This window comes from Acidilobus aceticus (assembly GCF_055392325.1).
Window position 1 is genome coordinate 963,056 of the sequence record NZ_AP042407.1, and the last position, 225,276, is coordinate 1,188,331.

Genomic DNA, 225,276 nt, shown 5'->3' on the forward strand with positions numbered 1-225,276 from the left:
GCCGGGTTCACCTCAGCGACCTGGCGGCCTCCTCCACGAGGTCCTCGCCACTAGCAGCGCGGCCCTGCGACGCCTCCTTGGTTATTGACGGCCCCGGCAGCCTGGTGGACTCGGGCACCTCGATGTCAGGCACAGCCCCGCCTGTGGCGTCCCCGAGGGGACTTAAGCGTCGAGCACCTGCCGTTGAGCACTGCCGCGCCGGCCTTGCCCAGCGGCGCCGAGGCCCTGGTTATGTCCTTCAGGACTCCTCGAGCCGCCCTGAAGGCTGAGTCGCAGGGCCCCTCCCCAGCCAAGCGATACTTTCAGCCTCCCTGAGGTCAGGGGTGCCGCAGAAGTTAGCCCTCGCGGACCCTACTGCCTTGACGGGCGACTCAGGGTCGTCAGCCGCCTTGGCGGCCGGGACGCTGTCCCCGTGGACCGCTTTGCCACCCTCCACGACGGCCAAGCATGAGGCACCGCCCAGGGTCGACTTCCGGGCCCTCAGGGCTTACGCTGGGCTTAGCCGCCGGGACTAGTATGATGAGCCCTTGCGCGTGCAGTCCTGAGGCTAAATTATGAGAGAATGGAAAGGAAAAGGAGCATAGTCACGAGCGCCGCCCACCCGATGGGGCCGGCTGAACCCTCCAGGCCTGGCCCCACCAAGGTTCTAACTTATCCCTAGCCCCTGGGCCTCGGGCGATTGGGAACGGCGGGCTGAACCGCTCGGGCTTGCGCCCTCGCGGCTTACACCCCCGTCCCATCAACCCCGTCTTCTACGGGAGCCCTCGTCGCCCCGCCGGCAGAGCCGACGGAGCGAGTGGCCGCCTATTTTCGGGGTGGGGTTCCCGCTTAGATGCTTTCAGCGGTAACCCCTTACGGCGTGGCTGCCCGGCTTGCCCACCAGGACAGCCGGTAAACTAGAGGCCGCGGCGCCCCGTTCCTCTCGTACTGAGGGCACCTTCCCCTCAGGCGGCCGGCACCCCCCGCGGGTAGAGCCCAACCTGTCTCACGACGGTCTGAACCCAGCTCACGTTCCCCTTTAATGGGCGGGCAGCCCCACCCTTGGGGGCTGCTGCACCCCCAGGATGGGAAAAGCCGACATCGATGTAGCAAACCGCGGGGTCGATAGGAGCTCTCGCCCGCGACGACTCTGTTATCCCCGGGGTAACTTTTCCGTCGTGCCCGGCCCCCACCGAAGGGGGCACGAGCGTGCGCTAGGCCGCGGTTTCCCGTCCGGGCCCCATGCAGTTAAGGGCCCGGTCAGGCCGGCTTTTGCCCTTGCACTCTACGGCGGGTTTCTGACCCGCCTGAGCCGACCTTTGGGCGCCCGTGTTACCCTTTCGCGGGCGTGCCGCCCCAGCCGAACCGCCCACCTACCGCTGTCCCTGGCTTGCGCCAGGTTAGACCCTCAGGCAGAGGTGGGTGGTGTTTCATTGCCGCCTCAGGGCCTCCCGAAAGAGGCCCCTCACTGGCTCCCACCTACGCTACGCGCCTCCACCCGAGGGTCAACGGCAGGCTGCGGTGAAGCTCCACGGGGTCTTCTCGCCCTGCGGGGGGATGTGGGGCTGTGCACCCACCCAGTGGGTTCGCGGGGCCCCAGGCCGGGACAGCGGGGACCTCGTTGATCCGTTCATGCGCGTCGGAACTTACCCGACAAGGCATTTGGCTACCTTAAGAGGGTCAGGGTTACCCCCGGCCTTCAGTGGCGCTTCGCCCGGTTGTACCCGGGTTTCACGTACCACCAGTGGCCAGGATTCACCCCCCGTACACACCCTTTCGGGCTAGCGGGGAGCTATGTTTTTGTTAAACAGTCAGGTCCCCCTTGTCACTGCGACCTGCGGACCCCGGTTTTAGCCGAGGACCGCAGGCACCCCTTCTCCCGAAGTTACGGGGCTAGTTTGCCGAGTTCCCTGGCCTGGGTTGACCCCCCGACGCCTTGGGCTCCTCACCCAGGGGCACCTGTGTCGGTTCTCGGTACGGGCGTGGGGGATCCTTCCTGGCCTCCTTTTCATGGGCCCCGGGGCTCGGCGGAACCCGCCAAAGGCGGGCCATTCCCCCCTTCAGCCGCTTCTCGCCATTACGGCACTCCACGGCCTTCGGGCAGTTAGCTGGGTCGCCCCCGAACGGAGGCCCCCAGTCCGCCTACCCTGAGGCGTCGGAGGCCAGGCCTTGGGTTGCCCCGAAACGTACCCCCACGGCACGGGAATGTTAACCCGTTTCCCCTTCCCGGGCACCAGTTAAGGGCCCGGTTAGGACCGGCTAACCCCCGGCTGACGAACGTAGCCGGGGAACCCTGGCCCTTCCGGCGGCGGGGATTCTCACCCCGCTTCGCTGCTACTACCGCCGGGATCAGCACTCGGAGCGGCTCCACGGGACCTCACGGCCCCGCTTCTGCGCCACCCCGACGCCCGCCTACCGCACACCTCCATCACGGAGGCGGCCCGAGGTCTCGGCGGCCGGCTTAGCCCCGACCAATCTTCGGGGCCCCCCGCCTCGGCGGGTGAGCTGTTACGCACTCCTTGGAGGATGGCTGCTGTTGGGCCCACCTCCCCGCTGTCTTAGGCGGGGGACGCCCTTCGATTGGCACTTAGCCGGCACTTTGGGGCCTTAACCTCGGTCTGGGTTGTTTCCCCCTCGGCCCCCAGCCTTACGCCGGGGAGCCCCACTCCCGCCCTCTTCGGCGGCCGCAGGTTCGGAGTTTGACTGGGTGCCGGAGGGTTTCCCCTCCTGGTCAACCCAATCAGTAACTCTACCCCACGGCCCGCCTCCGGCGAGGCTGGGCTCCGGCCCACTTCGGCGGGAACCAGCTATCACCGGGCTAGATTGGCCTTTCACCCCTAGACGGGGGTCATGGGAACGAGTTGCACGTCAGAACCCCTTCGGCCCTCCACGGGGGTTAGCCCCCCGCTTCGGCCTGCCCCCGTCTAGATCGCCCGGTTTCGGGCCTCACGGCCGTGACTCCAGGCCCTGTTAGGACCCCGCCCCTCGCCGGGTTTCCCCGGCTGCGGGCCTGTCGGTTTCCCTACGCCTTCGGGGCTGACCCCCTTAGGCTCGCCACGGCCGTGAACTCCCCGGCCCGTGTTTCAAGACGGGAGGCGTGACCCCGGTCAGCACCCCTCGTACTCCTCGGTCACCCGAGTTTCCTTCGGGGGCCTCACCCCTTTCGGGCCACGCCCTTTATAGCCGCCCGGTTTCAGGCTCTTTTCACACCCCTACCCGGGGTCCTTTTCAGCTTTCCCTCACGGTACTTAGTTCGCTATCGGTCTCGGGACGTGTTTAGCCTTGGAGGTCGGTGACCCCCACCTTCCTACGGCGAAACTAGGCCGCAGTACTCTCCTTCGCGGCGCGGGCCACCGCGGTTTCGCCTACGGGGCTATCACCCTCTACGGCGGGCCTTTCCAGGCCTCTTCGGCTACCGCGGCTCGGCCCGCTGGGGTTGCCCCCAGCCGCGAAGGCAGCGACCCCTCATCTCCCCGCGGTTATCCCGCAGGGAATTGGTTTGGGCTCTCCCCCTTTCGGTCGCCCCTACTCAGGGGATCTCGATTGATTTCTCTTCCTGCCCCTACTAAGATGTTTCCGTTCGGGGCGTTCCCGTCCCTTACGGGACGCACGGGGCTGTTAACCCCGTGCAGGAGGTCCCATTCGGGGATCCCGGGTTCAGCGGCTGCATGCGCCTACCCCGGGCATATCGCCGCTTGCCGCGCCCTTCCTCGGCGCCCGAGCCGAGCCATCCACCGGACGGCGTAAGGCGCCGCAAGGGCCAGGGATAAGTCAGGTGCCCCTGGTGGGGCCAGGCCCAGATCTGGGCGCTGGCCCCATCGGGTGGGCGGCGCTCATTGAGCTCAGCTGGCGCTGAGCCCTAGCGCCCTTCGCTCACAAGCAAAGCTTGTGAGCTGCATCGGCAGAGGGGTCCGTGAGCTTTCACGCGGCAGGGTGTCCAACCGCCATTCGAGAGGTGATCCAGCCGCAGGTTCCCCTACGGCTACCTTGTTACGACTTCTCCCCCCTCGAGAAGGAGGGGTTCGACTCCCTCCCGAAGGAGGAAGCCTCACCCCTCCTTCTCTCAGGTGGAGCGACGGGCAGTGTGTACAAGGGGCAGGGACGTATTCACCGCGCGATGTTGACGCGCGGTTACTAGGGATTCCAGGTTCATGGGGGCGAGTTACAGCCCCCAATCCCGACTACGGCGGGGTTTGAGGGATTGCCTCCCCCTTTCGGGGTCGGATCCCGCTGTCCCCGCCATTGTAGCCCGCGTGCAGCCCGGGGGTTTAGGGGCATGCTGACCTGCCGTGGCCCCCTCCTTCCTCCGCCTTAGCGGCGGCAGTCCCCCTAGTGTGCCCCAGCGGTCTCCCGCCGGGTCGCAACTAGGGGCGGGGGTCTCGCTCGTTGCCTGACTTAACAGGACACTTCACAGCACGAGCTGGCGACGGCCATGCACCTCCCCTCAGCGCGTCGGGCAAGGTCGTTAGCCTGGCCGTCATCCTGCTGTCGCCCCCGGTGAGGTTCCCGGCGTTGACTCCAATTGAGCCGCAGGCTCCACCCCTTGTGTGCCCCCCCGCCAATTCCTTAAAGTTTCAGCCTTGCGGCCGTACTCCCCAGGCGGCGGGCTTAACGGCTTCCCTGCGGCACCGGGCGGGCTCTAACGCCCGCCCGACACCTAGCCCGCATCGTTTACAGCCGGGACTACCCGGGTATCTAATCCGGTTCGCTCCCCCGGCTTTCGCCCCTCACCGTCGGGCGCGTTCCAGCCGGGCGCTTTCGCCACTGGTGGTCCCCCAGGGATTATCGGATTTCGCCCCTACCCCTGGGGTACCCCCGGCCTTTCCCGCCCCCTAGCCCCGCAGTATCCCCCCCACTCCCTGGGTTGAGCCCAGGGCTTTCAGGAGGGACTTACGGGGCCGGCTACGGGCGCTTTAGGCCCAGTAGACGTCCCGACCACTCGCGGGGCTGGTATTACCGCGGCGGCTGACACCAGACTTGCCCCCCGCTTATTCCCCCGCCTCCTTGCAGCGGGGAAAAGCTCCCTTACGGGAGCACTCGGGGTGACCCCGTCACGGTTTCCCGCATTGCGGAGGTTTCGCGCCTGGTGCGCCCCGTAGGGCCTGGGCCCTTGTCTCAGGGCCCATCTGGGGGCTCCCGCTCCCACGGCCCCTACCCGTCGTCGGCTTGGCGGGCCATTACCCCGCCAACTACCATGATGGGCCGCAGCCCCATCCTCGGGCGGACCCCAGGCGATAACCCCCCAGGGTCCCTTTCGGCGAGGGACCATTCCAGGCCCCCTCGCCTATCGGGGATTAGCCCCAGTTTCCCGGGGTTATCCCCGTCCCGAGGGTAGGTTAGCTACGTGTTACTCAGCCGTGCGCCGCGCCCAGCGGCGGCTGGGCGCGCGACTCCCATGGCTTAGCCTCACCCCGATAGCAGTCGGGTCCGGCAGGATCAACCGGAGTTCAGCCGCAAGGCGGCGGCTGAGGCGGTTGGGCACACCCTGCCGTTACGTGGCTCACGGACCCCTGTCAGACCTAAGCGTCCCTGAGGTACCACTCCCCAGGGTTTGCTTAGGCCCCCATTCGCTAAGCGTCCACGGCTCCTGTCAGAGCCGTAGATTCTTCTTACTGTGCTAGGGTTTATAACGTTTGCTAGTAGCTGATACCTCAGAACAAAGTTATTAGCCGCCCCAAGGCCCCCGTGGACGCCGCTGAACGGGAATCCATGGCATGCAAATCGCCATAATAGAACGTCAGGACGGTGTCCCCGCAGCCAGAGGCCGGGCCTCACGCCGGGAGCGACGACTCCCTGTTGGCCCAGCGCCGCCGGGCGAGCAGCTGCGGGGCGCTGTTATTGTGGCCTCCGGGGCTATTAACTTCAGGGCTCCCTGAGAAGGCCGAGCCTCCTGGCCAGGAGCTCCCAGTCAAGGCTGAAGACTATGAGGCCCGCCACGAGGCCCGCGGCCGCCATGAATATTATGATCACGTACTCCGGCAGCCTGAATATCATGGACACCTCGCCGGTTATGAAGTAGAGCAGGGAGGTCTCGGCCACGGTCTTCAGAAGCTTGGCGGCCGCGGCTATGAGGCCCATGAGCTTGGCCCTCATGCCCGAGGCGCCCCCCACCATGTAGACAAAGTCGTCAAGTGGGAGCACCGGCACCACCGCCGCGAAGAACGCCAACAGGTAGGCCCACCTGCTGTTGGAGTACCTTGCCAGGAACCTCACGTTCCTGTTCCTCCTCAGGACCCCCTTAAGGCCCACCCCGAGGTAATACATGACGACCTTGGCTATCGCCGCCCCGAGGGATGCTGCAAGCACCGGGGGCCAGAAGCCCAGGCCCCCATACTTTATCTCAAGCAGGACGACGGTGACATAGGGAGGGGCCCCAAGGGGGATTAGGTTGAACAGCAGGGCCACAGAGAAGCTGGCGGCTATTACTGCGAGGGCGCTCACGTGCGTCACTCGCTCATCCTTGTGACGGCCTCCACCTGAACGTCCTCGACGTCAGGCACGGACCTCAGCACGTCCTCAAGGGTCTCGGTGCCGCCCTCCACGTCCTCGGGCATGGCTATCACCAGCTTGAGCGCCTTGAGGCCGAAGGCTATGGGCTCCTCCCCCGAGTTCAGGACCTCGTAGCCCTGCGGCAGCGAGCCCTTGATCCTGTTGAGCAGGTCGCCAAGGTTAACGTCAACTGAGGAGGGGGTCACGGTGACCAGCACAGCCACTCTTGCCACAGCCCCTCACCTCACGGACCCACGAAGCCGCAGTTGGGGCACCTGTACGGCGTCCCCTGCTTCCTGCACTTGGCGCAGCGCCATATCAGCACCTTGCCGCAGTTGGGGCAGTAGAAGGCCACGGCCTTCTCCTTCGGGTGTATGATCCTCCCGCAGCTGGTGCACACGGGGGGCTGGACCATGTCAAGCATGTCTATCTTTCTCACAGCGGCCACTGACATGCCCTTGTCTCCCCGCTCAGGCCTGTGATCTCCCTTATTAAGTGTTAATCGGCCACGCCCCTGGGCCTCCTCAGCCCCCCTGCCTGGCCCCTCCTGGCCTGCGATATAGAGGCCCTGCCTGGGAGCCTGGCAGCTACCTCCGAGGGGTCCAGGGCCCTTATTACCTTGGCCTCGGGCGCCGCCCTTGAGAGGGAACTTATGATCTCCTCCGCGGCCTCCTCAACCTTCATGTCCCCAGGCGTCACCCTGAGGTAGGCTATGGACTGGGGTAACACGACGCTCTCCGGGCCCACTACCACCACTGGAAGCCCCTCCTCGTCAAGGGCAATGCCCAGGTGCAGCTCAAGCCTCAGCGGCCTCAGGTAGTTCTTCTTGCCGTAGACCATGAAGGATCCCTTAGTTAAGTACTCGCCCGAGGGAGGGCTCTTTGACACCTGGGAGCCGTAGGCCCAGTAGACGCTGACGCTCGCCATTCCCTCCTTCCACGCCCTGCTGTAGGCGGCCGTCAGCACCGCTGCCTCGCTCACGTCAGTCTCAGTGAAGCCCCCGGCGGCGGCAGCCATGAGTATGACTGCAGGCGCCCCGTGTATGTCTGCGTGAAGGAAGACGTCATTTGGGCCGAGCATCTTCCTCACGAGGCTCTCGTTCTGGTCGGCGTCCCTGCCGCCAACTGCAAGCACCCCTGAAGACGTCACAAGCCAGTGGTACCTCTCGTACCAGGCCCTGCGCCTATGGCTTACCTTCTCCCTGAGCTCCTGGAGCTCGAGCTGCTCCTCAAGCTGCTTAAGCTTGGCCTCTATGTCAAGCTGCGTCCTGGAGGCCCTCTCCGCCTTAGCCCTGAGCTCCCCCGCCTGCCTGTAGAGCCTCTTTATGGCGTCGTCCACGGTCTCGTAGAGGTAAAGCTTCACGTCAACGCCTGATAGGTTGACTATCATGTAGCCCTGCCTCCTGTTGACCTCCTTGGCCCCACACCCCTCCCTGCCCTCCTTGACGCACTGCAGGGCCTCGAGGGCCTGGTAGTAGGAGGAGGCCACAGCGTTGGCCTGCGCTTCGAGGGCGCTGGCCTGCCTCAGGTACTCCTCGGCCTCAGCCTTAGCGGCCTCGAGGCTCTTGAGGAGCCTCTGCCTCTCCGCGTCGAGGGGGCTCTGCCTCCTTGGCGTAAATGAGCTAAAGTAGAGGTCTAAGGCCTCGTCAAACGTGCTGAAGCTAAGCTCCCTGAGGCCTGCCGCTGAGGTCGCTCTGAACGGCGTGGCCTGCACAGGCGAGCCGTCCTGGCCCACGTAAACGTAGCCCTGCCCCCTCAGCGACTCCTCAGCTATGGACCTGAGCGCGTCCGCGACCTTAGCCAGGTCCGCCTCGCTTACGGCCTGCGGCTGCTCGTCGCCCTTGAGCCCCGCCCTGAAGGCTGCCTCCTCCGCGGCCTCGCCGGGCACCCCGAGGTTCATAACAAGGGCCCTCACTATGTCCTTGGCCTGGGACCCCCTGAGCCTGCTCGCCAGCCCAGCGCCGTCGAGGGCGAAGGGGCTCTCGAGCCTCAGGGGAGGGTAGGAGTACTGGAGCCCCCTTCTCACCCTCCTGTCCTTAGCGTCAAAGTATGACGAGGCCGCCACCAGCCTGCCGTCAGGCGAGACCAGCGCTATGACCCCCCTGGGCAGGAGCTCAAAGACTAGCCTGTGGCCGTCCTCAAGTGTGATCTCGACAAGCCTGTCGAAGCCCACCTGCTTGACCTCTGACACCCTCAGGTCCCTCACGTTATCCCTCATTGCCTTTGCGAGCGGGCCCGGCTCCCTCCCTGGCTGATACCTGGCGCTCGCGTGGAGCCTGACCCCAGGCTGGGCTACAAGGAAGTCCCCGTACCTCAGCCTCATCCTTATGGCCAGAAGGTCCCCGTCCTGGTATATGTTGTCCAGCCTCTGGCCCCTGAGCTGGCTCGCCTGCTGCGCCACCCAGGCCATAACGTCAAGCGAGCTCATGGACTTCCTTGCCACCTACGCCACCCTCTCGGACCTGAGCCCCCTGAAGAGCCACGAGTACTTGTCGTAGAGGGAGCAGTCAACTATAATGTCGTCGCCCTCCCTTATTATTGAGAGCCCTTCAAGGGGGTTCTCCGGGGGCTCCGGGAGCCCCTTGGGCTTCACAGAGCCCGCGTATATGAGCTTCCTCTCCCCTTTCCTCCACCAGTACCTGCCGTAGTACTCGTATACCCTGGTTACTCCGTTGACCCTCTTGTAGACCTTGTGGACGGGCTTAAGGTAGTAGCCCCTCCTGGAGGCGAGCTCGTTGTAGACGTAGAGCTTCTCCTTGACCTCGCTCAGGACGGAGTATATGGCTGAGTAGCCCCCATACACCCTTACCCTGCAGTGGGGCTCACTCGGCTTTTCTCGCTCATCCCCGCCCGCCGGTCGCCTCGTCGCAGGTTCCATCATTGCCCCTTGGATGAGGTTATGCCCGAGGCTAATTAGCTGAAGAAGGCCTCCAGCCCCGCCCTGACCTCCTTAACCCACACGGGCGACCTGTTGAGGGGAAACGCGACGTTATAGACCGGCACGCCGCCGACGATAGTGAACCTGGACCCCTTGTGGGCGTGGCCGTGGACCGCCACCGTGGGCCTGAGCTCTGCTATCAGCCTCTCCATCCTGGAGCTGTAGAGGTTCGAGTAAAACCTCGGGTCCTCGCCCTTGAGGTTTGCCTTGGCCAGGGCGTAGTGCGAGAGCAGGACCACCCTGTCAGCCTCTGACTTGGCCCTTGTAAGGAGTTCCCTGACAACCTCAACCCTCTTCATGTAGATCTCCTCTATGCCCTTGATGTGGGCCTCCTGCCACCTCGTGGGCCTGTCCAGCGCTCCCGGGGTTCCCACCACTGCCACCCTAAGCCCCCCGCAGTCGTAAACCTTGAGCTCGTCCGCCAGCCAGTCGACCTGCGGGTACCGCCTCCTCAGCTCGTCCCACCTGTCCTGAAACTCGTCGTTGCCAAATGTAGCCACAATTTTGGATCCAAACCTCTCCTCTATGGCCTTCATCACGGGCTCCGCCATAGCGACGTTTCCCCTGTCAACTATGTCGCCCGCCAGGAGGAAGAGGCACGGCCTTCCAGTCACCGATGTCAGTGACCTGATGAAGTCGTTAAGGTACTCCGGCGAGTGCATGTCAGACGAGGCCAGCAGCTGCAGGCTCAAGCCGGCTCCCTGTTGGAAGAGTGCCGCGCAGGTTTACAGCGTTGTTATAAACGTCGCAGTCCCAGACAGGCGTGGGCCTATGATGCGCGATGGGCAGTCCGAGCCGTGAGGACTAACGACTTTCTGAGGCCCTACCCTTAATATTCCATAGGGGACGCTAGAGGAGGGCCTACCGACTTGAGCGAAGACCCTGCTCAGCAGGCCATGAAGGTGCTTGCCAAGTACCCGCTCTGCGACAGGTGCCTGGGGAGGCTGTTCGCGGGCCTAGGAAGGGGGCTGAGCAACGCCGAGAGGGGCAGGGCCCTCAAGCTTTCGGTCGTGATGAGCCTTCACGCCATGTCACTAAGCGGAAGGCTCCCAGAGAACGCTAGGGACGTGCTGGCCAACGCCGGAGGGGCCGCTGCCCAGGTCTATGTAGAGCTCTTCGGCTCCCCTCCAGAGCACAGGAGCTGCTACATATGTAATGACGCGCTGGACAAGTTCCTTGATGAGATGCCTCAGAGGGTGGCAGACGCAGTGAAGGAGTGGGGCGGCAGCACGTTCCTGGTTGGCGCAAAGGTTGACCCAGAGGTCATAGCCAGGGAGGAACGCATAAAGGCAGAGTTCGGCCTGGCCTTCGGCGAGTCCATAAAGTCTGAAATAAAGAGGGAGCTGGGCAAGAGGGCCCAGCTGCTGGGCCCCAAGGTCTCCTTTGACAGGCCGGACGTTGTCGTTATGGTGAGCTTTCCTGACGGCAGCGTGAGCGTGCAGCCCAGGAGGCTCGTGGTCAAGGGGCTCTACAGGAGGCTCAGAAGGGACCTCCAGCTGAGGCCCAGGGAGGCACTCTCTCACCCGCTCGTGGCCAGGCTGATCAACGACACGAGGTCGTCAAGGGTCGGGATAGTCGGGCTCGTGAGGGACGAGAAGGAGGTCAGGGCCCTGGGGCTGGGCATTCCTGTCGAGTTTCACCTCGGAGGGCCTAGGGTGCGCCTGGTGCCCCCTGACGGCTCCATCATAGAGGCCGAGGGGGCCTCGCTTGAGGTCAACAGCTCGGTGGAGGCCTCCGGGCCCGAGGACCTCTCAAGGAGGGTCAGGGTTTACAGGTGCGTCCTCTATGTCGAGGGAGGCACCTTTGAGTCCCTGCAGCTGGCGGCGGCGTCGCTGCGTGGCAAGGAGGTCAGGCAGAAGTTCATGGGAAAGGAGGTCAGCGGGGTCGTCAGGGGAGCCGAGTGCGTTGACATGGGCGGAGGCCTGGCGGAGTGCATCATAGCGCTTGACGAGAGGCTCCACGTAATGGAGCTGGTGAGCGGCAGTGGGACCGAGCCGAGCCTGAGCGGCCTCCTGGGGACAGCTGCCGAGTGCGTAGTGGCCGACCTACTTGGAGTGATCCCCCTGAGGTGAGGGGCTTGATACTATATGGTCATGTGAAGGAGCTTGCGGGAGGCGCAATCATAGCCCTTATACTTGGCGGCCTCATGTTCAGGTCCAGGTACTTCCACAACCTGCCCATCTGGACCTTCATGTCGTTTGCCGCGTTCATAGCAATAGTCAGCGGCCTCGTGAAACCTAATGACGTGGAGGACTACGTTAACTGGAACGTCATACTTTTCCTCATAGGCATGTTCAACATAGGCGCCCTCGCGGAGGAGTCAGGGCTCCTTGAATACGTCACCTACTACATAGTCTACAAGGTGAGGGACAGGGTCAGGCTAATAATAGTCCTAACCATCGCGCTAGGCGTCATGGCTGCCATAGTTGTCAACGACGCAGTTGCCGCCATGGGTTCGCTCATAATAGTGCCGCTGGCCAAGGTCATAGGCGTTGACCCGGAGCTCGCAATACTCATGTTAGCGTTCGCCGTCACCATAGGCTCCACCATGACGCCCCTGGGCAACCCGCAGAACATGCTAATAGCCGTGAGCTCCGGCGTCCAGGCACCACTGAGCACGTTCGTCATCTACCTCGCCGTCCCTACGATGGTAAACCTTGCCGTCACGGGCTACATCCTGGCTAAGATCTATGGTGTTAAGGGCGGGCCCGTGAAGCTGCCCTACAGGATACCTGAGGAGGCCATAAGGAACAGGAGGGACGCCATGCTCGCCGCCCTGTCCCTGGTAGTCATAATAGTGGCGCTGACCGTCAATGACATGCTTGAGCTAATGAGAAGGCCCGCAATAACTGAGATAGGAATCATACCGTTCACGGTCGCCGCTGCAACCTTCATACTGTCAAGCGATCCAAGGGAAACCATCAGGAGGGTCAACTGGGGCACGATACTGTTCTTCATAGTGATGTTCATAGCTATGGCTGGCGTCTGGAACTCCGGCATACTCACATCCCTCTTCAGGTACCTGCTGCCGGGCGTTGGGAGCCCGCTTAACGACTTCATCAGAATCACGGCGTCATCGCTTCTGTTCAGCCAGCTTCTGAGTAACGTGCCCTTCGTGGAGCTCTTCATAATTTACATGCAGAGCATTGGGTTCAGCGGCGCCAATTACATGGCCTGGCTAACGCTTGCCATGGCATCAACCATAGCTGGCAACCTGACCATACTTGGGGCTGCGTCGAACGTTATAATATTAGAGTCCACGGAGGCCCGTCACGGCGTCTCTGTAAGCTACTGGAAGTTCATGATCGTAGGGGCGTTGGTCACGCTAGTAAACGTGGCCATCTACGCCGCCTATATGATACCGCTGTCGATGCTGCGCATCTAGGCCCGTCGCTCAAGCTTCCTGACGGCCGCCGGCTTGAGCTTGTGCTCCTTGAAGAGCTGCATCCTCTCCTTGGCCTCGTCAGTCATGGCTAGGGAGGCCAGTTGGCCTGTGGCCTCCTTCATGCGCGATAGGTCAACGTCGCTCAGGGCCAGCCTCTTTATCGCCTGCAGGGCCTGCGGCGGGAACGACATAAGCGTGCTCAGTATATCATCTACTGTTTGGTCAACGTCGGCCTGAGGCACAACCTCGTCAACTATGCCCAGCAGGGAGGCCTCCGTGGCCGACAGCCTCTGGCCGGTCATCGCTAAGTACCTGGCCTTCCTGTGGCCCAGCGCTGTGACGCCAAGGCTTAACAGGAAGGGGGGCAGAAGGCCAAGGGCGACCTCGGGGAAGCTAATCCACGCGTTCTCAGCAGCTACCACGACGTCGCACGCCAGGAGGAGCTCCGCCCCGCCGCCAGCGGCCAGGCCCTTGACGGCGCAGACTATAGGCTTATTGCACTTTATCATTGTTGTAACCACGTCAAGTATCCTGTTGAAGAACTCCTCTGACTCCCTCTGCGTGCTAAGCCTTGACATGGCGTCTATGTCATCCCCTGCGCTGAACGCCACCTCGCTTCCAGTGAGCAATATAGAGCGCAGGTCAGTGGCGCAGCCCTTCTCAAGCTCCCTTGCAAGAGAGTCCCACATCTCGCCGTTTATGGCGTTCAGCTTCTCAGGCCTGTTTATCGTGATCCTGTAGGCCATGTTCTTATAGTTCTCACCGTATACATAAGTGGACATGTTTCCGCCTGTGCTGCCCTTAGAGGGCCACGGAGTATTTTTGCGGAGGCACGTGCCGGGTAACTAAGACTTCATGCAATTATGAATTAGGGCGACGCCGGGGGTGGGATTTGAACCCACGCGCCCCTTGCGGAGCAACGGGTCTCCAGCCCGTCCCCTTGGGCCGCTCGGGCACCCCGGCGCCAAGGTGTAGATGAATGCTTGTGCTTAAATCTGTTAGCTAGCCCCTTTGCTCTTCCACATGCGCGGGTAGATGCCGCGCGGCATCACTATGCGGGTGGGCTTGACGGCTATGCCCTTATCGCGCTCCATGACTTCTTTGGCATCCATGACAGCCTCACCTAAGCCTACCAGCTCTCCCTTAAGCGTTAGCATGGCAACCCTGCCGCCTGCCTTTACATCAGGCGTGAGCAGCGATATCCCCGGCACGGCGAGGGGGGCACCGTTTACAACGCTCTCAACCGCGCTGTCCCTGAGCACAACCTTAGGTAGCTCGCACGTAATGACCTCCCCTGGGAGCACCGCCCTCCTGAGGTAGTCATCCTTACCCTCCTCCCTGAAGCGATACACGGCCTCCGAGAGCTCCTGCAGCGTGACTAAATTGTGGTCCTCGTCGAAGGGGCCCGTCTTAATTCTCCTCAGCTCCCTCATGTGCGCGCCGACCCCCAGGACAAGCCCCATGTCCCAGCACAGCTTCCTCATATAGGTCCCTGGGTCCGACTCTACCCTAAGCAGGGCCAGCCTGCCCCTGACCTCAAGCACCTCAAGCGAGAATATTCTTCTGGTGCGCAGGGCCCTCTTGACGTTGCTCCTAACGGGCGGCCTCTGATATATCGTGCCCGTGAACTCCTCCGCCACCTCCCTGAGCTTCTTCTCGCTTACATCGCCATGAAGCTGCATGACGCAGACGTACGCCTTCCTCGAGTGCACTACAGAGCCCATTATCTTGGTCATATGGTCAAGGGCTACGGGCAGGACGCCTGTTACTTTGGGATTTCCCCGCCCAGGCCACGCGGCCTGAGCCCAAGGGTCCCTCCATGCCCCGCCCGCTTAACCCCCAGGAGCCTCTTAACCCAGGCCGTGACTTCATGGCTTGTAGGCCCGGGAGGCTTGTCTATGTTAACCACCCCATAACTTATGTACTCCTCTGCGGGCCTCTCGGTTGGTATAACACCGTAGTCGCCCGAGGTGTCCTCTGGTATCTTCTCAAGCCACTGGGCCCTGTGGCCGCAGAAGTCGTTGACGAAGTTCAAAAACTCCCTTCCACGCCTTGTGAGCTCAGAGCTCAACCCTAAGCACCGGCCTCAGGCTAAGGCCTGCTGAAGCTTTACCCTCTCCCTCATAAAGTCCGCGAGGCCAGCAGCCTCTATTGCCTTGAGCACCTCCTCGTCGCTGGCCCCCTTGTTTATCTGAACTACCTTGTCTAGGGGCATTATGTGCGATATGTTTACCCTCCTCCTTCTTACGCCAGTAAGCGTCTTGGGCCCTGTGACTAGCACGTTGTTCTCATCTACTATGTCAACTATTACGCACTTCCTGCCGGCCTCACGGCCCCTCAGCTTATAGCATATCCTCCCGACCTCTATGGCAGGCACCTTAAGGCCACCCTGGAGGTTTTGAGGAGGTGGTTCACTTTAAAACTGTTCTAGCCTAAGACCCGCGTTTAAGCTCCGTCTCTTTTATCTCCCTGTCGCCAACCATGTAATAAACTCCGCTTTCCCTAACCTCAGTCTTCCAGACGGGGGCCTCATGCTTAACATGGTCGACCAGCCACTCCAGCGCCGGGAAGACGTTTTTCCTGGACTCCCCTGAGACGCCGACCACCATGGTGAGCTGGCCCGGCTTCCTTGGACCCACGAAATGTATTACGCAGGCGCCTGCCAGGGAGAACTTAGTTATGGCTTCAGAGGCTAGCTCCCTCAGCTTAGGCTCCATGAGCTCCTCGGAGTGCTCGTAGTCCAGCTCCTTAACCTGCTCTCCGTTGTTTATGCCCCGGACAATGCCTATGAAGAAGGCCACGGCCCCGACCCTCGGGTTGTCGCCGTAGAGGAAGCTGGTTAGAGAGGCTAGGTCGACCGGCTCATCGTCCCTGGCTATCCTAACCAGCACCCTCTCGCTGCCGCCAGAGGAGGGCGGGAGCACGTGAATAACCTTGGCGTCCTGAGGTATGAGCTGCGAGGGGGCAAGGGACTTTCCGTTAACTATGACTTGCACCTCGCCCTTAAGTTCCTCAAGGACCTTTCCTAGGCCCACTGATGAGAGCTTTTCAAGGAGCCCGGAGACCGTAATGCCGTCGCCGAGCTCAAGCTCCAGCTCACCCTTGCCAGCCGCCTCACGGAGCACTGAGTAGAGCCTTACCTTTACTTTCAAGCTATCACCTTAGAGCTTCCCTGCCTTCTCTTCTCGAGTGAGTCCCTGAGCTCTTTAGAGATTTGTTTGATAGGGCCCTCCACGCACGAGGCCTCGGGCCTCTCCATAAGTAGCCTCAAGAACTTGGCTGCGCACTTGGCGCTGTGAAACTCCAGCAGCAGCTCGCCCCTCCTTATAATTATGCCCTGACCTTCATGGAAGGGCCTGCCACACACCATGCACCTGTGAAGCTCGCCTGCGGCCATACTTTGAAGACCTATGTAAGGGAGCGCCACACTATATTTAAGCACAGACCGGCCTGCTGTAGAAGGTTTGGCGCTGTAGCCAGAGATGGTAGGACGGCAATGACTGAGGCGATGCTGAGACCAGAGCTAATAGGCCTGATGAAGAGGAGGGGCTGGAAAGGCCTCACGGAGCTGCAGGAGAGGGCAGCGAGGGCTATACTGGCTGGCAAGAACGTGCTCATTATGGCTCCCACCGGCGAGGGCAAGACCGAGGCTGCCCTACTTCCCCTCCTCACCAGGCTTACCAACGAAGGGAACTTGATGCCCGTGAGCATACTTTATGTAACGCCGATGAGGGCGCTCATAAACGACCTCCACAGGAGGATAAGCTACTGGGCTGAGCCCCTCGGGCTGAGGGTGGCCAAGAAACACGGCGACGTGCCCAGCTCTGAGAGGTACCTTAGGCTTAGGAACCCGCCTCACGTGCTCTTAACGACACCTGAGAGCCTCGAGATAGACTTAGACTGGGCCCCCAAGTTCAGGGAGTACTACCGTAACGTCAAGGCAGTTATTGTGGATGAGGTCCATGAGCTGCTCTCATCGAAGAGGGGAGCGCAGCTCCTCCTGCTGCTTGAAAGGCTTGCGAGGCTGGCAGGGGACTTCCAGAGGATAGGGCTCTCAGCAACCATTGGTAACCCCGGGAAGGCACTAGCATTGCTCAGGGGCAGCAGCAGGAGGGAGTCAGAGCTGGTGAGCGGCGGCGGGAACCGTGGATTCCTATTTGAGGTGAGATACATAGATGGGGCCAAGGACCCGTGGCCCAAGGTAGCGGAGATAGCGTCCTCGGAGTCCTCAGGACCGACGCTGATATTTACTAACAGCAGGTACGTGGCCGAGAAGCTCAGTCACGAGCTTCAGAAAGGCAAGCTAGAGAACGTCTATGTGCATCACTCCAGCGTCTCGGCCGAGGTCAGGGAGATGGTTGAGGAGAAGCTGAGGCGCGGCGAGGGCTGCCTGGTGGTTTGCACCAAGACGTTAGAGCTAGGGATAGACGTAGGGTCCATAAGGAAGGTCATCCAGGTTCGCGCCCCAGGCTCGGTGGCCGCGCTCATACAGAGAACAGGAAGGAGCTTCCACAGGCTGGGCGGCACTTCCATGGGCCTGATAATAACGACCGACCCAGTGGACCTGGCAGAGGCGTTAGCCGAGACTAGACTTGCAACAAGCGGCTATGTTGAGGACGAAATATTGGACGTAGCGCCAGCTGACGTTATTGCAAAAGAAGTGGTTGGAAGCGCGCTGTCAAAGGACCCCGGCCTCACTGTGGAGGAGCTTTACAAGACCCTAAAGGGTTCCCCCATCTTTAAGTTAAGCCATGAGGAGTTCCTCTCCCTGATTAAGTATATGAAGGGGAACGGCGTAATCGACGTTGATGATAAGGGCTCGATAAGGGTTGGGGGCACCTTCTACAGGATCTGGAGGCTCCGCAACGGCTCGGACAGGCCCTGGTCCCCGAGGGACTTCAGCGACTTCTTCTCTACTATTCCCAAGAGGGACATGTTTGCGGTGAGATCGCCCGATTCCGTTATCGGCTACATCGACGCTTACTTTGTTTACCGTAACTTAAGGGTTGGCGACGTGATAAGGCTTGCAGGGAGCGCCTGGGAAGTCTCAAGAATAGACGATGTTAACGAGCGCATTGACGTGATCCCTGCCAAGGGCTCCGGCGAGATACCCCTCTGGAAGGGCGAAGGCCTGACTAGATCAAAGGAGGTTTCAGAGGAGTTCTACAGGGTTATCCTGGACGACGGCTGGCGCGGCTACGAATCGGGCCGCGTGCTAGAAGCTATAGGCTCGTGGTATAAGTCGAGGGGAATAACGATAGGCCCCCACGACATAGCCTATGAGAGGGTTGAGAACGAGCAGGTGCTCCTAGGCCCCTTCGGCTCGAAGCTCGCCGAAACCCTGGGAGTTTTACTCGTATTTTTAGCTGCGAAGAGCAAGGGCCTTGACGCTTACTACAGGCCCTCGTTCTTCGGCGTAAGCGTTAACATGGGTGACCGTGACGCGCTGTCGGCATTAATGGAGCTAGGGCCCGAGGAGGTCAGGGAGGCCATCTATGAGGCCCTTGACTACCTTCCAATATTTCACGAGAGGCTCGCTGAGGCAAAGTACGACCTGGGCAAGCTAGGCGAAGTAAACAAAGAAAGGGACAGCACGCTAATAGATGAGGTCAAAAAGTTTATAATAAATAAGGAACTGGACGTCGAAGGCGCTATAAAGTTCATAGAGGGTCTCAGGAAGCGCTACATAAAAGTGCATGTTATAAAGGATGGACCCTCGCCCTTGTCGCAGGAGCTCCTCTCGCTGCCGCCCGTGAGGCTCTGGGTTCAGGACCTGGCGAAGAGAATTGCCGAGCTGCTTAAAGACTGGGCCTTCACCTCAATAGAAATTGCTGAGGAACTTAAGCTCTCTGAGAAGACCGTGCTCAACAAGTTGAAGGACATGAGACGTCCTGAGTACAATGATCTGAGGGTAATCGCGTTCCTCGATGTCAACAGCGACGAGTGGAGGTGGACCCTGGCCTCCTCATTCAATGATATAGCGTCATCGGAGGACTTTGCAGAGAGCTTCACGCCTCTGGACCTTAACGCTGAGCTTAAGGTGACTGCTAAGAAGGGGTACACGTGGGAGCCCAGGGAGACCATAGTGAAGCCTAAGGACGTAGTGGACAGGTGGAACTTAATCTTGCCATATGTAGCGGGCACTGATGAGATATACGAGCTAAAGGTCTCTATGGCGGGCTATTATGGCGCAGATTACGAGAGCTCTGTCACGTATCATTACGTCAATGCCAATCACGCAAAGCTTCTAATCTTAAACGCTGCCGCATACCTGCAGAGGCACAGCAGCTCTGTCGGGAAGGTGTCGGTGTAATGAGCATATGCGATGAAGTTAACTATATTAGGATAATTGGAGCGAAGGCCTCCAAGTCCGAGAACATGGACATAAGGCTCCTAGCAGCGTCGATATACAGCGTTGCCGATATGCTTAACAGCGTATGTGAGTACCTAGATGCCAGAGAAGTAAAGCCCCTAGTTAACGAGCTTGCCGCCGCGGTTGACTCTGGTAACGTACCTAATGTGTCCTCGGCTTTAAGTGTCATCAAAGCTAAGGCCCAGAGCTATGGGAGGCTTCTTCAGTTTAGGCTCGCATCTTTAGCGACCAGGATCCTAGCGAGCCTCTCACTGGCCACCTTCTCCTTCCTGTTGATCTTAGTAGCTGTAACGCCGCTGGAGTTTGAAGTGGCGCCCATAATTCTTGGCTTATCTATTTCCGCCGGAGCCCTATACGCAAGACCCGCGGCCGACGCGCTCCTAATAGTAGCCTCTGCTATACTGATGGTCACAGGCGCGGGCAGCTCCCTCATCGTAGCACTAATTACGATGGCTGCGAGCGTTGGCAACTTATTAATAACAATAATGGCTTCATCCGGCGGGTTAACAATAAAAGCCTTTAAATGAACGATCACAGATGGCCGTCCTAACTTTGAAGAAACGTCGCGCCGCATTTGTCTACAGCATTAGACTTCTGCTACCTCCGCCGACGTTGACAGCTCGCCTTCGTTTAACAGGCTCTCCCCCCACAGCTCCCTTTTAAGAAGTTCCCTTACGGCCACCCTTATTACCTCGCTCCTGTTTGTAAACTTCTCCTCCTTGACCAGCTCATCTATAGCCTTTACATAGAGCTCAGGCATCTTTACAGTTACCAGCTTCACGCACATCACCGCATAAAAGCTTATAACCACTGGCTTAAAGAGGAGTCAGCTCCCTCAGGCCCTTTCTTTTGTCAACATAATAGAATGGTCTCAGATAATTATTGGGGTTGCCTAGCATTAACAGACGGTTAAAGCTCCGGTGCTCTTAACCTCCAGTCCCCCCTGAACATGGGGCTGAGGCTTGCGTGCAGAGGTAGAGACGGGCTCTAGGCTTCACGGAGGCTTCTATTATGCTGCAGGCGACTGGAACGTCAGGTGGGGTTCCATAGGTTTCTACGTCGATAACCCTAAGTTCAGGGCCGCTGTGGAGCTCTCCGACAGAGAGCAGTACAGAGGGCCTCAGGAGCTGCTCGAATACGTCAAAAAAGCTGCCAAGGTAGCGGGCGTGCAGGGCTTCAACGTTGAGGTCCACGAGAGCCCTCCTATCCACAGGGGCTTCGGAACGGGAACCCAGGTACTTCTGTCCCTCTACATGGCCTTCAAGGCGCTCAAAGGAGAACAACCCGAGGCCGTCGAGGAGGCCGCCTTAAAGCTGGGAAGGGCGAGGCACAGCGGCGCTGGCACGCTTGCCTTTAAGTATGGCGGGTTTATAATGGACGCTGGGCTGCCAGGAAGGCCCACGCCCCTCGTCACGTTGAAGATGCCGAGCGAGTGGAGGTTTGTAATAATTATACCAAAGATTGAGAGGGGGCTGACTGATGAAGAGGAGGAGAGCATTATGGAGAAGAGGCAGTGGGGCAACAGCGAGTCTAACATAGCATTTATGACGAGCGGGGCCCTCAGGCTGGCCGCCGGCATAGCAAGAGGTGATTTAGACGACGCCCTTGAGGGCCTTAGGTTCGTCCAAAGGGGCACGGGGATACTCTTCGCGTCCGTGCAAGGCGGCGAGTACAGGGGGAAGCTTAATGACCTAGCGGCCGAGGCCTGGAGGAGCAGGGTCATACTGGCTCAGTCAAGCTGGGGGCCAGCTATGTACACAATTGTTGAAAATGAGTACGAGGCCCAGGGCGACGTCATGCTTATGAAGGAAATCATGAGCAACGTTGGCCTGAGCGGAGAGGTAATCATATCGCCCCCAAGAAATTACGGCGCCTCAATTAAGATTGTGGGGTAGCCTGGGCCTCCTGCTGTTGCTGCGAAGCCTGCTGCCCTGAGGCCGACGCGCCCTGCTGGCTCAAAGTGACGTTTACAACAAGTTTGACACCCTTTATGCCAAGCAATGACGAGAGGTCCCCGAGCAGCAGCTGAAGCCTTGATTCGAGATCTGACAGCCCAAGCACCTCCTGGGGCAGCTGAAGCTCTATGGAGCCCTCCCCCTGCTGCGAGACACTTATTGAGTTCCTGTCGAGAGGCATATACCTTGTGACCAGGTACTTCACCTTGTCATCGAGGGTCTCTAGCTTTCCAACAACTTCAAGTTCCACCTTCAGGTCCCTGCCTGCAAGCGGATGGTTAAAGTCTATGTAAGCGAACCTTTCTGTGACGCTTCTTATAACTCCTATTCTGCCTCCAACCTCCACGCGGCGCCCAACCACTGGCGGAATGCCGTACCTGTTGAGCTGCTTTATGGGAAGCCTTATAATTAGGTCGTTGCGGTAGGGGCCATAGGCCTTGTCTGGCGTCGCGATGAACTCCTTCCTTTGGCCTACATCCATGTCCCTGAGCTGTTCATCTATAGCCTTTATCACCTGGCTCCTGCCTACGACTACCAGGTAAGGCTCGTATCGCCTGTTAGAGTCGTAGATGCCCGCGCTCTTGGCAACATCTTCCTTGTTAGTGTCCTCCACTATCTCCCTGTCGCCATCCTTAACACTTATCACATAGTTTATTAGCACGAAGTCCCCGTCCTTAAATGCCAATTACCCTCCCCTCCTTAGATACCAGCCCAGGTCCTTCACTGGCTCAACCCTGGTTACACGCCTGGATTTAAGCCTAATGTAGGATCCAAACCCCCACCCCAGTGGCTCCAGGGATGTGTCGAGGACCACAGAGACCCCCTCCTTAAACTTAACTATGTGCTCCTCCGTAACCTCCTTACCATAAAGGAACACCTTGGCTCCATATTCGTCTAGCACCGTGCAGTCCGTGGAGACAAAGCATTTACTGGCAAGCCTTTGAGCCAGGGGGAGTCCAGGGTGAAAGCCTTCCTTGTCAATGTAGCCTAGGTATAAGCCTACAGAGTACAGGGAGGGCAGCCTGCTCACAGCCTCTTCAACGCGGCTCGTGACGTCAAATATATCATAATAATTGCCATCAGGAACCTCAAGGTAATAGGGCCTTGTCGCTATGGCAGACATGGGGAGACCTAAGGCTTCGGCGAACTCCTTTAGCTTTTTAAGCATGTCGTCAGTGAGCCCCATCAGTCTAGGCGCCTTAGCTTGCATATGAAGAACCCCTCCGTGCCTTGCTTGTGGGGGAACAGCCTGCCGCAGCCCTTCACCCTGTCATCAAATATTACGCCTCTGTACTCCTCGAAGGGCTTACTTAGGGGAAACCCAAAGGGCCTCTCAGTGGTCACGTAATCCTTATCAGCAAGGACCTTATGCACGGTGTATTCGCCCTCCTCGACGGCCGTCGAGCAGGCGGCATATGTCACGGTTCCGCCGGGGCTCACTATGGACAACGCCCTGTTGAGGAGTTCCACCTGAAGCTCATGTATTCTCCTTAGGTCTGAGAGGGAGGTCTTCGTCTTTCTGTTCTTGTCCTTCCTTATAATGCCTTCACCGCTTGACGGGGCGTCAAGGAGCACCTGCGCTGGCTTAGTGTCCAGGCTTAGGAACCTGGCATCTGACCTTATCAGTATGTAGTTGCTAAAGCCCATCCTCTGTAAGTTCGACCTGAGCGCCTTAATCCTCTCCCTCTTGGGTTCCACCGCTATTAGCAGGGAGGAGTCCCTGGTGAGCTGCAATATCTGCGTCGACTTACCCCCAGGGGCAGCGGCCATGTCAAGTATTGTGGCTGAGGGCCTTGGGTTCATAACGTAAACTATAAGCATGGAGCCCGGGTCCTGAAGGTAATAATAACCCTTCAAGTACTCATGAGTCGCCCCAGGGCTTATGGGGGAGCTTATCACGTGGTAGCCGTGTGGAAGGAACGGCACCCTCTCAAGCTCAAAGCCGGCCTCCCCTAGCCTTGACTCGAGCTCCCCGCAGCTTATCTTAAAGTCGTTACACCTGAGGGTCTCAGGCATGGGAACTTCATTGGCCTCCAGGAGGTCCTCAGCCTCGTCCCCTAACAGCTCCAGGTACCTCTCTACTATGTATGGCAGGTACCCGTACTTCTGGGCCAGCCTCCTGGCCTCGGGTGTTGACCTGTCGCTGAATATTACTTCATCACTTCTGTCCCACCGCTCGCTCTGCTTAGGCAATCCTAGCCCCCTAGGCTAAAAACCCAGAGTACTTGATTCTGGTGGGGAATTAAGCTTGAAGCAGTTTAAGAGGCTGGTGTTTCCAGGCAGGTTTCAGCCCCCGCACTTAGGGCACATAAGCGCTATAAAGTACGCCCTTGAACTTGCCGACGAGCTGATCGTTATAATCGGCAGCGCCCAGGACAGCTTCTCACTAAAGAACCCGCTGACTGCAGGCGAGAGGCTTCAGCTCCTTAGGACCGTGCTAGCTCACGAGCTTGGCGACGACTACTGCAAGAGGGTTTCGATAATACCAGTTACGGATATAGAGATGAACAAAGTCTGGGTCCAGTACCTTAGGATGCTGCTCGGGGAGTTTGACGGCGTGGTCTCAGGCAACCCGCTGGTCTTGCAGCTCTTCAGGGATGCGGGGCTGGCCGCCGTAGAGCAGCCCATGTTCAACAGGAGCGAGTGCAGCGGGACCAGGATCAGGGAGCTGATACTTCAGGGCTCCAGCACGTGGGCCTCCTGCGTCCCACCTTACCTGCTGCCCGAGCTCGAAAGGCTCAACTTCGTTGGCAGGCTGCGCAGCCTAGCCTCTGAGGGCTAGCCAAGCACATGACCCTCCCGCCCTGAAGGGCGAGGCTTACAGTTAGTTTTGCCATGAGGGCCGCAGTAAACTATTATTAGGGACCCAAGGCATTAAAGTAACGGTGAACGGTGTGGAGCTTGAGGTTATAGACATCCCCATACCTGAGGGAGCCAATGTAATCATAGGCAGAAGCCACTTCATCAAGACCACTGAGGACCTCTATGAGGCCCTGGTCACCTCCTCGCCTGGCATAAAGTTTGGCCTCGCCTTCTGTGAGGCCTCCGGCAAAAGGCTAGTTAGAAGGGAGGGCAACGACGAGGAGCTAGTCAAGACCGCCACTGAGGCCTGCCTTAAGATAGGGGCAGGCCACGTCTTCGTAATATACATAAGGAACGCTTACCCCATAAATGTACTCAACGCCATAAAGCAGGTGCAGGAGGTGGTTTCCATAGACGTGGCCACCGCAAACCCCGTCAAGGTCGTAGTCGCTGACCTAGGCGAAAGCAGGGCCCTGCTAGGAGTCAGTGATGGGTTTAAGCCACTCGGTGTTGAGAGTGAAGAGGACGTGAAGGAGAGAAGGGAGTTCCTGAGGAAGATAGGTTATAAGCTATGAGCAGCACAGCACCTGAGGGCTAAAGGTGCTAATAGTAGCGGTAACTGGCATGCCGGGAAGCGGGAAGAGCTGCTTTGCCAGGGTGCTCTCAGAGGAGCTTAACGCCAAACTTATAGTTATGGGCGACGTAGTAAGGGAGGAGGTTAAGAAAAGGGGCCTGCCCCTCACCGTGACTAACATAGAGAGCGTCGCCACTGAGCTCAGGAAGATTTACGGCAGGGGCGCCGTGGGCCTAAAGGTTGCAGAGACGTTAAAGGAGCTCCAGGGGCAGTACGAGTACGTTGTCGTAGACGGCGTCAGAAGCCCCGAAGAAATAACTTACCTCAGGGCGGCCGGCGACCTCTGCGTTGTGGCCGTCCACGCTGCCCCAGCCATAAGGTTTGAGAGGGAGCTGAGGAGGGCCAGGGAGGGCGCCTCAACGCTGGATGAGCTTAAGTTCAGGGACTCCAAGAACCTGGAGTATGGCATAGGTGACGTGATAGCTATGGCCGACTACATGATAATAAATGAGTCAGACGTCCAAGAGCTTGTGGGGCAGGCCAGCAGGCTTGCTAAGGTGATAAGGGATGGGCTCTGGAGAGATCGTTGCAGAGGTTGAGCTTAGGCCAACGGAGAGCGAGGAGAAAGTCATGAAGGCCCTCACCAACATCTTTGACCCTGAGAGGGTTGAGAAGGTCCAGGCCGGCGACTATGAAATAATTAGGGCGTACGCGAGCTCCCTGGCCTCGCTTCAGAAGCTTCACAGGCTCCTTAGAACCCAGGAGATCCTTGAGGCGACAAGGAGCTACATGTTAAAGGAGCTCAAAGGAGACGCTGTCACGCTGCTTTTCCACAAGCAGGCAGCTTACGAGGGGAAGGTGAGCCTCCTAACCTGGGGCGAGGAGTCGCCGCTGGGCCCCATAAAGATAACAATAAGGCACCCAAGTATAAGGGACGTCATAGACTGGCTGGCCCCCCAGACCTCAAGGGGAAGGCCGCTCTGGGAGAGGAGCATGCCGGACCCTTAGACGTTAGCCACAAACCTTGCCAGGTCCCAGGAGAGCACGGAGTTTGGGAACACGGACCTTGCCTCCTGTTCCAGCTGCAGGGCTTCGTAGCCCTCATACCTGGTGCTTATGTGGGACAGTATCAGCTTCCCAACGTTGGCCTTTACGGCGTCTTCCGCAGCTCCGACGCTTGTGCTGTGACCATATTTTGATGCCTCATCCTTCATAGACGAGTCAAAGGTGGACTCGTGTATGAGTACGTTGGCCCCTGAGGCGCCCTTGACTACGCTGTCGCAGGGCGAGGTGTCCCCTGTATATGACAGCTTAAATGACCTAGGGGAGGTAAGCCCTGAACCTCCCTCCTCGAGCAGCTTGCGCGCCTGTGAGGGCTCGACCGGCTCAGCTATCCTTGGGCCTAACTCCCATGTAAGCGAGTACCCGTAGGCCTCTATGGAGTGGCATGCCCTGAACCAGCTCAACACCAGCCTGTCCCTGCCCCACGACGAGAGGGTAAGCGAGCCCTCGTCCCCAGTAACGTCTATTACATTAACGGGGAACTGGTCCTCAAACTTGTTAGCATTTATAAGCTCCCTTATCGGCTCCGCTAAGTACTTGGGCGCTATTATTGTGAGCCTGCTCTTCCTCCCACTTAACTGCATCGTGCCTAGCAAGCCCGGAAGGCCGTTTATGTGATCCCCATGCCCATGAGTTAACACAATGAAGTCCACCTTAGTGGGGGATATCCCCGCCTGCCTGAGCCTCTGCTGGGCCCCCTCCCCAGAGTCCATGAGTATGACGTTGCCCGCCCAGTCCCTCACCACATAGGCGGCGGTGAACCTTTCAAGGCTCGGCAATGCCGCGCCCGTGCCAAGGGTTATGACCTCTACCTGTCTCGCCACAGCGCCTTGCCCGCGCGCTGGGAGCTACGTGGCCTTTTTAGCCACAACTATTTGCCTGGTGAGCCCAGAGTGCACGTATTGATCTATTCTGGCTATTAGGTCAAAGCCTTGCTCAACGGCATACTTATAGGGGGCCAGATCGACGGGCCCTGCGTAGGCAACGTAGCCGCCAGGCTTCAGCACTCGGGCCGACTCCTGGAGGAACCCCTCGACTAGGTCTCCATAGCTCTCCCCAACAACCCTGGTCGACCTGCCATAGGGGGGATCGCTGGCTATAGAATCGACGCTGCCCTCCTTTAGGGGAAGGCGCCTCGCGTTGGCAATAAGCGACAAAGAGTCTAGCCCAGCCCATGAGAAGTTGGTCTTAGAGCCGTAAGCCATTGAACCGTCTATGTCAACGCACAGCGCCTTGCTGCCTCCGGCAAGCACGGCCTCTAGCGCAAGGGTTCCGGTTCCACAGAAAGCGTCCAGAAACGTGCCCCCATAAGGTAGTCTTGAGAGGTTCACCATAGCCCTGGAGAGCCTTATGTCGAGCTCCCCTGACCTCCAGAACGGCCTGTTTGGGGGCGACCTGAGCTTAACGTTGCCAAGGTCCCTTCTACCGACGGCAAGGCCAACTATGGCAACGCCCTCGCTTATTAGTATCCTTACGGTGTTCTCCGAGCTTAGGCTTGGCCTTATGGAGAGTTTGGTAAGACCCCTCAGAAGTTCTGTAGGACTACAGCAGGGCTCCACCTTAATCGAGGTCAGCTCGAGCTTAAAAGACTTGAGCCCCCTGAGCTCCAGCGACCTCAGGGCCTTAGCCAACAGCTCTTCGACCTCGCACCTCTCCCCATAGGCTAGCACCTCCCCGACCTCCTTCACGTAAGCTGCCCTCTTGGCATAGGCCGATACGTTTACAACGTCGGCGTTAAAGAGCACTACCTGGTCAAGCCTTAACAGCGGCTTGTACGCTGAACCGCTTAGCTCTACCAGGGCTTTCAGCTCCTCCTCTGGAAGCCTTGGGTGTCTGCCAGATAGGTAGGCGTAAAGCATGCACTCGTTCTCCTGATAAGGGCGACCCCCGAGAGCTTAAGAGATCTTGAGCGCAGGCTTTTAAATAGAGGATGCACAAACAAGGCCCACGAGTGCCGCCGTAGCTCAGCCGGTAGACCCTGCGCGGGCCGCCAGCGCCGGCCTTGTAAGCCGGTGGTCGCGGGTTCAAGTCCCGCCGGCGGCTCCACTACTACTTGATCATTATTTAGAGGTAGAGAAGTAAAATGACCACAGCTATGTCGCCTGCGAAACCGACGCTCATTATCATGGAGAGCGCATTATTTGATAGCCCTCCAGCGACAAAGGCCATGCCTGCAATGCCTGCCATCAACGTCATGATCCCGCCTATAACCGATAGCGTGGCCTTCACTACATTCCTGGACAGCAGCGACAGCACAAGAATTACTATGAATAGAAGACCTATGATAACCCCTACTGCCATGTGAGGCGCAAGCAATGGTATAAGTGAGAAGTAGTACATCATGTACCCCATCATGAAGTAGCTGTGAGGCGGAGTAACATTCATGGGCGCGAAAAGGTTAATCCACATGCCAATTATAAACTGAATGGTCAATAATACAGCCTGAACCAGCGACACGGCCTTTAGCGACTTGCTAGCCCCGCCTGCTTGATTAACCAACTTGAATCCTGTAAGGGGCTGAAACTGCAACTTAAAAGCGTGAGCCTAAATTGTTGCCCTAAAGCCCCTAGCAAAACTTCCATTATATTAAAGCTGGCCATCAGGAATTAAATTTAAAGGCCTTCACGCTGGCCTGCCCCTTCAAAGCCCAACTCAGAAAGCTCGATTTCCAAAACTTAGCCGCTCTGACGTGCAACCTGTGGGTTATATCATGACGTAATGCAGCAGGAATGGCCTAGAGTGGCTAAACCGCATTTACAGCGGCGAGTCCTTCAATAGCGTTTCCACACCTTCCTTGAAGAAAGGGTGTAGTTCACTACGAAACCTGCAAGAATACCAACAAAGAGCCCCAACAGGGGGTTCACGTGCGTTAGCCTAGTCACGAGCTCCGCAACAAAAAATATCGTAAGCCCTGCTGGAGCTACCATTAAGTGGTACCTCACGAGCCTCGAGTACCAGCGGCCTGGCCTCCTGTCCCTGAAGGTCCAGAGATCATTAAGCATGAAGTTGCTCAGTATACTTACCTCTATGCCTCCAACGTAGGAAAACGTGTAGTTAGTAACGAGGAGCAGCGCCGCTGCAACTCCTTCGTTAACCCCCGTTCCTATGGCGCCTACGACAGCGAACTTGATGGGTCTTGAAATCTTTATCACGTGCCATAAGTAATCTAAAATGGTCTTCGCGCCGAGCTTGCTCTTGCCGCTGAGCCTGCGCGAGAATACGTAGGGCACGTCGACAACTCTGGCCTGCGGGTTCCTGTAAAGTATCTCAAGTAGCGCCTTGTAACCCGTGGGGTTTGCCTCCTCTATCGAGATGGCACCCCTTCTTATCATAAAGAAGCCAGACATGGGATCAGTGGTCCTCCTGGACTCAGGCACAAGAAGCCTAGCTATAACCGTGGCCCCCCAGCTTATTAGCCTCCTTATAGGGCTCCAGCCCTCGGTTCCCCCGCCCTTTGTGTATCTGCTCGCCACAACTATGTCCGCGCCCTTCTCCTCAGCCGCCTTCAGCATCAATGGTATAACCTCCGGCGGGTGCTGCAAGTCGGCGTCCATAACTACTACATATCTTCCTTTCGAGGCCCTTATGCCGTCGATTATAGCGGTGGCTAACCCCCTCCTGTTCTTCCTAAGGATCAGCTTAACCCTTGGATCCACCTTACTAATCTCCATAATTGCCTCGGCAGTGCCATCAGGGCTATTGTCGTCAACAAATATGATCTCGTATTGATTTATTTTCGCCAAAGCCTCGTTCAGTCTCTTAGCCAGCGGAACTACGTTTTCCCTCTCGTTGTATGTCGGCACCACCACGCTCAGAATGGTCTCGCTCAAGCGGTTCACCTTGGAGTTTATCGCAGCGGCCAATGATGCAGTTGCTAAAGACTCACGTTAAAAGCCCTAACAGTCACAGCTAATAAAGAGCAACAGAGGTGCGGCCTCACGTCAAAGGATGCCCTTGGCTCAAAGCTAAAACTGCTTGGAAGATCCCCGGCGCTGTTGCACCAAAGCAGCATGACACTTATTATAAGTGACGTGCACCTTGGCTATGAGGACTCCATGGCTACTCAGGGCGTCTTCCTTCCGAGGCTCCAGCTGAAGAAAGCCGAGAGCATTATAGATGAGGGCGTCAGAGCGGGTGCTAAGAGGCTCTTAATAGACGGCGACCTTAAGCATGTATTTGAAAAACTAACAAAAGGCGAGAGGCTGGAGGTCACAGAGCTTATTAGGCACGCGCTGGAGGCCGACATTAAAGAAATAGTGCTCGTAAGGGGCAACCACGATACCTTTGTAGCCCCGCTACTCAAGGACTTTGGGGTCGAGGTTGTTGATGACTATATGGATCTGGGCGACGGCATCATTGTGACTCATGGCCATAAACTTGTCGACGCGGTTAAAAGCAGTTCCACTGTGATAATAGGCCACGAACATCCAAGCCTTGAAATAAGCCTGGCTGGCGCCAAGGTTAAGCTACAGGCATTGCTCAAGTCGCCCCTCAAGGGTGGGGGCGAACTGCTGGTGCTCCCAGCCATAAGCCTCTATCAGACTGGAACTGCCATAACTCCAAGCCCTGAGACCTACCTTTCGCCTATAGTAAAGGAGCTGGCAGAGCTGCAGGAGGCAGTTCCAATAATAGTTGACAGGGAGATAGGCGTAGTGGAGCTGCCGACGCTTAAGGAGCTCTTCGCGGGAATTATTTGATGCACTTGTTCTCATCAAGTATCTTGTAGATGTTGTTCACCGCCTCATAGACCTCGTTCTCCCGCTTGGCGCCTGTTATCACCATTTTACCGCTGCTAAATATCAGCAGGACAACCCTTGGCTTGTCCATCCTAAATATCAGCCCTGGGAACTGCTCAGGCTCATACATGCTGTGGGGTAGAACGAAGGCTGCCTTCTCAAGATCTACCACTACGTTTAGGTTAGCCGAGGCCACTATGTTTTGGATTTGAATCTGAGGCCTGCCCTGGATTACTATCCCCTTGGTTATGAATTTCTTAAGTATAGCCTTGACCGCCCACACCAGCTGCTTGACGCTCTTGGCTCCCGTCACCACCATTTTCCCTGACTTGAAGACCAGCGCCGTGATCTTTGGGCTCTGCAGCCTATAAACGAGCCCTGGGAACTGGTCTGGGTTATAATCCACATCTGGTATTCTGGCCTCTATTAAGTTTAGATCGAGCGTGTTCTCTAATATCACGGTCGCCACTATGTTCTCTATATTGACGACAGGCTTCCTCTCGCCCGGCACCCCTGTGACATTGACCTCAGAAGCCTCCTCTGGCTCTGGGGGTGCAATGTCGTCCTCTTTAGACAAAACCTACCACCCTTTTTAAGCTCCAGCTTATAAATCGTTAGGGCTATTTAAAAACTTTACTTAGTTGACTTCCTTAGGGACTTAAGCCATGAGTCAAGGTTCAGGGACCACGTAAGCGCGGGCTCCGCGAAGCCCAACGATATTAGCCCCAGGGCAGTGCCAACGTCGATGAACACCGTATCACCGTTTCTGAGAGTTAAACCGTCCGGAGTAACTATGTCAGTCCTCATAAGCACCAGGACCTTCTCTCCTTTAGCTACCATTGCCCCACCTAAGTAACTTCCGTAAAGTTCTGAGAACCTGTTGAAGAACCTTATTACGCCTGAGTCCGCGCCGTTGTAGTCAGTGCCTAGATCCTCCAGCCTCGCCTTTGCAATCAGCCTTGAGGACTCCACTGTTATTTCCTTAAACTTTTCACAGTACGATGCTCCTGAAGAGCAGTAAAGGGACCAAAGTCTTCGAGTCCTCTTTATGGAATCAGCGGACAGAGATTCATGGCGACCAGTCGCAGCCTTGTACGGGCCACCAGCCAGGGTTTCTTCTGACAAGTACCTCACCGCCTATAATACTCACATAGCCAGACAGATAGAGGTAAAGGGCCACAGAGGCCGGTAAACTAAGCTCCTCCCCCTCAGTCAGCGAAACTTCAAACCCAAGTATCCTTGTCGGGTCGAGATCTTTAGTTGCCTTCGCGTCAAGGGTTCCACGGAAGGGCGAAATTTGAGGCCCTGGGGCAAAGGAGTCGCAGAGTGGCGTAACTATTAACCCTCCCTTAGCATTTAGCGAGCCCGGGATCCTAGTAAGCCTCGAGGGGTCCTCAGTAACCATTGAATCTATGTCAACACCTACGTGCGGCCCTGAGGCCCTCAGATCGACCCCGAGGCTCGCTGCGAGGCCTCTCCAGCCGGGGTCCTCTGGCGTGGCCGGCGCGGGCCTCACGCCCCTCTTGTTAGGGAACAGGAGGCTCGCATCTAATCCTTCAGCCCTCACTAGCTTAGCTATCTCCCTCCTCTCGTCCCTACCAAGCTGCATGCACTGCTCGCAGATGCCCCTAATGTGAAAGCCCCTATGGCCAGTAAAGTAGATAAGGGGCTTGCCTCCTAGTAAATCCCTTACTATCCTGCTCACCAGGCGGGCGCTGTCAAAACCCTTCACAAGGCACTCGTCATCTACTATCTGTCCTTCACAGGCCCCTGGGTGATCTAAGTCAATATCGAATAGAAGCTCCGAGCCCTGCCAGCCTTTTTCTTCCATGTTAGGCGCGCTCGGCAACTCATATATCCCTACTGAATGATAGAGGTGCCTTGGAGTCCTTGATCTTATGTACTTCCTTAGCGATGTCTCGTCCTTAAATGCTAGGTGCCTGATGTAGCTTTCAATGTCAAATGGCTGTAGGGCAAACTCCCTCTTTGCCATATCGTGAGGAAGTATGAAGGGCGGGTCCATTCTATAGTATATTGCAAAGAGGCTCTTCAGAGAGTCAGCCTCTGACCACTTTCTTATGATAACCTCTTGTTGGTCGCCCTCACTCGATCCTTGGCGATACGTAGAAGACAAGTCTTCCACCGCCCTCGTAGTCAAATTGAACTCTGGCTGGAGCGTCTTGAGCGTACTGAATAGTCACCTGGTCAGCACCCCTGGCGGCCTTAATCATATCATCAAAGTATTCAACGCTGTAGGTGGCCTTATCCGGCGAGTCAACCCTTATGTCTACCAGGTTCTGGTCCTCTTTGCTAAGTTCGATCTCAACCTTCTCAACATCGCCTGCCCCTATGAAGTGGAGCTTATCATCAGAGGTGGCAGCTATAGTTATTGCGTCCGCCACCTCCTCGACAGCATTTATAACGTCAACGAAGGCCGTGTTCATTAGTTTTGCCATAACTGAGAACGAGATACGAGGCTCTGGCAGCTTCTCAACGCTTAATGATATCTGAGGTATCTTGAACTCCCTCCTTCCGTGGCCCTCAAAGGCAACGATAAGCGAGTCGCCGGAAGCCTCAAGCTCGAGGCTCTCATCCCTCTGGCCCCTGGCCAGGACCTTATTAAACGCGTCGAATGAAACTCCGAACATCTCATCGCCAGACACCGAATACTCGTCAAAAGCCTCTTTGGGGTAGAAGAGGTCTACCATAACTACCCTGCTTGAGTCCAGGGCCCTCAGCGAGAGCCCCTCTGATGTTGCGAGGAAAACGCCCTCATCTATTATGTTCTTGATAGAACCTACTATGTAGACCCACGTTCTGGCGTTTCTGAATTTTAGCTTCATCGCGCTGCACCACATAATTAATGTAGTAAAACACTTAAAAGGGGAACGGTCCCTAACCTTTGTCAAAAACGTAAGCCAGAGCAGTTTCTTGCTAGGACGCGCCTCGCCTAGCTCACGCCTACTAGGGCTGCAGGCTTACTAGCATTAGTACACTTCATGAGCTTTAGAGGCTAAGAGTTTAAAACAAGTCGCCTTAACTGCTCTCCTCTGGGCCGGGGTAGCTCAGCTGGTAGAGCGCCCGGCTGTTAACCGGGCGGTCGAGGGTTCGAATCCCTCCCCCGGCGCCATTATTTACCCCTGAAGTCCTCTCACTTGACCTTTGAACGTCACGAAACGGTTAAAAGCCGCTTTAAGCAGCTGTAGGCCTAGGTGCTGCGCGTGAAGTTCCCAAAGACCATAAGAACCTATTGCCCACGCTGCAAGACGCACACAGAGCACACAGTGGCCATTTACAAGGCCGGCAAGAGAAGGACCCTTTCGGAGGGCCAGAGAAGGTATCTAAGGAAGAACGAGGGCTACGGCAGCAAGAGGAAGCCCGAGCAGAAGAGGTTCGCAAAGACCACTAAGAAGGTCGTGCTGCTCATTACCTGTACAAAATGCGGCTATAAGAGGCACATACTCGGTATAAGGCTCAAGAAGATAGAGCTCACCGAGGTCATGAGGTGAGCCCTTTATGTCTATGATCGCGGGAGTCCCGAGGAGAAAGATACTAGTTCCCGAGCCCAGGAGCAGGTTCTTGTTAGTAGTCTGCCCTAACTGCGGCCATAAGCAGGTGGTATTCAGCCACGCCACGTTCCCCGTACGCTGCCTCACGTGCGGAACCCTTCTAGTCAGACCCACGGGAGGCAAGGCAAAGATCCTGGGCAAAGTAGAAAGCGTATTGGCATAAGCGGCTCCTTACTACAGCGCGCCTTGCTAATATTTATTAAAAATACTACTATTCCCCTGAATTGCTCATAGTTCTTAGCATGTACCTGTATTTCACATACTTATCGTCAGGGGAGAACCTCGGCGGGTGGGGCACCCTTAAGGCGCCCCCGCAGTAGGGGCACCTGTCAGTACTTAGCGTGTACCTGCCGCATACCGAGCATCTCCTTAGAAGCCACCTCATTTTCAAGCCCCTTACTCGCGGAGTCTCTCCAACGAGAACTCGACGCCTAGCTCCTTCGCTGCTCTAGACATTACCTCCTCCAGGCCTTGAGCTAGCTGCTCAAGCTCCTTGTAGTCGACTCCCATGAGGTCTATTCTATACCTTGGGGCTCCGATGGCATATATCTTTACTGATACGGAGCTATCCCCCTTAGAAGCAACGGCCTCCTCTGCGGACTTGAGCACTGCCTTTATCTTTTCTATGCCGTCGGGGCTCAAACTCTTAACTGTAGCCAGTAGGCTCACTTTAACCTTCTTAACTTCAACGTACTTCTTGGCTGCCTCGGCCAACGGCTTTAGCCACTCCTCGGGCACGCCAGCTGCGGCCAGAGGCTGCTCACCCTCGGTAGCGGCCATCTCTAACGCTGTCATGACATCACCATACTTGTCCTCAAGCCTCCATATGACTTCTGCGTATGCTTGCTTCTCGGCCTTCTTCAGCTCCTTCGCTATCATCAGTATTATGTTTACGGCCTTTTGAGTTCTCTTCCACCACGTCATCTTCTTTCTGCGCTCATCGTCTGTGACCTTCTTCAGGCTAACGTCTACTTGGCCCTTGGCCCTGTTAACCCTTATTACCTTGACTGCGACCCGCTCGTTAACTTTAATCACGTCGTCTATTGATTTAAACGAGCGACTAGAGACCTCAACCCATGGAAGGAACGCCCTAAGGCCGTTAAACTCGTCAAGCTCTAAGTAGGCCCCATAGTCGTGAAGCTCCTTCACAGTACCTACAACGACCTCCCCTACGTCAGGCAGCTGCCTCCTGTTTAGCAGGGGCATCTACTCTCTCCTCCTTCTCCATATATTTCCATAGTTGCGTGAACTTAAGCTATTAGCCTCCTTAAAGCCATATTGACTATGCCGACTCTCTTTTCCTGGCGTTCGCGTTTATTTCTATGAAGGCTTTAACCTGAGCGTATAGCCCGTCCTTCTCGAGACCCCTCCTCAGCCTGTAAAGCCTTTCATGCGAGACCCCTAGCCGTTTAGCTGCCCTGTAAGGGGGGAGGCCTTCTGACATGGCGTAGATGAGAAGGAACAGGCTTTCCAAGGCGCCACTGCTGGTGAGCCTCTTCCTGAACTTAGAGTCGCTGCAAAGGCTTTCTACCAGTCTTAGCATCCAAGGAGAGGTTGCTATCAAGGCGGCCACTTCCTTGGGAAGCCTTATTTCCTTAGATTTTCCTGAGCATTCCGCGATGATAGTATCACCATTAAGTTTTAGCTTGGCTCTCTCTGCTGACATTAATCCCTCAGGCTAGCTGTGCAAGGCCTTTTAATATAAAGTTCTTGACTTATCGGCCTCCTTTAGCTTTATTAGTCCGCGCCTCAGGTTCCACAGGACCCAGCAGGAGAAGCAAATTGCCCCCGGCATCACCTGACGCCGTAGCTAGGAAGTTAATTGAGATGCTAAAGAGAAGAAGGCCGGAGCTAGAGGCCGTCTTAGACGAGATGTCAAAAAACAGGGAGGGCCAGAGGGAGCTAGCGCGCGCCTTCTCGCAGGCATATGAGGTCTATCTGAAGTCTTTAAGGCTAGAGGAGGCCTTTGACTTTCTGGTAAAATACCTGGAGACCGCATATGATGATTACAGCGAGCTAGACTAATAACGCAGGTTGTGCAAGACGTGATGTTGCACTAGTGGGGCCGCTAAAGCTTGGATATAGCATTAAGCAGCTGCTCCGCAGCCTCGGAGGCCCTGCCCTCGCGGTTAATAATTATCGTCAGCAGGGATCCGGCCTGAACGGCGCTGGCCATGGCTGCTGACCTGGCTATATCCATTAGCTGACGAACGCCCTCCTCCCCGCCAAAGTCCGACCTGTACCTCGTAGCGTCACGCTGCTGCCTTGCAACTATTTCCTTTGGGTCCGCCTCTATAACGACTATCATATCAGGCCTGAGGCTGTTAATTACGTTGCTTGGAAGGCCCGGTAAATAGCCCAAAGGGGTCTTAATTATAGCATGGGTGTCTACTATCAGGTAATCCCCCTCTTTGAGGTCGCTGCCGGCCTCCTCAATAATTGAGGAGGCCGCGATATCTTGAAGTTCCAACTGCTCTCTGAAGCTGAGGTACCTTATCTGGTCCCTGTTCTTTATTAAGCCCTTCCTAACAGCGTTGTCTAGCATGAAATCGCCAAAGTTCAGCACCCTGAGTCTGAGCCCCCTCTCCTTGGCTTTTTCCTGAAGCAGGGAGAGAACTGTAGTCTTACCTACTCCGGGGACTCCTGTGACTACAATAACCTTGAAGGGGTTTCGCTTGACCCCGCTCGCAGGCATCACTCGCCCACCAACTTCCTTATCAGTGGATAGGCCTCGAGGGCTCTCTCATACGTTATTATCGAGTAGTACTGGTAGACTATGCCCACCGCGAGCAGAAGGCCGACGCCGCCGCCGTAGGCTCCGAAGAACGCCGCGACCACAGCTATGGCACCTACTATCAGGCTACTGAGCGACGTTAAGGGATATATATACCTTGCAAGCACGCTCTCCAATACCCTGGGGTTCCTTCTCATACCGGGTATCTCGAGACCTCCCTTTATCAGGGACTCAGCCTGCGAGCTAGGGTTAAGGCCCGCCACTTCGACCCATACATAACCAAAGGCTACCGAGAGCAACATCCACGATATAGCGAAGACCACGGACCTCAGGGGGTCTAGCACCGTCTCCACAAGCCCATTGGGCGGCGACAGGTAGAAGACTATGCCGCTGTAGACCTTATAGACCAGCGAGCTAATGCCGAAGAACCTCGCCAGGGGTGCCTCAAAGAGCTGGAGGTCAGCCACTAAAATTGCCAAGAGGAGCACCGGTATGTTGGTCACGTAGATGAACTGAAGCGGCACCTTAGTCCTTATGCCCCTGAGCTGCGATGATGTTACAGGTATCTCAACCATCATGGCCTGAAGGTAGACGAGCAATATAACTATTGCAAACGTGGCCAGCAGGCCTGTTACGTCAGGGAAGCCGTTAGCCCTTGTAAGCACTATGAATGGGTCCCTGTCATAAATGAGGGCCGGGACTACTCCAAAGTCCAGCGCCAGCCTCGGGACAAATCCAAATATGTCCCAGACCACTGTCTGAGCTACCATAGCTAATATGAAGAGGCTTATGGCGCTCCCCAGCCCCCAGCCCTTTTGAAGGGCCTCGTCCATCAATATCACTATGTAGCTGGCGGCCACCAGCTGAACTACCACTAGTGCCTTAACCACTGGGGACACGGGAGTCCCAGCGGGCCAGAACATCCCGCTGAGGGTGACTACCAGCGCCTCAGCAACGGCGAACAAGACTGCCAGCGTCTTCATGGCTCCTGTGAATTTGACCTGATCATCAGGGTTCGTGAGGTCTATGTCTATTAGTTTAGCGCCGGCCAGCACCTCAAGTATGAGGCCAGCCGTAACTATGGGTCCTATGCCCAGCTGCATCAGAGTTCCAACGCTGCTTGCGAAGATTATGTTCTCAAGAGTTATAGTTGTGGCTGCCGTAGGGCTCACTGGCACGCCGTAAAGGGGTATGTTGCTCATTATAAGGTATAGAACCAACACTATACCTGTCCAGGCAAGTCTCCTGGTCAAGCTTAACTTCTGCGAGGGCTTTGATACCGTTGGCAGGTACTCCGAGATATTGGATAAGGCGTCAAGCACTCCCAATTAGAGTCCCTCTTCCCAGCGCGTCGCTGTCAGAACGCTTAAAATGCTTTACGAAGCGATTGCCTTGCAAGCCTTTTACGTGCGGAGCGCCGCGCAAACCTTTAAGAAACCCGACAATAGCTAGGAAGATGGTGCGGGGGTGCCCGAGCCTGGTCAAAGGGGACGGGCTCAGAACCCGTTGGCGTAGGCCTGCGTGGGTTCGAAGCCCACCCCCCGCACCATAAGTTAGAAAAAGGGCATTCTGCAGGGCCCCCTTAAACAGAAATAATTTTAATGCTATCAGCCTTCAAGTGGACTTCACGGGCTGTAGTGTTTGCATGAGGGCTTCGATCCCTTAGGGTGGCTCGAGCTTTCAACGCAGTTTAGGGATAAGAAATTCATTAATTATGATGACCTTAGAATACCTTCCCTCCCGGCGATCTTAAACAACGCAGGCATAAAGTCTGTCGAGGGCCCTAGGGGATTAAACCTAAGGTGGTCCTGCTGTGGCCTTTACGAGGTTATTGTAAACAGGGGCAGCCTGGAGTCAGAACTACCAGCCTCTCCTAAACCACTGAGCTTCTATATGCGCCCCCTGGTACTGCACAAGTTAGAGCGCGACAATATTTATATGAACCCCTTCTCCTGGGACGTTAAAGACGTTGTACCACTCTATGGCAGCGACTTAAGCCCAGTGGCCTTAGCAGCTATTAATGGCACCAGATGGTCAAGGCTTAAGGTGCTTGAGGTCTTAGACTTAGAGTCCCTTAGATCTAAGGAGGGCCCTGTGACAGAGCCTAAAGTGTCGTTACAGCCCTTTAGCTTAGTGCTCCCTTCTAAGGCAGAGGTCCTTGGCATTGATGTTATTAGAGTTCTCAAGGCTAGTGACTTCCTCTTAGCCCGCCTCACTGATAATGTCCTGGTGCTCCCTCTGGCTCATTCATCTAAGCTTGCCTTAAGGGTTGACACTTCGCGTTACGACATTAAGGCTTCGGTTCTCTACCCCTTTGCTTACTTTGAGGATGTTTACAGGCCCGGGGATGCCATAGAAGCCAACAGCGTAGTGTTAAGGCAGCCGAGACCCTTGTCCATCTCTTCAAGCTCCCCGATTAGGGTTGAGTTTAGGGAGGGTTACGTTAACCTAGAGCTTCAAGGAGTTACATACATAGGCGAGGGGGATGAGCCGCAGGCCATAAGGCAACTACTGCAGCTAACTGTGGGCTACCTACAGTGGAGCGCCTCCCCAGGCTTTGTGAGTTCGGGCTCCTCATCAGCCGTGATCTACGACCTTGCCCCTGATTCAAAGAAAATGGGCTTTGTTGTAATTAACCCCACTCGCTACGACTCAGAACTTGAGGCCAGACTAAATAGAGAAGTTGTGGAGGGAAGCGTTTGCTCCTCTATAGGATGTTACCCCTTAGAAAAGAGCCCCGCGGGCCTCCTTAGGGTTCCAGCCCCCAGGGGGTGCTACTGCTTCGTCACGCTAACCCTTGGAGTTCCCTCACATCCCTGAGGCTTCTCCCTCTGTCTTGGGCACCAGCTGGTCTAGCCTGTTCTCAGCCGCAGCCACCACGTAGTTTATGAAGTCCTCCTCATAGGGCACGCCTATGAATGACATGACGCCGTTCAGAGCTATGGCTGGGACGCTCATAACTCCATACTTTTCTGCTATGTCCATGTTCTCGTAGGCCTCTACTGTATCTGAAATTACCTTGGGGTTGTTCTGCTTCCAGGACTCATAGGCAAACATGTTAGCGAGTAACGCGGCGTAGGGGCAGTAGGGGCACGACGGGGTTACGACGGTCTCTATGTGCACTGAGCCCTTGAGAGAGGCCAGCTGCTTCTTCGTTTCGGGGTCGAGACCGCTCTCGCCCTCGCTAATCCTCATTATCGTCTCTATGAAGCCCCTTATCTCCTCGCCTGCAGGGGTTCCTGTGTACCTTATTACGCCGCCCAGCAGTGTTACGGTAGGGACCCTCTCAACGTTCTGCCTTTTGAACTCTTCAAGATCCTCAGGCTTGGACTTGCTGAAGACCCTCAGCTGGAGCATCTTCTTGCCATCGCGAACGGGCGAGGCGTCGGCTATGGTCTTAACAAGCTTGTACGCGTCCTCGCAGGTCTCGCAGCGTGAGGCATCATCTATGAACAGGTCCACGGTTACTGGCGATACCATGTATGCTAGCGTGTCCTTCAGCTCCTTTATTAGCTCCTCGTCGAGCTCCACATCAAAGTACCTTCCGGCCATTGACGCACACCAAACTACTTAGGTATCTTACTAGGAGCTTTTTAAGCACTAGTTTAGTTTAGTGCGCTGTAACCAAGGCCTGTCCAAGACGTTAGCTTCCCTTAACTAGTACTAAACGGGCCTAGAGCGAATTAGATGACGTACATAGCTCACATTTTTAGCCTTAGTTAAGCCGCATACCTAGCGGGATCATGAAGGTGAAGCAGCACCTGCAACAGCCGCTGCCCATACGCCAGCCCTGCGAAGTGGCGGCCAAGGAGGTCATGCCGTCAATTAGGGCGTCCATAGCATATGTGCTGGTCAACGAGTTTAAATTATCTAAATACGAGGCCGCTAGACTCCTTGGCCTCACGCCCGCCGCGGTCTCAAACTACATAGAGGGAAGGCGCGGCGAAAAATACATGGCCAAAATACTTAACGACAAGGCCAAGGCTGAGAAGATAAGGGAAGCAGCAATGATAATTTTAGCATACTCTTCTGACGCTAAGAGCTCCGAAAGATTCCAGAACATAACTTGTGCTATTTGTAGCTCCGTCAACGAAGTTGCCCAGATGTATGGATGTCATTACCTTACCATGAAAAAGCCTGAGCAACTGCACGCTTAACACGTATCCACACGTACCACTTACTAGCTGCCCTCCCTGCACAACTTACTTCTTGAACGCCAGCTGTAACCGCTGAGGTCAACTTAAAAGCTTAGGCTATCAGGCGGCGTCAATTATCTTAGTGCAAGTTTGGTTGAATAACACCTTTAAAACTCGCGAATTGTTAAACTAATATATAGCCGTCACCAAGAGTGCGGCAGGCTATGTACGAGGCCTCCAGGGAGTTCGTAAACAGGTCATTATATCTGCTAGCGGAAGTAGGGGACGTTATAGCGCTCAACTACCCCAGAAACCAGTTAAAAAGGACTGTGGACCTTGCACTTAAGAATAAAGAAAGCAGGGTGATTCTTGTTAAACTCGCATATAGCACCAGCCTAATAGGCAAAAGCGAGAGGGAGGAACTCAAAGGACTTTCATCAACGCTGAAGGTGAACTCTTTCATAGTGGCTGAACGCAAGGGAGATATTAAGTTAGTCGACGGCGTAGTGTATGATTACGAGGGTTCTAAGGTAATCAGTGTCGAGACCTTGATTAACTCTCTTGAGGGCGACCTGCCAGTAATATATGAGGATAGGGACAACTTTAAAGTAAAAGTTAATGGTGAAAAGTTAAGGCAAAAGAGGGAGCTGAAGGGTTATAGCCTTGGCACCATGGCTAGGTTGGCCAAGGTTTCTAGAAAGGCCATCTATGACTATGAGAGGGGCAGCATAAAGCCAACTCTTGACGTGGCTGAGAGGCTGATAAATGAGCTTGGAGAGGACATAGTTGCTAGCATAGACATATTTGATCCTTCAGAGGAAATACTGTCTGGCTCCAAGCCGTCTCATGGAACGGACTTCGACGATCAGATGGAGGTAGAGATGGTTAGAAGGCTCAGGGGGCTTATGCTTGACGTTTGCCACGCGAGGAGAGCGCCGCTTGATATATGCCTCTCCGGCAGTAACCTTAGGGCCCTAGTAACTATATCGCACGGCGGCGAAAAACCTAAGGACTTTAATGATAAAGTGACAAACATGTTAAGAATGGCGAAGTCAATCAAAGGTGAAGGCTTCGTGGTTGTGGAGCCAAGCCTTAGGGAGCTGGCCAAAGAGCTTAATGAGCCCGAAAAGGTCTTCACTCTAGAGGAGTTCATAGACTTCATAGGTGGGAAGATTGCAGAAAAAACTGATAGCCATAACTGGAAGGCCAGGAATAGGAAAGACGACACTGGCTCAGACAATAGCAAGTGAGCTAGTTAGCATGGGCTGTTCCCTGGGCGGGTTCACGACACCAGAGCTACGGGAAGGAGGGGTCAGGAGGGGGTTTCTGGTAAAGAGCGTGGACGGCTCGAGATCTGTACTCCTAGCAAGCGTGACGCCCGCGCCCCAGGGGCTGAGAGTCGGAAGATATTACGTAGACCCTGCGGCGGAGGGCAAGGTGCTCTCAATATTAGAGGACAGCATTAAATCTAGCGACATAATTATAATAGACGAAGTAGGCCCTATGGAGCTTAGCTTAAGATCTTTATCACAGGCCCTTACTAAGCTTATTATGCAGCCCCCTAAGCCTCTCATAGTAACTTTCCACTACAGGCTCAGGGATCGGTTCCCAGAGCTCTTCTCCGCCTTAACTCAGGGTATACTAATACGCCTAGATGAAAATAACAGGAATGAATACATAAGGAGGGCCCCTGAGCTTGCAAGGTGGTTGGCTAATGAAGCTTGCAGTGATAAGGGAAGGAAAGGCGCTGCTGTACATACCTGATACGAGGCCTGCAGTAGATCCGCTCAGAGGAAGCCTAGAGCCTGCATGGCTTCAAGTATTCTACAACCCTAGCATGGAACTGAACAGGGACCTCTCGGTTCAGTTCCTGAACGCTTATGCTGCTGAAAGGTCCCCGCTTAGGAGCGCCATAGACGTGCTCGCAGGCACCGGCGTCAGGGGTTTAAGGTATCTGCTCGAAGTAGGAGGCCTCGAGAGGGCTGTGCTGAATGACATTGACGAGGAGGCCCTAAAGCTCATAAAGGCTAATATTAATCTTAACTCGCTCGGAGATAGAGCTGTAGCATCTAACAGGGACGCCAATGCCCTACTCTACACCATAAGTCACGAGCTCGGAGGGGCCTATGATATAGTTGACCTAGACCCCTTCGGAAGCCCTGCACCTTTTATCAGCGCTGCAATTTCCGTGGCATCTAGAGGTGGAGTCCTTGCAGCCACCGCGACAGACCTCGCAGTCCTGGGAGGCTCTAAGAGATTGGCCGCTAAAAGGAAGTACTGGCTTGACAACCCCCCAGGGCCTACCAGGGGTTACCGCGAGGTTGCACTGAGGGTTCTTCTAGGCTTCATAGCTAGGGAGGCGGCATCGCATGACAAAGCAGTGAGGCCTCTCTTCTCAGTAAGCGTCGGCCACTACGCTAGGGTATTTGTGACATTCGATAAGGGCTCCCAGAAAGCATATAGGTCGTTGGAAAATAACATGGGCTGCATTCGCGTCAAAAATGGCGTAGCTTTAATGCAAAATGGTCTTCCCTCAGACTCGTGCTACGGACCCATATGGACAGGCCCCCTCTGGGACAAGGAGATAGTGGACAGGATGCTCAACGATGCGAAGGCACGCAAGTATGAATACCAGGGATGTTACGCAGATGCGTTTAAGGTATTAAGTCTGATAGAGGAGGAGCTAAGCCTTCAGGAGTTCCCCCACCAGAGGCTGGACGAGCTGTGCTCTGAAGCTAAACATAACATGCCCGCCCTAAGTGTAATAAGGGCCAGATTAACATCACAGGGGTATAGGTTCTCTAGAACTCATCTGAGCCCCATAGGATTTAGGACTGACGCGCCACCCGACGCCATACTGGAAGCTTGTAAGTCAAGCTAGCGGTCTACAGCACCTCTAAGTAACTATTTATTTATCCGACTCTTTTAATTCCTCTTAAGGCTGAAGCAGCGCACAGACCACAGTTTATAAAATGTGCTAATATCCTGTTGAAGATCACTCGTTGAAGCGCGAGCAGTAGCGGGGCGAAGAGTCGCCTAATGGGGTCCGCGTCCTCGAGGGTGCCAGCCCTGTAGACACCGCAGGAGGTAAGCGATGAGGTCGGGCGGCTAATAGTTGTTAAAGGCAACTGTTAGCCACTATGAAGGACAAGCTCTAAGCACAGGGGAGCCTTACACCAAGCGCGAAAGCCTAATAGCTTCCCCCTTTGGTTCAGAAATGAGAAGAGATAAGCGATGGATCTCAAGAGTGACGCCAGAAGGCCGCTGATAGTAGTTATAGATGAAGATGACGACATAGGCGCTACTTTAGGCAGGTCACTGGTTATGGGCTATAAGAACGTTGTGGACGCCGCCACGCAGTTCGCCATACTAAGGCCCGAAGACCCAGACTCCAACGCGATGTTTGTTGGACTTAACCTTTATAAAGAGATGGAGGCCGACGGTAGGAATCCTGAAATCATTGTTGTGGGCGGCCATCCAAAGAACGCCCTCTTGGCCCAAAGCTTAATTAAGGCCAGAGTCCAGCAGGCTATCTCCAAATCCCCTGGCAACTACGAGCTTTACGTGGTCGGTGATGGCCTGGACGAGCTCTTTATGGCGCAAATACTCCGGGATGTGGGCCCGATAGCTGGCGTGAAACAGGTCATAGTGGAACAAAGCCTTGGCGTTGAAGGAAGTTACATACTTTTAGCCAGGTACATTAGAAAGGCCCTTAACGACCCCAGGTACTCAAAGTACTTCCTAGGACTTCCTGGCCTGCTGCTCTTAGTATTTGGGCTTCTAACCATCTTTGGCTACCTGCTGCTCTCACTTAAGATTATGGCGGCGCTGCTTGGCTTCTTCATGGTAGTTAAGGGCTTTAACCTGGAGTCGCAGCTATGGGAATACCTAAAGACGACCGCCGTCAGGGTTCGCGAGGGAAGCGTCTTCCAGTTAGCTGGCCTCGGAACTCTGGCCATTAGCGTAGCAATAAGCGCTTACGGCGCCTATATTTTAAGTAGAAGCGCGGCACCCTTGACAGATAAGGTTGGATATGTTGTGTCCTATGACGTTACCACGCTTATCATAGGCATGGTTATATATGTAATTATAGCTAGCGTCTTCTTCAAAGTATCCCGCAGAAACTTCAGGCTATACAGGGAGGCACAGGTGATATCAGTGCTGATAATGCTCGCAGCAGGCCTCTATTACATGGGGCTATCCATAGCCTCCACGCCATTGCCCAGCACCTTAAACGGCAGCTACGTCTATAGCATCCTGATAGGCAGCGGCTTCTTAGTATACGCATTAACAGGCGCTGCTATAGCGGCCCTGATAGAGATAGGGGTCAGGGTGAAGTCCCACGAACCCTCCTGATGACCCTTATAACGCTGTGTACCAGGTTATAGTTAATGATAAGGACTGGCAGAAGGCCATAAAGATGATAGAGGACCTCCACTTAGATCTTGAGACCTTCATCGTGTACTTTGACCTCAGGAGAAGGGGGAAAAAGGTTACCGTGGGACCTAGGCCTAGGACCCTGCTCTACAACATGACAGATAACAGGATAGCTGAAGTCCTGATATTAAGCGAAGGGAACTACGTCAAACTCATGGACATAGTTAGGTGGAGCCAGAGGGCAGCGGCAGATGCCCATGAACCGATATTAGCCATAGTAGATGAGAGCGGCGGCGTGACCTATTATGAGGCACGCGTGGTGAGGCAGCTTTCTTAGAGAGTTATGAAACGCACTACCAGAAGCGATAGTGTAGCTGAGACCAACGAGGCGGCTGGCGACATTCTTCTGCCGCGGTGAAGCGACGCCGCTGGGAGCGTGGAGAGGGGGGACATGGCCATAAGTAGCCTAGCTGCATATTGAACCGAGAGGGTGTTGGTTAGCATAGAACTTAGGGAAGATGAAGCTATGTAGTTTACCAGCGCATAGACTCCCACGAGGGAGATAGCTGGCGCTACGGCAGAGATCCCCATCAATATGTAGGCTTCTACCTGCAGCGACTTCAAACTTCTCAGGGACTCGTAGAATATGTCAACGAAGCTTTGCAGCGCCGGGCCTATTCCAACACGGCCAGCGACCTTATCGGAGCTCACTATTGCGTTGATTATGGACTTACCAAGCATGGAGGCCCTTGAGAGCACGTCAGCGAAGGGCAGCCCTAGCCTTGCTCTCTCCGACGCTTCCCTCAGGAGCCTGAGGGACTCCGCGAACCTTTTGGAAAGCCTTGCCCACGATGCCTCAGATACTATGGTAGCCAGGGTAAGGATGATCAACGCTGCAAGGTATCTCCCCAGGAACATTATCAGCGAAGCTGCAACAGCCGAGCCTATAGTCAGGCCGGCAACCCACCAGCCACCTTCAGGCTCTCCGAGCTTAGGCCTGAGGAGGGCCAGCAGCATTGCAAGGCTTGGCGACAGGACCATCATAAGTACTGCCAGAGGTATTAGAAGGTTAGAACTTCCAAACAGCGATAATGGAAGCAACACGGCGGCTGAAACTATAAGTGTAGTCATGGCTTCAGTTATGGTCTCGCCCAACTTTGCGTAGCTCTGCCAAGTAGACTTGACGGCATCCATAGTTCTTGCGTATAGGTTCACCGCGGCCCTAAGCCGTGAGAGCCCCATCTCTTCAACCGTCAGCAGTTCCCTAATGACTTCCCTTAACCTTGAACTTGGCGTCGTGTCGGCAAGTATCCTAAGCGCCCTTCTCTCATCATAACCCGCTGCCAGGAGATAACTCAATCTCCTTGTCTCTACCCTGCTGAACTTAAGGCCTAGGCTTTCGGAGGCGGTTACAAGCACCGCGGAGAGGTCACGCGAGGAGGCAACGTATGGTATCATTACTGCTAGCAACGAAGGCATCTCGTCATTAATTCCCGAGCCGAGAAGGGAGGCCAGCAGCCTCCTGCTAAGCTCTGGAAGGAAGAAGACTATGACTCCCAGAGAGGCTAGGACCAGTATCAGCAAGTAGTGCACATGAAGAGCGACATATGACGCCCCGGCAGCTATGAAAAACGCCACTGCAAGTATAGGCGATATAGCGTCAATTGCGTTAAGCGTTGTCACCAGAGGGCCGTAGATCCTGGGATCATTGAGCCTCCTGCCCATCATATCATATCACCGTAATGTGATATGTAGAACTTGGCTAGCTCGGCGCGCAGCTCCTCTGGGGATCTACCTGCAACTGATTCGAGAAACTTAGCCCTGGCTTCCATTTCCTCCTTTATATCACCTATGCCCAGCTTCTCCGCTGCCCACTCAAGCTCCCGGCTTCTTTCAACTATGTCGCTGATACCTACCTCTCCATATCTATAAATGATGACGCTGTTACCATTCTCAACCTCGGCTATTTCGGTGACCCTCCTAACTGCGCGGCCCCCAGTGGCCTGAAGGCGTTTGACTTGCACTATGGACTTTATGGAGCTTAGGAAGAGGGGCGGCAGCGCTATAGGCTCCATGCTAAGCCTCATTATAACCCCCTGAGGCGAGTCACTGTGAAGCGTAGTCATGGCTCCATACCCGCTGGCCGCAGCCTGAGCCAACAGTTTGCCTTCCCTGCCCCTGACCTCCCCCACTACCACGTAGTCCGCGCGCCTCCTGAGGGCGAACTTCAGAAGGTCCTCAAGTGTTATCTCCTCAACCTCCTCACCAGGGGTTCTCGGCCTTGTAACTAGGGAGTCCCACAGGGGGCCTGTGACCACCAACTCTGGCGTGTCCTCTATCGTGACTACCTTGGAGTAAGGCGGCAGCGTGCTGATAATTGATTGAAGCACGGTAGTTTTTCCGGCCCCCATGGCGCCGCTGACTATTATGAAGCCCTGAGCTTCTGCTATGAGCCAGAGGTAAGCGGCAGCAACGGGATCTATGGTCTTGTTAGCCAATAGGTCGGCTATTGTAAAGGGCTTCTGAGGGTACTTCCTTATAACGAAGCTGCTTCCGAACCTGCTCATCTCGTTCATAAACGAGACCGATATCCTGTGGCCCTCCACTGTTAACCCTTCGGCATAAGGAGAGACTATACTCACGCTCTTGCCGGCCTTTCTTGCGAGTTCGACTACTATTCCGTTAGCCTCTTCATCCGTCAACTTTATGTCCGTGAGGACCCAGCGCGAGGGCACCTCCTTATGTATGACTATTACATTCTTAGTCGAACCCGTATATGATATCTCCTCTATGTGGGGATCCAGCATCAGCGGGTATATCTTACCATAGCCGCTCCTGTACTTTTCGGCCAGGTAACTCTCGCGATCGTCCCTGGGCTTAGTAAGGCCTGTGGCCACATAAACAAGCCTGTCATGATCTATGGGCTCGGGTTCCCTTACCATAAGTCTGGGTACTCCATCACCTCCCCTGTAGAGGAAGTACTCCACGGGCCCTATTCTGTAGTGGGAAACGACGCTCCACGAGGGCGGGCTCTTTCCCTCCCCGTCATGGTCAGCCACGGCCTGAAGCTCCTCCTCATGAGAATAGTAGGAGGGCCTATGAAGGGCCCCCCTAAGCCTAGAGAGAAGCCCCATCATGGCGACTCAGCCTGCAGTGACGCTCACAGGGCTCGTGTAGTAGACCTGGTTGTTCATCTCATACAATAGGTAGACGCTCTCGACGGTTGAGGTCAGATTTACATTCCCTACAGCAATAATTTCGCCACCAGGGTTTATAGTGACGCCCTGAGAAGTCGGCGCACTTGTTGATATACTATATCCGCTGTTGGGGCTGCCCTCTATATAAACATCCTCCTGGTTTCCGTTAGAAAGCACCAGAACCAAGTTCTTGATAGTTATTTGCAGTGGCTCGTTATTTATAATCTTGACGTAGAGCAGCGCACCGCTGCCCGTAGGGGTTGCTGAAGCTTCAACGGTGACTCCGCTGCCCATGCTCATAAATGCGTTCATGGACCTTTGGAAATACGAATAAACCATAAGACCTCCGACTATAGTGGCCGCTATTAGTATAACGGCTCCGATTATATTTGAAAGGGACCTCCTCTGCCTGCTCACCAACATCACCTCCCAGCCTCCTATAGGGAACTAGGCAAGGCAACGATCAATGGCGTTTCAGATGCAAATGCTAATAAACTCCAAGCCTTGTGACTTGACAGAATTGCAGGACAATAAACGTCCCTTCAGGCGGGAGGAGGTCAGCTATCCCTATATTCCCTGCCCTTCTCCAGCAGGGCCTGGTGAGAACGTGAAGCTAGAGCCTGTTAAGGACATAAGAGTTGATCCTAACATGCCACTGAAGGACCTAATTGATTTGTACGGGGAGGAATACGGCTTCATGGCCGGTCACGTGTGGAGGGCGGCGCAAATACTTGCTAAGGGACTTAGCGAGTCGAACCTAAGAGTCATCTCATTTACGGGCAACTTGGTGTCAACAGGCCTTAGAGGTATAATAACGCAGCTCATAAGGGCCAGGCTTTTCAATGTAATTATGACCACGTGCGGCGCCCTGGACCATGATATAGCGAGGGCCATGGGTGGGGCTTACTCAAAAGGGTACTTTGAAGGGGATGACGTCGACCTAGCAAGACATGGAATTCACAGGCTGGGCAACATTTACATAAAGGTTGACGACTATGGACCTAAGGTGGAGCAGTTCGTCAGATCCCTAGCCGCCAGGGCTTCAGCGCTTAAGGAGGAGTGGGGCATGTATGAGCTCCTAAAGCTGGCAGGCGAGATGATAAACGATGAGAGCAGTTTCCTTAAGGCAGCACATGATACCGGCGCTGACGTATTCGTCCCAGGATGGCCTGACGGCGCTTTTGGGACAGACCTCTTCTTCGAGAGCCAGAGGGGGGTTAAGATAAAGATAAACTACTTCAGGGACATGCAGAGGCTCTCGGACCTGTTCTTCGGAACCCATGGCAAGGCCTCAGCGCTTATAATAGGCGGAGGCATAAGTAAACACCACACCATCTGGTGGAGCCAGTTTAGGGAGGGCCTTGACTATGTAGTTTACATAACTACGGCCGTTGAGTGGGACGGAAGCCTAAGCGGTGCCATGCCCAGAGAGGCCATAACGTGGGGCAAAGTAAAGCCTGAAGCCGACAAAGTCATAGTCTATGCGGATGCCACTATAGCGCTGCCCCTCCTGGCGGCTTACCTCTTGGCCAACGCTAAGCCGCCAGAGACTTCGGACCAAGAATGATACTACATTTTACTAGTTTCTGAGCACCTTATTAGTTTAGCATCTACGCTAACACTTGCTGTTATGTGAAAATGTTTAAAGCTACGGGGTAGCACTAATTTCTGAGCTAAGCGCCTCTAAAAATTAGGTAAACAAAGTAAAAGGGGATGAGGCTTGGCTGAGGAAAACACCATAGATAACGCCAAGGAGAAGTTCTCGGAGATAAGCGTGGCAGAGTTTTTCTCTAAAAACAAGGAGCTAGCCGGCTTCTCAAACCCTACCAGAGCCCTTTACCAGACCGTCAGGGAGCTAGTCGAAAATGCGCTTGACGCCACTGACTCTCATGGAATACTGCCAGAGGTAAAAATATACATAAAGGAGGTGGAGCCTGAGAACGAGGAAAGGCCAGCCAGGTACGAGGTCAGCGTCGAAGATAACGGCATAGGCGTGCCAAAGACTGTGATGGCTCAAGCTTTCGGTAAGGTGCTCTTCAGCAGTAAGTATGTGATAAGGCAGACCAGAGGTATGTATGGCCTAGGAGTCAAAGCTGTAGTGCTTTACTCCCAGACCACCACAGGCAGACCTATAACGGTCGTTAGCTCGCAAGAGGACAGCAACTTCGTATATTATCAGAATATAAAGATTGATATCAAGAAGAACGAGCCCATGGTTGTTGAGGACGGGCAGCTAGACAAGAGAAGTTCATGGCACGGCACTATAGCGTCAGCTATAGTCGAGGGCGACTGGACTAGGGCTAAGCCAAAGATAATCGAATATGTAAGGCGCACTGCCATAATAGCGCCCTACGCAGAGCTCTGGCTTGTGACCCCTGAGGGTGAAATATACTTCTTCCCGAGAGCCACCAAGAAAATGCCCAAACCGCCGAGAGAGGCCAAGCCTCATCCTCATGGAGTTGACCTAGAGCAGGTCAGGAGTATGCTTATGTCTACACAGGCTGAGACCTTGCTGGACTTCCTAAAGGAGGAGTTCCAAGGCATCGGCGACAAAACGGCCACCGAGTTCCTGAGGCACGTAGGCCTGAAACCTGATATCAACCCCAAGACTCTCCTTAAAAAAGAGAAGCTAAAGGACCTCGAGGCGTTGGTAACAGCTCTGAGAAACTACAGGGGCTTTAAGGGGCCTAGAAGCGATTATCTGAGCCCTATAGGTGAAGAGCTTATAGAGCTCGGGCTCACCAGGATGTTTAAGCCGGAATGGGTCAAGGCTGTGACGAGGCCCGCCAGGGCCTACCAGGGCCACCCATTCATAGTCGAGGTCGGCATCGCATATGGAGGCGCAATACAGCCCCAGGAGGAGCCTATACTGCTCAGATTTGCCAACAAGATACCTTTACTTTATGAAGAGAAGGAGGACGTGTCATATAAGGTCTTAACTAACATTGACTGGAGCAGGTATGGCGTTCAGGAGCCTTATCAGCTGGCAGTACTTGTGCATGTGGCAAGTACCAAGGTTCCATATAAGGGCGTAGGAAAGGAGAGCATAAGCGAGATACCTGAGCTTGAGAGCGAGATCAGAAACGGCATTCATGAAGTGGCCAGGAGCCTCAGGATTTACATATCGCGCAAAGCGCGTGAGGAGCTCGCAAAGGAGAAGATAGTGAGCATAGCCAAATATATACCCGAGGTAGCCAGGAGCCTAGCAATACTGAGCTCGCCACCAGAGGATCCGAACAGGTACAGGGAGCTGGAACCCAAAGTTATGGAGCTGCTTATATCTAAGGTGGCAGCGTCCATAGAGATGCCCAAGATTGACGGGAGACAGGAGGATCCAAGGCTCATAGTTGAGAGAGTTATAAAAGGGGTCTCCATACAGGAGGTGAGCTAAAGTGTCAGCCCCAACTCAGGATAGAATAGACATTGAGGCCCGAAAGAAAGGCGCCGAAATAATCTACAAGACCTTTTTGAATTTGCTAAGCTCATTGGAGAAGGGCGCCGACCCTAAGCTGGTGATACCTAAGAGGACGCTTGCTAATACAGTTTTTGACGTTGAGAAGGGCATACTAAAGCTCGGCGTCTCAAAACTTGAAAGGAAGTTCCTTGATATGAACGAGTCCAGGAGGTTTATGCAGACGCTTGTGATGGCGGCCAACATCTACAGAGCGCTCATAGAGAATGAGTACCCCACCATAAGAGATCTTTACTACAGGGGCAAGCACACCATAGTATTTCACGACCTTGATGGGAGGCATAGAGAAGAAAATACCTGGGATGAGCAAGCGGAGAGCGATGCAGCGCTTAGGGACTTAGAGGTTATGCTTGGCTTACTAAGAGAGGACCTCATGATTCTGAGCAAGGAGAAGGGCAAAGTAGTTGGCAACATGAGGATAAGGAGCGGAAACGATATTATAGACCTTTCTAAGCTTGGACATGGCGCATACGCCATAGAGTCCACGCCGGACCTTATAGAGTTCCTTGATGTCGACGCCGAGTTTGTCCTAGTCGTTGAGAAGGACGCAGTTTTCCAGCAGCTTCACAGGGTCGGCTTTTGGCAGAAGTATAAGTCAATACTAGTTACTGGCGCCGGCCAGCCAGACAGAGCCACCAGGAGGTTCGTGAGAAGGCTCAACGAAGAACTAGGCCTGCCCGTTTATGTGCTTACAGACAGCGACCCATATGGATGGTACATATATAGCGTCTTCAAGGTTGGGAGCATTCAGTTAAGTTATGAAAGCGAAAGGTTAGCCACACCCAAGGCGAAGTTCCTCGGCGTCTCTATGAGCGACATTTTTGGCTATGGAAGAAAGAAGCCATATCTGACTGAGGAGGAGAGGAGAAACTATATAATTAAGGCCAAAGACCTTGACATAAGGAGGGCCAAGGAACTAATGAATTACTCGTGGTTCCGCACGCCCTTATGGAAGAGGGAAATAGATATGTTCCTTGATAAGAAGGCCAAGCTAGAGATAGAGGCTATGGCAAGCAAGGGGCTTAAGTTCCTCGCCTTCCAGTACTTGCCAGAGAAAATACAGACCCATGACTGGATAGAGTAGCCCTCCTGAGTTTATGCTTTAAGTTACTCTCCTTTTCTTTTACAATTTACAGCAATTACATGAAGCGTTTCATCCCTGAACGGGCGCTATGTATATTATCATCTGCTCGGGCCCGGAGAGGTTAATCGTAACCTTGAGCGGGTAGTCAGTTGAGAACTCCAGCTGCACGCTCTCAGCGATTGACATGATTGGCCTAAGAGATGAGTAGAGGGACTTAGCGCTGTAGGAAGCCTTAGTCTCAGCCTCTGCGCTGAGCTCCTGAAGCGGCGCTCCCTGCGACATTAGCCACCTGTAACTCTTGCCCTCGGCGGACGCTGTCACCTCTAGTTTGCCATCGGACGCGTGCAACTCTACTACATCGCCCACGCTCTTAGCGTCAGTCACCAGTGTCTCAAGGTCATCAGCGCTCATAACTACCCTTGCCGTGGGGCTCATGTTTATTTCCCTTAGGGACTCCTCCGTGGACTCAGAGGCCGTTATTAGGAAGGACCTGGAAAAGGAGGTCTTCCTGTCTTGCAGTTCGACTGTGAGCCCAGGAGCTCCTGTCTCATACTGCATGGCAACTGCATCATTTCTGGTAGCCCTTCTCACTACCCTATTCATCTCACTTACATTAACTGACAGTTTGACCTCGCTGTCTAAAGAGTACTCCTCGAAAGCTGAAGGCTCTAACTTTGCCACAGCCAAAACGGTCTTATCTGGGCTGAAGAGCCAGAATACAACTTCATTCTGGGCAAAGTCAAACGTTGCCTCGTCGCTAACTTTAGCCATTGCTGATACTATACGTTTAAGACGATTGCCTTCAGGGTAAACGGCTCTGAGAGACGCCATATCCAAGCTCCCACTGTTATTGTGCAGAGTAGGACCTTTTTAAAGAATAAAACAAGAATACCGAACCCGTTAATAGACATACGCTATAAGTATGCCTCCCAGGTGCTTCTGCATGGCATCCTTATGAGTCATCACGCCCTGGCTAGTTGAAATTATCAGGTAGCCCAGGTCCCTGCTGGCCAGGTATCTCCTTAAGTGCTCAGGCAATCTAAGGAGCTCCCTGTAGGTGACAGGCATTCTGGGCCTTATAGTGCCAATTTTGTTTATATGGCCCAACAGAGTTACCCTGAACTTGCCCCACCTTCCATCGTCTATGTACTCAAAGTCGCCTATGTACCCTTCCTTCTGCAGCACTTTCAACACGGATACCGTCAGCTTAGATGCTGGCATTAGAATTACCTCCCTCTGACCCCTGAGCTCCGCATTATAAATCGCGGAGAGGTGAGCCGAAAGAGTATCGTGCACCATTCCATATCACCTCACGAGTACTTGTTAAACCCAAGCTCTACAGCTATCTCCCTGAAGCACTGGCGGCAGAGGTAGAGACCGTACTTCTGTATAACCGCATCGCGAGTTCCGCATCTCTGGCACTTCTGGGCGCCCCTCCCCATCACCTTAGCCTTAGGCGGCTTTATCTTTCCCATTACCATCACCTCACACGAAGGTAACCCCGAGCTCCTTGTTCAGTAGCACCATAGTCTCCTCTGGTCTAACTCTGTGCTTTAAAGGTATAGATGAGCGGGCCCTCCTTCTCCTCTCAACCCTGAAGCCTGGCCTTTCTATTGTGAGGCAGACGTCCATGCCTACTATGCCTATCTCAGGGTCGTACTTTGCCCCAGGTAGCAATATGTACTCAGGTATTCCAAAGCAGACGTTTCCGAACTTATCTACGCTGGAGGCCTTAATCCTATGGCCTGTGGCTTCTAAAGCCCTCTTAAGGAAATCCATGGCCTTTTGACCACGAAGGGTCACAGCCACGGCTATATTCTCTCCCCTGTGGATTCCAAAGGCCCTTATTGTTTTCTTTGCCTTCCTTAAAGTAGGCTTTTGTCCTGTGAGCTGCTCAAGCAGACCCTGTACCTTAACTAGCTTCTCGCCGCTGCTTCCTAACGCTATGTTTACTGTAACCTTTGCTATCCTGGGCTTTCTCATGGGGTTCTTCTGCCACTCCGAAAGCACTTTATTTACAACGTCATCTGTGAGAGCGGTCTGCTGACTCATAACATCACCCCTGCGTCACGGTTACCACTGGCTTATCTCTACCCACCACGTAAATGTTGGACAGCGAGGTCTCGAAGGAGTTACCGGCCGAGTCCTGCAGGGATGCCACGCTCCTGTCCCAGCCCCACCCCCTCGTGACGCTTACTATTTTGCCAAGCTTGCCCATGTTTCTGCCCCACACGACCAGCGCGAGGCTGCCTTCCTTGAATTCTATGTGATCCTTAACTGTACCTTCAGGAACGTTTAACACAAGAGAGTCCAGCGGCTTGTAAGGAAGTTGACCAGGCTTTCTTGAATCCTCAACCCTCACTAGGACGTTCCTTCCGTCACTCAGGTGAACCTGGAAGTGTCCTCCCTTGAGCGTTGTGACGCCTTCGATTCTGAGAAGCTTTAGTGACGCCTCCTCTTTGCTTATCGGTACTAGCCTTAACGTACCTGTTGGGTCAGGGACTACGCGGTAGTAAAGATTGAGCGAGGGCAGCTCTACAATATCCATAACACCTATGGGGAACTTGTAATCCCTCACAACTTTCCCGTCGACCTTGACTTGCCCTGACGAAATTATCTTGGTGGCCTCGCGCGCTGTCTCTGCATACTTCAACAGATCCCTTATAACTATGAGCAGAGGGAGGCTTCTGTCTGCAGGGTGCGGGCCTGGTGACGGCTTTACGGTCCAGGGTCTTACCTTTCTCGGAATCCTCTGGACGCTGGGCGCGCTGAGCGCCTTTAAGTGCCTAGACCCTCCCATCCTAGCCATTATTTAGCACCTCCAGCCTGCTGAGCCTCTTGTTGCGCGGCTGCCTGTACGTTGCCGCCCTTCCTCTCTATAATCTTTTTGCGCCAATCATCCTTCAAGTTAAGGTCTGTTATGACTAGATTCCATGGCCTTAGCTTGACAAGTATTTCGGTTCCATCAGCCTTCTTCCTGGTTATGCCCTCTACCTTGACCCACAGTCCCTTTAGGTCAACCTCAGCTACCTTGCCACTCTTGCCCTTGTGGTCACCCTTTATTACTATGACCTTATCTCCCACCCTAAGCGGCAGTGACCTTATGCCAAGTTTATCCCTTAGTTCCTTGCTCAAGTGCGCCGAGACGAGCTTATGCCTAAGGTGTAAAGTCGCGTTGTAAAACGCCTTACGCTGCTCCCTGGGCTGCTGGCTGGCCACCTACCTCACCCCCTAAATTATCGTTGTTGCGAGCTTTGCTATAGATGGCCACCTCTCAGCCGCTTCCCTGGCCACGGGACCTCTGACCTCGCTGCCCTTCGGCGTTCCATCCTGGTTTATTAAAACAATAGCATTATCTGAGAAGGAGATCCAAGTCCCATCCGGCCTCCTGTAAGGCCTCTTTTGCCTTATGACAACCGCGTAGCTTATCTGTTTTCTAACCTGAGGGGTGCCCTTCTTTATAGTAACTATCACCATGTCGCCAGGCCCTGCCGCTGCAAGTCTCCTTACCCTAGTCTTAACTCCAGGCACATCAACTATCATGGCTTCCTTAGCACCACTGTTATCGGCTACTACAGCATAAGTGCCCACCTGAAGGCCAGCGCTATATCCAAAGCGTGAAAGTATCGCAGTGAACTTCTGCCTCCTTACCACTTCTGTCACCTCTCGAGCTTTCCTAGCACAACGAATTTAACTGTCTTGGAAAGGGGTCTGGTCTCGCCTATTAGGACCTTATCACCGGGCTTCACGTCAACGCACGGCGGTACATGGGCGTGCTTCTTTGTCCTTCTCCACTCATACCTCTTGAACTTACTGTCATAGTAAAGGTAATCGTGCCTTACTACGACCGTGGTCTTAGTCTTCAACTTCTCCACGGTTCCCTCCAGAAGCACGCCGCGAACTCTGAGTGATCCGTGCCAGGGACAGTTAGGGTCAGTGCAGGATACAGATGGCGGCTTAACTCCAGGCACGCTTAACGCTTTTAGCGCCTTTTGAGCAGGCATGTTCTAATATCCCCTTTCCTCTGTGCGGGTCTATCTAAGGACTTAAAAGGGTTTCCCCGTCACGTCTCACGCTATAGGCATGCATTAGCGCCTGAGCAGATGTCAGCGCTGTGCTAATCTTGACCTTTGAATGCTAGGCTACCCCCTTATGGCCTTCTTCAGCCTCTCCTCCGGCCTACCTATAATGTCTAACCCCCTAACAATAAAGTCGCCGTCAGGAGTTGTTATAGAGAACGTTGAGTGAAGCTTTATGATAGTTATTTCCTTTTTTCTATCGCCTCTTTCCACCCTAAGCCTTAGAGCATTCTTAGAGTCGCCCACAACGGTACCGGAGACTCCAAGCAGAGAGGGATCTGTAGAACTAATCACCTTTAACTTCAAACCTATGAGAGGCCTAAACCTTATATTTGATGAGGTGAACTTCATCCTTGCCCCTGCTGGGAATTTGCCGTTCCTGCTACCGTTTTAGTTTGCTGGCTCTTCCTGGACAGCTCATTCATTACAGTAAGTATCCGGGCTATGTTTTTCCTTATCTCCCTTATCTTAGCGGGCGAGTCTATGGAGCCGGATAGCGCCTTCTGACGCAGCGATGTCAGCTCGCTCCTCTGCTCCTGCAGAAGCTTTGTAAGCTCCTCCAGGCTCCGCTTACGCAGATCATCAGGACTTAGCCTGTACTTCGCCACCCTCCTCACCTCCCTCTATAATCTCCTTGACTCTCTGCTCGCCCTGGCCCTCAGGGGCCTCTTCACTTAACTGCGCGGCTATCGCTGCTGCCTCAGAGTCGGGCCTTAATAATATATCTGGCCTTGCCGCCTCAGGCCTGATTATGCGAACTTCAACTCCAATTATGCCTAAAGGCAGCTTGGCGTAAGCTATGGCGCGATCTGTATAAACGTCGACAACGTTCCCAGTCTTTATAACCTTACCCGCCTGAAGCTTCTCGAACCTAGCCCTCTCCCTGCTGAGCTTCCCGCTTATGACTATCTCTACGCCAACAGCGCCAGCCTCCATAATCCTTCTCATAGTAGCCATAGCTACCCTCCTGAAGTGGTAGCCCATCTCGAGCGCCCTCGCTATCCTAAACGCCTGTACCCTAGCATTAAGCTCCATGTTGTCAGGCTGGCTGACGGTTACCTGAACACCCTCAAGTCCAAACACCTTTTCCAGGACAGCCTGCAGCTTCCTTATTGTAGCGCCTCTCCTTCCTATGACTAGCGCCGGCCTCTCAGCAAATATGTGAACCCTAGTACCTAGCCCGCTCTGGACTATCTGGACTCCAGCATAGCCTGCAGTGTAGAAGTTCTGAGCCAGGTACTCGTCAACCTTCACCCTTGTCAGGCCTTGCCTCAGGAAGTAGCTCTTAATCTTGGACATTTCAGCTGCCACCCCTCTCCTCAACTATCACCTCGACGTGAGAATGCACCTTCCTTATAATGTCGGCCCTCCCAAAGGCCCTGGGGTAAACCCTCTTGAGCGTTATCCCCTTATAAACACCCACGTGAACCACGTAAAGGTTATCCACATCTAGGTTCTTGTTCTCAGCGTTGTTAGAGACGTTCTCAAGAAGCTTCAACATGTACCTGGCTGCCTTAACTGGGTACTTACCCATTGGTATACCCCATCTGTCAGCTAATCCCCTCTTATGAGGTATCTTTTTCGAAGCTGACCTGTACGGTACCGGCTCCTTAAGCTCTATAACCCTTCTGAGGTACTCTTCGGCATCGCTCAGCTTCATGCCCTTTATAGCCCTCGCGACCTCTACCATGACCTTAGGATGAACTGGTACGTCCCACATCATAGCCTTAGCCGATAGGCCCTCGTTGGCAGGCTTAAACGAATAGGACCACTCCGGCATACTGGATCACCCCTTAGCTGCTATGTGCAGGCTGCTCTTTGAAGCCTTGAGGCCTGGCTCGCCGTGGTGCACTATCTTTGTTGTGTGGCTGAACTCGCCCAGCCTATGCCCTATCATCTCTGGGACTACTCTTACAGGCACGTACTCTTTACCATTATAGACGGCTATTGTTAAACCTACCATCTCTGGCAGCACAACTAGGTTCCTCACGTGAGTCTTTATCATGACATCGGTCTTGCCTGAGCGCCTAAGAGCCCTTATCTTAGCTAGCAGCTTCTTCTGGGCAGGCGTCAACCCCCTCTGCAGGCTCCTCCTCTGCCTCGCTGGAAGCAGAGAAATGAACTCGTCAAGTGACATGTTTAGAAGCTCCTCTAAGCTTCTGCCCCTGTACTTGAACCTCCTCCACTCGGGCCTCAGCTCTATTGACATCATTACTGCCCCTCGGCTCCGCCATTCCAGGACTGTAGGGGCTTTTAAATAGTTTTAGGTATTAGATTGGTTAGAGAAAGTGCGGCATGAGACCTCTGCTGCGGCTAATGTCTTCTTCATCAAAAGCTCGGCGCTTCGAACTGCCTTATCATAACCTGTGTCACGATGTCTAAATTTTCAAGAGCCTTACGTATGGTCTCCACGTCGGCGTTCGACTGGCTCATGTCGGCTATGAAGACACACTCCCCCTCCTCTCCCCTTGTTATCGAGGCACACCTGCTGGCAACTATGTCAACCTTCAGCTCGCTTAGCTTGTCAGCCACCTTAGCTAGAGCGCCAACCTTATCAAGTACTGAGACGTCAATCTCTATAACTTTGGCATTCTCAGCCAGTATCGGGCTCACTATTATCTCCTTTTTATCAGTGTCGGCCAGCATAGCTACTAGCATGCCGGCCTCTATACCTAGCGACTCCCTTATGGTCTGTGGTATCGTTATCCTCCCCTTGGAGTCTACCTTCACCAGGCCCGTGAGCCTTGTGGACATTTAACTATCCCACCTCCGGTTCACATACTCTAAAGGTAACGTTATTAAAATTTTTGGAGTAATGAACGGCGTACCTAAACTCATTAGACTCAACCTAACTGGTATCTCTTTTACCCAATTTACTCAAAAGGACCTTAATGCGCCCCACGGTCAGTGTGAGTCTAGGCATCTCATCCTTGACGTCGCTGGCTGCCCACGTCCTCATCCCGTGGTCCTGTAATATAGTGCGCTCAGCGTTTTTAACGGCCTTTGCGCTAGCCAGCTATGCCATAGTCCTTCAGAAGGGGAGGCCTCTTGGAGTTAGCCTTGGCCCGCGACTCCTCTATAATTCTTTCGATGTTGTTCAAGAAGTCCTCGGGCAGCTTCCTGAAGAGCGGGTGAATCTCTCCTATCCTAGAGCCTCCACTTATGGGCTTGCCGAGGTTCTCGGGCCACTTAGCATCCATCACGCTTCCGGTGAAGCCTAGCTGATGCCAGAGGTCTTCTGCTATGCTAGGCATAAAGGGCGTTATTAGGTGCGCCACGGTCTTTACTATGCTAGCCGCCACATTAATTACGGTGCCCGCTCTCTCCCTGTCCCTCTTTATAAGATCCCAGGGAGCTGACTCGTTGAGGTACCTGTTGCCTAGGCGCGCCACCTCAAGCACGAACTCGCTGGCCCTCTTCAGCTCAACGTTGTCCATGTGCTCTATAACTTTGCTAGCTAACGATGTGGCCTCCTCCAGCGTCTCCTTGTCGCGGGTATCAGGGGCGGTAGCAGGAGGCATAACGCCGTCAAATCTGCTCTTCACGAAGCTTAGCACCCTGTAGGCCAGGTTTCCTATGTCGTCATTTAGCTCGCTGTTCACTATCCTGTAGAACTCCTTCCACTGAAAGCTTACGTCGCCGCTCTCCGGCCTCATTCTTATCAGCGCCCACCTCCAGTAGTCTGCCGGGGCGATCTCTAGGGCCTCGTCTATCCAGACGCCAACCCTCCTGCTCTTGCTGAAGTGCCTTCCCTCATAGAGCAAGTAGTCGGTGGCGCTTATGCGCCACGGCAACACGTATGGGTCCCCTGAGGCCATGAAGAGCGAGGGAAGTATTATGGAGTGGAACGGTATGTTGTCCTTGCCTATAAAGTAAACAGACCTGGTTGAGGGGTCGAACCACCACTGCTTCCAGGAGTTCTCGTCCCCGCCCTTGGACATTAGGTATTCCTTGGTGGCGCTAACGTAGCCAAGTAGAGCGTCAAACCAGACGTAGATAGTTTTATTCTCAGCGCCTTCAAAGGGTGCTTGTATGCCCCACTCTATATCCCTGGTCAGCGCCCTTGGCTTCAAACCCTGCTTGACCCACTCTATGCTATAGTTCTTGACGCTATCCTGGAGCTCACTGCTCTGAAGCCAGGAGAGCAGCTTCTCCTGAACCTTGCCCAAGTCTATGTAGTAGTTCGTGGTCTTCAACCAGATTGGCGTTGCGCCACATATAGCGCACCTGGGGTTTATGAGGTCCCTTGGAGTGAGCAGCCTGCCACAGTTATCGCACTGATCGCCTCTAGCGTGTTCGTAACCACAGTAAGGGCATGTGCCCTCTATGAACCTGTCGGGCAAGAACATCTTATCATTAGGACAATAGGGCATCTCCTCATCCTGGGGGAAGACGTAACCTCTCCTCTGTAAGTTAAGGAAGAACTCCCTGACGAACTCCTTGTGTATCGGGCTCTCAGTCCTCGAGTATAGGCTGAAGTCGAACTCGAACTTCTTAAAGAGCTCAACGTCATAGGCATGGACCTGGTCCGTGAGCTCCTTAGGTTTTATGCCCCTCTTCCTGGCTTCGAGCTCTATGGGAGTGCCGTGCTCGTCGCTGCCCGTCACAAACACAACATCGTGACCCATCAGCTTCAGGTACCTGGCGTACACGTCTGCGCTCAGCAGGTGAAGCACGGTGCCCAGGTGAGGTATGAAGTTAGAGTATGGCCATGCTGAGGCCACTATGTATTTGCCCATGGTGCTTCACTTCAGCTCTACAGAGGGGATAGTCCCACAGCTATAAGTCATCTTCGCATCATCAAGGCTTGAACTGCCTAATTAGAGTTAAGCCTCCAGGCCTCTCCCTGGTCCCTACGTAAACCACTTTGCCATCTGACGTAGCTAGGCCATCTACAAAGACCTCGCCTCCCATGTAGAGGTAACCCCCTAGGTTGTACTCAAATGAAACTATTGTTACGCCCTCCTCTGTAGAAACGCATGGAGGGTAAAGGAGGGCGCTCTCCTGGTATGGCTGTATTGTGAGGACGTTAGCGTAGCTCCTCGCAGGCGGCTCTATATGATTATACTCGCTGAGCGGTCTACATGCAGAGGCGGGGCCCTCAGGCACGCCCACCCAGCTAATTGGAACATTGACACCGTCCAGAAGGCCCCTTCTCCACTCAAGGCAGGCGAAGCCTCTCAGGCGCACCCCACCGAAGTCCTCTTTACATTCTCCTTCCCTCAGCGACTTTGTGAAGAATTCGAAGGCCGCAGCTGCCTCATAAGCGCCATAGACCACAAAATCTATGTCAGAGAAGCTTTGCTCTATTTCCATAGCAAAGGAACCTGTGAGCCCCAAGCTGTCAGCAGAGCCCACAGCCCTTGAAAGGGCGTGCGCTGCCCTTGCCAGCTCAACAACAAGCGGGGACCCGCCGCTCAGCGCCCTCCTCAGGGCCTCCTTAGGGCTTATGTAAACGAGCACGCCGCTCATGGGAATGTATGGCATGTAGGAGGAGTAAGCGGGATCATACAGGAGCTTAAGTCCAGCGCCTTCAAAAGCCTTAGCAACTCCGCCTGGGCCGTAGCTTTCTATGACACGGCATAGCTTAGCCCCTGGCCTTCCCCATTTGCCGTGGTCGCAGGGCACATATTTGGGTATTATTGGTATGAACCCTGGCGGCGACTGCAGCCCTATCTCTACGCCAAACAGAAGGCCCCTAGTTATTATCGCGCTTCCATGTCCATACCTGCAGCGGCTTAACGTAGCCCCAAACATCTGGTATCAAATACAGATCTGACCCCGAGGCCTGTAATAGGCCTCTGGCCAGGTACCTGCCAGGGGGCAGCTCCTGGTACCTCGTTCTCCATGTTAACATGTAAGCGGTTAGTTCCATGAAGCCTAGCCTAACCCTGTACCTTGCCGGGACCAGGAAGCCCTCACCTATGTCATTAATATAAACAGCGCCTTCAAACCAGCCCAGGCTTCTGTAAAAGCTGGTGCACCCCCTTTCCTCGACCTGCCTAAGCAACCTCAAGGTATAGGCGACGCCCTTGTAACAGGAGTCCAGAAGTTTGAAAGCGTGCAACGCATTGAAGTCATCTAAGGACCAGGTGTCCTTAACTTTAGAGTACCTGGTTTCATGCTCGCATTCAGCTATTAGGCCTTCTTGGGCGAGGTCCTTTAGCGAGTTGTAAAGCTCTGAGGGCTTATTAGAGTAGAGCAGGAGGTCATAGTCGCTGGAGGGTTTCGCTGTTCCCAGGGCCCGGCTGCCAGTTATACCAGCCCACTCGGGGCTCAGCACGTCAAGTAGTTCGCTCAGGCTCCGCGGCAAGGTAACTCTCCTTATAGCATCGGATGGATCTATTAAGGTCCCATAGAGTCTGGGGACTACGTAGGCTTCTCTGCCGATGCAGTCCAAGTACCTGTAGGAGACGCCATCTGCGTTCTTGTTGTTAACATGCCAAGGGAAGTTGCTGTGATAAGGAACCGCTATATGGCCATCATCGGGGTGCTCGTAACCTTTGATGATCCAGACGGCGCCATCAGAAGACCTTACCAGCCATCCCTCGAAGGGCATCGCCGATCTCCTTCATTAACACATAACTTGTGCTGCCAAATAAGCCTCTGAGCAAATGCAAATCTAAATTCTAAATGCTGGCCCTCAGCAATAAACGCCACAATGAACTAAGACTACGTTCAGCTATACTATATAAAATCTCCGAGGATACTAAAAGCCTTGGGGGTTAGGAGTTGAGCGACGACCGCAAGAAGAAAAGGAGATCTTTTGATGACCTATTTGATGAGATAGATGACCTCATGAAGAGATTTGAAGAGGAATTTGAGGACATGGAGAGAGACTTCGAGGACTTGCTTAAGAACGCCCCCGCCAAGGAGGGACCATATTATTATGGTGTGAGGGTCTACGTTGGCCCAGACGGCGTACCTCATATAGAGCAGTTTGGCAACATAAAGAAGGAGGGCAGGGGGAAGGTAATAATAAGCGACGAGACTGAACCGATGGTAGACGTTATGGAACGTGACGATGAGGTATGGGTAGTGGCTGATCTGCCTGGCGTCGACAAGGATCAAATAAAGGTTTCAGCCACTGAGAGAACGGTCAGCATTAGGGCTGAAGGCGACAAGAGAAAGTATTCAAAGGAAGTAGAGCTGCCAGCTGTTGTGGATCCGAGCTCAGCCAAGGCTACGTTCAAGAATGGAGTGCTTGAAATTAAGTTTAAGAAGCTTCAGGGATCGAAGGGAAGCGTCAATATAAAGATAGAGTAACGCACGGGTGGTCTTCCCCTCTTCACTGTAGTCCAAGCGAGTCTGACTCGATATTGGCGAGCGCCCTCAGCTTAAGTATAGTTGTTTTTAAACCCTGCACAAAGCAGTAGCTCAAGGAGGTTCGTCTTGACAAAGGAGCTAACGTATGACGTAGTAATTGTAGGCCTTGGCCCTGCAGGCTCCTCACTTGCTTACCTTCTAAGGAAATCCGGGCTCGAAGTGGCAGGCATTGAAATGAACGGCCCTGAAGGCGCGTGGGGCAAGCCCTGTGGTGACGCTATAGGCAAGCACCACTTTGACGAGACAGGCCTTCCATATCCCACGGGCGAGTCGCTTAAGCAAAAGATAGACGGCATTGATATAATAAGTCCCTACGGGGGCGTCAAGCTAAGGGTTAACGGCGAAGGGTTTATAATAGACAGGAACAAGTACGGGCTTACCCTCATCAATGAGAGCGCTAAGGGCGGCGTCGATATTTACATGAGGACCCGCGTTACGTCGCCTAAGCTAGAGGAGGGAAAGCTTGTTGGTGTTTATGCCAAAGGCGAGAACGGTGAGGACCTTCTATTCAGGGGAAAGATCATAGTGGACGCTACTGGCAACAGCGGCCTCCTTAGGAGGCAGCTGCCCACCTCCTGGCCCGTTAATGAACCCCTGGACCCTAAGGATGCTAACATAGCCTACCGTGAGATCAGGGAACTGAACTACACTGTAGAGGAGCCCAGCTACCTTAAGATCTACGTTAACCAGGAGATATCCCCAGGGGGCTACTGGTGGTACTTCCCTGAGGGCAAGGAGTCCGCCAACATAGGCCTCGGGGTTCAGGGCGGCATGGGTTACCCAACCCCTAACACTATATTCAAGCAGAGGCTCGAAAAATTAGACGAAGTCAAGAACTACAGAAGGGTTATCAACGCGGCCGGCTCTAAGGTTCCAACTAGGCGCCCTGCTAACACGCTGGTATGGGATAACTTCATTGGAATAGGGGACAACGGGTATACTGTGAACCCAGTGCACGGAGGTGGAATGGGCTATGCTATGGTCGCGGCCTACTACGCCTCTAAGTCAATAATTAAGGCGTTCACCGAGAACGACTTCTCAGCCAAGGCCCTGTGGGACCTTAACATAAATTACATAAAGTCCATTGGGAAAAGGCAGGCTTCCCTTGACATCTTCAGGATATTCCTACAGAGGCTCAGCAATGACGACATAGAGTACGGCCTTAAGCATGGCATAATGAACGCGGACCAAGTTTATGAGACTAGCGTCTCAGGCGAGCTGAAGGCTAACTTAGGGCTCCTTGACAAGGTCTCTATAGCGCTTCGCATGCTCGGCAGGCCCTCGCTGCTGCCCAAGCTGGCCACGGTGGCCACCTATATGAAGAGGGTTCAGCAGCTCTATGACGCCTATCCAACGTCACCAGAAGGCCTCGACACCTGGGTCTCAGCCATCAATGCCCTTTACTCCGAGTATAAGTCTAAGATAGGCGTGGCTTAGCTTTTCCATCATTCGTCAGCCCGCTCTTTTCCATGTGGTCTCCTCGCCTTTATCGACTAGAGTTATGCCGTATGAGGCTAGCTTGGACCTTATGTAATCTGCTAGGTCGTACATCTTATTCTTACGAAGCTGTGACCTAACCTCAACTAAGAGGTCTATTAGCTGGTCCTCAAGGGAAGCCACGGGGGCCATTGGCGCTCTCTCAAAAATATCATCTAAAACTGCGTAAACCCTGTTAAAGTCTACAAGCATTTTGTATGTGAAAGCTATGAGTGCCCTTGACTCTGATGAAGCTATGTACTTGTAATATTCTGAGGTTAAGGCCCATACGCTGCCCGCGGCCTCTCCCATGTTAAAGTCTCTCTGCATTGCCGCGTGCCAGTTTAGGTACAGGGACCTTAGCTTGAAAAGTTCGTCGACATCTGCAGCTTTCATATAGTTGACATACTCCTCCTTAGAGAGCCTCTTGACCACGTCGCTCGCAATATCGCGCAGCCTCTCGACCAGCTTCTTGGCCTGCCCAAGGCTTTGTTCGGAGTACTCGAGGCTTCCTCTATAATGAGATGTGAGAACCCACATCCTTATTACATTGGGGCCCCACTCATTTATCGCGTCCCTTAAGCTTACAATGTTTCCAAGGCTCTTGCTCATCTTCTCGCCCCTTATAGTTAGCATGCCGGTGTGAAGCCAGTACTTAACCCAGGGACCGCCAAAGAGGCTCTCGCTCTGGGCCCTCTCGTTCTCATGATGTGGAAATATGAGATCGGAGCCCCCTCCATGAATGTCAATCCTACTCCCAAGGTACCTGCTGCTCATCACGCTGCACTCTATGTGCCACCCGGGCCTCCCGCGGCCCCAAGGGCTTTCCCACCAAGGTTCCCCAGGCTTGGCAGCTTTCCACAGAGCAAAGTCGTAAGGATGGCGCTTCTCTGACACCACTCCCTCGCCTTGATCCCACAGGGCCTTGTTGAAGTTGCCGCTAAGCCTTCCATAGTCAGGGTATGCATCGACATCGAAGTAAACGCTGCCGCTCGGCGCTACATAAGCATAGCCTTTCTCTATGAGCTTCCCTATAAAATCTATGATTTCGTTTATGTGAGATGTCACCCTGGGGTGTAAGTCAACTCTTATGTTGAGCCTTGAGAGGCTTTCCAGGTAATCCTGCGCGTAACTGTCCGCTACCTCTTTCCAGCTCACGCCGCGATCCGAGGCCCTCTTTATTATCTTGTCATCTATGTCTGTTATGTTCTGAACGTGGTATACGGAATAGCCTATCAACGATAGGTATCTCTTTATCCCATCGAATGCCACAAACGTCTTAGCGTGACCTATGTGAACGTAGTCGTACACTGTTGGACCACAGACGTACATGGTTACAAGTGGAGGGGACCATGGCCTGAAGACTTCCTCCCTTCTTCCTAGGGTGTTAGTTACCGTCAGCGTCATCCTGCTCGCCTAAGCTAAGGCTGCGTATCAAAGGTCCTTAAATTTGCCGCTACGGGGGCTCTAGCTGCCATCGAAGTAATGCGGTCGCTCCCCAATGTTTTTAAGTTTCTTTCAAACCACTATAAAGTGGTGTCAACTTGACCAGCCCCAAGAAAGTCTTCATGGGTACTAGACCGTGGAGCTTGCCTATGTTTATAGTGGTATTAATGATAGGGTTTCTCTCGTTCAATAAAGCTGAGTTTTCTCTGCCAGTGATGTTGATACTCATGTTAGCTATCGTAGGCGAGCTCCTCATGCATTCTGCTACCAATATACTTAACGACGTCTATGACTTTTACAAAGGCATAGACAGCCCAGACTTAGCTACGCTCAGATACAACTTCGTCTTCGACAAGGAGGTGGGGCCCAGGAGGGCTCAGTCCATATCTCTCGTTTTCTTCCTTTCCTCAGCGGCGCTCGGGGTTGCAGTGGCTGTTCTAGGGAGGCCATTAGCAATACTCCTAGGACTTCTTGGCATTTTCTTCGGGTACTTCTACAGCGCGCCGCCCCTGGAACTGAAGTATAGGGCCCTTGGCGATCTGGCCGTGATTGTCTCCATGTTGCTCCTGACGCTCACAGGGTACTACCTGGCTAGCGGCTCGCTGTCTCTGAAGGGGCTCGCGGTCGGCATACCGATGGCTTTCATCATAGATGACGTACTTATGGCAAATAATATAAGGGACTTAGGCAGGGATAGCAAGAGAGCAAAGACCTTGGCTACCGTGCTGGGCCCAGAGCTCTCTAAGGCCATCTACTACGTTTTCATGTCCGTTGCCTATGTTGTTCAGGCTGCTCTAGTGGTTCTAGGCATATTGCCACCTGAAACTCTTCTGTCACTACTGTCCTTGCCTTTGCTCTTCTCAATAGCTAGAAAAGTGAAAAGCACTAAGTCCTGGCTACAGATCGACATGATGACCGCCAATCTTGCCATAGTCTTTGGGTTATTTGAAATAATGGGGCTGATACTTCATATGACTTTATAACCTTACGTAGGTTCCAAAGCTATAGCCCACTAACTTCCACCGTTTTAAGAATAATCTTGAGGCTCTCCCCGATTTTGTTTAAATCATTATAGTTTGTGTAGTACACCTCGATGTCCCCTCTCTGCACGTTACCTGAAGGCAACAAAAACATGCCCTTACCCTTGAATACGCTGACCGGACCCGCGGAGTCGAAGAGGCCCGCCTCAAACCTCACGCAGGGAAAGTCCCTGGGGTCTTTAGTAGGAGTTGCATCATAGTACCTGTAAAAGTAAAGTCTATTGTCCTGGAATGATATGCAGACCGCGGCGCTGATAGCGCCTGAGCCGTCAAGGTTACATGTCAATACGTCTCTCAGAAACATATAGCTGCATTCTCTGCAAGCCGCTGCCTGGAGGATAGACATTTCGGCGAGGGAGACCCTAAGCTCGTTACGGAGGAGCCATGCTATAAACAGCATGGCGGAGAGCCAGAGGACTGTATAGACAATAATAGATATGTACCATGAAATCCCTGTCATCAGGTGAACAGCGTATGTGATCGAGGAGGTTACCAGAAGGTCAGCTCCTACTAACACCAGGGTCAAAGTCTTAATTGAGGTCACCAACATGCGCCCCGTTCCTGCTGCCTTTAATCAAGAACCCCTTACTACTGATCAAGAACTGGTTACTGCGGAGTCACGGACTTTGAAACACGCCATATCTTAGCGGGAGGCCCACTCAGGCTCGTACTTGCTTATTATTTCATCATAAGCGCCCGCGTCCACGTCCTTTATGACTTCCTTTGGGTCTTTGTTGTCCACCGTTAGCCCTATGCTCTTGGCGGTGCCAAGCACGCTCTTAACGGCCGACTTTAGGGTCTTAGCGGTTATCTTAGGCTTTACCATTAACGAGACCTTGACTATGGACTCAAAACTTACGTTGCCTATCTTCTTGTGGGCCGGATCGCCACTGGGAGCGTCGACGCCTGCCTCCTTGAGCAGTAACGCTGTAACGGTAGGGATCCCGACCTCTATGCGATAAGATTTTGTCGTCATGTCAACTGTTATCTTTACAGGCACTGTCATGCCCTTAAAGTCCTTTGTCTTATTATTGATCTCATCTATTACCTGCTTGACATTTAGGCCTAGGGAGGATAAAGTTGGGCCTAGGGGCGGGCCGGGCTTAGCGTTTCCCCCTTCTATCTGAATGTTTATTATCTTCTCCTGCGGCACCCGTAGCACCTCTCATAACTGACTTGCCTTGGGTTATAAAAGTTTCAGCTACTCATAGTTTCATGAAATTTTAATATAAAGCCATTAAACGAAACCTAATTTGATCTAAGGCCGGTCCTATACTTATTTAACTTCCCTTACAAAACTATTCCTAACGGAGATAAATGGAGGTGCTTAACTTAAATGGGGTTCAAAGTGCTTTATGTCGATGCCACAAAACGTTCTTATAAGATCGAATCCATAAACGACCCAGAGCTCTTTGGGATAGTTGACCTTGGGCTTCAGATACACTTAGACATGAAGAGTTATAACGTAGACCCTCTGGACCCTGCCAATCCCCTTGTGCTTGGAATAGGACCCTTTGCAGGCGGCGCCGTTGTTGGCAGCCACAGAATAGTGGCCATCTTCAAGAGCCCAGAGAGCAGGGGCCTCCACGTGAGCGAGATGGGAGGGGCCGGCTACTCATTCTTCAGGACTGGACTTGACGCAATTGTGATTACCGGCAGAAGCGAGAGGCCCCTGCTCATAAGGGTTATAGGTGGCTCTAACGGCGAAGTCTCCGTGGACTTCTCGGATATAAGCTTTGACGAGCTTAACAGGATATACTCGAACTACTCAGGGCTCAGCGGCACTAAAGCGCTAACTAAGTACGTTGTTGACATGGACAGGGACCTCATAGTTAAGAATCACGCCAGAGTGGCTGTGGTGGGGCCTGGAGCCTATAAGACCCTCTTCGCAGGTATCTTCAGCTACGTCCTAGATGACAAAGGCAACTTGACAGAAGTCTCGGACTCGGCCTCTAGGGGCGGCGGGGGCTCTGTTATGGCACAGGCGCACAACGTTGTGGCCATAACTTTTGGTGGGACTTACAAGAGGCCTAATCCAAACCTTTCAAATGTTCAGATACTCAACAAGATCACACAGGAGGTCTACAAGAAGCCCTTCTCGCAGGCGCTCCTTGACAAGACTACCAAGTATAGGTTTGACCCAGCCTCTAAGACGGGAGGCACGTTTGGCGAGAACTACCCACACTACAAAGAACTTGTTCCAGTGCTCAATTATAACCACGTGTACTTAAGTCGTGGCCTCAGGCTTGAACTACACGGGAAAATTATGGACTACTTCTGGCGTCCATTCCAGGACGAGGTCTTTGACGGAGGAAAGCTCACGCCTGCCTCCAAGAACTGCGGCGAGCCGTGCCCTGTCGTCTGCAAGAAAATATTTAATAAGGTCAAGATAGACTATGAGCCTGCCCATGGAGTTGGTCCCATAAGTGGGATCTTTGACATAAAGAAGAGCGCAGAGCTAGTGGACCTGGTTGATAACCTGGGACTCGATGCCATAGAGGCAGGCCACTTCGTGGGATGGATATTCGACCTCATAGACAAGGGATTGCTGAACCCAGAAGATGTGGGGCTTGACAAGAGGCCGGTGATGGATCCAAAGCTCCAGGGTCTGGAGGCCAGCAAGGTGAACGCTGAGCTGGCCAGGAAGCTCCTCATAAACCTAGTAAGCGATGATACCACTAAAGTCCTTAAGATAGTGGGCTCCATGGGGCTCAGGGCCGCGGCCAAGGAGCTCGACAACCTCTACAGCGACCGCGTGGCCAAGAGCGGTGTTAAGTTTGAGGATCTCCTGGTGTATGCAGCCTTTGGCAAGAGCGGTTACTTCACACCGAACTTTTACTGGTCGCCAGGGGTCCTCGCGCCGCTCTTCGTGCTTGGCAAATACTGGACCGACTACTCGCCGGCATTTAGAGAGCCTGAGGACTACGCCTCCGCAGCGCTACGGCGCGCGGTGATGGAACTGCTAATAGCAAACGCCGGGTTCTGCAGGTTCCACAGGGGCTGGGCCGAAGAGGCCCTTGCGGGCCTCTATAAGGAGATGCTTGGGGTTGACCTGGACGTCTATAAACATGGCCTCTTGACCTATAAGAGAATAGCCGAGTATCAGGCCAAATCCGAGGCTACGCCAGAGCCTTGGGAGTCCAGAAAAGTCATGGACGCCATAGCTTCTCTCGCTGCTGAGACAGGCGTACATGGCTGGGAGGACTCCATGTACCACACCGAGAAAATGGCTGAGTGGTGGAACAGGTTCTACAAGAAACTCCAGGAAGAGCTGAATAAGGTCTCTTGACATCTATAAATGACATGCTGTTTTAAGTGGCCACTGTTGTTGCCGGTAACTGCGACAAATGTCATCAGCTCTGAGCATTCTGAGATACTATCCTGGAAACGGAGCGCTTTATTATGGCATCAACCTTCTCTGGGACCTCGCTAGTGAAGAAACTTCCGTAGGTGCCCCTGCCTCCGCCGGTAACCTTGAGCTCTGATGAAATTGCCGCAAGTATTGCCTCCGCGCTCAGTATCCTGGAGGCCTCCCTGCCTATGCCAAGTTCGTATCTGTAGCCCTTATCCTCTTTAACGGCTACAGTTATGACTGAGTTTATGAACTCGTCAGTTAGCTCCTTTAACGCGTCGCGCGCTGACTTCACGTCAGGCTCTGGGTACTCCAAGGTCGCTACAATAAGACCATTAACCTTGCTTGAGACTATGAGACCCTTGGCAGTGCTAAGCCATAGGCTACGGTAAGCCTTTACCGACTCCTTCAGCTTCATCAACTCATCTTTAAGCTCCTTGACTTTATTCAGCTCCTCTCCACCTTGCGATCCTAGCTCTGAGGACAGCTGTGTCATCCTATCTTCGAGGGCCGCCATCTCTTCAGGAACCCTCGTACCTGCCACGAACTCAAGCCTAACTACGCCATCCTGTATCTTCTCTACATTGATTATCTTTATGCCTCCTATGTCGCCAGTGTTTGTCACATGCGTCCCGAAACATGCTTCAACGTCCCAGCCCTGGACTTCCACAACTCTTATCTTACGCTCCATTGGAACTCCGCCCTCGTAGAGCACAAAGCCATACTTGGACTCGGCCTCATTGCGGTCCATGTAGGCCTGCAGCACTGGCCTCCTCTCATCAATGACTCTGTTTGCCAGCTCTTCTATCCTTCTGACCTCCTCCCTTGTAAGGGGTTTATGGTGAGTTATGTCAAGCCTTGCCTTCTCAGGCGTCTTCTCCGCTCCTGCCTGCCATACATGGTTACCTAAGACCCTTCTTGCGGCCCCGAGTATTATGTGGGTTGCCGTGTGATGCCTCATAAGTCTAAACCTGCGGACCCAGTCTATCTCTCCCCTGGCCTCGCCACATGAAGCATTATCAACGGCCCTGTCGAGCTTGTGAACTATCACGTCACCTGCCTTCTGAACGTCCACCACGTTATACCTTTCACCGCAGATCTCCATAACTCCTACGTCGTTAAGCTGGCCGCCGCCGGTGGCGTAGAATATCGTTGAGTCCAATACCACGTACTCGCCCTTGACACCCAATATCTTAGCGGTAAAGCTCCTTGCATAGGGGTCCTTGTGGAACAGCAGCTCCGTTGGTTTAAACTGGCGGGCCCAAGAGACCACGTCCTCCGGCAGGGAGCTCTTCTCCTCTATGGAACGTACCTTGGCAGGGGCCCTGTGCCTGGCCGCCACCAGCGAGTAGAAGTTGCGCGGCACCAGCACGGTTATACCCTTCTTAGCCGCAGCCTCTGCAGCGACCTCTGGAGGTATACCATAGCTGTCGTAAAGCTTAATGAGGGTCTCCAGGCTTGCCCCCTGTGACAACTCGCGCAGGACTAGCTTCTCGCCCCTCCTAAGCAGGTCCTTGTACCTATCCTCCTCAAGGCCGACCGCCTCAATGATGTAGCTCCTGTTCTCCTTGAGCTGCGGGAAGTCGGAGCCCCAGAGGTCTATCTGCATATCAACAATCTTGGCAAGGTCATAGTTCTCGTTGAGAAGCCTGAGCTGTCTCAGGGCCCTCCTTATCACCAGCCTGGCAAGGTAGCCCTCCCCCGAGTTGCTTGGAACAACTCCATCGCCCAACATCATTGCTATGGTCTTGCTGTGATCCAGCACGCTGTAAAGCCTTGCCTCGCGCTCCAAAACCTGCCTGACCTCGCTCAGGGGAGCGCCTGTTGTCTTTGAGACCTGCTGGTAAAAGGCGTCAAGGCTCCCCTCCACGTCGGGGTTGAACTTAGCCGCAGCCCTGAAGGCTGCCCAGAGGTACTCCTCAGGGGGCCTCGGAAGGCCTAGCTCGCTCCTCGCCTTATCCAGTAGCTGGCCATAGATGGCGTGGAAGGCTGTTGGAGTCTTCTGCGTGAACCAGGCCATACGCTCAACTCCGTAGCCTGTGTCGACGATTTTCAGCGGGAGCTCCACGTAGTTGCCATTTTCATCTATCTTGTACTGCATGAATACCAGGGTTGCTAATTCGAGTCCGCCGACGGTGACCTCAAACGATGGCCCAGCGTTGCCTCCTCCCTCCCACCAGGACTCCTTAAACACTATGAGGTCCCCGGGTATTCCAAGCTCCTTGGTGAAGAACTCGTAGGCGTACCTCACGGTCTCGTCTTTCCAATAGACCTGCTTGTCAGGGTAGTTGAATGCGTGGTGCGCGGCCATCTCAAACGTGGTCAGGTGCCTCCCTATGGTGAGGCCTACGTTATCTATATCCTCAAGCCTTATACAAGGCTGGCTTATCACGAGGGGGTTTGCAGGGGGCGGCACCAGGCCGCTGGTCACGTGCGGCTGAAAGTCCACGATGCTTGCTATTGTCAGGTAAAGGTCCTCACGCCACCTGGCCACCACAGGCCTTGGCTGAATCGGCGTGTGGCCGTGCCTTGCAAAGAAATCTATGAACTTCCTCCTGGCCTCCGCCACAGTTAGTCCTGGCACTGAGGGTATCCTGTCAAACCAGTAATCAGTGTCGGGCACGTCCTGGCAAGTGTCAAAGCTAGCATTGAGCGTCCAGAAGAAGTCCCCTCCAACCCTGCACTGCTTCCTCTGATACCCCTGCTCCTTGAAGAAGGGGAGCCTATACTCGCTAGGGTTCACCTGAATTGGCAAGCCTTACACCTTCCGTCCTTCCTTACTAGGGTAGAACTTTGACGTTAGTAAAATAGGTTTCTTCCAATATCGGTGGAGTTTCGTGCAGATGTTCACATGCCGAAGAGCCCTGAGAGGCCTGCGCTGATGTCAGCCTCGCTGGCCTCGCTCTTCTTCTCTTCCTCCTTCTTCTGCTCCCCTCCCTGCTGCGCAGGCGCCTGCGCAGGGGCCGCCGCAGGCGCTGCCGCTGGGGCGGCCACGCTCACTGCAGTGGCATTCTTAAGGACATCCTCAAGGTTTAGCTGTGAGAGGCTGGCAACGAGCATCTTAACTTTCGCATCGTCCACCTGAAGGCCTAGGGCCTCAACTACCTTTTTGAGATTGTCCTCGTTTATCTGGGCCCCCGCGTAGTAAAGTGCAAGGGCCGCATGCACGTAGGCCTTGCCTTCCTGTGCCATACTCCATCAACCCCTTTCCAGTAGCTGTTATAGCAGGGGAGTTATAAAGAATGTTGCTGAGTTAACGTGTTGACCAAGACCTGGGTACTTGGCATGGCGAAAGAGCATAGACAAGGCTGAAGCTTTTCAAAAGATTTTCGACGATGTCGTCATATCATCAACTTGACTAAAGACATTATATGTTAAGGCCTTGCTGCCCTATAACTTAGGGGATCTTTAAAAAGACGTCTGATACGGCTTAAGGTCCCCTGCAGCAGAGGAAAAGGGAGCCTATGTCGCTGGTGGGCCTTGCCGGCTAGTAGCGGCGCAAGAGACAGCAATTCTCTAAACAAAAGCGCTACGAGCCGAAGAGCCCTGAGAGGCCTGCGCTGATGTCAGCCTCGCTGGCCTCGCTCTTCTTCTCTTCCTCCTTCTTCTGCTCCCCTCCCTGCTGCGCAGGCGCCTGCGCAGGGGCCGCCGCAGGCGCTGCCTGCACCACCTCAAGGCCTAGCTCTTTAGCTTTATCGCCAAGAGCTGCTATGATAGAGGTCTCTTCAGCGACCGCCTGCTCAATAGCGGCCTTAGCAGTGTCGGCGTCTAACGCTAGCTCGCCGGCCCTTATTACTGAGAGGGCCTCTAGCTCTGTCTCAACTGCCAGCATCTGCACAACCTCGGGCACCTCGAAGAACCCTATGGTCTTAGCAAGGTAGGTGCTCTCCTGCTCCGACCTTATTATGTCGTTCTTCGTCGCCTCAAGGTCTATGTGCAGCACATCACCAGGTATGACTGTTTCGCCATCCCATGCCGCAACTATGTCAAGTCCTATCTCCATGGGCTGTATGCCTAGCTGCTGCAGAAGGCTTGCAAGGTCAGGGGATATAACATCGCCCTTTTTGGCCACGACCGTATCGCTCTTTATGTATATGGTTCCCTTCCTGACCTCGTAGGGTATCTTAAGCTTTCCAAACACGCTTACCATGGGGCCAGGCCTGATGCCTGTGTCGCCTTCGGGTACTACTATGTCCTTAGTTGCCACCTGCCCTGGCTTGGCTGGCGCGGGCATCTTCAGCTTATCTATTGTCAAGGTTAGCAGGAACGGGTTCTCATTGGTTGCTATCACAAGAACCCCGTGCTTAAGGTAAGGCTCTATCTTCTCCTTCTTGAGGCCACGGCGCTCGAGCGCCAAGTAGACAAGGTTTTTCTTGGCTACGGTCATTATTGCCTTGCCACGGAGCTCCTTCCTTATCATCTGAAGCTGCTTGGCAGGCAGCCCCTCTAAGTCGGCGAAGAGAACATACTTGTTCTCCGCGAATATTTTCTCAAGCTCTGCCACCCTCTGTTTCTTATATTCTGGCGGCTCGGGTCTGCCTTTCTTCTGGATCATTATTGCCATGTTAACATCACCTCAGCGGCACTTCCACGGGTGTACCCATAGTAGTCTTTATATAAATGCCTCCTATCTTGGCTGCCCCTATCCTTGACTCCACCACAGAGAGGACGGCATTTACGTTGTCAACGAGCTCTTCAGGCTTCATTGACGTAGTTCCTACCCTGCTCATTATCTGTGGCTGGCCCCTGATCCTGACCCAGGCGGCCCTCTTATAGTTGTTGACGAACTCTGTCAAGTTGGCCCTGGGCGGTATAGGAGTTGGCACCTTGCCCCTCGGTCCTAGGGCTGGGCCCAGGACGCTGCCAACAAGACCCATGAGATCGGCCTGAACAAGAACCCAGTCGCACGAGCGGCCTATGGCCTTGACCCTCTTCTTGTCACCACGCATGGCGTTCAGATCGTCCCTTGAAATGGTGGTTACGCCAAGCTTCTTAGCCTCAAGCAGAAGGTCACCCGCAGCCACCACGCAGACGTTTGGCTCCTTGGCAGGCTTATGAGGTAAGAACACAACTTCCCTCAGTCTGCCCTCTGGGCTCTTGACATCAAAGTCCTTGAGGGTAACTATGAGTTCTACCGCCTGCTCGAACTTCGTCTTCTTGGAGAGCGAAAGCGCCCTGTTTATATACTCTATCAGGGCCTCTTGCTGTAAGGGCACGCCTTGACACCTCTTTGCAGCCTTAGCCTTACGCGGTGTATAAGAAACCCTGTGGGGTTAAAAAGCGGTTTCCTAGCCTTAGACAAGCCTTCCGGCATGCGCCCTGACAATGTTTTTAAGCAATAATCGCCCTTAGTCTTTTGGGACCCGTAGCTCAGCCAGGACGGAGCGTCGGCCCTCTAAGCCGATGGTCGGGGGTTCAAATCCCCCCGGGTCCGCTATAAATCATAAATTTCATTAAGCTATACTTTTCAGATCCATATAAACTGGTTATGGTTCCCAATTTATGAGAGGACTGGGAACTCATGGAAGAAATAGGAAAGGATATCGACAGGGAAGAGTGGTTCAGCAAGATTAATATTAATGCAACAAATAGCGATATTAGGTTTAATATTATAAATTTCTTTAAAACAAGATGGGCTTTAACGAGGCTTGCTCTAAATTAAAAGCACCAAATCAAGCCTGCATATATAGGCAAAGGAGGGTGCCTGATGAAGTTGTAAGGGAACCCCTAAATTATTGAGTAAAGAAGAGTTTGATAAATAGTCGTAGGATGGAATAAATTAAAGACATTAGGAGTCGTAAAAATGAATCTATAGACTATTCCTTGGGATTAAGGGAGGGAGCAAACCATGCGATTGGGTCTATTTAAGCAACAATACCTTAAAATTAATAGAAAATATCTCTCCTAGACGCTTAAACAAAGGCCAGGTAGCAAGTATGCAAAGAGAAACAACTTGATTTTACCAATGCCTAGGGAAGCAGCCAGATTTATACAGTCAAGAGGTTTGGGTTTCTGTTGAATCTTGGGGTGCTCCATTTAGGGCGTTGCAAGTATAGTTATAGAAAGGTATAAAAATAATGAAAGGTGTTGTTGAATTGGGAAGTAATAAAATGTCTAAAAGCAATGCATCTATCAAATGCGAATTTGACAAGAACCAAAAAAGGGTATCCTGTATTCTGCCTATCACTTCACCTACTTCAAAGATCCGACTTAAACGAAACGGTTATGAACCGATCGCGCCTCGCAGTACAGTGATAACTGATAAAGACTATATAGAGTGGCAAATATCATACCGAGACCCTAATGGGAGACTTATTGAGTTTGGTGAGTGCCTTGACAAGGCGCTAAATAATGATACGAATCTTAAAATGGAAATTAAGCGAGTTGTTGAAGAATACAGAAATGTCGATACGTTTGACAAAAAATTTACAATACAGAGAATCGAAGATAATAGATATTACAATGAATTTAAACTAATAAATGAATTAACTCCTATTTTAAGGTTAGATGGCCTAACAGATAACTATTATATTGATATAATACTAAAGCCAAAGCAAAGAGCTGTAGGTTATCAAGCGATGGTGTTTCTCTATATCCCATGCGAGAAAGCACTTCCTTTAGAAGACGGACAAAAACTAATTGGCAGAAAGGCCTATCAGAATGAGAAAGTAAAGGTGTTTCTTAACAGTGACCACATATTAGGGCTGTTAAAATCTTTTCTATTAGCGTCGGACACTCATAGAAAGGATATTCTTAATATATTAAGGTATTTAAATGTTAATGTTTAACGAGCTCCTCTATTTTCCCCTTAATTACGTTGAACACCTTCTCCGCCTCCCTCTTATTCCCTTCCCGCAGGAACTTAACCATCCTGAGGTATTCCGACCTGACCCACTCCTGGAAGTCCATGGACGGGACGGGGACTTTCACTTTCCTCAGCTCAGAGATGGGTATGGTCACCGTCCCGACCCCCCTTTTCAGGCTCTCCAGCTGCCTCTGGCCCAGCTCGGTCTGAAGGAACATGGCCAGGTAGTGCGGCAGTATCCTCCTCTTGTCAACCTTTATAATGTATATCCAGTCGTCAGCCACGCCCAGGTCAGACTCGTCCACGATGACCGCGCACCTGCCAGCGGACCCCACGCCGACCCTGACGAACACTATATCATCTACCTCAACGTGACCACGCCTCTTATCCATGTCGCTGCCTGGCTCGATGAACTTCTCATCCCTCCTGAAGTCTATGCCGAAGGGGGTCACAACCTTTGCGGATATGAACCTCAGCCCCCTGTCTGCGAACCTCCTGCGGGGGCCGTACTCGGTGGCGCCCGCGTGGATGTCGAGGACGAGCTCCCCCAGCTCCTTTACTGGCAGGGAGCCGCTGAACTTCACTTCCGCGGCGCTGTAGCTCTTCGGGTGGAGGCTGTCAGGCCTCACCCTGGCCCACAGGCCCTTCCTCTCCCTGTACACCCTGATTACCTCCTGAAGCTCGTCGAGGTCCCTGGCCTCATACATGAACACCTCATCATTGTCGCCCCTGGCCTTCCTGAGGAAGAGGACGGAGGTCTTGGAGGTCGTGCTCAGGCTCGACCTGAATATCCCCCTGGGCAGCGAGACGACCCCCAGGACCTTGTACTTCAATATGAACCTCCTCACATACTCGTAGTTCTTGTTGATGAATATGCCGTCAGGCAGTATTATCCCAATGACGCCGCCTGGCCTGGCGAGCGTGATGAACCTTTCAAGGAAGAGGACCTCGATGGCCTGCGACCTCCTGCCCCTGCCCAGTTCATACAGCTCCAGCCTGCTGTCGCGGACCCTGCCGAACTTAGCGCTGAAGGGGGGGTTGCCCACGACTAGGTCAAAGGAATTGGCGGGCAGGGCATCATCCTGAGGGAAAAGGGGGTTCATGACAAGGGCGTCGCCGATGAGGACTTTAGCGCTCTTCCTCACGTGTTCTGGCATGCGATTAAGGACTGACCCATCGATGTCCATGCCCCAGACCTCCCTGAACCCGCTCCTGAGCAGGGCTGAGAGGAACACCCCATCGCCGCACGCGGGGTCCACGGCCCTGTTCTTCTCCTGGACAAACGTTGAGGCGAAGTCAACGATAAAGTTAGCTACCTCTGGCGGAGTGAAGAACTGCCCGTACACCTTTTCCTTTCTACTGAAGTGGTTGTCCGCCTGCAAGCCCATAACTCACCTTTCTCAGGGGCCTGACCACAATTACAAGTTCTTTACCTTCAGCTCTAATTTCCCAGTTGAGCTTATCCCCCTCTGAAAGGTTGAATTGCCTGACAATGCCCGCAGGAACGGTGGTTCTTAAGGATTTGCTTTTCGATGTAGCTTTGGTAAGCACAGTGATTTCCCCCATTGCCTATCACCTATCATAAATATAGGTAAAATCATTTATAAAGCTTTTGGTATAAATTTTTATCTAAATTTTAAATAGGTAAACTATTAGGTAAGACTGTTGGTATGAAGCTTGAGCCCATATTGGGAAAGCCTGAGAATAAGAGAGCAATAAGAGGTTATGCAATACTTGCTAAAGGAGATGAGCTGAAACAAATAAAGGAGAATGCATTCAGAGTCCCTTCTCAAAACTCTGTCTGAGAAATACTATTGCGTAACCAGTAAGAATGGAGAATGGCTCTGCGCCTGCCAGATCACAAAGACATGAAACTCGGAAACCCTTTTTATGATTTGATTAAGCCCTCTAAGCCGGTGATCGGGGTTCAAAAGCCCCAGGCCCGCCCTTGGCTTCTCTTCGCTAGAAAACGTTGACATCTCTAGCTTTTATAAGAAAACAGTTTCACACTAAGAATAGGCCGTTAAGTTTAAAAGGGTCATGGAAATGTAATTCGCAGCCCCTGTCCCAACAGTAATTTGTGCTGCAACTGGCACACCATCTAGGTTGATTACGCCCGCACTGACGCTATAAGCGCCGCTAGTGCCTAAGAATGAGGTCTGCGGCGTAATGGTTATCTCGACGCCCCTGTAGCTCTTACCGTTAAACACTATTGGTGTGAACAGGTATCCTACAGTGGCGTCGGTGCTTCCTGGCTGGCCATCAAGGAGGTCCTTCCAATTTATATTATAATATGAACTGAAGTACGAGAGCCCGTAGAGAGGCCCAAGGCCGGGGAACGCCTCAAGCGATATAGTGCCCGTGAATGGGTTATATGATATAGTTGCGCTCGTGAGCAAGGGCGTAATGTAAGAGGACATATTAGAGCCGCTCACGTTCCGCTTAACGCCCCCCATGTTCATGTAAATCCATGTTATGTTAGTGCTGTTATACCCAAACTCCACAAAGCCAAGCTCATAGCCCGACGAATTAGTGAGAACGATATAAGCTGTCCTGTTAGGATAATTCTTGAGCGTGACATAGTACGTATCCCCTGAAGGGGAAACATACATCTTATACTCAAGTGATGAGACCTTGGAGAGGACAAGGCCGAGGGGCCTCTGCGCTGTTATTGTGAGTAACGTGGACCTATAGGAATAGTAAAACGCTATGCCTATGGAGCCTACTATTATCGTTGCTGCGAATAAGGCTATTGTTAAGATCGCCAGCTTTCCTAGCAAGCTCTACACCCTTCCTCTGCTCTGCCTGCTAAAACGATAGGTTTTAAGTCTGTGTAGACCTACGCTCGCGGAGGTGGAGCCTGAGACTATGACAGTAGGTAAGGTAAGGGGAGTTAATGCAATGGGAACGCTGGGCTGGACAACGGTAAGATGTAGGGTGTGCGGGAGGCTGCTGGATTTGAGCGGCCAGAGGCCGGGAAGCAGGAGGTTCGAGGCCGTCTATATGTGCCCAAAGTGCGCAAAAACCCTTGACGCATACTTCTGCGCCGCAGATGCCAGATCGCTGAAGTACCGCTGCCCCTTCTGCGGTTCGGAGCTAGTACTTGCCACGCCCGTGATAAACGAATGACCAGATGGGTCTCCTTATGATTGAGAAAAACCTGTTGGATGGCAACTATGTGATTAAGCTTGAGTCCGAAGGGTTGAAAACCTTCATAATTGACACCGATGTAGGACTTAAGCCTGGTGTAAGAGTTGACTGCGTGAAGGCACTTAACTATAATGGCATAAAACTCTGTTACGTCAAACGCCCTGAGGGCTGCACGCTTGTTGTGCTCATCACTGAAAACCGCAGTGAGGTTATAGGGTGCTATGTGGTGGGCTATGCGGGCGCTGCTGAAGGCGCTCGCGACAAATGCGCGCAATGCGCGAAGGAGTTCTCAGCGGCCATCGACGCTGCTACTGCCAGCAAGGTGCAGTGACATTATAATAGCCGTAACCGTAAATTTCCCCTAGCTCGGCTATTGACACAAGCCTGCATATATAGTTCATGTCTAGGCCCAGGGATTCGCACACCCTTAACACGCTGTGAAGCGTCGGCCTCCTTATGGACTCCCTGAGGGCATGTCTAACCTGAGGGGCTGCCCCCTTAGCATATCTTAAGGCTGATGCCAAGAGCCTCATACCGTCGCTGTTTACCTCCTCGTTCTTAGTAAAGTACAACCAGTAGTTGGTGAGCAGCTTAATCATAATCCTGGCTATCTCCCTGTTACTTTTCTCAAAAGGTGAACCCTCAGGGCTTGCACCCCTCTCCATTGCTACATCAGCTCGGTAGCGATGCGAGGCCTCATCATAGGGCTTAGATGCGCTCTTTCTTTAAAACCTTCTGGCGTGGGTAAATAAATCCTTATCATAGCTTCTTGACCCCGAAAGCTTTGGAAGCATGTAAAGTCATGCAGTATCCTCGTATTCTCCTGGCGCTGATATGTCCGGCGAGTTCCAGTCAACGGGAGCATTGCCATACCTTACGGGCTTTTCAAGCTTGGAGAGCAGCACAACCCTGCTCGGCATACTTTCACTAACTATCGGATACCCTGTGAGCTCGCTGAGCTTCTTGGCCACCTCTTTAACCTCCCAGTGCCTCGGCATATTGTCAAGGCGTAGCCTCCCCCTGCTGGCTCCTACATACATGTATGCTTTTACCTCTATGTAGTCAGGCCTACCTAGGTCGACGAGCCTGGCGAAGCCTTTGAGCGCCGTCTCGTTATCGTTGTACCCCTTAACTATAGTTATCCTGTAAACCGTTGTTGAAGAGAAGCTTGGAAGCATCTCCAAGGTTTCTAGGGTCAACTCCCACGCCCTTGGAACCAGGGGCCTGTTGAAGTAATCGTAGGACTCCTTGTCCCACGATTCTAAGCTAATATAGATCTGATTAGGCTCCTCCTCTAGATTAGCCAGGACATCAGGTCTTACCCCCCTTGTGACTAGGAACGTTGATATGCCCCTTCTGTGGAACTCCCTTATCAGCTCGCCCAGCCTGGGATAAAGCGTCGCCTCGCCGGTCAAACTGATCGCCACGTGTTTTGGCATTGTGGCCTCCTTGTACATCTGGGGCGAGACGCCTGGCCTCCCCTTGTAGCCACTTATGATTCTCCGGTACTCCTGTATGGCCTTTTCTACTATCTCCTTAGGGTCGTCAGCGAACGGCATGCGCGTCTCGTTCCACTCTATTCCAACATCCTGGGGTCTGAGCCTCCAGCAGTGAAGGCAGGCGTTCCAGCACCAATGGTTGGTGACGCTGAGCTGTATGCACCTGTGGCTCTCTATGCCGTAGAACTTGCCCTTATAGCAGAACCTTCCTTCGACGAGGGCGGCGTGATTCCAGTAGCACTTCTTTACAGAGCTATGGTTACCTATTATGTGGTAGCCCTGCTTTACAAGTTTTTGGTTCAACATGTTGTAAATCTCTTTCTCCTCTACCTGCCTCTCCTCCAACTTACTTTGCCGCCTCCTTGCTAGCCAGCGCAGGCCTCCTTACAAGCCCGTGCTCTGTCAGGTATGTGTAGGCGCTGTAGGCGGCTATAGCCCCTGATGCGGCGGCATTGACTATCTGCCTGAAGCCGCGCCACAGGCTTATCGCGTCACCTGCAGCAAAGACCCCAGGAAGGTTGGTCTTCATCCACAAGTCTGTCTTCACGTAGCCAAGCTCGTCAACCTCAAGGCCTAAGGACTGGTACCAGTCCTTGGGGGGCTCGAAGCCTATCTCTATGAACACCCCATCTACGTTAAGCTCTCTAATGCTGTTGTCGACGTTGTTCTTTACTACAACGCTCCTAACCAGCTTGTCGCCCTTAATCTCGGTAACCACTGAGTTGAGGACAAACTCTATGTTAGGCCTTGACATGGCTTCCTGAACGTAGAATGGCTTTGCCCTGAACTCGCTCCTCCTGTGTATCAGGTATACCTTCTTCACGTAGCCTGAAAGCAGTATGGCCCCTTCAAAGGCCGCGTCTCCACCTCCTACCACGGCAACAGCTTCCTTGCCCTTATAGAGCGGCGCGTCGCAGATGCTGCAGTAGCTTACGCCCCTGCCGGCAAACTCGTTTTCGCCAGGCACGTTTAGCTTCCTTCTCCTGGAACCGACGGCAAGTATTATCGTCTTAGAGTAAACATCTAGCCCCCTAGTCCCAGTTACGTGGTATTCATCGCCCTCTCTGGAGAACTTCTGGACAGTTATGTTAGTGTAGATAGGGACCCCGAAGAGCTTCTCTGCATGCTCCCTGAAGCGTGATATGAGCTCTGTCGCGCTAATCGAGAGCGTGGCAGGATAATCATCAACTACGTTAGTTAAGTTGAGTTGACCTCCGACGTCCTCAGAGACCACCACAGTCTTGAGTAGGAACCTTGACGCATAGACGGCTGCAGAGAGCCCCGCAGGCCCTGCGCCTACTATGAGCACGTCATAGTGTTCCCCCTTGGGAGGCACCTTAAATTGAGGTAAGGCTCCAAGTCTCAGTGACATGTCGCTTCACCACCTTTTCTCTCAATCTCAGATCAACCTTTTAAAGTAGACTAAATACATGCTCCGCCACAGGGAGCGCCTTTAGCCACATGACTGGGCAACGACAAGCTATGCCCTTCGGACATAGGGGAGGCCAATAGCAAAGCCTTAGCACACGTCAACTTCGCTAGCTAACGCCATTTACCTGCAGCCACGCGCGGCCGATCACGTGAGCCATTTTAATCGATGTAAGTTAATGCCAGCGACTCATTTAAAATCAAACTAGTATGCCCCCAACCATTCTCTTTGACTTTATGAATTCAATTAAGTTCATCTGATGCTTAAGCGCTGCATCGTGCGCCTCTTTAGGGTCCCCCTTCTCTATGGCTTCATAGATCCTCCAGTGCTCTTCTATTTCCTGTTCAACTCTATTGCTTGATGCGAATAGATCCACCCTGACTATAGCCAACTTGTTCCTCAGATCCTTAAGTATATCCCTCAGGTACTCGTTGCCACTCATGTCGGCTATTATGTCGTGGAAGTAGCTGTTGGCCTGGGCCAGGGCCAGCGGGTTGCTCCTATCGGCTTTCTTGAAATTCTCGGCCGCCTCCCTTAGCTTACTGAGCATAGCTGGGTCCCTATTCTCAGCGGCTTTCTCTGCTGCCAAAGCTTCAAGGACAGCTCTTACCTCGAATATCTTCAGTATTTGCTCCTTCGTCAGAAAAGAGACATGATAGCCATCGCTAAGTTTCACTACAAGCCCTTCCTTCTCAAGTTTGTGAAGCGCCTCCCTCACGGGCGTCCTGCTCACGTTGTAGAGCTTAGCTAACGTAGTCTCGCTGAGCTTGTCCTTGGGCTCAAACCGCCTGCCAAGGATATCATTCTTTAGCATCTCATAGACCATGTCAGAGTACTTAACCGACTTCTCGTTATTCTCCTCTGCACACATCTCTGCTCCCTTCTCAAAATAAAGCTATAAAAGAGAGAAAATAAACTTGCTCTTTTAAGCGAAGAGATGTTTATACTATCAAGGAGTGAACCGTGAGCTCGTCCTTACATGAGGAGTATTACGAGCTCCTGTGGAGGGCTGTTAAGTTTGGACTCTCGGAGGTACGCTCAGGCTGTGTTGACGCAAAAACGCTAGAGGGCGAGTGCGTCAAGTCAAGAGGCTATAGATCGTTTGTCGAGATGCCTCTCTACATCAGGCTGCTGTGCGCCTCCTCGGCGGTCATTGCAGAGCTCATGTGTGACTACTTTAGCGTGATTGCGGATTATGTGGCCTCTAATGGGCTGGATAGGGATGGCCTGTGTCAAGAGCTAAGGGAGGCCGATCTCCTGTTAGTCGTCATAAGCTCTACGTTAGCTGAGGAGGCCGCAGAGTATAAGATCCATGATAGTGTCTACGAAGCTTTTCAAAACGCGGTTAGTAACATTAGGGGCCTATCCAAGTCCCTCTGCCCTGACGACCACAACTAGCCGATATAATGGCTCTTGTTACTTGGAGCTGGAATGGAACCATTTAATATTGAGCGATTGCCTTTCCTATCTCGTGGAAAGGGAGGCAGTCGCAGAGCAGGAAGCCTTATGGAAACCTCTCTGCTACACTGTGATTTCAGTAAGGCTTAAAACAACAGGGCACGAACAGGATACCAGGCAGGCCCGCCGTAGCTCAGCGGTCAGAGCGCCCGGCTGTAGTGGGACGGGGCGGCTGGAGGCCTAGCCCCTCCGGCCGACACCGGGTGGTCCGGGGTTCAATTCCCCGCGGCGGGACCAGGGCCTGCCACTCTATAGCGGCTATTTTTAAGTTGGGCTAACGAGGCAGCAGGGGATACAGCTTGTTAGCTGCTGTGATGCCAAACGGGGCAATACTGCTAGGGAACAATGTAGTGGCCGACTCCTACCATAAAAGGCCTATAAGGGTCGTCACCCATGCCCACGAAGACCATACCAAGTACCTTAGCCGGAGCATCTCTGAGAGCCTGTTCATCGCAGCAACTCCTGTCACCCACGAGTTCCTTAAGGTCTTAGGATACTCGATACCTCAGAGCAAGGCGCTGCTGCTTGACTATTATAAAGAGGTGGAATTTGACAATGAGAAGTTAAAGCTTATACCGTCAAGGCACATAGCTGGAAGCGCCCAGGTAATGGTGGAAACCCCTCAGGGCACCGCTGGCTATACCGGTGACTTCAAGATGCCTGGCACCCCTCCCCTGCAAGACCTTGACGTCCTAGTAGTAGATGCCACCTACGGTAGTCCTCACCTATCCAGAAAAGGAACCGAGTGGGACGCCCTGGGGGCTCTAGTCAATATTATAGAGGTGGAGTCGCCTAACAACCCCATAATAATATATGGTTATAATGGAAAACTTCAAGAAATAATGGTAGAGCTGAGGATAAGGGGCGTTTCAGGCGCCTTCCTGGCCGACGAGACCACCCTGAAGCTTGCTAAGATAGCCTCAAAATTTTATAACGTGGAACTGGGTGATGTGAGGCTCTACAGCAGGGACGAGCTTCTCCCAGGGTCCATAGCATTTATCCACCTATCCAAGTCCTCGTCAATGATAAGGGTGCCGGCTGTTCACGTGATACTTACCGGTACCGAAAGGCGGGGCCCTGCTGTTAAGGTTAACGATAAGGTTTACAGAGTTTCCTTTAGTGACCATGCTACCTTCTGGGAGGTGGTGGACTACATAAGGGAGTCAAGGCCAAGGAAAGTCATAGTTGACGCCTCGCGGGGCTTCGACTCTAAGTTCATGGCCAAATATCTTTCGAACGTACTTAATATAGATGCTGTGTCAGAACCTTAGGTGACCGTTATGGGCGCACAGGGGCAGAAGGAGGGAGGGCGGCCAGACCCCAGGCTCGTTAACACAAGGGCTTATCTAAGCCACCTCTCCGAAGCCCAGCTGGGCCCAGTTCTTATGTCACTAGGCATAGTCCTTGCCATAGCTTCTTATGCCCTGAAGCGGCTTACTACGTTCTCGATTGATCTCTCCCTGGTGGGGCTCACATCGGCTATGGTAGGGTCTGCTATGGAAATGGCCTTCCTACTCATAGTCTCAAGGGCCCTTGACGTAATGTTAGGGAGGAGATATAACATGTTGTTTAAGGTCATTGGAATAGCCGCAATGATGACCGCCTATATGATTATAATAGGTATGCCTATACTTGGGGCCTACTTGAAGAGGCTAATGGTGAGAGAGGGCCTAGCTGAAGGCGACCTTTCCGGGCAGCAGAGCGTGATGGCCCTTAATCCGCTCTGGCTTTACTCACTCCTTACCTTCGGTTTCATCCTCTTCCTTGTCCAACGAAACCTCAGCACCAGGCTCCTGAGAGCCATTGACAATATCCTTGGGCAGGGCAGTTCTGAACCTCTCAGCGGCCATAGCTAGAAGCGGCAGGACTATGCTAGGCGCCGAAGCCATCTCTTCATCCCAAATAACTCTCCAGTATGAGCCGCACTCCTGGCAGAACATAAGGCCATACTTCCACTCCTTGTCCATGAAGGTCCCAAGCTTAAACTTATTATCATTTCCACAGAAGGGACAAACGGGCGAGCCCCTGCCAATGACCCATTCATAGCCGCAGAGGTGGCACACCATCACATACTTGTCTCCCCTCTTAACCATGGTGCGGCTCTCCGCTCCACAGAGGGGACAGTAGGGCGACAGGTGCTCTATGGAGCCGTTCTCCTTGAAGTACCTGCTGGCGTAGGCCCTCGCTATAGCCTGGAATGCTATTAAGGCGCTTTTTGCCCCCTCCTGGGAGACGTCTCCAGAGATGGCCCTTGCCAACACGTCATCTACAGAGTCAGGGTTCAGGCTTTCACCGATAGCCTTAGATGCATAGACTGCCTCCTCCCTTAGGACGCCGTCATTGCTCAGCCTCGCCAAAAGGTCCTGCAGGGTTAGGCCCTGGGACCATATCTTGTCAATGACCTTCGTCACATCATCCATTATCTTCAGCTGGACCTCCTCTACTTTCCTGGAGAGCTCAACGTTGACACGAAGCCCAAGAACTCCAGCAAACCTGCTGAGGCTCCTCTCAAAAAGCCTTAGTCGCTCGTCTTCTCCCTGGCTCAAGTCAGGTCACTCTACTCTGGGGGTCTCGCCCCTCTTCACTTGCTCCTTCAGATCCTTAAGCATCTTTATCAGATGCGGTATGACCTCACGATAGTCTGCAACTACGCCATAGTCACACTGCGAGAATATAGGTGCCGTTGGGTCCTTGTTTATGGCTACCACGACCTCGGCCTCCCTCACGCCGAACATGTGCTGCGCCGCGCCGCTTATGCCAACGGCCATGTATATGACTGACTTTAACGATTTGCCTGTCTGCCCTATCTGCCTTTCATGAGGTATCCAGCCTAAGTCTACGGCCTTCCTGCTGCCTCCCACGACAGCGCCCATGGCGTTGGCCAGCTCCTGCAGCATCTTGAAGCCCTCGGCAGTTCCAAGGCCCTTGCCACCGCCTATCACCAGCTCCGCCTTCTCTATGGGCACCTCAGTCCTTGGCACTACCTTGCGTGAGACGAGCCTTGCCTTAGGCTGAGGTACATAATCTACCTTTTCCTCTATTATCTCTCCCTCCCTGCTTGGATCGCGCTGAGGCAGGGGGAACACGTTGGGTCTTGCCGTCGCCAGCTGCGGCCTTCTGTTGGGCGTCCTTATATATGCCAGCAGCACGGCGCCAAAGGGCGGCCTTATCTGAAAGACATCCCTGGTCTTCTCATCAACGTCAAAGTCTGTGCAATCAGCAGTTATTCCTGCCCGCAGGTGGTTGGCTATGTAAGGCGCCAGCTCCCTTCCCTTCATAGTGCCAGCCACGAAGACCATCTCAGGCTTGTACTTCTTGATTAAGCTCACAGCGACCTCCCCATAGACGTTGGGCGCGTAGGAAGAGAGACGAGGATCGTCGACGACTATGACCTCGTCAGCCCCATACTCTATAAACTGATTTGCGAACCTCTTTACATTGCTGCCAAGGAGTACGCCAGTTATCTTAACGTTGAGCTTGCTCGCCACCTTCTTAGCTGGCGTTAGCATCTGCAGGCTCGGCTCTATAATGCCGTTCTCATCTACTTCACCTATAACCCAGACGCCCCTGTACTCGCTGTTGTCCCTGCACTCCCACTCAGGGCAAAGTTTGTCGCAGTCCTGCGAGCCCGCTGAAGGAGGAGCGGTCCACTGACTCATGCCGCGTCACCTCCCTCCTTAAGGGCCTTTATCAGCGCCTTGGAGGCCTTCTCATCAGAGAGCAGCGACTTGAGTATCCACTTAGCGGCGTCCTCGCCATTCTTGGGCACGTAGACCTGCTTCTTTCTCGGAACCTCTGGGACGTCGACGGTCTTCGCAACAAAGGTTGGTGAGCCCTTAAGTCCGGTGCACCTTGGGTCTAGCTTCAGATCATTGTTAGTCCAAGTCATCATGATGCTGGGGTTTGCCTTGAACCTTATCTTATTAATCAGCGTGACGGGCCTTGGCTTCAGAGATTTCATAGCGACGTTTATTATGGCTGGAAGATCTACCTCCCACTCCTCTATGGCCTCTTCAAGTATTCTCTCCACCCTTAACTTTCCATCCTCCGTTAGCCATGCGTTTCGGACATAATATATGTAAGGCCACTCAAGCCAGCTGGCGGTCTGTGCGGCTATATGGGCGGTGCTGGAGTCCGTGGTCTCCTGGCCGAAGACTACTAAGTCGACTTTGCCTATCTCCTTATCAATTTTCTTTATTGCGTTAGCCAAAACATAGCTTGTAGCCAGGGTGTCGGCCCCAGCATAGGCCCTGTCAGTTATTAGTATGGCCCTGTCGACGCCCATGCCCACTAGGTACTCAAGGCCCTTTGCCGCTGGAGGAGGGGCCATAGAGATGGCTATTACTTCGCCACCATACTTGTCCCTCAGCCTGAGGGCCAGCTCTGCCGCAGGCAAGTCGTGCGGATTAACTATGCTCGGAACTCCCTCCCTTATCAGGGTACCGGTCTTGGGGTCTATCCTCACCGACTGAGTCCCAGGAACCCACTTTATGCCTACCACTATCCTCATGCGCTCACCCCTCAAGTGAACCTAAAAATAATGCCATGACCACTCTTGGGATAGTTCCAAGTTATTGCATCCATGGGACAAATCACCCTGCAGGTACCGCACTCCACGCAGCCCTCGTAGCTGAAGACTATCCTGTCGCCGGCCAGAGTGTAGCAGCCTGCGGGACAGAGGTAAATGCATGGCTTGGCAGGGCACTTCTCGCACTTGGTATAGTCTACCACTATGTGAGGCTCCTCGTCGACGTTCCAGACGTCGCTCTGAAGTATGTCTTCCAGCTTCATGGGCTGAGGCTCCTGTTTGGCCTGTTGAGCGCTCATAAGGACCTCACCACCGAGAGAGTTAATGGCAAGAGGTTAAATAGGCCGATATTTTCGTTGTTAAGCACCGATATCAGAGCCTCGTAAGGCGTTGGAGTAGAGTAGTCCTGCTCGTAAAGCTCCCTGAAGAGGCCCAAGGCTATCCTAGGCAGCTTTGCAAAGAGCGCTGGGTCGTTCATCAGCATCTCCGCCGCCAGGTGCTTCTTGAGGTCTTTGTACACAAAGCTATTCTTGAGGTAAGTCTCGTAGACACTTATGTTGTCATAGGTGAAGCCTCCGTGGTCCCTGGCATATTTAACTGCCTCGGCGGCAAGCTTGCCGCTGTAGGCCGCAAAGTCGACACCGCGGTAATTTATGCCAGTACTTAAGAGCAGCCCGGCCGCGTCACCAACTACTAGAAGGCCTGGATAGGCAAACCTCTCAGGGGCGAACTTAAGCCCTCCCTCAATTGTTAGGTGGCCTCCGTACTCTGAAATTGTGGCGTCACGCCAAAGCCTCCTGAAAAATGGGTGAAGCCTAAAGCCCTCAACAAGTTCGTAAACGTGCTGGTTCAGAGAGCCAGCCTCTATGGCCTCTATGGCGTGCTTTAGGTGGAGAACCACGCCTATACTAACGGTTTCCTTGTTGGTGTATATGAAACCTCCCCCTGGGACACCCTTGGTTATGTCGCCCACCACGACCCAGGAAACGCCCTCGCTCGAGTCAATGCCAAATGAGGCCTCGAGCTGCGTGGCGCCAGTTCTAAGTATTTCCTTAACTCCAAGGGCCACGTGATCCGGTTTAAGCTTCTCTACGAGGCCGGCCCTCTCAAGCAGGAGCCTGTTAACGCCTTCTGCGTCTATAACTACATCAGCCTCTATGGTGTCAGAGCCGCTCCTCACCCCTACCGCTTTACCGTCTCTGAACGCTATTTCATCCACCGTTATCTCATTAACATAAAGGGCCCCCGCCTGCTCAGCCTTGCGCGCCATCCACGACGTGAGCTGAGGCAGGAAGGCTGTGAAGCTTTTGCCGGCAGGGCTTTTATACTCGACTGTGAAAACCTCATCGCCGTTAACCATGCTTATCCTCTCACGCGTGACCCACCTCTGTATAGGTGCCTCCTTGTCAAGCTCTGGCCAGACCTCTCTAAGGGGCTGCGCGTAAACCCTTCCACCGAAGAGCTCCTTCTCGCCCCCTCCCCTGCCTCGATCTATTAGAAGTGTCTTGAAGCCTTCCTTGGCTAAAGTATAAGCTGCCGCGGAGCCTGCCGGCCCTGCACCTATCACTACCACGTCGAACTTTGTGGGCACGGAGCTCAAAGCATAGGCACCATTACATCTGACTGTGAGCGTGCTTTAAAGTTTACTTTCAACTTGTGTATTAATTATCTATAACTTGAAAACCTAAGTTAACCTTAGTTACATTCAGCTAATATGTCCTTCTAAAACATCAAGCCTGAAGGCTCTATTGCCCTTGCGTCTCGCTTAGAACGGCTTCAGTGTCTGCTCTGCGCCGCAGGCCTCGCAAACCAGGATCCATACCTTGCCTCTCTTCTCTATGTGAGTGTCTATACTTCCACAGGTGGGACACTTGACATAGCTCTTAACGAACATGTCGAGAAGTTGCTTGAGCACCTTGCTAGAGACCTTAACGCTCAGCACGAGCTGTCCAGAACCCTCCTCGTAGCTGCCCGCAGACGCCAGCTCCTTCATTAGATAACGTGAGACCATGTCAGGCTCCCTCTTTAATTTCTGTGAGATATCCCTGAAGTTCTTTATAATGGTCTGCGTCCCAACCCTTATTACTTGAGGTTCTGGCAGTTCAAAAGTCCCTGAACCGCTCTTTGGAGGTATCTTTTTATAAACTCTATCAAGCAGCCACTCATAGTCCTTTAGCTTCTCTAGGTCCTCGCTCAAAGCTACATCCCCGGCTATAGACTCTACAAAAGGATATAAGTTCATGGCCTACGCCCTTTGATAGGCCTTAAAGCCTTAAAATTGCCAAAGGTGACGCTGCCAGAGAGGGTGGGCCGGTAGCTCAGCTGGAAGAGCGCTCGGCTTGCACCCGAGAGGTCCCGGGTTCAAGTCCCGGCCGGTCCACCTACTTTTGAGACTTATATTACTCACGTTTCGTGACGCCGTCCACCACGGCGGAACTTAACTTAGCGGGTGCCAACATTACAATTATCGATAGATAATCGTCATATACGGCTTTTAAGCCTTTGACTCACCATTAGGGCCAGAAGCTAGATCACGAGGGTGGTAGTAAATGCCATGGAGCATATTGAATCTTCTCAGGACAAACCCAGAAGCGCTTAGGGAGGTTGCCAGAAAGAGGCAGATCGATGTTAAGATAATAGACGAGGCTGTCCAGCTGGACGAGCAGTGGAGAAAGGTCCAAGCAGAGATAAATGAGCTAAGGCACCAGCATAATGTTATTAGCGCCGCCATTCCTAAGGCTAAGGGTGAGGAAAGGGAGAAGCTCCTGGCCCAGGCCAAGGAGCTCAGCAGAGAGCTCGAGGACGCGGAGAGGAGGCTGAGTGAGCTCGAAGCGAAGAGAGAGGAGGCTCTGTGGAGGCTGCCAAACGTAGTCCTCGATGACGTTCCTGTGGGCGGGGAGGAGGCCACAAGGCCAGTAAGATTCTGGGGCACCCCCAGGGTGTACCACGAGTACCTAGACGCCTTCAAAGCCCAGACGGAAGCCTATGGCTTTAATGTACCCTACGAGTTGATCGACTGGAAGCCCGTAGGGCACGCCGATATGCTCGAGAACGTCCTAAAGCTCGGCGATACTGAAAAGGCCTCCGAGGTCGCCGGCTCCAGGTTTTATTACCTCTTTGATGACTTGGTCTGGCTAGACTTCGCCCTGCTGCTTTACGCCATAGATAAGCTTACCTCTAAAGGTTACACCCTCGTGTTGCCACCCTACATGCTGAGATATAAGGTCATAAATAGCGTCATAGACCTGGCGACCTTCCAGGACGCCATTTATAAAATAGAGAATGACGACCTCTACCTGATAGCCACTGCAGAGCACTCACTGGCAGCAATGTATTATAATGAGGAGCTATATGATGACGAGCTCCCAAAGAAGTTTGTCGGCATAAGCCCCGCCTTCAGGCGCGAGGCCGGGGCCGCCAACAAGGACCTCAAAGGAATATTCAGGGTTCACCAGTTCCACAAGGTTGAGCAGTTCGTGTTCTCAAAGCCTGAGGAGAGCCAGAAGATACATGAAGAGCTTATATCAAATGCCGAGGGGCTGTTCCAGGGCCTGGGAATACCATACAGGGTTGTAAACATAGCCTCTGGCGACCTGGGCGCCTGCGCCGTCAAAAAATATGACCTAGAGGCCTGGATGCCCGCCCAGGGCAAGTACCGCGAAATGGTCAGCGCGAGCAACTGCACGGACTGGCAGGCTTATAGGCTTAACATAAGGTTAATAAGGAGAAAGGGCATGGAGAGGGGCGAGTACGTGCACACGCTGAACAGCACAGGAATAGCATCAACGAGAACTATTACGGCCATATTAGAGAACTTCCAGGAACCTGATGGAACAGTTATAATACCCAAGGTTCTTAGAAAGTACCTTGAGCCCTTTGACGCGGCCCCGAAGGATTTCATAAAGCCCAGGCTGCGTAAGGCCATTTAGCCTAAAGGGTAATTTTGTTGGAGCTCCTTACCTGGCTTGGCCTATTACCTTGAGGTAACCAACCTCTCTGGATTGAAAGCCTTGAGCGATAGGGCAACGAATAGCGCTGTGAAGGCCACCATTATTATTATGTCTAGGGCGGCCATTAAGTATTGGCCCACAACGTAATTTGAGAGCGCGAGGGAAGCCTCGGTGAACGGTATCGCCATGAGCGTGTACCTTATAGCTGTGGGCAGTGAGCCTACGTTGACGAACAACGCGCTAAAGTAGATCCCTAGCGCGACCATAAGCAAAGCATACGCGGAGGCCTGAGCGGCCCTGGCTGAAGGGCTCCTTAACACTATAGGCATTATAAATGATGACGTCATCAGCACTAGGACTGCTGAGTCCACCATGTTAAGCCCGAGCAGTGCCGGCGTTAGCCTGAGCCCTGCCGAGGACGCCAACATCAGGAAGTAAATAATGAAGCCCGCGCTGTCGGCGACCGCAATTGCGAGGCCCATCACGGCGGAGGAGAGCAGCTTGCCAACAAGCAGCGAGGTGCCGGACAGCGGCGACGCCAGGAGCACTTCAAGAGTCTTGCGCTCCTTCTCTCCAAGAAAGGCGTCAGTCATTAAGACCACCGCTGGGTTAACGACAAAGAACAGGGAAAACTGGAGTAGCCTCACGGTAAGCGACAGCTGAACCTGCTGAGCGCTCGCAGCCTTGCCTGAGGGCAATATGTAGCCAGTGGTTATTACTATCGGATTGAGAAGCCTCTCGGCGGAGATGTTGATACCGGCCATTCTTGCAAGGCTATCAACTCTGCTGTCAACCACCTGGGAGCTAAGCTGCGACACCACTGAGGAAATGATGTTACTCACCTCCTGGGCCGCGTAGCTGCCCACCATAACCCTCACGACGAGCGTCGCGACGCCGTCTACAGCAGTCAGGTTATTGTAGAAGCCCCGAGGTATAGTAATCTCTATGTCATAGACCCGAGGGGGAGGCCCGCTAGACACTGTTAGATTAACCTTTAAGCCCTGTTGCTCAGAGGCATTAACTATGCTCTCACCAAGCCACTCTGCTATTCCAAACGACTTCGTATCGTTGACCTGTATGTAAACTGTCGTTAACTGCGCTGAGCTGAGGCCTCCTGCAAGTAATGCCATTAATGGGAGCCCTACGAGGGGGACGATTATCATCAGAGCCAGGGCCCTGCGATCGCGCACCATGTCAAGGAGCTCCTTCCAGAGTACGGCCTTAATCTCCTCTATCCTCATAGGACTTCACCGCCTTAACGAACGCCTCCTCTAAGTTTTCGGCCCCGAAGGACTCCCGGGCCTCCTTTGGACTGCCGGCAAACAGGGACTTACCATAAGCCATGAACGTTACTCTGTCAGCTAAGTACTCGGCCTCAGCCATGTTGTGAGTGGCTATGACAAAAGTCACTCCTGTTCGTGAGAGGGATTTTATCATGGTCCTAACTTCATGGGCTGAGAAAACGTCTAGGCCGTTGGTTGGCTCGTCTAGCAATACTAACAAAGGCCTGTGCATAAGCGCCCTGGCTATCAGGAGCCTTCTCTTCATTCCATTGCTGTACTCGCCGGCCTTTCTCCTCAGGTCTCTATCACTTAGGCCAGCTATGTTAACGCCCACCTTCACCATTTCCTCAACCTCACTGGGGTCCCTCGCATAGAGCCTGGCAAAGAACCTCAGGTACTCGTAGCCCGTGAGCCTCTCATATGGTGACGCGTCCTCAGGCACATAACCTATGTACCTGACCAGCTTACGCCATGAAGGCGCCGAGGGGTCTACCCCGAGAACCTTGAGAGAGCCTGAGTCCCTCCTTATGAGGCCTATTATTATCTTAAATAACGTGCTCTTGCCTGCGCCATTATGACCTGCTATTACGTGGACCTCTCCCCTCTTGACCTGTAAGTTAACTCCCCTCAGGGCGGGCGTCTTACCGAACCTCTTAGTCACTTCCAGGGCCTCAACCACGTTCTCATTATTGTCCAGAGGAAGCCCTGCAGGCCGGCCTAAGGCGGCTTCCACTGAAAACCACCGGCTCTTAGGTTAGGGTTGTGGATGCGGTAGTTAAATCGCTTCAGTAACAGTGGCGATTGACATGGAGGGCGACGCCTCTAGCATGGAGGAGTTTCTGGCAAAGTACGGCGATAGGGGCTACTACGTCCTCAAATCAATGCTGGAGGCGTCGCTGAGGGGCGGGGCTAAGTTAGGTGACTTCAGCCTAAAGGACCTTAAGGACAAACTGACGGCCTATGGTCTTGACTATAACCCTGTTCCACTGCTTTATGCGCTGGAGAAGAACTATGGCATAATAAGAACCTCCTATAGGAGCAGCAACCAGCACTGGTGGGTTATATTAAGGAGGAGGGACGTCGAGGAGGCTATAGCTAAATATGAGGGGAAGCCCGTAGCTGAGAGTGAGGACTATAAGCTTAAGCTCCTTAAAATACAGTTCTACAGCCTTAACCCGCAGAGGCTTCTCATGGAGCTCAGGGCGGCCTCCAGGAGGGGCGACAAGAGCGCGGTGGCTAAGGAGGCCTTCACCACGCTTCCTCTCCTGGTGGAGTTCTTAGAGAAGGCCAAGTCACAATATCCTGACGAGCTCTCATCCGAGATAGGCCTTGCAGAAGAAATAATCAGGCTGGCAGAGGAGATAGTTACTCCCAGGTATGCGGGAACCCGTTCAAACGTTAACTTCGTCGCGGAACCCCAGGTCAATTATGATTCCCTTTGATGACGCGTACTCGAGCCTCTCAAGCATTGCCTTGAATGCCATGCTAAGGGTCCTCCTGTTGCTGTAGCTGCTAACTATGTCCCTTAACTTATCTTTGCCCAAGCCCTTGAGCTCTTCAGCCATGCTTATCATATTCTTCGTGGCTCTTATGGCCTCGTCTACTATAGTTATTGAAGCCGCCTGAGCAGTCCTACTGAAGGGGTTGAGGTCTATGGCTATAACTACCTTGCCCATCCTTCTGAGCGCTTCCGTTCTATCGCCATCTTCTATTGCTACCAGAACAACGTCTGCCGAATATATTCCATCAACGCATACTATGCCCCTTGCACTCTCAAGGCCTGGTATGTGAGTCTTCTGACACTCAATTCCATAAACTCTCGTGGCTCCGTGCCTCTTCATGAAGTCCTCTATGACCTTTACCCTTTCCTCGGTCCTATGGAAGACGTTCACCTCTATTGGGGCATTTAGCTGCTCTGAGAGCTTCACTATATCGTCGGCTGCTAAGGCAGCGTAGTTGCCATTTACGGATATAATAGGTCTCTTGGCAAGTAGCATTGCGGCTACAGCTGTTCTCTCAGCTTCAAGGGCGAAGTCCAGGCTCTTCTCGCCAAGTATGTAGTCAAAGGCCTCCCCTCTGCCGTGGGATATCAGTCCCTGAGGGACCACTACGCCCTCTTTCATGGCATCCACTAGCTTCTGCCTTGTCACTAGCGACCAGTACCTTGGATGGCTTCTCGGTATGTCCTCCATGTGCTCACCTCAGGTAAGGACCTGCCTCCGAAGGGCTTAACTTCCTTGTGTCGTAAGGAAGCCCCTTCCTAAGGTAATCCACAGCGTCGCCTATGAGATCCCTCTCTATTATGAGGATCACCAGCCTCTTTTTTGTGTAATAGCCTAAGAGTCCTGGAACCTTAGTCACGTACTCGAAGTTCTGCGCGCCTAATATAGAGCTGGGAAGCCCCAGTTTGTCATTTAGCGCCCTCACGCTCTCTATGAACGCTTCAAGGCTCAGCTCCTCGTCAAGTTTCCTGAGCACGTTGGACGACTCCACGTAAAAGTCATCACCTAGTGATGAGAGCAGCGACTCTGTGCTCATCCCCCCAGCCTCTATGGAAAGCAGGGAAATGCTCCTAGGCAGATACAGGCAGTCCACTTGGCCTATGCCAGGGGGACCCGCCCTTCTCCTAAGCACTAGCCCCAGGCCACAGCTAATGGCCAGCACGTCCCCAAGTCCCGTCCTGTCCTGAACTTCAATTTCATGCGCCTGGACTAGGAGGGAGCCCAGGCTCTTGCCCTTGAGGTAAGACGCCAGGTGGGCTGCAGCCACCGCAGAGGCGCCGCTGGTCGCGTAACCAAAGCTCCAGGGGAGCGGGTTGGAGGACTTAACCTTCGATAAGTCGACGCCGTTGCTTTCAAGAAGTTTTGCGGCAGTTCCTGCAGGTTCCCCTGATAGCTTCAGGTCGTAACACAGCTCAAGACGGGGCTCCACAGCTATGCCTACGCCCACGGAGCCCGAGTCCCTTGGAGTGCTACCCCACACTGGGACAAAGGCAGCGGTAATGTGATGGGGCACTGAGACGCAGACGGGGGCCAACTTTGAAACACCTTTTACAAAAATATCTATTTCTTACATTATCGTGGCATGTATCTGACCACGCTCTCCAGCGAAGGTGAAGGGGGCAGCGACCTCTTGTGTTGAGTTGACTTGTTCAGCTGAAGCACCCTATTAATAATGTCCATGCTTACCCCGGTCGCTTCGGCGGCCTCTGACGGCGTCATCTTGAGGTCCTCGATGGCGTGTATGACTAGGTCAACCTGATCATAGCTAACTCCGAGCTCGCCCTCAGCCGTCTGTCCAGGCCAGAGCCGTGGGCTGCTCGGTTTGAACGCGACCTTCTCGGGCACCCCCAGCTTCAGTGCAAGCCTTCTGACCTGGCTCTTCAGAAGCGGCGCTATAGGCAGGAGGTCGACACCGCCATCACCATACTTAGTGAAGTACCCTAAGAAGGCCTCGCTTCTGTCTCCAGTGCCTAAGACTGCATAATTAAACTTATTAGCATAGTAGTAGAGCAGCGACATCCTGATCCTGGCCCTTAGGTTGCCAAGCGGAACCGTATCTGCAGGGTCATAAACTGGTATGGTTGACCTATAGGTCTCCACTATAGGGGCTATATCTATGATGTTATACTGCGTCCTAGCAATTTCAATTAGATGTTTTGCGTCATCAACATCCTCCTTTGGAGTTACGGTGGAGTCGTGCATAATTAACGCCATGACCTTCTCTGGACCTACGGCTTTAACTGCCGCAAAGTAAGTCGCCGCCGAGTCAACACCGCCACTAACGCCTATTACAAAGCCCTTAACGGAGGAGCTCTCCAGGAAGTCCTTTATAAAGGAGGTTATCGCGTCTATGGCCTTTTCGTAGTCTATATTAATTACATCATCTAACAAAATCCTCTTGGAATTCAAAGGCGCCCTCTGTTACATCTAGTGCGCTACACTTTTAAAGTTCCTTGAGTATCAGATCGATTTCGCGGTTTAGCTCACCTCTGATAGCGATGGCTAGGATTACGCCACGCTTAGCCGTTGCGTGACTTTATCTGTGACAACGCGATATCAAGTATCTTCCTGGCGAGCGACTCTTTCCTATCCAGGCCCAAGTCATAGATCCTACCTGTGCCCGTGTCAACCACAACAACCTTATCGTACTCGCTCGCAAAGCCATAAGTGCCTACATTAACTGGATTTGCAGCCACTAGCGTAGCACCGTACTTAGAGGCCTTTTCCATGGCTGAGCTTATGAGCTCCTTCTCCGTAGTTGCTACATCTGCTGCGAACGATATCAATACCTTAGGCTTCAATGTTATGGACTTTAGGGTCTTTGGCGCGGGCCTAAGGGTTATGGTATAACTCGAGTCGCTCTTGAGCTTGCCCTTGTAGGGGGCCTCAACCGTGAAGTCCAGAGGCGCCGCAGCGCCAACTATTATATCATAACTTCTTGAGGCGGTGAGCTCGCGCATTCTCTCCGCCATCTCCTCCGTCGTCTCAACATGATAGGAATTCACGAAGTGAGGTATTTTGACATCTACATGACCATATATTACGTCAACCTCCGCCCCCCTTGCGAAAGCGTCTATGGCTATCTCAACGCCCATCCTCCCGGAGCTGGGGTTAGATACGAACCTCACCGAGTCTATCCAGCTTCTGGTGGCCCCAGCCGTGACCAGCACCCTAAGGCCCTTCATATCGAAGCCCCTGAGGGCAAACGAAGTGAACGCGCGGGCCACCAGGTAGGGGTCCGGGTACTTAGCTACGGACTCGGCTTCAAGCGGCGGTATTACCAGCACCCCCATGCCCTTTAGCCTGCTCACGGCGTCTTGATATTGGGGGCTCCTTTCCATGCCTTCATGCATTGCAGGGACTACAGCGACGGGCCTTCCGTAACCCATCATTGTTATTGCAGTGAGCACCACTGGGTTGTCAGCTATGCCTAACGCGAGCTTAGTTATAGATGAATACGTCGCAGGGGCCAAAAGCATAGCTGAGCAGCTGTGAGCCATCTCTACATGCTCTATATCGCCGCTTATCGCAACTACAGGTCTATTTCCTGTGGCCCAGTGAAAGAGCTTCGGACTAACCAGGTCAGCCGCGGCCCTAGTCATTATGACATGAACTTCAGCTCCCCTTCTCATGAGGGCCCTTGCCGTGTCAAGCGACCTATATATCGAAGCGCTGGCTGTCACGCCTAAGGCTATGCAGTGTCCTGCGAGTTCCTTTGACGTTGACCCTGTTATGTCAAGTGAGGGGTGCCTGAAGCTCAATGCCTAGCCCAACGGTCCTCTCTGAACAACTGTAATTTAAAGTTAAGAGCCGTTTATTAACCTTACAAAGTCACAGGCTCCCAGGCGCCCTGAAGTGAAAGCGGAGGAGCAGGAGGGCAGTGAAGGCTTTCCTTTTATTATAAGAAGGGCGAGGGAGGAGGACATAGATCAGGTAATGGAGGTTAACCTAGCAAGCCTTCCCGAAAACTACTGGTACAGCTTCTATGTTTACGTGCTTAACGAGTGGGGAGACGCCTTCCTAGTAGCCGAGCACCAGGGCAAAATTATAGGCTACATTATGAACAGGGTCGAAGAGACCCACGACAAGGTTCTTATGGGCCTTGAAAACGAGCTGACAGAAAGGCCAGGAAAAAGCGAGGGCCTGTTGGACGCCATTAGGAGGAGGTTTTCGGAGTCCGCTAAGGTAGGTCACGTGATTTCCATAGCTGTTCTAGCTGAGTATAGACGGAAAGGCGTTGGGTCGGCCCTTATGCAAGAAGCTATAAATGTGCTCAAATCAAAGTATGACGTAGACGCTATATACCTTGAGGTCAGGGTCTCGAATACCCCCGCCATAAACCTCTACGAGAAGTTCGGCTTTGAAAAAGTCAGGATAATCAAAGGCTACTATAGGGATGGTGAGGACGCTTACGTAATGGTGAAGCGGCTAAAGCCTGTACAATAGGCCTCTAAGCCAATTGAGACCAGGACTTCCATTCACGACTCTAAATGTTTACCTTATAGTCCTGTTACGTATACCGTAACCCTCTGGCAGCGGGCTCTCGCCCGTATGGCCATTTAGCGAGCCTTGGAAAAGGCGTTATTGCTGCGATGCTAGGGTGTTGGCGCTTCCTCTGCTCTTGGCGACCATCTCTGCCTCTTTAATAACCTTTTTAGCCTCTTCCTCTATCGACGTTAGGTCCTTCTCACTAAACTCTTCTGGCAGCGATGGCTCTATGTTCATCCATGCCCTGGAGAGGCTCTCCTCGGCGCCCGATATTTCCTCCTCAATTCTTGGGTCGAGGTAGCTGTACTCCTGCATAACCTTCTTCACTACGTTCATAACTGTGGCCACCTCCCTCCAGTTGACTAAGCCCACTGTAATTAGAGTCTGTACCTTCAACAGGGCCCACTCAAGCAGCCAGTCGAGCGCGTTCAAGGTATCCTCCATTTGTTTAAGCTCATTTTCCTTTGAGTAAGCCCTTAGCCTTACCATGCTGTTCCGAACGCTCTTCCTCGCATTGATTAGATACATCTGAGCCTTTACTAAGTCATCCAGTACTTGTCGTCTTGAGTCCGTGGGCTGCGATTTCTTTCCAAATAGCCTTGGCAAATTAGCAGCACCTAAGAGTATGTTGTGATCAAAAGTTAAATTGATTTGGGGTCAAAGGCCGAAGGGCCCAAGTGGCGTTCGGGCTTAAATGACGCCCGTCCACCTATAAAGGAATACAACGACGCTGTAGAAGTACGTCACGTTGGAGCCTGCCGGGCTCCATGCATATGGCACTGAAATGAACACCTTGGCCGGCTGGTAGTACGGCAGCGGGCTAGGGGGAGTTATGGGTTCTGGCACTATGGAGCCCGTGAGCGGATCGACGTATTGCACCCCGGCAGGCACGAACGAAGTTACATTAGTGAGGAACTTCGCGCCTGTTCCAAAGTAGCCGTACTTGTTTAACACGCTGATGCCATACATCATGAGATCGTATATGGTGGTGTGGAGGGTTAAACTAACGTTGGAGCTCGGACCTCCAACAAACGCTGGGAACTGGTAGAATTCGTAATTACTCTCAGTAGTTACTGAGGTGTAGTTAGAGAAGAAGGGGCTGTCAGCATACGGGTTAACTCTAAGGGCTATCCTTAACATTTGGTAAGATTTAGCGATATCACCGAGCCCGTAAGTTATGGCATAAACTCCTGCCTGAGGATTAACGGGGTATACGTTAGGGTATGGGAACATTATCACGCTGTGGGTGCTATTATCATAGATACCAATGAATATATCATAAGTTATTAGGTATGTATCGTTTGGCGCCAGCCTCATCATTTCAAGGTAGACAGGGCTCTGGTTCACTGGAGCAGTGAACACGTTAGCCACCAGCCCTATCTGAGTTCCGTTAATTGTAGAGCCGTCAACTACTGTTGTCCTGTTGCCTAACGCTGCTATCCAGTAGCCATAGTCCCACCACGACACTACTATGGACTTCTTTGACGTGTTATACTTGATGTAGTTAAGGGCTGCAATCCAGGCATTGTTAAGGGGTACTATGACTCTGCTAGTACCATTGGAGGTGGGCACTGAAAGCGCCGTCAGCCAGCCGGTGGTCACTGCCGGCGCGTCCAGTTTCAGCGCAGCGTAATCCTCAGGAATGTAATAAGCCGCGAACCCAAGGATAATTATGGCCAGTATGACCCCTACTGCAAGTGCAGCTGGCTCCCTCTTATAGTAGGTGCGCCTTGTCTTCTTGTCGAAGTAGCTTACGTGCATGGACGTTAGAGCCCCTATGGAGGTTCCTGCTGAGAGCGCCAGGAAAAATGCGGCTGAAGGTATGAAGTAGGCCTCATTTATGCTGGCCACCATAAAGAGCACGCCAAGCGCCAAGAACGCAACCCTTAAGGTATCGGTGCTGCTTAGCCTCTCACGCCTTGCAACAACGTCATAAATGAGCACTATTAATCCTATAAGCGTCACGAAGAAGACGGGCCCATATTCGGCCATTGCCTCTGAGAACGGTATGGGCATATACTCCTGCACGGTAAGCGGCACAACGCCCGTTAGTGGCCTTATTCCGAGCGCTAGCAGCACCCTTGAGGGCAATGATATTATGCCCGACATTGCAGCTGCCGCAAGAAGCCCCACGCCTAGGATTATGACCCACAGATGCATCTTCCTCGTAAACGTGCTCGTGAGGTGCAGCCTTTCAAGGTGCAGCTTTTCAACGTTAGCCTCTAAGAAGTAAACTGCGAGAACTGCCAAAAGGGCGAGGCCTAGGCTGTGGTAGACGTAAGTGGGCCCTACTGCAGGGGACGTTGAAAGCACTGCCAGGTAGCCTACTGCCGCGGCCAGATGCTTATAGAACCTGTCCATGGTGGGGCTTACAATGAAGGGGTCCAGCAGCACTATAACCGCCAGTATTAGTGCAACGTATTCATAGCCTCCCCATAGCCACGCGAGGGAGCCTCCTACTATGCCTCCTACCAGCGCAGCCACGAGGGACCTATTCCTCGAAGTGGAAGTGTAAGCTACGGCGAGGAAGTACAGCGAGAGCGCTATAATTCCAAGGCCTGAGACCTGTTTGCCCGGATACGTTGCAAAGGACTTGTCAAGCACTATAGCGGGGTAGAAGGCGTAGACAGACGCCGCAGTTATTGCTCCCAGCTTTGACCTGGTGGCCCTGTAGACTGCCATGTACGTGGCCGCTATTCCTATCACGGCAAATATGACCGGCAGAAGGCCCTCGGCCTCTATTATAAAGGCTTGGCCCTTGCCCAGGAGCTTAGTCATGAACGCCGAGAGCCACGGAATGCCAAGGTACTCCGTCTTCAGGAAGTTCCTCCCCCAGGGATACCAGAACGTGCCAACGTGAGACAGCTGGGAAAGGCCGCCCAGGTCGTGGACGTAGAAGTAATTAGCTAGCCAATAAAATATCCAAGGGTCGTTACCGTTGACATACTTAAAGCCGTAGATTAGACCTGGCAAGAGCCTTATGTAGGTGCTAACCGCTATCATAGCCAACAGAACAGCCAATGATATAGGGAACGAAAACCTCTCTATGATATCCATGAAAGACTCTTCGCTATGGGTCCTTGGGCCACTGTCCCTTCTAGACATTACGCTACCCGAAGCGCTTTGCAGGTGCAAGCACTATATACTTTACCCACCCACGTTTGAATAATATAAAAAGAAATAAAGTAAATAATAGGAAAGGCCTTATAGGCTCTGCCTTAACTCTAAACCGGAAAGGGACCATGAGCGAGGACTTAGAGAAGAAGCTGTTGGTAGACAAGCGAACGCTCAAGGAAGTTATAAATGAGCTTAAGCAGTGGAGCGCCCCGGCCACTGTGCTGTTGAGCCTCTACGTCCCTCCTGGGAGGCCCATAAGCGACGTGACCCAGATGCTTAGGGAGGAGCTCTCCCTGGCTGATAACATTAAGCTTAAGCGAACTCGAAACGCTGTGAAGAGGGCTATCGCGGCCGCCATAGACAGGCTCTCCATGATACCTAAGGTTCCTCCTAATGGCCTTGTGGCATTCTGTGGCGAGAACCTAGACAACGGGGACTTCAAGTGCTACGTCTTCAGCCCGCCTGAGAAGGTCCCTGTCTTTTACTACAGGACCGACAAGAGGTTCATAACAGAGATTCTAGAGGATATGATAGAGAATGAGGACTCCGTCGGAGTCATAATAGTGGAGAGGGACCACGCTACCATAGGCCTAATCAAGGGGTCAAGGATACAGGTACTGGAGGAGCTCGAGGATTTTATACCTGGAAAACATATGATGGGAGGACAGAGCCAGAGGAGATATGACAGAATTATAGAGCAGATGGTCGACGACTTCATGAAGAAGGTGGGCGAGAGGGCTAACGAGTACCTCCTGCCAATATATGAGGCTGGCAAGCTTAAGGCCATCATAGTTGCCGGGCCTGGGTACGCCAAGTCCGACTTCATTAAGTCTGGGTACCTTGACTATAGGCTTCAGAAGATAGTAGACCCACATCTAATCGACGTTTCTTACCAGGGTGAGGAGGGCATAAGGGAAGCCTTAGAGAAGGCCGATGATGTAGTTCAACTGTCCCTTTATAGGGAGACAATGAATGCCTTCGAAAACTTTAAGCTTCACTTGGCTAAGGGAACAGGTTTAGCCATATATGGTCCCGATGACTTAGAGAGGGCCCTTGATATGGGCGCAGTGGCTGTTCTTCTCGTACATGAGGATAGGCAGGATGTTGACAAGTGGAAGGAGAGAGCAGAGTCTATGGGAGCGAAGGTTTACATAATACCTGAGTCTCTGCCCGAGTCCGAGTGGTTTCTTAAGACATTTGATGGCCTGGCCGGGATACTGAGATACAAAGTGGACCTCTCTTCACAGCAGGGCTAGGCCGCTTTCAGCGTCAGCCCTCAGTCCTCGGAGGATATCTTTCGTATTCTGTCAACACCCCCTATCTCCTCTATGAACTTTGCTACGGAGGGCGTGACGTATTCCTTCCACTTAGGGTCGCCGCGAGCTATCATCGCACGTATTCTCTCGCCCCTCCACTCCTCGCGATTGAAGGTAGGTGGGCTTATGACCTCTATGCCAGCGTCCGAGAACGCCTTGCCTATGACTGGGTTTCTAGTCATTATTGCCTTAACCTTAGGCACGTAGGACAGCACATAATAAGCGCACCCGATGCTCACCTCCAGGGTCTCTATGGTAGCAGTAACTATCCTGTCGAGGCTTATGTTCTCGTCCTTAGCTGAGAGCCTTGCCATCTCGATCCTTTCGCCAGCAGTAAAGGGATTCCTTACAGTGTAGTTCTCTGAGGCCATGCCAACTAGTATTACTACTTCGTCGAAGCCCTGCGATAATGCCCACTTAACGAGGCTCACATGACCCCTGTGGAAGGGCTGGAACCTCCCGTAAAGCAACACCCGCTCCGTCAAAGCTCGCCCTCTGATGGTTGGGCGAAAGAACTAAAATAAGCTCCGCTTCATGTTTAAGAGGGCATTGAAGTGCGTCCATGGAGAAGGCCATGGTACTACGCTGAGGTGGACGAGCCTTACTCATGGATAATTGGAATCCTAGCAGTACTTGTAGCCATGGCGGGCGTTCAAGCCTTCAGATTAAGCACATACACGTCCGTTTATAGCTACGTAGTGGGAGGAGTAGTCATTGGTATGGTTGTCCACGAACTCATGCACAGAAACGTGGCGCGCCGTTATGGCATGAGGTCAAGTTACGTCATTAATTGGCTAGGAGTCATAGTTACGTTAGTCACGGCGATTCTCCCCATAAAGCTCATAGCGCCGGGCTACACTCGCGTCTATAGCCGCGGCTTCGAAGAGGACAGAAGGGGCATCCTGTACTCAGTGGCCGCAGGCCCCATGAGCAATATAGTAATGGCCTTAGTGGCTCTCATAGCCGGAGCGCTGGTGAGAACCCTGGTGTCTAGTGTGTTTGCCGCGTCGTTTACTTCCACGTGGCTTATAGGTTTCTCGAACATAAACTCCTATCTGGCCTTCTTCAACCTGTTGCCCATACCGCCGTTGGATGGATACAAAATCTTTAGGTTAAGCCTAGAGCTGTGGATAATAATGTTTATAGTATCTATAGCTTTCTTTGCCGCAACTTTGATGCTCCTCTGAAGTCAGAAGGTTGTCATCAAAGCAGTTTGTATTGGAGCCACTAAGTATTTTCTGGACTGTATATGAAGGTTTTTACTTTCCTGCCTGCTACTGTGAGTCTCGTGGTGAGGCTTTGTGTCGCTTACACCTGATGAAAGGGAGCCCGACAAGGAGGACGGCAAGAGGCGGTGGGTCATAAAGATGATTAAGAGCGCCAAGAGCCAGCACAAACTATGCCCATACTATGATAAGAAGACGCAGATATGCTTCCTCATGGTTACCATGAACAACCAGCAGGGCAAGTGTGACCGTGAGGGTAGATTTGATGGATGCCCCATGTTCACCAACTTCCTAGAGAGAGTCTATGACGACTATACTGCAAAGAAGAAGGTTCTGCCGAACAGCTTTCAAGATATAGTGTGGGGCATAACATCTATTTGACGTTCTGTGCGTGCCTGCACATAAATTACGTGAGGCTCGCTCATCTACGGCATAAAATATATTGGGGACCCAAGTCTTGGCTATCCCTGAACTTAGCGATCACATAGAGTCGTCTAGGTTATCAGACGCCTCGCCGATCTCCGAGCTCTCTCCGCTCTCATCGCTCCAGTACTCGCCCTCGGCCTCCAGAAGCTCAGTAAGGTAGAAGTAGCCCTGTTTGTCCATGGTTACAATATCGTTCCGTAGCAGCTCGTTCAGCGCGTATCTTATCTTGTCCTCACTGGCTAGGCCTGAGAGATACCTATGGAAATCCTTCACGGACATCCTACCATTACGACGAAGAAGATTAACTAGGATCTCTTTGAGCTCCTCCTCATTAGGCGCTGTATAAACAATAACATCACCATCTTCATATATCCTAGAAAGGGCGTCAGTTATCGAGACCTCGCTTACTTGCGAGCCGTCCTTCCCATCGCCCTTCCCATCATTCATATTAATTTTCACCTGCAGATTGTAGGTAGCTGAAACCTAAAAGTTAAAGTGTTTCCTAGAGTAGAGGGAAATTAGTTAAACTGCGATTAAGTAACATAAAAGATAAACTTAATACACAAACTCCATAAAGGCCTGCAATTCATATAACGAGGCTTTACCTTAGGATCCCATAAAGCAGCAGCGAGGCCTCTGCAGTGCTCCCAGCCCTGTAGGACAGGCCCTTTATGTAGATCGGCTTGCCAAGGGAGAGCTCCTGTGGGCTGAAAGGAGCGTCAGAGCCGTTAAACACAAGCATCAGTGGGCTGTTTGAGCCTGCAGTGAAGTCCCCCGAGAGTGGGTCGACGAGCTCCGCGGCGTGCTCCTTATCTACTAAAAACACCTGCGTGCCGTCGTAAGTCTCCACGGCGTCCTTAAGCTCAGGTAACACGACCAAGCCCTTGCCGGCCTTGAGCAGAAGCCTAAAGGCCTCAGCAATGCCTGACTGCGCCGCGGCCCCATAAACTTTGGTCGCCACCAGGAGATCTATGTTCATACTGAGCACTATCCTGGCCATGTCAACTAGCCTCTGAACGCTTGAGGTGTTATGAATGACTGGTATGACCTTCCTCAATCTCTGCACCTCACAGCTGGTAGCTCAGGTCGCCGGGGATCCTTGGTACCATGCCAGCTATCTCTTTTACGGGCTCCTCCAGGCGAGAGGCCAGGGACTCTATGGCATCAGCGGCTCCCAGGGGGTCACTAGCGTTTACTGATGTCTGCCTTCTAGAGCCTCCTTCGTAAATTGACACTGTTACAGAGCCCTTCTCTATCTCCCTTCTCCCCACGTAAACTATGGCCGCAGGCTTGGGGCCTGACTCCAGGAGCCTTACGTCGCCCGAGAGCGAGGTCCTGGTGGTCTCCCCGTAGCCTGACCTAAAGCCCTTCGCCACCAGGGCGCGGTGGAGCGATAAGGCAAAGTCCTCGACTCTCTTGTCAAACTCGTCGCCCGCCTTTATCGCCAGCACTGCGAACTGCAGGGGCGCTAAGACGAAGGGTAGCCTGCCCTTGTAGTTGTCAAGGTACGCGCCGAGGAACCTCTCTATGGAACCTATTAGGGCGCGGTGTATTATGTAAACGTCCTCACTTCCATAGAGTTCCTTGGCGGCATCAAATATCTTAAACCTCCTGGGCAGGTTAAAGTCGAACTGTATGGTGCCTAGCTGCCACTCCTTGCCCTCCTGGCCGCTCCCCAACTTCACCAGCACGTCTATTTTCGGGCCATAGAATGCGGCTTCGCCCTCAGCGGCCGTGTACCTTAGTCCATACTTGCTTGCTATGGCCTCTAGCGCACCCCTCAGGAAGTCCTCAGCCTTCTCCCACTCATCCTTTGTGCCCATGAAGTCAGTCCCTATCTTGCTCTTATCAGAAAGGCTCAGCCTGAGCGTCACAGTGGAGGGGTTCATCTCCACATTAAACAGTTTTGAGTAAATAGTTATCATCTCATCAAATACCGAGGTGATGACGTTTACCGCGTCCTTGCCAAGAGTTATTATGTGAGCGTCGTCCTGCGTGAAGCTCCTTGACCTGAGGAGCCCATAGACGCTTCCGCTGGGCTCCAGCCTGTGAACCCTGCCAACCTCAAATACCTTGAATGGCAGGCTCACCTTGTTGCGGTGCCTTGTGACTTCGCTCAGAAATATGAGTATGTGGAAGGGGCAATTCATTGGCTTTACCGCATACTCCTTGCCCTCTACCTGGAAGACGAACATGTTCTGCTTGTAGTAGCCCATGTGACCTGAGAGCTCAAAGAGGGCGCCGCTGCTCACTATGGGCGTCTCGGCTATGTAATAGCCTCTCCTCGCGTGGAAGTTCACTAATATCTGCGAGAGCGCAGACCTGAGGTATCCGCCGCCTATGGTGAAGAGAGGTATTCCATGGCCCAACAGGGACCCCACGTCGGTTCCTAGCACGGATATTGTTAAGTCAGGCCTCGCAGCTATATCAAGGTCTTGGGCGTAGTCCATGTGGTCCTTCTCTTGGCTCAACTTTTATCATCGTTTTCAGTGTGAGATGAATTGCTTTTTTAAGGTTTCTTAGGTGCCTGAACTCCCTGACTCATCCTGTCTAAGCCCCTTTCTTGAATTAAAACTGTTGAGAGCACGACAGCCAAGCCGAGCGGGCCTAGTGATGACAGGAGACCATATGCAAGTTCCTTGAGCAGCCCCCTCGAGGCTAGGGATGATATGACTGCGGCAGTGACCGACGCCGCCAAATAGACAGCCTCGCTGTAAATTAGAGAACCTGTAATGGAGGCTGAAAACGACTGGATAGCTAGCCCGAGGGATGCTGAAGCTAAGGGAACCGCAGAGGGGGACCTAGCTCTCGCTATTGGACCGGAGCCTGGCTGACGACCCCTTAGCTCTAACAAGAAGTACGTGGCTAGCGTAGCAACTAGGCTGACTACCAGCGACGCGAGGCCGACCAGAAGGGCCTGAAATGACGAGGATAAGCTCAGAGGTATAGCGGAGATGGCTATGCCAGGGTAAGGGCTGCCCGTGAGGACCACAGACACAGCTGCTCCCACCGCAGTCACGAGAGGCAGCACAGAAAGTAGCAGAACATAGTAGATGAAGCTCCCAAGGCTAGTCGCAGCAATAGGCCGCTGCCTCGCTACCATGGATAGGGCCTCTACAGCGGTCGCCACGGCCAAAACGGCTACTATCCTAGCCCAGCTCATGCCCTCTCAAGCGGCCTATAGTCGCCGTGAGGTAATAAGGTAAATAAAAACCTGTGAGCCTTGGATGTCTGAAAGGTGCAGCCCAATTGAAGCTAGAGCCAAAGATAAGCGAAACCCGATGGGACGTCAACAAGGAGCTTGAGCTACTCGACTTATGGCGCAAGGAAGCGGCCTCCTCAACGGGCGCCGCCGAGTGGCGCGAGAAGGAGGTGCTAGTGATAGATACGCCGCCGCCCTATGCCAGCGGCAAGTGGCATGTAGGAGGCGCAGCCCACTACGCGCAGATAGACATGATCGCGAGGTACTTCAGGCTGAAGGGATACTATGTACTAGTGCCATTCTATGCTGACAGAAATGGGCTACCTGTGGAGGTCCAGGTGGAGAAAACATATAATATCAATGCTAAGGAAATGGCCGCGACGCCTGAAGGCAGGAGGAAGTTCCTGGAGCTCTGCAGGGAGTTCCTGGACAAGGCTGAGAAGGACCTCGTTAACGTGTGGACAAGGCTTGGCTGCTCCTTCGACTACTGGCGCGATGGCACTGACAGCCCTAAGTACAGAGCCATGACCCAGAGGACGTTCATAGACCTGTTCAAGAGGGGCATGATATACGAGGCCGAGAGGCCTGTGAGGTGGTGCCCCCGCTGCGGCACAACGCTGGCAGAGGCCGAGATAGAGTATGAAGAGAGGGAGGACTTTATCTACTTCATTAAATACCGCCTCGCTGACTCAGACCAAGATCTTGTAGTGGCCACTACTAGGCCTGAGCTGCTCCCTGCCTGTGCAGCCTTAGCCTATAACCCTCAGGACAACAGGTACAAGGGCCTCGCAGGTAAGAGAGCAGTAGCGCCTATATTTGGAAACGAGGTCTCCATTGTAGAGCACCCGAGCGTTGACATGAACTTCGGCACAGGGCTTGAGATGGTCTGCAGCTACGGCGATGAAGATGACGTGAGGCTCTTCAGGGAGCTGAACCTCAAGCCTAAGGTCATCATAGATCAGGACGGCCGCATGACAGAGGAGGCAGGGTTCCTGGCGGGCCTAAAGGTCGAGGAGGCCCGCAGGAAGGTCGTTGAGGAGCTTGAAAATAGAGGGCTGTTAGTTAAGAAGGTCAGAGTTAAACACACAGTGCCCGTGTGCTGGAGGTGTAAGACACCACTGCAAATAATAAACAGGACAGAACTCTTCCTGAGACAGCTTGACCTGAGGGAGCAGATGAAGGAGCTCGTAAGCAAGCTCGATGTGAGGCCCGAGTTTCACAGGAGGAAGCTGCTTGAGTGGCTTGACTCTATAGCTATGGACTGGCCCATATCAAGGGACAGATACTACGGCACCGAGATACCGCTCTGGAGGTGCACGAAGTGCGGGTCCCTCCTGGTCCCAGAGCCAGGCAGATACTACAGGCCCTGGGAGGAGGAGCCCCCATGGGACAGGTGCCCTGCGTGCGGGGCGCCCAAGGAGTACCTCAAGGGGGAGACCCGCGTCTTTGACACCTGGTTCGACTCGAGCATTTCAATGCTTTACGTGACCAAGTGGCTCGAGGACCCGGAGTTCTTCAAGAAGGCCTCCCCAAACGTGCTGAGGCCCCAGGGCGAGGACATCATAAGGACGTGGCTCTATTACTCGCTGCTGAGGGTTTACCAGCTGACCGGAAAGCCCGCGTTCAGGTGGATTAGGATAACTGGCATGGGCCTTGACCCTAAGGGAAGGCCTATGCACAAGAGCTTAGGCAACGTAATAGACCCTGACCCCATTATAAATAAGTACGGAGCCGACGCGTTCCGCTTCTGGGCCGCCTCATCGGCCAAGCTAGGCTATGACTACAGGTATGATGAGAAGAAGGTCATAACCGGCAGGAACTTCGCCACAAAGCTCTGGAACCTGGCGAGGTTCATTTCTGCCTTCCCAGAGTCCCAGGAGGTTAGTAGCCTCAGGCCCATAGACAGGGCGTTCCTGGCCCTGGCCCAGCAGTATTTGGATGCGGCAGTCAAGGGATACGAGGACCTCGACGTCTATGAACCTGCGGTACAACTTTACGAGCTCTCATGGAACGTCTTTGCGGCTCACTACGTTGAGCTAGTTAAGGACAGGGCGTACTCAGAGGGCTACCCCTACGAGGACAGGGCCTCGGCCTGGTACACGCTGCACAGGATCTTTAGGGCAGCCCTAGTGCTGCTATCACCTATAATGCCCTTTGTGACCGACTACGTTTACAGGCAGCTCTACGGAAGAAGCGTGCATGCTGAGCGCCTGCCCGAGAAACTTATAGAAGCGCCAAACCTTAACGAACTGGCTGAGGACGCCAGACAGATTATGAATGTCAACAGCTCGGTGTGGGCCTACAAGAAGGCAAGCGGGCTTAGGCTGACGGATCCCATAAAGGACTACGCGGTGGCCGTACCGGCCAGGCTGTCGCCTTACTTAGATGACTTAAAGCTCTTCCATAAGGCTAAGTTTGTAACATATGAGAGGCCTCTGCCAGACTGGACTAACATAGGCCCTGGAATTTATTTAGCTCCCCTACCTTCTACGGGCGCTGACCTTTCAATATAATAACAAATTATGAATGCTTCCGCTGTTAGAGTTTTAGTCCGAGTCCTCAGCTTACAGCACGAGTGACTAGGTATGATAACTGTTGTAGGCGGCGCTGGAAGGGTAGGGGTTACAACAGGAGCTATGGTGCTTCTCAGGGACCTTGACGATGTCATGCTAATAGATATAAAGCCCAACGCGCCGCAGGGAGAGGCGCTGGACCTTAACCACATGGCCGCGGTCCTAGGCATCTCAAGGAGGGCCTATGGGTCCAACGACTATAAGGACATGAGCGGCTCAGACATAGTGATAGTCACCGCCGGCTTCCCAAGGAAGGCGGGTCAGACAAGGGAGGACCTGCTCAGGGTCAACGCAGATGTAATGAAGCAGATAGCTGAACAAATTAAGGAGTACGCGCCTAACTCTAAAGTCCTTGTCCTAACCAACCCGTCCGATGCCATGACCTATGTTATGTACAAGAAGCTTGGGTTCCCAAGGGAGAGGGTGATAGGCTTCAGCGGCCTGCTGGACTCACCAAGGCTTGCCTACTACGCCTCCGTCAAGCTAAACATATCGCCGGCCTCCATACAGCCAGTGGTCCTCGGCATGCATGGAGAGCACATGTTCCCAGCGCCAAGGCTTTCAAGTGTAGGAGGCGCGCCTCTCAGCTCGCTCCTGAGCCAGAAGGACATTGACGAGATAGTGAAGCAGACCGTAGAGGCGGGAGCCGAGATAATAAAGCTAAGGGGCTACAGCAGCAACTGGGCTCCAGCGGCAGGCCTAGCCCTCATGGCTGAGGCCATAAAGAAGGACCAGAGGAAGGTGTACATAGTCAGCGCCTACCTGAACGGAGAGTACGGCTATAAGGATGTCATAGCTGAGGTCCCAGCGGTCCTTGGACGCAACGGCATTGAAAAGATATTAGAGCTGCCACTGACCGACGAAGAGAGGAAGGGCCTGGACGCTAGCGTAAATGCAGTAAGAGACCTGCTCAATGCGTTGCCTCCCGAATATAGGTAAAGACGCTGAAGCCTTTGTTTAAACTTTTTAAAAGTTATTTTAACTTTAATGACATTCCCTAAAGGCTCGACGGGGCTTGAGCCCTTTTAAGGCTTGAAAACGCTACAGAGAGTTCACGGGAAATAATGGCCTCAGGGGAGCAGCTGCCTAAGAAAGTATTTTACATTAACATCTACCAGCTTAACTATAAGCCTTCCTCTGGCTGCGAGTTCTTTGAGTCTTATGAGGTTGGAGGCTCGTACATAGCGTACTGCAAGGTGTTAGAGAGCTATATTACGAGGTCCAACGTACATAAGTGTGAGACCCTATTCAAGGACTGCCCCTTCAGGAAGGTTGGAGTTAAGGCTTCGCTTTCCCAGGACAACGAAGCTAGCGCCGCTACCTCTTGAGGTTAATTGAACTGGATTCGCCAACGGCGTTAGGGCGCTGCCTCTGGCTATGTCGTGGCTGAAATTCGGTATTTAAAGTTCACACAGCACACACTATAAAAAGCGAGCGGGGAGAGATCTTGCCTGAACTATATTGTGAGGTCTGCGGAAAGCCGATAGTTGGGAAGGGGCACAGGATACTAATGGATGGCGCTGAAATGCTCGTCTGTGATGAGTGCTTCGTGAAGTTAACCAAAAGCGGCCGGGCAGTGCCTGTAACCTCTAGGCCCAGAGAGGTAAGGCCTCGGCCGAAGAGAACAGCTAACGAAGTGGCCTTAGAGGTCGTAGATAATTACCCGGAGCTGATAAGGGCTGCGAGGGAATCCAAAGGGTGGACCCAGGCAGCCTTAGCCCAGAAACTTAAAATAAGTGAGGCCATGGTAAAGAAGATAGAGAGCGGCAAGTATAAGCCTACCGTGGACTTAGCAAAGAAGATAGAAGCCGTTCTGAACATAAAGCTGCTTCAACCTGTTGAGAGCGAGGAAGAGGGGGAAGAGCCGCCTGAGGATCATCTCACCTTCGGGGACGTCGCCGTGGTTAGGAGGGACAAGAACTCTTGAATGACGTTGAAGCGTCCAACAAACGAAAGGCCGTGTTAGTGATTTCAAGGGAGTATCTGGATCACTTAGAGGAGGCCCTTGCCATAGCTGAGAGCGCTAACTATGAGGTTGTTGATATAATTAAGAGGTCCAGGCCTGGTAGGAGGCTCAGCGACGAGGCCGCCAGGAGAATTAGCGAGAGGGCTCATAGGGCAAACGCCGAGGTAATAATATACTATGGCAACCTTGAGCCCTCGTCGCTCTATAAGCTCGAGAAGGAGTCGAAGCTCAAGGTCCTTGACAGGGTCCTTATAATACTCGAGATATTCGCCCTTCACGCTGGCTCTAAGGAGTCGAAGCTGCAGATAGAAATGGCCAGGCTTAAGCATGAGCTGCCCCTCATAAGGGAGTACATAAGGAGGGCTAAGGTCGGGGAGCAGGTCGACTTCTTAGGCCCCGGAAGATATGCCTTCGAAGCCTACGAGAAGCACGTAATAACTAGGATAGCTAGAATAAGGAGGGAACTGGACGAGCTGAGGCGCAGAGTTAAGACACAGGAACAGGCCAGGAAGGACAGCGGCGTGGTCCTGGCGTCGATAGTGGGCTACGCCTCTGCCGGTAAGACCTCTATATTTAACGCCATAACCGGCGAGAGGCAGCCCACGGGGCCTGAGTACTTCACTACGCTCTTCGCTAAACACAAGATGGTTAACTTCAACAACACCAAGATCATGCTGATAGACACCGTCGGCTTTGTAAGGGACGTGCCCGCTGAAATAATCGAATCCTTTTACTCGACGCTCCAGGAGGCCTCGCTAGCTGACGTTCTGATATTTGTCGTTGACTCCTCGGAGGACGTGAGCGCCATCAGGGAAAAGGTTGCGGCCGGGGTCTCGCTCCTAAGCAAGCTTAACGCCATAAACAAGCCCATAATACTTGCCATGAACAAAATAGACTTAGTGGCGCGTGACGATCTAAACAAGAAAGAGTCCCTGGTGCGCGAGCTCTTATCGCATATGGGCATTAAGGCGGACTTAGTGGAGGTCTCAGCGGTTAAGAAGTTGAACCTGGAAGCGCTTCTAGAGAAGGTGTCGGAGAGTGCCAGAGGGGCTGGAGGACCTAGCGAAACCTTACGGCAAGGTGTACGTGCTGAGGCTAGGCCACAGGCCGACGCGAGATAAGAGGGTAACCACCCACGTGGCCTTAGTGGCCAGGGCCTTTGGCGCAAACGGTTTTGTCCTTGAAGGTGTCTGTGACGATTCGGTGTACAACTCCTTGACAAAGGCCTCAAACATGTGGGGAGGCGCAATTCATTACGAGTGTGGAGTTAACGGCCACGAGTATGTTAAGTCCTGGAAGGCTAACGGAGGTGAGGTGGTTCACCTGACAATGTATGGGATGCCTGTCGACGACGCCATTGGAAAACTTTCCTCCTCGCCGAAGCCTAAGTTGATAGTTGTCGGTTCTCAGAAGGTGGAGGCGTTCTATTACATGAACGCTGACTACAACATAGCTATTGGCTGGCAGCCCCACAGCGAGGTGGCAGCATTGGCTCTGTTTTTAGATAGGCTATTTAAAGGTAGGGAGCTCTATACTTACTATACGGACGCCAAGGCGTCCATAATTCCCACGAGAAGAGGGAAAAGGGTTGAGTGGAGAGGGCAACGGAAATAATGAAGACGATAAGAGCCTGGAGGGACTAAGGCAGCTGATAAGGATGTTAGCGGTCAAGTCAGGTATTGATGAGGCCATGGCAGACGACCTCTTCGACCTTCTGCTCACGGTGGATCCTGAAAAGGGGATAAGCGATGAAGAAGTTGAACAGATGAAGGGTTACAAGCAGGCCGACGTCAGGAAGGTCTTCAGGATATTTTATGACCTGAGAATAGCCTCCTACAGGCGCGGCAAGCACCCTGACACGGGGGCCACAAGGTATTATTGGTACCTCGACTCCAGGGACGCGGACCTTGCACTGCTGAGGCGCAAGAAGCAGGTACTTGAGAAGCTTAAGATGAGGCTCGAGTACGAGAGAAGCAACGAGTTTTACGTGTGCCCCAAGGACGGCACCAGGTACACCTTCGACTACGCCTACGAATATCAGTTCACGTGCCAGAAGTGCGGTACGATGTTAGTTCCTGAGGACAACAGCAGCTACATAAGGGTCCTCGAGAACCGCATATCCAGGCTTGAGGAGGAGATCAAAAGGGATGAGAGGCAGATATTTGGCCATTGACCTATTTTCAGGCGCTGGAGGCTTCTCGAGGGGCTTTGAGCTGGCCGGCTTTAACGTTGTGGCCGCAGTGGAGAACGACCCACCGGTAGCTAAGACCTACAAGGCAAACTTTCCAGAGACGTACCTGATAGCAGACGACATAAAGGACGTGAGCGAGCCCACAATAAAGGACGTGAGCGGCTACGGAAGGGGCGACGTTGATGTAGTCATAGCGAGCCCGCCCTGCGAGCCCTTCACGCCCACTAACAGGAGGAGGATGCAGGACCCTGTAGACAGAATACTCTCAGACCCGATAGGTCAGCTCTACCTTCACGCGATAAGGCTGATAGGTGAGCTGAAGCCAAAATACTTCGTCATAGAAAACGTTAGCGGGGTGGCGGAGGGGCCCATAAGGAAGGTAATAGAGGATGAGCTTAGGCGCAGCGGCTATGACGAAGTTTACTTCAACATCATTAGGTCAGAGAAGTACGGCGCCCCCAACGAGAGGGTTAGGGCCTTCGTCTCAAACGTGCAGCTTAAGCTCAGGGAGTCCAGGCCTATAACTGTGGAGGAAGCGCTCAAGGGCCTTCCCGAGCCCGGGAGCCCCTGGCCTCCAAACCATGATTACCCCCAGCCCCTGAGCAGGAGGCTGGAGAGGAAGGTGTCTAGGATAGGATGGGGCAGGGCCATGATAACTTTCGAGGGCGCCGACTCAAGGAGGTTTCGCAACTTCATAAGGCTTAACCCCAAGAGGCCAGCCCCCACTGTGATGGGATCCTCCCGCTTCATTCACCCCTACGAGGACAGGCTGCTTACGGTTAGGGAGCAGGCCAGGCTCATGGGCTTTCCTGACTACCACCTGTTCCTAGGGGGCAGGGACTCACAATATAACATGGTCGGCGAGGCCGTCCCCGTCCCCCTTGCCAAGAATATAGCTGAGTTCCTGCTCACGCTGTTAGATAATGAGGGGTAGGGGCTTTGGGCGTGATGGCTGACCTTCATATATGGGTTCCGAATATCTGCTTCCTCTTCTCCATCCTGTTACGGACCTTGTCGACGGCCTTTATGAAGTGCTCCTGGGACACGTAGTTCTTGCCATCCCTGATGGCAAAGAATCCGGCCTCCGTGGCGACCGCCTTTAGCTCGGCGCCTGAGAACCCCTCCGTCATTGAGGCTATCTCCTCGAGGTCCACGTCCTTGAGCTTCATGTTCCTGGTGTGTATCTTGAGTATCTCAAGCCGGCCCTTCTTGTCAGGGAGCGGTATCTCTATTATCCTGTCAAACCTGCCCGGCCTCAGAAGGGCTGGGTCAAGTAGGTCGATTCTGTTAGTGGCGGCCACCACCTTGACGCCCTCCAGCGGGTCGAAGCCGTCCATCTCCGCAAGCAGCTGAAGCATGGTCCTCTGAACCTCCCTGTCACCGCTGGTGCCCATGTCAACCCTCCTTGAACCTATGGCGTCTATCTCGTCGATGAATATAATAGACGGCTTCTTCTCCTTGGCCAGCCTGAAGACCTCCCTCACTATCCTTGCGCCCTCGCCTATGAACTTGTTGACGAACTGGCTCGCCACTACCCTTATAAACGTAGCCTTGACCTCGCCCGCCAGGGCCCTGGCCACCAGCGTCTTGCCCGTGCCCGGAGGCCCGTACAGCAGGACCCCCTTGGGAGGCTCCACCCCTATTTCATCGAAGAGCTGTGGTTTTATGAGAGGCAGCCCAACTACCTCATATATTTCCCTTATCTGTTCCTCTAGACCGCCCACGTCCTTGAACGTGATCGAGGGCCTCTCCTCTATCTCCATGGCCTCAACAAGGGGATCATGAATGGAGGGGAGCACCTCCACTATTGTAGATCCCTTGTTGTTAAGGGCCACCGAGGCGCCGGGCCTAAGCTTGTCTATATCGACGTTGGACGCTATCCTGACCACGAGGTTAGGCCCAGTGGAGCTCTTGACTACCGCCCTTCCATCGGACAACACCTCCAGAACCATGGCCTCTATGTATGGCGGCTCTAACAGCTTGTTAAGCTCCTGTTTATAGAACTCCAGGTCCTTCTCAAGGTTCATGTTAAGCTGTGTTAAGTATCTGACCTTCTCCCTCAGCAGGGACAGCTCGTCGTCATCTGGCTTCTCCCTGGTGTTCTTGCCTGACTCACTAAGTGACAAGATCCACTACCCCGCACTCATAATCTTACTCATAAGTTTTTAAGGAGCTTACCCTAGTTCCACTGCTCATCTCGCCCGGTCCTTTGTAAACTCCCCAGTTTACACGCGGCATGAGCTACTACTACAGGGCAAGAATCCAGGTCACAAGAGGGCGGACCCACCTTAAGGGCGTATTACTCTGTCCTTTATACAAACGGTATTATTAAGGAACTTTCCGTCGGAGCGCGCAGGACGACCCCTGAGGGCAATAATATAGGCGCTGTATAGTAGTGATTAGTGCTGGCAGCGGTTAAGCGTCTCCTTGACGTTCTTGGAAAATCCAACCCTAATGCCAAGGCGTGGATCCGTGTAGATATATACAATGCCTTTGCTCTGCAGGTCCCTGACCTTTCTGAGAAGCCACTCATAGTCAGCCTTTAGCTTCTCGGCCAGCTGATCCAAGTACATGTAGGTCACGCCATACTTGGAGTAATGAGTCAGGAGTTCCATGACCACTTCACTCTCCTCGTCAGACACCTTATCCTTAAGCTCCTGAAGGACGCACGCAGCGTCGGAGACCCTGCTCTCTTGTAGTTTCTTGTCCGTTTTATTGGTTAGCCCAGCAATGAATGACTGGACCTCGCTGCCCTCGCTGCCCTGCTGACCTCCTCTCTTGTAGTTTCTTGTCTGACTAACTGTAGACATGAGCCTCTGGGCCAGGGCCACAAACTCATTAAATTGCTCGTCTCGCTGGGCCTCTGCGACCTGCCTGGCGTAGTCCTCGCCCTTAGGAGTGAGGTACCAGAGGCCCAGGTCATAGTCAACATAACCCCTAGACTTCCAGTATGAGAGGTAGCTTGAGATGTACTTGGGCTCCCTCCTTAAGACCTCCGCTATCTCGGCCGCCTTCATTGGCCTTGCGAGGAGCAGCACCAGTATAGCGTCGACGAGCTTACTCCTGGGCCCACCCCTCTCCTTTAACGCTTCCAGCGGCTGCTCTCTCTCAACATCCTTCTTCATAGCGCCTCGGTGAACATTTACCTTCATGGAGGTTTCCACGTGAAAGGCCAAGTAATACTAGGGCGTCCATGTGTAAACTGGGGAGTTTACAGGAGCTAAGAGTTTGTGCAGAAGCTTTTCTCGCTAGTCATAATGGCAGGCCGCACTCCTGGGCCAGCAGGTCGGTGGCAGCCCCGACCAGGGCTGGCCCGCAGCTTGAGGGCACTATTATTATTGTGCCCCTCCTGCCCTCGCTGAGCCCGCACACGTTAGCCACGGACTCCCTCAGGGCGCTCTCCAGCTCTGAAGGGAGGCCGGGGAATCCCAGCTGAGGCGGGTCCAGGTATCCGACTACCGCCAGCCGACAGCCCTCGGAGACCACGTAATCCCTGATCTCATAGATTTTGGTTAGATCCTTGGGGGGCTCTGAGTCTATGGTGAGGGTCAGGCAATCCTCTAGCCTTTCAACGCCCTTAACTGAGCACCTGGTGGGCGAGAGGACGTCGCCTATCGACGAGAGAAGCTGCAGGCCCTTCTCGGAGGTCCTGCTGCCCTTGTCATCCTTTATCACTAGGCCCTCATCAACTAGCCTCCTCAGGAGGGTCTTCGTGGAGGCCTCGGTGAGACCGAGCTCTCGGCTCAGCGCTATCCTCCCGAGCTCGTACTTGGAGATCTTCCTCAGCGCCTCAAGGACGTGCCAGGGGCCGAACCCCGGTTTCCCTCCCCTTTCAGCTGCCGTTATTCGCTTTAATGTTGCCACTGCCTCGCAGACCCTTTGGAGCTGGTAGGACGCTCCAGGCGCCTTCATCGGGGGTCACGCCCTCCTCTATCATGAAGACAGCCACGTCCTGTGGAAGTATTTCGTTGCTTGAGGTTATAACCTTTCCAACGTCATCCCAGCTCCTTTTTGCCTTAAGGCCGAAATCGTCCCAGAGCCATTCAATGACGTCGTCTAAGGGCACCTTGCCCTTCAGCTGGCTCAGCAGCGCCTCCTTTATAGCTCTGTCCCTGCCGCCGTTCATGTCTGCTCGCGTTTTTGTTGGCGCTTAAACTATATTAGCTAATATGCCTGCCTCCAGGCCGCTCAGCGAGTATTAAGGGCAAGGATCTCATGGGCGGCGCTCAGCCCATGGACATAGCTAATACTTGCCCTGGCGACTGCACTTTTGCTGCCTTAGACCAAGGCGAGTAATCAATAAGAGCTTCAGACAGCTTATCGCTAATAACGGCCCTCCATTAATGCCTGAGAAGGCGGCCCTAGAAGGCGTCAAACTGCTAGAGAAGTACGCAGTTATAGGGATGCCCAAGGTAGAGGTCAGCATATATGAGGATACGGAGGGCCGAAGATATTACGAAGTAGCGGAACCTCCCCTTAACACAGAGGTAAGGCGTAAGGCTTACAGCGAGCTGCTATCAGTTATATCAAGGAACTTAACGCTGCTTGAAGCGCTTAACGCCTCTGGGAGCGTCGAGAAGGCCTTTAACATTCTGAGGCCTTACGCCTATGAGGTAGTAAAAAGTATAGTAAGGGGACAGCTTAAGGCTAGGGGAAGCCTTGACGAGGCCGTGACAGCAGTTACTTATCACGTGGCCAGGGACCTGGTAGGGTACGGCCCTATAGAGCCCCTCATGAGGGACCCTTACATAGAGGACATTTCATGTAATGGCATCGGGATACCGGTGTTTGTCTACCACACAAGGTACGAGTGGCTGACCACGAACGTTGTGATGCAGTCCGCCCAGGAGCTTAACTCCCTTGTAGCAAAGCTGGGCGTGAGGAGCGGCAAGGAGCCCTCAATAGCAACCCCCATAGTTGAGGGCGTCCTGAAGCGTGAGGGGTATAGGGTTAACATAGTCCTCGACGTGGTCTCACGTCATGGATCCCAGTTCACAATTAGGAAGTTCAGGGCCGAGCCCTTCACGATAGTTGAGCTCCTCAGGCTCAAGACCCTGGATCCGCTGGTGGCGGCGCTCCTATGGATAGCTGTGTCAAGTAAGCAGGGGGTGGTGTTTTACGGTCCTACAGGAAGCGGAAAGACCACCCTGCTCAACGCTGTCACGATGTTGGTGCCCACCGAGTACAAGATAGTCACGGTTGAGGACACGCCTGAGGTCTTCCTGCCTTTCCATGAAAACTGGGGAGGCATGGTATCAAGGCCATCAACAGACCCAAGGGTCGAGAACGTCACGCTGCAGAGCCAGGTGGAGGCGGCCCTCAGGCAGAGGCCAGACGTCATAATAGTGGGCGAGATAAGGTCCAGGGAGGCCTACGCGTTCTTCCAGGCCCTCGCCACGGGCCACGGAGGGCTCACAACGGTCCACGCGGAGTCGGCGGACGTGCTTGTCAAGAGGCTCACCTCGCCGCCTATGAACGTCCCAGCCAGCCTCGTTTCCACAGCTAAAGTGTTCGTCAACATACTGAGGGTGGAAAGAGGGGGCCAGGTGTCAAGGAGGGTGACCAGGGTCCACGAGTCCAGAGGCTACGACCCTTCTACAGACAGCATTAGGTTAGGCGAGATAGTTGTATGGGATCCAGAGAAGGACGTCTGGAGGCTCACCAAGGAAAGGATAGATCTGTTGAGCACGGTGGCCGAGCTGAGGCTAATAACCTACGACGAAGCCTACGAAGACGTCATACGCAGGGCCACCGTCCTCGAGTGGCTGGCGGAGAAGAATGCCGACGTGACGCTGCTTCACACTATCACAAGACTTTACGAGCGCGACCCAGAGAACGTTTATAAGACCGCGCTGAAGGAGGTGAAGCGCTTTGAGCCGCCGGCTTAGGCCGGGGCCCTCCATGAAGTTCCCCCTCTGCAGGGCGCTACTAAGGTTAAGCCCTAACATAGAGTACATAATAATAGGCTCCGGTATTGCAAAGGACCTGGACAGCTACTGCAGGAAGGTAGCCCTGCCGCTGATGGCACTTATGACAGTGGCTCTTCCTTTTCTGGCCTTCGTAGTTCTCGAGAGGCTCTCGCCGGGCGCCCTTGTGGAGTACCTGTCGCTGGCCTTAGCCGCGGCCTCTGGGCTCTTGCTCTCAATAGCCCTGTCGATAGGGGTCCCCACGTTCAGCTACACGTCAAGGGCTGACTACCTAGAGGCGAAGTTTCACGTCTTCGCCTCAACCCTGGCCTCCCTCCTGGCGGGCGGCCAGAACCTTTCAGAGGCGCTGGCGGGCCTGGCAAAGTACGAGGACGAGCTCAAGGAGTTCAAGGTTGAGATAAACTACATAAAGTTAATGACGTCCCTCTCCCAGGACCCGGTGGTTATCCTAAACGAGCTCTCTAAGATAACGCCGTCCAACAGCCTGAAGACGTTGGCCGAGTCCCTCGCTAAGGGGGTGAGCACGGGCTCCGACCTGCTCTCGATAGTCAGCTATCAGCTCGAGACTTACACTAACTACTACTACAGCCTTGTTGACAAGGTGGCGGCCTCCGTGGGCTCCCTGCTGGAGATGTTCCTCTCAGCTGGCATGATAATGCCCATCCTCGTAACGATAATGGGGATACTCTTCTCGGTCTACCCCATACACGGGGTCTCGTTCACTTCGTTGGTAGTCCTGGCGATATTCATCCTCATGCCGATAATCTCGGCCGTAACAGTAGTGCTGATAGATGATCAGGTTTCCAAAATAAAGCTTTAGGGTGATAAGGTTGAAGCTATCTAAGTCAAAGCTGTTCTACGCGACGCTCGCGGTGGCCATAGCGCTCGACGAGTACGTCTTGGTGTTCCTTATAATAAGGCACGTTACCTACAGGTTCTTCGATGGAATACCGGTGCCCCTGGGAGTAACGTCAATAATAGCCACGGACATAATAATATTTGGGCCCCTGCTTCCCGCAGCCATAGTGTTAAGCCGGAGGCAGAGCGTTGACAAGAGGCTGAAGCTGCAGAGCAGGGTGTTTCTGCAGGTGTTTCCAAGCATCGCGGCCTCAAGCGAGTCCATGGCAGAGGCGCTCGAGGCCGCCGCCTCGCTGAGCGAGAGGCCCCTCAGGGACTACATAAGCGCCTTCAGCGCGCTTTACCGGGCCACGGGCGACGCGGAGAGCTCCTTCAGAAAGGTCTTCTCAAAGGTTCCGAGGGAGGTCAGGCTCCTGCTCTCGTCAATAGTGGTTGCGGAGAGGAGCGGGGGCAGGGCCAGGGACGTGCTGGAGGTTGTCAGTAAGTATGCTGCAGAGCTGGACAGGATGGAGTTCTCACTCTTCAACAGGCTGAGGTCGTATTCAATGATAGTTTACATGGGCGTGGCCGTCTACGGCGCTGCCAGCGGTATAGGGGTCTCCATAGCTAGGTCCTTGTCACAGGCCCCGGTGACGCTTGGCGCTTCCCAGCTAAGCGCCACGACTTTGGTTGCGATAGTGGGGTTCCTTTACTACGCCCTGATAGTGCTCTCCCTGGCCTCAGCTTACGTTATGGCAAAGGCTATAGACGACTACCCGCCCAAGGTAGTGGGCAACTTCATGCAGCTGTTGGCCATAGGGTCGGCCACGCTAGCTGCTACTCTTGTGATTATGCACGGTCCTGGGGCGGCCACTCTTATAGCCTTACTATAATCTTTGGCGTATAATCTTTGGCGAAGGCTGCGACTTGTTTGAGTTTATTCACAGGCTGCTTAAAAATAAAAGTGTCGAATATATAATGATAAAAGTGACAAACGTTGACCGCCAGAGGCATAAGTGACGTAGCGGCTGAGCTGATGTTAATACTTGTCGTACTTGCAGTGGGAGGCGCCTTTCTGAGCTACTACTACGTTACCCTGACGCAGTACGAGAGGTCTGTTGGAAACGGCTATGATTACCTCCAGTACCTGGTACCCATGTCCGCCTGGTCTGCAGGAGACCACGTATATGCGACCTTCAGCACGGGCCCTTATGGCGTGAGGCTTCTTAACGTGCTGGTCAACTCCAGCCCGGCAAGCTGCAATGTCACTGTCGGCGGCGTTTCCTATAAGCTGCCCGCGGACCTGCCGGCGGCCTCCATGGGTTACGTCTCGTGCAGGTGGTCGGGGCCTGGCCTGGTCACGTTTGTAACAGGTTCGGGCGAGGTGAGCGTCTACGCGGGGCCGTAAGTCCCAGGCAGCCATAGTTGGAGGACTTATAATAGCTTTGGCAGTCCTGGCGTCAATAGCAGCAATGATATACGTGATGGAGCAGTATAGGCTGAGGACAAGCTATGCCGTGGAGAGAAGTCAATATCTGCAGCTGTCCCAGGAGCTGCAGGAGGACGTCAAGGCCTACCTAGTGTACTTCAACGGCACCTACGTCGAGCTTAAGCTTTACTCTCAGTTCCCATACTCCTACCAGGTTGATGGGTTATCCCTGAGGCTTGTAAACGGGTCGCCCCTCCTAGTTTCATCATCTGGCGGCTTGGCTAACGTGACCGTGATAGGCCCCTATGGCATAATATACGGCCTTCCAGCCTCCGCCGGCCCCGCGCAGTGGCTAACCATAATAGTGAAACTTAACAGTAGGCTGGAAGCTACGCAGCGCAACATGGTTATACTACTTCAGAGCGGCGACTCCATGGCCGCCATTTCTGTAACCTCATACGTGACCCCTGCAACTCAGGTGAGCGTCAATCCGTACAACAGTACTTCGGTGCAGCAGCTGATAGGCACTAAGGTAGTATCCACCCTCATTTCCGTGGTCAGCCCCAGTGAGAAGATAGCCATACCTAAGGTTTACACCATAGTTAACCTGACTCCCATAATACTTTATAACCCCACCGGCGAGGCCACCCCCAAGGACCTCACGGTCAACTTTACTATAAACCTGAACAGTGAAATAGTGAAATATAGCAGTATAAGCGTTAGGGACGGCAGCGGCCTGGTGCCGCTTGCCAACGTGCTTTTCGCAATCTGGAACGGCACTGGCTGGGACCCGCTGAACGGCTGGATAGAGCTTTATAATTCGACGGAGGCGGAGGTATGGGTAAGGCTTGACAGGCAGATACTACCATATAGTAACCTGACAATTTATATGCTGTTTCTGAACGGCTCCACGCTGGGGACTGTGAACTGGGGAGTTAACAGCTATTATACTCAAAACCTCAGTACCGACAATATTGCATATGTGATGCAGGAGGGCCTTCTATATCAGATATATGTTGATGAGAACGGTACGCTTTATGGCTCTGGAGGGGGCATAGGAGCTGCAGTATCTCATTACTGTAACTCAAGGTACGGCTATGCCTACAGCATGGTAGGGTTCAGCTACGTTGGCCTTGCACACTTCATCTACAGCTTGCCTTTGTTTAACGCGATAGGCACCTTCGCAAGCAACTACTCATATTGCGTCCTTTACAGTGGAAGCCTAAGCCAGTCATTACTTTACTATTCGCCAACAAACGCAACAATAACTTTTGTTAAAGTCTCCAACGCTAGGGCGGAGAGAAGTTATGAATTTGGTCTCTTCACTACCGATGTAATAAACGGTACGTTTATATCCTATGGCGAGCCCTCAGTGTCCATACCAGCTAATGAGCCCGTCTACGATTGGCAGGGATACATAATGGAGGGCTATGACGTAGAGTTCAACTTTCAGGACGGATTTGAGGGTGGACAGCCATGGCCCTATGGGCTCTATGAGTCGCAGCAACAAATATCGTGGCTGGTGAAATCAGTAGGCTGGGCAGATGTAAGAGGTCCCGGTCTAACAGTTGCCACAACTACAGACGATGGCACAGCGATAGTTATAAGGAATACCCCTGGCGGAGGGCCCTTCACTGACTGGCTGGGCAGCTGGCCCGGGGTCGGCAGCGTTCTGCTCCCGGTCTGGGCTACTGACTATGGGTGGACGGATTGGCAGAGCCCAGTAACCTTTGAGGCCCCTCTTAACGCCACGGTTAGCTCCATGGGCGACTACAGAGTGGTAGTGCTCTACTACCAGGACATAGGAACAGACACATACTTTGCAGTTTTCGTTCCCTCTATTTCTATGTCATCGAACATAGCGTGGTACTCGCCGGTGTTCCCAAGCGGGGGCTCCTACCCCTACGTGAGGGCCCCCCTGGCGCCGAACCTGCTCTTGGGCCCTCAGTCAGTAGTTCAGGGCTGGATAGTCGGCTGAAGGTCAGGGCTGCAGGAGGCCAGAGCTATGTCCTTCAGGTACGTGAGCACGGGCCTCAGCTCCATGAAGACGGGGTCCTCAGGGTTAGAACTTATTAGCACGTTATTAACCATGTCGGCGAGGGCGCAGCTGTCTATAGAGGCCGCCAGCTTGTTGCCCCTCTTGGCCTCCTCGTAGGTCTCCTTGGCCTTCGCTGTTATCTTTAGCAGGGAGGCCTTCCATGACTTGTACAGCATGATGCTTGCGATGGCCGAAGGGCTCTCCGTGTCCTTAATTCTCTTCTCACTTCTCTCGAGGCTGTTTATGTGTGATATCAGCACGTCGATGATGCCCCCGAGCACCTCGTAGCTCAAAGCTATACCCCTTACACGTTAACCAGCTGTAAGGTTAAAGGGGTAGGAGCTCAGCGGAGGCCTAAAACCTCTTAAGAAGGGAGCAAGGGAAGGGAGTAAGGTTAAGGTATAAGGGCCGCCAGCACGGCTTTCTCCGTGTGGAGCCTGTTCTCAGCCTCATCCCAGACCACAGACCAGGGGCCATCAATCACGTCGTCGGTTACCTCCTCGCCGCGGTGGGCCGGCAGGCAGTGCATGAATATGGCCCGGCTCGAGGCCCTTTCCATGAGCTTTGCATTGACCTGGTAAGGGGCCAGCAGCTTCCTCTTGGCCTCAGCCATGCTCTCCTGTCCCATGCTGACCCACACGTCAGTGTACACTATGTCAGCGCCGTCCACAGCCTCCTCGGGCTTTTCAGTGAACTTTATCTCGGCACCAGTGATCTCGGCGTCCTTCATGGCGGCCGCCAGTATGGACTCGTTTGGCTTTAGGGAGGCCGGCGAGGCCACGTATATGCTGACCCCAAGCTTAGCCCCGACAACCATGAGGCTGTGTAACATGTTGTCGCTTCCGTCTCCCACAAACGCCAGCTTGAGGCCGCTGAACTTGCCCTTCTTCTCATAGATTGTAAGGTAGTCAGCCAACGCCTGGAGCGGGTGAGACAGGTCGCTTAAGGCGTTTATCACGGGCACAGTGGCATACTGTGCCAGGACCTCGAGGTCCCTGTGGTTCCTCACCCTGGCCGCTATGGCATCTACAAACCTTGAAAGAGTCCTGGCGGTGTCGGGTATGCTCTCGCCGCGGCCCAGCTGGAGCTCACTGGAGCTGAGCATTATGGGCAGGGCACCGAGCTGGTATGCTGCCACCTCGAGGCTGACCCTAGTCCTTGTGGAGGGCTTCTCAAATATCATGGCTACGCTCCTCCCGCGGAGGGTGTCTAGCATCCTCTCGCCGGCGTAGAAGCGCTCCTTCATCTGCCTCGAGAGGTCAAGCAGGAAGTTTATCTGCTCTGTCGAGTAGTCAGTGAGGCACAGGAAGTCCTTACCCTTAAGCTCATGTGGGGATGTCATGTTTGAGACCCAGGTCTCTTACATCATGTCAGTTTAAAAGCTTGCGGGCAACCTGCGCCCTGGTTCGGGAAGGGGCCTTTGCCTCCAAGACCTGCCACTGGGTGGGAGCTGAGGCAGGTGAGTTACCTGCTCGCGCTGCAGTTTAACGAGGAGGTAGCGGCGGCCATAACATCACTTCCGCTTCAGGTGGAGCTTAGGAGAGGTAAAATAAGGTACGTTTATTACAATGGGGTCAGGTTAATGACCTTAAGGCCAAGGGACTTCACGTTCAGCATATCTCCTGAGGCAGGCAAGATTATAAAACGCGCGACGGAGCCTCCAAGGTTTAGGGTCATTGTGAGCAGCGGGTCCGCCCTTGAGGGTGAGGTCACAGGCAACAGCGTCTTGGACGCCGATAAGTTAATAAGACCCGGTGACGAGGTTCTCATAGTTGATGTTAATGATAGCCTGCTCGGCGTCGGCAAGGCAAAGGCCCCAGGCTTCCTCATGCGCCAGTTGGGTCCGCAGGAGGTCGTGAGGTTTAGGAGGGGTGTGGAGGATTGAGGACGAAAGGCATATCAATAGTTATGAGGCAGTCCCCTGAGTCGCTCAGGGGCTCCGTGCTAGTAGCAGGCTTCCCAGGTTTCGGCAGGATCGGCTACGTGGTGCCGCGATATTTGGCCTCAGCGCTGTCCCTCAGTAAGGTAGGCTACGTGCTAACTCCAAGGCTTCCATCTATGATAATTATGGAGGACGACGGCATAGGGTTCCCATTTGAGCTCTACGCGGGCAACGGAGTTTTGGCCCTGGTCAACAGGGCGGTCCCCGAGCCCGTAGACCAGAACGCCTATTGCAGCGAGGTGGCTCTCTGGGCCTCACAGGTCGGCGTAAAGTATGCAATATTGGTCGGAGGCCTCAGCCGCGACTATGAGCCGCCAGAGGAAAAGTACGGCTACAGGTGGCTTCACAACAGGCTCTACGAGGGTCCAAAACTTCAGGCGCCGCTGATGGAGGAGGGCCTGGGCGTGGTTGGCCCATTGGCGCTGCTCCACATATACCTTGAGCACTACGGAGTTCCAGCAGTTATGGTATTGCCCTACTCTGCGGTGGACACCGTGGACTACGACGCGGCGCTTGTAGGTATGAGAGTTATAGTTAACGAGCTGCTGGGCATCAAGGTTCCCATGGACGAGCTTGAGAAGCTCGCGGAGAAGCAGAAGGAGGAGCTGGAGAAGATCTCAGACATACTCTCCCAGGAGAGGGAGGGAAAGCAGGGAGGCACAAACATATTCATGTGACTCAGCTATTCCGAGCCTTCGGTTCCCCCTTTAAATCCCTTGCCCATAAGACCTTCAGGCCCATCCTCTGCATCTCCTGCCCAATCTCTAGGCTCCAGCGCTTCTTCGATGTAGCCTCAATTATGATGTCGTGGCCCTCCCTCTTGAGCCTTATCACGAGCGCTCGGAGGAAATTAACCAGGTCCCTGATAACGTCATCAGGCACGGGCTCGCCGTAGCTGAACTGGGCCGTTGGGTAGGCGCCGCAGATCTCCTCAGGCACAGCGCCAAGATATGGGATGTAGTATACCAGGGAGAGCCCGTCAGCTTTGGACTGCTGGCACATGCCGCTCCTGCTGAGCAGTGGGGCCAGCCTGACCAGGTTAAAGGGAGGCCTGTAGCGGAGCAGCACCCACGTCCTTAACCTTATGATCCTTGGGTTCCACGTGCTCTCTATGGAGAACAGCCTGGCCCCGCGGAGGCCGCCCTTGCTGGTCGGCGTGAACGACTCCATGTACCTGTAGTACTTGCTTATGGCCCTTAGCGCTTCCCGCATCTCCGGGCGATAGTGAGAAACCTCAACTAAGAGCTCCCAGAGCCTCCCCTCCCTTATGCTCTGCTTAACCCTCTCTATGGACCTCTTTATCGCGTAGAGGTTGTGTATCGCAAGAAGCTTCCTCCTTTGTTCAGGGGGCATCTCAAGCAGGTCCTTTGGCGTGTACTTCCTGCACACGGGACATGAACACGGGAAGTACTCCAGCTCCTGAAGCTTTACGGTGCCGTAGTCCGTTATGTACCTGTCGTCCCTCGCGTACAGCATGTATGAGGCCGAGTCGAAGGTATCAACGCCAAGGGCCACCGCGAAAGGGAACATCAGCGGGTGACCTGCCCCAAAGAGGTGCACGGGCCTCTCGGGCCTGAGGAACCTCTTGGCAGCGCCTATCATGTCTACAACCACTTTATAGTTGTACTTTTCCATAAAGACGGTGGGGCTCCCTATTCCATACATGGGGTAGGGCAAGTCCGCTGACTCGCTGGCGCTCTTGGCAACTAGGTCAAGGTACTTGCCTCCCTGTATTGGGAGGACCCATATAGTCTTGGAGGTCTCAAGGTCAAGATAGGATATAGCTTCCCTGGCGTTGTTCAAAGTGTTTATGACGCTCTGCTCCGCCAGCCTTCTGCTGACGTCGCCCGTGGGATGGTCTAGGATTACGGCTATGTCGCTCTTTATGTCCTTCTCGAACGATACAACGGTCCTCTGGTCGATGTCTATAGATCCATACTCCAGCATTTGATAGGCTCCTGAGTCGGTCATTATAACGCCGTCGAAGCCGAGAATGCGGTGAACTCCCATCTCCCTGGCTTTGTCGCCAAACCTCCTGTAAAGCAGGTAGGCGTTAGTTATAACCTGATTAAAGCCCGCCTCCTTGATCTCCTGTAGGTCAATCTCCTGGCGCAGTGGGTCCACCACTGGAAAAAAAGCTGGCGTCTCAACGCGTCCCGAGGCTGTCTCAAGGACCCCTATCCTGCCCGCCAGCTCGAAGTCTTTAATCCTAAATACGTTAGGCATCAGCTGATTACAACCCCCTTCGTCCTCAGGTACTCCCTGAAGAGCGTGTTGACCTTCTGCGCCAGGGGACCCGAGCCCTCCACGCCGTTCTTTGAGACCCTTATGGTCCTGCTGACCTCAACCACGTTAGCGTCCTCATACACTTTGACCTGCGACCTGTCAATGTTGCCGAACCTGAGCAGGAACTCCATGAACTCCTTGGCGTTAAACACCTCAGACTCCCCGACCTTTATTTCGGCCAGGCGACTTCCACTTATTATTATGATAGGCCACTGATTGCCGGAGGAGTCCTTGGCCTCCTCTATTACAACGGAGAGCGTTGAGGGGTCAAAGCCCGTCAACTTGCCTGTGTAGGTCTTGCCGTCGCTAGTTGTAACGATGACGACGTGGTCTATGAGGCTGTTGAGCTTCGCCGTGAACCTCCGCGCAGGCTCCGTGGCTATTGACATAGCGCCTACACCTAGCTTTAGAGCCGCGGATAAGGGAATAAAAACAGTATTTAGGCGCTAATGCTAGGCGGTTCACATGGCTTCCAGGCCCATATTTTCAGCCTCCTATAGGGTTTACTGGAGCGAGACGGACGCGGCGTGCTGGATGCACTTCTCCAACTATTTCAGGGTTTGCGAAAGGACTGAAGAGGAGTTCTTGGCAAGGCTCGGCTTTACCCAGGACAGCCATCCTGGTAAAAGGCTAATAATGCCAAGGGTCAGCGCTAAGTGCGACTACAAGAGCCCCCTGGGCCCTGGGGACTCCTACAGGGTGGACATAACTGGCATTATAATAGGCAGGAGCAGCCTCACGTACGAGTACGAGATCTATAATGAGACCACGAACAGGCTGGCGGCTAAATGCACTATAGTTACGGTAGCCTACGATGAGAACCTGAGGGGGTCCGTGGAGCTTCCGCGCGAACTGAAGGAGAAGCTGCTTGCCGCGGGCGCCAGACTGCGCGATGAGGTTAACGATAGCATAAAAGCGACGGGCTAGGGCCTTATCCTTGTGCCTGACGAGCCCCTGACCACTTCAGGGAGCTCGTCAAGGCTTCCTATCATAGCGATCTTTTTAGTGGACCTAACGAACCTCAGCGCGGCTAAGACTTTCGGCCCCATGGAGCCCGGAGGGAACTCCCCCTTCCTGTAGTACTCCTCAAGCTCATCAGCGGAGACCTCGTCAAGCCAACGCTCGTTGGGCTTCCCAAAACCTATGGCAACGCCTCTGACGTCGGTTAGGATTATGAAGAGGTCGGCCTTGAGCTTGACCGCGAGCAGGGAACTCGCAAGGTCCTTGTCTACGACGGCCTCGACAGGCCTTAGGCCCTCCGGCGTCCTCATAACGGGTATGCCTCCCCCTCCCGCTGATATAACAACCATACCTTCCCTGGCCAGCTCTTCTATTAAGTCCGACTCCAGTATGTCCAGAGGCTCTGGGCTCGGCACTACCCTCCTGTAACCTCCCCTTGGGTCCTGCTTGAACGTCCAGCCGTATTCGGACGAGAGCCTCTTAGCTTCGGCCTCGCTGAAGTAAGCGCCGACAAACTTCGTCGGATTCTTGAACGAAGGGTCATTCGCGTCCACGAGGGTCCTCGTTATTATAGCAACAGCCCTCCGCCTGCCCTGGAAGGCCTCCTCTAGGGCCATCTGAAGCATGAAGCCCAGCCACCCCTGGGTCATAGCGTCAGCTAGATCCATGCTCTGGGAGGGATAACCCTTAGCCATGTTCATAACTTCAAGCAGGTAGCCCACCTGCGGCCCATTTCCATGTGTTATTATTATTTCATCCTGCTGGAAGGTCTTTGCTATAAGCGAGGCCGTCCTCCTAACATTGCTCCACTGTTCCTCAGGGCTTCCCTTTTCACCCTTTCTAAGTATGGCGTTACCGCCCAGAGCTATTACTATGCGCACAGCGAACGCCGTTAAGTCATGAATTCCTTAGGTATTTGAACTTTCTTGGCCGTTAACTTCCCTCTTAAATTCACTTACTTCCCACGGAAATACTATCCATTTACTGACCTGATCAGCATAGTAGTCAGGAACTAGTTTGGTCCAGGGCTTTATGTAAAGGGCCGCCGTCCTTATCTCAGTTGGCATGTAGAGCGATAGCGCTTGCACGGAGAACTGGAGCGTAAGCCCCGAGTCGCTCACGTCATCAACTAAAAGGACCTTCTTGTCCTTTATTGGAAGCGTGAGCGGCTGCCTCAGGAAGGGCCTCTCGCCCCTCTGCCCTGGTGATATGTAGAGCTTCACCTCCAGGGTGCCTATGTCTTCGACCCCCAGCCTATCGGCCAGCAGCCTCCCAGGTATTAGGCCGCCCCTCATTATGCACACTATGGCGTCGGGCCTGAAGCCGGAGCTGTTTATTTTCTCAGCTATTCTCTCCACGGCTTCGTCTATCTGGCTCCACGTTATCCACTGAAACCTATCGTCCCCTCCATGATTTACCGGGAGCACGACTATTTCTTTAGCTTGGCGGCTTCTGTCAAGGAGCCTGCTATCAACGCCGTCCACGAAGACCAGAAACCCAGGCCTGGGGGTCCCGTCCTGGGAGAGCACGGAGCTAAGTCCCGGATACTGTGACAGCAACTTCTTGAGGACATCGGTCCAGCTGCTTCCCTCAACCAGAACTTCTTGAGCCCCTCCAGCCAGGTCCCTTAGGGCTGCCAGGAGCTTTACCCTAGTAGTTGGCAAGGGGGCTCAGGCCCTCTCAGCTGGTCTTAGTCTCCTCGCTCAGGCGCTTCTGCCTCTCCTTGTTAATTCTTACCAGGCTAGTTATGTACCCGGCGACCTGGTTCCTGAGCTTCTTTGAGGACCAATAGGTCAGCTGCGACACCACTTTCTTGTTGTTTTCAAAGCTTTCAGTGAACAGGTTAGGGTACTTCGCCAGGAGCTCCCTGGCAGTCCTCTTGACCAGCGTCGTCCTAACCTTACCCATCTTACCACCAGGAGCCCCTGTGGGGTCAGACATTAAAAGCATTAGGAAGACAACCCTGACGTCTCAGAAAAGCTTTTATAGAAGCACTCTAACATAAATTCAAGGAACATTAAGGCGGGTGAATAATCTATGGCCTCACAGCTTGAAACCATGGGAGTTCCAGTGATCATACTCAAGGAGGGCACTCAGAGAACTGCTGGTAGGGAGGCCCTTCGCAACAACATGATGGCAGCCATCGCAGTATCGGAGATCCTCAAGACCACGTATGGCCCTAAGGGCATGGACAAGATGCTCGTTGACAGCCTCGGCGACGTAACTATAACCAACGACGGGGCCACAATACTTGACAAGATGGACATACAGCACCCCGCCGGCAAGATGCTGGTCCAGGCCGCCAAGGGCCAGGACGAGGAGGCCGGCGACGGAACTAAGACCTCAGTAATATTCGCTGGGGAGCTGCTCAGGCAGGCTGAGGACCTCATAGACAGGAACATACACCCAACTATAATAATACAGGGCTACAAGAGCGCCGTTGACAAGGCCATAGAGGTCCTCAACAGCATAGCCGAACCAGTTTCGATAGACGACACTGACAAGCTAATGAAGGTCGCCATGACCAGCCTCAACAGCAAGGCTGTTGGCGAGGCCAGGGAGTACTTTGCCAAGATAGTTGTCGACGCCGCTAGGGCTGTAGCTGAGAAGAGGGGTGACAGCTGGTACGTCGACATAAACAACGTGCAGATAGTCAAGAAGCACGGCGGCGCCCTTACAGACACCCAGCTGGTGAACGGCATAGTAATAGACAAGGAGGTCGTTCACCCCGACATGCCAAAGAGGGTCGAGCACGCTAAGATAGCCGTGCTTGACGCCCCGCTTGAGATACAGAAGCCTGAGATAGACATGGAGATTAGCATATCGTCGCCCGACGCCATAAAGAGGCTGCTCGACAAGCAGGAGAAGATACTGCAGGACAAGGTGGAGAAGATAGCCGCCACCGGCGCCAACGTGGTGATAACCCAGAAGGGAATTGACGACGTGGCCCAGCACTTCCTGGCGAAGAAGGGGATACTTGCCGTGAGGAGGGTTAAGAGGAGCGACATAGAGAAGATAGCCAGGGCAACAGGCGCCAAGATAGTGACAAACTTGGACGACCTCAAGCCTGAGGACCTGGGCTACGCTGACCTAGTCGAGGAGAGGAAGGTAGGAGAGGACAAGATGGTCTTCATAGAGGGCGCCAAGAACCCCAGGAGCGTGACCATACTGATACGCGCCGGCTTTGAGAGGATGGTGGACGAGGCCGAGAGGGCCATACACGACGCGCTGAGCGCCGTGGCCGACGCTATAATGGACGGCAAGGTGGTTGCAGGCGGAGGCGCCGTGGAGGCCGAAGTCGCTAAGGCCCTGAGGGAGTGGTCGAAGGGCGTTCCAGGCAAGATGCAGCTAGCCGTTGAGGCCTTCGTGAAGGCGCTTGAGGCGCTGCCACAGACGTTGGCCACCAACGCTGGCTATGATCCGATAGACATACTCATGAAGCTTAGGAGCGCCCACTCCGACCCCTCAAAGAAGTGGTACGGCATAGACCTGAACACTGGCAACATAGTTGACATGTGGGCCAATGGTGTGGTGGAGCCGCTCAGGGTCAAGGTAAACGCGTACAAGGCTGGAACAGAGGCCGCGACGCTGATACTGAGGATTGACGACATGGTGGCCGCGAAGAAGAGCTCAACCGGGCCAAGCTCAGGCAAGAAGGAGGGCGGCGAGGAGGAGGAGTCTTCGTCAAGTACTTCAAGCACCTCGAGCTTAAGCGACTGAATAACGGCGCCACCTGAGTAGATGTGGCCTAGGTTTTCTTCGTTTTCTTCTTTTGATCAAAGAAACTTTCCAAGAGCTCGTTGCTGCCCTTTTTAAATGTTGTCAGGCTCTTCTTGGTGAATCTTCTGGGAGGTTACGCTGCCTTATAGCTGCCTTTTATTGTTAGGCCTACAGAGCGCATTGGAGATTCGGATGGAACAGCACATAATAGAACTGCCAAAGAGGATCGTAGTTGGAGAGGGCGCGCTGAAGAGCCTTGGAGGGCATTTTAGGGACATGTTCCCCAGCGGCTCGCTGGTGTTTGTGGTCACTGGGCCTCACATAATAAACTCGCTGTATAACGATGTTAAGCAGATCCTTGAGGATAACGGTTTTAGTGTGACGTATACTATAGCAGGACCCGCTACCGTAGATGAGGCAAACAGGGTTGCGGAGGAGGCCAAGAGGGATCGAGCGGACGTGCTCCTAGGCTTAGGGGGCGGGAGAAGCATAGACCTGGCTAAGTACGCGGCCGCGGAGTCAGGCAAGGAGTTCGTCAGCGTGCCCACAGCGCCTAGCCATGACGGTATAACAAGCCCCTTTGCCACGCTGAGGGGGTTTGAAAGGCCGTATTCAAAGTTGGCCAAACCGCCGAGGCTTCTGCTATTGGACATAGACGTTATATCATCTGCACCAAAGAGGCTCGCCTCTGCGGGCTTCGGCGACCTGATAGGTAAATATACCGCGGTGCTCGACTGGAGGCTCGCCCATAACCTCAGGGGCGAGTACTATGGGGCCTACGCGGCCAGCTTAGCGCTTATGAGCGCGAGACACGTAGGGGCCTATGCCAGGAAGATAGGGCTTGGCAGCAAGGATGGCATAAGGGCCCTCGTGGAGGCCCTGGTGAGCAGCGGAGTGGCCATGTGCATAGCTGGGAGCAGCAGGCCTGCCAGCGGGTCTGAGCACCTGTTTGCCCACGCGCTCGAGATGATAAGCAAGAGGCCGCCCCTTCATGGTGAAGCAGTGGGCGTGGGAACGATACTTATGTCATACCTTTACGGTAAGGACTGGGTTCGCATAAGGAGGCTGCTGAAGGAGGCAGGGGCCCCAGTTAATGCCAGGGAGCTGGGAGTCACAGATGATGAGGTTATAGAGGCCTTGGTAAAGGCTGCATCGATAAGGCCTGAGAGGTACACCATACTGGGTGAGAAGGGCTTAACAAGGGATGCAGCAGAGGAGTTGGCTACTAAGACTAAAGTTATCAATGGGGACTGAAGATATAAAACTCGGCAAACTGAACCTCTCCGAAACCTTCGATCAAACTGTGGCGAGGCCCGCGGATGCATCTTTAAAAATCTGCCGTGCAGTAAACCGCTGGTGAAGAAAGTGTTCAGTTATGACGCACTAAACAGATACGGCAGGGGTTGGCATGGGACAACGACCGTAGGCCTGATAGCGGGCGACTATGTAGTTCTTGCCGCGGATAAGAGGGCCACCGCTGGGACCCTGATAGCAAGCCGCACAGTTAAGAAGATAGTTAAGCTTACGGACTACGCCGCAATGACCATATCAGGCCTCGTGGCAGATGCGCAGGCCTTGGCCGATGCCGTAAGGGAGGAGGCCAGGTACTATGAGCTTGACAGGGGCAAGAGGCTGAGCGTCTACGGCATGGCAACCCTTCTGGCCAATATACTCTCGTCGAGCAAGTACTTCCCATACCTGGTTCAGTTGATAGTTGGTGGATACGACACTGCTCCACACCTCTACGCCATAGACCCTTACGGAGGGGTCACAGAGGAGAAGGTCACATCTACGGGGTCAGGCTCCCCCGTGGCCCTCGGGGTCCTGGAGAGGGGCTACAAGGAGGGCATATCATTGGACGACGCTGTAAACCTAGCCGCTGAGGCCATAAGGTCCGCCATACTTAGGGACTCGGCCACGGGCGATGGGATAGACGTCACGATAATAGGGCGCTCTACCTATCAGGAAAAGTTTATACCTTTTCAACCACGCTAATCTTTTGTAGGAACTGTAGACCGTTCCTGCGGTGGTGCAGCTTTGGAGAGCCAGTCTCAACCAGGCGAAGAGAGGCGCCTGATATCAGGGCTTGAGCTGCGGAGACGAATAGTCGAGGAGATATACAAGAACCTCGGCAGCGCTGAGATAGCCAAGATAGAGTTTGAGGGCCCAGAGATAGCGATCTACGTTAAGAACCCCAAATGGATGCTGGAGGGCGAGGAGAAAGTAAAGGAGCTCGCCAAGCTCCTCAGGAAGAGGATAGTGGTTAGGAGCGACCCAAAGGCCAGGGCGACCAGGGAGGCCACGATAAAGTACATACTTGAGAACGCCCCTCAGGACGTTACCATAGACCCGAGCGACATACAGTTTGATGAAGTCCTTGGAGAGGTGAGGGTGCTAACTGACAAACCCGGAAAGCTGATAGGGAAGGGCAAGACGTTCAGGAACCAGGTTCTAGCGGCCACAGGATGGAGGCTTGAGGTGCAGAGGAAGCCGCCCCTGGTCAGCAAGACGCTGGCGTCGCTCAACACTCTTTACCTGATGGCATCAGGCGAGAGGAGGCACGCGCTCAGGGAGATAGGGGAGAGGATCTACAGGGACATGATCTCAGGGCCCCGTTACGTGAGAATTACTGGCCTTGGAAGCTTCGGGGAGGTCGGTAGGTCCTGTATACTGATAGATACCTCGGAGAGCAAGATTTTACTTGATGTTGGCTTCGCCCAGAGCGGCTTTGGCCCTGACGCATACCCCATGTTTGACGCCCCTGAGCTGAGGCTTGACGAGCTGGATGCTGTAGTCATATCGCACGCTCACATGGATCACGTGGGCCTGGCCCCCATGCTCTACAAGTACGGTTACCGTGGGCCCATATACATGACTCCTGCCACGCGCGACATAGCCACCCTCATGTTGCAGGACTTCATAAACCTCTACATAAGGGAGGGCAAGGAGCCCCCCTACACCCAGAAGGACCTGATTACTATGCTTAATCACACTATAACAGTAAACTACGATGTCGTCACCGACCTTTCGCCTGACGCAAAGCTCACCTTCAGCGACGCCGGCCACATACTGGGCTCTGCCCTGGTGCACATACACATAGGTCAGGGCCTTTACAACATACTTTACACAGGAGACCTCAAGTACTACAGCGTAAGGGATAACAAAGCCCTGAGACTCCAGCCCCCTGCCAACACGGAGTTCCACCGCATCGAGACGCTAATAATGGAGAGCACCTACGGAGCCACGGAGACGCCCACCCGCGAAGAAGCTGAGCAGCAGCTGATGGATCTGATCAACAGAACCTATAAGAGGGGAGGTAAGGTGCTGTTGCCAGTCATGGCAGTGGGAAGGTCGCAGGACATGATGGTCCTCCTCAACAAGGCTATGCAGGAGAAGAAAATACCTGAGATGCCCATCTACATAGATGGCCTAATCTACGAGGTCACTGCAATTTATACGGCTTACCCGGAGCTCCTCTCGAAGGAGATAAGGGACCAGATACTCAACGAAGGAGCGAACCCGTTCATTGGACCACAGATGGTGTTCGTGAACGACCAGAGCAAGAGGGATGAAGCCATATACAGCCAGGGACCAGCGATAATAATTTCAACAAGTGGAATGATGACAGGAGGTCCCATACTTGAGTACTTTAAGGCATTAGCGGGCGATCAGAAGAACTCGCTAGTCTTCGTGAGCTATCAGGCGGCTGGGACGCTTGGCAGGAGAATAGTTGAAGGTGAGCGGGAAGTACAGTTAGAGGACGAGAACAGGCTTAAGACGTACAAGGTGAACCTCGAGGTCGCAAGAATAGAGGGCTTCTCAGGCCACGCCAACAGGAGTGAGCTGCTGGCTTTCCTGAGGAGGCTCGCGCCAAAGCCCAGGACCATAATACTTAACCATGGCGAGCCTGCTGGGCTTTCCGCGCTGGCCTCAACAATTAAGGGTAGGTGGGACAAGCTAGGCTTTGATGCATCCCCAGAGGTGGTGGTGCCCGAGAACCTCGAGACCATAAGGGTATACCCCAGATCCTCAAAACTGCACAACGCCCTACTTTACAGTTGAGGGAGCGATTTGCCCTCCATACCCCCTGAGCTGTGCGCCAGGTGCAAGGGCTACAAGCTACTCTGCGGCCTGCCAAGGTGCCCCATACTGGAGAGGTTCAGAGTCCAGGTAAACGCCGTGCAGAGGATAAATGGAAAGGACGTGGTGGGCTCCACGCCTCCAAGCGTGCTGGTCGGCGAGTATGGATACCCTAAGGTCTCGTTTTACTACATGGTGCCCCCAGGTAAGTCATCAGATGAGGCGGCGTACTATGATGCGCCTAAGCTATGGGCGGAGAGGAGGGAGACCCTCGGTAATATAGTGAAGCTCAGGGGGGAGATGGTATCCGCCTATGTAAGGCTTGACGTCAATGAACCTTGGAGGTTGTACGAGACAGAGCTAGGGCTTGCGTCGCTCTCGGAGAGGCCCGTGGAGAGTGACGTACTCCTGAAGTCACTGCCGCTTCCGCAGCTCAAGTTTGACGGCATGACAAAACCCATGGGGCCCAGGGCCCCAGCCGAGAAGGTTATTGTGAGTGGGGCTCCCAAGCTTCAGAGAAAGGCCGAGGAGGCGATCTGGGACGATGCCAAAGCTGAAGATATAATATGGGAACTCTACCAGGCAGGTGTCGACGTCTATAAGATACAGGACATGCTAAGCCTTGGATTTCTTGGAAGGCTCAGGGCCAGAAAGCTGGTTCCAACAAGGTGGGCAATAACTGCAGTTGACGATATAATTTCAAGAAGGTTAAGGAGAGAGGTGAGGGACTTTAGAAGCGTTGACAGCGTTGAGGCAAGGGAAGCGGAGTACTTAGGGAACCGTTTCTTAGTAATCCTTATGCCTGGCGAGGGCACCTTCGAGTGGATAGAGGTGTGGCATCCGAGGGGCCTCTGGACACAGCAGGCCGAGAGGCCAATAGTGGAGCGAGTAGAGGAGGACCCGCTTGGAAGGGCATCAGCCATGGACGGCGGCTTCTCCGCGGCCCGTTTGGCGGTGCTTGAGGGCCTGAGAAGCTCAGCAAAGAAAGCCGACGTTGTAATTTTAAGGGAAATCCTGCCTACATACTATGCCCCAGTGGGCAACTGGCACATACGCGAGACCGTCAGGAGGGCCATGTCGAGCGAGTCGAAGGTATTCGATAGCGTGCAGGCGGCTGCCGAGTACGCAGCTAGCTGGCTCAGGGCGAGCCCTCAGGGCGTGTTGGCCCAGAGCTCCCTGTTGGGCTTTAGGGCGAGGCAGAGAAGGTTGACAGACTTCCTAAGGTAGCTAAGGCCGGCTGTAACTTAACTCAGCGGGTGACAGTATTAATATGAAGTTAAGTATAAAAACTTTTCAACACAAAAGGGTTCCAGAGTGCTAGCTATGGCAGAGGACGAGTGGGTAAAATCAAAGCTGCAGGAGGTGCTGGAAAAGATAAGCTCTGAGGACAAGAGGATAACTCCGCAGAGAGTCCTCCTGACAAAACTTATATTATCAAAGGTCAAGGAGCACGCCTCGCTTAAGGAGCTCTTCGACGCCGCGCAGGAGGAGCTTCCCCGTGTGGGCATTTCCACGGTCTATAATACCATAAAGATGCTGGAGAGCATGGGCATTGTGGACACATTCATTGTAAATGATAAACTGAGGATAGATCAGCCTATACCTCACATAAACGTGTACTGCCTGGACTCTGACAAGATCTTTGACGTTGATGGTGACGTAGCATCCACGGTCATGGATTCCTTGAAGTCAAAGGGGCTCAACGTTAAGAAGATAGTGGTTGAGGCCTACTGCAGCGGGGAAAAGAAGGAAGACAGAGGGCCAGGAGACAGCATCTCCAACCTTATTTAGCTCAGCTGAAGGTTCGTTAGGCGAACGCGAACCCGTTCTAGCTCGCGTGTCAAAGGAGCAGTGCTACCTTTTTAAATAAACTCTAGCACTCTAAGGTGGTGGTTTAGGTGGCCCGAGCTAGCTGCGAAAGAACACTGTCGCCATTGCAGACTGTCATGACATCCGTGTTTCAAGCGCTGCCTATGCATGCTAACCCCCTGGGGATGTTATTTGGAGGCATCATGGAGGACTGGATGGTTCAGGTCTCGAGTATGGAGGCAACCAGGATAGCCAGGAGGCCGACGCTGCTGGCAAGTCTTGAAAGCCTCTACTTCCTCTCACCCGTGCTTGTCGGCGAGAACGCCATAATAACGGCATGGGTTGACTACGTTGGCAACAGCAGCATTGACCTCAGCCTCTTGGTAGAGGCCGAGAATCCAATAATGAACGAGAAGAGGCTAACGACGCTAGCCCACATGACCTATGTGGCCGTGGGAAGAGACCTGAGGCCCGTCCCCGTGGGGGTCTGCATAGAGCCTAGAACCCCAGAGGAAGAGGCCCTCTACGAGGACGCTATCAAGAGAAGGAAGGCCAGGGAAGAGAGGATAAAAGATAGAAGGCAGAGGGTCTTTGACACGTCCCCTCCCAGGGGCCTCCTCGACAAGTATACGGTAGTAACTAATAAGGTTGTGATGCCTGAGGACGTTATGCAGATAAACACCCTCTTCGCTGGGAGGCTAATGAGACTCCTTGATGAGGTAACCGCCTTAGTGGCAACAAGGTACGCTCGCGGGCCAGTGGTGACAGCCTCTGTGGACAGCACCGACTTCTACACTCCGATACTCCTGGGGGAGACTATAGTGGCCTATAGCACGCTGACTTATGTGGGCAAGTCAAGCATGGAGGTGATGGCTAAGGTAATCAAGCGGGATGAGATAACTGGCGAGGAGCGCCACACGACGACGAGCTACTTTACGCTAGTCCATGTAGGCCCCACTGGCAGGAGCGAGCCCGTGGAACCCTTTACACCGACAGAGGACTGGCAGAAGAAGCTTATGGCAGAGGCTGAGGAGAGGAGGAGCCTGAGGCTTGAAGGCCTTCAGGCCTTCAGGGATAACGCAGAGAAAGTCAGAGAGCTTCTGGCACAGAAGGGGCTGGCGCCCTAGCCTTAGACTAACTCTATGGCTATGGAGGCTGCCCCTCCAAGTCCATGACATATTGACGCTACCCCTCTCTTGCCTCCGTGCCTCCTCAGGACGTTAATCAGCTCCAGGGTTATCCTTGCGCCACTCATACCTAACGGATGGCCGACTGCTATGGCGCCTCCATGGACGTTCATGCGGTCATAGGGTATCCCCAGCTCCTTGTGCATTATATAGCTGTTCACTGCGAAGGCCTCATTGTTTTCCCAATAGTCAACCATATCAATAGTCCACCCGACGTCATCAAGCAGCTTCTTCACAGCCCCCACGGGCGCCGCGGGGAACCTCCAGGTCTCAACGCCGTGGTAGGCAAAGCCTACTATGCGCGCTATGGGCTTAAGACCAAGCGACTTAACGGCCTCCTCGCTCGCTATGAGAAGAGTTGCAGCCCCATCGCTGAGCTGGCTGCTGGAGCCCGCGGTGTGAGGTCCTCTGCTGGTGAAGGCGTAGGGCAGCGACTTGAGCTTCTCTATGCTGGTGTCCCTCCTTATCCCCTCGTCATGATCTAATACTACCTTTCCATTCTTTTCATAGGGTACCACGAAGTCCTTCATCAGGTTGCCATCCCACGCCTTAGCCGCACGCTCATGGCTTTCATATGATATTCTATCTAGCTCATCCCTTGGGGCGTTATACTCGGCCGCCGTCATGTCAGCCTCCTCGCCCATGACCTTATTAAGAAGCACGTCCCAGAGGCCATCGTATACCATAGCGTCTAAGATCTGCCACTCCCTACCTATGAGGTGTTTCATTCCCCACCTTGCGGATGACTGAATTATAAAGGGGGCCATACTCATAGATTCCATGCCACCCGCGGCAATTACGTTATAAGAGCCCGACGCTATATAGTTGGCAGCTGTTATTATAGCCGCCATGCCGCTTGCGCATACCATGTCAACGGTCATTGAGTCTATGTGATAAGGCACCCCACTCTTTATTGCTACCTGCCTAGCTGAGTCCATACCAGTGCCAGCCCTTATCACGTGCCCATAAATTAACATGTCAAGGTCTGACGGCTTGAGACCAGCCCTTTCAAGGACCTCCTTAAGCGTGAATGATGCCAGATCAACAGCCGGTATGTCCTTGTAAGCGCCTCCAAACTTGCCGACAGGCGTTCTAACGCCGTCTACTATGTAAACGTTCTGCTTAAGTTTGGGCATATTGCGTCCCAGCTCTGACAGAACTTAGAGGCTTATAATGACTTTTCTTGAGGCATTAATAAGGTCAAGGACCACGCAAGGCCTTCGGCTATGCGGCTCAAGCTTAAAAGAGCCACTAACACTGGGAGAGCGGGTGTCAATTATTGAAGCTATGGTCTATGGTGCTTGGGGGTTTTCCTCGCACGAGGGAGGCAAGGCATGCGTTAAGGGACATGGAAAGGGGTGCAGGCTCACAGGTTAGCATAGAGTGGAACGTGACCGCGGAGGAGGCAGCAGTGATAGGCGTTCAGGAGGCCCTGGGCTTCAGGTATGTGGTCGACGGAATGGTTGACTGGCATGACATATTCAGGCCATTCGTTAATGCATGGAGAAACGTCGCGGTGAGCGGCCTCCTAAGGTACTTTGATAATAACTTCTTCTACAGGGTGCCAGTGTTCACTGATAGGCCAGACCCTGATCATTTTGTATGGCCCCCGCGGATAAGAGCCTTCAGCAACATAGCAGAGCCTAGCCCGCTCAAGGCCGTTATACCAGGTCCTCTGACGTTCCTCCTGATGTCCAAGAATGCAAGCGAGCTAAGCAAAGAAGACTTGGCAGAGAGCATAGCGTCGGCGCTTGCAATGGAAGCGCAGGCTGCGGAGGAAGCGGGGGCCGCGCTCATACAAATAGACGAGCCCTATATGACTGACCAGGAGCTCTCTAGGGATGATGCAATATTAGGCGTCGAGCTCATAAATAGCATTGTATCTAGGCTCAAGGTACCTACAGTTGTATCGCTATACTTTGACGTGGCCAGGGAGGACGTCTACGAGGCTCTTCTGAACATAAAGGCAACATATATTTCCATAGACGTAGCTGATGCGCCCACCAGGGCGCTGTCGCTTATAGCAAAGAAGGGCCTTGGGGGCCATAAACCAATTCTAGGAGTCATAGACGCCAGGAGAATAGAGAGTGACGACTTTAATAAAATTAAGGACTGGGCGCTCCAGGTTTCCAAGGAAGCAGGTGATGAGGAGATAGGCCTCACAACCACTACTTGGTTTGATGTGATACCGTATACATATAGCCTCAGAAAGGCTTACCTACTCTCTACCATAACTGAAAGGCTTGGAGAGGTGATGTCACAGTGAGCTATCAAGTGCCTTCAAAGTTCCCAACCACGGTGATAGGCAGTTACCCAAAGCTTCCAGAGGCCAGCGAGCTGATAAAGAGAAGGGACCGCGGTGAGATTTCCGAGGAGGAGTTCCACAGGCTCATAAGAGGTCCCATAGCAGAGGTTGTAAAGGACTATTTAGAGGCCGGGATAGACATAGTCAGTGACGGTGAGCAGTCACGTGAAGACATGGTAGTTTACTTCGCGCAGCGGGTGCAGGGCTATGAGGAGGGCGAGTGGGTAAGGATTTACGATAACATGTACTTCAGGAAGCCTATAATTAAGGGGCCCCTCATAAGGACCTCGCCGCTTGCAATAGAGGACTGGCTTTACACCTCATCAATAAGCGGCGGGAGGCCCGTGAAGTTCATAATAACCGGACCCTATACCATGATGGAGTGGAGCTTCAACGTCTACTACAAAGACAGGAGTGAGCTTATTATGGCATTAGCCAAGGTGATAAGGGAGGAGGTCCTTGACGCTGTTAGGGCAGGCGCCAAGTACATACAGGTGGACGAGCCTGCGCTTTCAACAAGGCCCTGGAGGGAGGAGGCTGAGCTGGCGGGGGAAGCGCTGCGCTACGTCTTCTCCGGCATAGAGGCTAAGAGGGTAGTTCACATATGTTACGGTAGGCTTGAAAGAATTCTGCCCTATATACTGGATTATCCTGTCGACCAGTTCGCTCTTGAGTTCAAGAACAGCAACTTCAGGCTGCTGCCCTACTTGAAGGAGTACGGCTACAACAAAGAACTTGGTTACGGCGTGGTAGACGTTCACAGCATGCAGGTTGAGACGGTGAAGGAGGTGAAGGAAGCCATAGAGAAGCTAATGAAGCTTGACGTGCTACCCCCTGAGAAGGTTTACATAAACCCGGACTGCGGTCTCAAGCCATTGCCTCGCGAGGTCGCAAAGGCCAAGCTAGTCAACATGGTTAAGGCCGCCTCGGAGGCCAGGAGCGAATGGTAGATGACTACAGCATAAGACTTTATGAGGGTGGCTGGACCGGCAAGCTGCCCCAAGAGATTCTTGAGCAGATAGTGCTCTCAAGGGTAAGAGGATTAACCTGGGCGTCGACTCTCATGGGCCCGGCCATAGGGGAGGACGCGGCCTTAATAGACTTGGGGAGCTGCGTCATGGCAGTTCACAGCGACCCTATAACGGAGTCCCACTTCAGCGTGGGCTCCCTGGCAGTTGATGTGGCATCTAACGACATAGCTGTGAGGGGAGTAAGGCCTCAGTGGATGTTAGTTGACGTGCTAATGCCTGTAGGCTCTTTGCTCTCCTCGCTCAGCGCCGTCGTGAGCGAGCTCTCCTCAGAGGCCAGGCGGCTGGGGATAGAGATAGTAGGCGGCCATACCGAGGCGTCTCCAGGCTTGAAACACGCCATAGTAATAGCCACCGTGATGGGATGCGGCAGACACGACTACATAGTAACAACCGCAGGCGCTAAGGAAGGAGATATAGTTATACAGGTTAACCCAACAGCCATGGAGGCTACCGCTATAATAGCTAACGACTTCAAGGACCTCCTCCTTGGCGCTGGCCTTAGTGAGAGCGAAATTAGTGAGGCATCCTCGCTGATCTCAAGGGCAAGCATAATGAACTACGCCCTTCCCCTGGCAGAGAGGAGGCTAGTCACATCTATGCACGACATAACTGAGGGAGGTCTCATAGGCGCCACTTACGAGGTTGCTAAGGCCTCTGGTCACGACATAACAATATATAGTGATAGCGTTGTGGTGGAGGACATAACAAGGAAGATATTTACTGCGCTTAAAATGGACCCGCTTAAGTCCATGGGAAGCGGCTCCTTCATAGCCACGGTAAGGCCCGAGAACAAAGAGAGGGTTCTTGAGCTCCTCAGGGACCTGGGTGTTAAATCATCAGTTATAGGCGTGGTGGGAGGAAGCTCTAGGACCCCCAAGTTAATTGTCAAAGGAAAAGGCTCAGAGCAGGTGTATTCGTCGCCGCCGGAGGACGAGGTTGCCAAGTTATGGTCTAGAGGGAGGGAGCCTAATGACTGAGCAGTTCGTAATAATAGTTGCTGGGACGCCAGGCGTTGGCAAGTCAACCCTCTCTAGCCTGCTCTCGGAGGAGCTGGGATGTAATGTAGTTGAGCCGTCACAGGTGGCTGTAAAAGAGGGCCTGGGGAGGCCGGACCCAGAGAGGCCTGGAACGCTCATAATTGATGAAGAGCGCCTTGTAAACTCTATACTGAATAAGTTGGGCCCCTGCACTATTGTGCCGACTCACTACCCGTCCCTCTTCTTAGACTTCGCAAATTTTAACGAGCTAGTTCCATTCGTTGTTCTTCTCAGGCTAAACCCGCTTGTGCTGTTCGAGAGGCTCCTGTCAAGGGGTTGGCCTCGCCGCAAGATTCTTGAGAACGTGATGGCCGAGGCGCTGGGCTCCGTGGCCGATGAGCTTATGGACTACAGCGATATGACTATAGAGGTTGACACGACAGGTATGAGCCCTCAGTCCGTGCTCTCCAGCGTCATATCCGGCGTTTCAGAGTGGAGGACTGGCATTAACATTGACTGGCTCTCCGACCCGGCCGTTGCTAACGCCGTCCCTCAGTGGGGCTCTGAGCTGGACCTTTACGAGAATGGGGTTTACAATGGTGGGTGACTGAACTATGGCCTCTCCAGGCTGCAGCTTATCAAGGAGGTTAATCATGTCATGGGATAAGTTCATGCTCTGAACTACCACCTCCTTATCCCTGAGGCTCCTAAGGGCGTGAACTATCTTAGTGTTGGCGTTCAGTAACACGTCGTTAGGCACCGCCGAGGGGCTCTGAGTTGCCAGGGCTATGTAGAGCCCGTACTTTCTAGACTCAGCCATTATGTGGCCCAGGAGGTCATTATCGTCGCTGAAGAGGTTATGGGCCTCGTCTATCGCAGCCACCACGGGCTTAGTCCTGTTCCTGTGGGAGAACATGGCTGCAAGCATTATTAGGGAGTAGGCCCTTCTGACGGTGTAGCTCTCTATCTCGTCAAGCAGCACTATCCTTGGGCTTTCCTCCAGCTCCTCGAGGTCCACAGAGCCGTTAAAGATGCCGGAGAACTTAGCGCTGGCAACTATGGCGACTTTCCTTAACAGCCCCCTCTTGACTTCCCTGTCCCACCTGGCCTCCTCAGGGTATGCCTCTATGGCCTCCTGAAGTTCGCCGAAGCTCCTTGGTATGCCATCGTTGAAGACCCTCATAACTATGTAGCTCTGAGGCTGGGTCAGATTCATGGCGCTGCTAAGCACGTCCAGCAGGAGCTCTGGGGACGACCGGAGCCCTTTGTCAGTAAACGGGTTAATGCCCCCATCCTTGAGGGGGCTCCACCTCTCCAAGCTGTCATTGACTAGCCTATTTATCTCGCCAGCCCAGTCAAAAGCCACGAAATTAATTCCAATGCTGCTGAGACCTTCAAGTATTGTAGTCAAGGTCGTGGTTTTGCCCGTGCCCGTTGAGCCGAAAATAGCCACGTGACCCTTTATATCATCCACGGTGAGCTGCACAGGCTTCGGGTAGGCGCCCTCGTAGGCAACTCCAAGTCTAAGCCCTGTCGTTTGCCCCTCCGAAGGCATTAACGGGAGGGAGCCCCTGGAGGGCTCTACTATGACCGGCTCGCCCTTACCGGTAGGCTCGAGAGCTTCAAGGCCCTTCACTAGGGACTCCGGCACCTCTTCCAGCTCGCTAAGCCTGGCGCCCTTAACGTTCATTGATATGAGGGTCTTCAAGATCTCAGCCTCAATGCTAACTTCTGAGGGGTTTGGGTTCATGACGCCTATGAGGGTCCTGCTGTAGCCTCCCTGAAGCATTGAAATTACCATGTATCTAGCTCTGCCGGCCTTAGCCCTCTCCTTCACTATGGAGGCCAACAGCTGGGAGGCCTGAGCCCTCTCTTCAGCGGTACCCGTGGTCACGACCTCTATTATCCTGAAACTCATGTTGTTAGATGGCGCTTTCCTGTTATGCCTCCTTATCGCTATTGAAACGCCAGCCACGGACGAGAGCAAGGCAGCGCCTGCGGCATCAATTGCAAGGCCCGTTGGTATCCTGAGGACCCCAGCGTCCAGCAGCAGTTTGGCTATGATCGCAGCGCTTGGTATTGAGGCTAACGGCCTGTATCTCCTGGGCACGCCGTCTATTAGTTTCTTGATCTCCATGGCTATCCGTAAGTATCTCTGCCTTAAATTCTGGGCCCCTCTGCTCCGGAAGGGAGATATGACGGCCGTACCTAACATCTTAGGGTGCAGAGCTTACCTTAATCGGAGGCTCGCAAAAATAGGTATGCCAGTGGCCTTTGAGTGCTCCTCAACGGACAAGCTGGCGTCGCTAGATGATGTCAAGGGTGAGGCTACGGCTGGGCTAAGGAAGGTCATTGAACTGACGGGCTCTGTTGACTTGAACGCCATCTACTCTGGCCATGAACTGATAGGAAGGTCCTACGATCTATACGTGTTCAAGTTGATCAGCGGGGCAAGCGAGGTAGGCCAGCTCAGAGTCGTTGTCAGGAAGTCACTTTTCATAAATCTGACCGGCGTCCTCTTCACAAACGGCCTTGCCTTAATGCCGCCCGAGGGGGAGCTGCTTAAGAGAGGTGAGGTTAAGGAGGGCGAAGTCCTGAGCCAAGTAATGACTTCTAAGGAGTGCACGGCTGCCGAGCTGCCCCCTGGCCAGGTGGCCATACCTAAGTTTGTAATCTACTCAGCCGAGGGGGAGATCCCAAGGATTGAGAGGGGCTCCTGGAAGCTGGTCTTAGTGGGGCCTGACGGCAGCTCTGTAGAGCTGGGGCTCGCTGACATAATGAGCGAGGCCAGGGACCTGGGACCTGAGGACTTCCACTGCGTCACAGGCTGGAGCGTTAAAGGCCGGAGGTATCTTGGGGTTCCACTGAGAGACCTTTTCAGGAAGCTCGATAGCTTGGAAGGCGCTAAGTGGGTCTACTCATGGAGCCATTCCGGCTACACCTCTGTAATGCCAATTGATGTAGCGGTCGAGAGCGCAGCGCTCGTAGTGGGCATGGATGGTAAGGCCCTGCCTGATGAGAACGGGGGTCCTGCAAGGATCTTCAGTCCACTTCTATACGGCTGGAAGGGAACTAAGTGGGTCTCAATGATCGAGCTTTTGAGGGACTACGAGGATGGCTACTGGGAGGCATTGGCTTATCACGAGAGGGGGTTGGTGTCCCATAATGAGAGGTTTAAACTAAGGAATCCATCGTTGGTCGACCTTTGTTGGTAGTTGCTCCGTTTGGCGCTAGAACCTTGATGCGTGCGCAGCCTTACTATAGGCCACTCTCACAGAGGCCATAGCATTATACCTTTTGCAAAACTCTGTCCTGAATTTAAACAGGGCGCCTTTACGGCTTGGCTCAGGGCTTAACTCCGATAACTAAGTAATGAGTCTCGTTAACGTTCTGAATTACATCGATTGAGGCTAGGCCTGCGGCCCTTAACTCTTCAATAACTTTCTCAGGGTCCACCCTGAGCCACTGCGGGGGCCCGAAGGAGAGCGACCCCTTTTTAAACTCGTAGACCGCAAGCCTTCCTCCACGCTTTAGTAGGCGTACAGCCGTTCTCAGCACGGCCTGTGAAACCCCTTCATGGATGAAATCGTGCAACACGTTAGCCATTATCACTACGTCTGCCACGTTATCAGGCAACCCAACTCCTTGAGTCGCGTCAGCTTCTACAACTTCAACGTTAGAGAGTCCTTCTTCTGAGGCTTTTTCGGCAACGATACGAAGGGACTCCTTATCTATGTCTACCGCATAGACCTTTCCAGGGGCTACGATCTTAGCCACAGGTATTGTGAACCTCCCAGGCCCTGAGCCCAGGTCCACCACCGTCATGCCAGGCTGCAACCTAAGGGGCTCTAAAAGCGAGACGTCCACGGGCGACATTAAGTGCCTTCTGAACAAGTCATGCCTGTTCATATCGGTTTACCGAGTAAAGAGGTAAGAGGAACTAAAAAAGTTTAGATCCGTTTCGGTTCGTGTGACATCACGTGCCAGCAGCTAGGGGTCAGCAATGAGCAACACCGATGCAGGGTCAGAGCTCCAGCACGAATTCATAAGAAAACTTGAAATAGCTATGCTAGGCGTGCTCTCTATAATTTCGCTGCTCATAGGTTACATGGTAGGTTTGGTTGCTGCAAGGGCCTTCTCAGACTCGTCCATAGTAGTTTCACTGCTCCTGTATCTTCTTTTACTGGCGTTTTACCCAAGATACAGGTTTCCATTCCTTGCCTACATGGTCGGAGCCGACATTGGGTCGCTGGTATTCGATATAGCGGTTCTGCACGCTAAAGTAGTAATTTATCCCCTGGTAGTGCTTCTTGTTAACGACCTGGGCAAGTTCTCCGTGAATATAGACTTCGTGCAGCTTTTAGTGCTCCTTGAAGTTATAGTATACATAGCGAGAAAACTGCACAAGGCTAGGAACAGAAAAATGGAGGCTTCATAAGGCTGTTTCACTCTATTGAAAGATACTTTGAGAGGAGAGGGTTAAGCACTTCATTGCTTATCTTTTCGGACAATTCGGGCTCAAAATGCCTGCAGAGAGCCGCCAGGCCCGCGAGTCTAATAACTTCGTTTCTTATGGAAATGTTGGCCTCGGCTAGCTTAAACGTTAATGATGACTCAAGCGACTTCTCCCTCACAAGTAACTGACGAACCCTGTTGCAGTCATCGGGGGGAACCTCAAGCACTTCGTCCTGGGGGGCTCCAGGCTCCGCCTCTTCAGGCTTAAGCTCAAGCCATGAGAAGTAGGTCGGGGAGTGAAGCTTTAAACAGGATATAAGGTCGTTCTGAGAGGCGATTACTAGCCTGAGGTCGCTCAGAAGGCTTTCAAGTTGACTTCTCAGGTCTTTTATCCTCTCCCTGGTCTCGATCAGCTGTTCATAGAGTTCCCTGCACTCAGCGAAACCTAAGCACCCCAGTAAGCCTTTTAAGTGGCATGAGGTTATTTAAATGAGAAGGTAGTCAATCAATGACTACCTCGGAGAGGACAACAGCTACGACGGGCGGGCAGCTGAGCAGAAAGCTAGGCCTGCTCGACTTAGTGTTTCTATCCTTTGGAGGGCAGGCAGCGCTGCTTTCCTTGCTAACTTACGCCACAGGAGTGGTCTCCTACACAGGAGTTTTTGCCCCAGTAGTGATAATAATAGGAACGCTTCTGGTATTGTTAAATGCTGCAGTCGTTTATGGCCTCTCAAAGAGGTATGGCGAGGCCGGGGGCTATTATATATATGCGTTTTACAGCCTAACGCGAAGGCTGGGCCTTGAAACGGGCTGGCTCTACATAATGTACTCTGTTATCTACGGCTCTGCCTACTTCCTAGGGGCTGCCTATGTCCTAAGATATGCAATTCACTTGGACCCCTTTTTGGCAGCCATCATAATATACATTCCAGCAGCGACGTTCCTAGTCTTGGGCATCAGGCCCTCAGCAAAATACGCCGAAATAGCTTCAATAATAGAGCTGGCTGCGTTGATCTACATAAGTTTAGTTAACCTCACAATAGCAGGCTTCAGGTTTTACAACCCGTTCTCATTAAAGTCAATACCATCATCGTCGCTTTTGGCAGCCGGTATGCTCTTTGCAATAGGCATACCCACGGGGTATGGCTCCATAACTCCGCTGGGCGGGGAGGCCATAAGGAAAGAGTACATAGGCAAAGCTGCAATAATTGTAGTCATAGTGGGTGGGCTCCTTGCCAGCATGGTAATTTACTCGCTCTTAGACGCCTCCCTGGCAACTGGCCAAATAAACTTCATATTGACGGCAAGGATACCAGTTATAGACTTTATGCGTAAGTTTTACGGGGATCTTTATGCAATACCGCTAATCTTTGCAGCATTTAATGATGGCGTTCTAGCGCCCTTATCATTTATGGCAGCCACGTCAAGGACTCTTTATGCCATGGCGAAGAATGGCATGCTACATAGGGGCTTAGCCGTTATAAGGGGTGACCATCCGTTTAATGCGGTGATAGCGACAGTAATAATCTACGGCATGGTGACTTTTCCGGCGCTGGCGCTCTACGAGAGGCCCTTCGCGTTATTCCTAGTATATGGCAGCCTGGCCGGTCTCGCTAACTTGTTTGTGCACGTTTCTGCCAACTTCTCGTATATTCTTGAAGGCTTCAGAGGGCTTCGCAGAGCCATGACGTTCAACTCGCTTAAATCGTTTAACTGGATATTCAGAAAGTTTACAGACATTTTAATAGGATTCAGCGCCAGTATCATAAGTTTATGGGCCATGACGTTGAGCTTTATGTCGAAGAACCTTCAGCTGGAGGTCGACATATTTATAGTGTGGATAATAATAGGGTTCATATATGCCGAAGTTCTGGACGAGCTTAAAAGCATAAGAAGTTCCGAGCTGCCACAGGGCTAGGTCAGGCAGGCCCTTATTTAAGTCCCTTCTTTACAAGTCTGTACGAGTGAGCTGCTGAATGGCATTTACGAGCGCCCGTAAGCTTGAGCACATAGACATCGTAAGGAAGGGTGGCGTGGAGCCTCAGGAAACCACGCTGCTTGAGTACATAAGGATAGTTCACAGGTCGCTTCCTGAGGCTAACCTAGAGGACATTGATCTCTCTGTTAAGTTCTGCGGCCGCGAGCTGGGCGCACCTTTAATAATAACCGGCATGACGGGGGGTCACCCCGATGTAGAGCCCATAAACGCTGCCATAGCAGAAGTGGCTGAGAAGTTTGGAATAGCCATGGGTGTTGGAAGTCAAAGAGCGGCTATAGAGGACCCCTCGGTTATTCGCACCTTCTCCGTGGTAAGGGAGAGGGCTCCGCGCGCCTTCATAGTTGCCAACCTCGGCGGAGCGCAGCTGGCCAAAGGATACGGGGTGAAGGAGGCCTTAAAGGCCGTGGAGATGATAAGGGCCGACGCCATAGCGATACACCTCAATATTGGACAGGAACTGTTCCAGGACGAGGGTGACACCAAGTTTAGCGGCGTGCTTGAGAAGGTAGCAGAGCTCGTGGAGGAAATGCCAGTGCCCGTGATAGTTAAGGAGGTGGGCACAGGCCTCAGCGCTGAAGATATTAGTGCGCTGCGTTCAGTCGGCGTTAAGTGCTTCGACGTGGCGGGGTTAGGAGGCACCAACTGGATTAAGATAGAAGCCCTCAGGTCTAAAGCTAAGCATGGGGCGCCGCTCAGGGACCCAGCTAGCATAGCAGACCTATGGGGCAACCCCACGGCTATTGCAATAGTGGAGGCCAGGAATGCGGCCCCGGATGCATATATAATTGGAAGTGGAGGGCTCAGGGATGGTCACGACGTGGCCAAAGCTATAGCTCTAGGCGCTGACGTAGGTGGCTTCGCGGCCCCTGCCCTCAGGGCGCTCTCAGCAGGTCGTGAAGGACTAGAGAGGTATGTTTCACAGATACTTTATCAGTTGAAGGCGGCAATGTTAATGAGCGGCAGTAAGAGGCCCCAGGACCTCTGGCTCGCTGGCATTACCATATGGGGTCGGCTCAAGGACGAGCTGGAATCAAGAGGCATAAACATTGGTAGTTACTTAAATAGCAGAGCTATGACACTTCTTTGGAGGAGACGGGACAATGACATTTGATGATATGAATGAGCTCGTGGAGAAGTACGTCCCATTGGTGAACTCAGACATATATGACGTAGTAAAGGGCGCCCCTGAGGAGCTTTACAATGCGTCGCTTCACTTAATAAAGGCTGGCGGAAAGAGGCTAAGGCCACTGGTGGTTCTCGCCACGGCCAGAGCTTTAGGTGGCGTTGACGCTGAGGCGCGCGCTATTCCTCTCGCCTCAGCCGTGGAGATTTTCCACAACTTCACCTTAGTGCATGACGACATTATGGACAATGACGACTTCAGGAGAGGGGTGCCCACAGTCCACAAGGTTTATGGAGTTCCACTGGCAATTACCGCTGGTGACCTTATGTTTTCACTATCCTTTGCATCAATTCTGAGAAGCCTTGAGAAAGGCCTTGACGAGGAGTACGTAATTAAGGCAGTGCAGGCCCTAACCGAGGCTTCCCGCAAGGTAGCTGAAGGCCAAGGTTATGACATGCTCTTCGAGAGGAGCTGGAATGTGGACGCAGAAGACTATCTAAGGATGATATACCTTAAGACAGGGGCGCTGGTGGAGGCGTCAGCAAAGTTAGGCGCCATAGCTGCAAAGGCCAAGGATGAGGTAATAGAGACCATGGGGGAGTATGGGAGGCTCGTTGGCCTAGCGTTCCAGATAAGGGACGATATACTTGGAGTGTTTGGGGACCCCTCCAAAACTGGCAAACCCGTTTATAGCGATCTCCGGCGGGGTAAGAAAACCATATTGGCACTGAAGGCAGCCTCAAGTAATGAAAAGGTCAAGGAGCTCCTAATTGATATCTTCAATGGAGATAGCTCAGAGGAGAAGCTTAAGGAGGCAGCTGAAGCTATAAAGAGCACAGGAGCCCTCGACTACGCACAGGGCCTCGCCAACAGCTACTCTCGGCTTGCTGTAGAAAAGCTCGATATGCTGAAGGCCTCGGGGCTCATAGTGGACGAAAAGGCCTATAGAGCCTTAAGAGATCTTGCAGTATTTAGTGCTCAGAGGGAGAAGTAAACATGAGCTTGGACGAGCTAAGGTCTCTAATCTACAGGGTTACATTACGTAATGCAGTGCAACATGGAGGCAAAGCAATGATAAACAGCGTAATGTCGACGCTCATAGCCGAGCACCCGGAGCTCAGGCAGAGGGCCAGGGAGCTGGCGCCCATAGTAAAGGAGATGGTGGATAAGGTTAACTCCATGAGTGCCGAGGAACAGCGTGACACTCTGGCAAGGGAATTCGGTGAAGCCGTGGAGGAAGGTCAGAAAAAGCCGAAGCCCGAGCAGAAGGTCCTACCTCCGCTTCCTAACGCTCAGGAGGGTAAGGTTGTCACCAGGTTTGCCCCTAACCCGGACTTCGCAATTCACATAGGTAACGCTAGGCCCGCGATATTGAGCTACGAGTACGCGAGAATGTACAAGGGTAAGATGGTGCTAAGGTTTGAAGATACAGACCCTAGGACCAAGACGCCTATGAAAGAGGCCTATGAGATGATTAGGGAGGACCTCAGGTGGCTTGGGGTTAGATGGGATGAGGAGTACATACAGAGCCTTCGCATGGAGATATTCTATTCGACTATGAAGGAGGCCCTCTCAAAGGGCTGCGCCTATGTGGACTTAGGGGGCGAGGAGAGCAAGAAGCTGATATCTGAGGGCAAGCCGCCAGAGTACAGGGACAAGCCACCGGAGTGGCAGCTAGAGCAGTTCGACAGGATGCTCTCAGGACACTATAAGGAGGGGGAGGCTGTAGTAAGATTTAAGACGAACGTCAACGATCCAAACCCCAGCCTCAGGGATTGGGTAGCCTTCAGGATCATTGATACTGACGCCCATCCTCACCCACTGACTGGAGACAAGTACATAGTGTGGCCCACCTATAACTTTGCAGTCAGCGTTGATGACCACTTGATGGGCATAACGCACGTGCTCAGGGGCAAGGAGCACCAGCTTAACACATTGAAACAGGGTTACGTCTACAAGTGCTTCAAGTGGCCTGAGCCCACCTACATACACTTTGGAAGGCTGAAGCTCGAAGGCTTTATAATGAGCAAGAGCTACATAAAGAAGATAATGAGCGACAGACCTGGCGAGTTCATGGGTCTTGATGATCCAAGGTTTGGCACGATAGCCGGGCTTCGTAGGCGCGGCATATTGCCCGAGTCTATAAGGGATGTAATCCTTGACGTCGGTGTAAGGCCAGGTGATGCCAAGCTTAGCTGGGCGAACTTAGCCGCGGTTAACAGGAAGAGGCTTGATCCCATAGCTGACAGGCTGATGTTCGTGGAGCTTACAGGTGGCCGCGGCATCAGGATGAGGTTAAGTCAGCCTGACTGTTACGTGGCAAAGATACCTTTACATCCCAATAGGCCGCAGGCGGTTCGCGAGATAAAGGTATGCGATGGGGACTACATCTATGTTCCAAGCGAGGACGCTAAGGCCCCCATGGTAAGGCTAGCCGGCTTAGGAAACTATGCAGTGAACGCCAATGATGGTTTACTTGAGTTTAAGAATGATAGCCTTGAAGAGGCCAGAAAGGGAGGTTACCCGATAATTCAGTGGGTGCCTGAGGCTAGCTCTGTCCGGCTGACGGTGCTGGAGCCTGATGGTCTGAACTTAATAAAGCATGACGGACTAGCTGAAGGTTACATAAACAACTACGGCAAGGGATCCAGGCTGCAGTTCATACGTTACGGCTTCGTCATAATAGACTCCGTCAACCCCTTGGTAGCCATATTGACCCATACGTAGCGTGACAGGCCTTATTGCTATGAAGAGAACTCCTTAACATATTTCGCCAGTTCGTCGAAGCCCTCCTTGTACCTTATTATAGCGTTCAGGGGCACATAATGGTATCCGGTGCGTGCGATGATTTCATAAACGGACTCATAGCTAGCCCTTTCAACAAGCCAAAAGAAAAGCGATGAGAGGCCGTCCAGGAGGTTGCTAAGCCCCTTGCTCTCGGCGTTCCTCACGTATGATTCCAAGATGCTTCTGAAGGCCTCCTTCTCCCATCTGAGAAGCTCCTCTGGAGGCCACGACGAGACCTGAAGAAGGGAGGCGCCGGTCCTCAGCTGCTCGCCCATCATTGCAGCATAGTCAATGCTCCTCGCCAGGGCGGCTAGGTCCCTTACCGCAGGTTCCTTTTCGAGCTTACTTGCAGGCATCTTGTACGGTTCCCCCTCAAAGTCCGTTATGTATATGTCCCCCTTCTGAGACTCTACTATTTGGTAGAGGTGAAGGTCACCGTGGATCCTCAGCTTGGTTCTTCCAAGGAGCTTCTCTGCAAGTGGCTCCAGGGAACTTACTAGCTCCTCCAAGGAGTCGGCGGCCTCGTAAACCAGGGGCCTGTCGCTGTATGGAAGCATGCGGGAGCCCTTATCTCTCAGCCATGAAGACCTCCAGCTGATCCTTTCAAGCCACCTCCTGATGTCAGCGTCCGTTATGGGCTCTGGCCTGCACCAGCTTTCGCTGCATGTCATCATGACGTTATGAAGCTCCGAGATCGCCAACCCTATCTTAGGCCCTATGGAATTCACGTTAGCGGTAGACCTGTTGGAGGCATCATTGACATAGGTCGTAGCTGCTGGAAATCCGTCAATAAAGCTAGTGATAATAATGTAGGGTGAACTCTCATAAGTTAAGTTGCATATGAATTTGGGGACCCACTTATAATTTACAAACGTTAAGTACCTGAGTACCAGGTGTTCTATGTTGTCGCTTTCAAGGCGCCTTAAGGCCTTTATCAGTAACCTTTCACCGCCTTCATCTACGGCCTCGTAGCTTATGGATCTGAGCCCCGAACTTACGATTTTTAGCTCCCTTATCTTCCTGAGCCCACGGCAGCTTGATTGGAACGCGGCGGTAGAAGAGCTCAATATAGAGTTAAGCCATGTGGCTGAGGAGTCCAGTTCCAGGAGTGAACCATCAGGCAGCATGGAAATAGGGGCAAAGGCCTTCTCACCGCACCCCTCAACTGTGAGGGCGAGGCCTCCCTCTATAGGCTCACAGTAGTAGGCTACGCTGTCGCAGCTGAGCATCCAGGGCCTTGATGTATACCATTTAAGTATTGACGAACTGCACTCTGTCACTAAGTTAGACACCTATCTCTATTAAAAGATAGCGCGCTTATTAAAGCAAGATAAGCGCTTGTGCATGGCAATTAGCCTGGCGGCAGCAGGCTTTTGCCGCCTAACATGAAGTAAGTCTTAATGTATTCAGCGTGGCTCCACGCCAGCGGCATTACTGAGAGCGGCGCCGAATCGAAGGGGCTGACCTGCTCCGGCAGCATCCCAGTGGGGGAGGCTACCCCCTCAACCCACGTCATTAATTGCTTTGCAGAGTCGAAGTCACTCTGCAATATATAGCTCTGCGCCAGCCACATGGTAGTTATTATCCATGGGTTGCCAGGTATGCCCGTATAGTCACCAGTGATTCTTTGGTAGTAGTCGTTTTCATACCTTGCAAGGCCTCCTACCCTGCTAACCCACAATTTATCTCTCACAACCTTTACGGTGCTCTCAAACATGGGATCTGAAGGCTCCACAAGGCCAAGGAGGCCGGCTGCCAGGATTGAGGAATCTACAGTCTTATCAACGCTGACAACCCTGTCCTTATCTATTACTATCATCCTGTAGAAATGGCCTCCATCCCTGTTAAACATGTGTTCCCTGAAGCCGTTTTGGATGGCCTTAGCTAGGCGTCTCCACTTGTCCTCCTTGCTCCACACTCCAAGCCTCCTCGCGATGTCTGCAGCGCTCTTCATGGCAGCATAGACAGCGGCGACCGTATATGCGTGAACCCCAAGTCTCTCCTCCCAGAGGTCGTAGCTCATCAAAGGCAAGGACAGCTTCCCATTAATGAAACTTGCCATGAACTCCGTGGCCTTTTCCAAATTCTCATAGACTTCCCGTAGCAGGAAGTAATCATTAGAGGTCACTATATGGTACCAGAAACCGTAGACTGCCAGGGCGGTCTCGTCCTCCTGTATGTTCTTACTAATTTCAGTCTCAGAGGTCCACGGGTGCCACGTACTTCCAAAAGTGCCGTCAGCGTTATACTTCTGGTAAAGATAGCCTTCAGGAGTCATCAGCTCTGTAAACAGCTTCTCGTAAAACCTCCTAGTGAAGGACCAGTAGCCCATAGAGTCAAGGGCTATGGCTACATGAACTGCATCCCTTGGCCATGTATATGCATAAGTGTCAAGGTTAAACTTGAGGATGCTGGTGTCCAGCGAGGCAGGCACTTCACCATTATTACCCATGTGGCCAATGAGCACGGCAACGCTCTGCTTCAAGAGTTTTACATTCTTGACGGGCTCTGTAAGAACGCTCCAGTACCTGCTGTCGCGCTCAAAGTGCTCACCAGGACTTGCCCTTAGGTCCTTCAAAGATTCCACGAGGTCATTATAGCTTCTTCCAGCAACTATGTAAAGGTAGAACTCCTTGGCAGCTATGGAGACAGCGCTGTCAACGGAGCCCTGAGCTATCGGGTTTTTGTTCAGAACACCGTCCTGGCAGTCTCCAAGCACAGCTCCTTGGTCTCTCCTCCCCGTGGTATACTCATAGAGTTTATGTGATGAGGTAACCGCGAACCAGGTACTTCCCTTGTAGTGGATCACGGCATCGAGTCGGGGGTCGTAGAGCGCCGTGTCACCAAGTTCACTGTTGTTGAGCCTGAAGTCGTTGTACTGTATGAACCTAAAGAGGCCCTCACCCTTTATGCTAACCTTAGTTATTATTGCTGGCCTTGTTTGGGAGGCCAACGAAGTAAGCTCCACTGTAGCGTCGCTCAATCTGAAAATAGCCCTGGCTATCAGGTTGTCCATTTCAATGGACTTGTCCACGTTTTCGAGCCATAGCATCTGGCCATCCTTCCATAGACCTATCTTAAAGGCGCCGTTTACTGAGTGGTTATGGTGCTGGTCAAGCATGGGATAATAGATGCTCCTTATGTAGAAGTTGCCGTCGTAGAGCGCCGCAATAGTTCCGTTGCTGACCATCGCAAGTCTTGCCACCTATGTTCACCGCTAACAGGGAATAGTGCCCCACTTGATATTTACTATTTACTTTAGACTCTTTTTAGACTCTTAATTTAAATGTGCACATATGTAAAGGCACGAAGCAGTTTATCCCGCGCCGCACAACATCAATAATGAGAGCCCCTTAGCGTAACTTTAAACGCCGCAGCCCATCTTAGGTAGCTCTTCCACTTTTCCCTCCGCAACAGCGAAAACGTTATGCGGATGTATGCTCTCCAGGCTATAGATCTCTGCTCTGAGCACCGTATCCTTAGGAAGGCTTTCGCCGACTAGACATCTGAGTCTCCTCACGGCCTCCCTAACAGCGTCCTCAGCAAATCTTGGGTTTCTGTGGGCTCCAAAGACAAGTTTTGCCTCCTGAGGCCTCTTAAGTAACGTAAAGGCCGGCGCCGAGAGCGAGGCCCAGAGGGCTGATGCAATATCATCAACGCTAATTATGTGAAGCTTGTGGGATATTATGGAGCCTTTAAGCATCACTTTTTGGCTATGGCTGGGCGCCGTGGAGCTATAGTTAAACATGTCAGCTATAGTTCTCTGCGCGCTGGGACATACGGTGAAGCCTTTTACAGAGACGCTGGTCAGGAAGGTCTTTTTATATCTTCCTCCTGTCACAGCAACTTTAACTCTAACTGGCTCCAGGGACTCTATATCCTCAAAGACGGCCCTCGCCCAATAAGTTGTATATAGCTCAACGCCGGCGCTATCGCTGTAACTGTGAAGATTCAGAAGCTGGTCATGAATGCTCTCTGCAAGGCCTTCAAGGCTCCACGACTCCTGGGGGAAGGAGTCCAATATTTGCATGGCGTCAACGTTGCGGGACAGGTGGGCCCCCTTTCTGTCAGATGAAATATCCACGTATACATTAATCTTCGCGTCAAAGGCGAACATCCCCTGGGGCGACTTTATTAGGATTCTCTTCAGGACGCCTCTGAAACCTATCCTCTTAACTGGCACAGGGTAGTCAGGGCTTCTGTCCTGCAGCTCCAGCCCTTATCACCTTTAGGAGCTCTGTTAACGAGAGTTCAAAAACGGCCACTGGGTACGTTACGTTGAGCTTATCTAGTATAACAGGGTTTATCTCGCCAATAACTCCAATCTCGTGGCCATTAGCTAGGAGTGACGCGGACCTGCCTGCGAGAAGCCAGCTAGCTGTGAGAGGTTTAGCGCTGGGCTTGAGGCCAAAGGATCTTATAAATGCGTAAGCAACGGCTTGAATGTCCTCATAGCTTACTGAGTCGTCCATGGTAGCGGCAGCCAGCTTTAAGTCTTCTACTGCTTCAGAGCCGATCTTTTTAACGGTCTTGCCTATCTCGAAGATATTAACAGGCTTGGTCTTGCTGACGTTGAAGAACATGAGCTGAAGTAGCTGGGGCACGAGAGAGGGCCTTAAGGCATCTAGCTCCTCCTGTACAGGATTTTTGAGCTCTACAGTGTCGCTGATCATATCAAAGAGCCTCAGTAAGGAGGAGCTGGTCAATATATAGCTCATTACCTCGGTGAAGCCAAGCCCTGCCATTATGTCGCGTGCCGCCCTTGAGAGCAGGGTGTGGTCTAACAACGATCCTCTAGCGTCGTTCATGTACTTGCTTGGTAAAAGCTTGGGGGAGTCATAGCCTAACGCCATGGCAATGTCTTCCACGAGATCTATCTCAGATATTATGTCATAACGGAACGGAGGAATTGTAACTTTTACATGGCCGTTCTCAGGCGAGGCGCTGTGCCTCATCTTGAGCAGCGAAAGTGTAACCTCATCGACTGTTAGGTCCGTCCCCAGGACCCTGTTTACGTAGTTTATATCAAGGCTCAGCTCCCTGCTCTTAAGTACTGGCGTGTGTAAAGGCTCTCCTGTCCTTGGAACTACCCTGACGAAACCTATGTAAGTTCCTCTCCTCTCGGCTAAGTTAAGCGTTATGATGTCCAGCACCTTAAGCACGGAGGCAAGGTCCGTTCCAGTGACGTCGATTAGAAGATCCCTGGTGCCGACCTCAACCCTGGTGAGCTCAGAATTTATCACGGGGGGCAGAGAGAGCACAGCCCCACCATCTTCTGTAAATGCCGGGTGGAGGCCCTCAGCTAGACTTATGTTGCCATATTTTACCCCCTGCTCCGTGCTCCTCAGAACTTCAGCTATCGACATGGGTTCGCTTCCACCAAGGGGTACCATGCTGCTCTTGAGCGGTATCATGCTGTACCTGAGCCTCTTGGACTTAACCTTAGCCAGGTCGTGGAACCCTATTGCTACCTTCCTTCTTCTCCTTCCTACAGTGTCATGGAGTTTCTCTTGGAACTGAACGAGCTCCTCAAGGAAGGACTCCGAATCGACGTTCACATTATATACCACGGCAGCAGCTATGTAAGGCCTAGTCTCTGGCATCTCATTGACGAGCTCCAGGCCGCTGTTCCTGAGCTTCCCATCTAAGGGCGTCCAGCCAAGTTCTATGGACTCTATGCCTCTGACGGCCCTTGCTATGCCTTCAGAGATAAACATGTCTGGCCTGTCCGGGTTTATCTCAACCGAGAGATAGTTATCATTAAGCTCGGTCTCGCACTTTAACCTGAAAAGCGCCTCCTCAACTATGTCAAGGTCCAGGCCTGTGGTCTCCACCAGCCTCTCAGGCCTAAACCTGAGCGTTACCATGGCTTCACACCTCAACTTTAAATGATCTCAGAAAGTCGTAGTCTTTAGAGTAGAGGTCTCTAACGTCATGAAGCCCAAAGCGGGCCAGGGCCAGCCTCTCAACGCCCATGCCCCAGGCGCCCACCTGGTAATCAACGCCAGCAATTCTTAGAACCTCTGGCCTGAAGAGACCCGCGCCGAAGACCTCAACCATGCTGCTTCCTATCCTTGCATAACCCTCTACGCTGGGCTCCGTGAATGGGAAGTAGGCAGGCTTAAACTTAAGCTCCAGGCCAAGCCTTTTGCCGAACTCGCTTAGGAACCCAAGCAGGTCCCTAAACGTGAAGTCTTTCCAGCCCATAATTCCATCCAGCTGATGGAAGTCTGATAGATGGGTGGCATCCACGGGATCAGCTCTGAAGACTTTATCTATCGTGAAGAACCTGATGGGAGGCCTGGGCCTGGAGGCGAGAACCCTTATGGTTACCGCGGTGGTCTGACTTCTCAGAATTCTCCTTGAGGCTACGCTTCCATCCCACTGATATCCCCAGCCATGTTCGTGCTCATACTTAACCCTGGCAACTATGTCAGCATAATCGCTTAGGTCAGCCGGTGGTAGGTCAGGCCAGAAAGTGTCGTGCATCTCCCTGGCTGGGTGGTCCTGGGGCTGAAAGAGCGCGTCGAAGTTGAATAGCTCCAACTCCACGAGGGGGCCGCTCACTTCGACGAAGCCCATCTCCTTCATGAGATCTTTAAGCTCCTCTATGAACTCAGCAAAGAAGTGTTTTCTTGCAGGCATCCTTAATGGTGGTTCTGCACTAACGTCGTAGGGCCTTAATGTGTATTCTCTCCATTTGCCTGTGGCTATAAGTTCATGAGATAACTTTGCTATGCTTGGCTTAGCGGTTGCCAGCGAGAGCCCTTGGGGTAACAGCCTTATACTTACCAGGTTTTTTTGCTCAACTTTTACAAGACCTCTGCCCTTCAGGACGTCGACTATTTTCTCGCTTACAAGCCCTCCCTCCTTTATGCTCCTAAGGCCCCCCTTTAGGTTGACTACACTCGCCTTGAAACCTTCGTGGTCTACGAGAGTTATCATGCCATTAGCTATCTTTACATAGCCAGCCTTAATGGCTACCCCGATGGCTATGTTGAAGTCGTTCCCAAGGGAGCTTCTAGCTAAATCGACTGCTACAGAGCCATTGTTAGCCTCTAACAGCTCGAGAAGCCTCTCTTCAGGTAATCCGTTCCTCAGGGCCTCTTCGCCCCTCTCCGTCAAAAGTATCCTGGTGACAGTTCTTCTATCGACCTTGACAAGCCCCTTAGCCTCGAGAAGACTTGCTAAACTCGCAGCGCTGCTAGTAGGCATGCCTATAAGCTCCTCCGATTTCTCAAGGTCCAGCGGCTCACCAAGACTTGCGAGCTTTTTGAGAAGCTCTAGCTCGCCAGGGCTCAGCTGCTCAGCAGCCATGGTTAGCCTCCTGTGATTGACTTAAGGTTGAACAATTAAATGTTTGCCTCGGAGGACGAGAAGCCCAGGTAAACTTAATATCCTCCGTCAGGTTGACTTCATATCTCGATGATTACCGTGGGGGCTACCAGAGCCATTCTAAGGCTTGTAAAGCAGAGAATAGGCGAACCCGCGCTAAGGAAGGTTGAGCCTCCAAAGGGTTTCCTGTTCGTAACGTCGCAGGAAAGCGTAGATATAGTCACGTATCCTGTGTCCTTGGACTATCTCTTAGTGCAACCTGAGGGCTACTCTGACGTCTTTAAATATACATCAGAGCTCAAGATAGCCCAGGAGCCGTGGCAGTCGTATTGTCAGTGGCACAACGGCCCCCTAGATGAAGCTGATGACCCTCTCAAGAGGTTATATTGCCCGGTCGCGGCCGAGGGCTTCTGTTCAAAGCACAGGAGGTCGGAAAGGGCAATTTACACCCTGTGCCTTGATTCAAGGTCTGAGAAGGCGCTTGAAGCCTGTAAGTATATAGATAGCGTGGTAAAGGGCGAGTACGTAGTTTATATGTTGGACTATGGAGGCGATAAACCTAAGGTAGGCGCGACGAGGAAATTCAGGCTATTAGAGAGGATAGCAGAGCAGCCTCACGTCGTAGCTACGGTTATTATGGAAGTTGATAGTCTCTTAGCAGCAAGGAAAGCTGAGATGCGTATATCGAGCAGCGGCATAGCTGTCGAGAGCTGGCGCCATAAGTTGCTCAATGCTCAGGACCACTACTTTGCGTCGCTGAGGCTCAGCGAGGCGGCGTCGAAAGCCTCCAAGCTTCTGGGAGTTCAGTGGGACAACAAGTTATTTTCCATAGTCTCACAGGACTTCATATCCATGAGGCCGAGGGTTGTTGACGCTGAGTCGCTTGTAGACAAATCGTTAATTCCATGGGCCTCTTGGGGAGGGTTCATAATGTTTAAGGACAGCGGAGGCTCCCTCGTGGCTGTTAAGTCATCGCAGCTAATGCACAAGAACTCTTTGATAGTGGACCTTGGCTCTACCTGATGAGGACCTCTAGGGATGCAGCAGCGGCGCTCATGAGGCCCTTGTCCACCAACGCCTGGTCGCTCTGCAGGGAGCCGGCCGAGTTACTTATCACGAGGGCGCAGGCGGCGCTGACACCTCTTATTCGTGACAGGGCGGTTACCGTGGCGCACTCCATTTCGACGGCCTTAAATCCAAGGGATTTAAGCAACCCTAGCACATTGGATTCAGCGTAAAAGGAGTCGCTTGAGAACACGGCCCCCTTGGTGGCCTTTACGCCCAACTTAGATAGCTCCTGCAGCAGCCTGTAGGTGAGCTCCATGTCAGGAGATGATGGTGGACATATAGATCCAAAGTAAAGCCCTAGGCCAGCGCCGCCATATGTTGAGGACGCCGCGTCAGCGACAAGTACGTCTCCAGGCCTTAGCTCTGGGGAGATGGCGCCTGCAGTTCCTACCCTTATAATTCTCTTAGCCCCTATACTTATTAGCTCCTCAACTACAATGGCAACGCTGGGACCTCCCATTCCGTGAGCTGCTATGGCGACCTCCTTGTCCTTGTAGAAACCCACGTAAGTCCTGAGCCCTCTGTTGTCATTTATAAGGCGTGGCCTTTCAAGCAATGATGCAAACCTGTCGGCTCTCAGCGGGTCCCCTGTTATCAGAACGCCCTCAGGAACTCTTTCAGCCTTTATGTGGTAGGGCATTTACATCCTCCTCAGCGTTGGTATGCCCAGCACGCTCATACCAATGCCTAGGGACTGTCTGACGATGTCCACTATTAAGGCCTTTAGCTCCTTTGCCCCAACATCAGGCTCCCTGATCACGGAGTCCTGTTCATACCACGTGTTGAAGCTATCCGCCAGGTCAGCCAGATGCGATACCAGATCCTCTGGGGCGAGATCATCTGCTGCCTTAGCTATCACTAGCGGAGTCTTCAATGCCTTTACAAGGAGCCTCCTCCGAGGCTCCGTGCACTTGTCTGGGTCCACGGAGTTAAGATCCACCTTCCCGTGCTTTTCGAGTATATTGACGGCCCTCACGTATGTATATTGAAGGTACGGGCCGCTGCTCTCCCTAAGGTTCATAGCCTTATCAACACTGAAGGTAAGGGGCTTTGACGCGCTCATGTGAACCATGAAGTACCTGATGGCTCCAACGCTTATACTCCTGGCTATAACCATGGCTTCCTCCTTTGACATAGATGGGTTTCTCCCGGTGACCTCCTTCAACGCCCGGGCGGAGAGCTCCGTGAGAAGGGAATCCAGCGTGACATACTCGCCTCTCCTTCCATGCATGCTGCCGGTGGTGAGCCTGACTATTTCATAGTCATAATGAATTAGGTTTAACGCCTCCCTCCTGTGGCCGAGGCCGTAAAGCGCTACCCTTAGCTGTAGCTGTGGAAGCCTCTGGTCAGCACCTATGACGTTAATTACCTTATCCGCGTTGGCCTGAGAGAACTTAAGGATACTGTAGGCCAGGTCCCTTGTGGTGTAAAGCGTAGTGCCATCGCTCCTGAGCAGAATGAGAGGCGGCAGGGAGAACCCTTTGGGAAGCCTTATAGAGCTGAGGGCCTCCTTGTCATGTTGAATCTCTTCACTTATTATCTGAGGTACGTCTATTGCGTCAGCGTCCTTGTACTTAATGAAGTACCTGCTTCCCTTGGCTTCTTCAACAAGCCTGCCCACGAGCCCGCTCCAGACCAGGTCACTCTCCCAGTCCCAGAAGTCAAAGCTCACGCCGAGAATCTCAAGGCTTTGCTTGAAGCCTTCGAGGACCGCCTGAACCATGGATCTAATCAATGTCTTCTCAGGCTCAAGCCCCTTCTCGTACCTATTATTAAGGTCAGCCACAGCTGCATCAGGGTTCTCAAGCGAGGACAGCGCGGTGTAAAGCTTGTCAAAGAAGTTCCCTGGGTCCTGCAACTTTAGCCTAGCGAGGGTTGACGCTAGCTTTTCCGCCTCTTCGCTGTTTCCAGCTTTTTTCGCGTTTAGAAGGTCTATTGTGGTGCTGGTCACGGCATAAATCCAGCCGACCAGGGAGTCGGGCTTTATTGAGAGCCTCTGCGACTCTTTTAGCACGTCTATGCCCAGCAGCTTAACTCCAAGGGCTGCTATGGACACCTGCCGGCCAACGTCATCTATGTAAAACCTTGTCACAACGCTATGCCCTCTTGACTTGAGAAGCCTTGCAAGCGAGTCCCCTATGCAGGCGTTCCTCGTGTGCCCTATATGAAGGGGATGTATGGGGTTGGCGCTGGTGTGCTCAACCACTATCTTGAGGGGCCTAGAGGTCTTAGGGACCTCTAGCTCCTCGCCATTCTTAGCCCACTCTACTACCGCTTTGACAAGGTCCCCGCACCTGAAGGTTAAGTTAGTGAACCCCTTTAAGTTCTTCACGTCGACATAGTGAATGTTATAGTCTGATGCAAGCCTACTTGCCAATATCTTGGCTACTTCATCAGGGTCCTTGGAGTACCTTATAGATGGAAATGAAGAGTCCCCGTACTCCTCCTTTACAGGTTCCATCAGGTCCCTAAAGGCGACCAGCTGGTCAACGCCCAGCATATCTGAGAGAATTTCCGAAGAGCTGACGATAGCCCTGGTCACAGGGTCTAGCAAGCTTCAGCCCTAGCGCCAAGCAGTGAGACGTCGACTTAAACTTTCCTGAGAATCTCCGAAAAGGCCCTTATGACGTCACTCTGTCCGCTCACCGTTACTACAGTCGCGCCGCAGCACTGTATCTTTGAGATCTCAGCTAAACTGGCCGACGGAGGCGCAAGAAGGGCTAACCTACGGCCCTTGCTGATGAAGCTGCAGATTGTTTCAGAGGGCTCCAAGTCCCTGACGGTTTGCCTTAGGTCAGATATCATGACAACTCTCTTAGCGGTTTCAGAGGCCCTCAAGGCCTGGGAAACGTTGGTATACCCATCGAACCTGAGCGACGCCAACAGCCTTATCATGGTCTGCCTCTTCAGGGGCCCCTTTACAGGCTTCACTGTATCATTAAAGAGCACCAGTAAATCTATGCTGTCCGTGGCCAAAGCGGCAGCCGCTAGCGCCATAGAAGAGTATGGCCTCATGGAGCCGCTTATGTCCAGTAAGAGCGAGAAGCTCTTTACCTTCTCGCGAGTTCTATAGGTCATAAAGTTACTGGCCATTCTTATGTACTTTAGCTCGGACCTTCTCAAGTCAAGCCGCCCGCCAGCGGTGTTATAAGTTGTTCTCTTGCCCTGATGTAGACCTGTCGCTGTTCTGGTGAGTGAAAGCTCTAAAAGGCGTTCAAGGGCCCTTCTTTCCTTCACGTCTTCAGTATTAATATAAAGATCCTGAACTACCGGGATTAAGACCTCTGGCGGCAAGTTAGCTAAGGAACTTGTGCCTCCCTGAGCCACCCCTATTATAGCTTTAGCTTCGTTTAGAAGGCTTCTGGCAGTCTCGCCGAGTTCCTTATCATCAACTTTGCTAAGAGCAGCTTCCGCGTATTTGCTTTCCTCCATTGCAAGTTGAAGGTAACGTGGCTCCCGATCACTTAAGGAAGCTGCGGCGTGCCTTAGTGAGAGGGAAGCCTTAACTAAGGCCTCAAGCGAGGACCCCTTTATGAAGCCTTTAATTTCGACCCTCCAGAGGAGTCTGGGATCTACGGCCTTAGCTACGCTTAGGGCTTCCTCGTAACTGTCCGCATTTGCAATGAGCTTTCTTATAACCTCTGCCGCTTTTTCTGCGTTCATATACCTGACAGCTGCCAGGCTTCTTTCTTTGCCAACGCTTAACGCTATGGAGGGTCTCTGCTCCAGAATTTTAGCGACAACGCGAGGATCTCGCAGTTCGCCCAGCTTGGCTAACATGTTTGCAACGTACTTTAACTTGCGTGGGTTCTTAGGAATTCCATGCACATATTGTACTTCATTGATAACATCATAATACGGTTTCGGGTTATGGTCTTTGCATCCCCTCTTCCTAAGGTTGTTGTCGAAGTTATCGTGCCATGCTGGCAACCCAGATAGGTATTCCTTTATCAGGGCCTCTGACTCATCATCTTTAGCGAGCGCTGCCAGAATTATCGTCATTATATCATCATAATCAGCGCGGTCGCTAAGGTTAAAGTACGCCTCTGCAAGGTATATGGCGGTAAGCTCCTCACTTATACTAACACCTTTGCCTTGAGATCTGAGGAACATCGCCAACTTACGCACAAGGTTTATTAAATCCTCAGTCCTCATAGGTGACTCCTTCACCGATGTATTCCTTGACGGTTGCATACACCGTGTCTTCATCGGCTGGGTCCTTTATGAGTGCAGCGGCGGCGGTCTCAATCAAGTGCCTCGGAAGCACGCTTGCACTTCCTTCAGTCTTTGCAATCGCCTGCGCTAAGCGAACCCAGGAAATAGATGCGTCAACGCCTGGCTTATGTGACATGCTGTTGGAGCTCCTGAGGGCGTTAACCGCGCTGACCACCCTCCTCAACATAGAGTCCTTTACGAGGGGCCTATCGTTTACGTGTAACATTATTATTTTAAGCTCGTCTTCAGGATCAGGGTATGTGAACTTAATCCTGACAACCCTCCTCAAGAAGGCATCGCTTAGCTCTCCCTGTGCTACGTCGGTTGGATTGCTGGTAAAGATAAACTGAAATCCTAGACCTTTGGCCTTAAAGGCCCTTTTCAGCTCAGGCACGACTATTCTCCTCTTATCTATTATGTCCAACAGCATGTTTTGGAAATCTTCGTTGCTTCTCCTGATCTCGTCTATCAGAACCCCGGCGTCTAGTATCATGGCCGCGAGCAGAGGCCTCGGGATGAACGAGTTCTCATTGAAGCCATACCTCATAGCCATGAGGGGATGGAAGTCGCCAATGGTCTTATACTCATCGTAATCTGGGGAGGCGGGTAAAACAAAAGGGTCCCTGCCAGACCACAGCCTTAGGAGGGCCTCTCCAATCTCTGTCTTGCCAGTGCCCGGGGGTCCCTCGAAGAGCACTGGCCTGCCTATCATGAACGCTGCGAAAGTAACTTTAACTATCCTGAGGTCTACCAACAGTTTAAACCTCTCCTCGAGCACTTTGACCGCTTCCACGGGGTTCCTCACAGGTCTGGCGGCCTCTGAGACCTGCGAGTAGATTTCCCTGGCCTTAGCCTCTATGGGGTCCTCCTTATCACTGCCATAGCTCTCCATTTTCGGTTACTCCTGCCTCTCTGGTTATGCTAGCTAAAGGGTTTTTGTCTTACTGTTCCTCTATGGTATCGATGTCAATAAGCCAGGAGCCCGGCTCCTCCAGGTTCTTAGCCTCCTCGCCCTCTAGGTCAAGAAGGAAGCAGGCCTCCCTGTATGGGCAGCTGTTGCAGCGACGGCCTCTCTTAGCTGCTGGAAGTATGCCGTTCTTCTTAACTAACAGGTAGTCATCTATGGCTTTAAGTACTAGGGCTGAGAGCCTGCTGTCAAACTTAAACACCCTTGACGCCGTTGGATACCTGACCTCAACAGTAATTTCTTGAGGTCTATAGTTTCTGGCAACCATAAGCCCATAAGCGCTAGCCTGAATAATGTCGCTGATCCACGCTCCTTTCCTTGGCGCTTTTGAGCTCTTCCTTTCAATGATGTGCGCCTTCCCCTCGGCTACTTTGACAGCATCTGCCCGTCCAACTATCATGACGTTCTCATTTAGACTTAGGACAAGGTCGTGTTCACTTATGTAGCCCTTAACTTTATCTCTAAGCATAAACATGGCATGGAAGGCCCTTCCTATGAATAGCCTCAGGATCTCAAGAAGGCCTCTCCTCCTGGGCATGTAAAGCTCAAAGAATGCAAGCCTTGGACAATAGCCAAATGTATGAAGGTCGCTGGGCCTTATTATTGTTGGTTTCTTTTGACCTCCCTTATTGCTAGGCTCAGACGTTTCTCATCGACCTCCCACTCGCTGGACTTTACACCCTCAGGGGGTGAGTCATAATGTATTGCGGCAGCTCTAGTCTCGGACTTCACGTAATCCTCTAGAACCTTGGTTGCGGCTAGAAGCTCCTCATCGCCATTGATCCAGAGCTCTATGTATGCATCCACGGAGAGGCCCGCCTGCTTTCTCATGTACTGGACTCTCCTTATTATTTCCCTTACGGTGCCTTCGAGCGCCTCTTGCTCAGAAATGCGCCTGTCAAGGGCTATAGTGCCGTAAGGCGTCTCCTCTGCGAGGAGCCAGTCTGGGTACTTCGCAGTTATCCTCACGTGCCTCCTCTCCACCCTCACGGTCTGCCCGTTAACGGTAATATCATAGAAACCTTTCTGCAGTATCTCACGTGCAGCCATGGCGTCACTCTGCAGGGCCTTTATGACGGCGGGGGTTAACTTCTTGAAGTCAGGCCCCATGGTGCTGAACTCGGGCTCAAGGCTGTACTCTCTCAGCTCGTTAAGGAGCTCTGAGGATATTACTTTAACTTCCTTGACATTGACGGCCTGAGCTAGTAAGCCTTGAAGTTCTTTAACTGCGTCCTGCACGACCTGTGACGAAGGTGATATGTATAGCGTCTTAAGCGGTCTTCTTAGCTTAATGCCTCCCTTCATTCTGGCCGATAGTGCGTACTCGGTTATCTTCCTTACGATCTCCATTTTGTCCTCAAGGTCCTTGTTTATAAGCGAGAAGTCAGGCTCAGGTAGCCGGGTCATGTGGACGCTCTCTGGCATATCAGGCTCGGCTGGCCTAATGAAGTTCTGATAGAGGTACTCGCTCAGGAAGGGCATTATTGGAGCTGCCATGAGGATCCACGTCTTGAGCGCCGCGTAGAGCGTTGCATATGCGGCCCTCTTTGAGGGCGTGTCGCTCTCCTCCCACACCCTCCTCCTTATGAGCCTTAAGTACCATCTGCTAATGTCCTCAACTATGAAGTCCCTTACTATGCGGGCTGCCTCGTGAACCTCAAGTTTATCAAGGCGCTTCCTGTACTCGTCGAGGTAGCTGTTAAGCCTTGATAGCAGCCAGCGATCCTCGACTTCAAGGTGATCCCTTACGGAGTCCAAGGTAACAGCCTTTGGGTCAAAGCCGTCTAAGCTCATATACATCGAGGCAAACGCGTACACGTTCCTCATTATGGTGAAGTCCCTGGCCGTTACGTCTATGTTATGCCATGAGAACCTGAGGTCCTCCCATGTGGTGTTACGCAGTAAGTAGAGCCTAAGAACGTCGCGTGGGTACTTCTTCAGGATATCCTCAACAGCGACGTAGTTACCGAGGGACTTGTGCATTTCCCTGCCCTGTTCATCCAGGACAAACCCATGAACTAGCACCCTCCTGTAAGGTGCGCTGCCAAACCCTATCACCCCCGAGCGCAGGAGGCTAAAGAACCAGCCCCTCAGTTGGTCATGGCCTTCGAGCACAAGGTCGACGGGCATAAGGCGGTTGAAAGCCTCCTTGTTCCTGGGGAAGCCCAGGCTAGCATAGAATGCTATGCCACTGTCAAACCAGACGTCAGCGACGTCAGGCACCCTGGTCATGACACCGCCGCACTTGGGGCACCTCAGGGTGATCTCGTCAATCCATGGCCTGTGCAGGTGCTCGGGGCGACGGCCGCCAAGCCTGACTACGTCGTCAACGCTTCCTACGACCTCCACGTGACCGCAGTTGTTGCAGACCCATATGGGTAGTGGTATGCCCCAGTACCTCTGCCTGCTAACCACCCAGTCCTCTATATTGGTGACTAGCGAGGCTATCCTGCTCTTGGCCCACGAGGGCACCCACTCAACGTTATCGAGCTGCCTAAGCAGCTCCTGCCTTAGCTTACTGACGCCTATGAACCACTGCTCTGTGGTCTTGAGTACTAGGGGGGTCTTACATCTCCAGCATATTGGGTACCTGTGCCTTACCTTACCTATGTGGAACAACGCCCTTCTGCTCCTCAGGTCATTAATTATAGCTTCGTTGGCCTCCGTTCTGAAGTAAAGGCCCTTGTACTTTCCGGCGTCCTCAGTCAACCTGCCCTGGTTATCGACTACACTTATGGGCGGCACCCCAAGCTTGGAGCCGACTTCAAAGTCTATGTCACCATGACCTGGGGCCGAGTGCACTAGGCCCGTTCCCTCGGTGGCAACAACGGCCTCCGGCGCCATTACGACCCTGTGATACTTTTTCAGGACGGACTGAGCCGGAACTATATCCTCAAGTGGATGTGCGTATTCAAGGCCTTCAAGCTCAGACCCCTTGAATGTCCTGACGACCCTGTAGTTAGTTACACCGGCCTCTCCCATCACTGCTTCCACCCTGCTGCTAAGTATGACGTACCTCTCCCCGTTGGCTTCAACCTCTGCGTACTCCATGTCAGGGTGAGCCATAACAAAGGCGTTAGCTGGCAGCGTCCAGGGCGTTGTGGTCCAGATGAGGAGGTAAAGATTGTCGCTTCCCTTTACCCTGAACTTCACGTAGATGGAGGGGTCCTCTAGCTCGGTGTATTCCGAGACCTCATAATCTGCTAAAGTGGTCTCGCACCTAGGGCACCAGTGCAGCACTCTCTGGCTTCTATAGAGCAGGCCTTTGTCATGTGCTACCTTGAACAGGTACCAGCCGGACTCTATATAATCATCAGAGTAAGTGACATAGGGGTTCTCCCAGTCCATGAAGACTCCGAGTTGCTTGAAGTTCTCTGTCATGCCCTTTATGTTATTCTCTACCACGTCAAGGCACGTGTTTACAAACCTTTCTATGCCAACGGAAGTCTCTATTTCTTTCTTGTTCTTTATATTGTACATCTTCTCGACTAAGATCTCTATAGGCAGGCCGTGAGTGTCATAGCCTGGCTTATCCCACACGTCATAGCCTAACATCCTGTAATATCTAAGCAACGCGTCCTTAAGCACCTTATTCCACGCTGTGCCAAGGTGTATTGAGGAGGCGCTGGCGTAGGGGGGGCCGTCCAAGAAGTAAAGCTTTCCTTTGTTGCCTCTAGACGACTTCATCTTATGGTATATATCATTCTTGTCCCAGAAGCTGAAAACCCAGCCCTCTATCTCGTGCTGGGGCCTATTGTCAGACGCTAGAAGGCCTGAGACCTTCAAGCCTCACACCCCAGTATCTATCCAGTCTACCTTAACGTACTTAGAGCCTATGATTGAGGAGACTAGCTCGCTTATCTCTTTTTCAAGGCCCCCTTTAGCTATCGGCAGCTCCAGGAACCTGAACTCTGGCAGCACTGAGGACTTTATATCTGCGGGTTCCACCCCATACTTCTCCTTAAGCTTTCTCTTGACTTCCTCGTGTTCAGAGTCATAATAGGTCGTGTAATAGATCCTGTAGAGCTTCTTGTGCACTGCTGAGCCTTCTCTATCAGGCATTAGTTGCACCTATACCGCTGGTGCCTTGAAGGCTATTTAGGCTTTTTAAGAGGCCAAATAGCCTTAAAGGACTTTGCTTACTCGGGCCTAGCTATGTAAATGTTGTTCTCATCTTCAATAACTTTTGCCCTTACCTTTGAGCCGATGGGGGCCCTAACGCCAACTATTGAAAAGACTCTGGAACACTCAGGGTCAACCCCGAGCATTTCGTTCTTAAGCCATCCCTCAGAAGCTATCATCAGTGTGACTTTGTCACCCTTCCTATAGGGCTTATCTATCCTAGGGGCCTGACTAAAGCCAAGCTCCACAGGTGAAGGTATTAGCTTATAGCCGGTCTTAGCTTCAAGGTCTTTAAGGTAAGCATAGAACTTGCCCCAGCCCCACGGCTTAACCCCTGGAGGCTTTCTGCCGTACTTATGTTCCTCGTACTTTTGAGCCAAGACACCGGTGGGCCAGCCGCTCCTAACGCCAAGCTTAAGCTCTCTAGCTAAGTTAATTATGCGTGGCAGCTCTTTGTCATTAAGTCCGGGTACAATCACAGGCGTGAGCACTATATCAAGTTTTGTCTCCTCGACAAGCTTTCTCACCGTCTGAATTACGCTCTCAACATTATACCATGAGGCCCCAGCCATTCTTCTGGCAAGCTCGGGGTCGACCGCGTCGATGCTTAAGTTAATTCTATCGAGGCCCGCCTCGTAGAGCCTCTTACCCAGCTCTACTGAGAGGGAACCACCGTGAGTCTCAATGGCGACCCTCTTTATGCCCTTCTCCTGTTTTAGAAGTTTTATAAGCTCTATTATCCGCGTGTTGGTGAGCGGCTCGCCGACGCCATCTATGAGCGCCTCTACGTCACCGCCCTTAGCCCTGGCCACCTCGCCAGCCCACTTAGCTAGCCACTCAACATCGTAGACCATGTATTCGGCCCTTCTGTGCTTTGAGCCGGGGCCAGCGTCGACGCTGCAGAATATGCAATTATGAAAGCAGAGGGTGGAGGGCCTTACCTGTATAACGTTAGACCCCCTCTCAATTACGCCGAAGGCTATGTGCCCCATCAGGGGGAAGTTCCTGTAGATCTTGTAAAGCGCCCTATTGTAAACCTTGGGTCCCTCTCTTATGTCATATGCGCAATCGTACAAGGGGCCCACCTAAACGCGGACTCTTAGCCTCCTGACGGAGTAAAGCGGGCTGGCAACCCCTATGCCTTCAAGTAGCTCACACAGCTTGCAGAGGGCCTTTCCGCTTGGCGTGGGCTCGCCACACCTGACGCACCTACCTAGGTCGCTTCTTGGCTTAATGCCGGCAGCTATGGGCTCGAGCATTCTATCAAGGCTTTCAATAAAGCGGAGGAGCGCTCCTGGGTGCTCGCTCTCGTACCTATAGAGCTCCCTTCTGACCTTGGCTCTAAGGGTTGGGAGCTGGTATATGTAAGGGCACTCCGTCTCCTGTATGTGGTATCCTTTGAGGAAGGTGAAGGTGGCCGTCTCCCACTCATAAATTTTACGGAGGGGCTTTATCCTTCTGACCAGCATAGGGTCCCTGACCAGCTCTGCCAGGGGGTGCTGTCTCAGCAGGCTCTCAAAGTCCCCCCTAAGTATGTTTATCACGGCGGTCTGGCTCTCATCGTCGAGGTTATGTGCGGTGGCAAGCTTGTTGGCGCCAAGCTCCCTCGCGTAGTAGTTCATAATCCTTCTCCTGGCTATGCCGCAGTAAGTGCAGGCGCTGACGCGGGTCGAGCGCTCCTTGGCTTTATACATGATTTCGTCGACGCTAAGGCCCGTGTACTCCTTTATTGAAGTCACTATTACGTCAATGCCGAACTCCTTGGCAGTCATCACCAGATATCGGGCGTCCTCCTCCTTGTTGTAACCGTGAATGCCCTCGATAATGTTAAGGCCTATAAGCCTATCGCTCTTGTAGATCCTGCTCATTACGTCAAGCAGCGTGTAGCCATCCTTGCCGCCGCTGAGAGCTAGAAGAATGACGTCTCCAGGCTCTATCATGTTCCATCTTTCTACCTCTCGCTTAACCCTGGCTGTGATGTCTTCAAAGAAACATTCGCGGCAAAGGGACTCGCCGCTCTGGGGCTGATAAACCTCGGCCTGCCTTAGGCCGCACCTGCTGCAGAGGGGTGGCAAGCCTCTTCCTGAGGCTTAGCTATTACTTTGGACCTATTATACGTGTTTTTCAATAAAGTGGATAAGCAGCGGTTGAACCTTGTTCTGGGGAGCAATGTCTAGCCAGAGGCCTTCTGCCGCGGTGTTAGTCCTGCTCTGGGGCTCGCCCCGGCACGTCCTGCTTGAGAGGAAGAACTGCTCGTTAAAGTCAAGATTTGCATGTGACGTGGCTCTCCCAGGCGGGCTTATAAGGAAAGGGGAGACCCCTGAGCAGGCGGCCTTGAGGGAGGCCTGGGAGGAGGCCTGGGTTCATCCACGCTTGGTAAGGGTTCACGGCAGGCTAGGAACTTTCAGCACCCTTTCTGAGCCTAAGATCTATACAGAGGCCATAGTGGCTGAGCTTAACGGCCCCGTGGATCCAAGGCCAAGGGACCCAGAGGTTGATGCCGTCTTCTGGGTCAACATAAATGATCTAAAGGAGCCCGGCCTGGTTGAGCACAGAAGGAGAGGGACGGTGCGCGGAATACTCCTTGGTAATGATCTGGTTCTTTGGGGCCTGACGCTTAGGATACTCGAGAAGCTTAAGGAAACGTCATGGGTTAATGAAAGTTATTAAAGTATACGGGGGCTACGGATACTTTACCTTAAGATTTAAAGCTATGACTTTATACAAGTCATTAGCTTGTTGGGGCAGCTTAATTGAGCGGAGCACCTTATTTCTGAGCTTGACAAACTCTGCCTGCACTGGGTGCAGGTAGTCCTCACTAAGACCTAGTGTTTTGTATGAGGAGAGCAGTAGGCTAAGGTCGTTCATGGCCTGCTCGTTTAAGGGGTCTTCTTGAAGGGTCTTCAATAAATTCAGCATTCTAAATGTGTACGCTCTGGGCACTTCGTGATTAACTTTCAGGCTGCTGTTGGCTGCCCACCTGCTGAGTTCCATTATTATTGATGCGTTGAGGGGGCTTTCTGTTAAGAGCTGTAATATGGACTTCTCGACAAAATACTCAACTAGGTGTTCAAAGACCCTTGGGTAATCCATGCCAAGCATCCTCACATATTGCATGAGTGGCATGTAATTATCGTAAAGGACGTCGAATTGGTGTGAGAGGTCGACAGTAGCGCTCTCCATTACATGGTTGAGCAGTATTCTCTGCTCATCCTTAAGGGATCTCTGAAGGTCTATGAAGCCATCGCCGAACACGGAGCTAAGGTAACTCACGAGATCGGGCATCATGCCCTTAGAGAACATGTTTGAAATGTCCTTCTCAACTTTCTCGTACTCCTGCATGGACGATATGGTCTTAGCACCACCGAAAACGTCGTACCACCCATAATATATGGCAGCAAACATTACATGATGGTAGGTCCAGGTTACTTTGGATATAAGGGTTGCAACGCCACTTAGAGCCCTAAACCTTCCTAGCTTGAGCGGCGAGAGCCTCTCTATTATGACCCTGTAGGAGTAAAAGTCGGTCTCCTGGGGCATTGACTCGAAGAGGAGTCTCATGGCAAGCATTGCTGCCATCTTCTCTGGCGTCATTGTGGCGCCTATGGCGAATTTCATGTAGATATCCTTCCCAGTCCCGGCAGAGGGATCGTTAGATTTGGCGGTATCTAATACTTCAAGTACTTTAGGCTCTATGTCACTACCGGATGTCTCCCTGAGCAGCTCTAGCGCTCTTCTCATGTGAAGCATTGCTTGTATGGGCTCAGGCCTATATATATCTTCGAAGAACCAGGCGTCGCTTGACTGCATCAAGAGCGACTGTCTCACCATCTCCAGAAGCCTTAGGGCTAAGCTCTTGGACCTCTCGTCGCCGACCCTGAGGTGTTCTTTAAGGAACTCCGCCGCGGCCTCCGAGGAGGAATCTTCCGTTAGCACAAAGCCGTAGTCCAACAATGCCTTCTTGGGATCTATGAACACTTCACCGCCGATCTTAAGGTAGGAGCTCATAATTTCCGAGGCCGCCAAGTCCACGGCAGTCCTGAGCGGGGTTCTCCAGGCTTGAGTCCACCCGGGCCTTATATCAGAGCCACAGCCGCAATTGCTTCTCCAGCGTTCAACGCCGTGTGGACAGCTCCATGACGTGTTCTCCGCTATCTCAATCTCGTACGCTGGCGGGGATATTTTGGAGTAAAACTCTGATACGTTGGTGAGTGATACCCTGTAGCTAGGAGCCAGAGAAAAGGCTCTGGCTAGTTCCACCTCGCCTCCTCTCTTATGATGGCCAAAGGTCTCTCCATCAACTGCTATTGTGACTAGCTGAGGTGTCTGGCTGTTAGGGTCGAACGCTTCAAGTGCTTTTCTGAGTATGAGCTCGCCGCTCTTAAGCGCGTCGCCAAAGGCTACGAGGCCTGAGAGCCATTTATTGTAGAGCACTACCCCTATCTCCTTTCCGGAGGGAAGCACTGCCTTGTAAGTCACCTTAGTATTAACGCTTTGCTCGTCAACGGGCTTCTTAGGGCCTCCAGGCGTGCCAACTGCTTTAGCTTGATTTGGACCCAGGAGGACGAACTTTATGCCGTAATCACTTAGGATTTCCAGCGTTAGGTTGTCAACTGCAGCCTCAGGAAGCCAAAATCCTTCAGGCTCGCGCTCAAAGTACTTCTCAAAGTACTTTATGCCCCACGCTATGGCGGTCTCCCTGTACTCCCTGCTGGCCAAGGGCATTATGATGTGGGCGTAGGGCTGGGCCAGCGCATTGCCATGGCCTGACCTGCTAACTACGCTCTCCTTGTCAGCCTCCACTATGCTGCTGAGCACATTAGGGTATCTCTTGGCTAAGTAGTCAAGAAGCAGGGGGCCAAAGCTGAAGGTGAGGTAGAGATAGTTGTTGAAAAAATCTTCAACAAGACCGTGCTCGTCCTCTAGCTTGGCCATAGCGTTGCTCTCATAGCACTCTCTGGTTATGCGGTCATTCCAATCATGATAAGGCTTCACTGAGGGGTCATAGTCTATCTCTCCAGTCCACGGGTTAAACCTGGGCGGCTGGTAGAAGTGCCCAAAGATGGCCAGGTATCTACTTCTACTAGCGTCTTCTATAGTGTTTGCGTCCATTCGCGCTCAGGGGCACTCTAATACATAGATACTTAAAAACATATTACTATACTTCTTTGCCTAACAGTTTATAGTTTACTTCTAAATTTAAACTGGACGCACACATAAGGTAAGGGCTTCGAACTTACATAATGCGAAGTGATAATAATGGCAAGGGGGCTAGGCGATGAGGACTTAAAGATTGCGTTCCTGTTCGCTATTCCTTATCTGCTGTTCTTTTTATCGTTCAGGGTCTTTGCCTCTCGCTTTCTCTATGCCATGGCGGCTTCGACCGTTGCTATGGCAGCCCTCTCCTTGAAGTTATTCCCTACGATAAAGAACTTCTATAGGTTTTCCGCCAAAAACGTGGTTATGTCACTTCCATTTGCTGGCCTGGCTTACCTACTCTTCTACCTGGGGTGGATAGGCACCGTATATCTTGGCCTTTCAAGGGGCGTCTACTTCATTTATGACGTAGTACCCAGGGAGCCCTTCTCACTTCTTGCACTGACGCTCATAGGCCTTTCAGAGGAGCCTTACTGGAGAGGCTTCGTGCAGAGGGTGTTTGTAGAGAAAAGGCTTAAGCTCGAGTGGCCCTTTGCCGCCCTCTTTTACGGCATAGTTCATCTGGTGACTGGGGACCTTGTACTACCCCTGGCGGCCTTCGTATTTGGTATTGTAATGTCTTGGGCTGCCGAGAGGTATGGGCTTGTTACCTCATCGGTGGCTCACGTGGTCTGGCTTTATGTGATACTTTATGTGATACCAGTGATAAGACTTCCTCTACCTTAGCACTAGGTCCTTGCCACTGGCCCTGGCCCTGAGGACTCTGTAGGTGGGCGTTACACTTCTTGGATGGTTAGCCTTAACAACATCAACGCGGCCCACGCTTGTGTTGAGAGGCGTAGACTTAAGCTTCTCCGGGTTGCTCCGCGCTAGTTCCTCTACCTCTTTCAGTTTCTCCACATACTTGTCTATGTTTTCCTTAGTCTCAGACTCCGTGAATTCGAACATTAATGCCTCCTTGACTATGAGCGGGAAATACATGGTTGGCGCGTAGAGGCCGGCGTCTAGGAGGTACTTACTTACGTCCTCTGCGGTCACTCCAGTCTCGTTAAGGAGCGGCTCGGCGCTTATTACAATCTCATGCTTTCTGGGCCTCGATGAAGCGTAGGGCAGCGAGAACAGCTTGGTCTCCTTAAGTACCCTTGCCGCGAAGTAGTTGGTGTTCAGCGTGGCCACCTCCCCAGCCCTTCTGAGGCCTTGGGGGCCCAGGGAAAGTATGTAGGTGTAGGCCCAGACCAGCTGGGGCACGTTGCCAAGGAACGGCCTTATGGAGCCTGGACTGTTTGACCCTCTCCACCTAACCCTGTACATTTGCTTCTCATCGTCGTAGTACACGACCGGCCCTGGCAGGAGGTCGCTGAGCCTGAGGGAGCCGCTAACGGGGCGATCCTTAATACACACGGGCCCGGCGCCTGGCCCTCCACCTCCGTGGGGTGTCGAGAACGTCTTGTGAAGGTTCAGGTGGGCTATGTCAAAGCCCATGTCCCCAGGCCTGGCGCGGCCTATTATGCCGTTCAAGTTGGCGCCATCATAGTATAGGAGCCCGTCAACGTTGTGAACGTCCCTGGCCACGTCGAGTATCCTCTGCTCAAAGAGTCCAAGGGTTGACGGGTTAGTTAACATGAGGCCTGCCGTCTGGGGTCCCAGCGCTGATCTAAACGCCTCATAGTCTAGGTTTCCGTCGTCAGCCGTGGGTATCTCTACCACCTTGAAGCCGCCCATGGCTGCGCTGGCTGGGTTCGTGCCATGCGCTGAGTCAGGAATTATGATCTCATTTTTGACGTCGGCCTGGCCTTTGGCCACGTGGTAGCCCTTTATTATGAGGATGCCTGTGAACTCGCCCTGAGCCCCTGCGGCTGGGGAGAGCGTGCACACGTCCATACCAGTTATGGCCTTTAGCCACTCCTGCAGCTCGTATAGGAGCTGGAGTAGGCCTTGGATCTTCTCCTCAGGCATAAGGGGGTGTACCATCTCAAGCCTTTCATCAAACGCGTACTTGAGCCCTATGCGCGGGTTATACTTCATGGTGCAGCTTCCCAGGGGGACAGGGCCGTTATCAACACCATATGACATCTCAGAGAGCCTGGTGAAGTGCCTCACAACTTCAACCTCGCTGACCTCTGGCAGCTCAGGCTCCTTCTCCCTGGCGACCTCCTGGGGTATTGGGGCGTCTCCAACTAATTTCTTGAATTCTTCTACAAGGCTTGAGAAGAGCAGGCCCCTTCTGCCCCTGTCAAGTTCATAAATTAACGGCTCACTCCACGCAGACTGCCTGTAGCTCACTTTCTGACCACCTCGCCAAGTAAATTGGCTAAGAGGTCTATGTCTTCCTTGGAGTGCACCTCACTAAAGCTGAGGAGGCCCCAGCTATCTTTGGCCCATGTAACATGGCTTGAGAGCGGGATGCCAGCCATTATCCCTTTGTCCAACAGGAGGCGCCAGAGATTATAGTAAGGCTCAGGGGCCTCTATTATGAAGTCAGCAAAGAACTCGCCCTTCAGCGGCAGCTTAAAGCCATGCCTTGAAACAACGAGGGCTGCATAATGCGCTCTGTACCTTATGGCCTCGGCAAGCTCCTTAATTCCCTTGGGGCCCAGGAGCGACATGTACACAGCGGCTGCTATGGCGTTGAGCGCTGCGTTAGTAGTTATGTTGCTGGTGGCCTTGGACCTCCTTATGTGCTGCTCCCTGGTCTGAAGTATCATGGTGAAGGCTCTCGAGTTTCCATCCTTTGACGTGGTCAGCCCTATTATTCTGCCCGGCATCTGTTTTATTAGGGAGCCATCCCATCTGACAGCCATTATGCCAAGCGTTGAGCCGCCCGCATAAAGGCCTAGGCCAAGCGGCTGGCCTTCGCCGACTGCTATGTCGGCATTCAGCTCACCAGGGGACTTATATATTCCTAGTGCCAAGGGGTCCACGCCTACTATGAAAAGGGAATCACTGTCGTGAGCTATCCCAGAGACTTCTTTGGCGTTCATGTCAACAACTCCAGTGAAGGTGTAGGGAAACTCTAAGTAAACAGCTGATGCCTTTCCCTTGCCCAGCTTTGTCTTGAGATCCTCGACGTCAGCGTAGCCGGTTTCTTTGTCTGTGGAGTAAAAGTCTATCTCTATCCCCTGAGGCCACGTATATGCCTTAAGAGTAGAGAGGTGAAATGGATTAATCACGTCAGGCACCAGCACGCGCTTCGCTCCCTTAACCCTTACTGCCATCAGGGCTGCCTCTCCAAGGGCGCTGGCCCAGTCATACATGCTTGAGTTAACGACGTCCATTTCAAGCAGGTCAGCCATGAGGCTCTGGTACTCAAAGAGGGCCTGAAGCAGTCCCTGGCTTATCTCTGCCTGGTAAGGCGTGTAAGCTGTCAGGAACTCGCCGCGAGTTACTATATCCTTAACTACTGGAGGGACGTAGTGTGGCCTTAGCCCTCCCCCAGCGAAGGGAGGAACCCTTAACTTAGCGTTTCTGTCGAGGAGCTTATCAATAATTCTTGAGACCTCCACCTCGCTCAGGGGCCTGCCAGCGCCTATAGGCATGGAGTTCCATTTACTTTCATCTATTAGGAGTTCCCTGGGGATGTCGGAGTATAGGTCATCCAAGCTTTTAGCGCCTACGGTTGATAACATCTCTTTGATAATACTATCTGAGGAGTTAGGTATCCATGGATAGCTCATGCCCTAGCCCTATGCAAAGGAGCTCTGGTCATTTTTAAACTTGAAATAAGGTTTCTTTTTGAGGGACCTCAAGTTATAAAGGGTTCAAAGATTCCTTCAGGTAACCTCGAGGGATCTTATCCTGCGGGCTGACGCCCTTTGAAGCAGGTAAGCTACCAGCAATACCGCTGCAAGGGCTACTGCGGACACCGCATAATAGATTATATTGTTATTGGCGGTCTTTGGCTTAATGCTAAGGGCCAAGATTATGTACATAGCAGATGACCAGGTAAGTGGCGAGGTTGTAGGCAGGGGAAGCCCAGTGTTAGGGTCTATGGCCTCAGGCAGCAGCCCGTTCTGAGAATGGTCGTAAGCCCACGTCATTAAGCTGAGGGCCGCAGTGTAGTTGCCTGTATCAGAGTAGTAAAGGCCAAGGAAGAGAGTTGTGATTATCCAGGGAGGCATAGGACCGCTGCTGTCAAAGAGGTCTTCGTTGTAGTGATAATCGTCACCATAGAACCTAGCCAGCCCTCCTACCTTCCCATTCCACAGGCCCTCCAGGATAGTATGCACGTTCTCCCTTACGACATCCTGGGGCCATAAAGTTACGTTAAATGAAAGTGGAAGCAGGGCCGAGGAGCTGATTAAGGGCGGCTGCGGGTTAAGCGCAGTTTTAGAGCCGCTTGGAGTGTAGAGCACTACCGGGCTCAGGTCTGAATAGAACGCTGAACCGTTCCAGAAGTACTCATATATGCTCTCGTTGAGCAGCGACGCGGCATAGTATATTCTGCTAACATTGTATCCTAGGTACGAAAGCAGATGAGCCGAGTCCAGGAGTCCTATGAGGTTAAATGCCTGGGTCCAGAAGTGGTATCCAAGGCGATCCTCCCACACGCTGAGGTCCTCAGGAACTAAGTGGAACTTTGAGTTAAGTATCCACGAAAGCTGCGCGTCCACGCTCCTATTTATGAGAGGCAACATGGTCTCTAAGAACGTTATGTTGTGCGTTAATAGGAAGTACTGGTAAATGCCAACTTCAACTATGCCTACGCTGTCAAGTTCAGGTATGCCAAAGGACTGGTCAGGCTCGCCGTTATAAAAGTCGTAGCGAGTAAACCAGACGCCGCTCTTGTACTGGGTCGCATTAAGTAGCCACAGCCAATACTTAAGGGCGCTATCCAGGTGCCCGGACTCCTGCAACGCCATGGCAGCAAAGGAGGAATCCCTGACCCAACTATAAAGGTAGAGCGGGCTCGGCGAAGCAGCAAACGTGCCCAGGTAGGGGTTCTGGTCATCCTTTAATATCAACAACGAAATGTAATATTCCCTTGCTAGCGAGTTAGAGTTTAATCCCACAGGCCTCTTAGACCTAAAGAGCCACGAGTTAACCTTCAGTTCATTGTAGTTTATGATTTCCTTTACGTTGCTACTACACGATGAGTTCAGCGAAAGCCCTATATAACTAGTCCCCTTACTTACATTAACGGAAATTAATGTGTAGTTGATATCGTGAAGTGCGGACAGGCTATCGTTGCTGCAGAGCTCTACATAGAAGTTATATCTATGCATGAAAATTCTGGCAATGTCTCCGTTTAAACTTACGCTGGACTCTGTCGAGAAGTTAACATAAACCGTGAAGGGGGCTTTAGAGCTAACTAATGCTAGAAGCAGGTTGCTGTAGGGCGGAGCCAGCAGCTGCAGCTCGCCATAGTTATTGTATATTATAATGCTGTTATTAACGCCTAGAAACGCCCTCGCGGAGAATCCGGTCTCAAATTTCATTGTTATGGGTAAAAGGCCCAGGGGGCCTACGTAAAAGTTGGCCACGGTGGGTTCATAATTTGAAAGCCCATTAACAGAGGCGTTAGGGATCGGTATGCCTGTAAAGACGAGGAAGCTCGTGTTTACCCAATTGCTCAACAGAAGGAAGGACGGTGAGAGGTTTACAGTGGAGGGTTCAGGTCCTATCGCGCGCGTGGCTGGAACCGCCAGGGTAACGGCCAAGAGTCCTATTAGGAAAAGCCCTAGGCCCCTCGCCAGCAAGGTTAGCTCCTGGCCTCTTGCCAACCCAGGGAATTTTAACTCTAATGTACAGCGTACAGTTTCAGTAGACTCTGAGCTTCCGAGCCCCCAGGGCTAGCTCCCTAAAAAGGCGCTTAGGTTTAGCACACTTTAGGGATCTGAGTGAGCGACCCGGTCATTGACCTCTTGGAATTGTTCAAAGAAAAGGGCCCACTCTCGCCTGGCGACGTGTCGCAGCAGCTTAACATGCCAAAGTATAAAGCGCTCGCGATGGTTTCATGTCTAAGCAGCATGGGTCTGTTGGAGCCACTTTACATAAAGGGCAGCTATAAAATTTATAAGATAAGCCTGGTGGGGCAGCAGTTCCTTGAGAGGGCGGAAAAGGCGGGCACAGCCGCGGCTGCTATGGAGGACCTTCTGTTAGCCCAGCAGCCTGCCAATGAGTCGCAGCAGGGGAAGGAGGCTGCTACGGCATAAACGGAGGCTTAGACTTGAGGTTTATTATTGGTATCGCCGCCCACCCTGGCCTGCTCCTGTCGCTTAGCTCTACCTTCTCGCCGCTCTCGTCCACCTTCAGAAGGACGTACTTGTACCTCTGCTCATCCTCTGTAGGCTTTGAACAGAAGTAGTATATAATTGGTATGCCATAGTATTTGTAGTAGTCTCGGTACGTGGTCTGTATGAAGTAGTAGACGAGGCCGGATTCAAAATACCTGTATATTGGCATGACTATGGCATAGGAGGCCATGCTCGTCGCAAGTCTCGCTATGTCCGAAAGTGAGTCAACCTCGACAGTAAAGGTCTTGGGCACTTCCTCCGTGCCAAAGTCACCGTCTCAAGTTAAGAGGATAAGGATTTTAAACATTCAAGTATAAGACTGAATTTGTGCGGGGGTGCCCGAGCCTGGCCAAAGGGGACGGGCTTAGAACCCGTTGGCGTAGGCCTGCGTGGGTTCGAAGCCCACCCCCCGCACCATAGCACGAGCCTCACATAACTAGGGACTTCAGGGCTTCCCTTGATATTATAAGGAGCTTCCCTAGGGACTATGAAATGATGCCGCGTGAAAGTGAAGACGCAATTAAAGGAGGCCAGCTTCACTTGGCCGGCTCGCCCGGAGGTTGAGCCTTCGCTTGGACCTTGGACTCTAAGCTCTTCACCTTGTAAATGGCAGAGGACCAAACCCTGTCACTAATCTTAATACCGTTCCTCTCTAGAGACTCCTTTATCCTGTTCAAAAACTCCTCGTAGCTCAACGACTCCCTGGCGGTGCCTAGGTCCACGTTTACGACTTTGTGAGAGGCAGGCTCAAGAACTCTTATCACGTCGCTCACTTGGCCTTTCCTCGAATACCTGTAGACGTCAAGCTCCCTTAGCCCGAGCAGCTCAAGCAGCGCTTTGTAGTAGGTGAACTGAGCCCCTTTGCTCACTTTCGCTTGCACCTCTACTGTCGCAGGCCCCCTCCCCTATATAAAAGGCTTCTAGTATACTGGTGAAGTACTTGAAGGTAAGCATAAGCGTGGACTTTGTGGCAGGCATTATCAGGTCGCTTGGCAAAAACTACGTGACTCCAAAGGATTTAAGCGAAGCCATGGGCATCTCCACTAAAACTGCGGGAAGGATACTGAGGGCCTTAGAGAGCAAGGGGTATGTAGCAAGGTACTCTAACAGAGCCTACAGGGTGTTGAGGGGCTCACTGCCTTCTGGCGACGAATGTCATGCGTCTACGTTGATAGTCAGGTACCCTGAGGACCCGCCCATCCCTTACTAGCTCAGCCAAAGCCTTTCTCAAAGGCCTTCTATCTCCATTCCATGCAAGCCGCTGCGCTATCTCCTCAAACGTCAAGCCTTGATCGCCAAGCACCGAAAGTATAGATCTCTTGAGTTTCTCCTCTTCTGCTTCCGCCAAACTACATCCTAGAAAAGGGTAAGATGTGAAGGTTAAGAAGGCTACGCAGCGAGGTTTCTGTTCTCCTCCCTCAGCACATCCGCTATGATCTCTACTGCCCTCATCATAAGCTCGTCACTTATGACTAGCGGCGGGGCTATCCTTATGGTTGACAGGCCGGAGCCTATTACTACCACGCCGCGCTTGAACGATTTCTCTATAACGTTGGCAAGCTCCTTGGTGGCAGGCTCCTTGGTGCGCCTGTTCCTGACCAGCTCCACGCCTATCATGAGCCCTTTGCCTCTGACATCCCCGATTATCTCGAGCTCGTCCTTGAGGTCGTTGAAGTACTTGATAACTTCGTTGCCAAGCTTTGTGGCGTGGTCCAGCAGGTTTTCCTCTTTAATCACGTCAATTACGGCGCTCATTGCGGCCGTGGCGATGGGGTTACCTCCGAAAGTGTTTGCATGGCTTCCTTTGGTGAGGGCCGCCGCCACGTCACCGCGGGCTACCACAGCTCCTAGCGGCAGGCCTCCGCCTATAGCCTTGGCTAGTGCCATTATGTCTGGCTTGACGCCCCAGTGCTCTATTGCGAACCACTTGCCGCTTCTTCCCATGCCTGCCTGGACCTCATCATCTATAAGGAGTATTCCGTACTTGTCAGCTATTCTCCTGAGCCCTGGGAGGAAGTTGTCAGGGGGCACTACGTAGCCTCCCTCTCCCTGTATGGGCTCAACAACTATTCCGGCGACCTCCGTGGGGTCCACGAGCTTTGCGAATATCCAGTCCTCTATGTAGCCAAGGACCGCCTCGCCGCACTCCTTGGGGTCATCAGTTCTGAAGACGCAGCGGTACGGGTATGGGTAGGGCACGTGTATGACTCCGGGCATCAGCGGGCCGAAGCCCTTCCTGTAGTGGGCCTTGCTTGCGGTGAGCGAGAGCGAGCCCATGGTCCTTCCATGGAAGGCGCCCAGGAACGCTATGAAGTACTGCCTTGAGCCTCCGAAGAAGTACCTGGCGAACTTGAGCGAGCCCTCTATGCTCTCGGTGCCGCTGTTGGTGAAGAATACCCTTCCATTGTTCACCGGCGATACAGTTAGCAGCTTCTCAGCGGCCGTTACCGCGCTCTCGTAATAAAAGTCTGTGAGCGAGTAATGCTGAAGCTTCTCAGCCTGCTCCTTTATAGCCTGAACCACCTTTGGATGGCTGTGGCCCACATTCATGACTGCAATGCCGGCGTTAAGGTCTATGTACTTATTTCCGTCGACATCTTCAACTACAGCGCCGTGACCCTCCTTAACAACGAGTGGAACCCACCTAACGTATGACTGTACAAGGGCCTTCGAGTCCCTCTCTATGATGCCTCTGGCCACAGGGCCAGGGGGCTCAACCCTTATCAGCGGCGCCTCTGACAACCCGAACACCAAGAGTTAATAGCGCCAGAGGTTTATCTATTAAAGGTGAGAAAACGTTGCCGAAATACGAGTTCGAGCTTGTAGAGGAGTATTTTCTAGAAGGAGAACATAGGTACAGGTTAAAAGTAAAAGGCACAAATTTAATTGTAAATGTAGCTGCTGACACGTTAGAGGAGGCAGCTTCCAAGGCAGCAGGCATTTTGGAGCATAGCGGCGCCGCGGAGTTCATAAAGCTAAATAGGGTTGAGGCGAAGCAGGGAGACAAGACATCGCAGGCCAAGAATTAAGTCAAAGAAGGACCTCATGATGGCGGCCCCCTTCTGTTGCTGATCTCTGCGTTAGATTCTATTGACCTGTGGGGCCATATCTGTGAGTCTATTATCACTGCATTGTCGCCTATAATTACGTCGTTACCTATATAGCTGTTGATAATCTTCACGTTGCTTCCCATTGCTACATGCCTTCCCACTATGCTAGATTCCACTGTAGAGTTGTCGCCTATTATGCTTCTGTCCATGACTATGGACTTAGTTACCCTGGCGCCGGACTTAACTATAACGTAATTATCTATAATAGAGTCCGTAATAGAGGCCCCGTCCTCCACCGTCACGTGCCTTCCTATAAGTACACGTCCGCTAAGGTCTATCCTCTTTTGGGCCGACCTCTCCACCAGGTCTAGGTGATCCTTCTTAGACCTTGAACTGAAGCCCATCATATATATGGTGTCGTGGTAAACCGTAGCCACGCCAAGCCTCTCCGGTGGCAGCGACTCGAGAAGGTAGAACGAGGCCTTCACGAAGTTCTCTATGGTGCCTATGTCAAACCAGTAGCCGTTTAGGGGGTATCCTACGACTTTATAGCCCTTAGCTATAAGATAGGGTATTATATCCCTTCCAAAGTCTCCCCTGCCCTGTTTTACAAGTGACGCGAACTCGTCAGACCTGAGGAACTTGACCATGTCGTGAGACAAAAGGTATATGCCTGTGTTAGCTAAATTCGATGGCGCCTTCTCAGGATCTGCGGGTTTCTCAACGAAGGACTCTATCGACCAGTCGTCCTTTAGCTTTGCTAGCCCCAGCTGTCTCAGCGACTCCCTGTCATCAACCCTCTTGAGGGCTATGGTCATAAAAGCCCCGTTAGACTCGTGGAACTTAGCTAGATCGCCGACGTTAAGGCTCACTACGGTGTCTCCTTGGACGACTAACACGTCATCGTTTATATCGTAGTAGTCTGCCAGTATTGAGATCGAGTGCGCGTTGCCTACGCTTGTTACGTTAGGCTGATACCTGAGCTTAAGCACCAGTCTCTTACCGTCTGGGGACCTTACCGAGAACCTCTCTCCAAGGTGGTCATAGACGTCCCTGTAGTTGTAAAAGCCGCTAACTCCAAGGAACACCTCTCCGACGCCCTGAAGCGCGAGCTCGTCGAGTATGAAGTCTATTACGAACCTGTTAAGGAACCTGACCATAGGCTTCGAGGTATCGACAGTAAATGGATAAAGCCTTGTCCCCAGGCCCCCAATTGGTATAGCGGCTTTCTTTACCTCTGGTATCCTGCCCACCAACTATTTCTTAGCCTTTTAGTACTTATAAGGGTTCGTCACGTTTCATTTCATGAAACAACAAAGAGCGCATTAATACCATGGTAGTGGGATCAGCACCTTCTGATAAGGCCTAGAAGGGCGTCTAGGTTTAGGCCAAAGATTTCCTGGGACCATCTGTTCAGGTAACTCGCGCTTACCGCTTTACTTACGACTTCCTTGGGCAAAGTGCTAAGGGCTGTGGCTAGGTCTGGGACGCTGCATGCCTTGGCCACCTCAGCCCCGCCGGAATTGTAAAACCTGAAGCAGAGGTCGTCAGGCAGCTTTACCTTAATGGCTGCGCATGGGTTCTCCTTGAGTCCATTCCTTATCATGAGCCCCAGGAGTTCGAGCGCGTAGCTGTAGGTCAGGAAGGAGTCATAGGGGTCTCCAAGGTAACTAAAGTATCTGTGAACCTCCCCCTCCCCTCCAGGCTTCGTTGCCATGTAGTAAAGGTTGTCGCTGACTGAGAGGAGCCTCCATGAGCGCAGGTAAGTGCCGCCCAGGGCACGAGCAAAGTAATAATACCTTCTTAGCACGTCAAAGGCCTTCCTCTGCATGCCATTTCCTAACCACGCGCTCAGGTCCCTTTCATCGGCCCAGCTTATGGTAGACCAAGGGGGCACATCAAGGTAATCCCTGGGCTCGAGGTTTAACGCCTCGGAGGCCTTGAGGAACGTGACGCCACGCTTCGAAAGCTCCACGGGGAGCCACCTTAGGAATTCGTGAATGCCGCTCTCGGGCCAGTGATGCTCCCCAAAGGTCTCATAATCAAGGGCGATGACCACCAGGTCGCCTGGCGTGCTGGCAACCCACGAGGCGTACTTATCCGCGGTCAGTGGGTACTCGCTCCACTGCCTATTACTGAACCTAAAGCCTATGTCATCGCTTAGCCTATAATTTCTAAGCAGAAGCTTCACGCCACAGAGCGGGTTCTTGTAGACATAGTTGGGCGATCTCCATCCGAGCAGCCAGTCGACCCCTTCAGTGATGACGCCCTTAAATCCAAGCCTTTGAAGCTCACAGCCTATGTCATTATTATATATGAACTCCGTGTTTTCAGCTATTGATGGGTTTACGCCAAAGGTCTCCCTGACGAGCTCGACTTGGGCCTTAACTTGGTCTTCGAACTCTGCCCTGTCGACAAACCATGCCAGGGAGTGGTAATACGTCTGGGCGGCAAGCTCAAGGAGGCCTTTGTCAACGAGCTTTCTAAGGAGATCTATAACCTCTTCGTGCTCTTTCTTGAGCTGTTCTAACAGAATGCCACTTATACTCATGGTCATCTTGAAGTCCTTCACTTTTTGTGAGGCTTCATACAGAATCTTGGTCGCGGCCAAGTAGGTCCTTGAGACGACGCGCGATAATATTTCTGAGTTGCCCATGACGTCTATGACATCGCTAAAGCTGGTGGGCAGGTTGCTCGGGCTGTAGAGTGACAGCCTCTTGAGTCGAAGAGGCTGGTGCAGCTCGAAGAACAGCGCTATGTGGGAAGTCATGATGATATCGCCCTGTAGTAGGCCATCTGCCTGGCCTTCTCATAACATTGCAGCAGCTGCTCTGCTGTGGACTCGGGCCGGAACCTCTTGTCTACGTCACTTATGGCGAACTCCCTGATGTCATTTTCAAGCGTGGGGTTCCTCTTTGCCATGGACCTAAGCTGCTCTATGGGCACGCGATCCAAATCGTGGTCCCACATAATATGGGACAACGACTCCATAGCTAGGCCCAGCTCGTAGGGGTCCTCAGGCCTGGTTAGCAGCCCGTCGCCTCTGCCGGACCTCAGGTCAACAACTATCTCCTTGAGTCCTCCCACCGCTGACGCTATGACTGGAGTCCCCACTGCTAGGGACTCGACGGCCACCAGCCCGAAGGGTTCCCAGCGCGAGGGCACTAGGGTGGCCGCTGCAAGCCTTATTATTGCCTTATACGCGTAATCTGGCACCCTATTTGATGATATGAGTACTCTTCCCCTGCGCTCCTCAGCCAACCTCTTGATATACTGTTCATAGCCATAATCGCCCACGGGCACTCCCAACACTACCAGCGAGGCGGAGGGAGCGTAATCCAGGGCCCTTATTGCTATGTCTATGCCTTTCTGGGACGTCAGTCTGCCCGCAACTATGAAGACCGCCAGGCTCTCGTCCATTTTATCAAGCCATGAGCCAGGTCTCACGTACTTGTCTATTAGTTCGAAGAGAACTTGATGGTCAACGTTGCCATAGTTGCTCTCTATCCATCTCTCGACCTCCTTAACGCTCCATTCCGTGCTGTTGTATGCAACGCATGATTTGCCCCCTATCCAATCGCCGTACCTCTTCTTAAGCTCCTCATTTAAGTAGCTGTAGCTTACGGTCTGTACGGCGTCAGCCTCTATGACACCAAAGGCCTCTACGTTGCCGCCTACGGAGTCCCACACGGCCCTGTTGCTGACAGGCTCGTGCCTGTACACCCTCCACACCAGGTGCGGTTCATCGTCAAGCCCTGACCACTCTGGCGAGGCGTAGTGCCATGGAAAGCTTGGGGAGCCGCTGAGGTGTATAGTGTAAAGTACTGGCACAGCGTAGCCCCTCTTCTCAAGTTCGTCGCGCAACGATATTCCTGCCAGCACCGTGTGCCAGTCATTGACATGTATAATGTCAGGCTGAACCTCGATCCACGAGAAGGCCTTCACGGCCCTAGCCATGAGGGCTGCCTTCTCCTCGACATACGCATAAGGGTTCCACGAGTCAAATATCACGCCGGTTGAGTAGTCAAGCCCTTTAAACATGACAACCCTGAAGCCCTCCATGAGGGCCTCCTCAGCGCCAAGACAGTAGTTATAGCTGTTGCCGTCAAGCCCCTTCCTGCTCCCACACACTGCAAAGTCCAATGGCCTTAAGTTGTACTTGGTTCTAATGCCGAGGTCTAGGTGCCTCCCATGCGAGGGCATGAGGACCGTTACCTCTACGCCCTTCTTGCTCAAATACTTCGCGTACCTGAAGACCGCCTCCCCAAGGCCGCCGACCTTAACCAGTGGTGATAGCTCAAACGTCAGGATCCAGGCCCTCTTTATTGAACGAGGCGCCACTAAAGCTCTTGGAGGCAAGCTTAAACCCGTTTTATAATCCAGGGGCTGCGTGGATTAAATTCTGATGGTTATAGGGGACCTAAAGGGGTTAGCTGTTGAGTGGTTTGGGCACTGCATTATAGTTAGCGTACCGAGCTTAAGAAGCAGGCTCAGGGGCATCCTTGTCCCTTTAACAATTTTTTCAAAGGTCAGCGCCGTGCCTAACCATATTCGGTCCCAGTACTTCCTTCCTACGCGCCTTGCGCTGCTCTTGACCTTAGGGCACTTAAGTCTGATATAGCCGAGCCCATCAATGAATGGGGTGTGCCCATGGTACAGGAAGCGTATGGTAACCTTACTTAAGCCTGCCAGGTTATACTCGCACAGGTCATAGTGAACCCTTGCGTAGGCAAAGAGCAGCCTATAGTCGTTATCGTTGTTTCTAGCGAAGACCAGCTCTATGGGCTCGTACTCGGCCTTGTTGTCACCCCTGTATATGGAAAACGGAAACCAGGAGTAGAGCACAAGGCCCACGAGGCCCAGTTCCTCGTTAACTAGGTCAGGCCACGCCGTTACCTTGAACTCCGACACGGGATCTACGTTCCTGGGTATCTCGACCTCAGCCCTGTACTTGTTTATAAGAACATCTATAAGGTGCCGGGAAGTCGCAGCCAACCTGGGCAACTCATCCTTAAATGCCTCCTGATCATCTATTGCCAGCTTCAGTGACGTGGGTATGCCATCAGTGTCAAGGATCCAGCGCTTTAAGCTGCCGCACTCCTTGACCAGCGAGTCTGCATCAGGCTGTCCGAGCACCAGCGGGCACCTGTGAGAGGCGGTAGTAGACCCTCTTTCTAGTCTTGCCCCTGTTCTCCACGCTAACGACCTCTATGTGACCCACTTCGCAGGTGTTCTTGACGTGGGGGGCTCCGTCGGCCTGTATGTCAACTCCCGGTATCTCAACTATTCTAAGCTTGTCAACTGCCGGGGGCAGCCTTCCGGCAAGCTTTACTATGCCGGGAATTTGAAGTGCCCTGTCGCGCTCAAGCCAGTAGACCTTGACGTCAATGCACCTGCTGAGCACATTATTTGCCTCGTCTACAGCGGTCAGTATAGCCTGTCTCCAGTTCTCCACGCCGCTCAGGTCAAAGTCGTCCTGCGCTTCATCAGGCTTAATGTGCCCTCCGGTTATCTTGGCTCCATATTTATTATAGAGCACCGCGGCCAGGACGTGGCTCGCCGTGTGGAGCCTCATCATGGAGTACCTTCTCTCCCAGTCCAGAACGCCCTTTACTTTATCCCCAGGGGATAGCTGAACCGGAGCCTCTGTTATGTGAGCTACATCATCACCGTCTTCGATAACGTTCACTACCTTTACTGTTGAGCCTGAGGGCAGCACCAGGAGGCCCGTGTCAGCATCAAGGCCTCCAGAGGGCCCTGGGTGAAAGGCCGTAGCGTCTAGATATATCTTATTTTGATCAACCCTGGTCACCGTGGCCTCGAACTCTTTCACGTATGAGTCCTCTTGGTAAAGCAGCCTTACCATTAACTACACCCCAGGCGTGGAGCCGCCGGCGGGACTTGAACCCGCGACCACCGGCTCTCTCGACCTCGGCCTTGGCCAGAGCCCATACGAGGCCGGCGCTCTACCGGCTGAGCTACGGCGGCCCGCCAGTTAGCCATAGGGTGGGCCGTTATTAATGCTTCGCTTCTACTGCAACTGATTAAGCTATGTATCCCACCATGTGTACCTAGTCGGTTTTATAAAGCTCCAAACGTAAAATACATAGTGCTTTAAAGCTTCTGACATCTTTTAACAAATAGGCCGAGCAGTTTGATTGATGTGGCAAGTAAATTCTCAAGCGGAGTGAAGTCCCTGAGGCCGTCCGAGATAAGAGAAATTCTGGCGCTGACGGAGAACAAGAAAGTGCTGAGCCTTGCCGGAGGGCTGCCGGGCCCTGAGGCCTTTCCGAAGGAAGAGCTCGCTGCCATAGCGTCAAGGGTCATAGAGGAGCTCGGGGACAGCGCCCTTCAATACTCACCCACCCTGGGCGTTATGCCGTTCAGGGAGGCCGTTGCAGACTTCGTGAGAGGCAAGGGCGTCAAAGTTACTGACAACGACAGGGTTGCTGTGACAACGGGAAGCCAGGAGGCGATATACCTGCTTGCAATGACGCTGATAAACCCAGGCGATGGCATCATAGTTGAGAGCCCCACTTACCTGGCGGCGCTCAACGTGTTCAGATACTACGGGGCCAACTTCATATCTATACCGCTAGACGAGAACGGCATGCGGACGGACCTGCTCGAGGACAGCATCAAGAAGGCTAAGGAGAAGGGCATTAACGTCAAGATGATATACACTGTAGCCACGTGCCACAACCCAACAGGCGTCATAATGAGCGACGACAGGAGAAAGGAGCTGATGGAAATCGCCAGCAAGTACGACCTGCTGGTAATAGAGGACGACCCCTACAGCTTCTTCGTGTTTGACGATGACGTGAATTTCACGCACCTTAAGACTATGGATGACGAGGGCCGCGTGATATATCTTGGCACATTCAGCAAAATCCTGGCTCCAGGGCTGAGGCTTGGGTACATGATAGCCGACAGGCAGCTCGTCAGGGCAGTCGAGCTGGCGAAACAGATGGTCGACCTTCACTCGTCCACACTTTCCCAGTACATAGCGCTCTACGCAATAAAGGAGGGCGTGGTTGACAGGACTATAGAGAAGGCCAGAAAGTCATACAGGGAGAAGAGGGACGTGATGATAGAGGCCCTGGAGGAGTACATGCCAGACGGCAGCCACTGGTTCAGGCCAAGGGGAGGGCTCTTCGCCTTCATATACCTGCCAGAGGGCGTTGACACATCAGACATGTTACAGATGGCCATAGACAGGGGCGTCGCATACGTGCCAGGCAGGAGCTTCTTCAGCGACGGCAGCGGCGCAAATGCAATGAGGATAAACTTCAGCTACCTGCCGCCTGACAAGCTGAGGGAGGGCATAAGGATCATAGCCAACACAGCTGTAGACTACCTAAAGGCTAAGGGCAAGGTTGCCTCCTGAGGGCTCGGAGCTCCAGACCTTCATCATTTTTCATCAGGTAAACCATCTCCTCACGGCCCTAGCACACTAAGTTTAGGGAAAGGCTCTTATCTTCAACGGGGCCTTCAAGTAATAGACTCTTCAGCGGATGCTATCTCCGGCCACTAACAGCTTGCGGCCTAGCCTTTGAACGCAACAATTTTATTATTATAGTGCGCCCTAGGTATACCCTGGCGTGAAGAGGCTCGAAAGGGCTGACATCAGGATGAAGAGCCCGCGCAGGGCTGACCGTAAAGTCTGCGGGTGAACTTGAGTAGAGGGTGCAGTGAGCGTGAAGTTCCTGGTAACTGGGGGTGCGGGCTTCATAGGCTCTCACCTGGTGGAGCTGCTGATAGAGGAAGGTCACGACGTCACGGTTGTTGATAACCTGAGCACCGGCAGGCTCGAGTTCCTCAAGGACGTGATGGGAAGCCCCCATCTCAGGTTCATTAGGGCCGACCTGACGAGCCCTGAGGTGGCCAGGGAGGTCACCAAGGGCGCTGACGCGGTGGTGCACCTGGCAGCTAACCCGGAGGTCAGAATAGGGTCGCAGAGCCCCGAGTCCATATATCTTCAGAACGTCCAAATGACCTATAACGTGCTTGAGGGCATGAGGGCTAACGGCGTGAAGGCCATAGCGTTTGCCTCGTCCTCCACGGTCTACGGGGAGGCAAGGGTTATACCTACGCCTGAGGACTACGGCCCCTGCTACCCGATAAGCGTGTACGGAGGCTCCAAGCTGGCCTCAGAGGGGCTGATAAGTGGCTACGCGTTTACCTTCGACTGGACCGCGGTGTCGTACAGGCTGGCCAACGTCGTGGGCCCAAGGTCTACCCACGGCGTCATATATGACTTCATAAACAAGCTCAGGAGGGACCCCACGCGGCTTGAGGTCCTGGGCGACGGCAGCCAGAGCAAGAGCTACGTGCACGTCAGCGACACGGTGAGGGCCATGTACCAGCTCTTCATGAAGGCCCTGGAGAAGGGGGTAAGGTATGAGGCCTTTAACATAGGCACCCCGGACAGGATATCCGTGCTTGAGATAGCTAAAATAGTGGCTGAGACCATGGGCCTAAGCCCACAGATATACACTACCGGAGGGGTCGACGGGGGAAGAGGGTGGAGGGGCGATGTAAAGGTAATGCAGCTGTCCATAGAGAAAGCCGTAAGCTGGGGCTGGTCCCCCCAGGTGGGGAGCAGCAGGGACGTCGTAAGGAGGGCGGTTACGGAGGTCCTGAGCGGGTTCAAAGCTTAATTTTCCCTGCGGCTAAACCTGAGCCAGGTGCCGCGGTAGTATAGTCCGGCCCAGTATGCGGGCCTTTCGAGCCCGTGACCCGGGTTCAAATCCCGGCCGCGGCACTTTTTCCTTTACCTTTAAATTGGAAGGGGGCTATGTTCCCTAGATAAATAAGGAATTCATGGTAACGAAGGATATTTGCAGCACTCTCGCGACTTAATAAAGAATGCGTGAGATCGTGGCAAATATTGACATAAAATAAGCTCGACAGCGAGCAAAGATTCGGATTCTAGAGAAAGTGGTTGAGAAATATGAATTGAGCTATGTTGTACAAAAGTCAAGATAAGAGTGAGTAGGAGTGCTCCATACGGATACTTTACAGAGAAAGTGAAGAAGACCTGGATCGGATAATTCAGCTAATTGCGAAAATGCTCGGTTTAGATGAACTAAGCGATGCACCCTGCGAGTTAAAACAGCAGATGGGGCCCCAAGACTATGCTAAGCGTTATCATTAACGCTATGAAGTACACGGCTTTCGTAATTTCCTCTTAACGTCACTTTGCCAGTGCATGGGGATTCCCTAAGGACTGCCATTGGCACATGCATAGTATAAGTGAAGAAGACGTAAAGAAATTTCGAAACGCTGCTCAGCAACATCGAAGAGCCTACCTCTTGCTACACCCCTTATCTAATTTGGGTTTCTCTCAGTTCGTTACCATCTTCCCCGAAATAGGCGATTCATACCAAAACTTGGGTAATTTAGCCTGACCCCCTATCGATGTCTGAAGTTCTCTAACTTCTTAGAGTCTCTTAATTGCAAAAGAACCCGTACCCTAACCCTTTGATATACATAATAGATGAGAAAGTACTGAATAAAAGCTACCTTGGTAGGCCTCAAAGTAAAAATGAAAAAGAAGATGTTGATGAAAAGCGCTTAAAAATCGAAGAAGATATCATGTCATTTTTATCTTTAGCAAAGGAAGCCCTAGGCGCTAAATCATTAATGATGATGGACAAAAGAGAATTTACTGAGTTTGTTTGCCGCCTAGCAGAAGAGGCTGGAATGAGAAAGGAATCCCCATTTAATGACTTGTGCAACGATTCTGGAAATAAAGATAACAATTACAATGAAACTAAAAACAACGAAAACAAGGATTTAATACCATATGATATAGGTGAAATAGAGATGTCAGCTCCTCCATACATTCCACTGCCATCTCCATACATTCCATACATTAATAGTATATATAAATTACAAAAATTGTTGAGAATATCCGAAACGAATGATGCTCTCAAACCGCCGCATTCTATTATATTTTTAATTAGGGAAGGGAAATCAGTGTCCGTTAATTTACTTATAATGCTAAGGGCCACACTTAGTATTAAAGATAAAATAATAGATCCTAAGGATTTAGCTTTGTCAGATACCAAGGATCAGTCAAGTAAAAAATGCAGAGCTAAGTGTAAGATAAAACCTGTTGATTATAGCTATGACTTAAATTTCGCTATATTTTTATCCTAAATGTCGCTTTTTTAATCAATGTTGTGGTGGATGTCTTTTAATCTCTCTAGAGTAAACTGGCTAGTTTAACTCTCTGAAGCATTTTATACATTCCACTACTGTTGTTCTGTTCTACTTATCTTTTCTACTTAAACGCGCAACGCTAAATGCTCTCTATCAAAGTTCCACTAAAACATTATCTAGTATTATTTCGAGCCGCGACCTAGGTTCAAATCCCGGTCACTGCACCTGGAGCCCTAAGTCCTCTAGGCAGATGTAAAGCCTAGAGGCCCGTGGGGCTTGATTTAGGATTAGAGGAATTTTGTGCCAAAGTCTGTTAGAACCCTATGGTCAACGCTACTGTGATCTGGTTTGTGTTAAAGCTCTTAACTTGTTTAGCGATGCAAACTTTGCTTTAAGGCGCCCTAAAGGGGCAAACGCACTTAACCCCACCAAGCACAAGGTCTACTGGAGCCGGGGTGGCCGAGCGGTCCAAGGCGGCGGGCTGCAGTGGCTGCGGAGACCCGTTAACTCCCGGGTTCGAATCCCGGCCCCGGCTCCACTCAGAGGCTAAAGGTCCACTACCGCCAGGCCCTCACGTCTTATGCATATCTTAGCTTCCCCTAGCCTGACGTGGTCTCCAGCGAGCCCTACCACCCTGAGGCCGCCCACCCTGGCCACGGCCCTGCGGACGCCGTCAAGCCCAACATACAGCTGCTCAACAATGCCATCTAAGGTGATGCCGTCGCACTCTGGATCTCCAATAAGCACGAAGTTGTACCTGGCAGCCATCGCTTTGCCGTCATCGCACGGCCGTGGATCAACGGCGTTGCACGGTATTATGTTATCATAGCCCAGGTAAACTGCCGCCTCGGCCTTAACTGGGTTCCTAACAGCGGTCTCCACGTCGCCCAGGTCGACAAGCTTCCCGCCGCTCATGAAGAGAAGCCTTGATGCCACCCTAAGGAGCTTGCTTATGGAGTGGCTTACAATAATGGTGGTTATCCCGAACTCCTTCGTCACATAACGTATTGTGTCTATGAGCTCCTCAACCGATGTCGGGTCCAGGTTGGAGGCGGGCTCGTCGAGGAGCAGGAGCGTCGGCCTGGCTATGACAGCCCTTGCTATGGCGACCCTCTGCATCTGCCCTCCTGAGAGCTCTGTGACCCTCCTGTCGAGGAGCTCACTTATGCGGAGCCTCTCGGCCATCTCCTTGACCAGCCTCTCCCTCTCCCTCCCTGGCACTCCCCTTACCTTAAGGCCGAACTCCACGTTGTCCCTGACGCTCATGTTGTCGAAGAGGGCGAGGCTCTGGGGCACGTAGCCTATGTTTCTCCTGTTTATGGGCATGTAAGTGGAATCGGCGCCGTTTATTATGACTTTACCCTTGACAGGCCTGTAGAAGCCGAGAACTGTCTTCAGCAGCGTCGTCTTGCCGGCGCCGTTGGGGCCGAAGATTAGGGCGACTTCGCCCCTCTCGAGCTCCAAGTTAATAGGGCCGAGCGTGAAGTTGCCCACCCTAGCTACTAGGCCCTCAAGCCTGAGCGCCGAGGCCAGCCCTGGACCCCCTCCTTGCCTCAAGGAGTATCCTTGCGAGCACAAATATGCCCAAAACCACCACTAGCATGGCTGCGGAGAACTTAGCTGCCTCTATTATTCCAATGCCCACGTAGGCCTCATAAATGGCCACAGGGGCCGGGTAAACAAGGGACTTACCAAGGTAAACCTCGTATGCTACTATGAAAAGCGCGCCTGCCTCGGAGGCGGCCCTGGCCCATGAAGTTAGGGCGCCTCCTGCTATGGACCTCTTGATCTTGGGCAGCACTACGCTGATGAAAGTCCTTGCCCTGGAGGCCCCCAGGCTCATCGCGGTGAGCTCAAGCTCCGGGTCAAGCATACTTATGGCTGACTCCACCACCCGCACAGAGTACGTCGCCGAGACGTACGTGACGGCCATGGCCGCGCCCAGTATAGTGTCGACGACGTTGATGTGAAGCCTGTGAAATATGGGGCCAAGCCCCACGTACCAGGAGAATGCAAGGACTATCATGACGCCAACTATTATGTGGGGTATTGCTATGGGTAGGTCTATGAGTGACTCGACAAGGCTCTTGCCCCTGAAGTTATAGCGACTCATGATGTATGCCAGGGGAACCCCAAAGATGACGGAGGCAACAGCAGCTATAGTTGACGTTATTATGGTGACCAGCAGGGCGAGCTCAAAGCTCCTCACCCTAAGCGCTTCCTCAAGCCCGCTGCTGCCGACTAACAGCAGCACGGCTATTGGGTATGAGAAGAAGAGCAGGAGGAGGCCCCCTATGATAACAAAAAGTACTATGAAGAGGTTCAGCCTGAGCCTGGCCAAGGCCCCTCACGATGAGCTGGAGGACGGGAATATACTGCTAAGGTATGACGCGTTGGACAGAGGTACTGTGAATGGCTTCAGCGGCGCAGGCACGGCCGAGTAGTTGCCGTAGACCACGCCGGGCACTATTGGGTTGATGCCGTAGCTCTCGAGCACCTTCTGGCCAGCTGGGCTGAATATTAGCAGCAGGAAGTCAACGGCGGCCTGCGGGTTCGGGGCTGAGTAAGGTATGGTAGCTGTGTAGACCACCGGGTTGCAGGCGAAGGTCTTAGTCACGCCGAGCTCGGTCCAGGTGATGTTCACCTGGTGATAGAAGTTAACGTAGCTCAGGTTGCCGAGGTTTATGAAAGGCGGGAGAGTTATGTACGTCATGTTGAAGCCCTTCTGCTGGTAAGCCTCGGTCTGCGGTATGGCGTTTGATGTGTATGCTGACAGCACAAACTGAACCGAGTTGTTAGCGTACATCAGCGTGAGGAGGTCTATCTCAGTGTTCCTCATCTGGTACTTAGACGGGTTGTTATAGACCGCGCCCCAGTAGTAGGAGGCGTTGTGCATGAAGGCGAGGCCGGCCAGCTTGAGCACGCACTGGGCCTGGTAGCCGCTTGGGTCAGTGAACGGGTTCGAGACGCCAACTACCGTGCTCGAGTTTACCGCTATTATGTCAAATATCTTCTCCCAGGTCTGGTTCCACTGCGCACTGAAGGGCTGCTCCGTCTGGGCCTGCTTCCAGAGGGCGTAGACCTCCTTGCCCGCGGGCGTCTCCAGGTCGACAATTATTACCATCTGCGTCACGCCGAAGGCTATCTCGTAGTTGGCGTACTTGGGGAAGAGCACGCTTGGTATAGTGGTGGTGTCGGCGCTGGCCACTAAGCTGAACACTTGGGTCGTGGCCTCCTTCTGCGCAACCTCGCCGCTACCCGCAAAGAGCGGCTGGCCTTCAGTTATTGACGGGTTGTACTGATTCAGCATCGATAGGAGCTGGCCAAAGCTAAACTTCAGGGTGCCTGCCGCGCCGACGGTGAAGGGAGAAGTAGAGACGGGGGCTGTGGTGGTATAGGTAGTTGTAGTGGTTGTAGTATATGTAGAGGTTGTCGCAGGCGCTGTAACAGTCACAGTCCTATGGGGCGCGGCCACGTACCCGGCTCCAGCGCCAACGACGAGCCCTATTACGAGGCCAACAACGAGGTATATCCATAACGATGCTCCTTTAGAGCTCACGCTGCTGCACCAAAGGGGTAAAGGGGAAATAGGCGATATAAAACTCTTCTTAGCTGATATAACTGTATTAATATACTGATGGCCTGCTTGAAACCTTTGAGGACAGGTAGGCCTCTATGGCCTCCCTAATTATTTCACTTCTGTATCTCTTTTCAGCCACCGCCAGCTTGTCAAGCTTCATTAGCGTGTCAACGTCGAGCTTAAACGTTATTATTCTTAGAGACCTGTCCGCAGGCATTTAAGGCCCCTGAAGCCTGTTCCGCGCTTCTCCATTAAAATCCAGGTCGCTAAGTCCACTATTCACGCCCTGCGGCGGAAACGTATGTCTTTTTACGAAACTGCCAGGGTACTAAGCTTTAAAAAGAGCCACATCAAATAGCGATACAGGTGCCGCCGTAGCTCAGCAGGTTGGAGCGCCGGACTCATACGGCCCTCGCGCCGAGGTCGGGGCTGGGGAAATCCGGAGGTCCCGGGTTCAAACCCCGGCGGCGGCACCATCTTTCCTTATTAAAAACCAGGAGAGTAAAATCCTGCGCGTTGCTAAAAGCGTGGGTCCAAAACAAAGCGGCTTCAAATGTATATTGAAATTATACCCCTAAAGGTCAGCGGAGCCACGAGGCCTAGCAGAACTATCAGCAGGGAGGCTATCAGCAGCGCAACGGCGTACCTGGCCCTTGGCTTTGGCGTATCCTCATAGTCCTTGCGGAGCATCTCCCTCGAGGCTATTATATAGTAGACGGAGCTCACGCCGCTGTTTATCAGCGCCGCCAGGGCCAGCCAGACGCTGAACCCCACGGCTGCAAGGAACATGTAGAGCTTGCCCCAGAAGCCCAGCAGCGGTGGAACCCCAAGAAGGCTGTAGAGTAGCACTGAGGCCGTGACTGCGCTCAGCGGGCTTGACTTCATGAGGCCCCTCAGGGAGTCAAGGCTTCCTCCCACCTCGCCGGCGAAGGCGAACAGCGGAGCCTTAGCCACGGCATAAGCTATTGACTGGAGGGCCACCGCGAACAGGGAGAGCCGCAGCATGTACTCGTTGCCTACGCCAGCGAAGTAGGAGGCCGCTGCTATTGCGGCGAAGATGTAGCCTACCTGCGCCATAGAGCTGTATGCAAGTATCACCTGTAGGTCCCTGGTGGTTAGGGCGGCGAAATTACCGTACGTCATGGTTGCGACCGCCAGCGCGGCGAGGGTTATTGCAATGATGGTGTGCAGCTGCCCGCCCGAAGCTATTATAACCAGGACCCTGGTCAGGATTGCAAGGAAGCTCAGCTTCACGACGGCAGCCACGAACGAGACGGTCCTTCCGTCGCCCCTGCCGTAGACGCTCGGCAGCCACCAGTGGAATGGGAAGAGGCCAACCTTGAATCCAAGGGCCGCCAGAAGCAGGAGCACCGCGAGGGCCATAAGCCCCCTGGCGTCCGTGGAGAGGCCGCTGACTGGAGTTATCGAGAACGTGTAAGCGCCGCTTGACACGGAGATGAATGCCAAGGAGCCGACTAAAGCAAGGGTCGCTACCATGCCTACGAAGATGTACCTTACGCCAGCCGCCTTGGCGTTCTTAGAGTCCGGGGCTGCTATTATTATGTAGCTGATCACCGAGACCAGCAGCCACGAGGCCAGTATTACCAGGGCGTTAGTCGCCCCAGCTAGGAAGAATGCGCCGAAGAGAGTCATGGGCACTAGGCTGTATAGCGATGGGCTGCTGCTCCACCCTAGCCCATCTGTGCCCACGGCCAGCAGGAATATCGCTGAGGCCAGCGAGGCGCCTAGAAGCATCAGGGACGTGAAGGAGTCCTGCACAACCAGCCCATGATAGAAGCTAAGCGGCCTGCCCAGAGAGGCCGCGTAGAACGATATTCCCATGGCCACCGCAAATGAGCCCACGCCTATGGCTGCCATTACCAGCGGGGCAACGTTGTCCCTGCGGCCCGACGGCGACGTTAAGGGTGCCAGCAGGGAGGCGGCCAGAGTGACGTAGAGCAGGAACTTAATAGTGCCTATCTCCCACATACTTTCTCACCTCCATGCCATGAACATCAGTATGCCTATAATCACCATCATGAAGAGGTAAAGCGTCAATATGTAATCAGTTCTGCCCCTCAGGAGGCCCCTGAGACCCCTTGAGGCCAGCTCGCCGGCCTTAGGGAGCACATAATGGTAGAAGAGGTCTATGCCCCTGTTGACTACGTTGAGCAGCCACGAGAGGCCCGCGAAGGAGTCAAGGAACAGGTAGTATATCGCCGAGTTCACGTACCACCTGTTGAAGAGGAAGGAGTGTATAGCCTTGAGCGCGTCGCTCTTCTGCAGCAGGTACACCAGGCTGTGACGCCTCATGTAGAGCAGCGCGACGCCCAAGATATCTATTATCACTACGGCAGTTATGACTATTGTCGTAAGGTCTATGGACGGCATGAACGGCGGGGTCACCCTTATGTCAAGGGTCTCCCCGACGCCGCTGGCAACCCAGTAACCCACGTAGAACCACGCGGCGCCCAGTACTATTGAGGCAAGGCCCAGTATTGCGTAGGGTATCAGCATTAGTGCAGGTGCCTCGTGGTAGTGCTTGCCTTCAGCCTCCTTATTAAGCGGCGGCAGGTGGAACACCCTGACTATAAGCCTTGTTATGTAGGCCGCTGTGAAGACCACCGCTATTACAGCTAAGGCATAGAGGGAGTAGACGGCGGTCCTCTCGACGGCGCCTAGGACAAGCTCCTTTGCGAAGAAGCCCAGGAACGGGGGCACCGCGGCCAGGCTGAGCCCTGCGAGCCACGTCGAGATGCCTGTGGCCTTCATGTATCTCCAGAAGTTGCCCATGTCATCTATGAACCTGCTCTCCGAGGCGTGGAGCGCGTAGCCGGCAACCAGGAAGAGCGCGGCCTTAAACACGGCGTGCGCTATCAGCATTGCAAGCCCTGCCATCTCGGCGTAGGCCATGGCCGCATAGTTGCCTGTCACCACTGCAAGGCCGCCCGCGGCCACCGCGAGTATCATGTAGCCCAGGTACTCCGCGGTTGAGAAGGCCAGTATGAGCTTAAACTCGTGGTTAACTATGGCCATAGTGGCCATCATGAACAGCGTCACCGCCGCCAAGGATGCCACCAGCAGGAAGTACTCATGTACTTGAGCAACGGCGGCGGGAGCCCCAAGGGACGCCGCCACCAGGGCTCCAACGAAGAATATGGGAGCGAACCTGAGCATGTAGTAAACTCCGACCTTAACCATGGTGGCTGCGTGTATCAGCGCTGAAACGGGGGTTGGACCGGTCATAGCTGTCACAAGCCATTCGAAGAAGGGGAACTGGGCGCTCTTGGAGAGGGCGCCCAGCGTGAACACGAAGAGGAATATGGCCAGGAGCCCCCTTGACGCTAGGAACGCCATCCAGCTGCCGGCGGAGCTGGCAATAGCTGGTATGCTCATCGACCCCACCAGCGCGAAGAGGCCAGTCATACCTATGATGAAGCCTACGTCGCCTACCCTGGTGAACAGTATTGCCCTGACGCCACTCGTGCTTGGCTCGAAGTACATGGGCTTTCCTAGGGCGGTGCTCCTGGGGACACCAACCCAATACTCTTCCTCGTCGGTGTACCAGTGGCCTATGAGCGCGTAGCTCGCAAGTCCTGTGCCCTCCCACCCAACGAACATAAGTATCAAGTTGCTTGCGGTCACTACAAGCATCATGCTGCCCACGAAGAATGATATGAAGAAGAAGTAGCGCTGAACTCCCCAGTCACCCTTCATGTACTCGACGCTGTAGAGGTCTATTAGGAAGCTGAGCCACGAAACTACAGTGGCCATTATAGCGCTGAGCCCGTCCAAGTAGACGCCAACGTGGACCCTCAGCAAAGAATCCCAGTACCAGGCGCTAGTGGCGTATATGACCTCGTGGTCTGCTAGCACGTAGTAGAGCGCAGCTGTTGAAACCAAGGCGCTGGCAAGCACGCTGAGCACGCTTATTATGCTATAGACCTGCTCCCTCCTCACCCCTGCCAGCCAGAGCAGGGCAAGTAGGCCGGCCCCAGTGAACGGGGCAAGCCAGGTCCATGACCAGGTTAGCCAGTACGCGTGAACCACCGTCATTATGGACCACCTCCAAATCCCGAGAGGAGAACCACGTGGGATATTGCGGCGCTAAGGCCTGTCGTGAGCGGGTTTATAGCTAAGAAGAAAACAACTCCAAATACCGCCACGGCCAGCATGGCTAGCTTGAAGCCGTCAACGCGCTCCCTGGCCTCAACCTTTGACCTTGGCTGGCCATAGAAAACTCTCCTCATGGTTATAAAGGAGTACGCGGCCGTTATCGTCAGTGCAACTATGAGTAAAAGGCTCAGCCCGAACATAGTGGCCAGGTTTATGAACAGTAATGACTTGACGACCCCGAGCACTACAAATATCTCGCTCCACATGCCAATGCTAGGCGGCAGCCCAGCTAAGTTCATGAAGCCAAAAAGGGCCAGGGCTGCCACTAGTGGGTACCTCCTCGCGAGGCCGCCCATCTTAGTTATGTCCCTGAGCCCGTGGGCCTCGGTTATGAAGACTCCGGCTGACATGAAGAGCAGGGCCTTGCCTATGGCATGCGATAGGTAGATCAGCATGGCGCCCATAATGCCATACTCGTTAAGGGTTGCAAGCCCCAGGAGCATGTAGCCCATCTGGCTTATGCTCGAGTATGCCAGGAACCTCTTGAAGTCGGTCTGCCTGAGCGACACAAGGCCCGCGTATATTATTGTTGTGAACGCAAGGCCCAGCAGGAAGTCGCGCCAGCTCTCCATCTGGGTCGGGAAGAGAGGTATGACGAACCTCGCTATCGCGTAGCCTGCAAGGCCTATGAGGTTAGGCGACAGAAGGGCGGAGATGGGCGTTGGCGCCTCAGCGTGCGCGTAGGGGAGCCACATGTGAACCCCGAAGACGGCCATCTTAACGAAGAGGCCGAAGAGCAGCAGCGCGGCTATCAGCGTCGCCGCCGAGCCTATGTACTCAACCGAGCCCACGGAAACCAGCTGCCCGTTCAATAAGGTCAAGTAGTCGAAGCTGTGAGTGAGGTAACCCAGGTAGAGGACTCCAGTCAGGAAGACCACGGCACCTATGTGGGTCCAGACGAAGTATAGCAGTGAGATCCTCCTCCTGTCACCGTAGCCATAGAAGGCTATGAGCAGGAACGATGATATCAGGCTGCCCTCAAGGAACACGTAGAACTCCACCAGGTTGGTTGAGTACGCAAGGCCCAGCATGGTGGCCGCGAAGATGTTGTAGAGCAGCAGGTAGGTGCCAAGGCTTGGGGGCCTCTCGCCCGACTCCTCCATCTCGCTTATCCTGGTCTCCATGTACTTTATGCTGTAGATCGCCACGAAGGAGGTCACTATGGAGAGCCCTATGATCACGGGCGCTGATAACCCGTCTATACCAAGGGCTATAGTGCCTACTGAGTACCTGGTTAAGTTGAAGTAAAGTGGGTCCACCAGACTCCCCGTCTCCAGAGCCCCTGAGGCGTAGCCGTAGACGATAATGAGGAGGGGGATGATGAGGGAGGCGGCCGACAGGTAGAACAGCGCATGAAGCCCTGATCTGCTCCTGAGAGGCCAGGCTATGATGCCAAGCAGCACGGGCAGGATAACGGTTATCCAGAGCAACGGGTACGGAAGTATCATATGGCGCTCACACCTCCGACTCCTCTAGGTCGCTGGATGAAAGCGACCTGTACTGCCTCAGAAAAGCTATGAGTATGGAGACCACTACCACCACCTCCACAGAGACCACAGAAATAACTATTATGCCAAAGTAAGCTGCAAGGGCCGCGAAGCCCGAGAGCAAGGGTATGACAAGGAGCAGCAGCCCATTGAATATGACCTCAACTGACAGCAGCTGCCTCAGCAGATTATTTGACGCGGTCAGGCCGTAGGCCCCAATCGCCATTATAATGGCTGAGGTCACGAAGAGCGTAGCTCCTACAAACGAGTCTACAAGGATCACTTCCTACCACCCCTCTTAGCTATAGAAATCGCCTCAACAACCGTGGCCGCCTGCCCTATGAATATGAGGGCCAGGACGGGCAAGTACTCCCTAAGGGCCCCGGCGGCCGCCGCTGACGCTGACAGTGAGGGAGGGACCGTAAACAGCCTGTAAAGCTCAGATATAACAACCACTGTTATTATAAATGTTGCCAGCGCGGCGGCCACCGTGAGCCCCCTGAAGGAGTCAAAGGACTCCTGCCCCTGGGGTCCTATCATGCTTATAGATATGACTATAAACATGACAGCGGCCCCCACATACACAAGGACCAGGTAAGCGCTGACCAGGCCAAACCCGGCAACTGCAAGCAGGGCGGCCGTAAAGGAGCCCAGTATGGCAAGCGTTATGCTGGCATAGACCAGGTCCTTAAGCCTTACCACAAGCATGGCTGACGCTATGGCCATTATCGAGAGCACTATGGCGTATAACGGCAGGTCTATGGACTCTCCGCTCACGAGCTTCCACCTCCCCCTGCTGGCTGGCTTGAACTTCCCTGATTTGAACTTTCTTCAACGCTTACCTTGACGAGCCCCCTCTTCTCGTCAAACACGTAGGTGACGGGGACTCCCTCCTTAGCTGTTACGAACTCTGGCTCCTTCTGGAACTCCTCCACGTTGAGTATCATGTCCTGCATGTTAAGGTAGACAAGATCATGGTATGGCACGTGGTATAGTGCCTCAGTCGGGCACACGTCAACGCAGTAGCCGCAGAATATGCAGCGGTTGTAGTTAATTACAGGATACTTCTTCTTCATCGCTCTGTTTAGCTTTTTGTCCTTGACCTCCATGGTCACCATTTTCATGGCCCTTGCCGGGCATATCCTGGCGCAGGAGGCGCAGCTTATGCACTTGTCAAATATGAGGACTATGTAGCCCCTGTAGCCTTGCCTCAGTTTAATGTACTCGTGGGGGTAGAGCAAAGTTATCCTGTTGGGGTCTATGAAGTACTTAACTCCTACTATCAGTGCCCCCAGGTTTCCAGCTATGGCTCTGCCCAGGAACGTGGCCCTCGGAACCCTCTTAAGCGACGGTCTTGCGGGCATGACTTATCACCTCATGGGTGCACCCCAATAAACGCCTCAAACACGCTCAGGCCAAAGGCCGCTATTGCTATGGGTATGAGCACCTCCCAGGCCAGGCTCAGCGCCTGGTCAAGCCTGTACCTTCCGTAGACCGCGCGCAGGAAGCTCATTATGGCCATAATTATAACGGCCTTAACAACCACTATGAGGCTTGGCACAAGGTAGCCGAGTACTATGCCTGGCTCTGGCCTGTAAGGCGCCCAGCCGCCTAGGAACACCAGGGCTATCAGGACTGAGAAGGCCCAGCGCCTTATGTAGGCCCCTCCCATGTTAAGGCCGTAGAGGAGGCCTGAGTACTCCGTGTACGGCCCAGCTACAAGTTCGCTCTCGGAGTCGGGTATCTCGAAGGGGAAGCCGCTGGTGGACATGAGCACCGCTATGAAGGCGTCAAGCAGGGCTAAGGGGTTCAGAAGCCCAAGCCAGCGTCCGCTGAACTGATAGTCGACGATGGTCACTAAGTCAAAGGTGTGGAGCAGAGGTACCACTGAAAGAAGTGATATAACAGCTATGAGCTCATAAGCTACTACAATAAACGACTCCCTTAGGCCGCCCAGCACAGAGAACTTGCTGTTGCTGGCCCACGACATCATGACCACGAAGATAGGGGACAAGGTGGACAGGGCGACGGCTATGAGTAGGCTGTAGCTCATTGGGATGGGCCAGTAGCTGGGTATTGAGGTCATAGGCACGGCTACCATAGGCAGAAGCGAAAGTATCATAGACATGTTAGGCGCCAGTATGTATGACATGAAGTCAACGGCACTTGGCACTATGATCTCCTGCATCATGTACCTTACTAGGTCAGCTATCAGCTGCGGGGCCCCTCCTGTCCTTGGGCTTATCTCCAGCGGTCCGTACCTCATCTGAACCCTGGCCGCAGCCTTACGCTCAAACCATATGATGAATATAACCACCACAAGCGCGGCCACGAGCCCAGGTATTATGACAAACTGGTAGACGGGGGGATAGAAAATTATGTAGTGCAGGATCCCCCAACCTATATCATAGAGCACTCTAGTGGCCGTTATCATGTTCCATCACCTGTCCCACTCAGGTGGGAAGTAATCAAAACTACCATATATTGTAGGCAAGTCCATGAGCCTGTGCCCAGGCATAACATACTTGAACGCTATCACATTTCTGAACGAAGGTGACACCACCCTTACTCTGTACGGAACGTCCTTCCCGTCGCTCTCAACGTAGTAGAACATCTCGCCCCTTCCGGCCTCAACCCTGGCCGCAGCCTTACCGGCAGGGACCTTGAGCGTTGCAAACAGAGGCATCAACTTGACCCTGTACTTGCCGGCGTACGGTATGTTGCCCTCGTATACGTCCTTATAGAGCTTAGGCGCAGCCTTCCAGAACTTGTCGTGCATGAAGCCCTCCCTTGGGTGCTTCTCCAGCCAGTCCACGGCCTGCTCTATTATGTTGAGGCTCTGCCTTATTTCCTCGACTCTCATCCAGGCCCTGGCGAGCGAGTCCCCCTCCTCAAACACGGGTATCTCAAAGTCAAGCTCTGGGTAGGCCTCGTAGGGCTCGACAAGCCTTACGTCATACTTGATGCCGCTGGCCCTAGCATTGGGCCCTGCTATGCCAAGCTCCGCCGCCCTGGTCTTGGAGATCACTCCAACGCCCTCTAGTCTCTTCCTTATGTTTGGGTTGTTCAGGAATATCTTGGCGTACTCGTTTAGTCTGTTCCTCATATACCTGACGGCTTTCCTTGCGTTCTCAGGGAAGTCATCTGGCATGTCCCTCCTTACACCGCCGAAGACTGGGTAGCTGTGAGTTAGCCTTGCGCCCGTGAGGTCCTCGGCGAGCTGTACAAAGACCTCCCTGTCGCCGAAGGCCCACATGTAGAGCGTCGAGTGCCCAAGGAAGACGCCAAAAATTCCCATGCCGTAGAGGTGACTTGCTATCCTGTTTATCTCACAGAGGAGAGTCCTGAGGTACTTAGCCCTCTCGGGCGGTTCTATGTCGAGGAGCTTCTCAACGGCCTCAACGTAGGGCAGGGTTATATTACATGCGTCCAGTATTGCCATCCTCTCGAAGAGCGGTATGTTCTTTATCCAGTCCCTGCCCTCGGCCAGCTTCTCCATGGTTCTGTGAACGAAGCCTATGTCTGGGTCAACCCTTACCATCACGTCGCCGTCGAGCTCCACTATTATCCTCATGTGGCCTGAGCCTGGGTGGGCCGGTCCTATCTGAACCTCGTAGACGTTCCTCTCGACCGGCCTTACCTCCATGCCAGGCAGGTGCGGTACGCCGCTGCTTGAATCCTGCGCGGACATGGCTTACCACCACTTAGTTGCCTTAAAACCTTCATAGTCAGCTTCTATGTTGTCACTTTCCTCCTTCACTATGAAGTCCTTACGCAAGGGCTTAAGCGCCGCCACCACGGGCGTCAGAAGGAGCAGCCTAAGGTCTGGGTGGCCGTCAAAGGTTATCCCAAACATCTCATACTCCTCCCTCTCATGGAATTCAGCGCTCAGCCACACTGGCGTGAGGCTTGGACAGTGAGGGTTATCCCTGCTCACGTAGGTTGAAAGAGACACCATGAACCTGGAGAGGTCCTCGTTAAGGTAACTGGTCAGGTGGTACATGATCTTAAGCTGTTTCTTGGTTAGATAGTCAACAGCACCAACCGATATCACGTGGTCAAAACCCATGTCCTTCAGCTTCCTGGCGGCGTCAACCAGGTGCTCAACGGGGACAACTACATCTATATAGCCTTTGGACGGCTCGACCTGCGGCTTATAATCCTTCAGAGCCTCAAGGATGCTCTTTTGAAGCTCCTCAGCTGTAACCACCGCCCTCACCCCTCCACCCACAGAGGTCCTCCTTAGGCAGGATGTACTTCAGGTCCTTCCTAACCCCCTCAACGACCCACTTTGAGGCGACGCCGCGGCTTCTTATGATCTTCTGAAGCTCTACTATGGATCTGGCAACGGCCTCGGGCCTTGGCGGGCACCCTGGTATATAGATGTCCACAGGGACCACCTGCCATGGCCTAACTATATTATAGCTGTTGTAGAAGATGCCGCCATCAAGTGAGCAGGCGCCCATGGCTATGACAAACTTGGGGAAAGGCATCTGCTCCCACGTTATCCTGACGGTACACGCCATCTTCTTTGTCACAGTGCCCTCAATTATTATCAGGTTAGTCTGCCTTGGGCTAACCCATGGAAGCGAGCCGTACCTCTCGTTGTCAAACCTGGGGCCCCAGGCAGCTCCTATTTCACAGCCGCAGCAGCTGGTCATCAGGTGAACAGGCCACAGGCTGAAAGCCGTGGCCCAGTCGACGACCTTAGCTATGGTCCCCTTGATGAGGCTCTCCTTAGCCAGCTGAGCCGCTACCTCAAGGTTACCTATATAAGCCTTACCCTCCTTCGCCCTCTCCTGCACCTGAGCCATCTCTAATCCCTCCACTCCTCTATCCTCCTAGACACATATGCGCCATATGCCAACAGAGGGGCAAAAACGGCCACCATTACAAGGTAGAGCAGGAGAAGGTCCCGACTATACTCTGAGGGGGCAGACGCTAGGAACGTTAACAGCACGACCGCTGGCTCTACGGCGAGGAACATTATAAGGTAACCGAAGTACTGGTAGGAAAGCCTGGACTTGCCAACCCCCCTCGGCGGGTTGGAGGACTCGAAAAGCCTGTACTTGTAGGGCTCCTTGGACTCTATGTAGCCGGCGGGCCTAAGCAGCATGCGGAGGAGAAGTATCGTGCCAACCAGCACGGCTAGAATTATTGTTGGCACTATTATGAATGAATTGGCGGCGAGCACTAAGGGACTGTAGGCTATAGACAATTCCCTAACTCACCAAATCTGTTAATTAATGACCAAATATAAATCCCTTGCTTGCCTTAACGGCTTTGACAGCTAAAGTCATGAAGCTCACGAGTAGAGCATAATAACCTTAGTGAGGAGTTTTTGCTAGGTGCGCGAAGTGGTAGAGAGAGTGCCTCCAGAGGCCGAGGTCAAATATAACAAGTACCTTCAGCTTAGGGACACCTACAACGCGATAGTTCAGCAGAGGCTCGCCGCCGAGTCGTCCCTAAGCGAGATAGAGAAGGTAATAGAGACCCTCAACGGGCTCTCGGACAGCGCGGAGGTCTATAAGATGGCAGGCTTCGTCCTTGTTAAGTCGACAAAGGGCGACCTGCTCAAGGAGCTGCAGGACCGCAAGGAGAACCTGGAGCTTAAGATTAAGGCGCTTAAGAACCAGGAGAACCTAGTGAAAGACGAACTTGACAAGGTGGCCGGAGAGCTACAGCGTCTGCTGCAGGGGGCTGTAGGAGGCGGCGGAGCCGCAGGCCCCGCAGGGGGCTCTTAGTCCTTGCGCGCAGGGCCTGGCAGCCCAGGTTCACAGGAGCTTTATGAGGAGCTCACTAAGTTAGTTAAGGGCTCCGGCGTCAAGGTACTAATGCACGGCAACGCTGACCTTGACGCCGTCGCCTCCGCTCTTCTGGTGTGCAGGCTCCTGGAGGGGGTCTCCAGTAGCTGCTGCCTCTACTCGCCTCAGGGTCTGAGCAAGCAGTCCAGGGAGCTGCTAACTTCACTTTCGCTTGACATACCCCTGTGCGACAGCCTAGACAACCAGCAGGCGGGAGTGCTTATAACAGTGGACGCCAGCAATATATCACAGCTCGGAGTTAACGGTGATGCCCTGAGAGGGGCAAAGTTAGTCGTAATAGACCACCACAGCCCGGGGAGCCTGCACACGATGGCCACCCTTCTAATAAGTGACGAGAGCGCTCCGTCGTGCGTAGAGGTGGTCCTTTCGCTTGCCGCTCCTGGGATCCTTAAGCTAAAGCCAACCGAGGCCACCCTCTTACTTACGGCAATACTTGAGGAGACCTCGTTCCTGGAGAGGGCGTCAATAAGCACTTTCAGGTACATAGTTAAGTTAATGGAGATGGGCGCGGACTACGCCTTTGCTGTTAGCTTCTTGAGGCAGAGCAATGACGAGCCTATAGACAAAAGGGCCGCAAGGCTTAAGGGCCTTTCGAGGGCGGCGGTTAGCGTTGTCTGCGGCCAGTTGGCTGTGGCGGTGACCCACGTAGGCTCCTTCGAGGCCGAGGTAGCTAGGTCTATGATATCCCTGGGCGCCGACGTTGCGGCTGTAATTAATGATGAGAGAGTGTCGCTGCGGGTCTCGAGGCGCGCCCTTAAGCTCAACATTAGGGCGTCTGAACTGGCGGCCTTCATAGCTGAGAGGTTAGGCGGCGAGGGAGGAGGCCATGATGGGGCCGCGGCTCTCAGGTTAAAGTCCCCAAACCAGACTACTATTGATAAGGTGCTAGGCCTCGCGGTTAACTTTGTGAGGCAGCGCTGCGGTGATGCCAGTGGTTGAAGGAAGCGCCACCAAAAGGACTAGGGTTTATGCTGACGTGAGGGAGGAGGCCTCAGGGGTTCCGTCGCTGCTGGAATCCCTGGGAGTCCTTGTAATAAGGAAGCAGCTTCCTGAAGGGGATTACATAATACCGCCCGACATAGTCGTTGAGAGGAAGAACGCCAAGGACTTCGTCTCGTCGCTGTTTGACGGGAGGCTCTTCGACCAGGCCTCAAGGATGAGGAACGATTATGAGGAGGTTTTCTATATAATAGAGGGTGACTTCTCCAGGGAGCTGCGGTACTGGAGCGACAAGGAGAGGCAACTAATAGGGGCCCTCGCAACGCTTGTGGCAAGCTATAACGTTAAGCTCCTCTGGAGCGGCTCTGCTAGGCAGACGGCCGAGTACCTGGCGTCGCTGGCCTCCAAGTACCTCACTAAGGGCAGAGGTTCAAGGCCAGTCATTATAAATAAGAAACCATCAGCGCAGTCGCTGAGGGAGTGGCAGCTCTATATAGTTGAGTCATTTCCAGGCATAGGGGCTAAGACTGCCGAGAGGATACTTGAGAAGTTCGGATCGCTGGAGTCGTTTTTTAACGCCAGCCTGGCGGAGCTGGCATCTGTTGAGGGCGTCGGCGAGTCCAAGGCTGCCAGGATAAAGGAGCTCCTTAAGGCGCCCTTTAAGGGCGAGAGAAGGGTCACCACCCTGGACAAATTCTACGGAAACCCCGCAGGCGCTAATAGCTCTTCCGACAATGACAAGTAAGCTAGAAATTACGGCTGCTGGTCAAACTTACTTAGCGAGAGGTTGGCCGATTCTAGCATCTTAGATGCCATAAACCATGGCAGCTCGGCTATCATCTTAGTTGCTGGCCCTGGCGGCAGGAAGCTCAAGGAGCTGATTGACCTCTTAAGAATGTCGTTGAGGTACTCAACTCCCTTCTCTATAACCTCATCCTCTCCGCGGGCCTTCAGTTCAGTCTCAGCCCACCTTAGGAAGAGCCTCTCGCTGGGGTCTAGCTTATCCTTGGCCCCTCTCGCATAGTTAGCGAAGTCCGTTATGTCATCAGCTAGCTGATAGGCGGTGCCAACAATGTTGCCGTAATTCCAGGCCCTCTCGGCGTACTCTTCATGGTTGGCTGCTATAACACCTAAGGTTGAGGCTAGCGAGAAGAGGCTGCCGGTCTTAAGCGATGCAAGCTGCAGATACTCTACAGGCTCTAAGTTGAGGGAGGAGTAAGCGTCCATGATTTCACCTCTGACCATGGATTCCCATGCGGTGATGCTATAACTCAACGCCAAGGGACCGTACTGCTCGACTAATTTTAGCGCGGTGGGCACTAGTAAAAGGGAAGCCATGGCGCTCTTGCCAATCCCGTAAAGTACCCAAGCGGAGGGGCCTCCCCTTCTTTCGGCGTCCTTATCTATAATATCATCAAGCGCAAGGCTGGCCCCTTGAACTAGCTCTACTGCAATCGCGGCATCCTTCGCTCTGTCAAGATTACCTCCAGCGGCCTCTGCAAACAGCATTGTCATGAAGCCTCTAAACATCTTGCCTCCCTTAACTATATATGAAGCAAGGCCCTCGAGCCCGGCCATCTCAAGCCTTGACACAATAGAGTTTAGCTCAGGCTCTATCATAGTTCTTGTGCTCTCCCACTTGCTTAGGATAGCCCTGAACTCCTCTTCAGAATACTCTTGCTTCACTGCTAGGCCTCCGCGAGTCAGGTTTACTACGTAACTTTATAACTTATACTTCTATATATCGCTTGGCATGGTCAATGAAGGAGCAGTGGGAAACCGTAACTGACGGCTCACTGCTGCTTGGAGTGGCCGCTCTCGTCCTCGACTTAGTGGAAGGCTATTACACCGCAGAGGGGAGCCTTCTTGACGCTAAGGTGTCATCAAAAATACTTGATGTAACGTCAATAAGGGAGGGCCTCAGCAGGGGCAGCCTCGAGCTCTACATAAATGCTGACTGGGTGGAGCCTCAAGAACTTGACTTCAGAGGTGCAAAAATTTCAATCAAGGCCACAGATGCTAGCCAAGGCGGCCTTTTACCGCTGCGGCAGCTCTATGAAGAGTTGCCACGGGAACTCGTTAGGTTGGACTACTTCCCGCTCTATTCGCCTCTGGCTTCAAGGACGGACAGGGACGGCACTGAATACATCATTGTCTATACAGCAGATGGCAGGGCCTTCGTCTTTGAGGGCGAGAGGTTCAGGGTCTCTCTGCCTGGGCTCAGGCAGTCACCGGCGGTGGTGCACACGCATCCCGCAGGTCACTGCGGCCTGTCAAGGAAGGACCTCGAGAGCGGCCTTGACCTGATGATGGACAGGGGCCTCATAATGGGCGCTGTGACCAGCGACAGGTGCGCCGCGATAATGTATAGGCTTGGACTTCTGGAGGAGGACGACGTTATAGGCGTTAAGGAGGGCAGAATTGAAAACCTCAGGTCGTTAAGGTTCACGCGGATAAGTATAATATAACATTGCCTCCCAAGCTTACAGGCAGTAAAACGGGAATAGTGCAAAACGTAAGGTGAGGAGGAGGTTAAGGCCCTAGCAGGTCTGAGAGGCTTGGTAGCTTTTGTGGGAGTCCCTTCCTCTCCCTTATCTTCCTTATTAGGTCGTCAAGCATGCTGTCAGGCACAGGGGCCCATCTGCTGAACTCCGTGCCCCACAGGGCCTTTCCTGCAGTGGACCCTCTCAGCTCTGCTGCCAGGTCAAAGCTCTCAGCTATTGGTATCTCAGCGAGCACCCTGGTGCCGCTCGGCGTGTTCTCCACGTCGATTATCTTTCCACGCTTCTTGACTATTATCGTGGTTACTGCGCTGAGGTACTCCATCGGTATTCTTATGTCAAGCTTCTGTATAGGCTCCAGCAGCGTTGGCCTCGAGGTAAGTATGCCAGCCCATATGGCGTTCCTCACGGCTGGGTATATCTGGCCAGGCCCCCTGTGCACCGGGTCCTCGTGTACTTCAGCATCGTGAAGTACTACCTTGATACCTCTGACGGGCTCAGCCGCCAGTGGACCCTCCTTTACTGCTATTCTGAAGCCGCCAATTATGGTATCCTTGACATCCTTGAGGTACTGCACTCCTGACGTCATGTCTACGAAGACATTGATGTTTTCATCTATGGCCCAGATTCTCCTGGCCTCGTCGTAGTCCCAGCCGGCCTGTTCCTTGAGTATCTTGGCCCTGTCCCTCGAATCCTGATCCTCCCTCACGGCACCCCTGTGTATGAGGTCTATGGTCTCGTCGTTTAGCGGCTCAACGCTCAGGTAGAACCTGTTGTGTTTGTTGGGGCTCTTGCCCTCGAAGACCTGGCTCTTCTCCCTCACGGACTCCCTGTAAACTATTATTGGCTGGCTGGCCTTGACCTCTAGGCCGTAAATCTCCTTCAGCATCCAGAGCGCTATCTCTAGGTGGAGCTGCCCCATTCCTGAGAGGAGGTACTCGCCAGTCTCCTCATTGATCTTAGCTACCAGGTTCGGGTCCTCTATGGTAAGCTTTCTCAGAGAGTCCACAAGCTTAGGCAGGTCCTGTACCTTGGCCGGCTCTATTGCTATGGTCACTACAGGCTCGGCTATGTAGTGTAGCTGCTCGAACGGGGCGCCCTGCGACTTGTACTGGCTCTCAACAAGCGTCTCTCCAGCTCTAAGGTTATCTATGCCCATTATGGCAGCTATGTTGCCAGCCGTGACCCTCTGCGTCAGCTCCCTGAAGGGGCCCATGTAAAGGCTTACCTGCAGCACCCTGCCTGTGACGTCCTGGGACACCACGTAGAGCTCCTTGCCTGGCTCAAGGGTGCCTGAGAACACCCTGCCCGTGGCCACTAGGCCTGCCTTCTCAACATGAATGGCATTTACATAGAACACGACGGGCCCGTTGGGGTCAGCCTCTAGCATGGCCTTTCCAAGGTCGCTGTTGAGATCTCCCTTCCATATCTTTGGAATCCTATACTTCTGCGCCTCCTTCGGGTTGGGGACGAACTTGACGACCATGTCCAGCAGGGCCTCGTGCAGCGGAGCCTTCTTAGTAAGCGCTGCTATCTTGTCCTTATCATCGCTTGAGTAAGCGTCTATGATCTGCTGGAAGTTTATACCCTTCTTGGAGGCTATCGGCACAGTTATGCCCCACTGGTCCTTAGCGCTTCCAAAGGCTACGTTCCCGGCCGCCGGGTTCAGCTTCCACTTGTCCTTGAACTCCGGCTCAGCGTACATGTCTATGAGGTTGTTGACGTCCTTTATTATCTCCACGAGCCTGTCCTGCAGCTGGGAGGAGGTCAGCCTCAGCTCCTTTATGAGCCTGTCTATCTTGTTTATGTAGAGTACGGGCCTAACCCTCTCCTCCAGGGCCTGCCTTAGAACGGTCTCTGTCTGGGTCATGACGCCCTCCGCAGCGTCAACAACTACAATAGCTCCATCAAGCACCCTCAGGCTCCTTGTGACCATTCCTGTGAAGTCTATGTGGCCTGGGGTGTCAATTAGGTTAATCACGTATCCCTTGCCGTTATACTCGTGGTATAGACTTGCGTTGGCGGCCTTTACTGTCATCTGCCTCTCCTTCTCCACGTTAAGGTAGTCCAGGGCCAGCGCCTCGCCGGCAACTCTCTCAGATATGATTCCGGCGCCTGCTAGCAGGGCGTCGCTAGTAGTGGTTTTACCATGGTCTACATGCGCTATGACGCCTATGTTTCTTACCTGCTCTATGTTGCTCATTATCTTCTCGATCTCTGAGACCATTTTAACTCGAGCGCCCATGGATTATTCCACCTAGTAGCCAATCGCAAGTTACGGTCACATTTGAGGGTTAAAAACAATTCTTAGACTAAAAGATGGCCTTTGGTTAGATGTTATTTTTGTGGGAGTTACTCGTAATGAGGGGCAAATAAGTTATGTATACGTGCAGATCATCACCATGCGCAAGTCGTGAAATTAGCTCCCTATTAAGGTCTGCGGCTGCCTTGTTGCTCCTCACCATGATTGTCGAGCCTTCAACGTAATCACTCTTTCTTATTATAATCTTCATGTTGTTAGAGGCCGTTATCCTAGGATCCCCGTGACCTATGACGGCATCGCAGAGGCCACTGGAGCATAGGACGACAAGCACTGCATTGTTAGGGTTCCTCAGCTCATCCCTAAGCCAGTCGGGGAGGCTGGAAGCGCTGGCCTCTGACGACACGCCAATTATACAGTCACCCCTTGGGGTTAGGGTTTCCTCTTTAGTTATCTCTATTGTAGTTCTGTGCCTGGCGGTTACATTAACGTGGCCCTTGGCTCTGAAGTGAAACCATCTGCTCGCGAGCTCGCTCACTGAAGGCCCTACTCAAGCAAGGCTTCCTTGCGGAATAAAGGCAAATTAGGCCAGCAGCTAAAGTATTTATACAAGGTAGATCTTGGCCGGCTTAAAGCAGGACGCCTTTGAAGTGGCCAGAAGGAAGCTTGTAGATGATCTTAAGCTAAGGGGGTATCTGAAGAGCCAGGCCATCGAGAGGGCCATGCTGAGCGTTCCAAGGGAGCTCTTCGTGCCTGAGGGGGTCAGGGACCGGGCTTATGAAGACAGGCCGCTCCCCATAGGTTATGGGCAGACCATAAGTGCGCCGAGCATGGTAGCCTACATGACGGAGCTCTTAGAGGTCTCAGAAGGCATGAAGGTCCTCGAGGTTGGGACGGGGTCAGGCTACCAGGCGGCGATCCTGGCTATGATTGTAGGTGACAGGGGGCACGTGTGGACTGTGGAGCGCATAGCAGAGCTTGCAAGTAGAGCCAAGGAGACCATAGAGTCCCTAGGCCTCGGAGGAAGGGTCACCGTAATCGTGGGCGACGGGAGCCTAGGATATCCACCGGCGGCGCCTTACGATAGGATAATAGTGACCGCCGCGTCCCCAAAGGTCCCAAGGCCGCTCGTGGAGCAGCTCGCAGAAGGAGGCCTCATGGTTATACCTGTGGGAAGCAAGGAGGAGCAGGTGCTTACCATAGTCAGAAAGAGGGAGGGCCAGGTCTTTCAACAGAGCGACATAGAGGTTCTTTTTGTCCCCCTGGTCGGGGCTGAGGCGTGGGACCATTAGCTCCATCTGGCCAACAAACGTTTTAGATCTACGTGCCTAGCTGCAACTTGCGATGATGTGTGTGGTGGACTCCGAGCCTCTAAGGCTATGAAGACAAGGAGCCCGCTGAGCCCTTAGGCCTGCAGCTGAAATTTCACGTATTTTCTCATGAGCAAATCAGTACTGCCTCGAGAATCTCATGTAAGTCACAGCAGGCCTTCCGCACACGGGGCACGTGCCCTCTGCCCTCTCGTAAGGCCACGGCGTTCCTAAGGATTTGACTTGGAGCTCATTCATTACTTTAACTGCGCACTCTTCGCTGCCACACCAGGGCACCTCTATAACTCCACCCTTTTCGTTGATAGCCTTCCTGGCCTCGTCAAGGCTTGAGACCCTGCTCACGTGATCTGCCAGGAACTTCCTAGCCCTCTCGATAAGGTAGGCGCTTATTTCATCAAAGGTCTTCTTTATGCTCCCTACAGCCTCGCTGAGGGGCACGGTCCTCTTCTCAAGGGTGTCCCTCCTGACTATCGTTACGGTGCTCCCTGAGGCCTCCCTGGGGCCTATCTCAACCCTGACGGGAACGCCCTTTGCGTCCCAGTAGTAGTACTTGTCGCCTGGGGTCGTGTCTTCACGGTCATCAAGCTTGGCCCTTATGCCAGAGCTTAGTAAGGTTGAAAGCACGCCGCGCGAGTACTCAAGGACCTTTCTGCTGTCCTCTTCCGATTGGGAAGGGATTGGGATTATGACGGCCTGTGTAGGGGCTATGTCAGGAGGAAGCACGAGCCCCACGTCATCTCCATGAATGGCTATCAGTGTGGCCACGACCCTGTCGCTGACGCCATAACTTGTCTGCCATGGGTAGTCGAACTTTTCGTCCCTTGTCTGGATTCTAAATGAGAACGCCTTAGTGAAGTTCTGGCCTAGGTTGTGAACCGTGCCTATCTGCAGGGTCCTGCCATCAGGCATTACGGTGTCGAAAGCTATGGTGTAAAGGGCGCCGGCGAACTTATCCCAGTCAGGCCTCCTTGAGATTATGTAAGGTATTCCCAGGGAGTCGAAGAACTTCCTGTAAACGTCTATGGCCTCTTTGACCTGACTCTCGGCATCCTCGAAGCTCTCATGAACGGTGTGTGCCTCCTTAAACATGCTTATTTCTCTTACCCTTATCAGGGGGCGCGTGGCCTTGGTCTCATACCTGAAGACGCTGACTATCTGGTAGAACTTCCTTGGAAGCTGCTTGTAGCTCTGCACCCAGAGCGACTCATAGTAAGTTATTGGGGTCTCGCTCGTGGGCCTTAGTGCGAGCTTCTGGTCCAGCTCCTCAAGGCCTCCGTGAGTGACCCAGTAGACCTCATCTTCAAAGCCCTTTACGTGCTCGCTTTCCTTGGCCAACATCCAGTCGGGTATAAGGAGTGGGAAGAGGACCTCTTCATGGCCGGTCTCATCAAGGAGCTTCCTCAAGAGGTCTGTCACCCTTCTCCTTATCTGAAATCCATAGGGCATCCAGACGCCCATTCCCTTGACAGGATACCTGCCATAATCGTAGATCTCCGCTCTATCCAGTATCCAGTCAAACCACTCCGAGAAGTTGTTGTGCCATCTCTCCCTCTTGGTTTTTACCATGGCTAAATCGCCGCATCATAAAAGGTAGAGCTAACTTATAAAAAATCATAAAGGGGCCAGGCTTAGGCTGTAGGCAGCACGAACACCACTATTATAGCCACTAACAGCCCATAGATTGCAATTCCCTCGCCGAGCACGACGAAGAGGAAAGCCGTTCCGAATATCTCCCTCTTCTCGGCGACAGCGCTTATAGCTGACGCTCCGGCGACGGCTACTGCATAGCCGCCTCCGATACCGGCGAGCCCCACAGCTAGCCCGGCTCCGATGGCCTTACCGACAACTGACATGTAGTAGGGCGACGCCTGGTCGGCAGTGGCGGCAGCCTGAGCGTGGGAGACGGCAAGCCCAGTTGCTATGGCTGCTGCCAGGGAGACTAGGGCCACTAGAATCAACACGGCCCTGTACTTAGGCCTTGACCAGGCCTCCCTGAGCACTAGGCTTAAGCCCTCTAGGTAGCTCTTCCTGGAAACCATTGGCCGACACCAACAAAGGCTTAACTTTAGCAGCCCTATTTAAGTGCTGAGCTGAGGGAGGTCTGAGTTTTCCATGGTATACCACTGTGAGTAGTAACATGGGCTGTCACGTTTTCGCCTGCATTTCCCCAAAGAACTGCGGGAGCCTGACCCCCTTCTGCCCCCTGTACCTCCCGCTGTAGGGCCTCGTCGAGGGGGTCTCCATCTTGACTAGCACAAGGTGCAGGAACCTGTCGCCCACGT

General features: G+C 53.2%; 233 protein-coding genes, 12 tRNA genes, 2 rRNA genes and 1 pseudogene (1 of these 248 running past the window's edge). 97 read left to right on the forward strand and 151 right to left on the reverse strand.

Annotated elements, in window-relative coordinates; genetic code table 11:
- Positions 1 to 7: 7 nt before the first annotated feature.
- The 10 genes from ACZ5OO_RS05005 to ACZ5OO_RS05050 all read right to left on the reverse strand — a co-directional run bounded on the left by ACZ5OO_RS05005 (position 8) and on the right by ACZ5OO_RS05050 (position 10,097).
- Entirely contained in the window at positions 8 to 133 is a 126-nt protein-coding gene (locus ACZ5OO_RS05005) for a hypothetical protein (protein ID WP_464077974.1), read from the reverse strand.
- Between the two features lie 105 nt (positions 134 to 238).
- On the reverse strand, positions 239 to 445 hold the full coding sequence (locus tag ACZ5OO_RS05010; RefSeq protein WP_048812698.1) for a hypothetical protein: 207 nt from the start codon (positions 443 to 445) through the stop codon (positions 239 to 241).
- 216 nt (positions 446 to 661) lie between these two features.
- Positions 662 to 3,738: ribosomal RNA gene (locus ACZ5OO_RS05015) — 23S ribosomal RNA — on the reverse strand.
- A 191-nt stretch (positions 3,739 to 3,929) separates the two neighbouring features.
- Positions 3,930 to 5,426, reverse strand: a 16S ribosomal RNA gene (locus ACZ5OO_RS05020).
- The 16S and 23S rRNA genes sit together here, the layout of an rRNA operon.
- A gap of 415 nt (positions 5,427 to 5,841) precedes the next feature.
- A complete protein-coding gene (locus ACZ5OO_RS05025) occupies positions 5,842 to 6,420 on the reverse strand; it encodes a hypothetical protein (RefSeq protein WP_148217078.1) in 579 nt (192 codons plus the stop codon).
- Positions 6,421 to 6,425: 5 nt separating this feature from the next.
- The gene (locus tag ACZ5OO_RS05030; RefSeq protein ID WP_048812699.1) at positions 6,426 to 6,701 is read right to left on the reverse strand and encodes an elongation factor 1-beta; all 276 of its coding nucleotides are present in this window, start codon (positions 6,699 to 6,701) and stop codon (positions 6,426 to 6,428) included.
- Between the two features lie 11 nt (positions 6,702 to 6,712).
- Positions 6,713 to 6,922 carry a zinc finger domain-containing protein gene (locus ACZ5OO_RS05035; protein WP_013266090.1) on the reverse strand — a complete coding sequence of 70 codons (210 nt, stop codon included), beginning with the start codon at positions 6,920 to 6,922 and terminating at the stop codon, positions 6,713 to 6,715.
- A gap of 44 nt (positions 6,923 to 6,966) precedes the next feature.
- Positions 6,967 to 8,910, reverse strand: a complete 1,944-nt coding sequence (gene rqcH, locus ACZ5OO_RS05040; RefSeq protein ID WP_464077975.1) for a ribosome rescue protein RqcH — start codon at positions 8,908 to 8,910, stop codon at positions 6,967 to 6,969.
- Positions 8,911 to 9,270 carry a UBP family nucleoid-associated protein gene (ubp, locus tag ACZ5OO_RS05045; RefSeq protein ID WP_013266092.1) on the reverse strand — a complete coding sequence of 120 codons (360 nt, stop codon included), beginning with the start codon at positions 9,268 to 9,270 and terminating at the stop codon, positions 8,911 to 8,913.
- Between the two features lie 110 nt (positions 9,271 to 9,380).
- Positions 9,381 to 10,097 carry a metallophosphoesterase family protein gene (locus tag ACZ5OO_RS05050; protein WP_464077976.1) on the reverse strand — a complete coding sequence of 239 codons (717 nt, stop codon included), beginning with the start codon at positions 10,095 to 10,097 and terminating at the stop codon, positions 9,381 to 9,383.
- A gap of 177 nt (positions 10,098 to 10,274) precedes the next feature.
- Between ACZ5OO_RS05050 and ACZ5OO_RS05055 the strand changes: the two genes are divergently transcribed.
- Both ACZ5OO_RS05055 and ACZ5OO_RS05060 read left to right on the forward strand, forming a co-directional pair.
- Positions 10,275 to 11,477, forward strand: coding sequence for a tRNA pseudouridine(55) synthase (locus ACZ5OO_RS05055; protein WP_464077977.1), 1,203 nt, complete (start codon positions 10,275 to 10,277; stop codon positions 11,475 to 11,477).
- Positions 11,474 to 12,790, forward strand: coding sequence for an ArsB/NhaD family transporter (locus ACZ5OO_RS05060; RefSeq protein ID WP_013266095.1), 1,317 nt, complete (start codon positions 11,474 to 11,476; stop codon positions 12,788 to 12,790). Before ACZ5OO_RS05055 ends, ACZ5OO_RS05060 begins: the two co-directional genes overlap by 4 nt.
- Here ACZ5OO_RS05060 and ACZ5OO_RS05065 read toward each other — a convergent pair.
- From ACZ5OO_RS05065 to ACZ5OO_RS05090, 6 genes and pseudogenes are all read right to left on the reverse strand, one after another.
- Positions 12,787 to 13,572: an enoyl-CoA hydratase/isomerase family protein gene (locus ACZ5OO_RS05065; RefSeq protein WP_464077978.1), complete on the reverse strand. Its 786-nt coding sequence runs from the start codon at positions 13,570 to 13,572 to the stop codon at positions 12,787 to 12,789. The genes ACZ5OO_RS05060 and ACZ5OO_RS05065 overlap by 4 nt on opposite strands.
- A 95-nt stretch (positions 13,573 to 13,667) precedes the next feature.
- A tRNA-Ser gene (locus tag ACZ5OO_RS05070) sits at positions 13,668 to 13,753 on the reverse strand.
- A 35-nt stretch (positions 13,754 to 13,788) separates the two neighbouring features.
- Positions 13,789 to 14,825, reverse strand: a pseudogene (locus ACZ5OO_RS05075) (RNA-guided pseudouridylation complex pseudouridine synthase subunit Cbf5).
- 51 nt (positions 14,826 to 14,876) lie between these two features.
- Positions 14,877 to 15,167: a 50S ribosomal protein L14e gene (locus ACZ5OO_RS05080; RefSeq protein ID WP_013266097.1), complete on the reverse strand. Its 291-nt coding sequence runs from the start codon at positions 15,165 to 15,167 to the stop codon at positions 14,877 to 14,879.
- Positions 15,168 to 15,222: 55 nt separating this feature from the next.
- A complete protein-coding gene (locus ACZ5OO_RS05085; protein WP_464077979.1) occupies positions 15,223 to 15,942 on the reverse strand; it encodes a molybdenum cofactor biosynthesis protein in 720 nt (239 codons plus the stop codon).
- Positions 15,939 to 16,187 carry a hypothetical protein gene (locus tag ACZ5OO_RS05090; protein WP_013266099.1) on the reverse strand — a complete coding sequence of 83 codons (249 nt, stop codon included), beginning with the start codon at positions 16,185 to 16,187 and terminating at the stop codon, positions 15,939 to 15,941. Before ACZ5OO_RS05090 ends, ACZ5OO_RS05085 begins: the two co-directional genes overlap by 4 nt.
- Positions 16,188 to 16,286: 99 nt before the next feature.
- Between ACZ5OO_RS05090 and ACZ5OO_RS05095 the strand changes: the two genes are divergently transcribed.
- Together ACZ5OO_RS05095 and ACZ5OO_RS05100 are read left to right on the forward strand one after the other, a co-directional pair.
- Positions 16,287 to 19,103: a DEAD/DEAH box helicase gene (locus ACZ5OO_RS05095; RefSeq protein WP_464077980.1), complete on the forward strand. Its 2,817-nt coding sequence runs from the start codon at positions 16,287 to 16,289 to the stop codon at positions 19,101 to 19,103.
- A complete protein-coding gene (locus tag ACZ5OO_RS05100; RefSeq protein ID WP_464077981.1) occupies positions 19,103 to 19,690 on the forward strand; it encodes a hypothetical protein in 588 nt (195 codons plus the stop codon). The genes ACZ5OO_RS05095 and ACZ5OO_RS05100 overlap by 1 nt, the downstream gene beginning before the upstream one ends.
- Before the next feature lie 59 nt (positions 19,691 to 19,749).
- Here ACZ5OO_RS05100 and ACZ5OO_RS05105 read toward each other — a convergent pair whose 3' ends face one another.
- Positions 19,750 to 19,950, reverse strand: coding sequence for a ribbon-helix-helix domain-containing protein (locus ACZ5OO_RS05105; RefSeq protein ID WP_048812931.1), 201 nt, complete (start codon positions 19,948 to 19,950; stop codon positions 19,750 to 19,752).
- A gap of 175 nt (positions 19,951 to 20,125) precedes the next feature.
- Between ACZ5OO_RS05105 and ACZ5OO_RS05110 the strand changes: the two genes are divergently transcribed.
- A complete protein-coding gene (locus ACZ5OO_RS05110) occupies positions 20,126 to 21,058 on the forward strand; it encodes a GHMP family kinase ATP-binding protein (RefSeq protein WP_464077982.1) in 933 nt (310 codons plus the stop codon).
- On the opposite strand, the gene ACZ5OO_RS05115 is transcribed toward ACZ5OO_RS05110, so the two are convergent.
- Genes ACZ5OO_RS05115 through ACZ5OO_RS05125 form a run of 3 tightly spaced genes read right to left on the reverse strand, consistent with a single transcriptional unit; the run spans position 21,042 to position 23,311 of the window.
- Positions 21,042 to 21,803, reverse strand: coding sequence for an FKBP-type peptidyl-prolyl cis-trans isomerase (locus tag ACZ5OO_RS05115; protein WP_013266104.1), 762 nt, complete (start codon positions 21,801 to 21,803; stop codon positions 21,042 to 21,044). The two genes, ACZ5OO_RS05110 and ACZ5OO_RS05115, sit on opposite strands and share 17 nt — an antisense overlap.
- A complete protein-coding gene (locus ACZ5OO_RS05120) occupies positions 21,804 to 22,304 on the reverse strand; it encodes a PUA domain-containing protein (protein WP_013266105.1) in 501 nt (166 codons plus the stop codon).
- Complete coding sequence (locus ACZ5OO_RS05125) at positions 22,304 to 23,311, reverse strand: RsmB/NOP family class I SAM-dependent RNA methyltransferase (RefSeq protein WP_464077983.1); 1,008 nt, start codon at positions 23,309 to 23,311, stop codon at positions 22,304 to 22,306. Before ACZ5OO_RS05125 ends, ACZ5OO_RS05120 begins: the two co-directional genes overlap by 1 nt.
- Before the next feature lie 55 nt (positions 23,312 to 23,366).
- Between ACZ5OO_RS05125 and ACZ5OO_RS05130 the strand changes: the two genes are divergently transcribed.
- The 4 genes from ACZ5OO_RS05130 to ACZ5OO_RS05145 all read left to right on the forward strand — a co-directional run bounded on the left by ACZ5OO_RS05130 (position 23,367) and on the right by ACZ5OO_RS05145 (position 25,502).
- Complete coding sequence (locus ACZ5OO_RS05130; protein WP_013266107.1) at positions 23,367 to 23,900, forward strand: nicotinamide-nucleotide adenylyltransferase; 534 nt, start codon at positions 23,367 to 23,369, stop codon at positions 23,898 to 23,900.
- 103 nt (positions 23,901 to 24,003) lie between these two features.
- Positions 24,004 to 24,495, forward strand: a complete 492-nt coding sequence (locus ACZ5OO_RS05135) for an adenosine-specific kinase (protein ID WP_013266108.1) — start codon at positions 24,004 to 24,006, stop codon at positions 24,493 to 24,495.
- A gap of 25 nt (positions 24,496 to 24,520) precedes the next feature.
- Complete coding sequence (locus tag ACZ5OO_RS05140) at positions 24,521 to 25,093, forward strand: AAA family ATPase (RefSeq protein WP_013266109.1); 573 nt, start codon at positions 24,521 to 24,523, stop codon at positions 25,091 to 25,093.
- Positions 25,062 to 25,502: an RNA-binding domain-containing protein gene (locus ACZ5OO_RS05145; protein ID WP_013266110.1), complete on the forward strand. Its 441-nt coding sequence runs from the start codon at positions 25,062 to 25,064 to the stop codon at positions 25,500 to 25,502. Before ACZ5OO_RS05140 ends, ACZ5OO_RS05145 begins: the two co-directional genes overlap by 32 nt.
- Here ACZ5OO_RS05145 and ACZ5OO_RS05150 read toward each other — a convergent pair.
- Both ACZ5OO_RS05150 and ACZ5OO_RS05155 read right to left on the reverse strand, forming a co-directional pair.
- Positions 25,499 to 26,380: a ribonuclease Z gene (locus ACZ5OO_RS05150; RefSeq protein ID WP_464077984.1), complete on the reverse strand. Its 882-nt coding sequence runs from the start codon at positions 26,378 to 26,380 to the stop codon at positions 25,499 to 25,501. The genes ACZ5OO_RS05145 and ACZ5OO_RS05150 overlap by 4 nt on opposite strands.
- A gap of 24 nt (positions 26,381 to 26,404) precedes the next feature.
- Positions 26,405 to 27,415 (reverse strand): TRM11 family SAM-dependent methyltransferase, encoded by a 1,011-nt coding sequence (locus ACZ5OO_RS05155; protein WP_013266112.1) that lies wholly within the window; start codon positions 27,413 to 27,415, stop codon positions 26,405 to 26,407.
- Positions 27,416 to 27,509: 94 nt separating this feature from the next.
- Between ACZ5OO_RS05155 and ACZ5OO_RS05160 the strand changes: the two genes are divergently transcribed.
- Positions 27,510 to 27,602 (forward strand) — tRNA-Thr (locus ACZ5OO_RS05160).
- A gap of 18 nt (positions 27,603 to 27,620) precedes the next feature.
- On the opposite strand, the gene ACZ5OO_RS05165 is transcribed toward ACZ5OO_RS05160, so the two are convergent.
- Positions 27,621 to 27,989 (reverse strand): hypothetical protein, encoded by a 369-nt coding sequence (locus tag ACZ5OO_RS05165; RefSeq protein ID WP_148217082.1) that lies wholly within the window; start codon positions 27,987 to 27,989, stop codon positions 27,621 to 27,623.
- A 338-nt stretch (positions 27,990 to 28,327) separates the two neighbouring features.
- Positions 28,328 to 29,395, reverse strand: a complete 1,068-nt coding sequence (locus tag ACZ5OO_RS05170; RefSeq protein ID WP_420805104.1) for a glycosyltransferase — start codon at positions 29,393 to 29,395, stop codon at positions 28,328 to 28,330.
- A gap of 156 nt (positions 29,396 to 29,551) precedes the next feature.
- Here ACZ5OO_RS05170 and ACZ5OO_RS05175 point away from each other — a divergent pair, with 156 nt between their 5' ends.
- Complete coding sequence (locus ACZ5OO_RS05175; protein WP_464077985.1) at positions 29,552 to 30,253, forward strand: metallophosphoesterase; 702 nt, start codon at positions 29,552 to 29,554, stop codon at positions 30,251 to 30,253.
- Here ACZ5OO_RS05175 and ACZ5OO_RS05180 read toward each other — a convergent pair.
- The 4 genes from ACZ5OO_RS05180 to pcn all read right to left on the reverse strand — a co-directional run bounded on the left by ACZ5OO_RS05180 (position 30,246) and on the right by pcn (position 33,135).
- A complete protein-coding gene (locus ACZ5OO_RS05180) occupies positions 30,246 to 30,869 on the reverse strand; it encodes a TATA-box-binding protein (protein ID WP_013266116.1) in 624 nt (207 codons plus the stop codon). The two genes, ACZ5OO_RS05175 and ACZ5OO_RS05180, sit on opposite strands and share 8 nt — an antisense overlap.
- A 56-nt stretch (positions 30,870 to 30,925) precedes the next feature.
- Positions 30,926 to 31,264, reverse strand: a complete 339-nt coding sequence (locus tag ACZ5OO_RS05185) for a hypothetical protein (protein WP_013266117.1) — start codon at positions 31,262 to 31,264, stop codon at positions 30,926 to 30,928.
- A 97-nt stretch (positions 31,265 to 31,361) separates the two neighbouring features.
- Positions 31,362 to 32,435, reverse strand: coding sequence for a DNA primase small subunit PriS (priS, locus tag ACZ5OO_RS05190; protein ID WP_013266118.1), 1,074 nt, complete (start codon positions 32,433 to 32,435; stop codon positions 31,362 to 31,364).
- A complete protein-coding gene (pcn, locus tag ACZ5OO_RS05195) occupies positions 32,395 to 33,135 on the reverse strand; it encodes a proliferating cell nuclear antigen (pcna) (RefSeq protein WP_013266119.1) in 741 nt (246 codons plus the stop codon). Before pcn ends, priS begins: the two co-directional genes overlap by 41 nt.
- A 211-nt stretch (positions 33,136 to 33,346) precedes the next feature.
- Here pcn and ACZ5OO_RS05200 point away from each other — a divergent pair.
- The 3 genes from ACZ5OO_RS05200 to ACZ5OO_RS05210 all read left to right on the forward strand — a co-directional run bounded on the left by ACZ5OO_RS05200 (position 33,347) and on the right by ACZ5OO_RS05210 (position 34,024).
- Positions 33,347 to 33,422 (forward strand) — tRNA-Asn (locus ACZ5OO_RS05200).
- Between the two features lie 91 nt (positions 33,423 to 33,513).
- A complete protein-coding gene (locus ACZ5OO_RS05205) occupies positions 33,514 to 33,801 on the forward strand; it encodes a 50S ribosomal protein L44e (RefSeq protein WP_013266120.1) in 288 nt (95 codons plus the stop codon).
- Between the two features lie 13 nt (positions 33,802 to 33,814).
- The gene (locus ACZ5OO_RS05210) at positions 33,815 to 34,024 is read left to right on the forward strand and encodes a 30S ribosomal protein S27e (protein WP_148217235.1); all 210 of its coding nucleotides are present in this window, start codon (positions 33,815 to 33,817) and stop codon (positions 34,022 to 34,024) included.
- Between the two features lie 48 nt (positions 34,025 to 34,072).
- Here the strand turns inward: ACZ5OO_RS05210 and ACZ5OO_RS05215 are convergent, their stop codons facing one another.
- The 3 genes from ACZ5OO_RS05215 to ACZ5OO_RS05225 form a co-directional block, all read right to left on the reverse strand.
- On the reverse strand, positions 34,073 to 34,246 hold the full coding sequence (locus ACZ5OO_RS05215) for an RNA-protein complex protein Nop10 (RefSeq protein WP_013266121.1): 174 nt from the start codon (positions 34,244 to 34,246) through the stop codon (positions 34,073 to 34,075).
- 11 nt (positions 34,247 to 34,257) lie between these two features.
- Positions 34,258 to 35,067 carry a translation initiation factor IF-2 subunit alpha gene (locus ACZ5OO_RS05220; protein ID WP_013266122.1) on the reverse strand — a complete coding sequence of 270 codons (810 nt, stop codon included), beginning with the start codon at positions 35,065 to 35,067 and terminating at the stop codon, positions 34,258 to 34,260.
- A 76-nt stretch (positions 35,068 to 35,143) separates the two neighbouring features.
- The gene (locus ACZ5OO_RS05225; RefSeq protein WP_464077986.1) at positions 35,144 to 35,527 is read right to left on the reverse strand and encodes a hypothetical protein; all 384 of its coding nucleotides are present in this window, start codon (positions 35,525 to 35,527) and stop codon (positions 35,144 to 35,146) included.
- Positions 35,528 to 35,643: 116 nt separating this feature from the next.
- On the opposite strand from ACZ5OO_RS05225, the gene ACZ5OO_RS05230 reads away from it, so the two are divergent.
- Complete coding sequence (locus tag ACZ5OO_RS05230; RefSeq protein ID WP_464077987.1) at positions 35,644 to 35,886, forward strand: hypothetical protein; 243 nt, start codon at positions 35,644 to 35,646, stop codon at positions 35,884 to 35,886.
- 43 nt (positions 35,887 to 35,929) lie between these two features.
- On the opposite strand, the gene ACZ5OO_RS05235 is transcribed toward ACZ5OO_RS05230, so the two are convergent.
- A complete protein-coding gene (locus ACZ5OO_RS05235) occupies positions 35,930 to 36,556 on the reverse strand; it encodes an adenylate kinase (RefSeq protein ID WP_048812933.1) in 627 nt (208 codons plus the stop codon).
- Positions 36,556 to 37,923 (reverse strand): preprotein translocase subunit SecY, encoded by a 1,368-nt coding sequence (gene secY, locus ACZ5OO_RS05240; protein ID WP_048812705.1) that lies wholly within the window; start codon positions 37,921 to 37,923, stop codon positions 36,556 to 36,558. Before secY ends, ACZ5OO_RS05235 begins: the two co-directional genes overlap by 1 nt.
- A gap of 133 nt (positions 37,924 to 38,056) precedes the next feature.
- Between secY and ACZ5OO_RS05245 the strand changes: the two genes are divergently transcribed.
- Together ACZ5OO_RS05245 and ACZ5OO_RS05250 are read left to right on the forward strand one after the other, a co-directional pair.
- A tRNA-Leu gene (locus ACZ5OO_RS05245) sits at positions 38,057 to 38,144 on the forward strand.
- A 389-nt stretch (positions 38,145 to 38,533) separates the two neighbouring features.
- A complete protein-coding gene (locus ACZ5OO_RS05250; protein WP_464077988.1) occupies positions 38,534 to 39,415 on the forward strand; it encodes a hypothetical protein in 882 nt (293 codons plus the stop codon).
- Here ACZ5OO_RS05250 and pdo read toward each other — a convergent pair.
- Complete coding sequence (gene pdo, locus ACZ5OO_RS05255; protein WP_013266128.1) at positions 39,404 to 40,147, reverse strand: protein disulfide oxidoreductase; 744 nt, start codon at positions 40,145 to 40,147, stop codon at positions 39,404 to 39,406. The genes ACZ5OO_RS05250 and pdo overlap by 12 nt on opposite strands.
- Positions 40,148 to 40,338: 191 nt before the next feature.
- Here pdo and ACZ5OO_RS05260 point away from each other — a divergent pair, with 191 nt between their 5' ends.
- From ACZ5OO_RS05260 to ACZ5OO_RS05285, 6 genes are all read left to right on the forward strand, one after another.
- On the forward strand, positions 40,339 to 40,752 hold the full coding sequence (locus tag ACZ5OO_RS05260) for a transcriptional regulator (RefSeq protein ID WP_013266129.1): 414 nt from the start codon (positions 40,339 to 40,341) through the stop codon (positions 40,750 to 40,752).
- Positions 40,753 to 40,955: 203 nt separating this feature from the next.
- On the forward strand, positions 40,956 to 41,981 hold the full coding sequence (locus tag ACZ5OO_RS05265; RefSeq protein WP_464077989.1) for a helix-turn-helix domain-containing protein: 1,026 nt from the start codon (positions 40,956 to 40,958) through the stop codon (positions 41,979 to 41,981).
- A complete protein-coding gene (locus ACZ5OO_RS05270) occupies positions 41,905 to 42,495 on the forward strand; it encodes a nucleoside-triphosphatase (protein ID WP_464077990.1) in 591 nt (196 codons plus the stop codon). Before ACZ5OO_RS05265 ends, ACZ5OO_RS05270 begins: the two co-directional genes overlap by 77 nt.
- Positions 42,446 to 43,612 carry a hypothetical protein gene (locus ACZ5OO_RS05275; protein ID WP_464077991.1) on the forward strand — a complete coding sequence of 389 codons (1,167 nt, stop codon included), beginning with the start codon at positions 42,446 to 42,448 and terminating at the stop codon, positions 43,610 to 43,612. The genes ACZ5OO_RS05270 and ACZ5OO_RS05275 overlap by 50 nt, the downstream gene beginning before the upstream one ends.
- A 353-nt stretch (positions 43,613 to 43,965) precedes the next feature.
- Positions 43,966 to 45,087: a DUF373 family protein gene (locus tag ACZ5OO_RS05280; RefSeq protein WP_464077992.1), complete on the forward strand. Its 1,122-nt coding sequence runs from the start codon at positions 43,966 to 43,968 to the stop codon at positions 45,085 to 45,087.
- 16 nt (positions 45,088 to 45,103) lie between these two features.
- Positions 45,104 to 45,445 carry a hypothetical protein gene (locus ACZ5OO_RS05285; protein WP_013266134.1) on the forward strand — a complete coding sequence of 114 codons (342 nt, stop codon included), beginning with the start codon at positions 45,104 to 45,106 and terminating at the stop codon, positions 45,443 to 45,445.
- Here ACZ5OO_RS05285 and ACZ5OO_RS05290 read toward each other — a convergent pair.
- Genes ACZ5OO_RS05290 through ACZ5OO_RS05300 form a run of 3 tightly spaced genes read right to left on the reverse strand, consistent with a single transcriptional unit; the run spans position 45,442 to position 48,722 of the window.
- Entirely contained in the window at positions 45,442 to 46,836 is a 1,395-nt protein-coding gene (locus ACZ5OO_RS05290) for a hypothetical protein (RefSeq protein WP_464077993.1), read from the reverse strand. The two genes, ACZ5OO_RS05285 and ACZ5OO_RS05290, sit on opposite strands and share 4 nt — an antisense overlap.
- Positions 46,833 to 48,245: a type II/IV secretion system ATPase subunit gene (locus ACZ5OO_RS05295; RefSeq protein WP_464077994.1), complete on the reverse strand. Its 1,413-nt coding sequence runs from the start codon at positions 48,243 to 48,245 to the stop codon at positions 46,833 to 46,835. The genes ACZ5OO_RS05290 and ACZ5OO_RS05295 overlap by 4 nt, the downstream gene beginning before the upstream one ends.
- A gap of 6 nt (positions 48,246 to 48,251) precedes the next feature.
- Positions 48,252 to 48,722 carry an archaellin/type IV pilin N-terminal domain-containing protein gene (locus ACZ5OO_RS05300; protein WP_464077995.1) on the reverse strand — a complete coding sequence of 157 codons (471 nt, stop codon included), beginning with the start codon at positions 48,720 to 48,722 and terminating at the stop codon, positions 48,252 to 48,254.
- A 232-nt stretch (positions 48,723 to 48,954) separates the two neighbouring features.
- Here ACZ5OO_RS05300 and ACZ5OO_RS05305 point away from each other — a divergent pair, with 232 nt between their 5' ends.
- From ACZ5OO_RS05305 to ACZ5OO_RS05315, 3 genes are all read left to right on the forward strand, one after another.
- Entirely contained in the window at positions 48,955 to 49,872 is a 918-nt protein-coding gene (locus tag ACZ5OO_RS05305; protein WP_464078563.1) for a deoxyhypusine synthase, read from the forward strand.
- A gap of 153 nt (positions 49,873 to 50,025) precedes the next feature.
- Positions 50,026 to 51,696, forward strand: a complete 1,671-nt coding sequence (locus ACZ5OO_RS05310) for a DNA topoisomerase VI subunit B (protein WP_464077996.1) — start codon at positions 50,026 to 50,028, stop codon at positions 51,694 to 51,696.
- Position 51,697: 1 nt separating this feature from the next.
- Complete coding sequence (locus ACZ5OO_RS05315) at positions 51,698 to 52,861, forward strand: DNA topoisomerase IV subunit A (RefSeq protein ID WP_013266140.1); 1,164 nt, start codon at positions 51,698 to 51,700, stop codon at positions 52,859 to 52,861.
- A gap of 69 nt (positions 52,862 to 52,930) precedes the next feature.
- On the opposite strand, the gene ACZ5OO_RS05320 is transcribed toward ACZ5OO_RS05315, so the two are convergent.
- From ACZ5OO_RS05320 to ACZ5OO_RS05400, 17 genes are all read right to left on the reverse strand, one after another.
- Positions 52,931 to 53,632, reverse strand: a complete 702-nt coding sequence (locus ACZ5OO_RS05320) for a DNA polymerase sliding clamp (protein WP_238523616.1) — start codon at positions 53,630 to 53,632, stop codon at positions 52,931 to 52,933.
- A gap of 129 nt (positions 53,633 to 53,761) precedes the next feature.
- Positions 53,762 to 54,160 carry a 30S ribosomal protein S8 gene (locus ACZ5OO_RS05325; protein ID WP_013266142.1) on the reverse strand — a complete coding sequence of 133 codons (399 nt, stop codon included), beginning with the start codon at positions 54,158 to 54,160 and terminating at the stop codon, positions 53,762 to 53,764.
- Between the two features lie 11 nt (positions 54,161 to 54,171).
- Positions 54,172 to 54,336: a 30S ribosomal protein S14 gene (locus ACZ5OO_RS05330; protein ID WP_048812935.1), complete on the reverse strand. Its 165-nt coding sequence runs from the start codon at positions 54,334 to 54,336 to the stop codon at positions 54,172 to 54,174.
- Between the two features lie 10 nt (positions 54,337 to 54,346).
- Positions 54,347 to 54,913 carry a 50S ribosomal protein L5 gene (locus ACZ5OO_RS05335; RefSeq protein ID WP_013266144.1) on the reverse strand — a complete coding sequence of 189 codons (567 nt, stop codon included), beginning with the start codon at positions 54,911 to 54,913 and terminating at the stop codon, positions 54,347 to 54,349.
- A 4-nt stretch (positions 54,914 to 54,917) separates the two neighbouring features.
- The gene (locus ACZ5OO_RS05340; RefSeq protein WP_013266145.1) at positions 54,918 to 55,670 is read right to left on the reverse strand and encodes a 30S ribosomal protein S4e; all 753 of its coding nucleotides are present in this window, start codon (positions 55,668 to 55,670) and stop codon (positions 54,918 to 54,920) included.
- Positions 55,670 to 56,080: a 50S ribosomal protein L24 gene (rplX, locus tag ACZ5OO_RS05345; protein WP_013266146.1), complete on the reverse strand. Its 411-nt coding sequence runs from the start codon at positions 56,078 to 56,080 to the stop codon at positions 55,670 to 55,672. Before rplX ends, ACZ5OO_RS05340 begins: the two co-directional genes overlap by 1 nt.
- A gap of 12 nt (positions 56,081 to 56,092) precedes the next feature.
- Positions 56,093 to 56,515 (reverse strand): 50S ribosomal protein L14, encoded by a 423-nt coding sequence (locus ACZ5OO_RS05350; RefSeq protein WP_013266147.1) that lies wholly within the window; start codon positions 56,513 to 56,515, stop codon positions 56,093 to 56,095.
- A gap of 5 nt (positions 56,516 to 56,520) precedes the next feature.
- Positions 56,521 to 56,865, reverse strand: coding sequence for a 30S ribosomal protein S17 (locus ACZ5OO_RS05355; RefSeq protein WP_013266148.1), 345 nt, complete (start codon positions 56,863 to 56,865; stop codon positions 56,521 to 56,523).
- A 138-nt stretch (positions 56,866 to 57,003) separates the two neighbouring features.
- Entirely contained in the window at positions 57,004 to 57,291 is a 288-nt protein-coding gene (locus tag ACZ5OO_RS05360) for a ribonuclease P protein component 1 (protein WP_013266149.1), read from the reverse strand.
- Positions 57,288 to 57,548, reverse strand: a complete 261-nt coding sequence (gene rpmC, locus ACZ5OO_RS05365; protein WP_013266150.1) for a 50S ribosomal protein L29 — start codon at positions 57,546 to 57,548, stop codon at positions 57,288 to 57,290. The genes ACZ5OO_RS05360 and rpmC overlap by 4 nt, the downstream gene beginning before the upstream one ends.
- On the reverse strand, positions 57,523 to 58,239 hold the full coding sequence (locus ACZ5OO_RS05370) for a 30S ribosomal protein S3 (protein WP_013266151.1): 717 nt from the start codon (positions 58,237 to 58,239) through the stop codon (positions 57,523 to 57,525). Before ACZ5OO_RS05370 ends, rpmC begins: the two co-directional genes overlap by 26 nt.
- A 1-nt stretch (position 58,240) precedes the next feature.
- On the reverse strand, positions 58,241 to 58,720 hold the full coding sequence (rplV, locus tag ACZ5OO_RS05375; RefSeq protein WP_013266152.1) for a 50S ribosomal protein L22: 480 nt from the start codon (positions 58,718 to 58,720) through the stop codon (positions 58,241 to 58,243).
- Between the two features lie 6 nt (positions 58,721 to 58,726).
- Entirely contained in the window at positions 58,727 to 59,149 is a 423-nt protein-coding gene (locus ACZ5OO_RS05380; RefSeq protein ID WP_048812937.1) for a 30S ribosomal protein S19, read from the reverse strand.
- Between the two features lie 119 nt (positions 59,150 to 59,268).
- A complete protein-coding gene (locus ACZ5OO_RS05385) occupies positions 59,269 to 59,694 on the reverse strand; it encodes an AbrB/MazE/SpoVT family DNA-binding domain-containing protein (RefSeq protein ID WP_013266154.1) in 426 nt (141 codons plus the stop codon).
- A 254-nt stretch (positions 59,695 to 59,948) separates the two neighbouring features.
- Complete coding sequence (gene metG / locus ACZ5OO_RS05390; RefSeq protein ID WP_013266155.1) at positions 59,949 to 61,679, reverse strand: methionine--tRNA ligase; 1,731 nt, start codon at positions 61,677 to 61,679, stop codon at positions 59,949 to 59,951.
- A 61-nt stretch (positions 61,680 to 61,740) separates the two neighbouring features.
- Entirely contained in the window at positions 61,741 to 62,697 is a 957-nt protein-coding gene (locus tag ACZ5OO_RS05395) for a hypothetical protein (RefSeq protein WP_048812709.1), read from the reverse strand.
- Positions 62,639 to 63,499, reverse strand: a complete 861-nt coding sequence (locus ACZ5OO_RS05400) for a nucleotidyltransferase domain-containing protein (protein WP_048812710.1) — start codon at positions 63,497 to 63,499, stop codon at positions 62,639 to 62,641. The genes ACZ5OO_RS05395 and ACZ5OO_RS05400 overlap by 59 nt, the downstream gene beginning before the upstream one ends.
- 173 nt (positions 63,500 to 63,672) lie before the next feature.
- On the opposite strand from ACZ5OO_RS05400, the gene hsp20 reads away from it, so the two are divergent.
- Together hsp20 and ACZ5OO_RS05410 are read left to right on the forward strand one after the other, a co-directional pair.
- A complete protein-coding gene (hsp20, locus tag ACZ5OO_RS05405) occupies positions 63,673 to 64,206 on the forward strand; it encodes an archaeal heat shock protein Hsp20 (protein ID WP_013266158.1) in 534 nt (177 codons plus the stop codon).
- A gap of 126 nt (positions 64,207 to 64,332) precedes the next feature.
- Positions 64,333 to 65,703 (forward strand): digeranylgeranylglycerophospholipid reductase, encoded by a 1,371-nt coding sequence (locus ACZ5OO_RS05410; RefSeq protein WP_048812711.1) that lies wholly within the window; start codon positions 64,333 to 64,335, stop codon positions 65,701 to 65,703.
- Between the two features lie 15 nt (positions 65,704 to 65,718).
- On the opposite strand, the gene cysS is transcribed toward ACZ5OO_RS05410, so the two are convergent.
- Positions 65,719 to 67,149, reverse strand: coding sequence for a cysteine--tRNA ligase (gene cysS, locus ACZ5OO_RS05415; RefSeq protein WP_013266160.1), 1,431 nt, complete (start codon positions 67,147 to 67,149; stop codon positions 65,719 to 65,721).
- 137 nt (positions 67,150 to 67,286) lie between these two features.
- Between cysS and ACZ5OO_RS05420 the strand changes: the two genes are divergently transcribed.
- Positions 67,287 to 68,171, forward strand: coding sequence for a prenyltransferase (locus ACZ5OO_RS05420; protein WP_048812712.1), 885 nt, complete (start codon positions 67,287 to 67,289; stop codon positions 68,169 to 68,171).
- 19 nt (positions 68,172 to 68,190) lie between these two features.
- Here ACZ5OO_RS05420 and ACZ5OO_RS05425 read toward each other — a convergent pair whose 3' ends face one another.
- Positions 68,191 to 68,772 carry a hypothetical protein gene (locus tag ACZ5OO_RS05425; protein ID WP_148217086.1) on the reverse strand — a complete coding sequence of 194 codons (582 nt, stop codon included), beginning with the start codon at positions 68,770 to 68,772 and terminating at the stop codon, positions 68,191 to 68,193.
- 99 nt (positions 68,773 to 68,871) lie between these two features.
- On the reverse strand, positions 68,872 to 69,381 hold the full coding sequence (locus ACZ5OO_RS05430) for a 50S ribosomal protein L11 (protein ID WP_013266163.1): 510 nt from the start codon (positions 69,379 to 69,381) through the stop codon (positions 68,872 to 68,874).
- Positions 69,382 to 69,564: 183 nt separating this feature from the next.
- Here ACZ5OO_RS05430 and ACZ5OO_RS05435 point away from each other — a divergent pair, with 183 nt between their 5' ends.
- Positions 69,565 to 71,517, forward strand: a complete 1,953-nt coding sequence (locus ACZ5OO_RS05435) for an aldehyde ferredoxin oxidoreductase N-terminal domain-containing protein (RefSeq protein ID WP_013266164.1) — start codon at positions 69,565 to 69,567, stop codon at positions 71,515 to 71,517.
- Between the two features lie 64 nt (positions 71,518 to 71,581).
- On the opposite strand, the gene alaS is transcribed toward ACZ5OO_RS05435, so the two are convergent.
- The 4 genes from alaS to ACZ5OO_RS05455 all read right to left on the reverse strand — a co-directional run bounded on the left by alaS (position 71,582) and on the right by ACZ5OO_RS05455 (position 76,796).
- Complete coding sequence (alaS, locus tag ACZ5OO_RS05440; RefSeq protein WP_238523617.1) at positions 71,582 to 74,335, reverse strand: alanine--tRNA ligase; 2,754 nt, start codon at positions 74,333 to 74,335, stop codon at positions 71,582 to 71,584.
- Between the two features lie 92 nt (positions 74,336 to 74,427).
- Positions 74,428 to 74,772, reverse strand: coding sequence for a 50S ribosomal protein P1 (rpl12p, locus tag ACZ5OO_RS05445; protein ID WP_013266166.1), 345 nt, complete (start codon positions 74,770 to 74,772; stop codon positions 74,428 to 74,430).
- Between the two features lie 337 nt (positions 74,773 to 75,109).
- Complete coding sequence (locus tag ACZ5OO_RS05450; protein ID WP_013266167.1) at positions 75,110 to 76,144, reverse strand: 50S ribosomal protein L10; 1,035 nt, start codon at positions 76,142 to 76,144, stop codon at positions 75,110 to 75,112.
- 7 nt (positions 76,145 to 76,151) lie between these two features.
- Positions 76,152 to 76,796, reverse strand: coding sequence for a 50S ribosomal protein L1 (locus ACZ5OO_RS05455; RefSeq protein ID WP_013266168.1), 645 nt, complete (start codon positions 76,794 to 76,796; stop codon positions 76,152 to 76,154).
- 143 nt (positions 76,797 to 76,939) lie between these two features.
- Here ACZ5OO_RS05455 and ACZ5OO_RS05460 point away from each other — a divergent pair.
- From ACZ5OO_RS05460 to ACZ5OO_RS05470, 3 genes are all read left to right on the forward strand, one after another.
- A tRNA-Arg gene (locus ACZ5OO_RS05460) sits at positions 76,940 to 77,014 on the forward strand.
- 87 nt (positions 77,015 to 77,101) lie between these two features.
- Positions 77,102 to 77,242 (forward strand): hypothetical protein, encoded by a 141-nt coding sequence (locus ACZ5OO_RS05465; RefSeq protein WP_464077997.1) that lies wholly within the window; start codon positions 77,102 to 77,104, stop codon positions 77,240 to 77,242.
- A gap of 589 nt (positions 77,243 to 77,831) precedes the next feature.
- Positions 77,832 to 78,368, forward strand: a complete 537-nt coding sequence (locus tag ACZ5OO_RS05470) for a R.Pab1 family restriction endonuclease (protein WP_013266169.1) — start codon at positions 77,832 to 77,834, stop codon at positions 78,366 to 78,368.
- On the opposite strand, the gene ACZ5OO_RS05475 is transcribed toward ACZ5OO_RS05470, so the two are convergent.
- Complete coding sequence (locus ACZ5OO_RS05475) at positions 78,358 to 79,767, reverse strand: N-6 DNA methylase (protein WP_464077998.1); 1,410 nt, start codon at positions 79,765 to 79,767, stop codon at positions 78,358 to 78,360. The two genes, ACZ5OO_RS05470 and ACZ5OO_RS05475, sit on opposite strands and share 11 nt — an antisense overlap.
- Complete coding sequence (locus ACZ5OO_RS05480; protein ID WP_083773991.1) at positions 79,742 to 79,951, reverse strand: AbrB/MazE/SpoVT family DNA-binding domain-containing protein; 210 nt, start codon at positions 79,949 to 79,951, stop codon at positions 79,742 to 79,744. Before ACZ5OO_RS05480 ends, ACZ5OO_RS05475 begins: the two co-directional genes overlap by 26 nt.
- Positions 79,952 to 80,055: 104 nt before the next feature.
- On the opposite strand from ACZ5OO_RS05480, the gene ACZ5OO_RS05485 reads away from it, so the two are divergent.
- Positions 80,056 to 80,190, forward strand: coding sequence for a hypothetical protein (locus ACZ5OO_RS05485; protein ID WP_013266171.1), 135 nt, complete (start codon positions 80,056 to 80,058; stop codon positions 80,188 to 80,190).
- Positions 80,191 to 80,394: 204 nt separating this feature from the next.
- On the opposite strand, the gene ACZ5OO_RS05490 is transcribed toward ACZ5OO_RS05485, so the two are convergent.
- Entirely contained in the window at positions 80,395 to 81,165 is a 771-nt protein-coding gene (locus ACZ5OO_RS05490; protein WP_464077999.1) for a hypothetical protein, read from the reverse strand.
- An 88-nt stretch (positions 81,166 to 81,253) separates the two neighbouring features.
- Here ACZ5OO_RS05490 and ACZ5OO_RS05495 point away from each other — a divergent pair, with 88 nt between their 5' ends.
- Both ACZ5OO_RS05495 and ACZ5OO_RS05500 read left to right on the forward strand, forming a co-directional pair.
- Positions 81,254 to 81,514: a hypothetical protein gene (locus tag ACZ5OO_RS05495; protein WP_048812940.1), complete on the forward strand. Its 261-nt coding sequence runs from the start codon at positions 81,254 to 81,256 to the stop codon at positions 81,512 to 81,514.
- Between the two features lie 16 nt (positions 81,515 to 81,530).
- Positions 81,531 to 81,866: a hypothetical protein gene (locus ACZ5OO_RS05500; RefSeq protein ID WP_013266174.1), complete on the forward strand. Its 336-nt coding sequence runs from the start codon at positions 81,531 to 81,533 to the stop codon at positions 81,864 to 81,866.
- On the opposite strand, the gene ACZ5OO_RS05505 is transcribed toward ACZ5OO_RS05500, so the two are convergent.
- The 4 genes from ACZ5OO_RS05505 to ACZ5OO_RS05520 all read right to left on the reverse strand — a co-directional run bounded on the left by ACZ5OO_RS05505 (position 81,844) and on the right by ACZ5OO_RS05520 (position 85,334).
- Positions 81,844 to 82,200, reverse strand: coding sequence for a hypothetical protein (locus ACZ5OO_RS05505; RefSeq protein ID WP_013266175.1), 357 nt, complete (start codon positions 82,198 to 82,200; stop codon positions 81,844 to 81,846). The two genes, ACZ5OO_RS05500 and ACZ5OO_RS05505, sit on opposite strands and share 23 nt — an antisense overlap.
- Before the next feature lie 135 nt (positions 82,201 to 82,335).
- Positions 82,336 to 83,379: a 4-demethylwyosine synthase TYW1 gene (gene twy1 / locus ACZ5OO_RS05510; protein WP_464078000.1), complete on the reverse strand. Its 1,044-nt coding sequence runs from the start codon at positions 83,377 to 83,379 to the stop codon at positions 82,336 to 82,338.
- Between the two features lies 1 nt (position 83,380).
- Positions 83,381 to 84,406, reverse strand: coding sequence for an NAD(P)/FAD-dependent oxidoreductase (locus ACZ5OO_RS05515; protein WP_013266177.1), 1,026 nt, complete (start codon positions 84,404 to 84,406; stop codon positions 83,381 to 83,383).
- Positions 84,407 to 84,662: 256 nt separating this feature from the next.
- Complete coding sequence (locus ACZ5OO_RS05520; RefSeq protein ID WP_013266178.1) at positions 84,663 to 85,334, reverse strand: GntR family transcriptional regulator; 672 nt, start codon at positions 85,332 to 85,334, stop codon at positions 84,663 to 84,665.
- 92 nt (positions 85,335 to 85,426) lie between these two features.
- Between ACZ5OO_RS05520 and ACZ5OO_RS05525 the strand changes: the two genes are divergently transcribed.
- The 3 genes from ACZ5OO_RS05525 (at position 85,427) to ACZ5OO_RS05535 (ending at position 87,192) form a co-directional block, all read left to right on the forward strand.
- On the forward strand, positions 85,427 to 85,861 hold the full coding sequence (locus ACZ5OO_RS05525) for a hypothetical protein (protein ID WP_013266179.1): 435 nt from the start codon (positions 85,427 to 85,429) through the stop codon (positions 85,859 to 85,861).
- Between the two features lie 182 nt (positions 85,862 to 86,043).
- Positions 86,044 to 86,158: transfer RNA gene (locus ACZ5OO_RS05530), tRNA-Tyr, on the forward strand.
- A 62-nt stretch (positions 86,159 to 86,220) separates the two neighbouring features.
- Positions 86,221 to 87,192, forward strand: coding sequence for an MBL fold metallo-hydrolase (locus ACZ5OO_RS05535; RefSeq protein ID WP_238523618.1), 972 nt, complete (start codon positions 86,221 to 86,223; stop codon positions 87,190 to 87,192).
- Between the two features lie 146 nt (positions 87,193 to 87,338).
- On the opposite strand, the gene ACZ5OO_RS05540 is transcribed toward ACZ5OO_RS05535, so the two are convergent.
- From ACZ5OO_RS05540 to ACZ5OO_RS05570, 7 genes are all read right to left on the reverse strand, one after another.
- Positions 87,339 to 87,500, reverse strand: coding sequence for a hypothetical protein (locus tag ACZ5OO_RS05540; protein ID WP_013266181.1), 162 nt, complete (start codon positions 87,498 to 87,500; stop codon positions 87,339 to 87,341).
- A gap of 154 nt (positions 87,501 to 87,654) precedes the next feature.
- Positions 87,655 to 88,467: a formate dehydrogenase accessory protein FdhE domain-containing protein gene (locus tag ACZ5OO_RS05545; protein ID WP_013266182.1), complete on the reverse strand. Its 813-nt coding sequence runs from the start codon at positions 88,465 to 88,467 to the stop codon at positions 87,655 to 87,657.
- A 6-nt stretch (positions 88,468 to 88,473) separates the two neighbouring features.
- Positions 88,474 to 89,580 carry an electron transfer flavoprotein subunit alpha/FixB family protein gene (locus ACZ5OO_RS05550; RefSeq protein WP_013266183.1) on the reverse strand — a complete coding sequence of 369 codons (1,107 nt, stop codon included), beginning with the start codon at positions 89,578 to 89,580 and terminating at the stop codon, positions 88,474 to 88,476.
- Complete coding sequence (locus tag ACZ5OO_RS05555) at positions 89,577 to 90,431, reverse strand: electron transfer flavoprotein subunit beta/FixA family protein (protein WP_013266184.1); 855 nt, start codon at positions 90,429 to 90,431, stop codon at positions 89,577 to 89,579. The genes ACZ5OO_RS05550 and ACZ5OO_RS05555 overlap by 4 nt, the downstream gene beginning before the upstream one ends.
- Positions 90,432 to 90,442: 11 nt before the next feature.
- Positions 90,443 to 90,712 (reverse strand): ferredoxin family protein, encoded by a 270-nt coding sequence (locus tag ACZ5OO_RS05560; protein WP_048812942.1) that lies wholly within the window; start codon positions 90,710 to 90,712, stop codon positions 90,443 to 90,445.
- A gap of 32 nt (positions 90,713 to 90,744) precedes the next feature.
- Positions 90,745 to 92,040, reverse strand: a complete 1,296-nt coding sequence (locus tag ACZ5OO_RS05565) for an FAD-dependent oxidoreductase (RefSeq protein ID WP_464078564.1) — start codon at positions 92,038 to 92,040, stop codon at positions 90,745 to 90,747.
- Between the two features lie 174 nt (positions 92,041 to 92,214).
- Entirely contained in the window at positions 92,215 to 92,691 is a 477-nt protein-coding gene (locus ACZ5OO_RS05570) for a translation initiation factor IF-2 subunit beta (RefSeq protein ID WP_464078001.1), read from the reverse strand.
- 65 nt (positions 92,692 to 92,756) lie between these two features.
- Here ACZ5OO_RS05570 and ACZ5OO_RS05575 point away from each other — a divergent pair.
- A tRNA-Ala gene (locus tag ACZ5OO_RS05575) sits at positions 92,757 to 92,829 on the forward strand.
- 169 nt (positions 92,830 to 92,998) lie between these two features.
- Positions 92,999 to 94,378: a serine--tRNA ligase gene (gene serS, locus ACZ5OO_RS05580; protein WP_464078002.1), complete on the forward strand. Its 1,380-nt coding sequence runs from the start codon at positions 92,999 to 93,001 to the stop codon at positions 94,376 to 94,378.
- A 44-nt stretch (positions 94,379 to 94,422) separates the two neighbouring features.
- Here the strand turns inward: serS and ACZ5OO_RS05585 are convergent, their stop codons facing one another.
- Both ACZ5OO_RS05585 and ACZ5OO_RS05590 read right to left on the reverse strand, forming a co-directional pair.
- Entirely contained in the window at positions 94,423 to 95,640 is a 1,218-nt protein-coding gene (locus ACZ5OO_RS05585; protein ID WP_464078003.1) for an ABC transporter permease, read from the reverse strand.
- Positions 95,621 to 96,415, reverse strand: coding sequence for an ABC transporter ATP-binding protein (locus ACZ5OO_RS05590; protein ID WP_013266190.1), 795 nt, complete (start codon positions 96,413 to 96,415; stop codon positions 95,621 to 95,623). The genes ACZ5OO_RS05585 and ACZ5OO_RS05590 overlap by 20 nt, the downstream gene beginning before the upstream one ends.
- Positions 96,416 to 96,488: 73 nt before the next feature.
- Here ACZ5OO_RS05590 and ACZ5OO_RS05595 point away from each other — a divergent pair, with 73 nt between their 5' ends.
- The gene (locus ACZ5OO_RS05595; RefSeq protein WP_464078004.1) at positions 96,489 to 97,124 is read left to right on the forward strand and encodes a hypothetical protein; all 636 of its coding nucleotides are present in this window, start codon (positions 96,489 to 96,491) and stop codon (positions 97,122 to 97,124) included.
- On the opposite strand, the gene ACZ5OO_RS05600 is transcribed toward ACZ5OO_RS05595, so the two are convergent.
- The 4 genes from ACZ5OO_RS05600 to coaBC all read right to left on the reverse strand — a co-directional run bounded on the left by ACZ5OO_RS05600 (position 97,074) and on the right by coaBC (position 100,945).
- On the reverse strand, positions 97,074 to 97,874 hold the full coding sequence (locus tag ACZ5OO_RS05600; RefSeq protein WP_464078005.1) for a 4-phosphopantoate--beta-alanine ligase: 801 nt from the start codon (positions 97,872 to 97,874) through the stop codon (positions 97,074 to 97,076). The two genes, ACZ5OO_RS05595 and ACZ5OO_RS05600, sit on opposite strands and share 51 nt — an antisense overlap.
- A gap of 4 nt (positions 97,875 to 97,878) precedes the next feature.
- Positions 97,879 to 98,718: a pantoate kinase gene (locus ACZ5OO_RS05605; RefSeq protein ID WP_464078006.1), complete on the reverse strand. Its 840-nt coding sequence runs from the start codon at positions 98,716 to 98,718 to the stop codon at positions 97,879 to 97,881.
- Positions 98,719 to 98,756: 38 nt separating this feature from the next.
- Entirely contained in the window at positions 98,757 to 99,593 is an 837-nt protein-coding gene (locus tag ACZ5OO_RS05610) for an NAD+ synthase (RefSeq protein WP_013266193.1), read from the reverse strand.
- A 110-nt stretch (positions 99,594 to 99,703) separates the two neighbouring features.
- On the reverse strand, positions 99,704 to 100,945 hold the full coding sequence (gene coaBC, locus ACZ5OO_RS05615) for a bifunctional phosphopantothenoylcysteine decarboxylase/phosphopantothenate--cysteine ligase CoaBC (RefSeq protein WP_013266194.1): 1,242 nt from the start codon (positions 100,943 to 100,945) through the stop codon (positions 99,704 to 99,706).
- Between the two features lie 94 nt (positions 100,946 to 101,039).
- Between coaBC and rimI the strand changes: the two genes are divergently transcribed.
- The gene (gene rimI / locus ACZ5OO_RS05620) at positions 101,040 to 101,630 is read left to right on the forward strand and encodes a ribosomal protein S18-alanine N-acetyltransferase (protein ID WP_013266195.1); all 591 of its coding nucleotides are present in this window, start codon (positions 101,040 to 101,042) and stop codon (positions 101,628 to 101,630) included.
- A gap of 135 nt (positions 101,631 to 101,765) precedes the next feature.
- Here rimI and ACZ5OO_RS05625 read toward each other — a convergent pair whose 3' ends face one another.
- Both ACZ5OO_RS05625 and ACZ5OO_RS05630 read right to left on the reverse strand, forming a co-directional pair.
- Positions 101,766 to 102,116, reverse strand: coding sequence for a hypothetical protein (locus ACZ5OO_RS05625; protein ID WP_464078007.1), 351 nt, complete (start codon positions 102,114 to 102,116; stop codon positions 101,766 to 101,768).
- Positions 102,117 to 102,362: 246 nt separating this feature from the next.
- A complete protein-coding gene (locus tag ACZ5OO_RS05630) occupies positions 102,363 to 104,777 on the reverse strand; it encodes a hypothetical protein (RefSeq protein ID WP_464078008.1) in 2,415 nt (804 codons plus the stop codon).
- 137 nt (positions 104,778 to 104,914) lie between these two features.
- On the opposite strand from ACZ5OO_RS05630, the gene prf1 reads away from it, so the two are divergent.
- Positions 104,915 to 106,045, forward strand: a complete 1,131-nt coding sequence (prf1, locus tag ACZ5OO_RS05635; RefSeq protein WP_173072223.1) for a peptide chain release factor aRF-1 — start codon at positions 104,915 to 104,917, stop codon at positions 106,043 to 106,045.
- Between the two features lie 20 nt (positions 106,046 to 106,065).
- Here the strand turns inward: prf1 and ACZ5OO_RS05640 are convergent, their stop codons facing one another.
- On the reverse strand, positions 106,066 to 106,590 hold the full coding sequence (locus ACZ5OO_RS05640; RefSeq protein WP_148217090.1) for a nicotinamide-nucleotide adenylyltransferase: 525 nt from the start codon (positions 106,588 to 106,590) through the stop codon (positions 106,066 to 106,068).
- Between the two features lie 69 nt (positions 106,591 to 106,659).
- On the opposite strand from ACZ5OO_RS05640, the gene ACZ5OO_RS05645 reads away from it, so the two are divergent.
- A complete protein-coding gene (locus tag ACZ5OO_RS05645; protein ID WP_464078009.1) occupies positions 106,660 to 107,292 on the forward strand; it encodes a zinc metalloprotease in 633 nt (210 codons plus the stop codon).
- Positions 107,293 to 107,406: 114 nt separating this feature from the next.
- Positions 107,407 to 107,712, forward strand: coding sequence for a hypothetical protein (locus tag ACZ5OO_RS05650; RefSeq protein WP_013266201.1), 306 nt, complete (start codon positions 107,407 to 107,409; stop codon positions 107,710 to 107,712).
- 99 nt (positions 107,713 to 107,811) lie between these two features.
- Here the strand turns inward: ACZ5OO_RS05650 and ACZ5OO_RS05655 are convergent, their stop codons facing one another.
- The 4 genes from ACZ5OO_RS05655 to ACZ5OO_RS05670 all read right to left on the reverse strand — a co-directional run bounded on the left by ACZ5OO_RS05655 (position 107,812) and on the right by ACZ5OO_RS05670 (position 110,920).
- On the reverse strand, positions 107,812 to 108,216 hold the full coding sequence (locus ACZ5OO_RS05655) for a hypothetical protein (protein ID WP_013266202.1): 405 nt from the start codon (positions 108,214 to 108,216) through the stop codon (positions 107,812 to 107,814).
- Between the two features lie 142 nt (positions 108,217 to 108,358).
- Positions 108,359 to 108,814 (reverse strand): RecB-family nuclease, encoded by a 456-nt coding sequence (locus ACZ5OO_RS05660; RefSeq protein WP_013266203.1) that lies wholly within the window; start codon positions 108,812 to 108,814, stop codon positions 108,359 to 108,361.
- A gap of 10 nt (positions 108,815 to 108,824) precedes the next feature.
- Entirely contained in the window at positions 108,825 to 110,207 is a 1,383-nt protein-coding gene (locus tag ACZ5OO_RS05665; RefSeq protein ID WP_464078010.1) for an aminoacyl--tRNA ligase-related protein, read from the reverse strand.
- A 59-nt stretch (positions 110,208 to 110,266) separates the two neighbouring features.
- A complete protein-coding gene (locus ACZ5OO_RS05670; RefSeq protein ID WP_464078011.1) occupies positions 110,267 to 110,920 on the reverse strand; it encodes a hypothetical protein in 654 nt (217 codons plus the stop codon).
- An 86-nt stretch (positions 110,921 to 111,006) separates the two neighbouring features.
- Here ACZ5OO_RS05670 and ACZ5OO_RS05675 point away from each other — a divergent pair, with 86 nt between their 5' ends.
- The 8 genes from ACZ5OO_RS05675 (at position 111,007) to ACZ5OO_RS05710 (ending at position 118,623) form a co-directional block, all read left to right on the forward strand.
- On the forward strand, positions 111,007 to 113,472 hold the full coding sequence (locus tag ACZ5OO_RS05675) for a valine--tRNA ligase (RefSeq protein ID WP_464078012.1): 2,466 nt from the start codon (positions 111,007 to 111,009) through the stop codon (positions 113,470 to 113,472).
- Positions 113,473 to 113,544: 72 nt separating this feature from the next.
- Positions 113,545 to 114,471, forward strand: coding sequence for a malate dehydrogenase (locus ACZ5OO_RS05680; protein WP_013266207.1), 927 nt, complete (start codon positions 113,545 to 113,547; stop codon positions 114,469 to 114,471).
- Positions 114,472 to 114,596: 125 nt separating this feature from the next.
- Complete coding sequence (locus tag ACZ5OO_RS05685) at positions 114,597 to 114,860, forward strand: hypothetical protein (RefSeq protein ID WP_013266208.1); 264 nt, start codon at positions 114,597 to 114,599, stop codon at positions 114,858 to 114,860.
- Positions 114,861 to 114,979: 119 nt separating this feature from the next.
- On the forward strand, positions 114,980 to 115,459 hold the full coding sequence (locus ACZ5OO_RS05690; RefSeq protein WP_083773992.1) for a multiprotein bridging factor aMBF1: 480 nt from the start codon (positions 114,980 to 114,982) through the stop codon (positions 115,457 to 115,459).
- Complete coding sequence (hflX, locus tag ACZ5OO_RS05695) at positions 115,456 to 116,619, forward strand: GTPase HflX (RefSeq protein WP_464078013.1); 1,164 nt, start codon at positions 115,456 to 115,458, stop codon at positions 116,617 to 116,619. Before ACZ5OO_RS05690 ends, hflX begins: the two co-directional genes overlap by 4 nt.
- Entirely contained in the window at positions 116,537 to 117,112 is a 576-nt protein-coding gene (locus ACZ5OO_RS05700) for a tRNA (cytidine(56)-2'-O)-methyltransferase (protein ID WP_148217093.1), read from the forward strand. Before hflX ends, ACZ5OO_RS05700 begins: the two co-directional genes overlap by 83 nt.
- On the forward strand, positions 117,087 to 117,671 hold the full coding sequence (locus ACZ5OO_RS05705) for a transcription initiation factor IIE, subunit alpha (RefSeq protein ID WP_013266212.1): 585 nt from the start codon (positions 117,087 to 117,089) through the stop codon (positions 117,669 to 117,671). The genes ACZ5OO_RS05700 and ACZ5OO_RS05705 overlap by 26 nt, the downstream gene beginning before the upstream one ends.
- A complete protein-coding gene (locus ACZ5OO_RS05710; RefSeq protein ID WP_464078014.1) occupies positions 117,661 to 118,623 on the forward strand; it encodes a DNA cytosine methyltransferase in 963 nt (320 codons plus the stop codon). Before ACZ5OO_RS05705 ends, ACZ5OO_RS05710 begins: the two co-directional genes overlap by 11 nt.
- 25 nt (positions 118,624 to 118,648) lie before the next feature.
- On the opposite strand, the gene ACZ5OO_RS05715 is transcribed toward ACZ5OO_RS05710, so the two are convergent.
- From ACZ5OO_RS05715 to ACZ5OO_RS05730, 4 genes are all read right to left on the reverse strand, one after another.
- Complete coding sequence (locus ACZ5OO_RS05715; RefSeq protein WP_013266214.1) at positions 118,649 to 119,815, reverse strand: proteasome-activating nucleotidase; 1,167 nt, start codon at positions 119,813 to 119,815, stop codon at positions 118,649 to 118,651.
- 273 nt (positions 119,816 to 120,088) lie between these two features.
- Positions 120,089 to 120,814: a replication initiator protein WhiP gene (locus ACZ5OO_RS05720; protein WP_464078015.1), complete on the reverse strand. Its 726-nt coding sequence runs from the start codon at positions 120,812 to 120,814 to the stop codon at positions 120,089 to 120,091.
- 127 nt (positions 120,815 to 120,941) lie between these two features.
- A complete protein-coding gene (locus ACZ5OO_RS05725; RefSeq protein WP_464078016.1) occupies positions 120,942 to 121,553 on the reverse strand; it encodes a hypothetical protein in 612 nt (203 codons plus the stop codon).
- The gene (locus tag ACZ5OO_RS05730) at positions 121,522 to 121,815 is read right to left on the reverse strand and encodes a hypothetical protein (protein WP_013266217.1); all 294 of its coding nucleotides are present in this window, start codon (positions 121,813 to 121,815) and stop codon (positions 121,522 to 121,524) included. Before ACZ5OO_RS05730 ends, ACZ5OO_RS05725 begins: the two co-directional genes overlap by 32 nt.
- A 217-nt stretch (positions 121,816 to 122,032) precedes the next feature.
- Between ACZ5OO_RS05730 and ACZ5OO_RS05735 the strand changes: the two genes are divergently transcribed.
- From ACZ5OO_RS05735 to ACZ5OO_RS05755, 5 genes are all read left to right on the forward strand, one after another.
- Positions 122,033 to 123,577: a type II/IV secretion system ATPase subunit gene (locus ACZ5OO_RS05735; RefSeq protein ID WP_013266218.1), complete on the forward strand. Its 1,545-nt coding sequence runs from the start codon at positions 122,033 to 122,035 to the stop codon at positions 123,575 to 123,577.
- On the forward strand, positions 123,561 to 124,436 hold the full coding sequence (locus tag ACZ5OO_RS05740) for a type II secretion system F family protein (protein WP_148217095.1): 876 nt from the start codon (positions 123,561 to 123,563) through the stop codon (positions 124,434 to 124,436). The genes ACZ5OO_RS05735 and ACZ5OO_RS05740 overlap by 17 nt, the downstream gene beginning before the upstream one ends.
- A gap of 1 nt (position 124,437) precedes the next feature.
- Positions 124,438 to 125,346 carry a type II secretion system F family protein gene (locus ACZ5OO_RS05745; protein ID WP_013266220.1) on the forward strand — a complete coding sequence of 303 codons (909 nt, stop codon included), beginning with the start codon at positions 124,438 to 124,440 and terminating at the stop codon, positions 125,344 to 125,346.
- Between the two features lie 104 nt (positions 125,347 to 125,450).
- The gene (locus ACZ5OO_RS05750) at positions 125,451 to 125,861 is read left to right on the forward strand and encodes a hypothetical protein (RefSeq protein WP_013266221.1); all 411 of its coding nucleotides are present in this window, start codon (positions 125,451 to 125,453) and stop codon (positions 125,859 to 125,861) included.
- A 64-nt stretch (positions 125,862 to 125,925) separates the two neighbouring features.
- Positions 125,926 to 127,860, forward strand: coding sequence for a hypothetical protein (locus ACZ5OO_RS05755; protein WP_464078017.1), 1,935 nt, complete (start codon positions 125,926 to 125,928; stop codon positions 127,858 to 127,860).
- Here ACZ5OO_RS05755 and ACZ5OO_RS05760 read toward each other — a convergent pair.
- Positions 127,839 to 128,213, reverse strand: coding sequence for a hypothetical protein (locus tag ACZ5OO_RS05760; protein ID WP_013266223.1), 375 nt, complete (start codon positions 128,211 to 128,213; stop codon positions 127,839 to 127,841). The two genes, ACZ5OO_RS05755 and ACZ5OO_RS05760, sit on opposite strands and share 22 nt — an antisense overlap.
- A gap of 101 nt (positions 128,214 to 128,314) precedes the next feature.
- Positions 128,315 to 129,262 (reverse strand): ornithine carbamoyltransferase, encoded by a 948-nt coding sequence (gene argF / locus ACZ5OO_RS05765; protein WP_013266224.1) that lies wholly within the window; start codon positions 129,260 to 129,262, stop codon positions 128,315 to 128,317.
- Positions 129,263 to 129,379: 117 nt separating this feature from the next.
- Between argF and ACZ5OO_RS05770 the strand changes: the two genes are divergently transcribed.
- Together ACZ5OO_RS05770 and ACZ5OO_RS05775 are read left to right on the forward strand one after the other, a co-directional pair.
- Positions 129,380 to 129,805, forward strand: coding sequence for a PUA domain-containing protein (locus ACZ5OO_RS05770; RefSeq protein ID WP_158303777.1), 426 nt, complete (start codon positions 129,380 to 129,382; stop codon positions 129,803 to 129,805).
- Positions 129,802 to 130,539, forward strand: coding sequence for a proteasome assembly chaperone family protein (locus tag ACZ5OO_RS05775; RefSeq protein WP_464078018.1), 738 nt, complete (start codon positions 129,802 to 129,804; stop codon positions 130,537 to 130,539). The genes ACZ5OO_RS05770 and ACZ5OO_RS05775 overlap by 4 nt, the downstream gene beginning before the upstream one ends.
- Before the next feature lies 1 nt (position 130,540).
- On the opposite strand, the gene tgtA is transcribed toward ACZ5OO_RS05775, so the two are convergent.
- Both tgtA and ACZ5OO_RS05785 read right to left on the reverse strand, forming a co-directional pair.
- A complete protein-coding gene (gene tgtA, locus ACZ5OO_RS05780) occupies positions 130,541 to 132,088 on the reverse strand; it encodes a tRNA guanosine(15) transglycosylase TgtA (protein ID WP_464078019.1) in 1,548 nt (515 codons plus the stop codon).
- Complete coding sequence (locus tag ACZ5OO_RS05785) at positions 132,088 to 132,537, reverse strand: Lsm family RNA-binding protein (protein WP_013266228.1); 450 nt, start codon at positions 132,535 to 132,537, stop codon at positions 132,088 to 132,090. Before ACZ5OO_RS05785 ends, tgtA begins: the two co-directional genes overlap by 1 nt.
- 76 nt (positions 132,538 to 132,613) lie before the next feature.
- Between ACZ5OO_RS05785 and ACZ5OO_RS05790 the strand changes: the two genes are divergently transcribed.
- The gene (locus ACZ5OO_RS05790) at positions 132,614 to 133,075 is read left to right on the forward strand and encodes an acyl-CoA thioesterase (protein WP_013266229.1); all 462 of its coding nucleotides are present in this window, start codon (positions 132,614 to 132,616) and stop codon (positions 133,073 to 133,075) included.
- On the opposite strand, the gene arcC is transcribed toward ACZ5OO_RS05790, so the two are convergent.
- Genes arcC through ACZ5OO_RS05805 form a run of 3 tightly spaced genes read right to left on the reverse strand, consistent with a single transcriptional unit; the run spans position 133,072 to position 135,016 of the window.
- On the reverse strand, positions 133,072 to 133,989 hold the full coding sequence (arcC, locus tag ACZ5OO_RS05795) for a carbamate kinase (protein WP_013266230.1): 918 nt from the start codon (positions 133,987 to 133,989) through the stop codon (positions 133,072 to 133,074). The genes ACZ5OO_RS05790 and arcC overlap by 4 nt on opposite strands.
- Before the next feature lie 27 nt (positions 133,990 to 134,016).
- On the reverse strand, positions 134,017 to 134,772 hold the full coding sequence (locus ACZ5OO_RS05800) for a phosphoribosyltransferase family protein (protein ID WP_013266231.1): 756 nt from the start codon (positions 134,770 to 134,772) through the stop codon (positions 134,017 to 134,019).
- 16 nt (positions 134,773 to 134,788) lie between these two features.
- The gene (locus tag ACZ5OO_RS05805; RefSeq protein WP_013266232.1) at positions 134,789 to 135,016 is read right to left on the reverse strand and encodes a 30S ribosomal protein S17e; all 228 of its coding nucleotides are present in this window, start codon (positions 135,014 to 135,016) and stop codon (positions 134,789 to 134,791) included.
- A 129-nt stretch (positions 135,017 to 135,145) separates the two neighbouring features.
- On the opposite strand from ACZ5OO_RS05805, the gene thsB reads away from it, so the two are divergent.
- The 7 genes from thsB (at position 135,146) to ACZ5OO_RS05840 (ending at position 143,844) form a co-directional block, all read left to right on the forward strand.
- Positions 135,146 to 136,828, forward strand: coding sequence for a thermosome subunit beta (gene thsB / locus ACZ5OO_RS05810; RefSeq protein ID WP_013266233.1), 1,683 nt, complete (start codon positions 135,146 to 135,148; stop codon positions 136,826 to 136,828).
- A gap of 192 nt (positions 136,829 to 137,020) precedes the next feature.
- A complete protein-coding gene (locus ACZ5OO_RS05815) occupies positions 137,021 to 138,082 on the forward strand; it encodes an NAD(P)-dependent glycerol-1-phosphate dehydrogenase (protein WP_013266234.1) in 1,062 nt (353 codons plus the stop codon).
- Positions 138,083 to 138,184: 102 nt separating this feature from the next.
- Positions 138,185 to 138,823, forward strand: coding sequence for an archaeal proteasome endopeptidase complex subunit beta (gene psmB, locus ACZ5OO_RS05820; RefSeq protein ID WP_013266235.1), 639 nt, complete (start codon positions 138,185 to 138,187; stop codon positions 138,821 to 138,823).
- A gap of 42 nt (positions 138,824 to 138,865) precedes the next feature.
- A complete protein-coding gene (locus tag ACZ5OO_RS05825) occupies positions 138,866 to 140,890 on the forward strand; it encodes a beta-CASP ribonuclease aCPSF1 (RefSeq protein ID WP_013266236.1) in 2,025 nt (674 codons plus the stop codon).
- Positions 140,891 to 140,899: 9 nt separating this feature from the next.
- Positions 140,900 to 142,135, forward strand: a complete 1,236-nt coding sequence (locus ACZ5OO_RS05830; RefSeq protein ID WP_464078020.1) for an Nre family DNA repair protein — start codon at positions 140,900 to 140,902, stop codon at positions 142,133 to 142,135.
- Positions 142,136 to 142,231: 96 nt separating this feature from the next.
- Complete coding sequence (locus ACZ5OO_RS05835) at positions 142,232 to 142,699, forward strand: Fur family transcriptional regulator (RefSeq protein ID WP_148217099.1); 468 nt, start codon at positions 142,232 to 142,234, stop codon at positions 142,697 to 142,699.
- A gap of 155 nt (positions 142,700 to 142,854) precedes the next feature.
- Positions 142,855 to 143,844, forward strand: coding sequence for an acyl-CoA thioesterase (locus ACZ5OO_RS05840; protein ID WP_013266239.1), 990 nt, complete (start codon positions 142,855 to 142,857; stop codon positions 143,842 to 143,844).
- 2 nt (positions 143,845 to 143,846) lie between these two features.
- Here ACZ5OO_RS05840 and ACZ5OO_RS05845 read toward each other — a convergent pair whose 3' ends face one another.
- A complete protein-coding gene (locus ACZ5OO_RS05845; protein ID WP_013266240.1) occupies positions 143,847 to 145,040 on the reverse strand; it encodes a thiolase family protein in 1,194 nt (397 codons plus the stop codon).
- A 143-nt stretch (positions 145,041 to 145,183) separates the two neighbouring features.
- Here ACZ5OO_RS05845 and ACZ5OO_RS05850 point away from each other — a divergent pair, with 143 nt between their 5' ends.
- The 4 genes from ACZ5OO_RS05850 to ACZ5OO_RS05865 are packed head-to-tail and all read left to right on the forward strand — an operon-like array spanning position 145,184 to position 148,824.
- Entirely contained in the window at positions 145,184 to 146,170 is a 987-nt protein-coding gene (locus ACZ5OO_RS05850) for a uroporphyrinogen decarboxylase/cobalamine-independent methonine synthase family protein (RefSeq protein ID WP_238523620.1), read from the forward strand.
- Entirely contained in the window at positions 146,167 to 147,159 is a 993-nt protein-coding gene (locus tag ACZ5OO_RS05855; RefSeq protein WP_013266242.1) for a methionine synthase, read from the forward strand. Before ACZ5OO_RS05850 ends, ACZ5OO_RS05855 begins: the two co-directional genes overlap by 4 nt.
- Entirely contained in the window at positions 147,153 to 148,217 is a 1,065-nt protein-coding gene (locus ACZ5OO_RS05860) for an AIR synthase-related protein (protein WP_013266243.1), read from the forward strand. The genes ACZ5OO_RS05855 and ACZ5OO_RS05860 overlap by 7 nt, the downstream gene beginning before the upstream one ends.
- Positions 148,210 to 148,824, forward strand: a complete 615-nt coding sequence (locus ACZ5OO_RS05865; protein ID WP_083773993.1) for an adenylate kinase family protein — start codon at positions 148,210 to 148,212, stop codon at positions 148,822 to 148,824. Before ACZ5OO_RS05860 ends, ACZ5OO_RS05865 begins: the two co-directional genes overlap by 8 nt.
- Here ACZ5OO_RS05865 and ACZ5OO_RS05870 read toward each other — a convergent pair.
- Positions 148,705 to 150,354: an ATP-binding protein gene (locus ACZ5OO_RS05870; protein WP_013266244.1), complete on the reverse strand. Its 1,650-nt coding sequence runs from the start codon at positions 150,352 to 150,354 to the stop codon at positions 148,705 to 148,707. The genes ACZ5OO_RS05865 and ACZ5OO_RS05870 overlap by 120 nt on opposite strands.
- Positions 150,355 to 150,484: 130 nt before the next feature.
- On the opposite strand from ACZ5OO_RS05870, the gene ACZ5OO_RS05875 reads away from it, so the two are divergent.
- Positions 150,485 to 151,432, forward strand: a complete 948-nt coding sequence (locus ACZ5OO_RS05875) for a molybdopterin-dependent oxidoreductase (RefSeq protein ID WP_158303778.1) — start codon at positions 150,485 to 150,487, stop codon at positions 151,430 to 151,432.
- A gap of 130 nt (positions 151,433 to 151,562) precedes the next feature.
- Here ACZ5OO_RS05875 and ACZ5OO_RS05880 read toward each other — a convergent pair whose 3' ends face one another.
- Positions 151,563 to 152,126, reverse strand: a complete 564-nt coding sequence (locus tag ACZ5OO_RS05880) for a class I SAM-dependent methyltransferase (protein ID WP_013266246.1) — start codon at positions 152,124 to 152,126, stop codon at positions 151,563 to 151,565.
- Positions 152,127 to 152,220: 94 nt separating this feature from the next.
- On the opposite strand from ACZ5OO_RS05880, the gene ACZ5OO_RS05885 reads away from it, so the two are divergent.
- Positions 152,221 to 152,655 carry a hypothetical protein gene (locus ACZ5OO_RS05885; protein ID WP_013266247.1) on the forward strand — a complete coding sequence of 145 codons (435 nt, stop codon included), beginning with the start codon at positions 152,221 to 152,223 and terminating at the stop codon, positions 152,653 to 152,655.
- A gap of 7 nt (positions 152,656 to 152,662) precedes the next feature.
- Here ACZ5OO_RS05885 and ACZ5OO_RS05890 read toward each other — a convergent pair whose 3' ends face one another.
- A complete protein-coding gene (locus tag ACZ5OO_RS05890; protein ID WP_048812723.1) occupies positions 152,663 to 152,899 on the reverse strand; it encodes a hypothetical protein in 237 nt (78 codons plus the stop codon).
- A gap of 281 nt (positions 152,900 to 153,180) precedes the next feature.
- Between ACZ5OO_RS05890 and ACZ5OO_RS05895 the strand changes: the two genes are divergently transcribed.
- From ACZ5OO_RS05895 to ACZ5OO_RS05910, 4 genes are read left to right on the forward strand one after another with little or no spacing between them, the layout of a single operon-like run.
- Positions 153,181 to 154,590 (forward strand): APC family permease, encoded by a 1,410-nt coding sequence (locus ACZ5OO_RS05895; RefSeq protein WP_464078021.1) that lies wholly within the window; start codon positions 153,181 to 153,183, stop codon positions 154,588 to 154,590.
- Between the two features lie 58 nt (positions 154,591 to 154,648).
- The gene (fni, locus tag ACZ5OO_RS05900; protein ID WP_464078022.1) at positions 154,649 to 155,782 is read left to right on the forward strand and encodes a type 2 isopentenyl-diphosphate Delta-isomerase; all 1,134 of its coding nucleotides are present in this window, start codon (positions 154,649 to 154,651) and stop codon (positions 155,780 to 155,782) included.
- On the forward strand, positions 155,772 to 156,788 hold the full coding sequence (locus ACZ5OO_RS05905) for a polyprenyl synthetase family protein (RefSeq protein ID WP_013266251.1): 1,017 nt from the start codon (positions 155,772 to 155,774) through the stop codon (positions 156,786 to 156,788). Before fni ends, ACZ5OO_RS05905 begins: the two co-directional genes overlap by 11 nt.
- A gap of 2 nt (positions 156,789 to 156,790) precedes the next feature.
- Positions 156,791 to 158,521: a glutamate--tRNA ligase gene (locus ACZ5OO_RS05910; RefSeq protein ID WP_013266252.1), complete on the forward strand. Its 1,731-nt coding sequence runs from the start codon at positions 156,791 to 156,793 to the stop codon at positions 158,519 to 158,521.
- Positions 158,522 to 158,538: 17 nt separating this feature from the next.
- Here ACZ5OO_RS05910 and ACZ5OO_RS05915 read toward each other — a convergent pair whose 3' ends face one another.
- From ACZ5OO_RS05915 to pheS, 5 genes are all read right to left on the reverse strand, one after another.
- The gene (locus tag ACZ5OO_RS05915) at positions 158,539 to 159,861 is read right to left on the reverse strand and encodes a trehalose synthase (RefSeq protein ID WP_013266253.1); all 1,323 of its coding nucleotides are present in this window, start codon (positions 159,859 to 159,861) and stop codon (positions 158,539 to 158,541) included.
- 71 nt (positions 159,862 to 159,932) lie between these two features.
- On the reverse strand, positions 159,933 to 161,786 hold the full coding sequence (locus ACZ5OO_RS05920; RefSeq protein WP_238523621.1) for a glycoside hydrolase family 15 protein: 1,854 nt from the start codon (positions 161,784 to 161,786) through the stop codon (positions 159,933 to 159,935).
- 159 nt (positions 161,787 to 161,945) lie between these two features.
- The gene (locus ACZ5OO_RS05925; protein WP_013266255.1) at positions 161,946 to 162,764 is read right to left on the reverse strand and encodes a GTP cyclohydrolase I FolE2; all 819 of its coding nucleotides are present in this window, start codon (positions 162,762 to 162,764) and stop codon (positions 161,946 to 161,948) included.
- 7 nt (positions 162,765 to 162,771) lie between these two features.
- The gene (pheT, locus tag ACZ5OO_RS05930) at positions 162,772 to 164,448 is read right to left on the reverse strand and encodes a phenylalanine--tRNA ligase subunit beta (protein WP_464078023.1); all 1,677 of its coding nucleotides are present in this window, start codon (positions 164,446 to 164,448) and stop codon (positions 162,772 to 162,774) included.
- A 4-nt stretch (positions 164,449 to 164,452) separates the two neighbouring features.
- Entirely contained in the window at positions 164,453 to 165,898 is a 1,446-nt protein-coding gene (pheS, locus tag ACZ5OO_RS05935) for a phenylalanine--tRNA ligase subunit alpha (RefSeq protein WP_013266257.1), read from the reverse strand.
- A 108-nt stretch (positions 165,899 to 166,006) separates the two neighbouring features.
- Here pheS and ACZ5OO_RS05940 point away from each other — a divergent pair, with 108 nt between their 5' ends.
- Positions 166,007 to 166,939, forward strand: a complete 933-nt coding sequence (locus tag ACZ5OO_RS05940; RefSeq protein ID WP_464078024.1) for a hypothetical protein — start codon at positions 166,007 to 166,009, stop codon at positions 166,937 to 166,939.
- On the opposite strand, the gene ACZ5OO_RS05945 is transcribed toward ACZ5OO_RS05940, so the two are convergent.
- From ACZ5OO_RS05945 to ACZ5OO_RS05985, 9 genes are all read right to left on the reverse strand, one after another.
- Positions 166,932 to 167,624 carry a phosphorylase family protein gene (locus ACZ5OO_RS05945; protein ID WP_464078025.1) on the reverse strand — a complete coding sequence of 231 codons (693 nt, stop codon included), beginning with the start codon at positions 167,622 to 167,624 and terminating at the stop codon, positions 166,932 to 166,934. The two genes, ACZ5OO_RS05940 and ACZ5OO_RS05945, sit on opposite strands and share 8 nt — an antisense overlap.
- A complete protein-coding gene (locus ACZ5OO_RS05950) occupies positions 167,625 to 169,538 on the reverse strand; it encodes an arginine--tRNA ligase (protein ID WP_464078026.1) in 1,914 nt (637 codons plus the stop codon).
- A 35-nt stretch (positions 169,539 to 169,573) separates the two neighbouring features.
- Complete coding sequence (locus ACZ5OO_RS05955) at positions 169,574 to 171,139, reverse strand: VWA domain-containing protein (protein ID WP_464078027.1); 1,566 nt, start codon at positions 171,137 to 171,139, stop codon at positions 169,574 to 169,576.
- Positions 171,129 to 172,091 carry an AAA family ATPase gene (locus ACZ5OO_RS05960; protein ID WP_013266262.1) on the reverse strand — a complete coding sequence of 321 codons (963 nt, stop codon included), beginning with the start codon at positions 172,089 to 172,091 and terminating at the stop codon, positions 171,129 to 171,131. The genes ACZ5OO_RS05955 and ACZ5OO_RS05960 overlap by 11 nt, the downstream gene beginning before the upstream one ends.
- 49 nt (positions 172,092 to 172,140) lie before the next feature.
- Positions 172,141 to 172,770 (reverse strand): CRISPR-associated protein Cas4, encoded by a 630-nt coding sequence (gene cas4, locus ACZ5OO_RS05965; protein WP_464078565.1) that lies wholly within the window; start codon positions 172,768 to 172,770, stop codon positions 172,141 to 172,143.
- Positions 172,767 to 175,952, reverse strand: coding sequence for an isoleucine--tRNA ligase (ileS, locus tag ACZ5OO_RS05970; RefSeq protein ID WP_464078028.1), 3,186 nt, complete (start codon positions 175,950 to 175,952; stop codon positions 172,767 to 172,769). The genes cas4 and ileS overlap by 4 nt, the downstream gene beginning before the upstream one ends.
- Before the next feature lie 3 nt (positions 175,953 to 175,955).
- Positions 175,956 to 176,228, reverse strand: a complete 273-nt coding sequence (locus tag ACZ5OO_RS05975) for a hypothetical protein (protein ID WP_013266265.1) — start codon at positions 176,226 to 176,228, stop codon at positions 175,956 to 175,958.
- 77 nt (positions 176,229 to 176,305) lie between these two features.
- Positions 176,306 to 177,364, reverse strand: coding sequence for a radical SAM protein (locus ACZ5OO_RS05980; protein WP_464078029.1), 1,059 nt, complete (start codon positions 177,362 to 177,364; stop codon positions 176,306 to 176,308).
- 9 nt (positions 177,365 to 177,373) lie between these two features.
- Positions 177,374 to 178,363: a TIGR00269 family protein gene (locus ACZ5OO_RS05985; RefSeq protein WP_013266267.1), complete on the reverse strand. Its 990-nt coding sequence runs from the start codon at positions 178,361 to 178,363 to the stop codon at positions 177,374 to 177,376.
- A gap of 94 nt (positions 178,364 to 178,457) precedes the next feature.
- Between ACZ5OO_RS05985 and ACZ5OO_RS05990 the strand changes: the two genes are divergently transcribed.
- Complete coding sequence (locus tag ACZ5OO_RS05990; protein WP_464078030.1) at positions 178,458 to 178,958, forward strand: NUDIX hydrolase; 501 nt, start codon at positions 178,458 to 178,460, stop codon at positions 178,956 to 178,958.
- A 12-nt stretch (positions 178,959 to 178,970) separates the two neighbouring features.
- Here ACZ5OO_RS05990 and ACZ5OO_RS05995 read toward each other — a convergent pair whose 3' ends face one another.
- Positions 178,971 to 181,400: a DUF3536 domain-containing protein gene (locus ACZ5OO_RS05995; protein WP_464078031.1), complete on the reverse strand. Its 2,430-nt coding sequence runs from the start codon at positions 181,398 to 181,400 to the stop codon at positions 178,971 to 178,973.
- A 147-nt stretch (positions 181,401 to 181,547) separates the two neighbouring features.
- On the opposite strand from ACZ5OO_RS05995, the gene ACZ5OO_RS06000 reads away from it, so the two are divergent.
- The gene (locus tag ACZ5OO_RS06000; RefSeq protein WP_464078032.1) at positions 181,548 to 182,171 is read left to right on the forward strand and encodes a CPBP family intramembrane glutamic endopeptidase; all 624 of its coding nucleotides are present in this window, start codon (positions 181,548 to 181,550) and stop codon (positions 182,169 to 182,171) included.
- On the opposite strand, the gene gcvPB is transcribed toward ACZ5OO_RS06000, so the two are convergent.
- From gcvPB to ACZ5OO_RS06015, 3 genes are all read right to left on the reverse strand, one after another.
- Complete coding sequence (gene gcvPB, locus ACZ5OO_RS06005; protein ID WP_464078033.1) at positions 182,163 to 183,728, reverse strand: aminomethyl-transferring glycine dehydrogenase subunit GcvPB; 1,566 nt, start codon at positions 183,726 to 183,728, stop codon at positions 182,163 to 182,165. The genes ACZ5OO_RS06000 and gcvPB overlap by 9 nt on opposite strands.
- Entirely contained in the window at positions 183,725 to 185,119 is a 1,395-nt protein-coding gene (gene gcvPA, locus ACZ5OO_RS06010) for an aminomethyl-transferring glycine dehydrogenase subunit GcvPA (RefSeq protein ID WP_013266272.1), read from the reverse strand. The genes gcvPB and gcvPA overlap by 4 nt, the downstream gene beginning before the upstream one ends.
- A 96-nt stretch (positions 185,120 to 185,215) precedes the next feature.
- On the reverse strand, positions 185,216 to 187,018 hold the full coding sequence (locus tag ACZ5OO_RS06015) for a glycoside hydrolase family 15 protein (RefSeq protein ID WP_464078034.1): 1,803 nt from the start codon (positions 187,016 to 187,018) through the stop codon (positions 185,216 to 185,218).
- A 264-nt stretch (positions 187,019 to 187,282) separates the two neighbouring features.
- Between ACZ5OO_RS06015 and ACZ5OO_RS06020 the strand changes: the two genes are divergently transcribed.
- On the forward strand, positions 187,283 to 187,597 hold the full coding sequence (locus ACZ5OO_RS06020; protein ID WP_148217102.1) for an IclR family transcriptional regulator: 315 nt from the start codon (positions 187,283 to 187,285) through the stop codon (positions 187,595 to 187,597).
- Here the strand turns inward: ACZ5OO_RS06020 and ACZ5OO_RS06025 are convergent.
- Complete coding sequence (locus tag ACZ5OO_RS06025; RefSeq protein ID WP_048812728.1) at positions 187,587 to 187,931, reverse strand: hypothetical protein; 345 nt, start codon at positions 187,929 to 187,931, stop codon at positions 187,587 to 187,589. The two genes, ACZ5OO_RS06020 and ACZ5OO_RS06025, sit on opposite strands and share 11 nt — an antisense overlap.
- A gap of 76 nt (positions 187,932 to 188,007) precedes the next feature.
- On the opposite strand from ACZ5OO_RS06025, the gene ACZ5OO_RS06030 reads away from it, so the two are divergent.
- A tRNA-Leu gene (locus ACZ5OO_RS06030) sits at positions 188,008 to 188,095 on the forward strand.
- Positions 188,096 to 188,214: 119 nt separating this feature from the next.
- Here the strand turns inward: ACZ5OO_RS06030 and ACZ5OO_RS06035 are convergent.
- A complete protein-coding gene (locus ACZ5OO_RS06035) occupies positions 188,215 to 188,547 on the reverse strand; it encodes a hypothetical protein (protein WP_464078035.1) in 333 nt (110 codons plus the stop codon).
- A gap of 71 nt (positions 188,548 to 188,618) precedes the next feature.
- Between ACZ5OO_RS06035 and ACZ5OO_RS06040 the strand changes: the two genes are divergently transcribed.
- On the forward strand, positions 188,619 to 188,888 hold the full coding sequence (locus tag ACZ5OO_RS06040) for a MarR family transcriptional regulator (protein WP_048812729.1): 270 nt from the start codon (positions 188,619 to 188,621) through the stop codon (positions 188,886 to 188,888).
- A gap of 179 nt (positions 188,889 to 189,067) precedes the next feature.
- Here the strand turns inward: ACZ5OO_RS06040 and ACZ5OO_RS06045 are convergent, their stop codons facing one another.
- Positions 189,068 to 190,429 carry an acetyl ornithine aminotransferase family protein gene (locus ACZ5OO_RS06045; RefSeq protein WP_464078036.1) on the reverse strand — a complete coding sequence of 454 codons (1,362 nt, stop codon included), beginning with the start codon at positions 190,427 to 190,429 and terminating at the stop codon, positions 189,068 to 189,070.
- A 47-nt stretch (positions 190,430 to 190,476) separates the two neighbouring features.
- Here ACZ5OO_RS06045 and ACZ5OO_RS06050 point away from each other — a divergent pair, with 47 nt between their 5' ends.
- Positions 190,477 to 190,707 (forward strand): hypothetical protein, encoded by a 231-nt coding sequence (locus tag ACZ5OO_RS06050; protein ID WP_464078037.1) that lies wholly within the window; start codon positions 190,477 to 190,479, stop codon positions 190,705 to 190,707.
- Between the two features lie 14 nt (positions 190,708 to 190,721).
- Here the strand turns inward: ACZ5OO_RS06050 and ACZ5OO_RS06055 are convergent, their stop codons facing one another.
- From ACZ5OO_RS06055 to ACZ5OO_RS06080, 6 genes are all read right to left on the reverse strand, one after another.
- Positions 190,722 to 191,981 (reverse strand): sugar phosphate nucleotidyltransferase, encoded by a 1,260-nt coding sequence (locus ACZ5OO_RS06055; protein WP_013266280.1) that lies wholly within the window; start codon positions 191,979 to 191,981, stop codon positions 190,722 to 190,724.
- Positions 191,982 to 192,073: 92 nt separating this feature from the next.
- Entirely contained in the window at positions 192,074 to 193,498 is a 1,425-nt protein-coding gene (locus ACZ5OO_RS06060; protein ID WP_013266281.1) for a glycoside hydrolase family 57 protein, read from the reverse strand.
- Complete coding sequence (locus ACZ5OO_RS06065; protein ID WP_013266282.1) at positions 193,495 to 195,069, reverse strand: glycogen/starch synthase; 1,575 nt, start codon at positions 195,067 to 195,069, stop codon at positions 193,495 to 193,497. Before ACZ5OO_RS06065 ends, ACZ5OO_RS06060 begins: the two co-directional genes overlap by 4 nt.
- Before the next feature lie 54 nt (positions 195,070 to 195,123).
- On the reverse strand, positions 195,124 to 195,864 hold the full coding sequence (locus tag ACZ5OO_RS06070) for a hypothetical protein (RefSeq protein ID WP_013266283.1): 741 nt from the start codon (positions 195,862 to 195,864) through the stop codon (positions 195,124 to 195,126).
- Positions 195,848 to 196,594, reverse strand: a complete 747-nt coding sequence (gene alaXM, locus ACZ5OO_RS06075) for an alanyl-tRNA editing protein AlaXM (protein WP_464078038.1) — start codon at positions 196,592 to 196,594, stop codon at positions 195,848 to 195,850. Before alaXM ends, ACZ5OO_RS06070 begins: the two co-directional genes overlap by 17 nt.
- A gap of 17 nt (positions 196,595 to 196,611) precedes the next feature.
- Positions 196,612 to 196,716, reverse strand: a tRNA-Thr gene (locus tag ACZ5OO_RS06080).
- 175 nt (positions 196,717 to 196,891) lie between these two features.
- On the opposite strand from ACZ5OO_RS06080, the gene ACZ5OO_RS06085 reads away from it, so the two are divergent.
- The 5 genes from ACZ5OO_RS06085 (at position 196,892) to ACZ5OO_RS06105 (ending at position 201,433) form a co-directional block, all read left to right on the forward strand.
- A complete protein-coding gene (locus ACZ5OO_RS06085) occupies positions 196,892 to 198,115 on the forward strand; it encodes an aminotransferase-like domain-containing protein (RefSeq protein ID WP_464078566.1) in 1,224 nt (407 codons plus the stop codon).
- Between the two features lie 310 nt (positions 198,116 to 198,425).
- Complete coding sequence (locus tag ACZ5OO_RS06090) at positions 198,426 to 199,388, forward strand: NAD-dependent epimerase/dehydratase family protein (protein ID WP_048812945.1); 963 nt, start codon at positions 198,426 to 198,428, stop codon at positions 199,386 to 199,388.
- 29 nt (positions 199,389 to 199,417) lie between these two features.
- Positions 199,418 to 199,492 (forward strand) — tRNA-Glu (locus ACZ5OO_RS06095).
- A gap of 719 nt (positions 199,493 to 200,211) precedes the next feature.
- A complete protein-coding gene (locus ACZ5OO_RS06100; RefSeq protein ID WP_464078039.1) occupies positions 200,212 to 200,892 on the forward strand; it encodes a hypothetical protein in 681 nt (226 codons plus the stop codon).
- A gap of 452 nt (positions 200,893 to 201,344) precedes the next feature.
- A tRNA-Cys gene (locus ACZ5OO_RS06105) sits at positions 201,345 to 201,433 on the forward strand.
- Between the two features lie 8 nt (positions 201,434 to 201,441).
- Here the strand turns inward: ACZ5OO_RS06105 and ACZ5OO_RS06110 are convergent.
- The 4 genes from ACZ5OO_RS06110 to ACZ5OO_RS06125 all read right to left on the reverse strand — a co-directional run bounded on the left by ACZ5OO_RS06110 (position 201,442) and on the right by ACZ5OO_RS06125 (position 204,692).
- On the reverse strand, positions 201,442 to 202,452 hold the full coding sequence (locus tag ACZ5OO_RS06110) for an ABC transporter ATP-binding protein (RefSeq protein ID WP_013266288.1): 1,011 nt from the start codon (positions 202,450 to 202,452) through the stop codon (positions 201,442 to 201,444).
- Positions 202,406 to 203,236, reverse strand: coding sequence for an ABC transporter permease (locus tag ACZ5OO_RS06115; protein WP_013266289.1), 831 nt, complete (start codon positions 203,234 to 203,236; stop codon positions 202,406 to 202,408). Before ACZ5OO_RS06115 ends, ACZ5OO_RS06110 begins: the two co-directional genes overlap by 47 nt.
- Before the next feature lie 6 nt (positions 203,237 to 203,242).
- A complete protein-coding gene (locus tag ACZ5OO_RS06120; RefSeq protein WP_013266290.1) occupies positions 203,243 to 204,454 on the reverse strand; it encodes a substrate-binding domain-containing protein in 1,212 nt (403 codons plus the stop codon).
- A 67-nt stretch (positions 204,455 to 204,521) separates the two neighbouring features.
- A complete protein-coding gene (locus ACZ5OO_RS06125; RefSeq protein WP_013266291.1) occupies positions 204,522 to 204,692 on the reverse strand; it encodes a CopG family ribbon-helix-helix protein in 171 nt (56 codons plus the stop codon).
- Between the two features lie 151 nt (positions 204,693 to 204,843).
- Here ACZ5OO_RS06125 and ACZ5OO_RS06130 point away from each other — a divergent pair.
- Positions 204,844 to 204,951, forward strand: a tRNA-Met gene (locus tag ACZ5OO_RS06130).
- A gap of 73 nt (positions 204,952 to 205,024) precedes the next feature.
- Here the strand turns inward: ACZ5OO_RS06130 and nuoN are convergent.
- From nuoN to ndhC, 11 genes are read right to left on the reverse strand one after another with little or no spacing between them, the layout of a single operon-like run.
- Entirely contained in the window at positions 205,025 to 206,464 is a 1,440-nt protein-coding gene (gene nuoN / locus ACZ5OO_RS06135; RefSeq protein ID WP_464078040.1) for an NADH-quinone oxidoreductase subunit NuoN, read from the reverse strand.
- A 6-nt stretch (positions 206,465 to 206,470) separates the two neighbouring features.
- Entirely contained in the window at positions 206,471 to 208,531 is a 2,061-nt protein-coding gene (locus tag ACZ5OO_RS06140; RefSeq protein WP_013266293.1) for an NADH-quinone oxidoreductase subunit 5 family protein, read from the reverse strand.
- Complete coding sequence (locus tag ACZ5OO_RS06145; protein WP_013266294.1) at positions 208,531 to 210,099, reverse strand: complex I subunit 4 family protein; 1,569 nt, start codon at positions 210,097 to 210,099, stop codon at positions 208,531 to 208,533. The genes ACZ5OO_RS06140 and ACZ5OO_RS06145 overlap by 1 nt, the downstream gene beginning before the upstream one ends.
- A gap of 7 nt (positions 210,100 to 210,106) precedes the next feature.
- Positions 210,107 to 210,421, reverse strand: a complete 315-nt coding sequence (locus ACZ5OO_RS06150) for an NADH-quinone oxidoreductase subunit K (protein ID WP_013266295.1) — start codon at positions 210,419 to 210,421, stop codon at positions 210,107 to 210,109.
- Entirely contained in the window at positions 210,418 to 210,915 is a 498-nt protein-coding gene (locus tag ACZ5OO_RS06155) for an NADH-quinone oxidoreductase subunit J family protein (protein ID WP_013266296.1), read from the reverse strand. Before ACZ5OO_RS06155 ends, ACZ5OO_RS06150 begins: the two co-directional genes overlap by 4 nt.
- A complete protein-coding gene (gene nuoI / locus ACZ5OO_RS06160; RefSeq protein ID WP_013266297.1) occupies positions 210,912 to 211,502 on the reverse strand; it encodes an NADH-quinone oxidoreductase subunit NuoI in 591 nt (196 codons plus the stop codon). Before nuoI ends, ACZ5OO_RS06155 begins: the two co-directional genes overlap by 4 nt.
- Before the next feature lie 11 nt (positions 211,503 to 211,513).
- The gene (gene nuoH, locus ACZ5OO_RS06165; protein ID WP_013266298.1) at positions 211,514 to 212,572 is read right to left on the reverse strand and encodes an NADH-quinone oxidoreductase subunit NuoH; all 1,059 of its coding nucleotides are present in this window, start codon (positions 212,570 to 212,572) and stop codon (positions 211,514 to 211,516) included.
- 6 nt (positions 212,573 to 212,578) lie between these two features.
- Positions 212,579 to 213,829: an NADH-quinone oxidoreductase subunit D gene (locus tag ACZ5OO_RS06170; protein ID WP_048812732.1), complete on the reverse strand. Its 1,251-nt coding sequence runs from the start codon at positions 213,827 to 213,829 to the stop codon at positions 212,579 to 212,581.
- 3 nt (positions 213,830 to 213,832) lie between these two features.
- Positions 213,833 to 214,348: an NADH-quinone oxidoreductase subunit C gene (locus ACZ5OO_RS06175; protein WP_013266300.1), complete on the reverse strand. Its 516-nt coding sequence runs from the start codon at positions 214,346 to 214,348 to the stop codon at positions 213,833 to 213,835.
- Positions 214,335 to 214,952: an NADH-quinone oxidoreductase subunit B gene (locus ACZ5OO_RS06180; protein WP_048812733.1), complete on the reverse strand. Its 618-nt coding sequence runs from the start codon at positions 214,950 to 214,952 to the stop codon at positions 214,335 to 214,337. The genes ACZ5OO_RS06175 and ACZ5OO_RS06180 overlap by 14 nt, the downstream gene beginning before the upstream one ends.
- A 2-nt stretch (positions 214,953 to 214,954) precedes the next feature.
- Entirely contained in the window at positions 214,955 to 215,356 is a 402-nt protein-coding gene (ndhC, locus tag ACZ5OO_RS06185) for an NADH-quinone oxidoreductase subunit A (protein WP_083774001.1), read from the reverse strand.
- A 139-nt stretch (positions 215,357 to 215,495) separates the two neighbouring features.
- Here ndhC and ACZ5OO_RS06190 point away from each other — a divergent pair, with 139 nt between their 5' ends.
- The 3 genes from ACZ5OO_RS06190 to ACZ5OO_RS06200 are packed head-to-tail and all read left to right on the forward strand — an operon-like array spanning position 215,496 to position 217,647.
- Positions 215,496 to 215,882 carry a prefoldin subunit beta gene (locus ACZ5OO_RS06190; RefSeq protein ID WP_048812734.1) on the forward strand — a complete coding sequence of 129 codons (387 nt, stop codon included), beginning with the start codon at positions 215,496 to 215,498 and terminating at the stop codon, positions 215,880 to 215,882.
- Between the two features lie 3 nt (positions 215,883 to 215,885).
- The gene (locus ACZ5OO_RS06195; protein ID WP_013266304.1) at positions 215,886 to 216,902 is read left to right on the forward strand and encodes a DHH family phosphoesterase; all 1,017 of its coding nucleotides are present in this window, start codon (positions 215,886 to 215,888) and stop codon (positions 216,900 to 216,902) included.
- The gene (locus ACZ5OO_RS06200) at positions 216,889 to 217,647 is read left to right on the forward strand and encodes an ERCC4 domain-containing protein (RefSeq protein ID WP_013266305.1); all 759 of its coding nucleotides are present in this window, start codon (positions 216,889 to 216,891) and stop codon (positions 217,645 to 217,647) included. The genes ACZ5OO_RS06195 and ACZ5OO_RS06200 overlap by 14 nt, the downstream gene beginning before the upstream one ends.
- A gap of 8 nt (positions 217,648 to 217,655) precedes the next feature.
- Here the strand turns inward: ACZ5OO_RS06200 and ACZ5OO_RS06205 are convergent, their stop codons facing one another.
- Entirely contained in the window at positions 217,656 to 218,588 is a 933-nt protein-coding gene (locus tag ACZ5OO_RS06205) for a polyprenyl synthetase family protein (protein WP_013266306.1), read from the reverse strand.
- 74 nt (positions 218,589 to 218,662) lie between these two features.
- Between ACZ5OO_RS06205 and ACZ5OO_RS06210 the strand changes: the two genes are divergently transcribed.
- Positions 218,663 to 219,370, forward strand: coding sequence for a hypothetical protein (locus tag ACZ5OO_RS06210; protein WP_013266307.1), 708 nt, complete (start codon positions 218,663 to 218,665; stop codon positions 219,368 to 219,370).
- A gap of 64 nt (positions 219,371 to 219,434) precedes the next feature.
- Here ACZ5OO_RS06210 and ACZ5OO_RS06215 read toward each other — a convergent pair whose 3' ends face one another.
- Positions 219,435 to 221,648: an elongation factor EF-2 gene (locus ACZ5OO_RS06215; RefSeq protein WP_048812735.1), complete on the reverse strand. Its 2,214-nt coding sequence runs from the start codon at positions 221,646 to 221,648 to the stop codon at positions 219,435 to 219,437.
- An 85-nt stretch (positions 221,649 to 221,733) separates the two neighbouring features.
- On the reverse strand, positions 221,734 to 222,201 hold the full coding sequence (locus ACZ5OO_RS06220; RefSeq protein WP_013266309.1) for a DUF371 domain-containing protein: 468 nt from the start codon (positions 222,199 to 222,201) through the stop codon (positions 221,734 to 221,736).
- Between the two features lie 82 nt (positions 222,202 to 222,283).
- Here ACZ5OO_RS06220 and ACZ5OO_RS06225 point away from each other — a divergent pair, with 82 nt between their 5' ends.
- Positions 222,284 to 222,955 carry a protein-L-isoaspartate(D-aspartate) O-methyltransferase gene (locus ACZ5OO_RS06225; RefSeq protein WP_013266310.1) on the forward strand — a complete coding sequence of 224 codons (672 nt, stop codon included), beginning with the start codon at positions 222,284 to 222,286 and terminating at the stop codon, positions 222,953 to 222,955.
- A 156-nt stretch (positions 222,956 to 223,111) separates the two neighbouring features.
- Here ACZ5OO_RS06225 and proS read toward each other — a convergent pair whose 3' ends face one another.
- The 3 genes from proS to dcd form a co-directional block, all read right to left on the reverse strand.
- Positions 223,112 to 224,560, reverse strand: a complete 1,449-nt coding sequence (gene proS / locus ACZ5OO_RS06230) for a proline--tRNA ligase (RefSeq protein ID WP_464078041.1) — start codon at positions 224,558 to 224,560, stop codon at positions 223,112 to 223,114.
- Between the two features lie 62 nt (positions 224,561 to 224,622).
- Positions 224,623 to 225,033, reverse strand: coding sequence for an ATP synthase subunit c family protein (locus ACZ5OO_RS06235; protein ID WP_013266312.1), 411 nt, complete (start codon positions 225,031 to 225,033; stop codon positions 224,623 to 224,625).
- A 106-nt stretch (positions 225,034 to 225,139) separates the two neighbouring features.
- A protein-coding gene (gene dcd / locus ACZ5OO_RS06240) for a dCTP deaminase (protein WP_013266313.1) crosses the window boundary here: on the reverse strand, positions 225,140 to 225,276 show its end. The gene runs 415 nt beyond the window's last position; only the last 137 of its 552 coding nucleotides appear in the window; its start codon lies beyond the right edge, outside the window; its stop codon occupies positions 225,140 to 225,142.

What these genes read in the sequence shown, in the direction of transcription:
- ACZ5OO_RS05035 (WP_013266090.1), bottom strand. Translation starts at nt 6,922, where the DNA reads ATGTCAGTGGCCGCTGTGAGAAAGATAGACATGCTTGACATGGTCCAG.
- ACZ5OO_RS05065 (WP_464077978.1), bottom strand. Translation starts at nt 13,572, where the DNA reads ATGTCCACTTATGTATACGGTGAGAACTATAAGAACATGGCCTACAGG.
- ACZ5OO_RS05090 (WP_013266099.1), bottom strand. Translation starts at nt 16,187, where the DNA reads ATGGCCGCAGGCGAGCTTCACAGGTGCATGGTGTGTGGCAGGCCCTTC.
- ACZ5OO_RS05095 (WP_464077980.1), top strand. Translation starts at nt 16,287, where the DNA reads ATGACTGAGGCGATGCTGAGACCAGAGCTAATAGGCCTGATGAAGAGG.
- ACZ5OO_RS05100 (WP_464077981.1), top strand. Translation starts at nt 19,103, where the DNA reads ATGAGCATATGCGATGAAGTTAACTATATTAGGATAATTGGAGCGAAG.
- ACZ5OO_RS05105 (WP_048812931.1), bottom strand. Translation starts at nt 19,950, where the DNA reads ATGTGCGTGAAGCTGGTAACTGTAAAGATGCCTGAGCTCTATGTAAAG.
- ACZ5OO_RS05120 (WP_013266105.1), bottom strand. Translation starts at nt 22,304, where the DNA reads ATGGGGCTCACTGACGACATGCTTAAAAAGCTAAAGGAGTTCGCCGAA.
- ACZ5OO_RS05145 (WP_013266110.1), top strand. Translation starts at nt 25,062, where the DNA reads ATGGGCTCTGGAGAGATCGTTGCAGAGGTTGAGCTTAGGCCAACGGAG.
- ACZ5OO_RS05155 (WP_013266112.1), bottom strand. Translation starts at nt 27,415, where the DNA reads ATGCTTTACGCCTACCTATCTGGCAGACACCCAAGGCTTCCAGAGGAG.
- pcn (WP_013266119.1), bottom strand. Translation starts at nt 33,135, where the DNA reads ATGAAGCTAAAATTCAGAAACGCCAGAACGTGGGTCTACATAGTAGGT.
- ACZ5OO_RS05210 (WP_148217235.1), top strand. Translation starts at nt 33,815, where the DNA reads ATGATCGCGGGAGTCCCGAGGAGAAAGATACTAGTTCCCGAGCCCAGG.
- ACZ5OO_RS05215 (WP_013266121.1), bottom strand. Translation starts at nt 34,246, where the DNA reads ATGAGGTGGCTTCTAAGGAGATGCTCGGTATGCGGCAGGTACACGCTA.
- ACZ5OO_RS05220 (WP_013266122.1), bottom strand. Translation starts at nt 35,067, where the DNA reads ATGCCCCTGCTAAACAGGAGGCAGCTGCCTGACGTAGGGGAGGTCGTT.
- ACZ5OO_RS05225 (WP_464077986.1), bottom strand. Translation starts at nt 35,527, where the DNA reads ATGTCAGCAGAGAGAGCCAAGCTAAAACTTAATGGTGATACTATCATC.
- ACZ5OO_RS05235 (WP_048812933.1), bottom strand. Translation starts at nt 36,556, where the DNA reads ATGCCTGCGAGCGGGGTCAAGCGAAACCCCTTCAAGGTTATTGTAGTC.
- ACZ5OO_RS05250 (WP_464077988.1), top strand. Translation starts at nt 38,534, where the DNA reads ATGAACCCCTTCTCCTGGGACGTTAAAGACGTTGTACCACTCTATGGC.
- pdo (WP_013266128.1), bottom strand. Translation starts at nt 40,147, where the DNA reads ATGGCCGGAAGGTACTTTGATGTGGAGCTCGACGAGGAGCTAATAAAG.
- ACZ5OO_RS05260 (WP_013266129.1), top strand. Translation starts at nt 40,339, where the DNA reads ATGAAGGTGAAGCAGCACCTGCAACAGCCGCTGCCCATACGCCAGCCC.
- ACZ5OO_RS05265 (WP_464077989.1), top strand. Translation starts at nt 40,956, where the DNA reads ATGTACGAGGCCTCCAGGGAGTTCGTAAACAGGTCATTATATCTGCTA.
- ACZ5OO_RS05275 (WP_464077991.1), top strand. Translation starts at nt 42,446, where the DNA reads ATGAAGCTTGCAGTGATAAGGGAAGGAAAGGCGCTGCTGTACATACCT.
- ACZ5OO_RS05280 (WP_464077992.1), top strand. Translation starts at nt 43,966, where the DNA reads ATGGATCTCAAGAGTGACGCCAGAAGGCCGCTGATAGTAGTTATAGAT.
- ACZ5OO_RS05290 (WP_464077993.1), bottom strand. Translation starts at nt 46,836, where the DNA reads ATGATGGGCAGGAGGCTCAATGATCCCAGGATCTACGGCCCTCTGGTG.
- ACZ5OO_RS05295 (WP_464077994.1), bottom strand. Translation starts at nt 48,245, where the DNA reads ATGATGGGGCTTCTCTCTAGGCTTAGGGGGGCCCTTCATAGGCCCTCC.
- ACZ5OO_RS05305 (WP_464078563.1), top strand. Translation starts at nt 48,955, where the DNA reads ATGCCACTGAAGGACCTAATTGATTTGTACGGGGAGGAATACGGCTTC.
- ACZ5OO_RS05320 (WP_238523616.1), bottom strand. Translation starts at nt 53,632, where the DNA reads ATGGCTAAAGTTAGCGACGAGGCAACGTTTGACTTTGCCCAGAATGAA.
- ACZ5OO_RS05325 (WP_013266142.1), bottom strand. Translation starts at nt 54,160, where the DNA reads ATGGTGCACGATACTCTTTCGGCTCACCTCTCCGCGATTTATAATGCG.
- ACZ5OO_RS05330 (WP_048812935.1), bottom strand. Translation starts at nt 54,336, where the DNA reads ATGGGAAAGATAAAGCCGCCTAAGGCTAAGGTGATGGGGAGGGGCGCC.
- ACZ5OO_RS05335 (WP_013266144.1), bottom strand. Translation starts at nt 54,913, where the DNA reads ATGAGTCAGCAGACCGCTCTCACAGATGACGTTGTAAATAAAGTGCTT.
- ACZ5OO_RS05340 (WP_013266145.1), bottom strand. Translation starts at nt 55,670, where the DNA reads ATGGCTAGGATGGGAGGGTCTAGGCACTTAAAGGCGCTCAGCGCGCCC.
- ACZ5OO_RS05355 (WP_013266148.1), bottom strand. Translation starts at nt 56,865, where the DNA reads ATGCCTGCTCAAAAGGCGCTAAAAGCGTTAAGCGTGCCTGGAGTTAAG.
- ACZ5OO_RS05360 (WP_013266149.1), bottom strand. Translation starts at nt 57,291, where the DNA reads ATGAAGTTCACCTCATCAAATATAAGGTTTAGGCCTCTCATAGGTTTG.
- ACZ5OO_RS05370 (WP_013266151.1), bottom strand. Translation starts at nt 58,239, where the DNA reads ATGTCCAAGATTAAGAGCTACTTCCTGAGGCAAGGCCTGACAAGGGTG.
- rplV (WP_013266152.1), bottom strand. Translation starts at nt 58,720, where the DNA reads ATGCCGGAGTGGTCCTATTCGTTTAAGCCTGCCAACGAGGGCCTATCG.
- ACZ5OO_RS05380 (WP_048812937.1), bottom strand. Translation starts at nt 59,149, where the DNA reads ATGTCAATAGAGCTGAGGCCCGAGTGGAGGAGGTTCAAGTACAGGGGC.
- ACZ5OO_RS05385 (WP_013266154.1), bottom strand. Translation starts at nt 59,694, where the DNA reads ATGTCCACAAGGCTCACGGGCCTGGTGAAGGTAGACTCCAAGGGGAGG.
- metG (WP_013266155.1), bottom strand. Translation starts at nt 61,679, where the DNA reads ATGGGCAAATACATAGTGGCCTCAGCATGGCCATACTCTAACTTCATA.
- ACZ5OO_RS05395 (WP_048812709.1), bottom strand. Translation starts at nt 62,697, where the DNA reads ATGTTTGGGGCTACGTTAAGCCGCTGCAGGTATGGACATGGAAGCGCG.
- ACZ5OO_RS05400 (WP_048812710.1), bottom strand. Translation starts at nt 63,499, where the DNA reads ATGCCCTTCGAGGGATGGCTGGTAAGGTCTTCTGATGGCGCCGTCTGG.
- cysS (WP_013266160.1), bottom strand. Translation starts at nt 67,149, where the DNA reads ATGACGCTGACGGTAACTAACACCCTAGGAAGAAGGGAGGAAGTCTTC.
- ACZ5OO_RS05435 (WP_013266164.1), top strand. Translation starts at nt 69,565, where the DNA reads ATGGGGTTCAAAGTGCTTTATGTCGATGCCACAAAACGTTCTTATAAG.
- rpl12p (WP_013266166.1), bottom strand. Translation starts at nt 74,772, where the DNA reads ATGGCACAGGAAGGCAAGGCCTACGTGCATGCGGCCCTTGCACTTTAC.
- ACZ5OO_RS05450 (WP_013266167.1), bottom strand. Translation starts at nt 76,144, where the DNA reads ATGGCAATAATGATCCAGAAGAAAGGCAGACCCGAGCCGCCAGAATAT.
- ACZ5OO_RS05465 (WP_464077997.1), top strand. Translation starts at nt 77,102, where the DNA reads ATGGAAGAAATAGGAAAGGATATCGACAGGGAAGAGTGGTTCAGCAAG.
- ACZ5OO_RS05480 (WP_083773991.1), bottom strand. Translation starts at nt 79,951, where the DNA reads ATGGGGGAAATCACTGTGCTTACCAAAGCTACATCGAAAAGCAAATCC.
- ACZ5OO_RS05485 (WP_013266171.1), top strand. Translation starts at nt 80,056, where the DNA reads ATGAAGCTTGAGCCCATATTGGGAAAGCCTGAGAATAAGAGAGCAATA.
- ACZ5OO_RS05495 (WP_048812940.1), top strand. Translation starts at nt 81,254, where the DNA reads ATGACAGTAGGTAAGGTAAGGGGAGTTAATGCAATGGGAACGCTGGGC.
- ACZ5OO_RS05500 (WP_013266174.1), top strand. Translation starts at nt 81,531, where the DNA reads ATGATTGAGAAAAACCTGTTGGATGGCAACTATGTGATTAAGCTTGAG.
- ACZ5OO_RS05505 (WP_013266175.1), bottom strand. Translation starts at nt 82,200, where the DNA reads ATGGAGAGGGGTGCAAGCCCTGAGGGTTCACCTTTTGAGAAAAGTAAC.
- ACZ5OO_RS05515 (WP_013266177.1), bottom strand. Translation starts at nt 84,406, where the DNA reads ATGTCACTGAGACTTGGAGCCTTACCTCAATTTAAGGTGCCTCCCAAG.
- ACZ5OO_RS05520 (WP_013266178.1), bottom strand. Translation starts at nt 85,334, where the DNA reads ATGTGTGCAGAGGAGAATAACGAGAAGTCGGTTAAGTACTCTGACATG.
- ACZ5OO_RS05540 (WP_013266181.1), bottom strand. Translation starts at nt 87,500, where the DNA reads ATGACCTTAAACAACATGTTATATCTCCTCCCTAACATTACGTCAAGG.
- ACZ5OO_RS05550 (WP_013266183.1), bottom strand. Translation starts at nt 89,580, where the DNA reads ATGAGTCAGTGGACCGCTCCTCCTTCAGCGGGCTCGCAGGACTGCGAC.
- ACZ5OO_RS05555 (WP_013266184.1), bottom strand. Translation starts at nt 90,431, where the DNA reads ATGAGGATAGTGGTAGGCATAAAGTGGGTTCCTGGGACTCAGTCGGTG.
- ACZ5OO_RS05560 (WP_048812942.1), bottom strand. Translation starts at nt 90,712, where the DNA reads ATGAAGCTGGAAGACATACTTCAGAGCGACGTCTGGAACGTCGACGAG.
- ACZ5OO_RS05570 (WP_464078001.1), bottom strand. Translation starts at nt 92,691, where the DNA reads ATGAACTTATATCCTTTTGTAGAGTCTATAGCCGGGGATGTAGCTTTG.
- serS (WP_464078002.1), top strand. Translation starts at nt 92,999, where the DNA reads ATGCCATGGAGCATATTGAATCTTCTCAGGACAAACCCAGAAGCGCTT.
- ACZ5OO_RS05585 (WP_464078003.1), bottom strand. Translation starts at nt 95,640, where the DNA reads ATGAGGATAGAGGAGATTAAGGCCGTACTCTGGAAGGAGCTCCTTGAC.
- ACZ5OO_RS05595 (WP_464078004.1), top strand. Translation starts at nt 96,489, where the DNA reads ATGGAGGGCGACGCCTCTAGCATGGAGGAGTTTCTGGCAAAGTACGGC.
- ACZ5OO_RS05600 (WP_464078005.1), bottom strand. Translation starts at nt 97,874, where the DNA reads ATGGAGGACATACCGAGAAGCCATCCAAGGTACTGGTCGCTAGTGACA.
- ACZ5OO_RS05625 (WP_464078007.1), bottom strand. Translation starts at nt 102,116, where the DNA reads ATGGAGGATACCTTGAACGCGCTCGACTGGCTGCTTGAGTGGGCCCTG.
- ACZ5OO_RS05630 (WP_464078008.1), bottom strand. Translation starts at nt 104,777, where the DNA reads ATGTCTAGAAGGGACAGTGGCCCAAGGACCCATAGCGAAGAGTCTTTC.
- prf1 (WP_173072223.1), top strand. Translation starts at nt 104,915, where the DNA reads ATGAGCGAGGACTTAGAGAAGAAGCTGTTGGTAGACAAGCGAACGCTC.
- ACZ5OO_RS05665 (WP_464078010.1), bottom strand. Translation starts at nt 110,207, where the DNA reads ATGGACTACGCCCAAGACCTTGATATAGCTGCGAGGCCTGACTTAACA.
- ACZ5OO_RS05670 (WP_464078011.1), bottom strand. Translation starts at nt 110,920, where the DNA reads ATGAGCTGGGCTAGGATAGTAGCCGTTTTGGCCGTGGCGACCGCTGTA.
- ACZ5OO_RS05680 (WP_013266207.1), top strand. Translation starts at nt 113,545, where the DNA reads ATGATAACTGTTGTAGGCGGCGCTGGAAGGGTAGGGGTTACAACAGGA.
- ACZ5OO_RS05685 (WP_013266208.1), top strand. Translation starts at nt 114,597, where the DNA reads ATGGCCTCAGGGGAGCAGCTGCCTAAGAAAGTATTTTACATTAACATC.
- ACZ5OO_RS05720 (WP_464078015.1), bottom strand. Translation starts at nt 120,814, where the DNA reads ATGAAGAAGGATGTTGAGAGAGAGCAGCCGCTGGAAGCGTTAAAGGAG.
- ACZ5OO_RS05730 (WP_013266217.1), bottom strand. Translation starts at nt 121,815, where the DNA reads ATGAACGGCGGCAGGGACAGAGCTATAAAGGAGGCGCTGCTGAGCCAG.
- ACZ5OO_RS05735 (WP_013266218.1), top strand. Translation starts at nt 122,033, where the DNA reads ATGCCTGAGAAGGCGGCCCTAGAAGGCGTCAAACTGCTAGAGAAGTAC.
- ACZ5OO_RS05755 (WP_464078017.1), top strand. Translation starts at nt 125,926, where the DNA reads ATGATATACGTGATGGAGCAGTATAGGCTGAGGACAAGCTATGCCGTG.
- argF (WP_013266224.1), bottom strand. Translation starts at nt 129,262, where the DNA reads ATGACATCCCCACATGAGCTTAAGGGTAAGGACTTCCTGTGCCTCACT.
- tgtA (WP_464078019.1), bottom strand. Translation starts at nt 132,088, where the DNA reads ATGCCTAACGTATTTAGGATTAAAGACTTCGAGCTGGCGGGCAGGATA.
- ACZ5OO_RS05785 (WP_013266228.1), bottom strand. Translation starts at nt 132,537, where the DNA reads ATGTCAATAGCCACGGAGCCTGCGCGGAGGTTCACGGCGAAGCTCAAC.
- ACZ5OO_RS05790 (WP_013266229.1), top strand. Translation starts at nt 132,614, where the DNA reads ATGGCTTCCAGGCCCATATTTTCAGCCTCCTATAGGGTTTACTGGAGC.
- ACZ5OO_RS05805 (WP_013266232.1), bottom strand. Translation starts at nt 135,016, where the DNA reads ATGGGTAAGGTTAGGACGACGCTGGTCAAGAGGACTGCCAGGGAGCTC.
- thsB (WP_013266233.1), top strand. Translation starts at nt 135,146, where the DNA reads ATGGCCTCACAGCTTGAAACCATGGGAGTTCCAGTGATCATACTCAAG.
- ACZ5OO_RS05815 (WP_013266234.1), top strand. Translation starts at nt 137,021, where the DNA reads ATGGAACAGCACATAATAGAACTGCCAAAGAGGATCGTAGTTGGAGAG.
- ACZ5OO_RS05835 (WP_148217099.1), top strand. Translation starts at nt 142,232, where the DNA reads ATGGCAGAGGACGAGTGGGTAAAATCAAAGCTGCAGGAGGTGCTGGAA.
- ACZ5OO_RS05840 (WP_013266239.1), top strand. Translation starts at nt 142,855, where the DNA reads ATGACATCCGTGTTTCAAGCGCTGCCTATGCATGCTAACCCCCTGGGG.
- ACZ5OO_RS05845 (WP_013266240.1), bottom strand. Translation starts at nt 145,040, where the DNA reads ATGCCCAAACTTAAGCAGAACGTTTACATAGTAGACGGCGTTAGAACG.
- ACZ5OO_RS05860 (WP_013266243.1), top strand. Translation starts at nt 147,153, where the DNA reads ATGGTAGATGACTACAGCATAAGACTTTATGAGGGTGGCTGGACCGGC.
- ACZ5OO_RS05865 (WP_083773993.1), top strand. Translation starts at nt 148,210, where the DNA reads ATGACTGAGCAGTTCGTAATAATAGTTGCTGGGACGCCAGGCGTTGGC.
- ACZ5OO_RS05870 (WP_013266244.1), bottom strand. Translation starts at nt 150,354, where the DNA reads ATGGAGATCAAGAAACTAATAGACGGCGTGCCCAGGAGATACAGGCCG.
- ACZ5OO_RS05880 (WP_013266246.1), bottom strand. Translation starts at nt 152,126, where the DNA reads ATGAACAGGCATGACTTGTTCAGAAGGCACTTAATGTCGCCCGTGGAC.
- ACZ5OO_RS05885 (WP_013266247.1), top strand. Translation starts at nt 152,221, where the DNA reads ATGAGCAACACCGATGCAGGGTCAGAGCTCCAGCACGAATTCATAAGA.
- ACZ5OO_RS05895 (WP_464078021.1), top strand. Translation starts at nt 153,181, where the DNA reads ATGACTACCTCGGAGAGGACAACAGCTACGACGGGCGGGCAGCTGAGC.
- fni (WP_464078022.1), top strand. Translation starts at nt 154,649, where the DNA reads ATGGCATTTACGAGCGCCCGTAAGCTTGAGCACATAGACATCGTAAGG.
- ACZ5OO_RS05905 (WP_013266251.1), top strand. Translation starts at nt 155,772, where the DNA reads ATGACATTTGATGATATGAATGAGCTCGTGGAGAAGTACGTCCCATTG.
- ACZ5OO_RS05910 (WP_013266252.1), top strand. Translation starts at nt 156,791, where the DNA reads ATGAGCTTGGACGAGCTAAGGTCTCTAATCTACAGGGTTACATTACGT.
- pheT (WP_464078023.1), bottom strand. Translation starts at nt 164,448, where the DNA reads ATGGTAACGCTCAGGTTTAGGCCTGAGAGGCTGGTGGAGACCACAGGC.
- pheS (WP_013266257.1), bottom strand. Translation starts at nt 165,898, where the DNA reads ATGGCTGCTGAGCAGCTGAGCCCTGGCGAGCTAGAGCTTCTCAAAAAG.
- ACZ5OO_RS05940 (WP_464078024.1), top strand. Translation starts at nt 166,007, where the DNA reads ATGATTACCGTGGGGGCTACCAGAGCCATTCTAAGGCTTGTAAAGCAG.
- ACZ5OO_RS05945 (WP_464078025.1), bottom strand. Translation starts at nt 167,624, where the DNA reads ATGCCCTACCACATAAAGGCTGAAAGAGTTCCTGAGGGCGTTCTGATA.
- ACZ5OO_RS05955 (WP_464078027.1), bottom strand. Translation starts at nt 171,139, where the DNA reads ATGAGGACTGAGGATTTAATAAACCTTGTGCGTAAGTTGGCGATGTTC.
- ACZ5OO_RS05960 (WP_013266262.1), bottom strand. Translation starts at nt 172,091, where the DNA reads ATGGAGAGCTATGGCAGTGATAAGGAGGACCCCATAGAGGCTAAGGCC.
- ACZ5OO_RS05975 (WP_013266265.1), bottom strand. Translation starts at nt 176,228, where the DNA reads ATGCCTGATAGAGAAGGCTCAGCAGTGCACAAGAAGCTCTACAGGATC.
- ACZ5OO_RS05990 (WP_464078030.1), top strand. Translation starts at nt 178,458, where the DNA reads ATGTCTAGCCAGAGGCCTTCTGCCGCGGTGTTAGTCCTGCTCTGGGGC.
- ACZ5OO_RS05995 (WP_464078031.1), bottom strand. Translation starts at nt 181,400, where the DNA reads ATGGACGCAAACACTATAGAAGACGCTAGTAGAAGTAGATACCTGGCC.
- ACZ5OO_RS06000 (WP_464078032.1), top strand. Translation starts at nt 181,548, where the DNA reads ATGGCAAGGGGGCTAGGCGATGAGGACTTAAAGATTGCGTTCCTGTTC.
- gcvPA (WP_013266272.1), bottom strand. Translation starts at nt 185,119, where the DNA reads ATGAGCTATCCATGGATACCTAACTCCTCAGATAGTATTATCAAAGAG.
- ACZ5OO_RS06060 (WP_013266281.1), bottom strand. Translation starts at nt 193,498, where the DNA reads ATGACTTCCCACATAGCGCTGTTCTTCGAGCTGCACCAGCCTCTTCGA.
- alaXM (WP_464078038.1), bottom strand. Translation starts at nt 196,594, where the DNA reads ATGGTAAGGCTGCTTTACCAAGAGGACTCATACGTGAAAGAGTTCGAG.
- ACZ5OO_RS06125 (WP_013266291.1), bottom strand. Translation starts at nt 204,692, where the DNA reads ATGCCTGCGGACAGGTCTCTAAGAATAATAACGTTTAAGCTCGACGTT.
- nuoN (WP_464078040.1), bottom strand. Translation starts at nt 206,464, where the DNA reads ATGTGGGAGATAGGCACTATTAAGTTCCTGCTCTACGTCACTCTGGCC.
- ACZ5OO_RS06140 (WP_013266293.1), bottom strand. Translation starts at nt 208,531, where the DNA reads ATGACGGTGGTTCACGCGTACTGGCTAACCTGGTCATGGACCTGGCTT.
- ACZ5OO_RS06145 (WP_013266294.1), bottom strand. Translation starts at nt 210,099, where the DNA reads ATGATACTTCCGTACCCGTTGCTCTGGATAACCGTTATCCTGCCCGTG.
- nuoI (WP_013266297.1), bottom strand. Translation starts at nt 211,502, where the DNA reads ATGCCCGCAAGACCGTCGCTTAAGAGGGTTCCGAGGGCCACGTTCCTG.
- nuoH (WP_013266298.1), bottom strand. Translation starts at nt 212,572, where the DNA reads ATGATAACGGCCACTAGAGTGCTCTATGATATAGGTTGGGGGATCCTG.
- ACZ5OO_RS06170 (WP_048812732.1), bottom strand. Translation starts at nt 213,829, where the DNA reads ATGTCCGCGCAGGATTCAAGCAGCGGCGTACCGCACCTGCCTGGCATG.
- ACZ5OO_RS06180 (WP_048812733.1), bottom strand. Translation starts at nt 214,952, where the DNA reads ATGGCTCAGGTGCAGGAGAGGGCGAAGGAGGGTAAGGCTTATATAGGT.
- ACZ5OO_RS06200 (WP_013266305.1), top strand. Translation starts at nt 216,889, where the DNA reads ATGCCAGTGGTTGAAGGAAGCGCCACCAAAAGGACTAGGGTTTATGCT.
- ACZ5OO_RS06210 (WP_013266307.1), top strand. Translation starts at nt 218,663, where the DNA reads ATGAAGGAGCAGTGGGAAACCGTAACTGACGGCTCACTGCTGCTTGGA.
- ACZ5OO_RS06215 (WP_048812735.1), bottom strand. Translation starts at nt 221,648, where the DNA reads ATGGGCGCTCGAGTTAAAATGGTCTCAGAGATCGAGAAGATAATGAGC.
- proS (WP_464078041.1), bottom strand. Translation starts at nt 224,560, where the DNA reads ATGGTAAAAACCAAGAGGGAGAGATGGCACAACAACTTCTCGGAGTGG.
- ACZ5OO_RS06235 (WP_013266312.1), bottom strand. Translation starts at nt 225,033, where the DNA reads ATGGTTTCCAGGAAGAGCTACCTAGAGGGCTTAAGCCTAGTGCTCAGG.